Source organism: Endozoicomonas sp. Mp262 (genome assembly GCF_025643335.1).
Lineage (GTDB): Bacteria > Pseudomonadota > Gammaproteobacteria > Pseudomonadales > Endozoicomonadaceae > Endonucleibacter.
The window spans coordinates 1330857-1525000 of sequence record NZ_CP092489.1; the positions used below are offsets into that span (position 1 = coordinate 1330857).

The following is a 194144-nucleotide window of genomic DNA, read 5'->3' on the forward strand; positions in this document are numbered from 1 at the left end:
GTTTAACGGGATTTGCCCTACTACTTCATAGCCCATTTCCAGAACGGGTTGCATTAGCGTCCAGTTCATATACCAACAGTCTGTCAGCAAGCGCAGTCCTTGCACCTTCACCTCTTGCCTCACTACTTTTAGCATGGCAACAGCGATTTTTAGCTTACTGGCATTGCCTGAAGCAGGAGATGGAAAGGAAAGCACAGGGATGGCAGTAAATACTTCATCTTTAGCCCGCTCAAATACAACAGCCAGGGATACCCAGCATTGTCCCCAGATATACGTTGGCCGGTTCCTTTTTTTACTGTGCTGGTGATGGGTTCGGCAAGCGGGAGCCTTGTCAGAAAAACGCTCCACCACCCAATCATCAAGACCAATGTTGATAAGTTCACCCCGTGGTACTTTTGAGCATACCAGCTGAATGAGCCGGCATGCGAGGCTCCTCCACCGCCACTTGCCTTGAGAGAGCCAATGGTGGTAACTGCTCCATACGCATTGAAAGTTATTAATAGATAACAGCGCCTGAGTGACAAAGCCTTGCCCGGATAGCATGCAGCCAAAAAGAAGTTCGCAGAACGTAGGTACTGCTGTTGGGGATAGCGCTGAAGCAAGAAACGTTGTATATAAGGCAAGCTCCCGGAGGATCTCTTTATGATCTGAAGTGAGCATAGCAACCATCTTTGTATTTTGTTTGGAGATGGTTGCTATTAACCGATTTCAGATGAAAATCGTACTATTGTTCTTTGGTAACTCTAAAGTCGAGTTTCCATACTATTTCCATATATTCCGATCCTTTTACAGGGGGCTGGTTCTGTAGGATATCAATTACTTGTCCCCTAAGGATATGAATATTCATGAATATGACCTATTAGGTTTAAGCTAGTAATATAGAATTCGTCTTTTTTTTCAATATCTTTATGCTGCCTGATCGTTGTTTCATGGGGTGTGACTGGTTTGAGTGGTTGCGTTATTTTATTAAAGCCCGATAAGCACTGTTTTTTGTACTATATTTGCTTCTACAAGGTTTGGTGGTATCTACCCCGGTTAGAGCGTGAACAGCATCTGCTGCAAGCAGGCAATAGTCGTTTTTTCTATTCAAAGGGATGCTTTTTCCGAATTTATATTAATTCTGCCAGTGTGAGTGGTCAGTCTTGATATCATATAGTTCTTAAAAAGGTTTATTTTTTATGAAAAAAGCATGTGCATTTATTCTGCTTACACTTTTTTCATCAGCTTTATGGGCTGTCTTTAAATTAGAGATATATCAAAAAGGAGGGCGTGGAGGATTTGTATTTAAAGATGAGGATACCGGTTTTGTAGAAAGAATGTGTCCTCTTACTTATTCATCGCCACAAAAATTATTTAGTAACGAAGTAGGGCTGAAAGAGCTTAGTGAGGATGTTCCTCATGATAGGGTTGATGGAGAATGCAACATACCAAGGCAAGAAATAATGAAAGTGTATGTTATTGGGTTTAATAATTTACAAACAAATTATTATGTTAAAGAACAATATGCATTCATAGTTGAATATAATAATGGAGATAAATATTTCATATTTTATTTTTATAAGCCCAGTGATCCATCACGTGTGCGTTTAGCTATAGAATTGGCAACAATCCAAATTGGGAATATGGTGCTTGCTAGTATGAGGAGGATATGTCAACCAATATATGATAAAGAGTTACACCCTTTGTTTGCTCATACAAAAAAGTATGGCATAGTAGCTCAAGTGAAATTAGATGGAGAAGATGCTGTTTGGAGAAGTGATGAAAAATCTGTTCGACTGGGGGACTTTCTTACATGTACTTATGATTTGTTAGTAGAGACAACAAAATTTTAAACCAAGTCCCTCAAGCAGGGGTTAAGGGATTGGGTCTTGAATATTGGAATCACTTATGCTGAATCAATACTCAAAACCCAAACCTGGTTTTATTCAGTGGCTTAAAAATACAGTTACAGTTAAATTTAAAATACCATCACTAGACCAATCCCAAACTAAGGTAGAATGTAAGTCATCAGTTAATGGTATTTGTCTATGATGATTTACATTAACCCTTACGTTTGTTAAATACAGTAAAGTGGTTTTTCTGATATAGGGTGTTTCTTTATTTAATAAGGCGTCAGTCATCTCTTCATCGGTTTCAAATTGTAGATCAGATAGGGTTCCATATTGCATGTTGATTTCCTCTGAGCATTGCTTTATTTTCTCTTTAATATGTTTTTCTATTTTTTTCTGCAAAGATTTAATGAAAGCTGGATAATTCAGGCTGTTATTGAATTTTTCATTTATTTTAAAGACTAAATTTTGTTGAAGCCATTTAAGTTTATCCCATATTCTTTCCTGTATAACAGAGCTTTGATGCCAGGAAAATTGATCTTCTGTAGCTCCAGCCATAATTTTTTGTACTGGAACTATTAAAACAAACAAAAAAATAGATTCTTTAACTCTTTCATTTTGATGTCTAGCCTTGGGTTTAAAAATCCCAATTATAGGATAAAATATTTAAGATTTCCGGCAAAGTCAATGTTGAGGTCATTAGAAGGAGGTAAACAGTAAGTGTTTATTGGCTACATTACGACCAATATACTGGTAGAGTAGTTTTTCAATTTCTACTTTTTTTCATTATTCATGTTTCTGTATAACGTATCACCTCTGTGGCACAACGTTCGATAATTCACCTGAATCCGTGAGTTCACTGTAGCCCAACTCCTCTGGATCAACCACAAAACGTAAGTTCCAAGTTAAAATGCACCCACTCTAATTTTCACCACCTGGGTGCATTTTTGTGAAACTGAAAATTGAACAATCACAGACGGAATTTTATACACCGGTCGCAGGGCTTTATTTCGTTGGTCATGCACTCAACAAAAAGACAGCGTTAAGCAAATCCCTGCGCAAAATAAAAAAAAGGCACCGTATCACTCATATCGACCTGATCAGAGCTTACTGCGGCCAACTGGCTCAGGGTAAAAGTGATTTTGATAATGTTGATAATAACCGGGATAACGACTGGTTCCGGTTGGCAATGGGCATTAAACAAATGCCTTCAGCCAGCCGCTTAAGACAGCGTTTCAATGAAGATGCCGCCCAACTGATTCCTTTCATCGAGGACAGCCTTACCGATGTCCTGGTTAATCTTCAGGTGCCCGTCACACCCCTTCCGAAAAAACTCGATAAGAAGCAGCACATACCACTGGATATCGACGTATTCCCTATGGATAACAGCAATACCAAAAAGGAGGGGGTCGAGTACACGTATAAAAAATTCTTTGGTTATGCCCCTATTGCCGCTTACTTTGGCTGCGAAGGCTGGTGCCTGGGATGTGAATTACGCCCAGGCTCTCAGCACTCCCAGAATGATTTTATTGGCTTTTTACAAGCAGTGCTGCACCGCAGCCGACGTTTGACCCGAGCGCCTATTCTGGTTCGCCTTGATAGTGGCCACGATGCTGAGGAATCGCGCCGGGAAATCGCCGGGTTCAAAGGTGTGAATCACATTATCAAGCTCAACCCAAGAAAGTATCACACCAAGGAACACTGGCTCCCCATTTTTGAAGAAAAGCAAGTCAAATGGGAGGAGTCGCGTCCAGGAAAGAGTTATGCGACACTCTCAACCGTCTATGAAACCAACTATGGTAACCAGCGTCTGATTATTCGCATTATCAAGCGTACCACTGATACTGTAGGGCAGAGATTTCTGACACCCGATTATGAGCTGGAAGGATGGTGGACAACACTCAGCGAAGCTGACTACAGCGATGATCAGATCATTAATCTTTATGAGGATCATGCGACCAGCGAGCAGTTTCACAGTGAGTTGAAGACTGATATGGATTTAGAGCGCCTGCCTTCAGGCAAGTTTGACACCAACGACCTGGTGATGTGTTTGGGTGCACTGGTCTATAACATTCTGCGCTACATGGGGCAGAGTTGCTTGCTCGGGCCAGATGCGCCGGTACGTCATAAAGCCAAACGACGCCGGTTAAAAACCGTGATACAGGAACTCATCTACCTGGCTGCCCGTCTTCTGAAAAAAGGACATCAATACCGGCTACGCTTTGGTCGTTACTGTCCTGGTTTCAGGTCTTTCCATCAATTAATAAGCCAGCATGCACTTTGTTGATTGAATAGCGAGATAGAAAAAAATGCCATAAATGAGAAAGTACTGTATTGATAACGGTAGGGCTTCTTTCAACCTGTCTTCAAGTTTGATGATATTTTGATCAGCATTTATGCTTAAAAACGACATAAAAACACTTCAATCAATAACCCGAGTTATTTTCAAAGGAAAAAATTAATCAGCACATTTTCAAAACTGCCGGGCAAATCAAGAAATCACGGATTCAGGATTCAGGCATGCTACCTTATTCATGACTACTCATGGTTATGGCGATAGTGTGTAGGCAGTCTCTATAACCATAAGGGCAGCATATTATCAGGTGTGCCAATATCAGACGACCATGGATTTTTGAAGGTGTGGGTGAAACGCTGAATTATTAGCAATAGCATTTATTATTGCTAGTAGTTTAAATAGGATTTGTCGATAATAGCATGCCCATCGGCATAGGTGGAATTGTATAAAACTGTGCTTGTTATTTCTGATTTTTAAAAGAAGTAGATCATGAACTCTCCTAAAGCATTGGAAGTGCAGAGAATAGCAGACGCTATCTATAAGGCGGTTATTGAACAGCGGCTGAAAGCAGGAACCCGACTGGTTGAAACCCGCCTGGCAGAAGTGATGAAGGCCAACCGCAATCATGTTCGGGCGGCAATAGAAATCCTGAGCCTTCGTAAGGTAGTAACCATAGAACGAAACCGGGGAGCATTTGTAGCCAGGCCGGGGGCGGAAGAGGCGCGGGAAATTTTTGAAGCCCGAAAGGTCATTGAGAATGCCTTGATTGTGATTGCTGCCAGAAAATGTACTCCTGATCACCTGAAAAAGCTGGAACATATTATTGCCCTTGAACGGCAGGCGGAAACGGACAGTCATAGGCCGGGTCTGGTTCGACAATCTGGAGAATTTCATCTGGAAATTGCCCGGATTGCCGGTAATAAACGACTGCAGGAAATGCTGGAAACCCTGATTGCTGGCAGTTCGCTGATTGCAGGCCTGTATGAACAAACCAGTGATTTTACCGTTTCCATCGCCCAGCATCAGGAGATCCTTGATGGGTTGAAGAAAAAGGATGTTGAGCAGTTACCAAAGATTATGGATAACCACCTTGGCACCATAGAAGAGAAAGTCCTGGCCAGTTATCTCCACAAGCATGAACCGGATCTTGCCGAAATTTTTGGTTAAAAATTTAGCAGTCTCAAGGGGAATAGAAACCCACACTATTCTCCATCAACCACTTTCTATTTTCAGCAAAACGTAAAGCAATGATTTCTGGTGATACTTTATGACCTGGGTCAATAACTGCGTTTTTCTTGCTGGTATTATTGCTAGCAATTTAATAATAAATAGTTAACAAAATTAAAAAGAAAGGGTTTTAGATAAATAGCCATGGATTGGTATCAGTGTACATAACAAATCTTGTGTCCCGTAGATTTTTACAATTTGTTTGCAAATTTCAGGAGTAATTAAAACAATGAGTTTCCCTGATCTAAAAACCCGCTCGGTGGTTAAGCCTGGTACCTATGCCGTTATTCCACCGGAAGGTCGGGTCATTAATGTCATCCCTGGCATTGAAGGCTGCGAACTCAGCATTGTTGGCTCACCTAAAATTGGCTGTAGTTTTGTTCAGTATGTTGGCAAAGTGAAGGCGGAAGGCCAAACCACTAAACCCTTTGCAGCTGAATCCGGTATTGAAAGTTTTATTTATGTTATTGATGGCGAGGGAGAACTGAAAGTCACCATCGGTGGCGAAAGTAAAACCCTGTCTGCCGGTGGCTATGCCTATATCCCTGATAATAAAGCCCTGGAGTTTGCCAATACCGGGCGTGATGAGGTTCGCATTCTTCTCTATAAGCAACGCTATATTCCTGCGGAAGGCATGCAGCCCTACACCGTATTCGGAAATGTCCATGATATTCAGGAAGATAATTATATGGGGCTGCCACAGGTGTGGATTAAAGATCTGTTACCTGTAGATATTAACTTTGATATGAACTTCCATGTGCTCAGCTTTGATCCGGGTGGCTGTCACCCCTTTATTGAAACCCATGTTCAGGAGCATGGTGCTTACCTTTTAGAGGGCGAAGGAATTTATTTGCTGGGACAGGATTGGGTGCAAACCGTAGCAGAAGACTTTATCTGGTTCGGCCCGTTCACGCAGCAGGCCTGTTATGGAACCGGTGATAGCCGGTTTACTTATATTTATTCAAAGGACTGTCACCGGGACGTTGAGATTTAATTCTAATTATAAATGAAAACACCAGTTTTCTGCGGGAGTTGAAAATGTCTATTTCCAATAATTTTAAAGCAAAAGACATTCGCGATCATTTAGAAGCTACCGGAATGAAAGGTCGAAATATCACCTTTCTCGATGAATTCAGTAAAGAGCAAATTACCCATCTGTTTAAAGCCGCTGAGATGCTGGAACCCTTTATGCGTACAGGCACCAGCCTGCTAAAGGGAAAAACACTCTATACCCTGTTTTTCCAACCATCGACCCGTACCCGCTGTAGTCATGAGAATGCCATGATTCGTCTGGGGGGGCAGGTAATCACGGAGTCCGATCCCCTTCATAACTCTTCAGTGGCCAAGAATGAAAGTTTGTACGACTCCTTACGTACTACGTCCAAGTACGCTGATGTCATTGTGATGCGCCATCCTGATGACAAAGAAGCTCTGGGGGCTATTGAGCACCTGACCGGTCGCGGGGTTCCTGTTATTTCCGGGGGCTATGGTCATGTAACCCATCCAACCCAGGGATTGCTGGACAGCTATACCTGCTGGCGTGCCTTTAATAATGAGCTGGAAGGCAAGAAGATTGTTATTTCGACCCCTGACTTGAGTCGGGCCCGATCCGGGCAATCCTTCGCCCTGGCACTGGCATCTATGGGGGCACACATTATTTATACCGGTGCCAGTGAGCTGGCAACACCCGAGATTGTCCGTAATAAATTGATTGCCATGGGTGCCAGTTTTGAAGAGCACTTTGATCTTGATCAGGCGGCCCATGAAAAACTGTTTATTGAGAAAGGTGTTGATCTGGTTTATCTGCCGGGTTGCTCTGTGAAAAAAGACGATCCAAACCGTGATGATTTCATGAAGAAAATGGATAACTACTATCTTGGGTTGGATATGCTGGAGCGAGTGAGGGCGGCGACAGGCAAGATTGTGGGGGTTCATCATTCCCTGCCCCGCAACCCGGGGGAGTTTGATTTTGCCATTGATGACTCTCCCCATGAAATCTACTTCAAGGCGCTGGAATTTTCTGTGGCACTGAGAATGGCATTGCTGGCTTCAGTGGTGGGTGTTCACTAATGGCCTGTGGAGCTACCAGCTAATTGGTAGCTCCAAACCGTTTCATCTAATCCATTTCTCTTTGAATCGCTGGCTTGAATAAGCCGGGAGTGCTGCAATGTCTGAAGCGGCTGCGACAAAACCGGACATCAAAACAAAAAAGACATTCAAAATGCCTGATATCTACGTTGTGCTCGTGGGTATCATTATGGTGATGGGGATTCTGACCTGGATAGTCCCTGCCGGAGAATATGCCCGGCAAGTCATGGAAACTGTCCATGGCAGCAAGACGGTTGTTATACCGGGTTCCTTTGAATATGTAGCTTCCAGTCCAGTGGGCTTTTTTGATTTATTGTTCTCTATACCCAGAGGGTTGGAAAATGCCGCAGAGCTGGTGTTTATGACCCTGTTGGTGGGCGGTGCCATCGGTGTGATTCGCCGTACCGGCATTATCGAAATGGGCGTCAATTATTTACTGACGGTTCTTGGCCAGAGAACCCAGCTGATGATCCCTATTCTGACCTTATCCTTTGCCACCATTAGTGGATTTATCGGTGTACCGGAACTCTCCATCGCCTTTCTGCCCATTGTCATGCCCCTTATGTTCCGCCTGGGTTATGACTCCATCACAGCCACAGCCATAGCCATGCTGCCTACCACCCTGGGGTTTGCCTTTGGTATTACCATTCCGGGTACGGTGGGCATTGGTCAGGCGATTAGCGAACTGCCACTTTTTTCCGGTGCCTGGCTCAGGGCTTTGACCCTGTTTGGAGCCATGGTGATATGTATTGTTTACACCATGCGTTATGCCTCCAGAATTAAAGCGAATCCCGAAGCCAGCCTGATGTATGCCGAGGATTTAAATACCCGTCAGGCACTGGCAGCAGATAACCAGGCGTCAGTGTCTGAATATAGCTTCCGTCATAAGCTGGCAGGTATTTTTACCCTGTTGATGTTTGCTGCCATCATTACGGCCATTTTGAAACTGGGGCTGAGCTATTCCCAGATGGGTGCACTGTTTATGGGGATGGCAATTGTCACTTCATTAATAGCGGGAGATAGCCTTGACCGCATGTGTCAGAACTTCAATACCTCCTTTAAAGAGATGCTGGTGGGGGCATTAATTGTGGGTATTGCCCGGGCCATTTCTTTAGTGATGATGGATGGCAATATTATCGACACCATTGTTCATGGCATGGAAGTGGCCGTTTCCTCTTTGCCTAACTCATTGACGGTAATTGGTATTTTCATCGGACAGTTATTGATTAACTTTCCGGTGCCCTCCGGCTCAGGACAAACCATTCTGACCATGCCGGTATTAGTGCCACTGGGGGATTTACTGGGAATCACCCGGCAGACACTGGTGCTTGTCACCCAGTGGGGTGATGGGCTGACCAACCTGATCTTCCCGACATCCGGCTATTTTGTTGCCACTCTGGCCATTGCCAGAATCAGCCTGAGCCGCTGGCTGAAATTTTATCTGCCGCTGTTTGTCACCTTATGTGTGATGGCAGGTATCGTGATGACTGTATCCAATGCCATGGGCTATGGGCCATTTTAAATACTAAAAAAACCACTAAAGGCCATTGGAAAAACCTATTTGTAAAGAACTATAAAATAAACAGGTGATAATAATGAAAAGTAGTAAATCCAAAGCAGATACGGTGATTTGCAATGGCCTGTTAGTATTGGAAAACGGCACTATGGAGGGGGCTCTGGCCATCAAGGATGGCAAAATTGCAGCCATTACTACCCATGAGTGTGCCCCTGAGGCAAACCGGGTAATTGATGCCCGGGGTATGGCGGTAATGCCTGGTTTGGTGGACCCCCACAGTCATATCTGGGAGCCAACGCACTACCCGGAACGAGAGGATTACCTGACCGGTTCCCAGGCGGCAGCTGCCGGTGGTATCACCACCATGATTGAAATGCCGTTGTCCGTTCCCCCAGTAACCAATCGCGATGCCTTTACCTATAAAGAAGGTATCGTTGAAAAAAAGACGGTGGTTGATGTGGCATTCTGGGGAGCCTTAACTGAGAAATCCACCGGCCATTATGCTGAATTAAACGAATGTGGTTGTGTGGCTTATAAAGTATTCATTCCTTATGCCAGCCCTGATTACCCTCACACTCCCGATTATGCGCTATTAAAGTCTATGGAAGAGATCAGCCAGTTTAATGGGCTGGTGGGCGTTCACGCCGAGAATGCAGATATTATCCACAACAAACAGAAAGAGTTTGAAGCAAAAGGTATTTTCAATGGTGCCGCCCATGAGCAGGCTCGTCCTGAAATTGCGGAGCTTGAGGCCATCAGCCGGGTGATTCTTTTTGCTGAGTATACCGGTTGTCGTTTACATATATGCCACCTTTCAACAGTAAAGGCACGGACACTCATCAGGCAGGCAAAGGAACGGGGTGTGGATGTTACGGTGGAAACCTGTCCGCATTATCTGGTTCTGGATACCGGGGATCTGGAAAAACACGGTGGTTTTGCTAAGTGTAATCCACCCTTGCGCAGCCCGGAAAACCGGGAACAGTTATGGGCGATGTTAAAAGCCGGTGAGTTCGACATGATTGGTACCGATCACACGCCTTATACCGATAATGACCGCCTTAAACATGGCAACAATATCTGGAAAATGCCCCCGGGGATTGGCGGCATGGATTTGATGTTGCCCCTGATGATTGATGAAGGCTACCACAAGCGGGGCATAGCTCTGGAACAACTGGCGCAGTTAATGGCAACGCAACCGGCCAAACGTTTTGGCCTGCCTCACAAGGGAACGCTGAAACCTGGCTGTGATGCAGATATTACGCTGGTGGACCTTAATCAGGAATGGACTTACAGCTGGCGTAATTCTTTTGCCAAGGCCAAATGTACACATAGCCCATTTGAGGGAAGAAAGCTAAAAGGAAAGGTTATGGAAACCCTGGTGAGGGGGGCAACCGTTTACCGCAATGGGGAAATACGGGTTAACCCGGGGTTTGGCCAGCTTAATAAACGACATTCATAGGGGCGAACCCTCTTGGTTATAAGAAGAGGTAAAAGACTATGGCCAGGAACTCCATTACGGCTGACTCACCAAAACAAGATAAAAAGCGATTTGAATTCCCTGATATTTATATCATCTTAATCGGCTTTATCATTATTGTTTCACTCTTTACCTGGATTGTACCTGCCGGCAGTTACGAGCGTATGGTATTGCCCAATGGGCGAGAGTCGGTTGTGGCGGGTTCTTATAAAGTGATAGCCCAGACCCCTGTGGGTCTTATGGATATTATTACGGCTATTCCCGTTGGCTTGCGGGCAGCCTCCAGCGTTGTGTTTTTAACCTTGTTGGTGGGTGGTGCCGTGGGTGTTATTCGCAGAACCGGGGTGATTGATTTTGGTATTAATAAACTGATCCGGCTGATGGGTAAAAATGTTGATCTGGTGATCCCTGCCCTGATGTTGCCTTTCGCCTTAATTGCCGCCTTTATCGGAACGCCTGAGCTGGGCATTGCCTACCTGCCCATTATTCTGCCCTTAATGCTACGGCTGGGGTTTGATTCCATCACGGCAACCGCCATGGTATTGCTCTCAACCACCCTGGGTTTTGCCTTTGGTATTACGGCGCCGGCAACCATCGGTATTGGGCATATGTTAGCTGAGTTACCTATGTTCTCTGCCGCATGGTATCGGGGCACTTTTTTTGTGCTGATCCAGTTTGTGACCATTCTGTTTGTTATGCGTTATGCCAGAAAGGTCAGGATGACACCTTCCCTTGCTATTAATCGTGAACAGGATGAGAAACTCCGGTTGGCTTTAAAGGCTGAAGATGCCGGACAGGTGGATCATTTCAATAAACGTCATCAATCCGCAGCCATTGTCACCCTGATCATGTTTATTGGCATTATTGCCAGTGTCCTTCAATTTGGTTTGGGGTTTGATGAAATTTCCGGTCTTTTCATATTGATGGCCATAGTGACTTCATTAATTGTTGGAATCAAGGCTAACCGGATTTGTTCAAACTTTAATGAGTCATTCCGCGAAATTCTGGTGGGAGCTTTAATTTGTGGGGTTGCCAGGGGTGTATCAGTGATTCTCACCGAAGGGAATATCATGGATACCCTGGTTTTCTATCTTGCGGGTATGGTGGAGTCACTGCCTGGTGCACTGACTGCCGTGGGTATACTGATGACTCAAACAGTGTTCAATTTTCTGGTGCCTTCCGGTAGTGGCCAGGCCTTGATTACTCTCCCCATCCTTATTCCCCTGGCAGATCTTGTGGGACTCACACGACAGGTGGTGGTTCTGGCAACGCATTGGGGAGATGGCATTACCAATATTTTATTCCCTACCTCTGGTTACTTTATGGCAATCCTGGTGATTGGTCGGGTCAGTATTGGTAAGTGGCTGAAATTTTATTTTCCTCTGTTTTTGTATGTTCTTTTTATGGCGGTTAGCGGTTTGATTATTGCTCAAGGTAGGCCGCTGCGCGGCGACTTTTGATCCCGAGCTTATTGAGAGGTTTTGTGTTTTTTTTGATGCCGAGTCAGATTGCCTGTACTTGATGCTTTGTGACCACACTCCTTGCAGATCAGGTGATCAGGGTGAGTCTGCTTCCCGGGATGCTTTCCCAGCATGTGGCTAGTCAGATGGCCTGTACTTGATGCTTTGTGACCACACTCCTTGCAGATCAGGTGATCAGGGTGAGTCTGCTTCCCGGGATGCTTTCCCAGCATGTGGCTAGTCAGATGGCCTGTATGTACTGCTTGAAAACCACACTCCTTGCAGATCAGGTGATCAGGGTGAGTCTGCTTCCCGGGATGCTTTCCCAGCATGTGGCTAGTCAGATTGCCTGTATGTGCTGCTTGAAAACCACACTCCTTGCAGATCAGGTGATCAGGGTGAGTCTGCTTCCCGGGATGCTTTCCCAGCATGTGGCTAGTCAGATTGACTGTACTTGATGCTTTGTGACCACACTCCTTGCAGATCAGGTGATCAGGGTGAGTCTGCTTCCCGGGATGCTTTCCCAGCATGTGGCTAGTCAGATTGCCTGTATGTACTGCTTGAAAACCACACTCCTTGCAGATCAGGTGATCAGGGTGAGTCTGCTTCCCGGGATGCTTTCCCAGCATGTGGCTAGTCAGATTGCCTGTATGTACTGCTTGAAAACCACACTCCTTGCAGATCAGGTGATCAGGGTGAGTCTGCTTCCCGGGATGCTTTCCCAGCATGTGGCTAGTCAGATGGCCTGTATGTACTGCTTGAAAACCACACTCCTTGCAGATCAGGTGATCAGGGTGAGTCTGCTTCCCGGGATGCTTTCCCAGCATGTGGCTAGTCAGATTGCCTGTATGTGCTGCTTGAAAACCACACTCCTTGCAGATCAGGTGATCAGGGTGAGTCTGCTTCCCGGGATGCTTTCCCAGCATGTGGCTAGTCAGATGGCCTGTATGTACTGCTTGAAAACCACACTCCTTGCAGATCAGGTGATCAGGGTGAGTCTGCTTCCCGGGATGCTTTCCCAGCATGTGGCTAGTCAGATGGCCTGTATGTACTGCTTGAAAACCACACTCCTTGCAGATCAGGTGATCAGGGTGAGTCTGCTTCCCGGGATGCTTTCCCAGCATGTGGCTAGTCAGATTGACTGTACTCGATGTTGCGTAATAACAACCTTCAACAGAACAAGGATAAGACCTTTTTTTTGTACACTTATATTTTTTTTTTGAAGGGGGAGGCTCACCATTAAAATCAGGCTCACAAATATATTCCACTCCTTTTCTTTTTATACTTTTTTTGTCTTCATTTATTAAATAGCCTGCTGTTATTCCAGTATTTGTCGTCGCTATTACACCATAAGCATTATCATCAGATTGAATATTCACTATTTGTCCTTCTTCATTTAAACCGACAATTACAGGATTTCCTTGATCAGGTGTATTTGCAATAGCTACCCCTATCGCTATTTGAGTAGCTTCAGCCTGACTGTACGGAGTAGTAAAAATACACTCATCGGTTTTATTTTCATTATCATCTACCGGTTCTGTTTTTATTTTTACACTTAAATCCATCGGCTTTGTAGGTGGTATTTCATCGACGACTTTACAGTCTATTTCTAAATTTAATGGTTTTTCTTGTTCTTGACTTGTACCCTTTATCGCAACTTTCTCACAAATAAAACTATTTCCTTGAGTGGTGCATTCTATAATTTCCTTCTGCTGATTATCTCCAGTGCCACCTTCACAGAAAACGCAGCAAAACAACAGTAAAAATAACAATGCGGGCAATTGACATCAGAATACCTACGGATATTAATTGCAAGTAAACGTAGATACTCTTCCCTCCTTAATTTTTGTACGGTTGTTTTCTTATCCGCATCCCATCAAAACTAAAACAGCTACTCCTGACCGGCCAGCTCTGGTGGAACTACTACCAGAAACACACTGGTAATTTGCGGGACGTGGTACTGGACAACATCAACCGGATACTCGCCTGCGGTCGCTTGTTCATGGGCTATGCCACATGGTTGTGCAGTAACGAACAGTGTAGTCACTCCAAAAAAATTTGCATGGGTTGCAAGTCACGTTTTTGCAATACCTGCGGAAAAAAACTCACTGACCAGTGGATTGAAAAGCAGCGAGTCTTACTGCCCGATACCGAGTGGCAACATATCACCTTCACTATGCCTTGTGAGCTTTGGGCATTTTTTTTGCTCAACCGTGAGTTGTTGAAGCCACTCAGCGCCATTGCCGCCAAGGCCATACAGACCGTTGCCAGAAAGAAAGGCATTACTCCCGGCATCTTTACCGCCCTGCATACCTTTGGCCGTGACCTGAAATGGAATGTCCATATTCACCTGTCCGTTACCCGTGGCGGCATCACTGAAGACAGTCAACACTGGAAAGCCCTGTTCTTCTCCCGTGAAGCCATCATGCCCCAGTGGCGTTACGGGATGATCAACCTGCTCAGGGAAGCCTACAAAAGCGGTACGCTAACCTTGCCGGACACATTGCAAGCCAACTGCCACAACCTGACGGACTTTAACCGTTTCCTGAATGCCCATTACCAGAAAAGCTGGATCGTTCACTTTGCCCAGGCCACCAAAACACCGAAGGCGACCATCAGTTATCTCGGGCGCTACCTGAAGCGGCCACCGCTGGCGATGTCACGACTCAAACACTACGACGGCAATACCGTGGTGTTTGAGTACCTGGATCACAAAAGCAAACGCTACCTGAACTTTACCTGTGAAGGTGAGGAGTTCCTCGACCGGCTGATCCAGCATATTCCGGAAAAGGGTTTCCAGATGATTCGTTACTATGGTTTTCTGGCAAACAGGGTACGCTCAACCTTACTACCGAAGGTCTACACCCTGCTCAACCAGCCGGAGCGTAATGCCCTGACAATCACCTATGCAGGCTTGCTGAAAAGCAGCTTTGGCCTTGACCCTCACCAATGCATTCTCTGCCAGTCAGCGATGGTGTTTGCCGGTATTACCCGAGGAAGACCGCAAAGGGAACTGCACAAATACTCACAGGCGCTCGCTCTTGCGAAGCCGATCCGTTGAGTCACGCCCTCAATCCGTCTGGAATCCGGGGTTACAGGTAAAAGCTGGAAATAATGGTAGGTTTGCAGTGTTTTTTCCTGGTTGAGCGATCACTGCATCATCAGCCTGTCTGAGAGAAAACTGAAAAGCCGGAAATTTCTGGTGATTTTTTGAGCTGATCAGTTTTACAAATTCCTATGCATTCAAGTGATAGAGCTTGGGCCGTTTTAGAGGCATTAAACAACCTTCATGAGCTGCTCACTGGCAGCTTTCCTACTCATTCTGTGCTTACTGGACAAAGAAAATGACAGCAGTAACCATCAATGCACAAAGGCTTTTAGCTGATTTACATCAACTCCGCTCTATCGGGCAGTGTGGCAAAGGAGTGGTACGACTTGCCTTCACCGAGGAGGATATGGCGGCACGCTATTGGCTGAAAGAGCGTTTTAGCGAGGCGGGCCTGAGTGCTGACATTGATGGCATCGGTAATGTGATTGGTTATTCGGGGAATTCCGGCAAGGCGCTGCTGATGGGTTCCCATTCGGATACCCAGCCCCAGGGAGGATGGCTTGATGGGGCCTATGGTGTGATCGCCGCATTGGAAGTTGCCAGAACTCTCCGGGAGAATCCCGCAACAGCCCACCTTGCGGTGGATGTTGCCTCCTGGATGGATGAAGAACATACCTATCACGGGTTCCTTGGCTGTCAGGGGTTTTTAGGGATGCTTGAGGATAAGGTGCTGGAGGAAAAAAGTTACCTGACAGGCAAAACCTTAAAGGAAGCCATTAATACCTCAGGATTAAGCGGCAGGCCTCATCGCTATCAACCTGATCGATATATTGGTTATCTTGAAGCCCATATTGAGCAGGGTCCCAGGCTTGAGCTGGCAAAAAAACAGATTGGGGTTGTCAGCGGTATTGTGGGGTGCAGAAATTTTGATGTGCATTTTTACGGGCAGATGAACCATGCCGGATCAACGCCCATGAATATGCGACGGGATGCTGCCATGACCCTGATTCACTTCGGCTATCAGCTGGATACTCTGTTCAAAGAGGCCACTGGTGAATATACCGTTTGGACCATCGGCCGGTTTGAGGCTTTTCCGGGAGCCGCCAGTGTGGTTCCTGAAAAGGCTGTTATGCGGGTACAGTTTCGGGACACCTCACAGAGTAAGCTGGAACAGTTTGAACAGATTCTCCATCAATTAAGCCACTCTATCTCTGAGCAATTTAACGTAGGTATTGAGCTTGAGCGCCAGCCCGTTACCCAGCCGATGAAAATGGATGAAGGGTTCGTTTCGAAAATGGCCGATACGGCAGAAAAATCAATGCCGGGTAACTGGATGATGTTACCCAGTGCTGCCGTTCATGATGCCTGCATGTTTGCCAAAGTTATGCCTTCCGCCATGCTATTTGTGCCCAGTATTGGCGGGATCAGTCATAGTTTTTCTGAAGATACCGACGAATCGAACCTTGTAGTCGGGTGTCAGGTATTAGCTGAAACAGCGGTTCGGTTATTAGCTGAACAATAAATAAAAGCATTCTTTATTGAAGGAAAAAAAATGAAAAATCATAAAGTCTATCGTGATGAAGATGTCAGCCTTGCTGTTCTTAAAAATAAGACAGTTGCCGTTATTGGCTATGGCAGCCAGGGGCGAGCTCAATCCCTTAACCTGAGAGACAGTGGCATTAACGTTATTGTGGGAGCGGGAGATCCTGAACGTTATCCGGATAAAGCCAAGGCCCTTGATGATGGTTTTACGGTTTACGCCATAGAGGAGGCAGTGGAAAAGGCAGATATTGTCCATATTCTATTGCAGGACCCGGCCCAGCCAAGTGTTTACTATCAACATATCCATCACAAGATGCGCCTTGGCCAGACCCTGAGTTTTGCCCATGGCTTTGCTGTGTTGTACGGAACTATCCAGCCACCGGAAAATATTGACGTCATCTTGTTTGTCCCTAATGGCCCTGGCCCCGTTGTCCGCAAAAAATTTGAGGAAGGTTCTGGCATTTATGGTGCAGTGGCTGTAGAGCAGGATGTTAGCGGAAAAGCCATGGCAACGGCCCTGGCAATAGCTAAAGGTGTGGGAAGCTGTAGGGTAGGGACCATTACCCTGGATTTCCAGAAGGAAACAGAAGGCGATAATTTTGAAGAGCAGGTGCTCTATGGAGGAACCATTGAACTGATGAGAACGGTTTATCAGACAATGGTTGATAACGGCTATCCAAAATACTTTGCTTACGCAAAAGCTGTGCGTTCTATCCGCTCCATTATTGATGATATTGATGAAGTGGGTATTGAAGAATACCTGACTTGTCGTGCCAGCAGAACCTGTGAATTTGCGGTGCGCACTGCTGGCCCAAGGGTTATAAACCACGAACAGATTCAACAGGTCTTTGAGGAAACTGAACAGGGTGAGTTCGCAAAATCCTGGCTCAATGAGTTTAATCTGGGAATGCCCACTCTCCATCGCAAAAGAAGAAGTCAGAAAACATCGGATATGGAAAACACCGGTAAGGAGTTCAGGGAGCTATTTGGTATTTCCTGATTGATACCTGTTACCTCGTTCCCAGCGTCCCGAGGGTGTCGCGAAACCCAATTCTGTAGATAAAATGTCTTTTGCGACACCCTCTCCCCGCAGGGAATGCATAAGGGTATTTCAACTTATTCAATAGCTGTATGGATATTCACGCTTTCCTCCATTGGTTTTTTTCAAAGTAAGTTGAGGCTGACAATGAAAACTGATTTTCATGCAGCAATGGATGTGCTGATTACCGGGGGAGCCCTGGTACTGGAATCCGGAACTGTGCAGGGCAATCTTGCGATCCGTAACGGTAAGATTGCCGCGATTCTGGCAGAGGGTGTTGAGTTACCTGCTCAGCGTCGTATTGATGCCAGACATTTACTGGTATTCCCCGGGGTTGTTGATCCCCATGTGCACTTCAAGGAACCGGGGCCGGGAAGGATCAGGGAGGATTTTCTCAGTGGCACCCGGCAAGCAGCAGCGGGTGGTGTAACCACCACAGTAGAGATGCCTCTGAGTCAGCCTCTGGTCACTAGTCGTGCATCTTTTATGCATAAATACGAGGTGGCAAAATCTCAGGTGGTCACGGATTACGCACTATGGGGATTGCTGCCTGCCGATGATCTTGACCGGATAGAGGAGCTGATTGATTGCGGGTGTGTTGCATTTAAAGCATTTTTATCCACCGATCCGGATGCGCCGAAACTTACAGGCTACAAGCTGCTGGAAGCCATGAAGGAGGTGCGCAGACACAATCGCTTTATCGGTTTTCATGCGGAAAATGCCGATATTATTGATTCCACTGCTGCGGCTATGGCAGCGGCCGGACTATCCGGGGGGCTGGCTCATCTTCAGTCACGACCGGACATCGCTGAAATGGAAGCCATTTCCCGCATCGCCCTGTTTGCTGAAGAGACGGGCTGTGATGTGCATATCTGCCACCTGTCCAGTGGCCGGGCCCGAGACATTATCCGCCAGGCCCGTGGACGGGGTGTCTCCATGACGGTAGAAACCCTGCCAAGTTATCTGGTTCTGGATGACGCTGACCTGGATCGCTGGGGTGTTTTTGCCAAGTGTAATCCGCCCATTCGCAGCCGGGAAAATCAGGAAGTGCTCTGGGATATGGTGTTAAAAGGTGAGATCAATATGCTCGGGTCTGACCATTGCCCTTACACTGACGACGACCGGCTGAAACACAAGGGGGATATCTGGGCAGTGCCTCCCGGCTTGCCGGGTATTGAGCTGATGTTGCCACTGATGCTGGATGCCGGATTAAATCAGAGGGGGATTAAACCGGAAAAACTGGCTCACCTAATGTCTTCCGCTCCGGCCCGCCGTTTTGGTCTTGGTACTCGAAAAGGGGCGGTCCGGGTAGGTATGGATGCTGACCTGGTGCTGGCAGATCCAAACCATTGCTGGGTGTATGAAGGCGCTCGGTCAGTGGGCAAGCAGAAAAGCAGTCTGACCCCCTGGGAAGGTAAGGCTTTGAAGGGACAGGTGATTGAAACAATGGTGCGGGGACATACGGTTTTCCGGGAGGGTGAAGTGTGTGCCGATCCGGGAACTGGCGAGCTGATTCGGCCGGAATTTAATTGCATTCCCAGCGAGGATGCCGGGAACGAGAGGGGCATTTTGCGCTAGCCTCCTCAGGCTGAAGACATCAAACTCACTGAAATGACGTACTATAAGAACAGGGTAATAGTCATGAGCGACTTCTCCGAAATACACGTCAGTCATACCTGTATTGATACCCACAAGGTTGATCCCGGGTTATACAACAAAGACCTGGCACCACTGAAGCCGGAGGGGAGAACCTGGGGAGCCTTTGAAATTTTCAATGTCTGGGCCAATGACGTCCAGAGCCTATTTGGTTATACCCTGGCTGCCTCACTGTTTATCACCTCCGGATTGAACGGCTGGGCGGTGATGGCTGCCATTATTCTGGCTGCCCTGATCATCATGTTTCTCTGTAATCTGGCGGGTAAGCCCAGCGTTAAATACGGAATTCCCAGTCCGGTGCTGGCCCGTGTCTCCATGGGGGTTCATGGGGCGAATTTTCCTGCCATGACCCGTGGGGTCGTGGCGATGTTCTGGTACGGTGTACAGACCTATTTTGCTTCCACAGCGGTGGCGCTGCTGCTGAACAGCCTGTTTGAATTTCAAGGAACAGAAACCTTTTTGGGCATGACTGCCGTCAGCTGGTTTTCGTACATTGTTGTCTGGTTATTTCAGTTAGTCATGTTTATGTTGGGCATCAACTGGATTACCCGTTTCCTGAACTGGGCGGGTCCGTTCGTTTATCTGGTGATGATTGCCCTGATGGTGGTGATCTGGTTTCAGGCAGGAGATCAACTGTTGCCTGCGGTCAGCACGATTTTCAAGGGAACGGGGGAGTATACCAGGGGGCCGGTTGTGGCATTCTTTGCCGTTGTCGGCACTATGATTGCGTACTTTGCCGCTGTGGTGATCAACTTCGGTGACTTTTCCCGGTTTGTAAAAGATGAAAAGTCCCTGAGAAAAGGGAACTGGTGGGGCTTGCCGGGAAATGTGGCGCTATTCTCTTTTATTGCCCTGTTTGTTACCGCAGGGACTGTGGTGGTGTTCGGCGAACAGTTAACTAACCCGGCGGAAATTATTGAACGGGTTGATAATATTTTCCTGACCGTGGTGGCGGCCACCTGTTTTTTTGCTGCCACCATAGGTATCAACCTAGTGGCTAATTTTATCCCTTCGGCTTACGGACTGGCCAACCTGTTGCCCCATAAAGTCAGCTTTAAAATGGGCGGCGTGATTACAGCATTGATTTCCTTCTTTATTGGCGCCCTTTGGGTATCTTTAATCAGCAATATTGGAATTGACGGGTTTGTAAATACCCTGGGAGCAGTATTAGCACCGGTCTACGGCATTATGATGGTGGACTACTACCTGCTGAAAAAGCAGGAGCTGAATGTACAGGATTTATTCTCGTCAGAACCCGATAGTGCATACTTCTACCACAATGGCTGGAATCGCAAAGCGCTGCAGGCATTTGCCATTGCTGCCGCCTTTGCCATTGGTACGGTGTGGGTTCCTGCGCTCTCTGCACTTCAAGGGTTTGGTTGGATGATCGGTGCGGTGATAGGAGGAGTACTTTATTATCTGTTTATGGGACATGGAGCCTCTGTCAGGCATCCTCAATCTGTATGAAACTGAGCAAAGTTTCAGAATCAGAACTTTAAAAAAGGTTTAGAAAAGGTTTAGCCCGGATATTTCATAAAGCAGCAGGCTGTCCATTCAATTTTGACTTTTCTGTGGGGGCTGCTGTTTTATCACTCTGTGACTAAAGGTCTTCAGGCTCCGACTACACCAATCTGAACATTTAACGATCAATTCTGCTTTTTTAGGCCGAATGAATACTCCAAACGTCTCTCATCTGGTTATTATTTAGGCGGGCTAAGCGTTGTGGAGGCTGCTACCCAGGCCGAGGCAACGGCATTTGATAAAATATCTCTGTTACATGCTGCAAAAGCTTCTTGAATGGGCAGCTGCTGGGTAGGTGCAGTTTGATCCGATCCTTGTACTCAACCACCTTAACCGCTACTTTGCAGAGTTTTGTGATTACCGTTGATGGCTGGGCTTTCTCCAGTTCCGTTCCTTTCAAAGCCTTGGTTCTCAGCTCGTAATGCAGAACGTAAGCCGCACAGGCATAAAACAGTCTCAAGTGATTGGCCAGAAAGGTCTGGTCTGACAGTCTGTCACCGGACAGATCACTTTTCAGGTGCTTAATGAAATTCTCATCCTGCCCTCTTGGGCAGTACAGATCCTCATAAATCACCTCTGGGGAAGCCTCTTTGATTGAGGTGACAATAAAGCGGGGATTGTCGCCTTTCTCGTTAACCTCTGCCTTATAGATTATCCGGGTATCGAGCCCTTTCCAGCTTTTAGCCTGATACTCGGCCTCACCGTACAGCCTGAGTCGTTCTGGCTCAGGCATATCGTTCAACTTGGCTAAGGCTGTTTTAACCTTGAAAGCTCGACGAGCCTCATCTAGCAACTCTTTGGCTTTAGGGCGTAAGGCCGTCTTGTGACCGGCACCTTTACCCAGCACATAATCAGCATGAGTATTAGCCTGAACAACATGCATTAACTCAGGTTGAGCAAAGTGGCTATCCCCGCGCACCAGCAAATGGGTTTTTGGCCACCGTTTACGGATAAGCTTGATGACACGCTTGATAATAGCGGCATTTTCCCTGCCTGTTGGCGTTTTGCCTGGACGGAGGATGGCAGTAATCAGCTTGCCACTGAGACCTTCAAAAATCAGCAAAGGCAGATAACAGTAGTCCTGATATTTGGCATTAAACAAATTCATTTGCTGCGATCCGTGGGTAATGGCCGGTGTGTGATCAAGATCGATCACGATAGCCATAGGTGGCAAGTCATAACTGGCGATAAAATGATGCACAAATGCTTCAGCCATTTGATAGATATCTTTGCGCCGCATGGACTTCCCGAGCCGTGTGTAGGTGGGAGATGAAGCCAGGTGGTTATCATCATCCAAAGGGTTTCGTCCGGTAGCCAGCTTTAACATGGGGTCTTTACGGAGGCGGTTGCTGTCGTTGGCATCCTCATAACCGCAAGCCATTTGCAAAATTCGCTGAACCAGGAGGTTTTGCAGAGAGTGGTCAATGTAGGATGGGTGACGCTTGTCATCAATGGCCTGGGTCAGTCTGGAAATAAGTCCGCTATGCAATATGGTTTCCCGTAACAGCAGAGCCCCAAAATCTGAAGATAACTCTCCACCATTGAAGTCCGCACGGATAGTTTTACCATTTGAAGGATGAAAGCGAAGCTGCTCTTGTGTAGATTGGGTCATGGCAAGTTCCGGTTTGCTTTTTCCGAAGCATTTTTTTGTCAATCCAATCGTACCAACAGATTGGACGGAACTTGCCTTTATTTATGAAATATCCGGGTTAGAAAAGGTTTAGAAAAGGTTTAGAAAAGGTTTAGAAAATTAATTGAATCTTGGTAAACCACCGCCTTTGGCAGTGAGCCTGGAATAGGCTCAGCCGAAACAGCGTGCAGGGTAGGAAAATAGCCTCCTTTGAACCGGAAAATTCTTGAATGACAAAAAGCTAGGTTCAAGTAATAGTCATGAACCTGATGTGCTGATCCCATATAAGGCATTGTAAATGCACTGCGCATTTTTTCCTATGGCAGTTATTAAAGCTGTATGCATTTGCTGTGATAACAAAGATAGAGTTGTAGCTTCCCTTGGTGTTAATCATACAGATTAATAAATAGTGGTTCTATTGAGTAAAAATATTTGGATTCATTAACTAAATAATTAAATAGTATCTGAGCATATTATTGATATTAATCAATTTGACGGGGGTTTTTTATCTGTGACTTGGATTTAAACGTTACTATTGTTGACAGAGTTTTATTTGTAGAGTTTAATATAAATCGTTTTTTGGCGAGTTAATTATACTGATCCAGATAGTTATAATTGTGTTCTAAGACCTGGTGGCTCTTTGCGAACATAAGAAAGTTTTATTTAGTTGTCTATGTTCTCAGGTATGGCGCTATTTAATAAAATTTCTTAGAGCTATAAAATCCAGTGCAATTATCTGGGTGGATTATAAAATATCCAGTTTGGGGTTTTATTATGTGCAACTCGTTGTAGATTAGTTCATTCTTTTGATGAAAGGCTGTTCTGGAGGTGGAGCGAGATTGTATTTCTATTCTAATAAGGAAAAGGTATTAAAAAAGCTCATGATTGTGTTGCCGGTTTAGTATGTTAGATTAATTTTTACAATCCATTTTACTAGTTTCCTAACAGCTAGCCATCAATGAATTATTAGGTTAAGAGAAAATAATGTACAAGTTTGATTTTAGCAAATATAAATCATTCAAACCTATCAATGATAGAGAATGGGTGAAAGTCTCAAATTGACCGAGCTTCTTCAGCTTGCCAACCGGGGAAAGTAGTAGGCAGCTATTTTTTCAATGCTTAAACAGAAGGCAGCCAATCACAGGTATGATGTTGATAGCACACAACACCTTGCCAGTGAGAGGCCGCCCCATGGAAGTATGTCAGCTACGGACTGAAGCCGCCACCATTTCTTGTGATGCGATTCAACGGTTAGGCCACCAATTGCAGGCTCTGCGAGAGTCTGGCAATCCTATCAGGCACTTTGAAGAGTTTGAGCAGACCGTTAATGCTCTCTTTAATCAAGCTCAGCAAGATTTTTTAGCAGAGGCGCTGGCTGAGCTTGATATTGATACCCCAGCTATTGAGGTCAGCGGGATCACTTATAAGCAGGTGTTGCGCAGTTATAAAACCTACCAGACAGCGGTTGGTTCAGTCCGGGTTATGCGAACACTTTACCGTAACGGCAAAGAGCCGTGTATCGTGCCCATGGAGTTGAAAGCCGGGATCGTGGAAGGCTTCTGGACGCCTCGGGCTGCAAAGCAAGCTGCCTGGGTTGTTGCTCAAATGTCTCCCGGTGAAGCAAAAAGCCTCCTTGATCTCATGGGAGGTATGTCTCCCTCAGAAAGCAGTCTTGCTCGTTTCCCCAGGCAATTTAATACTCAGTGGGAACAGCACCGTGAGCCTTTTGAAGAGATGCTTATTGAGAAACTTAACGTGCCCACCAATGCGGTCACAGTAGCCGCCTCCCTGGATGGCGTTATGCTGCCCATGAAAGATGGCAAACGAGTAGAAAAGCGAGCCAGGAGCGCTTCTGAAGGCAAACGGACTCAAGGGCCAACAGGTTGCAAGGAGGCCAGTTGCGGAACTTTGTCGTTTTACGATCAACAGGGGGAGCGTTTATCAACAGTCCGCATAGGACGAATGCCAGAAACTAAAAAACTCACACTCAAGCAGTCTTTGTCAGCACTATTGCAAGAAGCGTTGCGACAAAAGCCACAGCTGTCACTGGTCAAAGTCGCTGATGGCGCCAAGGACAACTGGTCATACCTTTCCCGGGAACTACCAGCGGGTGTTGAGGTTATTGATTACTACCACGCAGCCGATCACCTGAAGAAAGCATTTGACCAGGCTTATGGAGAAAACAGCATCAAGTCCAAAGAAAAGTTTGTCACTTACCGACACGTCCTCAAAGAGGAACTTGATGGGGTTGAGCGCATTATTAAAGCCCTGGCTTATCAGCATAAAAAGCATCCGCGCCGCTCAAAATTAAAGACCGAGCTGGAGTATTTCAGAAAAAATCGCCAGCGTATGCGCTATGCTGAACACTTGTCGAATAACCTTCCGATCGGCTCTGGTGTGGTAGAGGCAGCCTGTAAAACCTTGGTTACCCAGCGGATGAAGTGCTCAGGTATGCGCTGGAGAAATCCGGGTGGTCAGGGCATATTGACGCTTCGGTCATTAGTTCAGAGCCACTGGTTTGAAAATGGCTGGAAGTTATTTGCTGCAACTTATTGCGAGAAAGTCACCAAGGCTGCTACAAGCAATGTCATACCATTCCCTGAGAAAGGTGGCAGTGTTTAGTTGTGGTCAATATGAGACTTTCACCCTAGAGAATTAGGTATATGGACGGACTGTAAGATAAACAAGTCGTCATCACATCTTTATAATTGTTCGTGGACTTACAAAATAGGTGGGCATCTTGATCTTGGTGAGCTTGAGCGCTGTATCCAGTTAATTATTGAATTCTTTCCATCTTTTCGTACGTATTTTACTCAGGGTTCTGATGGCACAATAGAAAAAGCAATTCTTAAAGACGGTAAGTCTAGCTCTGTTATTCAATATATAAATTTTGAAGACTCATCTTTATCACAAAAATCACAAAAGAAAGCTGCTATTAATTTCCTTAAAAAAGAATTAGTTATTAATTTTGAGCTTAACGGTGGGATACTATATCGTTTTTATGTCACCAGTTATGGAGTAGATAAGCACTGTCTGATGCTAGTACAGCATCATTTAGTTTCCGATGCGATTTCAGGCGGAATTTTTACCAAGGCACTATCATACTTATAAGTAGTCACTCAAACGAAATCAGATATTTTTGACCAAATAGATCAAATATACGTTTGACCTCTTGTTCGAATTCCTTGAAATCCATTATTGACAGCAGGTTCAGCCATTCATACTTCACTTTTCTCCACAATATTTCTATCAGGTTTAGCTCAGGTGAATAGGTTGGTAAAAAACAGACTAAGAGCTTTTTCTCAATTGCCCAGTCTATTACTCTTTCTCTGAAAAGTTTGCTGGTATGAATGCTGGCATTATCCACCATGACGATGGTATAGCGCTCATTAGAGCTGTACTTGGGTTCTTCCATCCTGGCGGCAAAATCATCAAAGACACTGATAACTGTTTCGCTGTTAACACAACCTGTTACTGGGTAGTAGAAAAGGTCATTGGCACGATTCATAAATCCCAGCACATTGATACGCTTACTTTTTACAGAGGGTATTTTTAGCTGTGAGCCTTTTTCTTGCCAGCCATAGGGGACACAAGGCTCTTGACTAAAACCAGATTCATCAAAGTAAAACAGATTGACAAGCCCTTTATCCTCAGCATATTGGGCCTCTTTCAAGGCAGACTGGCAACATCTGAATTGCTCCTCATCGCGCTTATGGCTGCAAGCTTTACGAAACCGCTTATAAACAAGTCCCAGCTTTTTTTAAAAGTCTCGACAGGGTTTGCTTTGAGGCAACCTTACCGGTTTCCTCTGCAATCTTTGTTTGAACATAAGACAGCCTGCGAGGTTCCTCGGAGACAATCTCTCTAATGCGTTGTGCTTCCTGGTCAGTATAGATAGGTGGTTTTCCACCTTCATGTTTTTTGTACAAGCCGCGAAGGCCATAATCATCCCAGGCATCAATCCAGTCAGAGACTGTCTGATATCGAACTTCAAATATTGCAGCAATCTCGCTCATAGAATAACCACGTATGCTGAGTAAAATAGCATGAGCCCTTTCCCTTAGGTACGGATATGGCCCATGTCGAATAGCTTCTCTCAATGTTTTTATGACAGCGACATCGGTTACTGGATCAACAGTTTTCATCGTGACAACAGCGAAATTAACGATATTAGGCAATGAGTATAGCCAAATTGGAATGGGGAGTTATTAAACGGTCGTACAGTTATTTTTATCTATTAGCGGTTGCGTGAGTACTTATGGTAACAAATTAGCTTCATTAAGCGAAATATTTGGCAATCAGTCAGAGATTGATAATGTTAAACATGCACTGGAAAATAGTAAAGCTAATGGGCTGGATAAACAATACTGGCTGGATAAAGCGACAAAAATAAGTTGTATTGATAATGAAGTGTTAACTAATAACTACGATGCTTTAGAGAAAGATAGCATTGTTGAAATCAAAGAAGAAATCATAGATCTGGATCCTGAAACATCTGATTTAATTATTAGTATCTGCCATAAAAACAACGCTACACCTTTCTCACTATTCTCAACGCTGTTTACGGCTTTTTATTCCCGCATTTTTCAATGTAGTGAACTCTCCTTTGAATATCCAGTAAGTACGCGTCCTAGAGAGAATAGAGACCTTTATGGTTTTTATGTTGATATTCTTCCATTTTATGTACATATCGAAAATAATGACTCTCTTTTATCCTTGCTCAACAAGGTGGCTAGACAAAGAAAAGAGGATAGTGAGAATAAACATGGGTATGATGCATCACTATTTCGCAAATATACGTCAAACAAGATACTATCCAATGGTTTGCCTAGACTTACTATAGGTCAAAGTGGTAAGTTCTCAATAACTGCTGGATAGCTGCAAAATTCTGATATACATCTATCCTTCCCTCATGCAACCCCCAATCAATCAAGAGCAAGTGTACTCACCTGCGAGATTACTGAATCTTGTTGCTCAGCAGCAAGGGCAGATTACTCAGCAGCAAGAGCAGATAGCGAAGCTTCAAGCGCTTGTTGAGGCACTGCAAGCGCAGATTCGTCGTCTTAAAAAACTGCCGCCAAAGCCTGATATCAGACCCAATACAAAACCAAAAGATGATGGTAAAAAGGGTGATAATGGTCCCGGTGATGACAACGAACCGCCTGATAATTCAGGGAAACGTAAGGTTGAGAAGCCTGGCGAACGAACACGAAAAAATCGCCAACAGCCTGATAAGCCAGCAACAGAAAAAATCATCACCGTAGAAGTATCTGATGTCCCGTCTGGTTCGACACCAAACGGATTTAGCTCTTTTTCTGTACAAGAGCTGACTATTCAGGCGTTCACGGTCGAGTATCATTTGGAGCAATGGCAGACGCCCGACGGACAAACCATCACAGCAAAACCTCCCGAAAGCCTGCATGGACATCACTATGGACCACAACTCCAGTCCTATTTGTTGTACCAGCATCACGGTTGCTCGGTGACTCAGCCGCAGCTGTTGGACTGGTTGTGGGATATAGGAATCTCAATGTCCGCGGGAGAACTTCATCGGCTACTCACTGAAGGTCATACTGACTTTCATGAAGAAAAAGACGCTTTGCTGGCAACAGGGTTCAAATGCTCCCGCTACATCCAGACCGATGACACCGGAGCTAGGCATAAAGGACAAAATGGCTACTGTACCATTATCAACAATGAGCTATTTGCCTGGTTTGAGAGCACAGGCAGTAAGAGTAGGGAAAACTTCCTGAGCCTCTTGCATCGCCCCTGGAAGACTTATTCCGTCACGCAGGACGCCTTGGACTATCTGGAAAAATTTGATTACCCGGAGAAGTGGCTAAGCATCATCAGGCAATACATGGGCGTTACGTTTTTAAACCGGGAAGCCTGGGAAGCAGCCCTTAACGACCATGGGCTAACGGGAAAGACCCGGCGCAAGCAAGCAGCAGAAGCGCTTATTTACAGCAGCTTAATGGCTCATGGTATGGGACACCTGACCACATTCAGTGATGGTGCTCAGCAGTTCAACGTATTCAACCATGCTCAATGCTGGGTTCATGCGGAGCGGGGATTGGCTAAAGTCCACCCGGTCAATGAGCAGCAAGCCAGTGCACAGTACTGGTGTCGTACATGGTTCTGGGCTATCTACAACGATTTAAAAGTCTTCAAGGCCAGCCCCGATAAAAGTAAAGCTCAAAACATACGTCGCGATTTCAAGGCCCTGACTAATACCCAGGTAGACTTTCCTGATTTACAGGACGCACTGTCAGGGCTGGTCGTTATAGAGAAGGAATTGCTACAGGTACTCGATGCTCCAAGCCTTCCGCTCCATAACAACCTGAGCGAAAGCCAAATACGGGAATACGTGAAACGACGAAAAATCAGCGGCGGCACAAAAAGCAAAGCGGGAAGAAAGTGCCGGGATACGTTTGCCAGCCTGAAAAAAACTTGCCGGTTGTACGGTTTATCGTTTTGGCATTATCTGAAAGATCGAATCATGGGCAGTGGCAGTTTTCCCTGGTTGCCCGACCTGATAGAACAAGCATCCAGCGACTTTTCGTGTGGGTTAACCAGCAGTTATTGAGAACTTACAGCAAAATATTATTTTTTTTCTTTTATAAAAGGCTTTTTATTGACTGCCTCTATGCTGGCTTTTTCTTCATTCTGTTTTTCAGGAGGGGGGGATGATGTGATGATACTAGTCAATCAGATAAAAGTTTCATTAGATGGATGTTATAAAACATGTGCGAATTATGAAATACAGAAAGATATTGTTGGTTTTTCACATAATATTGTCCATTTGCTTGAGTGGGAGATGAAAAATCACATGGGCTTCAGCATGTGGGAAGACTTATTAGAGGATGCCATTCATTTGCTCAAAATAGATTCGGCTAATGAAATCATAGCAATGACTAATAAGGAGGGAGGTGTAGTAGCATTCGATGAGCGATCTATGATGATGATTTTTGTGGCTGGTTTGATGGCGAATGCTATACATGGTGTTTCAGAACATGATAAAACAGGTCATGAGATATCGGGAAGAGTTCATCTAAATGAACAGCTTAAGTAGTGTATAGATTGCTTTCGAATAATTTAACCATCCAGTCGGACAGTATTAGAAAATGAGATCATATACTCCTCTCCAAATGAAAAAAGCACCCGTTCAACTTCTTTTTCAAATTCCGCAAAGCTCTTGATTGACAAGAGGTTGAGCCATTCATACTTTATTTTCCTCCACAGGATTTCAATCAGGTTGAGCTCAGGTGAATATGTTGGCAGAAAGCAGACCAGCAATTTCTTTTCAATCATCCAGTCATCAATTCTGGCACAAAACTTTTTGCTGGTGTGAATGCTGGCATTATCCACCATAACTACCGTGTAACGATCATTTGAGCTGTATTTTTCATCTGCCATTTTCTCTGCAAAGTCATCAAAGGCCGCAATCACCGTATCGCTATTCACTGAACCCACAACAGGATAATGAAATAGCTCACAGCTTCGGTTCATAAACCCCAGTACGTTGATGCGTTTACTTTTGACTGATGGTATTCTGAGCTGCTTTCCTTTTTCCTGCCAACCGTATGGCACACAAGGTTCCTGGGTAAAGCCGGACTCATCAAAATAAAATAAATTGATTAACCCTTTGCTCTCGGCTTCCTGGGCATCTTTCAGAGCAGTTTTACAGTCATGGAATTGCTCTTCGTCCCGTTTATGTTTGCATGATTTACGGAGTCTTTTGTAAACCAGCCCTGCTTTTTTACAATGTTTGCCAGAGTAATTTTTGATGAAGATTTACCGGTTTCATCCTCGATCTTGGATTTGACATACGATAAGCGACGAGGCTCTTCAGCCACTAATTCTTTTATGCGTTGCACTTCGGATTCGTCATATATGCACGGCCTACCGCCACCATGCCCCTTGTACAAGGCACGAATACCATATTCTTCCCAATCATCAATCCACTGAGAAGCAGTTTGATATCTAATTTCAAGTATTTCGGCAATTTGCTCAAGGGTAAAGCCACGATTGCTCAATAAAAGGCTATGGGCTCTTTCCCTTATACATCTCAGAGGTCCGTAGTGTTTGGCGAATTTCAAAGTTAATAAAACAGCTTCATCAGTGATTGTAGTGACGTACTTCATAAGTAGTGTATAGATTGCTTTCGAATAATTTAACCATCCAGTCGGACAGTATTAGAAAATGAGATCATATACTCCTCTCCAAATGAAAAAAGCACCCGTTCAACTTCTTTTTCAAATTCCGCAAAGCTCTTGATTGACAAGAGGTTGAGCCATTCATACTTTATTTTCCTCCACAGGATTTCAATCAGGTTGAGCTCAGGTGAATATGTTGGCAGAAAGCAGACCAGCAATTTCTTTTCAATCATCCAGTCATCAATTCTGGCACAAAACTTTTTGCTGGTGTGAATGCTGGCATTATCCACCATAACTACCGTGTAACGATCATTTGAGCTGTATTTTTCATCTGCCATTTTCTCTGCAAAGTCATCAAAGGCCGCAATCACCGTATCGCTATTCACTGAACCCACAACAGGATAATGAAATAGCTCACAGCTTCGGTTCATAAACCCCAGTACGTTGATGCGTTTACTTTTGACTGATGGTATTCTGAGCTGCTTTCCTTTTTCCTGCCAACCGTATGGCACACAAGGTTCCTGGGTAAAGCCGGACTCATCAAAATAAAATAAATTGATTAACCCTTTGCTCTCGGCTTCCTGGGCATCTTTCAGAGCAGTTTTACAGTCATGGAATTGCTCTTCGTCCCGTTTATGTTTGCATGATTTACGGAGTCTTTTGTAAACCAGCCCTGCTTTTTTACAATGTTTGCCAGAGTAATTTTTGATGAAGATTTACCGGTTTCATCCTCGATCTTGGATTTGACATACGATAAGCGACGAGGCTCTTCAGCCACTAATTCTTTTATGCGTTGCACTTCGGATTCGTCATATATGCACGGCCTACCGCCACCATGCCCCTTGTACAAGGCACGAATACCATATTCTTCCCAATCATCAATCCACTGAGAAGCAGTTTGATATCTAATTTCAAGTATTTCGGCAATTTGCTCAAGGGTAAAGCCACGATTGCTCAATAAAAGGCTATGGGCTCTTTCCCTTATACATCTCAGAGGTCCGTAGTGTTTGGCGAATTTCAAAGTTAATAAAACAGCTTCATCAGTGATTGTAGTGACGTACTTCATAGGGAGAGGGATTTAAAGACCAGTACTCTCTTTATAATAGAGTAAATGTATCATTCAATAGCTATCTGATCGTTAGATCAAGAAGTAGATTTCTCGTACTGGCCGAACATCCAGTTTATTTGAAACCAAACTATGACCTACTTATAGCTATTTCAGAAAAGAATATTGCCCTTTTGTTATCGGTATCGGTTAATCTTGTGATGGAAAATATTTTTAAAAGGGGGAGTGTGATTAATCATCTTGAAAGAGTATTAAATGATAGTCCGGTTTTGTCAAAATATGAATGTAATCCTTCAAAGTATATCCATGATCATAAAAAGAAAATGGCTCCCTTTCAAGACTCTGAACAAGATGTTGTTCTTAAGTTATATAGTTTGATGGTGGCTGTTAGGAGTGTCAGAGGTGTCCCTGTAAAAGGGTTGCAAGACTTTAATAGAGAGCTGGGATTCAGGGAAGCATTTGTCAATTTTTCTGAAATGGAAAAGGCTGATTTAATTAGAGTCGTTGATGGAAGGAAATATATTAATCTCGCTATTATAAAACAATTATTTCAGAAAGCGATGCATGATAATGGCTGTAGCAAAGAGCGTTGTAGCGATGAGTCTTTATTGGGTGTATTTAAAGAAAGCTTGCTGGAGCCAGAAGTTGGTTCCTTATCTTCTTTAGAAAATAGTGTTTTTTTTGATGGTGATACGCCCTATGTTTCTATAGAAGTATTTCTTGTTTATAGCGTAATAGCCACCAGGCTCGATGCAACTCATAGGAGAAAATTAAGGCTGTTAGCGCTTGAAGTATTATCATTGTTTATTCCTGATGCTGAAGAGGTGGAAAGACAAAAGAGTGCGAGCCTTTATAGAATATATTATATGGAATTTAATTATTACTTTGATTTGCTGGACAACTATATTATCAATAGCAAGCAGAAAATGCGTATGTTGAAAATGCCTTTAAAGCGAAAAGCCCTGGAATTGGATGAGATGGCTTTTGAAGAAATTGATGGGCTGTCGGTGCATTCAATAAGTTTTATGCTGTATTATCTTGATAGATTATTAAGCATAAAGCCATCGCTATTTGTAGAATATAGCAATATCCCTGATATGGTTGATGTATCAGAGCCAATGGATATACAACCTCTTCCTGAAATCAGGAGGTCTCATAAATTTTCAGGTCTGCAGCATTTATTGATGCCTTGTGTTTTTAAGACTGTCACTGCACATTGATACATAGCTGAGTAAATCTGGATTCAAGCAATAGGGGTAGATCTTTCTTCTTGATGGCATTGATTCAAGATTTAGGATCTATCCTGGAGTTATAAAACAAGAACAAGGATATGTAAATAATTCAAATTGAGAGACTATATTTTGGATAAAATAATTTACTCCGATTTTCGCAGCCAGCTGGCTAGAATGCTGGATAAAGTCAATGAGGACTGTAAACCTGTGCTTGTTACCCGATAAAATGGTAAATCGGCAGTGGTTATGTCTCTGGAGGATTTTAAGTCATATCAGGAAACAGCTTATCTTATCATGGAGTAATAATGCTTGGGATGACCACCTTTATTGGTAAAATACTAATAAAAAAGTTCTCAAGCGCATTAATACCCTTATTAATGATAATCAATTAAGCTCTCTTATATCACCATGGATATCCACAAATACTTTAAAGAAATCAGGATTGATTTGAATGCGCCAGATATAAGCAGCCTGTTCATTTACATGGGGAATTTCAAAGAAATAAACATTGTTGTTAATATCAAACATGCCTCCAGCCTGATGAGCATGCTCTGCCTCCAGCTTTCTTAATAGACTTTCTGCCTGAAAAAGGGAAACGCCCCCGAGATTATGCTCAGCATAGTATCTGGCAGTTGCTTCCAGATGATGAAAACGCCCATGCTCAATATTAGAATGACTTAAATCCTGATAGTTTTTTAATACGGAACGATTAACAACCAGAAGTCCTATCTGGAATATATCTTCTTCGTTACCATTTTCAGGATTAGCGGCATTGTAAAAACTCATGTTAATACATGGGTTCGCTGTGCCAGGCTCACCTTCATCACGCTTCAGGCGTCCGGTATCAACTATGACCCCCGGAACCAATGTATACAATGACATACCCAGACTGCTTAATACTGACACCAGGCTTTTAATGGCAAAACGTACAAGCATCAAAAGGTATTCATCAGAAATAATCTCATCGTAAAGACTGGGGTATTCCTCCTTTACTATTTCGAGAATATTATCCTGATCTGGATAAGGGCCAAACCCCATCACGGCAAAGTTACAAAGCCTATCTGCAAAGTAGTTAGTCAGTTTAATATCCAGTGGACTAATATTTTGTAATTCAGAATGAATTCCACCGATAGCGTGAACATTGCTACTATTAATGGTCATACTAAGCCTCTTTTATAAATGCCTGCCTTACCATGCGTAACTAAAGCTTTTTAAACTAAATGGAATAGTATCAAAGCAAAATCAATATACTAAAAAATATGTATATTTTATAAAGGGCAAGCTAATGGATAAATAAGTGGATGTCTTTTTTATTAATTATTTTTTATGAAATAGCTATAGGTTTTACAACATGTGTTTTTGCCACAAGATCATGCCAGGCCGCTTTATCTTTCTTAAAAGCAGCCCATATATAACCTAAATGCAGTGGCAGGAAACCCACTATCTTCATAACAGTTCGTTTAGCAGATTGGGAGAATGTAATTCTTCCCCCTTTGTCATTAACGACTCTAATGCCTAATAACACTTTTCCGTGAGTACCTTGAAATTTTGAGCAATCCATAAAAAATCCGTATGCTACCCATAGTAAAAATGCCGTATCTCGAATCATATTCCGCTCAGCTATAAACTGAATTTTCTCATCCAGTATTTGGTTACCATTTAAATAGTCCGCCATGGATACATCAAAACCCAATAAAAAATAAGCTATGCAAAACACAGCGATAAATATGGGTGTAACATCAATTATGTAGGCTAATAAACGTTTCCAAAAACCTACGTACTGCAATTTAGTTTTCCTATGGTTGTGACTGTTTATATGGAATATTTTTCACCACAGAGGCTCAGAGAACACAGAGATTTATTTTGGGGAGGATAAAAACTCTACGACTTCCATGGTAAATATTAAAGGATAAACTCTCGTTCCCAGCGTCCCGAGGTTGTCGCGAAAGTCATAGTTTCTCCTTCTCTAAATGAGAATTAACCCTCTTGATATACAAGGGGTGTAGAGACGAGTTTTTCATACTGATATATGAAAACAGGCTTTCGCGACACCCTCTCCCCGCTGGGAATGCATACGGATACTTCTGATTGTTATAGCTCGGGTAGGCATGTATTCCCAGGCTGGAGAATGAGTCTAGGTGTTTTATATGATTCTCGTTCTAAATGGTTTACCACTATATTTTCAAAGTGATCCATTAATGAATTGACTTTTGCATATAAATCATAAAACTCTTCATTAGTTAATGATAAATCTTGATTGTTATCAGTGCGCTCTCCGTGGGCTATGGCATTTCTACACTTTAACAACCTATTATCTATATAAAATTTGTGGTTAGAAAAGTAAGTTGAGTCTACACCAACCTTATCTAGTAATTCATTAAGTACTTCAGTATTAAGATTGCTTTGAGTATCGATATTTTTTTCAACATCTAACTTAAACCTCTTATTTTTGCAGTCTGTGAGCACAAAGTTTACTGATTTCAAATAAGAACTGAATTTTTTATATGGAAAATTATTGTCGAATTCACTGATAATACCAAGAGCCCTCAAATTGTTAGATAACTCAGAATATTTAATAGCCTTAAAATTCAAATAATAAAAAAAAGCCTCACAAACTTTTTTCACGTAACCTTCCCAGTGAGAGTATAGAAGTAAGATGCCACTTCTTATAAGAGTATGGCTATGTGAAGCTCTTGCTCCATGGATGAGTGATTTAACATTTGTCAATTCCTTTCTTCTCCAAGCTCGCTCTTTTTGTATGTGATCAAGAAATTGATTCTTACTCTTGATTTTCATCTAAGAAAAACCTTCTAGCTAATGGGAGAAGACGAGGCCAACGATAATTAGCTCTGGAACCTGAACCGCTATACTTTGTAAAAATTGGATCAGAAAACAAGCTAGTTGATACAGTTCTTAATTTATTGGGAAGACCTGCTTCATCTTTACCTCCTTAACTTTAGAGTTAGTATGACATGAACGTCTGGTTATATTTTAAAAATTGTGTGCAAAAATACATCCAAACGTTTTTTCAGATTCGGTATTATTCTTGATTATTGCGTTGTCGCCGCTATTTATGCCGCTTTTTTCTTTTCTTTGACTATTCCGTCAGTCAAACTATTAAAATTGAACTCATATTTTTGGCTATATCGGTTCCAGCCCTCACGAATAGGTAATCTGGGGATAATTCCTGCGAGTGCAAATCTTAGCATGCCAGCGGTGGTTGTGTCCTGATCCCGCCAAGGAATCCTTGAAATGCCCACGCTTGCTTGATTTTTACAGACGGTCAACAGTTGCAATAATGCGTATCCAGCCATCTTCAGATGCATCCACCGCAACAGAGTTCTCAGCTTTTGCTGCCATAACTGGCGGCAACCAAATGAATGTTTAATTTGCTGAAACATGGGTTCAACCGGCCATCTTTTCGCATAAATACGAAGGATGTCTATACCTTCAAGTCCAGTATTGGTTGCAATGAATATACGGCTTTCTGTCAGTCCTTTATCATTTTCAAACCGACCCCAGACAACCCGAACCTTGCGGCCTTTCAGGAAGCGAGCCCGACATACCCGGGTGCGATAACGTATCTTTCGAAATCTGCCGTATATTCTTACGGTTGTTTGATATTCCGGTAGCTTCTCCACTTCCGGGGGCGTCATTTTGATGCCATACTTTTTGGGTCGCCCACGTTTTTTTGCAGTGGACTCCAACGGTAAGGCATACAATGCCCGGTTTAACGGGATTTGCCCTACTACTTCATAGCCCATTTCCAGAACGGGTTGCATTAGCGTCCAGTTCATATACCAACAGTCTGTCAGCAAGCGCAGTCCTTGCACCTTCACCTCTTGTCTCACCACTTTTAGCATGGCAACAGCGATTTTTAGCTTACTGGCATTGCCTGAAGCAGGAGATGGAAAGGAAAGCACAGGGATGGCAGTAAATACTTCATCTTTAGCCCGCTCAAATACAACAGCCAGGGATACCCAGCATTGTCCCCAGATATACGTTGGCCGGTTCCTTTTTTTACTGTGCTGGTGATGGGTTCGGCAAGCGGGAGCCTTGTCAGAAAAACGCTCCACCACCCAATCATCAAGACCAATGTTGATAAGTTCACCCCGTGGTACTTTTGAGCATACCAGCTGAATGAGCCGGCATGCGAGGCTCCTCCACCGCCACTTGCCTTGAGAGAGCCAATGGTGGTAACTGCTCCATACGCATTGAAAGTTATTAATAGATAACAGCGCCTGAGTGACAAAGCCTTGCCCGGATAGCATGCAGCCAAAAAGAAGTTCGCAGAACGTAGGTACTGCTGTTGGGGATAGCGCTGAAGCAAGAAACGTTGTATATAAGGCAAGCTCCCGGAGGATCTCTTTATGATCTGAAGTGAGCATAGCAACCATCTTTGTATTTTGTTTGGAGATGGTTGCTATTAACCGATTTCAGATGAAAATCGTACTATTGTTCTTTGGTAACTCTAAAGTCGAGTTTACCTCCTTTCAGGTATAAATATGCACCAGTTGCAATCACTTCAAAAATTGAAAGTTGAAATCCGCCTTTATACCTTCCATCTACATAGCGCTTAAATGCATCATCAGCTAGTGTGGCATTAATTATCCTAAAGGTTTTAGAAAACAATTCTTTCTCTTCAGTCCAATCTATATCACTGTCAGAGAAGGATTTTAGACTGTCTGTCAAAAATTCTGAAACATCAGTAATTCCTTTTAGCTGACTATCTGTAGAATGAGATAGAGAAATCAGTCTTAAAACCAATTCCATTTCATACCTTTCTTCATATAACCGATCACTTATGCTTATACTTTCGTTGAAATTTTGATCTTTAGCAATCTTTGCAAGAGTTTTATAAAAGTCTTCATTTAACATAATAAGAAGACAGTTTCTTACTTCTTGATCTGATAATTGTGATCCCCCTGTATTCAAGCGCTGAAATAGTTCAAATTTAGTGCTAGTATCACTCTCCTTCTTAATTATTTTTATTTCGACTTTTTCCCTTTTAAAAAGCCTCTTTAATGAATCATCCAGCGTTTTACTTGCATCATTCCAAGAAACTCCATCTAAAAGAGGAAGGTATTCTGTGGAAGCCAGGGTTAAAGCTTCACCTTTCTTTCCATCCTCACCCTTTAATTCATTCATAAACGAGAGAATTGTTGAGATTCGTTGCAAACCATCTACTAAATCCCAAACACCATTTTCTCGTTGGGCAACAAATATGGATGGTAATGGAATACCTAATAATATTGATTCAATCAATCTCACTTTTTGAGTGTGAGACCATCTATAAAATCGTTGGAATGCTGGATTTATTTCAAGATCACCCTCTTTATAAAGGTTGACTAATTCACCTATTGACATAGGGTAAGAATCAGTGAAAATCTCTTTACGTTTATCTTCTATTTGAGTCAATAAATTCATTTATGATTTCCTATAAGTAGTCACTCAAACGAAATCAGATATTTTTGACCAAATAGATCAAATATACGTTTGACCTCTTGTTCGAATTCCTTGAAATCCATTATTGACAGCAGGTTCAGCCATTCATACTTCACTTTTCTCCACAATATTTCTATCAGGTTTAGCTCAGGTGAATAGGTTGGTAAAAAACAGACTAAGAGCTTTTTCTCAATTGCCCAGTCTATTACTCTTTCTCTGAAAAGTTTGCTGGTATGAATGCTGGCATTATCCACCATGACGATGGTATAGCGCTCATTAGAGCTGTACTTGGGTTCTTCCATCCTGGCGGCAAAATCATCAAAGACACTGATAACTGTTTCGCTGTTAACACAACCTGTTACTGGGTAGTAGAAAAGGTCATTGGCACGATTCATAAATCCCAGCACATTGATACGCTTACTTTTTACAGAGGGTATTTTTAGCTGTGAGCCTTTTTCTTGCCAGCCATAGGGGACACAAGGCTCTTGACTAAAACCAGATTCATCAAAGTAAAACAGATTGACAAGCCCTTTATCCTCAGCATATTGGGCCTCTTTCAAGGCAGACTGGCAACATCTGAATTGCTCCTCATCGCGCTTATGGCTGCAAGCTTTACGAAACCGCTTATAAACAAGTCCCAGCTTTTTTTAAAAGTCTCGACAGGGTTTGCTTTGAGGCAACCTTACCGGTTTCCTCTGCAATCTTTGTTTGAACATAAGACAGCCTGCGAGGTTCCTCGGAGACAATCTCTCTAATGCGTTGTGCTTCCTGGTCAGTATAGATAGGTGGTTTTCCACCTTCATGTTTTTTGTACAAGCCGCGAAGGCCATAATCATCCCAGGCATCAATCCAGTCAGAGACTGTCTGATATCGAACTTCAAATATTGCAGCAATCTCGCTCATAGAATAACCACGTATGCTGAGTAAAATAGCATGAGCCCTTTCCCTTAGGTACGGATATGGCCCATGTCGAATAGCTTCTCTCAATGTTTTTATGACAGCGACATCGGTTACTGGATCAACAGTTTTCATCGTGACAACAGCGAAATTAACGATATTAGGCAATGAGTATAGCCAAATTGGAATGGGGAGTTATTAAACGGTCGTACAGTTATTTTTATCTATTAGCGGTTGCGTGAGTACTTATATAAATAATGTCTGATTATAATAAAATTAGTGCCGGTTTGCAGAGTGTATTGCAGCAGCTATTCCCGCATGATGAACGTCGATGATCGTTGGTATTGACAATAAGGCAGCAAAAATAATGAAGCCGATCAAAACTGAGCCGCCAATTAACAAAGCGGAGCTTTAAAGAAAAAATGTCACCCCTGAACGTAGCTACGATATGGCCGGTTATGATGTATCGAATGGAATCACCCTTTTCTCTTCAATACCATGAGTTACTGTGTAAAAAAGCCCCTCCCACGTTTTTATCAGCCAATGCAAAAAATAGCCCTGTATCCATTTCCATAATGCTATACGGACTCCTTTTGAGCGGGTTCTTAAAGCTTCCTGAAACTGGGGACAGCACAGTTCCTGTATTTGATCTACGAGAAAAGCAAGCATCGTCAGATAGGCCAGATTTGTGGCTAAGTGCTTCTCACCGTGACCGTAGTTATGTTCGAGATCGTAGCCTTGATTTTTCAGGGTGTTAAACGTCTGGTTCTCAATATGCCATCGGCAGCGCCCTCCTTTCATGACGGGTTCTATGGTTTCTTCGTTAAGCGGAATATCAGTCACCCAGCACCAGATATGCTGTTTACCTTTTTTATCGGTTTCGACAAAATCAAGCACATTAACCTGTTCTGCATATTTTGCCTTGTTCAGCCTGACGTCATTGGCATAGCGAAACCACCACTTAATTCCAGTCTCTTCATTAACTTTTTCAGCACGGTGAACTTTTCCTTCTTTATCCAGCTCATCCATCGCTTCAACCAGCGAGGCATGGTTGCCATCTTTCGCGACAATGATGTAATGCCAGCCATAACTCTTAATCAGTTGGACAGTGGGGTTGTCAGCATAAAGACTGTCCAGAAGAATAACGAACTTTAGACGTGGGTGATGCTCTCGTATGGTGGCAAACAACCGTTTAATGGCATTTTTTTCACAGTCATTTTTGGTCGAACCGTCCTGGCAAACTATGGCTTCCGGTGCCAATGGCAAGACTGTTTTTTGATCCGGGTGAGCAATGCATGCTGCCATTAACTGGTGGTAGTGAGCTTCGTTGGCCTTTCCCTTATTTTTAGTACAGCACTCCTGACAAGGTTTTTTATTATTGCAGGAGTAAAATAGCCCAGTTCCATCGATCGGGAGCAAGTAGTGATTTTTCAAGTTCCCGCAGTGAAATTCGAATGCCTTCAGTAATCCGCCCCTTTGGACGTTAGACAGCAATGTCTTAAAAGGCTTTTTGAACTCTACGGGATCTATTGGATCCAGGATTTCCCGCATACTGGTATCACAGGGAGCACGTTTTTTTATCTGATACAGGTGCTCAAGGTTATGCCTTACTTCTTGCTCTGTTTTATCACGCTCAAACGAGAGGAGCGATGGGTACTTGAGATGCATCATGGCAAAAGCGGACATGGAGGCATCATGTATTGTTATTTTTCTGGAATCCTTGTTTGGTCGGACATCTGGAATTTGCTCATAACTTTCAGAAATCGTAGTAATTAAACTGTTTGCACAAAGATGCTTACGACTTTTTTGGAATGGATAAGCCATGAGAGACAGCCATTGATAAAGTATCCCTATCAAAAGTCAGCAATTCCCGCAGACTTGATTAAAGCCCTTAATAACAAGGGCTGTAGCTTGGTAGCCTCTTGCTAAAATCGCAGACTATCCGGTAGAATTTCACCACAATAATAATAACGATGCTCATGTTGTGCCGCTAACGAAACCAAGAACCATTGCTGAAAAACTGCTCAAAATAGTCTCTGATGAAGCGGGTCAAATTCCAGACTTTCGCAAGAAAAGCCAACATGACAAAATTGTCCTTCATGATGCGGTCATGAGTGGCCTGGCAGTCATGCACCTGAAATACCCTTCATTACTGGCTTTTGATCAGGATTGTGTCAATAACCCAGATAGGCTCAAGAACTTAAAGTCGATGTACAATGTCAGCTGTGTCCCCAGTGATACCTATCTGAGGGATCTGATTGACCCTATCGAAACACGCTATTTAAGGAAGTTCTTTACCCGCCTGTTTGCCTTTGTGCAACGATCTGGGCGGCTTAAGCAGTTCACTTATTTTGAGGAAGGGTATCTTGCGCCTATCGATGGTACGGGGCACTTTTGCTCAGGGAAGATTAGTTGTCCTGAGTGTTGTGTAAAAAAGCCAGGCAGCAAAAATCCGCAATACTACCATCAGTTACTGGCCTGCTGTCTGGTAAAGCCGGGCAAGAAAGAAGTATTACCTTTAATGCCTGAACCCATCATCAAACAAGTTGATGCGTCAAAGAATGATTGTGAGAAGGTAGCGCTCAAGCGGCTATTGGCGAATTTATCCAGAGAGCATCCGCACCTGCCACTGGTTCTGACTTTTGATGACCTGTACTCAGATGGACCGACCATCAAGTTGGTAAAGTCCTTTGGCTATAGCTTCATTATGGTGGCAAAGGATTCAACCCATGAGTCGTTATACCAGGCCGTCGATGAGCTGGATTGTGCAGACAAAGTGGTGCGCTATGAATATACCGATGATAAAGGGTTTACGCACTGGTTCCGGTTTGTGAATGGTGCCCCCATTAACAAGTCACACCCGGATGTGCTGGTTAACTTTCTCGAATATATAGAAATTGATCCAGAGGGCAACAAGAAGTACGTCAACACCTGGGTCACGGACATTGAGCTTTCAGCCGAGAACGTGAATAAATTCATGCGAGGAGCACGCGCTAAATGGAAAATTGAAAACGAAACGTTCAATACACTGAAAACACAGGGCTACCATCTCGAACACAATTACGGGCACGGAAAGCAGCATCTGGCCAGCAATCTGGCATGCCTGACTTTTACGGCCTTCCTCATCAACCAGATAGAACAACTGTCTTGCAAGCTCTTCCAGGAAGCGCTCAAGATAAAAAAGTCTAAAAAGGCATTCTGGCATGCCATACGAGGGCTGTTTGACTGGTTCTGCATTGATAACTGGACAGACGTATTTACAGCTATCATTGAAGGGCGAAGTGTGAGCTTGAAGTTGCTGACTGTCGATACGACATAGAGCGTTGATGTTAGCCCTGTGACCTGTGTTACCTGTCATTAAAACCGACTGCCGATATAGCAGCAGTCTGGCTCTGTTCATCCGCGATAAAATCATTTTTAATTAACTGAAAATGTGCCAGCCGGAATCTGGTTTGCGGGAATTGCTGATCAAAAGTAGACGTTATTTTGTGCGAAATCACTCCATTTGGAATTTACTGTAAGCCTTGCTGTTGCAGTGATTTAATTGATGTCACGGGAATAGCTGGTATTGCAGCTAATGCTTAAATGCTTGGTAGTTGTTCCAGATCATATAATAAGCAACTTATCTTCTGTTTAAGATATGATACATATAATCTCTAATTTTGCTCATCATTCTCAGAAACAAAGCCTATATGCTGATATGAGTGACACGCTTAATATCAGTCCCTTCTGCCAAGAAGCCTAAATATGCATGCACAAACTTCACCCAACTACATCCAAACACACTACCGCCCGTCACACCCTATCCATAACTATTCAGGCCATGGTGATAGCGTAAGGACAGACTCTATAACCATAAGACCCCATATTTTATCAGGTGTCATAGTAAATACGACAGAGCATGTTTATAACCTCTCAGATAATTACTTCATATAAGTCATTACCTATAATAGTTAATATCTATTAAAAGTATTATTTTAATCAATTTTAACAATGATAAGAAACCCGTAATCTTCACCACAACGGCGAGACAAACTGAGGACGCTTGGAAAAGCCTGATGTTTTTTAAGCGCTCCCATAACTAAGTAGGTAATGAAAATGACTCAATCCCTGATCAACACCGTAATCAAGCCTTTTAAAGCCACTGCTTTCCACAAGGGTGAGTTTGTTGACGTGACTGAACAGAGCCTGCTGGGCAAGTGGTCTGTGGTGTTCTTCTACCCAGCAGACTTCACCTTTGTCTGCCCAACTGAACTGGGCGACCTGGCTGACCACTACGAAAAACTGCAGTCCATGGGTGTTGAAGTGTACTCCGTATCCACTGATACCCACTTCACTCACAAGGCATGGCACGATACCTCTGACACCATTAGCAAGATTCAATTTCCAATGATCGGTGACCCCACTGGCGCTATTACACGCAACTTCGGTGTGATGATTGAGGAAGAAGGTCTGGCACTGCGCGGTACTTTCGTGATCAATCCGGAAGGTGAGATCAAGGCCATCGAAACCAACGATCTGGGTATTGGTCGTTCTGCCAAAGACCTGGTTCGCAAGGTGCAGGCTGCCCAGTACATCGCTGAACACGACGGCGAAGTTTGTCCGGCTGCATGGCAGCCAGGTGAAGAGACTCTGGCTCCGTCACTGGATCTGGTTGGCAAGATCTAAGGCCTGTGAATTAAGCCTCGGGCTATGCATTACAGTAAGTGCATAGCCGCAAGGCTGACCAGGCATTCTGGTTAGTACCGATTTTTTTCACCACAGAGGTACAGAGAACACAGTTTTTTTTGTTCTCGTTAAAAAGAAATCTCTGTGTTCTCTGTACCTCTGTGGTGAAAAAAAGTGGTGAAAAAAATCCCCTAGCCATAATTCCTGGTCAGCTTTGACACACTTAAATATTTAATACTTTTGAATACAGGGCTGCTGTCATGTTAGACACAACAGTGAAGAACCAATTAAAAGCCTACCTGCAAAACCTGAAAACACCAGTTGAGCTACTATTGTCTCTGGATAATGGGGAAAAATCCGGAGAAATGGCTTCCCTGGCAGACGACATTGCCAGCTTATCGGATAAGGTTAAAGTAACCGTTTCCCCGGATAGTGATGAGCGCAAGCCCTCCATGCTGGTTCGCTCTGAAGCCACCGGCAGTGAAATTCGTTTTGCAGGCCTGCCCATGGGCCATGAGTTTACTTCTTTAGTACTGGCACTACTGCATAGTGGCGGCCACACCATCAAGGTGGCAGAAGAGTTAGCTGAGCAGGTCAAGGCTTTGCCGGGAGAATACCGTTTTGAAACCTATGTTTCCCTGAGCTGCCAGAATTGCCCGGATGTGGTTCAGGCATTGAATATTATGTCCGTGCTTAATCCAAACATTACCAATGTCATGATTGATGGTGGCTTATTCCCAGATGAGGTAAGCAAACGAAATATTATGGCGGTGCCATCGATTTACCTGAATGGTGAACTCTTTGCCCAGGGACGTATCACCCTGCCAGAGATTCTCAACAAGCTGGATACCGGAGCGGCACAACGTCAGGCTGAGGCGCTGTCTGAAAAAGCCCCTTACGAAATGTTGGTTGTAGGGGGTGGTCCTGCGGGTGCGGCAGCCGCTATTTACAGTGCCCGTAAAGGTATTCGTACCGGTGTGGTGGCTGATCGCTTTGGTGGTCAGGTGATGGATACCGTTGGCATTGAAAACTTTATTTCTGTTAAGGCAACCGAAGGCCCCAAACTAGCCGCCAGTCTGGAAGAACATGTGCGTGACTACGATGTGGACATTATGACCCAACAGCGTGCCAGCAAAATTATTGCCGCTGAACAGGTGGGCGATCTGATTAAGGTAGAACTGGAAAGTGGTGCAACCCTGAAAAGCCGCGCTTTGGTTATTGCCACCGGTGCTCGCTGGAGAGAGATGAATGTACCGGGTGAGCAGGAATACCGTGGCAAGGGTGTCGCCTATTGCCCCCATTGTGATGGCCCCCTGTTTAAGGGCAAGAAAGTGGCTGTGATTGGTGGCGGCAACTCTGGCATTGAGGCAGCCATTGACCTGGCAGGTATTGTTGAGCACGTTACCGTACTGGAATTCGATAATAAACTACGGGCGGATGATGTGTTGCAGCGCAAGGCGCGTTCCATGGGTAATATCACTATTATTACTGAAGCATGGACCACTGAAGTGGTAGGCGACGGCCAGCGAGTAACAGGCTTGCGTTACACTGACAGGGGCGCCGGTGAAAGTGTCTCACTAGAACTAGCAGGTATTTTTGTCCAGATTGGCCTGATACCTAATGTAGAGTTTCTGAAAGGGACTGTGGATCTGAGTCCTCGCGGTGAAGTTGAAGTGGGTATTCAGGGTGAAACCTCTGTTCCCGGCATCTTTGCCGCCGGTGACGTAACCACCGCACCTTATAAGCAGATTATTATTGCCATGGGCAGCGGTGCCAATGCGGCTCTGGGAGCTTTTGATTATCTGATCAGAACACCAGCGCCTCAACAGCAAGAAGCGGCTTGATAAAAATCGCCTTAAGCTTTTATGGCCAGTGGCCGTTGACGTGTAATCGTCACCCCCTCAGGTCATGGAGGCTTGCCGGGGATAAATCTCAAAGCCTGTCAGATGCCGGTATGATAGAGAGCAATGTTTTCATAACCTGATAGAACCAGAATAATGCCCACTGATAACTAACCGGGAGTTTCTGGCTTATGTCCAGCTATCAAGAACTGACCGCATTCTGTCCGGATGATACGCCGGTCATGAGTCCGGCGGCATTTAAGGCGAAATACCAATTTATCATGAAGCTGGGGAGTGCTCTGCATGCCTTTGGTATTCAGGCATTTCGCCTGGAAGCTCACCTTATAAAAGTCTCCGGAAGCTTGGGGCTGGATGGCTCTTTTCTGATGACACCCACCTCGCTCACCTTTGTTTTTGCCAGCCCGGATAAACAAAATGAACATACCCACGTTTTGCGGGTGCAGCCGGGAGGCATTGATCTTGGAAAACTGGCTAATGTTAATAAAGTGGTCGAGGATTTATTAGAAGAAAGGATCACTGTGGTTCAGGCGCATATCCGGCTCAATGAAATTGAAGCCAGTAAGGGCTATTACAATAGTGTCGTTAGCCTGTTGGCCTATGGTGTGAGTAGTGGTGCCTTTGCCATGTTAATTGGTACAGACTGGCTGAATATCTTTTGGTCAACCTTTTTGGGTATCGTCTGTTTTGGTTTTGTTTACTGGTCCCAGTTTTCCAAACGAATGCCAGAAGTGCTTGAGCCTCTGGTGGCGATGGTCAATGGTTTTATTGCTGTGGGTATCTATTCCCTCGAACCCGGACTTAATGTCCCCCTGGCGGTATTGTCCAGTATTATTATTTTTATTCCCGGCCTGTCGATTACCCTGGGATTAAGCGAACTGGCAGCCAAGGAATTGATGTCGGGCACGGCCCGGGTAATGAATGCCATCATGCTGCTGTTTAAGCTTTATTTCGGGGCTATGCTGGGAGTGGCTATTGGCAGTTTAATATGGGGTCCAACACCACTTCCGGAAACGGCTGCCATGCCGTGGTGGGCTGTATGGTTGGGTGTGTTCTTACTCTCATTGACCCTTGGAGCCGTTTTTAATGTCAGAAAGCAGGATATAGGATGGGGTGTCTTGTCCGGTTTGCTGGCCTATGTTGCAACAAAGGCCGGGATTAATATCCTCGGTGATGCCCTGGGCTATTTTATCGGTGCTTTTGCTGTAGGCATATATGGTAACCTCTATGCAATATGGCGCAAGGCACCAGCAACTATTGTGCTATTGCAGGGTATTGTCGTATTGGTACCTGGCAGCAGAACCTATATGGGCCTGGATAGTTTGATTGGAGGGCATACTGTAGCCGGTATGACCAATCTTGGGTCAAATACCTTTTTGATTTTTATGTCTCTAGTGGCAGGTTTGATCTTTGCCAACATAGTGATCTCACCAAGACAGTCATTATAAATAGGATCTTACCTGTATCCACAGCCCTGCCAAAAAAGGCATTTTGGAATCATGAAGGACATGAAGAATTTAAAGAAAAGCCTTGGTGTTCTTTGTGGTTCCAAAAAAACTGGCCATTGCACTGAAGTTTTTGCGACAGCCTCTTCAGCTCGGGAATGAAGAACTCCCCACGTCATAATATAGTTTGAAAATTAATATTCTTGCCAAGGTTTTATTATTAGGCTAAGTAATTAGGCTGATAGAGTTAGTTAATTATCACTTTCAAAAAAAATAACATAGTATGGTGTGCGAAATTGTTTGGGGTAATGGATTCCTGGGAAAGCATTACCGGAGAGACTTTGATTACCAGCCAGTATCAGTATTACAGCTGTAGTTGATCGTTCTGTGATCAACTAAATATTTATGTCGTATAAGAACAATAATTATTAACTCAGCAATCCCGTTAGGTCGGTCGGGTATTTATGGAGCCGGATGACAGATTCCGGACGAAGTACCAGATTTGTTAATTCAATAACCAGGTAACCATTATGCGGATAGGTATCCCTGGAGAGATCCAGGAAAGTGAGAACCGTGTAGCTGCAACCCCTGATACAGTCAGCAAGTTGATCAAGCTCGGTTTTGATGTGGTGGTAGAGAGCGGGGCGGGAACCCGGGCACGCTTTGAGAATGTCGCCTATGAGGAAGCAGGCGCAGAAATCATAGCCAGCCGTAATGAGGTTTTCCGCTCAGATATTGTTCTCAAGGTTAATGCCCCCGTTGATGATGAAATCGAGCTGTTAAAGGAAGGGGCAACCCTCGCCAGCTTTATCTGGCCGGCTCAGAATAAAGCCCTGCTTGATAAGCTGACCCAGCGCAATATCAATGTTTTGTCCATGGACTGTGTGCCTCGTATTTCCCGGGCCCAGTCCCTGGATGCCCTGAGTTCTATGGCCAATATTGCCGGTTATAGAGCCGTGGTTGAAGCATCCCATCAGTTCGGTCGTTTTCTGAATGGTCAGATTACCGCTGCCGGTAAAATTCCTCCCGCTAAAATCATGGTCATTGGTGCCGGTGTGGCCGGCCTGGCTGCTATTGGTGCCGCAGGTAACCTGGGTGCCATTGTCCGCGCCTTTGATACCCGCCCGGAAGTTAAGGAGCAGGTGGAAAGTATGGGGGCGGAATTCCTTGAGCTGGACTTTGAGGAAGACGGCAGTTCATCCGATGGCTACGCCAAGGAGATGAGCCAAGCCTTTATCGATGCCGAGATGGCGCTGTTTATGGAACAGGCAAAAGAGGTGGATATTATTATCACCACGGCCCTGATTCCCGGAAAGCCGGCGCCGAAGCTGATTACGGAGGATATGGTTAAGGCCATGAAGCCCGGCAGTGTGGTGGTTGACCTGGCGGCGCAAACCGGTGGCAACTGTGCCTTGACTGAAAAAGACAAGGTGGTGGTACGTCATGGTGTTAACATTATTGGTTACAGTGACCTGCCAAGCCGTTTGCCAACCCAGTCCAGCCAGCTTTATGGTACTAACCTGCTGAACCTGATCAAGGTGTTGTGTCCGGAGAAAGATGGCACTATCACTATCAATTTTGATGATGAGGTGATCAGGGGCCTGACTGTTATCCGGGAAGGCAAGATTACCTGGCCTCCTCCCCCGGTAAAAGTCAGTGCTGCCCCTGCCAGCAAACCTGCCGAGGTTATTGCGCCAAAAGAAAAAAAGGAATCCCGGCCCAAGCCCTGGCTAAAACCTGCATTTTTTGCCGGTGGTGCCTGTTTGTTTGCCTGGGTTGCCAATGCGGCACCTGCCAGTTTTCTTGAGCATTTTACGGTCTTTATATTGGCATCCATTGTCGGTTATTACGTCATCTGGAATGTAACTTCTGCACTGCATACGCCACTGATGAGTGTGACCAATGCCATCAGTGGTATTGTCGTGGTGGGTGCCTTGATGCAGATGGGCAGTGACAATGCCCTGGTTCTGACCCTGTCGGCGATCGCTATTGTGGTGGCGATGATCAATATAGTGGGTGGATTCGCTGTAACCCAGCGGATGCTTAAGATGTTTCGTCTGGACAGGTAAAGGAGTCATATCACGATGTCCCAGGGATTATTAATGGCTGCCTACCTGGTAGCAGCCCTGATGTTTGTTATGAGCCTGGCTGGGCTCAGTAAGCCGGAAAGTGCCAGAACCGGTAATTTGTACGGTATGGCAGGAATGGTGATGGCTGTTCTTGCCACCCTGGCCCATGCCCATCTCGAAGGCTTCACTCTGGTTACCCTTTGTATGATTGTGGGGACGGGCATTGGCATCTATCTGGCCATGAAAGTCCAGATGACAGAAATGCCACAGCTGGTGGCCATTCTTAATGGCTTTGGCGGGTTAGCGGCGGTGCTGATCGGGTTCTCCAGCGCCCTTGAGTCAGGTTCAACCGTTGCAGGTCTGGCGCAGTTTTTATCGACAACGGAGCAGGCCATTCATCACGTTGAAATTTTTGTGGGTGTCATTATTGGCGCAGTGACGTTTAGTGGCTCTCTGGTTGCAGCAGGTAAGTTACATGCTTTGATCCCCAGCAGTCCATTGTCGATGCCGGGTCGCCACTGGATTAATCTGGTACTGGTGGGGCTAGCGGTATTGATGGGTGTTGTCTATACCCAGCAGGAAAGTATACTGGCCCTGACCTTGATGACAGCCTTTGCTTTGGCTTTTGGTGTGCTGCTGGTGTTGGGGATTGGCGGGGCGGACATGCCGGTGGTGGTGTCCATGCTCAATGCCTATTCAGGTTTGGCGGCGGCTGCCACGGGTTTTATGCTGAATAATAATCTGCTGATTATTACCGGTGCCATGGTGGGTTCTTCTGGTGCAATTTTGTCGTACCTGATGTGTGCGGCCATGAATCGCTCTTTTGTGTCCGTTATTCTGGGTGGCTTTGGTGCAGAGAGTAGTGCATCCTCCGGTGGTGAGGTAGAGGGAGAACATACGGAGTCCACGGTTGAAGATGTAGCGGAAATGCTGAAAAACTCGTCCAGCGTTATTATCACTCCGGGTTATGGTATGGCTGTGGCTCAGGCGCAATATGCTGTGCGGGAACTGATCTCTGAATTGCACAACAGGAAGATCAAGGTGCGTTTTGGGATTCACCCGGTGGCGGGACGTTTGCCTGGTCATATGAATGTTTTGCTGGCAGATGCCAAAGTGCCCTATGACATTGTTGAGGAGATGGATGAAATCAATGATGACTTCTCTGAAACGGATACGGTGCTGGTTATCGGTGCAAACGACACAGTTAACCCCGCAGCGACAGAAGACCCCTCCAGTCCTATTGCCGGTATGCCGGTACTGAAGGTATGGGATGCCAAGAATGTGGTGATATTCAAACGCTCCATGGCGACCGGCTATGCGGGCGTTCAGAATCCACTCTTCTACAGGGAAAACACCCGAATGCTGTTTGGTGATGCCCACCAGAGTGTGGATGATATTATCAAGCAGCTTTAAATGTTTGATGATTAAAAAACGACACCTTGTCACATTTGGCGTTATAAAGTGGTAAGGTGTCGTTTTAATCTGGAATCATTCATTCGAGTAGCGTTAATGTTTCCAGACGCTGGCAATCACGTTCTAGCCCTTCATGAATACTATGCTCGTTTCTTTTAATCTGTTCAGCGGTTTTTTCTGGATCTAATTGCATCCAAAAATTTGCAAGAAAACCATTTGGATCTGTTACCGTTTCTCCTTCAAAGTGTCTAAATATACAGATTAGGTAAAAGTCCCTTGCTTGTTTTAAGTCAAGATGAAAGCTGACTGCAAGATCCCTGATTTTTTTTCTGCTATCTGGATTCGGAATTATTTGAGGTAATTCAGAAAAACGCCATAGGGCATCTGATCGAATACCTAACAGCATGAATAGGGTGAATAGGGTATCGTGAGATTGTTCTGGTCTGGAGGCAATTAACGTTTTTGTATAGTTATACATTTTTGAAATACAGGCAATAGCACGAAAGCCATGATTTAATAACTGGGATGGTTCTTCTGATAACTGGGCTTTTATAAGTAAAATATCTGAGAGGGTAATATGGAGGTCCATGATAAATTCAGGATAATTAAGAAACTGCAAAAATTCTGCCGTTTTTTTAAAATAACTAATAGTTTGTAAAGTAGGATCAATGTCATGGGTGTGTGGATTGTTGAATCCAAGTGTGTTTACATGACTATGAAGCTTGGCGAGATGTTTATCAGTTAATTTCGTGAATCTAGCCTCGATATCATATTCAAAATGCCGTTTTACTTCAAATTCCAGAACAAAATTTTTAGCTTCTCGCCAGTCATGTTTAATAACTTCATTTGGGTTTATTTTTCTTAATAGATTAATTTGATCGTAAGCCCTGTATATTAGCGGCATGGAAAAAAATGATATGCTGTTTTCGTCTTTTTTTAGAAAATTTCTGGCAGCTCTATCATAAGATCTAAGTAATAAGTAGTTTAATTCGTATTGCTGATCTGATTTCATCTCAAGTATTGCTGAGTGATGTGTCATTAGCCCTATAGTATCCTGGTAGCAACCTGTGCCGAATAGTTTATATGCTTCTGTTAATAAAGTATGGGTGTCATACTTCAGCAATTCCCGCAAACCAGATTCCGGCTGGCACATTTTCAGTTAATTAAAAATGATTTTATCGCGGATGAACAGAGCCAGACTGCTGCTATATCGGCAGTCGGTTTTAATGACAGGTAACACAGGTCACAGGGCTAACATCAACGCTCTATGTCGTATCGACAGTCAGCAACTTCAAGCTCACACTTCGCCCTTCAATGATAGCTGTAAATACGTCTGTCCAGTTATCAATGCAGAACCAGTCAAACAGCCCTCGTATGGCATGCCAGAATGCCTTTTTAGACTTTTTTATCTTGAGCGCTTCCTGGAAGAGCTTGCAAGACAGTTGTTCTATCTGGTTGATGAGGAAGGCCGTAAAAGTCAGGCATGCCAGATTGCTGGCCAGATGCTGCTTTCCGTGCCCGTAATTGTGTTCGAGATGGTAGCCCTGTGTTTTCAGTGTATTGAACGTTTCGTTTTCAATTTTCCATTTAGCGCGTGCTCCTCGCATGAATTTATTCACGTTCTCGGCTGAAAGCTCAATGTCCGTGACCCAGGTGTTGACGTACTTCTTGTTGCCCTCTGGATCAATTTCTATATATTCGAGAAAGTTAACCAGCACATCCGGGTGTGACTTGTTAATGGGGGCACCATTCACAAACCGGAACCAGTGCGTAAACCCTTTATCATCGGTATATTCATAGCGCACCACTTTGTCTGCACAATCCAGCTCATCGACGGCCTGGTATAACGACTCATGGGTTGAATCCTTTGCCACCATAATGAAGCTATAGCCAAAGGACTTTACCAACTTGATGGTCGGTCCATCTGAGTACAGGTCATCAAAAGTCAGAACCAGTGGCAGGTGCGGATGCTCTCTGGATAAATTCGCCAATAGCCGCTTGAGCGCTACCTTCTCACAATCATTCTTTGACGCATCAACTTGTTTGATGATGGGTTCAGGCATTAAAGGTAATACTTCTTTCTTGCCCGGCTTTACCAGACAGCAGGCCAGTAACTGATGGTAGTATTGCGGATTTTTGCTGCCTGGCTTTTTTACACAACACTCAGGACAACTAATCTTCCCTGAGCAAAAGTGCCCCGTACCATCGATAGGCGCAAGATACCCTTCCTCAAAATAAGTGAACTGCTTAAGCCGCCCAGATCGTTGCACAAAGGCAAACAGGCGGGTAAAGAACTTCCTTAAATAGCGTGTTTCGATAGGGTCAATCAGATCCCTCAGATAGGTATCACTGGGGACACAGCTGACATTGTACATCGACTTTAAGTTCTTGAGCCTATCTGGGTTATTGACACAATCCTGATCAAAAGCCAGTAATGAAGGGTATTTCAGGTGCATGACTGCCAGGCCACTCATGACCGCATCATGAAGGACAATTTTGTCATGTTGGCTTTTCTTGCGAAAGTCTGGAATTTGACCCGCTTCATCAGAGACTATTTTGAGCAGTTTTTCAGCAATGGTTCTTGGTTTCGTTAGCGGCACAACATGAGCATCGTTATTATTATTGTGGTGAAATTCTACCGGATAGTCTGCGATTTTAGCAAGAGGCTACCAAGCTACAGCCCTTGTTATTAAGGGCTTTAATCAAGTCTGCGGGAATTGCTGGTCATACTTCGTTGAGGTATAAGGGGCTAATAACTTTGTGAGGAGTATACCGCAGATGCCATTATCTGAAAAAAACAGGATGATAATCAGAGGAATGTTTGGCTTTAAAAATATAGACATGTTTAGTACTTCATGATTAAAAAAATCATTCTTTAACTGTATTTCAACACTACAGTGGCCAGCAAATTAAAGTCAAAACACTGCCGTTCCTTGTCCAGCTGGTTATATCCGTAATAGATACGGAATCCCTGGCTGGTATAATCTTCAGCAAGATTCGGGCAAAATAAACCCTTTTTAAGGCAGTCCTACCATGACAGGAAAAGCAATGCAGACTATTACAAAGATAGTCCTTGCCAGTGGCAACCGGGGCAAGTTAAACGAATTTCAGCAGATGCTGGGAGCCATGGATATTACCATGCTTCCTCAAAGTGACTTTGAGGTGGACTCTGTTGAGGAGACAGGACTCACTTTTGTTGAAAATGCCATTCTAAAAGCTCGCCATGCTGCTAGAATATCAGGGCTGCCGGTGATTGCAGATGACTCTGGCCTGGAAGTGGATGCTCTAAATGGTGAGCCAGGCATCTATTCTGCCCGCTATGCTGGTGAAGCCTCATCTGATGCGGATAACAATGAACAGTTACTCCGTAATTTATCGGGTGTTGCCACGGAAAACCGCACGGCGCGTTTTCAGTGTCTTCTGGTTTTTCTGAGACATGCCGATGATCCGACCCCTATTATTTGCCAGGGAACCTGGGAGGGTTTTATCCTCGAAGAGCCTCGGGGAGAGCATGGCTTTGGCTATGACCCCCTGTTTTTTGTGCCTTCTGAGCACTGTTCTGCTGCAGAGCTGCCTGCGGGTAAGAAAAACCAATTGAGTCACAGAGCCCGTGCCTTGCAGGTATTGGCAGAAAGGTTGAAGTCATTTTGTTAAGTCCGCTTTCTTTACCTCCACTCAGTCTGTATATCCATGTGCCCTGGTGCATCAGGAAGTGTCCATACTGTGATTTTAACTCCCATGCCAAAGGGCCGGATGGTATTCCTGAGGGACAGTATATTGAAGCTTTACTAAAAGACTTTCAGCTTGAACTACCCAAAGTACAGGGGCGTGAATTACAGACCATTTTTATTGGTGGTGGCACCCCCAGCTTGCTTTCGCCCCAGGGGTATCAGCGATTGTTTGATGGGTTAAAAGGAATGATTCCTTTTTCCAGTGAAATTGAAATTACCCTGGAAGCCAACCCGGGGACTTATGAGCATGGACGTTTTCAGGGTTATTTTGATGCAGGAGTTAACAGACTTTCTCTTGGCGTGCAAAGTTTTCAGAATAATAAGCTGAAGGCACTGGGCCGTATTCATAGTGCAGAAGAGGCGGTTGAAGCTATTTCTTCATTGCAGCAGGAAAATAATAGTCAGGTTAATTTTAATATTGACTTGATGCATGGATTACCCGATCAGTCCAGGGATGATGCGCTTAATGACCTGAAAATGGCGATCAGTCTGAAACCAACGCATATATCCTGGTATCAGTTGACCATTGAACCCAATACGGTTTTTTATTCCAAACCCCCCGCCATTCCTGAAGATGATATTTTGTGGTCTATTCAGGAGTCAGGCCAGCAGCTATTAGCTGATTCCGGCTATAGGCAGTATGAAATTTCAGCCTATAGCCTTCCCGGAAAACAGGCCCGCCATAATCTGAATTACTGGCAGTTTGGTGATTATATCGGGATTGGTGCCGGTGCCCATGGCAAGTGGGCCTGTGCACGTACCGGTGATATTTCCAGAAACTGGAAAACCCGTATGCCCCAGGATTACCTGTCTGCCGGGAAGGCATTTCAGGCTGGTTTAAGAACATTGGAAGCCAGTGAAATTCCGCTGGAATTTATGATGAATGCCCTGAGGCTTTACCATGGAGTTGATGCCAGCTTGTATGAAAAGAGAACGGGGCAGCCGCTGTCTTCTATTAATAAGGGCTTAAGTGAGGCTGTTCAGAAAGGGCTTATGGTTAAAGAAAAGAGGCTGGCACCTACTGAACAGGGGCGCCTGTTTTTAAATGACCTGCTGGAACTTTTCGCCTGATTTTCGCTCAGGTGTCTATCCGGGCTGTTAATTCATAGTCACCGATGGTGCTTTGTAACTGTTCATGACGCAGTTGCCTTTGGGGATCGTGAAGCTGGATACGCTTTCCTGATTCCCTTGCTTTATTCACCACCTGCTCAAGCAGTCGGCCACCCACACCCCGACTACGGGTCAGATTCCTTACACAAAGACCATGAAGCAGCCAGTAATCCGGTGCTTCATCCACCATTATTGCACCTAATAAGCGGTTGTTAAAACGGGCTGCAAAGAGTTTATGTGCCTTATCTTTCCGGGTTGACTCTATCAGTCTTTTAATAGCCTGCTGGTGAGAGGAAGACGGCCAGTCTTCAAGCATCCAGCTGGGAGCATCCTCGTAGATTTTTTGCAAGTCTTCCAGATCCTGATCGGATGGCTGGCGCACTTCTTCAACAGTAACAGGCATGATGGTCTCTACTTCACAATCAAAAATTCAGGAGAGGGCTATTATTAATCGAGTTATTGGGAAAGACCTTAAAATAAGGCCGGAGAATGATTATGCAGATTATAACAGCCATTATTCAACGCTGCTTGCCAGTCATTGCAGGTGTATTGCTTGTTGCCAGTTGTACCGAGACCAGGGAAGAAGTGTGTTTCCCCAGGGTTGATGAAAGCCTACCCCAGTATGTCATTGGGTTTGGTGGTCTTTTCTATGAGGCAACAAGACGATCCCGGCTTGAAGGTGCTACTGGAGTCAAACTTTTGCCCATCATGGTTAATGACTTTCAACGTGGCTGGATTGCTCGTAGCAAGCCTGGTGATGTAAAGGACACCAGTCTGGCAATTACAGCGGCTAAAGGTAAACAGTTTAATGGCATATTGTTGTCTGTTTCTCCCAGCATAATAAAGGGAATGGATAGAAAAGAGCACAAGCAATGCCGGGTTTTGGTGTCGCGAGAGCAATTGCAATCAATGACTGGTATGTCCATACCGGAAAAAGGCCAGTTTTGGATATATCAGGTTCAGTCAAAACAGTTAAACAAGCCCGCTGCCAACTACCCAATATTACAGTCCCGGGTTGATGAGTTTCTAACGGGGTGCATTGAACAGGGTGAACGCTTCCAATTACCTGACTTCTCAAGGCAGTGTATCAGGATGACTGATGGCTGGTCTGTACACTGGAGTAATGACCGCGCTCGCCCGGTGGGAGGAAAGCCTGTTCAGATCCGCTTTAAAGAAGTGGATAAACTGCTTGAGCAGTTGGAAGGCAATCTTTATGAGAATATTAGGGCGCATTAGGGGCTGTTGACGTTTGCTCGTGTGCTCAGCCAAAACCAGCGGTTTCGTGGCTAAACCACACCCGGTTAGAGAACCGTAGTTTGATGTTTCTCGTTTTCTCATTCCCGGCACCCTGAGGGTTTCTCGATACCCTCTCCTCGCTGGGAATGCATAGGGATGTCTCCAATTGATAGCGGGTTACGGCCTGGACGCCAAAATAATTTTAATATTTACAGTTAAGAAAAGATAAAAGTGGTAGATATGCCTTAGAGGCTGTTTATTTTATGGATATCAGGAAGATAGGATGGCCGGGAGGGAATTCAACAATGCCTGCTCATAGTTTAAAGAACCAATTTTCACTTAGCTTATTAAGCCTTGCCATTGCCAAGTCTGTTTCTGCTGATACCGTTGTTTTCCCCAATAATGTGGGCAATGTTACCATTTCTTCTGGCACGTACTATAACGAGTCTGCCAGTGATGTGAGCATGCTAACACTAAGTTCAGTCATGGTGACAAGAGGTATAAAAAACTATGTTTTCAGAACGTCAGGGACGCTAAATATTGATGGAAACTTGGTTGTTAATAAAGGCTTAAACACCAGCGGAATCCTTTACTATGACCAGTATAACCCTGATATAGACCTCAATATAGCCTCCGGAGGTAGTATACAGGTACTCGCCGGACTGGGGTCTCCCATAAGATTTGGCCAATCTGCAAGAGCCAGCATTTCAAATAGTGGCTATTTATACAGTCGGGACTCTGAAGCCATATCTATTTCACCGGATAATCCAAATGGTACTACTGTTGTAGGAGATTTTACTAATGAGCGCCATGGAACAATTAAAGGATACGCGGCACTGAGAATTTTTGAGGGGGATCTTGATGGCAGCTTTATCAATAAGGGGACGATTGAGACATCAGGTAGCTCCGGGTTGTCAGTTCAATTGGGTCATCTGGTGGGCAACATTGAAAATCATGGTTCCTGGAGTAGTAAGGGGTCTGCCATTTGGATTAATGATGCCAGTTCTTTTGATGGCGAGATAATTAATACAGGAAGTTTATCGGGAACCAGTGGCGTTATTAAAATCAGTGGTGATGAAACGGCGGGTGACTCATTTGCCCGATTTGGTGGTGGTATTGAAAATAAGAACTGGGGCAGTATGGAAACTGAAACAGGTCATGCCATCGAAATTACCAATGCGTCATTTAGTGGTGGCATTATAAATGAGGCAGGATCAAGAATTATTACCCATGATCCAGATAAAGCAGCGATTTATATAGGGGCTAACCCGGCAGATGCATTGGGTACGGCGGGATTGATTAGCGATGGTGTGGACAATGATGGAGCTATTATTGGTGGCTATTCCATTAAAAATGATAATGCTGATCATGATCTTGAAGTATTAAATAGACCTCTTGGCTTATTGCAGGGGAAAATTTCAGGACGGATAAACCTTGATAACCAGGGAGTTTTTTCATCAGGCAGACAATCTTCTATAACGGGTGATGTTACCAATACAGGTGTATTGGAGCTGGATATTGATGAAGACTCTATTACCTCGCCTGCCCTCACTGTATCCGGAACAACAACCCTGTCTCCAGGTAGTACTGTTCTGGTTATTCCCACCACGGACATTTATTTTGATGATAGTAAACTCAATGGTGAGGTCTACAAAGTACTCAGTTCCGGGACATTAGTAGATAATGGTTCAACAATGGAGTCGAGTCTTTTGCTACAGGTGACTAAAGCAATAGATGGTAATACGTTGACAGCAACAGTCTCTCGAAGACAAACAGATGATATTTTGCCGAAATCCATCCACTTTAAAAATTTTATTGAAGCCACTAAAAACTCAACAAGATTATTCGATATCATCGCTCCTTATGATGATGTAGAGCAATTGAATAACCTATTGCAAGAAAGCGCTGTGAACAATTCATCCCAGCAGGTTAATAGCCTTGTGCAACAAGAAACGATGGCTATTGTATTAAAACGACTGGATAGCCAAAGGGATGCATACAGTTCCATTTCCTATGGAGATGAAGATACAGAGAGAGGCTTTTGGGTCAAGGTGATGTCATCTGATGCATCACAGGATAACACCAGGAATTCGGATAATATTGAGTTGAAAGGATTTGATGCAGAAGTGACAGGCATTAGTTTGGGGGCTGATAAGCAGTTTCAGTTTAATAGCATTGGCTTAACTGTTGGAAGTGCCTTTACTCGTGCAATGGTAGATGTATTTAAACATCGCTCCAGTGATCGTAGCAATGTAGAAAACTATCAGCTTGGATTATATAGTTCTTTAAATTGGCAAAATTGGTTTGTTGATGGCGTATTGAATGTTGGCTGGGGGCATCATGACCGGACTCGATATATAGATGGCATTATTAATACCCCCATCCTTGCGGATTTTAAAAGCAAGCATTTAGGGTTAAAGTTGTTAGTTGGATACAATGCACTCTATAAGAATATTACTATTGAACCCCTGTTGGGATTTTCTTTTTCGAGGTTTAGTAACGAGGGCTATAGAGAAAAAGATAGCTATGATACGGGGTTTGCGCAATCTGTTCGGGGAGATGTGGTCAGGAAAGTGGAGTTGGGGGCAGGTATTGCAGTGAGTCGTACCTTTTTACTGGATAAAGGAACCCTTGAGCCTTCTTTAAGTGTAATGGCCTGGCATGATTTAAAGAGGGATACACCAGAGAATGTTTCTCGCTACCTGGTAGGAGGAAACTATTTCGCGGTGCAGGGAGTTACGCCTAAAAAAGACAGTTATACCGCTACATTTAACTTGAAATACCATCATGCTGATAATATGAGCTTTGCTACGGGATATGAGCGAAATCAGAAATCAGGTTATGTAAGTAATAATTACTTTGTTGAGATGAGATACGCCTTTTAATGATCGATATGCAGGGGCTGTTGAGGCTTTATCATGAACTCAGTGGCTCTCTCCTTCCCATCCTCCTGAGACTTGATGGCTGAAAAATGCCATATTAATAAGAATAATAGGGTTGTTTCAGTGAGGCATTGTGGTTTGATAATGAATGACATTATACCTGAGCATAAGCCGGATAGAGATGAAAAAAACCTGGCGATGCTGGTGCATCTGTTACCCTTTCTGGGTTTTATGATTCCTGGCATGAATATAGCCATTCCCCTGGTAATCTGGTTTATGAAAAGGGATAAATCCCCTTTTCTTGATCATCACGCCAGGGAGGAACTTAACTTTCAAATTACAGTCGCTTTAGTTGTTGCTTTGTGGATAGCGTTAAAAATGATCTTGGTAGGTTTTTTGTTGCTACCTCTGGTTCCTGTTGTAACGATTATTGTGCTTGTCTTGATGGTACGGGCTGCCATTGTCGCCAGTCGGGGTAAGTACTATCAATATCCATTGATTTTCAGGCTGGTTAACTAGACGCGCCTTGCTAGAAAACCAGCAATTTGCTGGAGCTGGGCAAGGTGCGCTTTAAAAACAGCTTCCCTGACTGGGCAGGCTATTAATATTTTTCTCATTCCTCTCGTTCCCAGGCTCCCGAGACTGTCGCAAAAGTTATTTTTATTAACCACGGAGACACAAAGACACAGAGAAAAGCGTTGTTTGTATCATTTTTGCTCCTGATAAGGGCCAAAACAAGAAAACTTTGTGCCTCTGTGTCTTTGTGGTTAAAACAAAGCATACTTTTGCGACACCCTCTCCAGCCTGGGAATGCATATCTCTCTAAGCCGTAACGGTCAGAGGTATCCGTATGCATTCCCAGCGAGGACGCTGGGAACGAGAGGAAATCTCCGTGTCTTTGTGTCTCCGTGGTTAATAACAATCACTTTCGCGACACCCTCAGGACGCTGGGAGCGGGAGGAATGTCCCCAATGTAAGCTTTCATTTAGATTCAGCTCTATATACTTCACGCCTCAAAATATGCTCACTGAATTCACGCTGGAAGATACTTGCCTGGCCTGTGGGGCTAGAAAAAGGGCTATCCAGTCAATGTGACCCAGGGCTAACAATAAAACTCTGGGCGCATGTCGAAACTAAAACCAAAAAATTATTGGAGTTTTTAATGAAAAAACTGCTTGCAGTTGCTGCCATGACTATCGCAGCCACCAGCGCTTCCTCCGTTATGGCTGATAATGGCATGTTTGTTGGTGCTGAGTTTGGTAAGGCTAAGATTGATGGGGAGACAACCCTGACATTCGGTTCTCAGACAAAAATTACCAGTGACTATGAAAAAGCCAATCAATATGGCATCCGGGTCGGTTCTTATATCAATGACAGTATCCGGATTTATGGAAACCTGAATCAGGCGCAAAAAGATGAAGATGGGGGTAAGCTTACAACTCGCCAGCTTACTGCATCTGCGGACTATGTCCTTGATACTGGCTACCCGGTAAAACCATTTATCGGTGCAACACTGGGAGCAAACTGGGCTGAAATCAAAACTGATTATACATCTGAATCAAACTGGGCTCTGGCTTATGGCGCACAGGCGGGTGTTGTTGGTCAGTTTGGACAGTTTGATGTTGAGCTAGGATACCGCTATCTGAAACTTGATAACAAGCTTGATTTCTCCAACATTTCTGAAGTAAAAGTGAAAGACTCTAAGACTCCATATCTGGCCGTATCCTACAAGTTCTAAGTTAAAAGGCTGCTATACGCAGCCTTTTTTCTACATTCTGTAAATGTGGTCAAACCCTATTTATTCCCTTCAGTTTTAATGGCAACATTATCTAGTTGCTTTATGACCTAAGACATTACGTCTTCTCCTTGGCTCTCCTGATCCTACAGGTATTGCATATCGCACTTGAGCCTAAGCATTTCCCCCTCGAAAAACTGAATATCCAACGTCTTCTAAACGACGAATGTCTCTGTATTTAACAGCCGCTTTGAAGATGTATTTTCCGGATAAGTCATATCCCACCAAGGGAGATAGATATCAGGTACAAGGAGCATTAAACGACATATAACTACTAAATAAATAGGGTTTTATATGACAATAGATATAACACAAAGGAGTGAACGCTTTCTCCTGATATTAACTTTGGGTGCTCTCACTACCCTTGGCCCCATGGCCATTGATCTGTATCTGCCTGCACTTCCGGCCATTGCCAGTGATATGGGTGAGCCTCTCCATAAAATACAGTTTACCCTCAGTGCCTACACCGTAGGTTTTGCCCTTGGTCAACTTATCTATGGGCCTTTGTCGGATCGCTTTGGTCGTCAAAAGGTGATGTTGCCAGGAATTATTTTTTATATGCTCACCAGCCTGTTAGCGGCTACCTGCACTAATGCCAACCAGCTGATTATGGTTCGTATTCTTCAGGCGATGGCTGGAGCGGCTATTATGGTCACCATTCCCGCAATGGTGCGGGATCTCTTCCCCAGGGAAGAAAGCGCTAAGGCACTTTCCTCGATCCTGATGGTTATGACTGTTGCCCCGCTGGTGGCTCCCATATTAGGCGGTCAAATACTCAAGTTCTGGGGGTGGCAAACATTATTTCTATTTCTGGCGGGAATAGCCGTGCTGGGATTCATCCTGGCTTTATCCCGCATCAGTGAAACCCTGCCCCTGGAGAAACGCTCGAGGACTTCAGGCGGAGAACTGGTCTGGAACTACCTCGATATTTTGAAAAACAGGGAGGCTATGGGTTGCATTCTATGCCATGGTTTCTTTTTTGGTGGCATGTTTGCCTTTATTTCCGGTTCTCCCTTCATCTACATCGAGCTGTTCGGTGTCAAACCTGAGAACTATGGCCTGCTGTTTTCCCTGAATATCATCTCTATGGCCATAATGAATATGGTCAATATGCGCCTGATTGGCAGGCTACAGCTGTTTACTATTTTAAAAACAGGCAGTGTTATTGCCGCCGTTGCATCACTGACGCTGCTTTTTAATGCTAAAACAGGCTTTGGTGGTCTGTTTGGAATAGTCTTGCCAGTCATGGCATTTGTGGCCTGTATGGGACTTACCGGCCCGAATTCCAATGCCCTGGCCCTGGCTCACTTTCCAAAAACAGCCGGTACAGCCAATGCCCTGGCTGGTGCCCTGCGTTTTTCTATAGGAGGATTGTCGTCTGTTGCCGTAGGGTTTCTGCAAGATGGCACTGCAATGTCCATGGCTCTGGTGATGGCAGGTTGTGGCCTGCTCTCTGTAAGCTCTTTACTGCTTACCAGGAATCAGGGAGTCACTGCGGAAGAGCTAACAGAGTTAACCGGGTCAGGTAATCCGGTTAACCGGGGAGCCTCTGCCTGAACCTGGTATAGTGAATACCACACCGGCCTGCTGGCCGGTTTTCTTTTATATGAAGAAGTATTTTTCCTGGAGCGACACAAATAAGTGACAGAAACCATAGTTAAACGCAGTAATTGTTATTACCATTTCCCCCCGAACATGGTTAGACTGGTTCCCAGGCTCCTGCCTGGGAATGCATACCTCCCCAGGCCGTAATCCCGGTATTAGGTGGAAACATCCGTATGCATTCCCAGCGAGGACGCCAGGAACGAGAGGATTCCGCAACGTTATCGCCCCCAGGTTGTTTCAGGGAGTTATTAATGAGTTTCAGGCTTGCTATCAACGGCTATGGCCGGATTGGCCAATGCGTGCTCAGGGCACTGTACGAAAATAGTTACAGGAATAGCTTTGAAGTGGTGGCTATTAATGAACTCTCTGACCTTGAAACCCTCACTTATCTCACCCGGTATGACACGTCCCACGGGCGTTTTCCAGCCAGAGTTGAAAGCCAGAATGAACACCTCCGGGTTAGCGACGATTATATCAGGGTGTTTAACCAGCAAAATCCTGAGGCGCTTGACTGGAAAAGCATGAATATCGACCTGCTGTTAGAGTGTTCGGGTTCATTTAAGGATCGCAGAACGGCAGAGTTGCATCTGGAAAGCGGAGCGCCAAGGTTACTTTTTTCACAGCCTGCCCAGCCTGATGTGGATGCCACTATTGTTTATGGCGTCAATGAAGAACGATTATCCGCTGAACATACCATTGTTTCAGCAGCCTCCTGCACAACCAATTGTATTGTGCCGGTTATCAAGGCCCTGCATGAAGCCTTTGAAATAGAGTATGGCTCCATCACTACGATCCATTCTGCCATGAATGACCAACCGGTGATTGATGCCTATAACCAGAATGATCTCAGGCTCACGAGAAGTGCCCTGCAATCCATAATTCCTGTTGATACCGGGCTGCCCAAGGGGATAGACCGCCTGTTACCAGAGCTAACGGGGTGCTTTAAAGCCACATCCATGCGGGTGCCCACCATTAACGTCTCCTGCATGGACTTATGCGTTCATGTAAAGGCACAGACCACCGAACAGCAAGTTAACCATGTACTGCAGCAAGCCACCCGGGGACGGCTGGAAGGGATTATCGGGCTAACCTATGAACCCCACGCATCAATGGATTTTAATCACGATGCCCGTTCCTGTGTGGTGGATGCGACCCAGACCCGGGTGACCTCTGGAAAACTGGTGAAAGTACTCTGCTGGTTTGATAATGAATGGGCCTTTGCCAATAGAATGCTGGATGTTGCCCATTGCTGGTTAAGCCTCTATTGAGATGGGTTTTCCATTTCAAAAGACAACAATAAAAACCAGTTATACGTTACCCCTCGTGATCCATTGAAAACCGGTTTGATCCAAATCACTGGATGAGATTTGTACGTACCAGCCAGGATTATTTTGTGCTATTGTCCCGAACATTTTTAAGGCCAGGCTGTACCTAGTACTCCATTTAAATGTACTTCCCGGGTTCAGCTATCGGTCCATTCCTGTCACTTTCGACGAAGGAAAAATCATGAACGTACTGAAAATGACCGATCTGGATCTGTCCGGAAAACGCGTGCTGATTCGCGAAGACCTGAATGTTCCGGTCAAGGACGGTAAAGTTACCAGCGATGCCCGCATTCTGGCATCCCTGCCCACCATCAAACTTGCTCTTGAAGCCGGTGCCAGAGTGATGGCTACCTCTCACCTGGGTCGTCCTACAGAAGGCGAGTATGATGAGCAGTTTTCCCTGAAGCCTGTGGCCGATTACATCAGTGATTTGCTGGGTAAAGAAGTTCGACTGGTTAAAGACTGGGTTGATGGTGGTTTCGAGGTTGCAGAAGGCGAGCTGGTTATCCTGGAAAATGTCCGCTTTAACAAGGGCGAGAAAAAGGATAATGAAGCGCTGTCCTGCAAAATGGCAGCCCTGTGTGACGTTTATGTAATGGACGCCTTTGGCACCGCGCACCGTGCCCAGGCTTCCACCCACGGTGTTGGTAAATTTGCGGCTGTTGCCTGCTCCGGTCCACTGCTGTCAGGAGAACTGGATGCACTGGGCAAGGCCCTGGGTGAGCCAGCCCGTCCGATGACTGCCATTGTTGGTGGCTCCAAGGTTTCCACTAAGCTGACAGTACTGGAATCCCTGTCCGAAATCTGCGACCAGCTGATTGTTGGTGGTGGCATTGCCAACACCTTCCTGGCAGCGGCGGGTAAAAATGTAGGCAAGTCCCTGTATGAGCAAGACCTGATTCCCCAAGCCAAGGCGCTGATGGAAAAGGTTAATGTACCTATGCCTGTGGATGTGATCTGCGGCAAGAAGTTCGACGAAAATGAGCCAGCGGTTATCAAGACTGTGGATGAAGTCTGTGATGACGATATGATTTTTGATGTTGGCCCGGAAACTCAAAAACTGTTCGCTGAAGTTCTGAAAAGCGCTAAAACTATTCTCTGGAATGGCCCTGTGGGGGTATTTGAGTTTGATCAGTTTGGTGAAGGAACCAAGTCCCTTGCCATGGCGATTGCAGAATCTTCCGCATTCTCTATCGCCGGTGGTGGTGATACCCTGGCTGCCATTGATAAATACGGCATCAAGGAAAAAGTATCCTATATTTCCACCGGTGGCGGTGCTTTCCTTGAGTTTGTTGAAGGAAAAACCCTTCCTGCCGTGGCAATGTTGAAAGAAGCCGCTGCAAAATAGTGGCTTACCAGCAAAGCGGCGATTTGCGCTGCTTTGCTGAATAATAAAAAATCAATAGCCTTCTCTTTTTCTATTTATACGACAAAAGACTTTTCATGCCCGACTGTTTATATCATTAGTTTTTATTTATACTGAAAATCACGGGTATTGTGTTTAAAATAGCACTAGTTAGTGCCTGTTTTCTGTAGTAACAGACCAGCATAGATTATAAGAAAAAAGCAAACCCGAATGTTGCTTACCCGACTGATGACAACAGTATTACTGTAGCAAGGGAAGGTAGTATTTGTTGCATGACTCTGCACGTTGAAGTGACCTGTTTTATATTCATGTAACCTCTGTGGCTTAAAAGTACTAAGAATGGAATATTCAGGGATATAGTATGTCGCGTATGAAAGAAGGCTGGTATCTGCTTAAAGCCAGGACAAAACAAGAACAGCGAGCTTATGAAAATCTTGAAAATCAGGGTTTTGACGCATTTTGCCCCATCATAAAGCGGCAAGAAAAAGGAAAAGTAATAAAAGAAGAGGTTCTATTTCCCGGTTACCTTTTTCTGTATCTGGATCTTAAAGACCTTGACCGGTATTACCTGATTCGCTCAACAAGAGGCGTGTCAACTGTCGTTCAGTTTAATCAAGTCAGTCGCAGGCTACTGGAAGATGGAAGACTTCCGGCAAACAGTGGTAATGAACTAAAAGAGCTTTTACCCCAGCCCATACCTAATGGCGAGAACATTATTTCCCAGATTAAGGAAATGGTGGTATTCCTGGAACAGTCCCGGGATAGCGATGCGGTTTTTCACACCGGTGATGTGGTCACGGTCTGCAACCCCTTATTTGATCACCTTAAGGCCACCTTTATAAAAGGAATCAGTGTAGACCGTGGGGTTATCCTCATTGAATATATCAAGCAGCAGCGCAGTATCGATGGTACAGTTGAAGAAAAGCACACAAGACCTCCCAGGAAATTAACGGTAAAGCTGAAAGACCTGAAAAAAGCCGATGGATATCAAGGCCACTAAAGAATCAATGCCAGCCCTGGATTTCTCAGGGCGCTCAATGTTGCCGGAGCACCAGGCCTACAATCACTATTACGGACTGGGTCTTGAGACTCAGATACCAGGGATCTCTCACCAGTTTGGCTATATAGACAGTGGCCACTATCGGCTGGCCTGTCATAGCTACCAACCGGCAAAGCCCAAAGGCACTTTTTTCCTGTTACATGGCTATTATGACCATACGGGTCTTTTCCGGCATATTATCCGGTATTTTCTGGAGCAGAATTACTGTGTATTCGTCTATGATTTGCCAGGTCATGGGCTATCAAGTGGACCATCGGCTACTATACCGGACTTTTCCATATACAGCCTGTTGCTGGAAAATATCCTTAACTACTGTGAAAGCAACTTACCCAAACCCTGGAATGTCTATGGACAAAGTACGGGGTGTGCAATCATTACAGACTATTTGGTAAACCATAGTCGCCAACTTAATCCTCCCAAATTTAAGCAGGTGGTGCTTTCTGCTCCGCTGGTTCGCCCCTATTTATGGAATCTCGGTCGGGTACAGCTATACCTTACCCGTCCTTTCCTTAAGCAGATTCCCAGAAAGTTTACCGATAATTGCCGGGATCAATCCTTTCTGGCCTTTGCCCGGGAGGATCCTCTGGCGCCGAGGATTCTTCCTGTGGAATGGGTCAATGCCATGGATCGATGGATACGCAGAATCGAGAAAATACAGGGGCTGACAGTGCCTGTCTCTCCCTTAATATTACAGGGCACTCATGACAAGACCATTGATGCTACCCATAACATTGCGGTACTGAAGCGTTTGTATAAAGGGGCCACGGTTCTTTATCTGGAACAAGCCCGTCACCACCTCCCTAATGAGCTTGAAGCTACACGCACTGAGTATATGGAGTGGCTTTCATCATTTTTATAAGGAATTAGGGAAGAGGAAAGAAAGGTCATCCCCAAAAGCCGAACAATATTCCGACTTTTGGGTGTTTCAATCATTACATGAGTCCGGCTAGCAGGTTTTTCAGCATCATAATAATAATGACGATCACCATGAGGGAAAGATCCAGCCCGCCAATGGGAGGAATCACTTTTCTTACCCGGCTGGATAGCGGTTCTGTAATCTGGTGAAGCAACATTAATCCCGGATTATAGCTGCCCTGGGCAATCCAGCTGGCAATGGCAATAATAATCAGGCTGAACATATAAATATCAAGGATGTGTTCTGCCAGCTTGATGAGGCTAGTGATCAAAATGGTTGGAAAAGGAATGGCTGTAGGGGCAATACCCTTCATAGTTACCAACAGATACAGTAGCGCGATCTGTAGTGCCAGTGCCAACACGAGTGAAGCGGCATCAATACCTCCAAACCCCGGAATCACTTTACGAATAGGATTTAACAAAGGTGCTGTCACTTTTACTATGGCCTGGGAGATTGGGTTGTAAAAATCAGCCCGGACGATTTGTAGTAAAAAACGCAGCAATACGGCCATGATATACAACCCGCCAAGGGTCTGTATCAGGAAGCTAAAACTGGATGACAGTGCAGACATAATACCCCTCTAATTAATGAAATATCCGGGCTAGTGAATTCCAATAGATTACTACTTGCCCAGCTCCACAGCCATTGCTTTCGCACGTTGCACGGCTGCATCCATAGCTTCTTTAACCAGGCCATCGAGCCCCCCCTCCTGAAAAGTTCGAACGGCTTGTTCTGTGGTGCCGCCAGGGGAACAGACGCGCCTGCGTAGCTCTGCAACATCCAGGTTAGCCTCAGAGGCCATTTTGGCGGCTCCCAGGGCTGTCTGTAACGTCAGCCGTTCTGCCACTTCAGGGGCCAGGCCAAGCTGTGATCCCATTGCTTTCATAGTCTCCATAAACAGAAAGTAGTAAGCGGGTCCGCTACCGGAAACGGCGATCACGGCATCAATGAGCGCTTCCTCATCAACCCACTCACTTATGCCTACGGCATTGAATATGGATTCCACCTCAGCCTTTTGTCTATCAGACACCTTGTTATTGGCAAATAGCCCGGTGGCACCAAAACCCAGCAGAGAAGGCGTATTAGGCATACTTCTGACAATAGCCAGGGAGTCGTCTCCCCAGCTTTCAAGACAGCTCATGGAGATTCCTGCCGCTACAGAGATCAGCAGCGGCTGTGTTTCTGCCAGAATCGGAGTAAGGTGGGTTAAAACCGGTTTTACCAGGGCTGGCTTGACACATACGCAGACAATATCTGCATGACAGGCATCTGAATTATGCCCGGATGTCCTGATGCCAAACCGATTGCCAACCTCTTGCCGGGTGGATTCTGATGGTGCTGTGGCTATGATACGGTCTGGGCACCATCCCTGGTTAATCAAGCCCCCTATAATGGACTGGGCCATGTTTCCTGCGCCAATGAAACCAATGGTTTTTGACGGTGTTGTCATATGAACCTCTCAGATTACAAATAGTTCCGGGCACCAAATAGGGCTGTGCCAATCCGGACCATGGTAGCCCCTTCATAAATAGCCGCCTCCAGGTCGCCGGTCATCCCCATGGACAGTGTGTCCATTTGCAGGTCAGATTCCTGGTTTAACTGTCTGAATGCAGTGGCAAGGGTATGAAAAGGCGCTCTCTGTTTTGATGGATCAGTCTCCGGAGCTGGAATTGCCATTAGACCCCGAAGTTTCAGTGCGGGCAGGCTAGCTATTTCCCTGGCAAGATCTGGCAATTCTGCCAGTGTAATACCCGATTTACTGGCTTCACCACTAATATTAACCTGCAGGCAAATATTCAATGGCGGTAACCCTTCGGGACGCTGTTCACTCAGCCTTCTGGCAATCTTTAGCCGGTCAACACTGTGTACCCAGTGAAAATGACTGGCTATATCCCGGGTTTTATTGGACTGTATCGGGCCAATAAAGTGCCAGCAAAGATCCGTCAAATCCGACAATTGAGCTATCTTATCCAGCGCTTCCTGAAGGTAGTTCTCACCAAAATGTTTCTGGCCCAGCGAATAGGCCTCACGAATCATTGAGTCAGGCTTGGTTTTGCTCACCGCAAGCAACTGAACGTCACCTTGTCGGTTACAGGCATGCTCTGCCTGTTGGATTCTGGCAATTACATCATTAAAACAACGTTGTAAATCGGTCATCTGGGTTCACTTGGCTGAAACGGGAAAGGCGCACAATGCTGCCTGGGTTCAGGCGATCAAGTACACTCAATGAGTCCTGTATTACTGCCGATATAATACCCGTTACTCTTTCTAACTACGGTTTTTGCCGGATACTTATCGCAAAAAGGATACAGGAAAAGGCTCTGATGGATATTACTGAACTGCTTGCATTTAGCAACAAACAAGGAGCATCGGATCTGCATCTATCTGCCGGTATGCCTCCTATGATCAGGATTGATGGCGATGTCAGGCGAGTGAATGTGCCGGCGATGGATCATAAGGAAGTGCACGGGCTTATTTACGATATTATGAGCGACAAGCAGCGTAAGGACTATGAAGAGCTTCTAGAAGTGGACTTTTCCTTTGAAGTGCCGGGAATAGCCCGTTTTCGTGTTAATGCTTTCAATCAGTCCAGAGGGGCTGGCGCTGTTTTCAGAACCATTCCCACCAAGATTTTATCCATGGAAGATTTGGGTATGGGGCAAGTGTTCAGGGATATTTCGGTAAAACCGAGGGGCCTGGCTGTTGTGACGGGACCTACCGGCTCGGGAAAGAGTACCACCCTGGCCGCGATGCTGGACTACATTAACGACACCAAATATGAACATATACTCACCATCGAGGACCCCATTGAATTTGTTCATCCCCCTAAAAAATGCCTGGTTAACCAGCGGGAAGTACAAAGGGATACCCATGGCTTTAATGAGGCCCTTCGTTCAGCCCTGCGGGAAGACCCTGATATTATCCTGGTGGGTGAAATGCGGGATCTTGAAACCATCCGGCTGGCATTAACGGCGGCGGAAACCGGTCATATGGTCTTCGGAACCCTTCATACCACATCGGCAGCAAAAACCGTTGACCGGATTATTGATGTATTCCCTGCCGATGAGAAGGCCATGGTTCGGGCCATGCTGTCAGAATCCCTGGAAGCGGTTATTTCCCAGACACTGCTCAAGAAAAAAGGAGGTGGCCGGGTAGCAGCCCATGAGATTATGCTGGGAACCTCTGCTATCCGAAACCTGATCCGTGAAGGCAAGATTGCCCAGATGTACTCATCGATTCAGACCGGCCAGGCTCTGGGCATGCAAACCCTGGATCAATGTCTCGAAAAGTTGATCAAGCAAGGGTTAATCACACCAGAGGCCGCCCGGGATAAAGCCAAAGATCCTGACAAGTTTAGGTGATGATTACTGTATTATTTTCATCGTTAAGCCAGCTTTCCAGAATAATCTGGGCCGCCATGCCATCCACAGGCTTCGACTTGTAATGGCCGTGATGTCCCAGTTTTCCGGCCCAGTCCTTAGCCTCAAAAGAACTCAGGCGCTCATCCGCTTCATAGAAGGGAAGATTAAAACGGCCATGGATACGCTTGCCAAATTTACGGGCCCGTCTGGACATTTCTGACTCGGTGCCATCCATATTAAAGGGAATACCCACCACAACGGCATCCGGTTTCCACTCATCAATCAGTTGGGCAATGTGATCCCAGTCAGGAATGCCATCCCGTGCTTTGAGGGGCTTTAGCGCCGATGCTGTTCGGGTTATCACCTGCCCCACAGCAATGCCAATGTTGCCAGTGCCAAAGTCAAAGCCCAGCAGGGTATTAATCTTCATTACAGTTTTACAGCCTTTAGGCATGGAAAGAATTCAGGGCAGTGTACTACACTCCTGCTGTTTTCACGTGTCACCCATGTCCGACATCCGATGAAATCAGCCCCAGGTCTATGCCCAGGCAGGATGCCGCTTTATGCAGTCGCAGATGGGTGGGGGTGTCAAAAATGATCGCGGGATCAACCTCGCAATTAAGCCAGGCATTGTCTGCTATTTCCTTTTCCAGCTGTCCTGCTCCCCAGCCTGCATAACCCAGGGCAACCAGGGAGTCAGCGGGGCCTTTTTCCTGGGCCATGGCCATCAGAATATCTTTTGAAGTGGTTAACTGAAGACCTTTACAGATAGAAAGGCAGGACTCCCATTTCATTTCTCCACTGTTGAGGACAAACCCTCTTTCTACAGCCACAGGGCCACCGGAATAAACAATATCGCCATGCTGGCTCATTGCATCAGGCTGTTGTATTCCCACCTGCCGGTATATCTCTTCCAGCTTCAGATTGGTTGGGCGATTAACAATAATACCCAGAGCCCCCTGGGGGCTATGCTCACAGATTACCGTCAATGATGCCGCAAAAGATGAATCTGCCATCTGGGGCATGGCAATCAGAAAGTGACTTTTCAGACTGGTGAATGACATGATGCTCATAATGCCAGTATTGGTTTAAACCCGATAATTGGCAAATAATACCAATATTCTTTTATCCATCCGGTTCTTGGTGGGAAAGAGAGAACTCTGGGAATGGGTAACAAAAAAAGGCCGCCGAGGCAGCCTTAACATTTGTGCTATCACCCACCATCATCAAGCTGTTCGTTGCCAGTGGTTTTCAATCTCCCTAAAGGTGAGTTCCCTAATGGCCAGCTCGGCATCACTTTCAGCCAATACTTGCAGCAGATGGCCTACATGACTTTCTTGCCTAATAGATTCCAGATACAGTGATCGCAACAGCACATCAGCAGCCCTTGGCATGGCTATCTGGTTTTTTTCCCAGCGCGCAACACTTTGATCCTGTACATTGAGTAATTCACCGAGCCTTTTCTGGGACAGGTTCATTTCCACCCGAAGGAAACGAGCTTCTTTTCCATCCAGGGCTGAGGGCTTGTCCACCAAAGCCCTGCCGATCACTTCATGAAGGCTATCAACATCATCGACACTGACGTACTCTTCTCCATCAATAACCTCAATGTGGAAGCCATTCTCCAGATATACGTATGACAGACCACACTCTACGTAATGATGCATAGCCCTATCCTCTTTACCCATAATCCATTTGTATTTCATTTGACGATCACCGTGACTACAAAAGCAGTAGGGTCTTCGTCATGCCGCTTGAGATCAACCACCACCTCTACTGTGGCTCCGGCTGCGAAGCCTTGCAGGTTGAATTTCCAGTTCCCTTTTGGGGTCGGATGCGGCTCTTCAGTAAAAAAACTATGATCGGATCGCAAGACCTCAAAAACCTGCCTGTTTGTGATGTTCCTTTCTATCATCCGTTCTCTGGCATGCTTTCCAAACTTCACTCTTGACGAGTATTTCTTTGCCAGTTCCTTGATGATTTTCTTCGCTGACTGTCTGGTCAGCGGAAATTCCTTGTATGGTCTTGGCTTTGTTACGTCCATTCACAACCTATCATTTTGATACCTGTAATTATGATAGATAATAACACTATTAGCCACCGTTCTTTGTGCTATCACCCACCAAACTGCTCTACAGAATATGTGGCACAAAGGTTTTAGAAACCTACTAACTCTTTTAGCTATTCTATGTGGAGATTAGCGCATGCTTCATCTGAACAACGACCTATACAAACTCTTGGCGTGTCGGTAGCCGCTAATTGATTTAAATACTCTTTTATTTTGACCACTTCATTTTGGTTTCTAGGGTGATAATAATTGCATGCTTGTCTTATGCATCTTTGCGAAACAGAATTTTTACATATAACAAATGTACCGCTAGCGGAGGTTGTAGTTTGCGACATAAGCCTAGGCATGATAACTGGGGGGTAATTTTGAGTAGTTACTTGATGCGCCACCGGTACGTGGTAAGGAATATTAGAAAAAAATTCCGGAATTGGTGACAAGGTTGCACTAAAAGAGTTATCCCCACGCAAACTAAGGCCAAACACTTGGCACGGTTCGTTATTAATTAGTAACAGAGCAGAACCTGTTAAACCTAATAGATTTTGGTTAACGACAGGTTGATGAGAAGGAAAGGTATAAGGGAAAAAATATATTCCATTTTGAAATGATAAATTGCTTTTAGCCCAAGACTCTTCCATTCCTGAAGGCAAAAAGAAAACATATTTCAAATTATTTGGGCTAACAGCTATATGCCATCCGGCATTTAAATTTAGCGAAAAAACAGCTAACAACAACCAAATAACAAATGATTTTTTCATGGATAACTACACAAGGAATAAAGCTTTAATTGCTAATTTTTAGTAGAGAAAAAAGCTTCTTTCCTCAAAAAAAACCATGAGAGTTTCTTGAGCCTTTTGCACAAAAAGAAAAAGAGTACCTCGAATCGTAGGTTCGCCACGAATGGTTATCACACAATACGCAGTTAACACTGCACGCTTACAGGCTACAGCCTGTAAGGGCTAGAGGCGCAAACATCCCCAAGTCAGGATATAACTATCTATAACTACTATTAATGTAACTATTTATATTGATATGGTTAAAAATTATTTAATAACGGCTGTAAAGAAATTTATGGTACATTAGCTATATATTTGCTTTGATAGTTGTTGAACGGTGTAATGCCAAATAACCATATGTGCGTTAAAAAAATAGTTCTTAAATTTAATTGCTGAATAACTGGTCACCCGGTTCAAAGCGCCAGGTTCTGATAATCTCTACCAAATCATAACTTTTCAGGTCTTCGCCAAAGGGTGAAAAAGGGGCAGCCAGTCGTACAATGCGAATAGCGGCATCATCCAGCACTTTGTAGCCAGACGAGCGCATCACTTCCACATCATGTAAAGAGCCGTCCCGGTTAATGGCGACCATCAAGCTTAACTCGCCATAGAGCTTTTCTTTTCTGGCCTCTTCCGGATAATTCAGGTTACCCACCTTTTCCACTTTCCTTCGCCAGGACTCTTTGTAAAAGGCACCGGGTTCCTGAAGTGTTGAAGCGGCAGTGAGCCGTTTGATTCTGGGGCGTTTGGCATAGGCCTGACGCTCGGTGCGAAACTGGGCTTCAAGGCTGGCAATTTCATCCCTCAGGTTAATTTTCTTTCTGGGAGCGGGTTCCGTATCAACTGGCTCTTTTACCGCTTTTTGATGTGCTTCTGTGTCTGGAAGCTTATTTTCAGAATTACCCTGGGTCACCACACGATTGCCAGAACCTGTTCTCTTTTGTACTGGTGGTGAAGAGGGGGTGCTGATCTCTTGCACATCCCGTATTGAAGTATCATGGAAAGGCACAGGACGATCAGTGGAAGGCAGTGCTTTTTTTTCCAGGGTTCCGCTACCCTGCTGATTGAGCTGTGCCAGATAGTCAGCCTTATCCGGTTTTTCCTCGGCTTTGTAGGTGGCCAGTGTGATTTCAAGGGTCTGGGGAGGTTTCTGCCTATCCTGAACACTGAATCCTATGCCAAATATAATCAGGGCATGAATGGCCGCTGCCATAAAAAGGGTGAACCCGAGGCGGTCATGGCTTGTAACAGTTGAAGACTGAGGCATGGTATCTATTCACTGCCTGATTTCCTTGGCATTATACATTGTCATCAATGTATCGGGTGCTGGCAAGTGTCAACAACCGGATTTAATTCGCACCTCGCTCTCCGCGTTTCGAGAGTGTCGTGAACCCTATTTTGTTTGCATATAACACCGTTAGATTCTTTTCTCTTTTTTTACCACGGAGGCATAGAGGCACGAAGTTTTGATATTTCCAAACAATAAATCTCCGTGTCTTTGTGCCTTTGTGGTTAGTCAAAATATCTTTTGTGACACCCTTTCTCACCGGGAGTCCTAACGAACAGCCAGCTTTTCTTCTATGCGATCCATCAACTGATCGGCAATGCTAATGCCAAACTGGTTATCCAGTTCCCGGATGCAGGTGGGGGAAGTGACGTTGATTTCAGTCAGGTAATCGCCGATGACATCCAGCCCCACAAACAACAGGCCTTTTTCCTTTAATACCGGGCCTACCTGCTCTGCAATCCAGCGATCTTTGTCAGACAGTTCCTGCCCTACACCGCTGCCACCTGCTGCCAGGTTTCCGCGCAATTCACCTTTGGCCGGAATCCGTGCCAGGGCATAAGGCACCGGTTCACCATCAATCATCAGGATACGTTTGTCACCGGCTTTAATATCCGGAATAAATTTCTGCACCATGGCCTGTTGCTGGCCATGGTTGGTCAGGGTTTCAATAATAACGCTCAGGTTCGGGTCTCGGAGATGCGTACGGAAAATAGAAGCACCTCCCATACCATCCAGAGGCTTGAGTACCACATCCTGATGCTCTTCAATAAAGTCACGAATCAGCCGGGCACTTCTGGCCACCATTACCGGTGGTGTGCACTGAGGGAAAAGGGTGGCAAAGTATTTTTCATTGCAGTCACGGATACTCTGGGGCTTGTTAACGATCAGCGTTCCAGCCGCTTCTGCCTGCTCCAGAATATAGGTGCTGTAGATAAATTCCATATCAAAGGGCGGGTCCTTTCGCATCAGGATCACATCCAGCTCTGCCAGCTCAGTTTCCTGACGTTCTCCCAGGCTATACCAGTTTTCCGGATTAGCCTGCACAGCAAGCGACTGCATACTGCCATAGGCTTTGCCATCTCTCTGGTAGAGATCAGCCTGCTCCATATAAAACAGCTTCCAGCCTTTCTTGCTGGCGGCTAGCAGCATTGCCAGCGAGCTGTCTTTTTTATAGTTGATGGCGCTGATAGGGTCCATCACAATACCAAGCTTAATGGTCATAGCTATTCCGCAACAGGTTGGTTCTTGATTTTGTCGGATTGTTCAGATGGGGCGATCTTCCCCAGGGCTTCACCCATTTTGATCGGGCTACCGGCCTGCCAGCTTTCCAGCCAGTCAACCTGGTCCTTGCCAAAAAGGACAATGGCCGTAGACCCCAGCTTAAAGCGACCCAGCTCTTCGCCCCGCTTGAGCTCAATGTCCTGACCAGACGTTGCACCGTAATCAAAACTTCTTATCTGCCGACGCTGGGGGGTCACCAAACCGGCCCACACTGTTTCGATACTGGCAACGATAATGGCACCCACCATAATCACTGCCATAGGCCCCTGTTCAGTATCAAAAATGCTGACAACCCGTTCATTGCGGGCAAACAGGCTGGGAATATTCTCAACGGTTCCCTGATTCACAGAAAACAGGCGTCCGGGAACGTGAATCATCCGACGTAGCTTTCCGGCCTGAGGAATATGAACCCGGTGGTAATCACGGGGAGACAGGTAGATGGTGGCAAATTTACCTCCCATAAACTCCTGTCCCAGCTCAACATCACCACCCAGCAATTCTATCAGGCTGTAATCATGGCCTTTTGCCTGAAAGATCCGGCCATTGTTGATATTACCAATCTGGCTAACGGCGCCATCGGCGGGGCTGACGATGGCCTGCGGATCTTCGGGTAGAGGACGGGCCCCTTCTTTTAACGGGCGGGTAAAAAATTCATTAAAGTTGGCATAGGATTCAATACGCTCATCCTGAGCCTCACTCATATCCACATCATAGTGATTAACAATCCGGCGAATCAGGCCATTTTTAAGCCAACCAGTTTTGCTTTCAACAAAACAGTGAACAGCCCGGGAAATCAGGTGGTGGGGCAGAATATGCTGAACCCCGGCAAACAGTTTTTCTTTCACGGTGGTGATATTGCCTCTATGGATTTATCAGTAGATGTAGGCGAAAGTATTGTAATGGATGGCAACCACCTGTGCATCTGCAAATGCTGTCAGTCAACAAGCGAAGATTCCTGACAACCGTCTATACCCACACCTGCCTCTATTGTTAAAACCGAGTCAGACTTCTATCGGTGTATCAGGCAGATTGCCCCACTCTGACCATGAACCGTCATAGGCTCGAACCTTTTTATAGCCTAAGGCTTTGGCAACGAGATAGGTAAAGCCGGAACGGTGATGGCTCTGGCAGTGGGTAATAATTTCCTTATCCTTAGTTATGCCCAAGGCTTCCAGCTCTTCCTGAACAGCTTCCCGAATCCTGTAATCCCTGGCTGGATCCATGGCACGGGTCCACTCATAATTGATGGCTCCCGGAATATGGCCACCCCGCTGGGCAAAGACTTTTTCACCCCGGTATTCCTCCGGGGAACGGGCATCCCAGATGACGATATCAGGATTGTCCAGGTTGGCCTCAATATATTCCCGGGAGGCAATGACGTCCTCATTGATGGTCAGCTTGACTTCCGTTGGCTCAGGTTGGTTCGGTGTATTTTCCAAGGGTAACCCGGCTTTCAACCAGGCATGGATACCACCATTAAGATAGGAATAATGAGTATGGCCAATGACATCTAAAGTCCAGATAAAACGGCCTGCCCAGCCACCACCTTCGTCGTCATAGACCACGATATGCTGGTTGTTTCCGGTATAACCCAGGTGGCTGAAAAGGGACTCAAGCTGCCCCAGAGTTGGAAGCTTACCGGCTGCTGGCGAAATGCCTGATAATAGTTGCTGCGGCAGTAAATTAATGGATCCTAAGATATGCATCTGGGCATAAAGACGAGGATTACATAAATCAATAATTAAAGGCGAAGCTGTATTCAGTTGAAAAGGTTCTAAACCCCAACCATTTAGAAAACCGGACTTTTATGAGACGGCTGACAGCCTGACTGACCTCATGGACTCCTCCTCATCATTCAGGCTGTCTTTGACCCATAATCTATCAGCAATTTCTTCAGGGTTCTGATTGATACGGTGAGTGAAGCTATTGACTGCCTTAAGTAAGTCTTCTGCCGTTTTGTGGCAATGGTGATAAGTGATATCTTCTCGTAACCAGCGCCACAGTGCTTCCACAGGCATAAAGTCGGGGCTATACGCCGGCATCTGGATAATATTCAGGTTGAGGCGAAGCCCTGCATCTCTCACAACATGAGCGGTGTGCCAGGAGGCACCATCCCAAACAATATCAATCTCCCTGTCAGGATGTTCTTGCCTGATGCGTTCCAGTACATTGACTGTGTGCTCTTTTCGTCCACAGGGATAAGGCCAGATTCTAACCTGTCCCAGGTTGTAGTAATAAATACCATAGAACGTAATCTTATCAGCCAGTTTTGGCGAGTGAGAGCTGACCCAGAAGCGTTCGCCTTTGCGAGACCAGCCATATCCAATGTCCGTCTCCTGATGTATATGAGCCTCATCAATGTAAACCAGTAGGCGTTTCTGGAACATGGCTTTCGATAGCAGTGGTTTCAATGTTTCCAAAAAATCAGCCCGCTTGCCGGTATCGGCTTTATTAAGCAGTTTTTTGGCTTTCTTCCATGAATATCCCAGTCGTTTGAGTGCTTGTCGTATGGTCTCACGACAACACCGTACCTGAAATTGATCCCAGCACCACTGAACCAGATACTTTAAAGTCCAGCGAGGGCGGATGGGAGAGTATTCCTGAGAAGCAGCTTTTTCTAAATTTCTGTCAATCAGGCCTGCGGCTGCTTTACTGATTATTTGGCAAAAGGGGGGCGGCCACCTGTCCGTTTATAAATCATGGCTTCAGGCCCGCTATCATGATAGAGGTGAATCCAGTTCGTGACGGTATCAAGGCGACGCCCCAGTTGCTTAGCGACGTTAGAGGCTGAGTCTCCCTGAGAAACTTGATAAAGCGCCGAAAAACGCTCACGTGTACGGGGATGAGAAGCATGTATGGATTGCTGAAGCAGGCAATCCCTGGTTTGATTCCACTTTTCTGGAGAGACTTTCAATACCATGGTCAAGCAGGCAAAAAGCGCTATATTACTGATTTTAACTTGACTGACAGGTCGTATTTATCGAGATAGAATGACATACTTTTTATACTAAAGCGCGCCCTTACACTGATCTATCAAACTACGGTTTTCTAAATGGGCGCGGTTTAATAATATATTTAGATTTTTTTTACACATTCGTTTGACTACTCTGGTATACAATATTGAGCTGGTATATACATGCCAGCTCAATATTATAATTTTATGCAGTGTTACAGACCATAAAAATAATCATTTAACTAAAAGCACCTGCAGTTTTAGCAAAACCACCGATAATGTCACATTGGCAGCTTTTATTTTTCAGGTGACCATTTCCTGCCAACATTATGTATAAATGGCAAAAGTTCTGTTTTTTGATTCAAGAATAATAAACGATGCCTTTCCTGAGAAAATCTATGATTGGCCCATGCTTGAAATTCTTCCTTTGAGTGACAGTGTCTAAATTGTGGTGTGCCTGATGCCGCAGAAGTTCTTTCTAAACGTGCTCTTTCAGCATCCTGAGGTGCTGGCATTTTACTAAAATAATCATACGCTTTATCCATAAATTCATGATCACTGATATATCCAGGCATATCAATATCATCATCCAGAATTGCTCCACTTGTTTCTCCAAAAACAACACCGTATCGGGTTCCGCTATCAAGACCACTCTTTTCTTCACCAAGCCCAACATGAAGTATATATTTAATTATGGCATCTTCTTTGACCCCTCTTCGTATACCTGATGCTTCTTGGAAAAGATTATTCCACTTCTCATCACCAAATTTATTTTTTGCTAATTTCTTTGCACTTGCAACAGCTTTTGAAAAAGATTCATCTCTTGAGGCGCCGGTATCCAGCAGCTCTTCATCAATCAACTCCATTACAAAATCTCCTACATTGACAAAGCCCATAGGAATGACTTTAGGCTCTATCTCTATTCTTTTTGTCTTGGTAACTCTGTGAACTATTCCATCAGCATCTAGAGGGATTTTCTGTACATCAATATCACCTAGCCTGATGTATTCTGTTAGGAAGTTTTTATATACAAACAGCGGCATTGTTCTATCAAGTACATCTATTTCTGAGTTTCCTAAATGCGATTTTATTAAACTAATAAACCGTTCACCTAAATCAAAGCCTCCACAATTACCTAACTGCTTGAATTGGTCAGGCATTCTATATGTAAAGTCTTCGATATCTTCATCAGACTTGAATAGATGGAGGGCTGAATAGGTTGTTTCATGCCATAAGTCAAATGGCTGTCCTTTTTCTAAACCAAGCATCTCTATTTTATTTATTGCGCATTTAATAGCCAAATCTTTATCTTTATAAACCTCGGCTGACTTGAATTTATGTTCAAATGAATCAGATAAGATTTTGGTATAGAAAAATGCATGAGATTCCTTGCGCTTTGGGGCACCACCTAAGAAAGAAGTAACATCAGCATTTTCATGAAACTTTTCACCGAAAATATAGCTATCTTTCACTGTATCTTTAACAGCTTTGACATTTAAATCAAAGTCATTAAGACCGCAAGCAAAGACCACTAATCTTGATGGGGGCGCTTTTTTTAGAGTGGTTTTTATTTTTTTGTAATCACTAGAGAATTTGAGACTATCTAAAACAACCTTTATCACTTTAGGAACTGAGTCATTACAACTAAATGAAGCAATATCTTTTGATAGAGCAGGGTGAGTAGTAGTTCCTTGCAAGCTGGCTATAGGAGTATCAGACTGGTCATCTCCAAAAACAATATAAACTGAATGATTAGCCACATATACCGTCATTATATAATCAGCATTACAGAAAAATGGGAAAAAAACACATATAACAAACAGAACATTAGTGCTGAGCTTTCTAATACTGCGTTTAAACGGAGTTTGTACCATTTTGATTTGCCTCTTCAGAAACTTATTTTAAGCATTCACAAAGGACTTAAGGCTAGACTATATGGATAAAAATGCTATTCAGGATTTTTAATTGAATTATCCCCCTTAAATTAATTGGTTAATATTTAAGGGGGATAATGGTTTTTATAATTTCTTAATCTTATCAAACTCCTCCGGACTGTATTTTTTTTCTGTACTACGAGTCAGATCCGTCATTAGTTCAGACTGTAAAAACTGGGCACGGTCATAGGCTGTTTGCAATAGGCCATTGGAGTAGTTACTGGCATACTGGATAGCCATATCCTGGTTATCCTTATACATGTGTTTCAACATGTCCCGGGTATAGGCATGGGTTTTCACCAGGTAATGTTCGGCTGAGTCGATGACACCATCGACCACTTTCTTATATTTACCCTCCATCACGTTGGGGCTGGCAAGGGTTCCCAGGGAGCGGAATGTCCACCAGGCAGAGCTGTTGTCATAGTGATCCTTGCCCTGGGTATAGACCTTGGGAACATGACTCATCACATTGTAAACAGGGATGAAGGGGCTGTAATTAATATTACTGGGTGTCTGCCAGATCACAGCGGCCAACTCTCCCGGCATGTTGGGGTACATTTCAATGATATGGGCTTCAGAGGTGCGATCCACGCCAATGGGACGCTTACCCTTGCCCTTCAGTTGGGTTCCCTGGTAATCAGAACGGAGCACTTTGGCGATATCCGTCACACTGATTTTCTGGTCTGGCTTTAAAAACAGGGGATACTGATCCTGTCGTATTTTCTGTTTAACTGAGGCACTCAGCAGGTTTTGTCCCATCCACTCTCTATCTGTGTTGTAGAGGTCACCCAGCTTGCCAAAGGCTTGGGCAAAGTTAAAGTTTCTGCTGTCAGGCTTGCTCAGAAGTTTATGCTTGCGGGTAAATTCCAGCAGCCCCTTTGAATGCATTATATTTTGGGTATCACCCAGGTCTACATCATGAATACGCAGGCCGTTGGCAATGACGGCATACTTGTCATCAGGTACTTTTACCGCAATCCAGTGATGCCCCGATCCTATCTCCATATACCAGGCTTCCTTGGTGTCAGCAAACTGGACGCCATTGGCTTCACCGGCGCCATACCGAGTCACATAATCACCCAATAGCTGCACGGCCTCTCTGGCACTTTTAGCCTGGGACAGAATCAGTCCGGTCATATTTTGCTCAATAATGCCCTGGTCCACCAGGGGATCGACTTTCTGAGCCTTTTCATTCATCTCGGCACTATTGGTGGCAGACATGGCCAGGTTGAATTCATTCACTCCGCGCTCTTCGAACACTTTGCCATCGTTAGAATTCTGATAGGCATCCCAGTCATTCATGGCGGTATAGCGCCAGGATGTTTCCGGGGCGGGAACTTTTAAACCATTGGATAAGGTGATCACATCCCCGGCTTTATAGCTTTTACGGGGATAAACATGCATTCGCTTCGCCCAGTTATTAGTGGAAAAGTCTTCGTTTCGGGAGATCATCAATGCACCGGATGCCGAGGCATCTTTGCCTACAATCACCGAAGTGCAGGCCTGGGCCAGGGGGAGCATAACCAGGGAGGAGATAGCCGCAGCCAGGGTTCTTTTCTTAAATAACGTCATAGTTGCAGGTTCTGTTATCAGGGATAAGAATAGCTGCAATCTACTGAGGACCGGCCCGTGCCACTATGATATGTATCAACTAAACCACGCCCAGTTAGAAAAGTACAGTTTGATAAATCTGGGCAAGGCGCGCTTTAGTCTAATTTTTTAACAGCGTTTCAGTAACCTATTCGAATCAGTATTATTGATATTTAATCATAATCCTCTAAATTCAATGAGACTGTTAGTTGATAGCTACTTCCCTCTACAGGCGATAAAATGACGTCTTCATTTACAAATGCTAAAACACGAAATTCTTTTTCAATCTCTTTGTTAGTGCTTTCTTCTGTAAAGACTAGAGTGGCATAAAATAACTCTTCCATCTTAATAATATATAAACGCCCCACGGTTCCTTCTTTTGGATAACATAAGTAGTGTATAGATTGCTTTCGAATAATTTAACCATCCAGTCGGACAGTATTAGAAAATGAGATCATATACTCCTCTCCAAATGAAAAAAGCACCCGTTCAACTTCTTTTTCAAATTCCGCAAAGCTCTTGATTGACAAGAGGTTGAGCCATTCATACTTTATTTTCCTCCACAGGATTTCAATCAGGTTGAGCTCAGGTGAATATGTTGGCAGAAAGCAGACCAGCAATTTCTTTTCAATCATCCAGTCATCAATTCTGGCACAAAACTTTTTGCTGGTGTGAATGCTGGCATTATCCACCATAACTACCGTGTAACGATCATTTGAGCTGTATTTTTCATCTGCCATTTTCTCTGCAAAGTCATCAAAGGCCGCAATCACCGTATCGCTATTCACTGAACCCACAACAGGATAATGAAATAGCTCACAGCTTCGGTTCATAAACCCCAGTACGTTGATGCGTTTACTTTTGACTGATGGTATTCTGAGCTGCTTTCCTTTTTCCTGCCAACCGTATGGCACACAAGGTTCCTGGGTAAAGCCGGACTCATCAAAATAAAATAAATTGATTAACCCTTTGCTCTCGGCTTCCTGGGCATCTTTCAGAGCAGTTTTACAGTCATGGAATTGCTCTTCGTCCCGTTTATGTTTGCATGATTTACGGAGTCTTTTGTAAACCAGCCCTGCTTTTTTACAATGTTTGCCAGAGTAATTTTTGATGAAGATTTACCGGTTTCATCCTCGATCTTGGATTTGACATACGATAAGCGACGAGGCTCTTCAGCCACTAATTCTTTTATGCGTTGCACTTCGGATTCGTCATATATGCACGGCCTACCGCCACCATGCCCCTTGTACAAGGCACGAATACCATATTCTTCCCAATCATCAATCCACTGAGAAGCAGTTTGATATCTAATTTCAAGTATTTCGGCAATTTGCTCAAGGGTAAAGCCACGATTGCTCAATAAAAGGCTATGGGCTCTTTCCCTTATACATCTCAGAGGTCCGTAGTGTTTGGCGAATTTCAAAGTTAATAAAACAGCTTCATCAGTGATTGTAGTGACGTACTTCATAGGGAGAGGGATTTAAAGACCAGTACTCTCTTTATAATAGAGTAAATGTATCATTCAATAGCTATCTGATCGTTAGATCAAGAAGTAGATTTCTCGTACTGGCCGAACATCCAGTTTATTTGAAACCAAACTATGACCTACTTAAAGGGAACTCTTTTGGATCTACAAGATAATGAACACCTTTAGGAGCAGAGATGGCAATGCTATTCATAAAGAGGGCTACAAATAGCATAAATAATTTGAGTTTCATGCTCTTTTCCTAGCTAAAAATATAGGGTTTCATCAGGCTGGGCACTTATAACAATATCCGGGTTAGTGTATCCACTGCCCCCAAAGATCCTTAACAGGCTTTTGATATTGCTCAACCTCAGAAGCAGGGATTATCGAATTCTTATTTTGTAAAGCCTGTTTGTGCATACTCAATCGAAGCTGTTGATAAGCATCTCTGATGGCGTGGGCCAAGGTTTCATCCAACAGTTTTTCATGCTCAAGCTGTTCGGATATACGGATATTATCTGTCCACTGAATCAGTGAGGGATGGCTGGAGGCATATCGCAGTACGGCATATTGCATAAGAAACTCAATATCAACGATGCCGCCCTCATCATGTTTAATATCAAACAGGTCAGAATGGCCTTTGCTGCCCAGGTGCTCCCGCATTTTATTTCTCATATCCAGCACTTTCTGGCGAAGGGCGTCAGGTTCGCGCTGCTGGCTTAATACCTGGGCCCTTACCTTTTCGAACTGCTCAGCCAGTTTGCTATCTCCAGCAACAACCCTGGCTCGAACCAGAGCCTGATGTTCCCAGGTCCAGGCATCATTTAGCTGATATTTTTCAAACGCCTTGAATGAACTGACCAGTAACCCCGATGAACCCGAAGGACGCAGCCGCATATCCACCTCATAGAGGGCCCCTGAGAGCGTCTGGGTTGTCAGTATATGAATGATGCGCTGTCCCAGTCGGGTATAAAACGTAGCGCAGTCAATTTTGCGGGGGCCATCGGTTTCTTTATTGGCGGCACCATTATGAACAAATACCAGATCCAGGTCAGAACCGGGACCCAGCTCTATGCCGCCCAGTTTGCCATAACCAATGACAATAAAGCCCGGATCACAGTGATGATTGTTTTCATCCACAGGGAACCCGTGACGTCCAATTAAATTCTTCCAGGCAATAGTAACCACCTGGTCCAGTACCACTTCAGCAATCCAGGTGAGATAATCACTCTCTTTCATCAGGGGCAAGGTTCCTGCCACGTGGGCAGCGGTGACTCGAAGAGTATGAGCCATTTTAAAATAGCGCAGCACCTCCATTTGGGATTCCAGGTCATCCTCCGGAATATGGGCCAGTTGCTGTCGTAAGTCATCTGCCAGCTCATGCTTTTCCGGTGCCTTGTAAAGCAACCCTAAATTCAAAAACTCATCAAGAAGGGAAGGGTGGCCAGCAATCTGGTCAGCAATCCAGGGGCTGGCGATACAGAGTTTGCATAGATGCTCCAGGGCACCGGGATTTTCCATCAGCAACACAAGATAAACGGTACGCCGCAAAACGGCCTCAACCAATGGCAATAATCTGTTCATGGCAATATCCGGCTCACTGGATGACGCCATGAAATCCAGCAGTATCGGCATGAATTTATCCAGGCGCCCCCTGCTTTGCCGACGAACCCGCGAAAGTGCTTTTCCTTCCCTGAGAGCTAAAAAACGACCATGTGATGCCTTAGGCGCCTTAAAACCCTTTTGGGTGAGTAACCCCAGTTCTTCTTCTTCCGTCAGCTGACCCAGCCAGAAAGGCGACCATAGGTCTGTTTTTTCAGATTCTGGGTTACCACCTGCTGACTCGGAAATAACATGATCAAAATGACTGATAACATGATGACGGTGCCGGTCCAGGGCTGCCGACAATTCAGGCCATGACTGACATCCCATACTCCAGCTTACTCTGGCCTGAGTCTTGTCATCGCCCGGCAAGGTCTGTGTCTGCTTATCCTTAACGGCTTGCAAGGCATGCTCCAGATCCCGGAGAAAAATATAGGCATCCCTTAGCTCACCAATAACCTTTTCCGGCAAATATCCGTTAGTCTTCAAGGCGGTCAGTACCTCCAGCAGACTTTTTTTCTGAAGGCTGCGGTCACGTCCTCCATGAATTAACTGGAAAGATTGGGCAATAAACTCAATTTCCCTGATCCCGCCAGGCCCCAGCTTGATATTTTTGTTCATGCCCTTGCGCTTGACTTCCCGTTCAATCAAACGCTTCATATCCCGCAAGGCCGAGATAGCACTGAAATCTATATAACGCCGGTAGACAAACGGTTTGAGCTGCGACAACAACAGCTCACCGGCCCCATGATCGCCAGCTACAGCTCTGGCTTTCACCATGGCATAGCGCTCCCAGTCCCGGCCCTGATCCTGGTAATACTGCTCCATGGCGGCAAAGCTCATGGCCAGTGCTCCGCTGCTTCCATAGGGTCTCAGTCGCATGTCCACGCGAAAAACAAAGCCCTCGGCGGTTCTGCTATCAAGCACTTTTATAAGTCGTTGCCCGAGGCGGATAAAAAATTCCTGGTTAGTTAAGCTTCTGGCGCCTCCTGTGGTTTCACCCTGGGAGGGATAGGAAAAGATCAGATCAATATCTGAAGACAGGTTGAGCTCTCTGGCCCCCAGTTTTCCCATCCCTAACACCACCAGTTTTTGTGGCACAGATACTTTGCCATTGTGTTTTTTATGCGGTGTGCCAAAGGTTCCGGCAAGGTCGTTATAAAGCCACTGTTGCGCCTGATCTATACAGGCATCTGCAAGGTTGGAGAGGTCGGTGGTGATCTGTTTAAGGTTGGCCAGCTGGTTGCTGTCACGCCAGATAATCCGTGTTATCTCTCTGTTGCGATAGTGCCGAAGCCGGGACATAAGCTGGCTTTCTGACTCAACAGATGTCAATAACTGGCTGAGCTGTTCACTGTGATAATGATCAGAGACTTCCAGTCCCGGGTGACTCTGATAGTGTTGATAAAAAGTGAAGAGCAGAGCTGGCTGATGAATAAACTGCTCTGCAACAAAATCACTGGCTACCCAACTGCGAATAAGCTGATCAAGAAAGGGGGCGGGTAATTGATCCAGTTTCTGTAAGAGTACTTCTGCCTCACAGGCCACCAGAAACTGCTGCCAGTATACTTGAAGGGCTTGTTCCATTTGCGGGGGATAAGAACCAGGCAACTCCATCAAAACACTCGCTTTAAATCAAGGGAAACGGCATCTTTCAGGATTTTAACGATAATTAACATCGCCTGACAGGTGTTTCTATAGGGGATGATCAAAAAAAACAAATGTTGAAAGTACTTTATTATTGAATTACACATAAGTACTGGTACTCATTGCGGCAATTGCTTATCTTGTAGTTAGATTACATTTGATCGAAATCATTTTTTTTGCGATTGAAACTGGCATGGTCGGTTGGCGCTCGTCTGGAGTTTGTGACAAAAGTTGTCATGTGTACTCGCAAGCGAACAGGGCGACCCTGTGTCAGTTCAAATAGCCTGAATGGAAACGCTGATTTCCTATTTATGGCTACTGAACGCCACTTTAGCACTGACTGATTCAGAGGCTGTTAAGATAGCTGAACCCGCACCCGCAGCAGGGCCATCTATTTTTAAACCGCCCACCAGGTGCTAAACATTGTGGTACATCAGGTCAATACTATTCTTGGCGTAGCAGGCAGCTGGTTAAAAACAGAAACCGGTATCTGAACTATCTTGGCTAATATATGCTCAGATCAGTGCTTCTAAGAGGTTGTTTGGAAAGTAGTACCTGTCGTAGGGGCGTCTATTTTCAGATGGCTTTTCAGCATTGAAGTTCACCCCGTTGTTTTATGGAAAGCACTTTTCTCCACAGGGGGTGCCGAAAACATTGTCAGCACTCGGGGTTGTTTATTTTATACAACCAAACATCCCAATTTGCCTAGCCATGGAGCATTGATCAACTATCGATCGCCCTGGTTTCCATACGCCATACATAATTGCTGTTCGTCTTCACGGAGCGGATTTATATGCACGATATCGACCCAATCGAAACCCAGGAGTGGCTGGATGCGCTGGACTCCGTCCTGGAACAAGAAGGAGAGGACCGGGCTCACCACCTGCTGACCCGTTTGTCCCAGCACGCTCGCGCAAAGGGCACTCAGCTCCCTTATGCCATTACAACACCTTACCGTAATACCATTCCTCCTGAGAAAGAAGCGAGAATGCCGGGCGACCTGTTCATGGAACGCCGGATTCGCTCCCTGGTTCGCTGGAATGCGCTGGCCATGGTTATGCGGGCTAACCAGAAAGACAGCTCCCTGGGTGGTCACATTTCCTCCTTTGCCTCCAGTGCAACCCTTTACGATATCGGCTACAACTACTTCTTCCATGGTCATGAAAATGATCGTGAAGGTGATCTGGTTTACTACCAGGGCCATGTGGCTCCCGGTATTTACGCCCGTGCCTTCCTGGAAGGCCGTCTCACTGAAGAGCAGATGAATAACTTCCGTCAGGAAGTGGATGGCAAGGGGCTGTCCTCCTACCCTCACCCCTGGTTGATGCCTGACTTCTGGCAGTTTCCTACTGTTTCCATGGGTCTGGGACCACTACAGGCCATCTATCAGGCCCACTTCATGAAGTACCTGATTAACCGTGGCCTGGCTCCAGAGCAAAACCGTAAGGTCTGGGCATTCCTGGGGGACGGTGAAATGGACGAGCCGGAATCCCTGGGTGCCATCTCTCTGGCAGGTCGTGAGAACCTGGACAACCTGATCTTTGTGGTTAACTGTAATCTGCAGCGTCTGGACGGACCTGTACGTGGTAATGGCAAAATCATCCAGGAACTGGAAGGCGTCTTCCGGGGTGCTGGGTGGAACGTTATCAAAGTCACCTGGGGTCGTCACTGGGACCCGCTGTTTGCCAAAGACAAAGAGGGCAAACTTCAGGAAATCATGGACGGTGCGGTTGATGGCGATTACCAGAACTGCAAGGCCAAGGGCGGCGCCTGGACCCGTGAAAACTTCTTCGGTCGTTCCCCTGAAACCCTGAAGATGGTTGAGGACATGACAGATGAAGACATCTATCGCCTGAACCGTGGTGGTCACGATCCCTATAAGGTTTATGCGGCATACCATGCTGCGGTGAACCACACTGGCCAGCCAACGGTTATTCTGGCCAAGACCGTTAAAGGTTACGGTACCGGTGAAACCGGTGAAGCCGCTAACGTTGCCCACAACGTGAAGAAGCTGCCTATCGAGGATATCAAGCACTTCCGTGATCGCTTCGACCTGCCTATTAAAGACGAAGATCTGGAAAAACTGCCATTCTTCAAGCCTGATGCAGACAGCCCAGAAATGGTCTACATGCGCAAGCACCGTGAAAAGCTGGGCGGATTCATTCCTCAGCGTCGTCAGGAATCCGATGTCAAACTGCAGACACCTGACCTGAAAGCCTTCGAAGCTGTTACCAAGGGTAGCGGTGAGCGTGAAATCTCCACCACCATGGCTTACGTTCGTATCCTGGGTGCCCTGGTTAAAGATAAGAACATCGGCAAGTACGTTGTACCGATCGTTCCTGATGAAGCCCGTACTTTTGGTATGGAAGGTATGTTCCGTCAGTTGGGTATTTACTCCGCTGAAGGCCAGAACTACGAGCCGGTAGACTCTGATCAGGTAATGTACTACAAGGAATCCAAGACTGGCCAGATTCTGGAAGAAGGTATCAACGAAGCAGGTTCCCATGCTGCCTGGATCGCTGCGGCAACCTCCTACAGCAGCAACAACGTGCCAATGATTCCGTTCTATGCCTTCTATTCCATGTTTGGCTTCCAGCGTACCGGTGACCTGGCCTGGGCATCCGGAGATATTCAGGCTCGCGGTTTCCTGATCGGGGCAACATCCGGACGTACCTCCCTGAACGGTGAAGGCCTGCAGCACCAGGATGGTCACAGCCACCTGCTGGCTGGTACTGTGCCTAACTGCATCAGTTATGACCCCACTTACGGTTATGAGCTGGCAGTGGTGATCCAGGACGGCCTGCGTCGTATGTACGGTGAGGGCGAGAACGTCTGGTACTACGTCACCACCATGAACGAGAACTACATCCAGCCTGCCATGCCAGCCGGTGAAGAAGTGGTTAAAGGCATTATCAAGGGTCTGTACTGTCTGGAAGATAACGCTTCCCGTAAGTCCGACCTGAAGGTTCAGCTGATGGGTTGTGGCACCATTCTGGAAGAAGTGCGTGCCGCTGCCGATATCCTGCGCAAGGACTTCCTGGTTGAAGCCGATATCTGGAGTGCCACAAGCTTTAACGAACTGCGTCGTGATGGCCTGGATGCTGCTCGCTGGAACATGCTGAACCCCAATGAAGAGAAGAAAGTCTCTTGGGTTGAGCAACAACTGTCTGGCCGTAAGGGGCCTGTGATTGCTGCATCTGATTACATGAAGCTGTACGCAGACCAGATCCGTGAATTCGTACCTGGCACCTTTATTTCCCTGGGTACAGACGGCTTCGGTCGCTCCGATACCCGTGAGCAGCTGCGCAAGTTCTTTGAAGTAGACCGCTACTTCATCGTGATTGCCGCACTGACCGGCCTGGTTAAGGATGGTCAGCTGGACGCCTCTGTTGTGGCAGATGCTGTCAAGAAGTTTGGTATTGATCCCACTAAGACCAACCCGCTGTACTGCTAATTGGTTTACCAGGCCCGCTTTGAATAAGCGGGTCAGGTCATGATGATTAAACAGGGTTTAAACGAATGAGAGACGAGATCATCAAGGTTCCGGACATCGGCAGCGGCAGTGCAGAGGTTATTGAAATCTGTGTAAGCCCCGGTGATTCCATTGAAGCCGAGGATTCACTGATTGTCCTGGAATCTGATAAGGCAACCATGGAAGTTCCTGCTCCCAAGGCCGGCAAGGTTGTTGATATTATCCTGAAGGTAGGCGACAGCGTATCTGAAGGTGACGACCTGCTGAAACTGGCAGCAGACGATGCCACCGCAGAACAACCAGCCACCGCTCCTGAAAAGCTAGAACCCACCATCGAGGTGGAAGCTGCTCCTGTTGCTGAAACACCAGCGCCTGCGGCTTCCTCTGATCCCAGACTGGAAACCATCGTTGTTCCTGATATTGGTGCTGAAAACGTACCGGTTATCGAAGTCTGCGTTAAGGTGGGCGACGAGATTGCTGAAGAGGACTCCCTGATTGTCCTGGAGTCTGACAAGGCCACCATGGAAGTGCCTTCCCCTATGGCGGGTGTGGTGAAAGCCATCAAGGTCAAGGAAGGGGATGAAATGAGTCAGGGTGACCTGATTCTGGAGCTGGAAGTTGCTGGTGGTGAAGCACCGGCCAAGACTGAAGCGCCCCTGGCTACTATGGTGGCAGAGCCTGCCAAGCCAGAGCCTTCTACACCAGTAAAAAGCCCTGCACCGGCACCTTCCGTTGACAGTGTTTCCCTGGAAAAGGCCAACCGCAAGTTCCATGCAGGTCCGGCTGTTCGCAAACTGGCCCGCGAGTTTGGCGTAGACCTGTCTCTGGTTAAGGGGACTGGCCCACGTAGCCGTATCGTCAAAGAAGACGTTCAAAGCTACGTTAAGGCGAGACTGAGTGAACCTCAGGTGGCTCCAGGTGCTGTGGGTGCTGGTATTCCTGAAATTCCTGCGGTTGACTTTAGCCAGTGGGGCAAGATTGAAGAGAAGCCGCTGACCCGCCTGCGTACGGTAGCTTCTCAGAACTTCCAGCGCTCCTGGCTGAACGTGCCTCACGTTACCCAGTTTGATGAAGCGGATATCTCCGAGCTGGAAGCGTTCCGTAAAGCCCAGAAAACCATGGCTGAAGCCCGCGGTACCAAGTTGACTCCGCTGCCTTTCATCCTGAAAGCCTGTGCTTATGTGCTGAAAGAACTGCCACAGTTCTGTGCCTCCCTGAGTCCGGATGGCAAGTCCCTGATCCACAAGCACTACATCAATATCGGTGTGGCTGTGGATACCCCAGACGGTCTGCTGGTTCCTGTGATCAAGGACGTTGACAAGAAGGGCCTGTGGGAACTGGCGGAAGAGTGCATCGAACTGGCTGGCAAGGCCCGTAACAAGAAGCTTAAGCCTGCCGAAATGCAGGGTGGCTGTTTCACCATCTCCAGCCTGGGTGCCATCGGTGGTACTGCATTCACACCTATCGTCAATGCCCCTGAAGTGGCGATTCTTGGCCTGTCCAAGGCTGGCATGAAGCCGGTATGGAATGGCAAGGACTTCGATGCCAGGCTGATGCTGCCTTTGTCCCTGTCCTACGACCATAGAGCCATCAACGGTGCTGAAGCTGCTCGCTTCACCGCCATGCTGGGTACTGTGCTGGGTGATATTCGCAAGATGCTGCTGTAATTCAGCGGTTGTTTGGGATTACCTGAAAAAGTCCGCCCGTTAATGGAGCGGGCTTTTTATTAACTTTTTTCTGAACCTTTATCTCCCTTTAATGTCTATAAGTGCTACAAAAAAAAACAAGATGAGCCTTTTTTTATGCAGTCAATAAGCAGAACGCTTTCAGCCATACCGGGCAAATTGGCAGCAGCCTATCAGTGGTGTTCTATATTTGTATTTGGACGAACAGTGGCTTCTGTAAAACCTGCAACCCACCTTAATAACATAGAATCCTGCCAGGTTGATGCAAGCGCAAGAAAAAGAAAGGCAGAAAGCACAGAGCTTACAGGGCAACCCGCTTTCAAGCACGGAAGGGTGGAGACTTTTTCATACTCGAATGATGATAAAGACGAACCTGGTCAATCATCGCCAGATAAGATGGGACAGAGCCAGTCAAGCAAGCCAGAGGTCAGCCAAAATACCAATTCAGATGAAGTCATTATCATTGATGACTCTACAGACGAACCTGATCAATCACCCGATGAGATGGAACAGAGTCATTCAAGCAAGCCTGAGGTCAATCAAAATACCAATACAGATGAAGTCATTGTCATAGATGACTCTGATGATGAAAGCGCAGACTCTCCAGCAAATGAAACAAACCTTTCCCTGAGTGCTACCCAGTGGTTAGGAGATAAGCATCTTTCGGCCTTTGTGAGCCTTGTCAAACATAACCTTGGCGCTGATAGTAAAGATCATTTTATTTTCGACCCGTTCTTCTTTACCAAACTATCGAAAGAACCCTGTACTGGTTCAGTGTTAGATAGCTTTGTCAGTGATAAAAGAAAGACCATGACTAAGTCTGCATGCCTGAATTATGCGAATATACATATCCCTGTTAATGTGAATGATAATCACTGGATACTGATTACAGTAAGCAGGGATGAAAAGAAAATGACCGTATTTGATTCGCTTCACAAAAGCAGTGAAAGCTATGCGCATTTAATAGAAGGCTTGGTAGGGTTCTTTAAAGCCTTTGATCTTGATATAAAAAATGTGTGTTTTGATAGTGGTTTAAAACAGCAGGATTCATGGAGTTGTGGAGTTGCGGTTTTAACAAGACTTGCTGCAAGCACATTGTTAGATAAGCCGTATGATTTTAAAGGTTGTTCTTCTGGTTTTCTTGATACTATGAGGATTAAAATTAATGAGGCGTTTGCTGATAATGCTGTTGATTGTGGAAAGCTATTTCCCTATATACAGGGTAATACTCAAAGTTAAATGAAAAAATAATTTATGAGAATATCACCTTTTAATACATTGCTATCAATACTTCCGTTTCCAGTTAATTATTTTTTAAATAAAATATTTGGGCGACAGGTAGCATTAAACTTTACCTATGACCCTTTGTCTTCTTTAAAGTACGAGAGTGGCATGGTTGCGCCTGTAAGTGCTAATTCAAGAAAAAGAAAGGTGGAAATACAAGATTCAGATCACTATCAACCCTCTTTAAAGCAACAAAAAATAGAACAAGTCAATGGTTCGATGGGTTTTGATCAGGGCGTTGAACAATTAGGGAAAATCCTTCAGCCTCAGAATATGGAAATCATAAAATCTGTGGGCAATGGAAATTGTATGTTTAACTCATTATTTCAATCTGGTATGTGCCCACTACAGGAACTGCATGAACTTAGACCTGAATCCGTGAGTTCACTGTAGCCCAACTCCTCTGGATCAACCACAAAACGTAAGTTCCAAGTTAAAATGCACCCACTCTAATTTTCACCACCTGGGTGCATTTTTGTGAAACTGAAAATTGAACAATCACAGACGGAATTTTATACACCGGTCGCAGGGCTTTATTTCGTTGGTCATGCACTCAACAAAAAGACAGCGTTAAGCAAATCCCTGCGCAAAATAAAAAAAAGGCACCGTATCACTCATATCGACCTGATCAGAGCTTACTGCGGCCAACTGGCTCAGGGTAAAAGTGATTTTGATAATGTTGATAATAACCGGGATAACGACTGGTTCCGGTTGGCAATGGGCATTAAACAAATGCCTTCAGCCAGCCGCTTAAGACAGCGTTTCAATGAAGATGCCGCCCAACTGATTCCTTTCATCGAGGACAGCCTTACCGATGTCCTGGTTAATCTTCAGGTGCCCGTCACACCCCTTCCGAAAAAACTCGATAAGAAGCAGCACATACCACTGGATATCGACGTATTCCCTATGGATAACAGCAATACCAAAAAGGAGGGGGTCGAGTACACGTATAAAAAATTCTTTGGTTATGCCCCTATTGCCGCTTACTTTGGCTGCGAAGGCTGGTGCCTGGGATGTGAATTACGCCCAGGCTCTCAGCACTCCCAGAATGATTTTATTGGCTTTTTACAAGCAGTGCTGCACCGCAGCCGACGTTTGACCCGAGCGCCTATTCTGGTTCGCCTTGATAGTGGCCACGATGCTGAGGAATCGCGCCGGGAAATCGCCGGGTTCAAAGGTGTGAATCACATTATCAAGCTCAACCCAAGAAAGTATCACACCAAGGAACACTGGCTCCCCATTTTTGAAGAAAAGCAAGTCAAATGGGAGGAGTCGCGTCCAGGAAAGAGTTATGCGACACTCTCAACCGTCTATGAAACCAACTATGGTAACCAGCGTCTGATTATTCGCATTATCAAGCGTACCACTGATACTGTAGGGCAGAGATTTCTGACACCCGATTATGAGCTGGAAGGATGGTGGACAACACTCAGCGAAGCTGACTACAGCGATGATCAGATCATTAATCTTTATGAGGATCATGCGACCAGCGAGCAGTTTCACAGTGAGTTGAAGACTGATATGGATTTAGAGCGCCTGCCTTCAGGCAAGTTTGACACCAACGACCTGGTGATGTGTTTGGGTGCACTGGTCTATAACATTCTGCGCTACATGGGGCAGAGTTGCTTGCTCGGGCCAGATGCGCCGGTACGTCATAAAGCCAAACGACGCCGGTTAAAAACCGTGATACAGGAACTCATCTACCTGGCTGCCCGTCTTCTGAAAAAAGGACATCAATACCGGCTACGCTTTGGTCGTTACTGTCCTGGTTTCAGGTCTTTCCATCAATTAATAAGCCAGCATGCACTTTGTTGATTGAATAGCGAGATAGAAAAAAATGCCATAAATGAGAAAGTACTGTATTGATAACGGTAGGGCTTCTTTCAACCTGTCTTCAAGTTTGATGATATTTTGATCAGCATTTATGCTTAAAAACGACATAAAAACACTTCAATCAATAACCCGAGTTATTTTCAAAGGAAAAAATTAATCAGCACATTTTCAAAACTGCCGGGCAAATCAAGAAATCACGGATTCAGGTTAGAGTTAAAGTCCACAATAAAATAAAATCATTTGTTGAAGGTATTTGTCCTGATAAAGAAGAAATAGAAATAGCTTTGAAAGAAGCCTATAAAAACTCAATTCGATTTCAGCTAAGGCAAGATCCCAATCTAAGTCCCTGCGAGAAAGGAAGTTTGCTCAATGATGTGATAGGGCTGGATGATACTCTTAGTAATTTACAAGAAAGGGTAAAAAGTAATATATTTTTAAAAAATGGTACCTATATGGAACCCGTTGAAGTGATTTTCCTTGCTATGGTAATAGAAAAACCAATAGCTTTATTTGATATGGAAGGTCATGTGCTTATTGTGATTGACAAAGAGGGTAAACTATTTAGACCAGAAATTAAGATGCTGGAAAACCGACATCAATTACCGGAAGATACTTGCTATATGTTTTATGATTTTAATTACAAACACTACTGGGGAGCCCAGGGAAAATCATAATAACCCACCACTCTGACTTTTATAATCTTAACTTTAGAGTTAGTATGACATGAACGTTTGGTTATATTTTAAAAATTGTGTGCAAAAATACATCCAAACGTTTTTTCAGATTCGGTATTATTCTTGATTATTGCGTTGTCGCCGCTATTTATGCCGCTTTTTTCTTTTCTTTGACTATTCCGTCAGTCAAACTATTAAAATTGAACTCATATTTTTGGCTATATCGGTTCCAGCCCTCACGAATAGGTAATCTGGGGATAATTCCTGCGAGTGCAAATCTTAGCATGCCAGCGGTGGTTGTATCCTGATCCCGCCAAGGAATCCTTGAAATGCCCACGCTTGCTTGATTTTTACAGACGGTCAACAGTTGCAATAATGCGTATCCAGCCATCTTCAGATGCATCCACCGCAACAGAGTTCTCAGCTTTTGCTGCCATAACTGGCGGCAACCAAATGAATGTTTAATTTGCTGAAACATGGGTTCAACCGGCCATCTTTTCGCATAAATACGAAGGATGTCTATACCTTCAAGTCCAGTATTGGTTGCAATGAATATACGGCTTTCTGTCAGTCCTTTATCATTTTCAAACCGACCCCAGACAACCCGAACCTTGCGGCCTTTCAGGAAGCGAGCCCGACATACCCGGGTGCGATAACGTATCTTTCGAAATCTGCCGTATATTCTTACGGTTGTTTGATATTCCGGTAGCTTCTCCACTTCCGGGGGCGTCATTTTGATGCCATACTTTTTGGGTCGCCCACGTTTTTTTGCAGTGGACTCCAACGGTAAGGCATACAATGCCCGGTTTAACGGGATTTGCCCTACTACTTCATAGCCCATTTCCAGAACGGGTTGCATTAGCGTCCAGTTCATATACCAACAGTCTGTCAGCAAGCGCAGTCCTTGCACCTTCACCTCTTGCCTCACTACTTTTAGCATGGCAACAGCGATTTTTAGCTTACTGGCATTGCCTGAAGCAGGAGATGGAAAGGAAAGCACAGGGATGGCAGTAAATACTTCATCTTTAGCCCGCTCAAATACAACAGCCAGGGATACCCAGCATTGTCCCCAGATATACGTTGGCCGGTTCCTTTTTTTACTGTGCTGGTGATGGGTTCGGCAAGCGGGAGCCTTGTCAGAAAAACGCTCCACCACCCAATCATCAAGACCAATGTTGATAAGTTCACCCCGTGGTACTTTTGAGCATACCAGCTGAATGAGCCGGCATGCGAGGCTCCTCCACCGCCACTTGCCTTGAGAGAGCCAATGGTGGTAACTGCTCCATACGCATTGAAAGTTATTAATAGATAACAGCGCCTGAGTGACAAAGCCTTGCCCGGATAGCATGCAGCCAAAAAGAAGTTCGCAGAACGTAGGTACTGCTGTTGGGGATAGCGCTGAAGCAAGAAACGTTGTATATAAGGCAAGCTCCCGGAGGATCTCTTTATGATCTGAAGTGAGCATAGCAACCATCTTTGTATTTTGTTTGGAGATGGTTGCTATTAACCGATTTCAGATGAAAATCGTACTATTGTTCTTTGGTAACTCTAAAGTCGAGTTTTATAATAAACCTTGATCTTTTTCTATGTGCCGGGGCAGCGCATTCCCACAGGTCTGTGTTTTTTCACTGCCGTATATAGTTAATGGCGTGGAGGTTGAATGGGTGAAAGTCTCAAATTGACCGAGCTTCTTCAGCTTGCCAACCGGGGAAAGTAGTAGGCAGCTATTTTTTCAATGCTTAAACAGAAGGCAGCCAATCACAGGTATGATGTTGATAGCACACAACACCTTGCCAGTGAGAGGCCGCCCCATGGAAGTATGTCAGCTACGGACTGAAGCCGCCACCATTTCTTGTGATGCGATTCAACGGTTAGGCCACCAATTGCAGGCTCTGCGAGAGTCTGGCAATCCTATCAGGCACTTTGAAGAGTTTGAGCAGACCGTTAATGCTCTCTTTAATCAAGCTCAGCAAGATTTTTTAGCAGAGGCGCTGGCTGAGCTTGATATTGATACCCCAGCTATTGAGGTCAGCGGGATCACTTATAAGCAGGTGTTGCGCAGTTATAAAACCTACCAGACAGCGGTTGGTTCAGTCCGGGTTATGCGAACACTTTACCGTAACGGCAAAGAGCCGTGTATCGTGCCCATGGAGTTGAAAGCCGGGATCGTGGAAGGCTTCTGGACGCCTCGGGCTGCAAAGCAAGCTGCCTGGGTTGTTGCTCAAATGTCTCCCGGTGAAGCAAAAAGCCTCCTTGATCTCATGGGAGGTATGTCTCCCTCAGAAAGCAGTCTTGCTCGTTTCCCCAGGCAATTTAATACTCAGTGGGAACAGCACCGTGAGCCTTTTGAAGAGATGCTTATTGAGAAACTTAACGTGCCCACCAATGCGGTCACAGTAGCCGCCTCCCTGGATGGCGTTATGCTGCCCATGAAAGATGGCAAACGAGTAGAAAAGCGAGCCAGGAGCGCTTCTGAAGGCAAACGGACTCAAGGGCCAACAGGTTGCAAGGAGGCCAGTTGCGGAACTTTGTCGTTTTACGATCAACAGGGGGAGCGTTTATCAACAGTCCGCATAGGACGAATGCCAGAAACTAAAAAACTCACACTCAAGCAGTCTTTGTCAGCACTATTGCAAGAAGCGTTGCGACAAAAGCCACAGCTGTCACTGGTCAAAGTCGCTGATGGCGCCAAGGACAACTGGTCATACCTTTCCCAGGAACTACCAGCGGGTGTTGAGGTTATTGATTACTACCACGCAGCCGATCACCTGAAGAAAGCATTTGACCAGGCTTATGGAGAAAACAGCATCAAGTCCAAAGAAAAGTTTGTCACTTACCGACACGTCCTAAAAGAGGAACTCGATGGGGTTGAGCGCATTATTAAAGCCCTGGCTTATCAGCATAAAAAGCATCCGCGCCGCTCAAAATTAAAGACCGAGCTGGAGTATTTCAGAAAAAATCGCCAGCGTATGCGCTATGCTGAACACTTGTCGAATAACCTTCCGATCGGCTCTGGTGTGGTAGAGGCAGCCTGTAAAACCTTGGTTACCCAGCGGATGAAGTGCTCAGGTATGCGCTGGCGAAATCCGGGTGGTCAGGGCGTATTGACGCTTCGGTCATTAGTTCAGAGCCACTGGTTTGAAAATGGCTGGAAGTTATTTGCTGCAACTTATTGCGGGAAAGTCACCAAGGCTGCTACAAGCAATGTCATACCATTCCCAGAGAAAGGTGGCAGTGTTTAGTTGTGGTCAATATGAGACTTTCACCCGGTTGAATGAGGGATAGACAGCTCAGTGGGAGCGGAGATCCTGAATGCCAGTCACACTGAAACCATCTACTAATGGTATGTGGCATTAGCTGTGGCAGTGAGCTTTGGAAGTACGCATGATCTAAATCAAAGTTATCTTTTGTTGTACTATAGTGCTATTATTGTTTGCGCGCGTGCATGGCTCTAATCAAATAGCCATCTCTTGAAAATTAAGAACATCCACGAAGTGATAATGAAAAATCTGCAGTCCTTTCCTAAATTAGCCCGGCTTACCGTTGGCATTACATCTGCACTTTCTATCAGTATGGCTGCCTTCGCTGCAAATGCGGGTCAGGATCTGGTAAATCCATCGGGCAATATTTTCGAAGGCTATTGGCATAACTGGTGTGACACCGGGCCTTTTGGTTACCAACAAGGGACTGCGCCCTGCTTTCCCTTGAAGGATATTAATGACCAATATAATGTCATTATGGTGTCTTTTATGAAGGCCTACCCAAAAGATGCAAATGACAAACATCCCATTCCCACTTTTAAACTAGATACAGCCACAGGCATGTCTGAAGAAGAGTTTAAGCAGCAAATAGCCGAACTCAATAAGCAGGGTAAGTCTGTACTCATCTCTTTGGGTGGAGCTGATGCCCATATTGAGCTGGTCAAAGGTCAGGAATATGATTTAGCGGCTGAAATCATCCGCCTGGTTGATACTTATGGTTTTGACGGGCTTGATATTGATCTTGAACAGGCGGCTATCAGTGCAGCGGATAATGTGTATGTGATTACCGAAGCACTCAAGTCTGTGAAAGATCATTATAAAGAAACAAAAAACCAGAATTTTATTATTGCCGCTGCACCGGAGTTTCCCTATCTTCGTGGAGGAGCAACCGGTGTTTATGGAAAGTACCTCTCTGCACTGGAAGGATATTATGACTGGATCAGCCCACAGTTTTACAACCAGGGGGGCGATGGTATAAGTGATCTAGAGACCGGGCAATGGATTCCCCAGAACAACGATGCACTAAAAGAAAAGTTTATTTATTCAATATCAAAAGCCATTATCACTGGCGAGCAGGGCTATTATCCTATAGCTAACGATAAGCTTGTGTTCGGTATCCCTGCCAACCGGGATGCTGCTGCTACGGGTTTTGTTGATGAACCTCAAAAACTTATCAATGCCTTTGATCGGCTTCAGGATGAAGGTACGCCATTGAGAGGCGTCATGACCTGGTCCATCAACTGGGATGTGGGTAAGGATCGTCATGGAAACCCGTACGGTGGTCAGTTTGCTAAAGATTACGGCCCCTACGTGCATGGCCATACATCGCTACCAGAACCCGAGTCAGATGAGCCTGTTATCCACGGTGCTGAAAATACCTCCATTAATGTGTACTCCAACTTTTCCCCTATGGCAGGTGTTACTGCCACAGACAAGCAGGATGGCAACTTAACGGATGAAATGAGTTATACAGGACAAGTGGATACAAATACGCTGGGTGACTACCCTCTGGTTTACCGTGTCAAAGACAGTGATGACAATGTTACCGAGCAGGAAAGGGTCATTACTGTATACAACGATAAGCCGGTATTTCATGGTGCAGAGGATAAGTTACTCCATGTAGGGGATCACTTTGATGCGAAGGAGGGCGTAACAGCCTGGGATACAGAGGAGCATGAGCTAACATCAAAAATTATCTGGCCGACTACCATTGTTGATACACAGGCACCTGGTCAATATAACCTGACCTATAGTGTGTCAGACAGTTTTGATACAACAACGGTTCAACGCAACATTACTGTCAGGGATGCTGTCGCTTATCCGCAATATGAAGAGGGTGTTAGCTATCAACTGGGTGACCTGGTCACAAATATTAATGACAACAGTGATGGCACCAATATCTATCAGTGTGATGTTCCTGGCTGGTGTGGAGATGCTGCCTGGGCTTATGAGCCAGGCGTTGGCATATACTGGACAATGGCCTGGTCATTAACAGATGGTACTGCTCCAAAGCCTGAGCAAAAACCAGAAGAAAAACCAGAAGAAAAACCAGAAGAAAAACCAGAAGAAAAACCAGATGTTGAGTCCGGAGGTAACTGTAAAGGCATACCTCAGTTTGAACAGAAGCAGTATCAGCCAAATATCACTGTGACGTATAAAGGTAAAAAATACACATCCGAACGCTGTACGGATGGCAATGTAACACCGGATCAACTTTATTCAGGATGGAGTACTGGAGAAAGTTGCTAGTGGGATATAATTCCTCATTCCCGGAATCCCCCGGGAATGAGGTTCTGGTTTTTTCAGCAAATCTTTCAATGAAGGCAGAGCATGATCGTTGTTGATGCTAACGTACTTGTTTATTTGTACCTGCCAACAAAATATCCCTTACATGCGGAAAAACTCCTTGAAATGGATCCGGTGTGGGTTGCTCCTCACCTCTGGCGTAGCGAATTTAGCAACATTTAATAAATGTAAGGTGTTGCCGAGAATTAAAGATGAAACCCGGTTTCCTTGAGACATATCCCCCCCTTCAAACTTGGGGCGGGATGTTGATTACAGAAGATAGAGGTTACTTATGGATAGAATGCCTCCTATAAATCCTGGTTACGGGAAAGATTTAAATGGTTTGTCTGATGCAGAAGCTAATGGAAATAGTGAAGAGTCTTCTTCAGTAAAGCCGGTAAATATTGAAAATGAAATACCAAAGGTGGAGGCTGATTTCTTTAGTGAAATGGATAAAAAAGGAGTAAAAAGACCAGTAGAAACAGTTGATCCATCTTTATCTGTTTCAGATAAAAAAACAAGACTGGATGGTGGTTTATCAGAAACTGGAGATTTGGTTTTAAATGAGAGTCAAGAAATTCAGGACTTGGCAAGTTTGAAGCATGATTTGAAAAGCAGAGAGGAATTGCTTGATTTGTATGCTGAGTTAAAAAGTAGTCAAAATGACCGTAAGTGTAGAAAAGTTAAGAGAAAGATTTTAGGAAAGCAAGGGGAGTTCTATCTTGAGTCTATTCTAGGTTGCATACTGGTTAAGCAGTTTGAAAAGAGGAATATCTCTATAAAAGATGTTAATGAGAAGTAAGTTCTCAATAACTGCTGGTTAACCCACACGAAAAGTCGCTGGATGCTTGTTCTATCAGGTCGGGCAACCAGGGAAAACTGCCACTGCCCATGATTCGATCTTTCAGATAATGCCAAAACGATAAACCGTACAACCGGCAAGTTTTTTTCAGGCTGGCAAACGTATCCCGGCACTTTCTTCCCGCTTTGCTTTTTGTGCCGCCGCTGATTTTTCGTCGTTTCACGTATTCCCGTATTTGGCTTTCGCTCAGGTTGTTATGGAGCGGAAGGCTTGGAGCATCGAGTACCTGTAGCAATTCCTTCTCTATAACGACCAGCCCTGACAGTGCGTCCTGTAAATCAGGAAAGTCTACCTGGGTATTAGTCAGGGCCTTGAAATCGCGACGTATGTTTTGAGCTTTACTTTTATCGGGGCTGGCCTTGAAGACTTTTAAATCGTTGTAGATAGCCCAGAACCATGTACGACACCAGTACTGTGCACTGGCTTGCTGCTCATTGACCGGGTGGACTTTAGCCAATCCCCGCTCCGCATGAACCCAGCATTGAGCATGGTTGAATACGTTGAACTGCTGAGCACCATCACTGAATGTGGTCAGGTGTCCCATACCATGAGCCATTAAGCTGCTGTAAATAAGCGCTTCTGCTGCTTGCTTGCGCCGGGTCTTTCCCGTTAGCCCATGGTCGTTAAGGGCTGCTTCCCAGGCTTCCCGGTTTAAAAACGTAACGCCCATGTATTGCCTGATGATGCTTAGCCACTTCTCCGGGTAATCAAATTTTTCCAGATAGTCCAAGGCGTCCTGCGTGACGGAATAAGTCTTCCAGGGGCGATGCAAGAGGCTCAGGAAGTTTTCCCTACTCTTACTGCCTGTGCTCTCAAACCAGGCAAATAGCTCATTGTTGATAATGGTACAGTAGCCATTTTGTCCTTTATGCCTAGCTCCGGTGTCATCGGTCTGGATGTAGCGGGAGCATTTGAACCCTGTTGCCAGCAAAGCGTCTTTTTCTTCATGAAAGTCAGTATGACCTTCAGTGAGTAGCCGATGAAGTTCTCCCGCGGACATTGAGATTCCTATATCCCACAACCAGTCCAACAGCTGCGGCTGAGTCACCGAGCAACCGTGATGCTGGTACAACAAATAGGACTGGAGTTGTGGTCCATAGTGATGTCCATGCAGGCTTTCGGGAGGTTTTGCTGTGATGGTTTGTCCGTCGGGCGTCTGCCATTGCTCCAAATGATACTCGACCGTGAACGCCTGAATAGTCAGCTCTTGTACAGAAAAAGAGCTAAATCCGTTTGGTGTCGAACCAGACGGGACATCAGATACTTCTACGGTGATGATTTTTTCTGTTGCTGGCTTATCAGGCTGTTGGCGATTTTTTCGTGTTCGTTCGCCAGGCTTCTCAACCTTACGTTTCCCTGAATTATCAGGCGGTTCGTTGTCATCACCGGGACCATTATCACCCTTTTTACCATCATCTTTTGGTTTTGTATTGGGTCTGATATCAGGCTTTGGCGGCAGTTTTTTAAGACGACGAATCTGCGCTTGCAGTGCCTCAACAAGCGCTTGAAGCTTCGCTATCTGCTCTTGCTGCTGAGTAATCTGCCCTTGCTGCTGAGCAACAAGATTCAGTAATCTCGCAGGTGAGTACACTTGCTCTTGATTGATTGGGGGTTGCATGAGGGAAGGATAGATGTATATCAGAATTTTGCAGCTATCCAGCAGTTATTGAGAACTTACAATGAGAAAACATTTAAAAGAGAAGTGTTATTGCTGTTGAAGGATCTTAACAGTAGGGGTATAACAATTAACCAGAAGCTGAAAGAGCTTGATATGCGCCCCGTTGGAGATTTTACCAGAGGGGATAATATGTCTGATAATTTAATGTCTCGATTAAATAATTATTTCAAATATTATGATGAGATTCATCATTTTGATGCCAGTTTAGAAAAACATTTACTGTCAGATGATTGTGAAAAGTGGAAAGCAGATTCCCCCTTGTATAGAGGGGGAGATGCCACTTTTGAGCGAAAGACCATAAGAAATTTAAAAAAAGGAAAGCCTGCGTTTAAAAAAGAGTATATTAATCGTGGAGGTGTAGTGTTTGGGTATGGTTAGTATTACACAGATAAGCCAAGCTATGCTGTAAAATATGCTGAAACAAAACCAAACCCGGTTATAATGAGGGTTAATATAAAAAAAGGCACACCTGTCATTAGAGCTTTTGATGTAAATAAAATCCTGGTGGGTAAAGAAGATGGAAATAAGCTTTCTCCAAGAGCGTATATTAACTCCTTCTCAAAACATGAACTAGTCGTTCACCACGGTGAAGCAATATCAGACGAGGGGGAAATATTTACCTTAACTTCAGGGGGAGCAATTGACAGTGTGAGTATGGAGGCTTCTGGTAATGTTATTGGAGATGGTCCTAAATCACATGGTGAGCTTTCTGCTCAAAGACTGAATTCCAATAGAGAAATTGTGGGATCACCATCGGTCTTTGAGTTAATTCAAGTTAAGGAAGAGGATATTGAATCCACTGATTATATTGCACATGGTTATAGTAAGGCTGGATTAATACAATAAGTGCAATCGACTGATATTTCATATGTGAGCCAGCTGCTGGTACATTCTGTAGCTCTCACACTAAGAAATGGATGTCAGGAATGAGTACACAAACCAGACGATACAAGCAGCTGACCCAAGGGCAACGATACCAGATTGAGGCGCTCCTTGAAAAAGGTCATTTTCAGAATGAGATCGCAGAGGTTGCAGGTATCAGTGAAAGCGCCTTATCCCGTGAGTTGAAACGCAATACTGGCGATAATGGGTATTGTGCTGAATCGGCTCATAACTTGGCTATGCAGCGTAGGAAATCTGCCAAAAAGCACAGCAAAACAGATGAACGACAAATGCCGATCATAGAGAAGGGGCTACTCCTTGGCTGGTCTCCTGAAAACATCAGTTGCAGGATGAAAATTGAGGTGCCTGAGATCGCTCTGAGTCATACCTCTGTATACAGCCGAATTGCGGATAACAAAGCTCAGGGAGGTTCCTTGTATAAAAAGCTGCCCCGCTTTGGGAAACGCCGATGCAAAGGAGGTAAACGCAAGGCAGGCCGTTCTCTTATACCTAATCGGGTCGATATTACCGAACGTCCTGAAGTGGTAGAGCTTCGGTCTCGCTTGGGAGATTGGGAAGGTGATACTGTGTATGGGCAAGACGCTCACTTGGTCACGCTGGTCGACCGAAAGAGCCGCTTTACACTCATTGGCAAAGTGGATACCAAACAGTCTGAAACAGTAGCGGATACAATGATCAGCCTACTGAAACGAGTTTCAACAGTTCACACCATCACCCTGGATAATGGAGGCGAGTTTGCAGCCCATGAAAAGGTATCAGAAGCAGTGAATGCTGACGTATTTTTCGCTAAGCCTTATGCCAGCTACCAACGGGGTACCAACGAAAATACCAATGGCATTATCCGTCGAACCTGGCCTAAAAAAATGGCTCTTGGGGATCTGACAAAAGAAGAGGTTTGGGAAACTGAACTCTTGATTAATACCATGCCAAGAAAAGTTTTAGGGGGGGCGAACCCCGCTCGAAGTCTATACTGGGAAGTCGATTGCACTTATTGCTTGAATCCAGCAGTACTCACGCAACCGCTAATAGATAAAAATAACTGCACGACCGTTTAATAACTCCCCATTCCAATTTGGCTATACTCATTGCCTAATATCGTTAATTTCGCTGTTGTCACGATGAAAACTGTTGATCCAGTAACCGATGTCGCTGTCATAAAAACATTGAGAGAAGCTATTCGACATGGGCCATATCCGTACCTAAGACCTGAGTTCGACATAAGGAACTGATTTTATATAGCATAGCTACCACGCTGATTAGGGGTGGAGTAGTGCTGTGCTGACCAAGGTATTTTGCAGGGTAGACGATTTTTGCAAGCAATTTGAACCAAAGCTAAACCAGTATCTGATCGAGCATTGTGGCCGCAAGCGCATTCGTAAACAGTCTCTATCAATCAGCGAAGTGGCAACGATCGTCATCCTATTTCATGCTAAAGGCTATCGTTGTCTGAAGCACTTCTATATTAATCATGTCTGTAAATGCTGGCATAAGCACTTTCACGGGCTAGTCAGCTACAATCGGTTTGTTGAGCTGATGCCACAAGCGCTTATGGTACTCTCAGCTTTCTTGCAGACACGATATGGCAAGGTGTCTGGCATTTCTTATATAGATTCAACCGGCATCGCTGTCTGTGAAAAAAGTCGGGCTCTGCGCCATAAAGTGTTTAAAGATGAAGCAGGCTGGGGTAAGTCTTCTACACACTGGTATTACGGCTTTAAGCTTCACCTGATTATCAATGATACCGGTGAGTTGCTGGCGGTTAAGTGTACATCAGGTAATACCGATGATCGTGCTGTTCTTGAAGATATGTGCTGCCACTTGTTTGGTAAGCTGTTCGGCGACAAAGGCTATATATCCAAGGCCAAAGCCCAGCTTTTAAAAGAAAAATACGATGTTGACCTGATTACGACGCGCAGGAAAAACATGAAACCTCAGAACCTGCCTGCTTTTGATAAAGTACTGCTGAGAGGGCGTGCAATCATTGAGACGGTCAACGATCAGTTGAAAAATATCTCTCAGATAGAGCACACCCGCCACCGCTCAAAGTTCAATTTTATGGTGAACTTGCTGGCAGGGCTTATAGCCTATACGTTTCAAAAAAAGAAGCCTTCTCTGAGCATTCAGCATACGGGGCTGGTTGAGTTGGTTGCTTAACCGTTATGTCGAACTCAGGTCACTTGGTAAGTTGCCGGAGCCGCAAATGACCCCCAGATTTTGCTGACGAGGCCTTATTTTAGATAGAAATTAAACTATGGTACTTTTGTGACTCTAAACTGGAGTTTCAGTTTTTAAAAACCAATTTAAAAAACAGAAAAATCACTTTATTACTACAATGGTTGAAGCTGATCAGTTTCAGCCAACCTGAGAAAAACTGTTCTAAACCTGCAATCTAAAAAAGCAAACAATTCTCTTTACTAAAAACCGCCACCCAAAGGAGTTAATATAATGAACTACCGTATATTCCTTCTCTTTTTCGCCATTTTCCTGCTAGAAAAAGGTAACTGTGGGATTGAAGACCCTATAAACCCACAAGAAGTATCCATCTCATTTACTGAAGTCAGGCAACCCCAAAGCAAGCTGAGATTTTTATATGACGTTGGTCAAGGCGAAACGCCCACTATGCATCTATCTGTTTTGTGGGGGGCCTTAGTTCAATCCGTTGGAGTACTTGGAACCGGCAAGACATATCCTTTTAAGAAGCATACAAAATTCACTTGGGGAGAAGATCAAGTCTACACCAAAATCAAACCGGAAGAGCCTATACTCACAAAAGAGCTATTTCTTGATAACCCTATGGCAACATATATTGACAAGAGTGGGAAGAAAAACCTTATACGAAAAGAAGAAATATTCAGATGTACAGAAGTTAAACCTCCAGAGGTAATCAATATAGTTAGTTTCTTAGCGACCGAAGCAATCCAAGGTAAAGTATTCGTTGATATGCTGAGGGAAACAGGATCCGGAACATACTTTAGCTACAGTTGCACTCCTTTTTACATATTACAGGTTTTGGACGACGGCTATCAGAGATTTAGTATCAACATAAATTATAAATTTAACTTTTCTCAAAAAAACCAAGGTGCGCCAGAATCAATACTGCCTATCCCCCTTACTCAGCTCTCATATACACACCCTCACTTACTACAAATACCAGAACAAAAACAACTTGAGGCATTTGTTGTGACTCAGCAGTGTGGCACTAAGGGCATTGATTCCCAAGAGCAATACATGGACGACTCCACCCCCTTTTCTATGAGTTTAACTGAACAAAAAGACAAAACACTGAAAACCAGAATTGATTTCAAAGAAAAATATATCCTGAATATTCCTCAAAGAAACAGTATCACATTAAACATACCCTCCCCTCAGACAACAGTCACTTTAGCAAAGACACTTGATCATGTTATTTGTTTAGACGAGATCAAATACTGGGAGCTGCCAAAAAAACATATACAAAATGGAGAGGTCACATATCCATCTCAAGAGTATGAATGCCACCAGGAAGATATATTTAAAGCCGAGACTAGTGACATTAGTGACACGCCTCTCTCAACATTCTTTTCTCATGGATTTCCCTCAGCTAAAGGAACTCTTGAGCATCGCCAGTTAGAAGGAACTGTTTACCCCCTTCCTACCACAAAAGGGTTTGTTTTTTGTGTCAAACAGTCTGGCACTACTATTGAAGTCACTCACCAACCTTTACCGGATTCAAGTGATAAGGTATCACGCCAACTGAACTTAAAAAATCCCTCTCAGCGCAACATTGAAATAAATGTTGTCAGCTGGCGTTCATTTCAAGGCATTCAAGAAGATGATGCGGAGTTAAACATCAAAAGAGATGACGTCACTGGACGATACGGTTTCATGATAGAATTGTCTCCCGGTGAAACCAGAACACTCTCTCTCCAGCCCAAGCGTAGCAAAACACAATAGTTATATTATAAATATTGACTGACGTACCTGTGTACGGGACAAAAATCAGGAAAGCTAGAAAAACCAAGGGGTATGAGCTGACGCCCATGTAGAGTAACCTGTATGGTCTCTAACCTCCGTACAGTTACCGTAGTCGTACATGGAAGACGTCAGCTCATTAGCCCAAGAGCTTAAAGCTCATCTCCCCTGGCATCAAGCCCGGATTATATTTCTTGCCCAGTTCATACTTGCTCTCATAAGGGCACGCTCCTGCAACCTTTGCCGTGTGGCAGAAGAGTTCCAGAGCAAAGCGCTGGAAGACTCCAGCTATCGGCGCATAAAACGATTTTTTTCAGGCTACACATATTGCTATGAGCAGCTCGGACGGTTGATTTTACATTGGCTGAGTCTCACCACCTACACACTCTGCATGGATAGAACTAACTGGAAATTTGGCTCTCATCACGTCAACTATCTGGTGGTTTCAATTGCCTGGCAGGGTGCTGCCATTCCTATCGCCTGGGTATGTCTGGATAAGTCAGGCGGCAACTCTAATACCGCCGAGCGCATAGCCATCATGAAGAGAGTGCTGGCGTTGATCCCGGCAGACAAGATTGATGAACTGCTCGCCGACCGGGAGTTTGTTGGCCGTGATTGGTTTAAGTGGCTGGATGAGCAAGGCATTATCTGTCGGCTTCGAATAAAGGAAGACACTCCTGTTCTTGGTAGCTGTGGTAAAGACATTAATGCCAAACAACTATTCAGGAATGTAAAACTCAATCAGACAGAAACTTGGTTCACCAAGCGTAAAGTATCTGGTGTCTGTTTATATATCGCTGCCAGACGCACGATAAAAGGTCTTTTGATTGTAGTGGCAACGAAGAAACCTGAAACTATGATCGAAGACTATTATAAGCGCTGGTCTATTGAGACTCTGTTTGGCTGCCTTAAAAGCAGGGGATTTGACCTTGAATCGACTCATATGACTGAGCTTGACCGTATGGATAAGCTGATGGGGGTTCTTGCACTGGCATTTGCCTGGTGTCTGATAGCAGGGCATTGGAAATACGGGGAAGCGGAAGGGCTGCCTCTCAATAAGCACTGGCGACCAGCCAAAAGCCTGTTCCGACTGGGGTTGGATATGCTCCGAAGAGTTTTGAAGAATGGATGTTCAAAAAGCGATCAGATTGATTTTCAGATTTTACTTAAAGTTTTGTCCCGTACATAGCTGACGTACCTATCAGCCAAACAGCAGTGATTTCTCTTCAGGATTTTAGGGACATCCATAAAAATTTCTTTGAAAATCAAAGCTAATTTTTTTTCCCCCTGATAGTTAGCAAAATTGGAAGGCCTAAAGGTGGGGCTGATATCAGGCGCTATCGTCCCTTAAATTCTCTGCTATGGTTGATTGACCAATAACAATCTGGGGATAAGTTATGTCGCTCGAAGCAAGGGTAGAGGCACTGGAAGAGAATATGGAAGGCGTAAAGGACAAAGTCGCCAATATTGAAACCATTGTCTATGGGCTGGAAGGCTCTATGGCAATGATGTTGCGCCGCATGGACAACATGGAAATGGAAATGGCTGGCCTGAAAATGGACATGGCTGGTCTGAAAACGGAAATGACTGGCCTGAAAAAAGAAATGCTGGAGTTCAAGCTGGAGGTGCATGAACGGCTAGATAAAATGGATAGCCACCAGAACAAACGGTTGGATAAACTGGAGGTGTTACTCACCACAATCCTGACCCAGACCAAGCCTTCCTGAGCTTTCAGTTGCTACTCAGTCGGGTTAATCTGTGAATGATGAAGCAAGCTGAAAAGGTCCAATTCTTTGATTTTAGAGACAGTCATAAAAACTTCTTTGAAAATCAAAGCCCAATTAATGGATGTCCCTTTTTTCTCTTTTTTTCGACGAGTGTCCCGCGACCGAAGGGACAAACACCAGCGCATTGTTATGTGCTATTTTTGTAAGCGATTAATTAACCCCACCTTGATTTAAGAAGAGTTTTGATTCCATGGCAGCAGTTGCTCAATATCCGCCAGTGTTTTTGCTGCGGGTAGCTGGGTAAACACCTCCTTTAAATAGGCATATGACTCCAAGCCACAGGCTTTCGCTGTCTCTACCAGACTGTACAGATTAGCGCTGGCATTAGCGCCTGCCTGACTGGTGCTAAACAGCCATGCTTTACGCCCGATGACAAAGGGGCGAATGGCGTTTTCTGCCAGATTATTGTCCATGCGTAGATAACCCTCATCGCAGTAGCGAATCAGTTTATCCCACTGGTTATTGAGGTAATTAAGCGCCTTACCCAACAGTGTTTTAGGGGGCGTTTGTGGTAGCGATTTATCTAACCATTGTCGTAGCTGACTGAGAATGTCCCGGCTTTTCTGTTGCCGGATCATTTTCTTTTCTTCACAGGAACAGTCTTTTATTTCCCGTTCAATACGGTAAAGCTTCTGGATATAGGCCATTCCCATATAAGCCTTTCCAGTTTTTACCCCTTTTTTCAGGCCTTTTACCGCTTCATTGAATTTTCTCCGGGCATGGGCCCAGCAGCCCTGGCTGATAATGCCTTCCTGTCGGCCTATGGCAGCATAGCCCTCATAGCCATCCGTTTGCAGATACCCCTTAAAGCCTTCCAGCAACCTGACAGGAACGGACCCACTCCGACTGGGATCATAATCAAATAGAATGACTCTGTGATCTGGAACAGGCTCTGCCACCTGTACCCACATGTACGACAGGCTCTGTGCTTTCTTCCCTGACTCCCTCAGCACCTTGACATGGGTTTCGTCACAATGGATCAGCGGAGATTCAAGTAAATGATCTCGCATCAGGTTGACCAGGGGCTGTACCAGTTCACCGCAACGCACCATCCACTGGGCTGTGGTTGCCCTGGCCACTTCAACCCCGAGCCGGTTCAGCACAAACTGTTCTTGGCGGTACAGGGGCAAGCCGTCCACATATTTTCCGGTGGCAATGTAGGCCAGCAAGCCCGGTGTAGCGATACTACCCGGTATGGGCTGGGGAGGCATGGGTGCGGTCTGGATGGAGCCTTCACAATGGCGACAGGCATACTTTGGGCGCACGTTCTGAATAACCTGAACCTTGGCGGGAATGATATCCAGTTGCTCGCTGACTTCCTCGCCGATCCTGTGCAGGTCATGGCTACCGCAACAGGAGCAGACCTTTTCCTGTTCAGGGAGGTCATGTTCCCGACGAACCCTGGGCAGGGCTTCAGGTAATGGCTTGCGCCCCGGCTTCTTGCGCTGATGGGCAGGGACTGTGATTTCTGCCTCTGCTTTTGCCACTGCATCAGGATTGTCAGGCTGGTCCTGCTCGGCCTCATTGAACAGGCCGAACTGATTGGCTGGTGCTTTTTCGCTAGACGCGCCAAAGCGCTGCCGGATCAGTTGCCGGATATGTTCCTCAAGAGTGGAAAGCCTGCCTTGCAGCTGGGCAATGTAGGCTTTGAGGATAGTGGGGTCATCAGGAAGATGTGCAAGGGTGTCGTTCATCCCTGAAGGATACCCTAAGGCAGGAAGACAATTCCCTGCATCAGATCATTGACGTGTAGGTCAGCGCAGGATGAGGTTGAGGAGGACGAATGTCATAGCCATCCAGCAGTCGGTTGAGAAGATCACCATCAATATGGGAGGGCATGCTATCCCAGTGCCATTGGAACCGGAATTTCTCCAGTCGCTTATACCAGAGGACAAAGCCATTGCGCTCCCAGTAAAGCAGCTTCACCTTGTCTCTTCCCCGGTTGCAAAACACAAACAGCTTGCGGTCAAAGGGGGACAGAGCCATCTCCTGTTCCACCAGAGTGGCCAGGCCATTGATAGACTTACGCATATCCACGGGCTCACTATAAAGGAATACGTCAGTATCAGCCGCTGGACGAATCATAGGCACTGCAACGCCTGAACCAGCCCAGGCACTTGCTCGAATGCATAGGAATTTGTAAAACTGATCAGCTCAAAAAATCACCAGAAATTTCCGGCTTTTCAGTTTTCTCTCAGACAGGCTGATGATGCAGTGATCGCTCAACCAGGAAAAAACACTGCAAACCTACCATTATTTCCAGCTTTTACCTGTAACCCCGGATTCCAGACGGATTGAGGGCGTGACTCAACGGATCGGCTTCGCAAGAGCGAGCGCCTGTGAGTATTTGTGCAGTTCCCTTTGCGGTCTTCCTCGGGTAATACCGGCAAACACCATCGCTGACTGGCAGAGAATGCATTGGTGAGGGTCAAGGCCAAAGCTGCTTTTCAGCAAGCCTGCATAGGTGATTGTCAGGGCATTACGCTCCGGCTGGTTGAGCAGGGTGTAGACCTTCGGTAGTAAGGTTGAGCGTACCCTGTTTGCCAGAAAACCATAGTAACGAATCATCTGGAAACCCTTTTCCGGAATATGCTGGATCAGCCGGTCGAGGAACTCCTCACCTTCACAGGTAAAGTTCAGGTAGCGTTTGCTTTTGTGATCCAGGTACTCAAACACCACGGTATTGCCGTCGTAGTGTTTGAGTCGTGACATCGCCAGCGGTGGCCGCTTCAGGTAGCGCCCGAGATAACTGATGGTCGCCTTCGGTGTTTTGGTGGCCTGGGCAAAGTGAACGATCCAGCTTTTCTGGTAATGGGCATTCAGGAAACGGTTAAAGTCCGTCAGGTTGTGGCAGTTGGCTTGCAATGTGTCCGGCAAGGTTAGCGTACCGCTTTTGTAGGCTTCCCTGAGCAGGTTGATCATCCCGTAACGCCACTGGGGCATGATGGCTTCACGGGAGAAGAACAGGGCTTTCCAGTGTTGACTGTCTTCAGTGATGCCGCCACGGGTAACGGACAGGTGAATATGGACATTCCATTTCAGGTCACGGCCAAAGGTATGCAGGGCGGTAAAGATGCCGGGAGTAATGCCTTTCTTTCTGGCAACGGTCTGTATGGCCTTGGCGGCAATGGCGCTGAGTGGCTTCAACAACTCACGGTTGAGCAAAAAAAATGCCCAAAGCTCACAAGGCATAGTGAAGGTGATATGTTGCCACTCGGTATCGGGCAGTAAGGCTCGCTGCTTTTCAATCCACTGGTCAGTGAGTTTTTTTCCGCAGGTATTGCAAAAACGTGACTTGCAACCCATGCAAATTTTTTTGGAGTGACTACACTGTTCGTTACTGCACAACCATGTGGCATAGCCCATGAACAAGCGACCGCAGGCGAGTATCCGGTTGATGTTGTCCAGTACCACGTCCCGCAAATTACCAGTGTGTTTCTGGTAGTAGTTCCACCAGAGCTGGCCGGTCAGGAGTAGCTGTTTTAGTTTTGATGGTAGGCGGATAACGGGTGTTCTATGGCTAAACTTTAGTAATCAGGGAAGAATGCCTTAGTTGTTATCAATTTGCTATCCGTAGGTATCTGTAGTTTGAGGAATTGGCTGGTTATTATTTTATTTTTGCTTCCTGTATTAGGTTATGCCGGTAAAAAGAATAAATCTATTGAATGCACTTCATCTGGTGAGTGTTTTTGGGAGTGCCAAATACCTTCTGAGGTGTCTGGTTTTGATTCTTATGAGTCAGGCTATGAGGACAGTAATAATTCAGGTGCAGAAGATGGGGAAGATTTATATGGTTTGAATTTTGGTGATTTGGATTTTGGTGATTTGGATTTTGGTGATTTGGGTTTTAGCAAAAGAAACGTAAAAAAAAAGTGGTAAAAGTATCTATTGATAAGAGCCAGAACAACTGTTGTTTTTATGTCTTTTTTGATGAAGTTGATGATGATGACGCTATGAAAATAGCCTTATTTGCGTATCGCACTCCACATAAAAACAACACTCTTATAAAATCTTCAGACTTGGGTTGTGAAGTCGTTGGCTCTGGTTCTGATGTTGTAATGATTTATAATCAAAAAGAAAACTTTAAAGAAGATGAAGTTGGTTCTATTTATCTTTGCAAAGTGGAGTATCAGTTAGATCAACTAAATATAATTGAAAATGATGAAAGTTCTTTTGTTGCAACATTGACCCCTTTTAAAGGGTTTGTATGTGATGAGTGTAATAAGATTTTTTATAAAAAAGAAACTCTGTCGTCTCACAAAACAGGCTATCATACCGGAGAACAAACCTGTCACCAGTGTCATCCGCCGGTGAAGCTCAAGAGTGCGAAAGCGCTGGCGAATCACAACTTCAGTCACCACAGCGGGGAACAAACCTGTCACCAGTGTCATCCGCCGGTGAAGCTCAAGAGTGCGAAAGCGCTGGCGAATCACAACAGAAGTCACCACAGCGGGGAACAAACCTGTCACCAGTGTCATCCGCCGGTGAAGCTCAAGAGTGCGAAAGCGCTGGCGACTCACAACTTCAGTCACCACAGCGGGGAACAAACCTGTCACCAGTGTCATCCGCCGGTGAAGCTCAAGAGTGCTCAAGCGCTGGCGAATCACAACAGAAGTCACCACAGCGGGGAACAAACCTGTCACCAGTGTCATCCGCCGGTGAAGCTCAAGAGTGCGAAAGCGCTGGCGACTCACAACTTCAGTCACCACAGCGGGGAACAAACCTGTCACCAGTGTCATCCGCCGGTGAAGCTCAAGAGTGCTCAAGCGCTGGCGAATCACAACAGAAGTCACCACAGCGGGGAACAAACCTGTCACCAGTGTCATCCGCCGGTGAAGCTCAAGAGTGCGAAAGCGCTGGCGACTCACAACTTCAGTCACCACAGCGGGGAACAAACCTGTCACCAGTGTCATCCGCCGGTGAAGCTCAAGAGTGCTCAAGCGCTGGCGACTCACAACAGAAGTCACCACAGCGGGGAACAAACCTGTCACCAGTGTCATCCGCCGGTGAAGCTCAAGAGTGCGAAAGCGCTGGCGACTCACAACTTCAGTCACCACAGCGGGGAACAAACCTGTCACCAGTGTCATCCGCCGGTGAAGCTCAAGAGTGCGAAAGCGCTGGCGACTCACAACTTTAGAAAACACCAAAAAAGAAAGGTTGATGGTTAGCAGAAACGCTCAGTTTGGCACAGTCTAAAAGTCGCCGCGCAGCGGCCTACCTTGAGGCCTGGTCATCAACTTTTTCTTCCAATAACTGAACTGATGGGGAGACAGTCCCCTCTGGCGACACCAGGGAGTTTGCCTTATGCCAGATTGTTGCCAGTCCTTAAGGTGCTGCTGCCAAAGCTGTCTGAGTTTGGCGGCTTCATCTGTTTTCATAGTAGGGTTTCCTAAAAAATAGAAAACCTAACTTTTTTGATTTGGAGTTTTAAGGTGGGTTTAAATTGGCGCTTACCTATTTTTGACTTTCATCGGGTGATAGAAAATGGCTTGCATGGAGTACCTTGATGATACTTCATTTGCCAGCCTTCATCAGTTAGAGACCAGATTGATGACCTTTTGGCAAAGTGGGTGGGGATTCCATTTACATCAATGTTTGCAGATCTATACAGCAAGAGGTAAACATCAGAAGTAAGTTTAATACTCTCATAGTCTTGAGAGTGAATCTTGCTGCCGTTCGGCTGCTCATTGCCCAATAGCTCAAGGATACTATTTAAGCTAAAGCTAACTCCAGACTCACCAACCTCTTTAAATTCAGGATGCAAAAGTTTTAATACCTGACTTTTATCAGCTCTTACTTCGTAGTGATGAAGAGCTACTTCTTTCTCAATTAATATTTTCATTTGATGTTGATTTTTTAGAGGCACATAACGCCCGCATGTGGGGTGCCGTAGGCGTCCCAGCCAGCTTTCTGGTGACACCATGCGCTTGTTATAAGCCAGTTTTCCCATAAACAACAGTATTTGATAACTCACCGGATGGAAGTCGGCGTTCATTAATGAATGTTGCTTCGAGTTGATAGCCATTTCGCTCTGCAACAGTACGACTTTTTTCGTTACATTCAGCCGTTCTGATTTCTATGCGTTTTGCCCCAAGCTCCTGAAATGAATAGGTCTCTAAGAGTTTTAGAGCTTCTGTAATAAAGCCTTTACCTGATTTTGAATTTTTCAACCAGTAGCCAATTTCGAAAAATGGTACACTCTTGTCTCGTATTATCAAGCCAATGGCACCAAGCAGATCATTGCTGGATTTTTCAATGATAAAAAACCTTAGCTCGACTTTAGAGTTACCAAAGAACAATAGTACGATTTTCATCTGAAATCGGTTAATAGCAACCATCTCCAAACAAAATACAAAGATGGTTGCTATGCTCACTTCAGATCATAAAGAGATCCTCCGGGAGCTTGCCTTATATACAACGTTTCTTGCTTCAGCGCTATCCCCAACAGCAGTACCTACGTTCTGCGAACTTCTTTTTGGCTGCATGCTATCCGGGCAAGGCTTTGTCACTCAGGCGCTGTTATCTATTAATAACTTTCAATGCGTATGGAGCAGTTACCACCATTGGCTCTCTCAAGGCAAGTGGCGGTGGAGGAGCCTCGCATGCCGGCTCATTCAGCTGGTATGCTCAAAAGTACCACGGGGTGAACTTATCAACATTGGTCTTGATGATTGGGTGGTGGAGCGTTTTTCTGACAAGGCTCCCGCTTGCCGACCCCATCACCAGCACAGTAAAAAAAGGAACCGGCCAACGTATATCTGGGGACAATGCTGGGTATCCCTGGCTGTTGTATTTGAGCGGGCTAAAGATGAAGTATTTACTGCCATCCCTGTGCTTTCCTTTCCATCTCCTGCTTCAGGCAATGCCAGTAAGCTAAAAATCGCTGTTGCCATGCTAAAAGTGGTGAGGCAAGAGGTGAAGGTGCAAGGACTGCGCTTGCTGACAGACTGTTGGTATATGAACTGGACGCTAATGCAACCCGTTCTGGAAATGGGCTATGAAGTAGTAGGGCAAATCCCGTTAAACCGGGCATTGTATGCCTTACCGTTGGAGTCCACTGCAAAAAAACGTGGGCGACCCAAAAAGTATGGCATCAAAATGACGCCCCCGGAAGTGGAGAAGCTACCGGAATATCAAACAACCGTAAGAATATACGGCAGATTTCGAAAGATACGTTATCGCACCCGGGTATGTCGGGCTCGCTTCCTGAAAGGCCGCAAGGTTCGGGTTGTCTGGGGTCGGTTTGAAAATGATAAAGGACTGACAGAAAGCCGTATATTCATTGCAACCAATACTGGACTTGAAGGTATAGACATCCTTCGTATTTATGCGAAAAGATGGCCGGTTGAACCCATGTTTCAGCAAATTAAACATTCATTTGGTTGCCGCCAGTTATGGCAGCAAAAGCTGAGAACTCTGTTGCGGTGGATGCATCTGAAGATGGCTGGATACGCATTATTGCAACTGTTGACCGTCTGTAAAAATCAAGCAAGCGTGGGCATTTCAAGGATTCCTTGGCGGGATCAGGATACAACCACCGCTGGCATGCTAAGATTTGCACTCGCAGGAATTATCCCCAGATTACCTATTCGTGAGGGCTGGAACCGATATAGCCAAAAATATGAGTTCAATTTTAATAGTTTGACTGACGGAATAGTCAAAGAAAAGAAAAAAGCGGCATAAATAGCGGCAACAACGCAATAATCAAGAATAATACCGAATCTGAAAAAACGTTTGGATGTATTTTTGCACACAATTTTTAAAATATAACCAAACGTTCATGTCATACTAACTCTAAAGTTAAGAACCTTAGCTCACCATTAAATAATTCATGGTTTGTTATTGCCTCTTTCATATTTTCTTCAGGGTGAGATAAGGCATTTTGAACCCATGGCAAATATACACTTAGATTCTCCTCACTTTCTTTTATAGCATCATGAACTTTTGATACTAACTCCATTGAAGGAGGAGATAACTTGATTCTATCTGTTTCCATAAATTTTCCTTGAGGCTTATAATGCCCACACCATGCACTTGTTATATGGCCGTTTTACTTAGTGGTTTAGAGAACTCGGGTTGAACAGGGTAGAACACTCTTTGCTTGTATTTGAAAAGAGTTTGACCATCACTTGAGCAAGTGGTTTCATTGATTAATATTGAGTTTTCTACAGGCCGAACTTTTAATATTGCATATTGTGGATTGATGAAATGCCCTTCTATTTCAGGTAGCTGAAAAGAGTACTTTCCTTTTTTTACCTGCTTCTCGACAATTTCTCTAGGGTTCCCTAAATTTATATTATGTGATGACGTATATTCACAATCGATGCTAGATCCAGGCTTATTGTGTTTATAATCAAATTCAAACCCATACCAAGTACAAGGTTTATCTTGACCATTCCAGTTGCATATACCTTGACCGCTTACATAGATATCAGTTGTATCATGGCAAATCCAGCCAAAGCTTTTTCCATCTGTACACGCTAATCCAGAACTGAAGTTTTCGATTTCAAGTGACTAAGAATTAACACAATATAGTGCAAGCAGCAGTAGTACTTTATTCTTCACTTTATACCTCTTTAATAAAGCTGTGTCCTTATAAAACACTGGATGTTGGCTTAGGCCATATAACGCTTGGTTCAGGTGTGCCGTAGGTGTCACCTGGAACCACTTGTGTACGCTCGGCATGGGCATGAACTAATAGAGTTTTAGAAAAATTTTAGGGACACCCAGAAGTTTTAGCAGAAGTTTTAGACAGAAGTTTTAGAGAAGTTTTAGAGACATCCATAAAATTTCTTTGAAAATCAGAGCTTAATTAATGGATGTCCCTTTTTTGCTCTTCCTTTTTTGCTCCTTTTTTGCTTATATGACCTGAGTTCGACATAACGGTTAAGCAACCAACTCAACCAGCCCCGTATGCTGAATGCTCAGAGAAGGCTTCTTTTTTTGAAACGTATAGGCTATAAGCCCTGCCAGCAAGTTCACCATAAAATTGAACTTTGAGCGGTGGCGGGTGTGCTCTATCTGAGAGATATTTTTCAACTGATCGTTGACCGTCTCAATGATTGCACGCCCTCTCAGCAGTACTTTATCAAAAGCAGGCAGGTTCTGAGGTTTCATGTTTTTCCTGCGCGTCGTAATCAGGTCAACATCGTATTTTTCTTTTAAAAGCTGGGCTTTGGCCTTGGATATATAGCCTTTGTCGCCGAACAGCTTACCAAACAAGTGGCAGCACATATCTTCAAGAACAGCACGATCATCGGTATTACCTGATGTACACTTAACCGCCAGCAACTCACCGGTATCATTGATAATCAGGTGAAGCTTAAAGCCGTAATACCAGTGTGTAGAAGACTTACCCCAGCCTGCTTCATCTTTAAACACTTTATGGCGCAGAGCCCGACTTTTTTCACAGACAGCGATGCCGGTTGAATCTATATAAGAAATGCCAGACACCTTGCCATATCGTGTCTGCAAGAAAGCTGAGAGTACCATAAGCGCTTGTGGCATCAGCTCAACAAACCGATTGTAGCTGACTAGCCCGTGAAAGTGCTTATGCCAGTATTTACAGACATGATTAATATAGAAGTGCTTCAGACAACGATAGCCTTTAGCATGAAATAGGATGACGATCGTTGCCACTTCGCTGATTGATAGAGACTGTTTACGAATGCGCTTGCGGCCACAATGCTCGATCAGATACTGGTTTAGCTTTGGTTCAAATTGCTTGCAAAAATCGTCTACCCTGCAAAATACCTTGGTCAGCACAGCACTACTCCACCCCTAATCAGCGTGGTAGCTATGCTATATAAAATCAGTTCCTTATGTCGAACTCAGGTCTTATGACGCTGTTGAGCCTTACGATGAGCCTGCTGGTGCCTGTAACCACGCTGCCCTGTGTTGCGTCCTAACTCCCGTGACAGCGAACTCTGTGAACGCCCGAGTTTTTCTGCAATTTTATTTTGAGAAGTCCCATTTTTCAGTTCGATTTCGATATAATGTCTCTCTTCAGAGCTAAGGTGCTTAAAGGCCATCCTTGGCGTCCTCTGTTTGGTTTGGTTGCTTAACAGAGTACCCCTGAGTTCTGATTCACTTCAAAGGCTCTGTAACAACCCTCTGGTTACAGAGGTTATGCATTTATGATACAAATTCAGGTTTTTTTAACATTATTTCAAAAACAAATATAAAACACTTAAAGCCATTACTGACCCTATTTTGATAGGGTGTATCAACAGAATAGTGCATTGGCCCAAGTGACAACCAACTATTTGACACCTGCCATAAAAACTCAACAACTGCCGGTCAATGACGTAGCTATAAAGATGAGAAATCCAGACAGTCGCCAGCCATTCATATCGGTCATCGCACCGCGTACATAAGTGATAAAGAAATGTCCTGATTATTTAGCTTCCCGACTGGTAAGGGAGCGGCCAGAGCAGCAGAGTAAAACGCCGGTTAATATCTGATGTGCTTGCAACAGCCTCTGTATCTGCTGCAAGCCTTTTCATTTTAAAGAAGCCCTGAAATCGAACCAGCCAACCCTTTCTCAAGTTCAGCCTGAGCCTCTTCAAAGGTAAGGTTCATTTTGTTGGCTGTGGATACAATCCGTGTTTGATAGCGTTTTCGGTCACCTTCCTCACTATACTGGATACTGGTTGTTCCGCTGTTACCCTGCTTAAGCTGATGATTGCTACTACTGACCACCTTGCCTTTCGCTTTTTCAGAAATCTGGATATCTGTAATAACAGAGAAGGTGACGTCTTTCACCAGACTGTTGGCAACCAGTTCAACCGCCCCACCAATCAGTCCCGCTGCCGCCAGACCTTTACCTGAAGACCCCATTGCCGCTCCAGCGGTCACGCCAGCCACTGCGCCACCAAAACCTGAGGCCAGGGCTTGCTTTGCTGCTGAAGGATCGGTCTTCCCGGCTTGAAGCACATTAATTTGCAGAAGGTAGTGAGCAAGGTCAGGATCATCCAGTATTTTGTAACCTCTGCTTTCAATATTTTTGGCCAGGGCTTGCTGGACATTCAGCTCCTGCTTATCCGAGGTATTGCGAACCTGAAGGAAAACCGTTCGCTTGCTGGAAGCCACCGGGTCAAGAAAGATACTGTCGGACATTTTTGTCTGAACATCGAGGTTCTTTTTTTCCAAGGCAACCTGTGTAGCCGCACATCCGAATAGCATCGAAACCAAAAACAACGTGCCGAATAACTTCGCCAGCTTCATAAAAATCCCTGTATTGCTTTTTAATTATTATTTTTCTCATCGACTGTCGTCATAAACGACTAAAATCGTATGCAACAAAATATACAGGGGCGCACTGTTTTGCAATAAACCACTATAAAAAAACCCTGAACTAACAGGGTTTTTGATCAATATTGGGACTTTTAACCTGAGTTAACTCATTTTCTCAATAGTAAGTCACACCATCGGCAACATCATTGCGAATCACTGTACCGGAATCACTGGTGAGAATTTCCGCTGCATATTCCAGGGAGCCGATGGCTGCCATCTTGCCGCCATTACGAACAAACTGGGTAGCCGCCTCGACTTTAGGTCCCATGGAACCCGCAGCAAAACCGAACTGATCCATGGCCTCGGGTGTGGCGCAGCGAATATCTTTGGAATCTGGCTGACCAAAGTTGGTGGCTACTGCCTCAACGTCGCTCAGAATAATAAAGGCATCGGCTTCAATCCCTTCAGCCAGAACGCGGGAAGCACGGTCTTTATCGATTACAGCCTCAACACCTTCCAGGGTGCCGTCTTCTTTGCGGGTTACGGGAACGCCACCGCCACCACCACAGATCACAGTAATGTCACCAGAAGAAATCAGATGCTGCAGGGAAGGCAGTTCCAAGATTTCCTGAGGCTGTGGGGAAGGCACTACGCGACGGAAGTACTCGCCATCAGCCTTGATAGTCCAGTCAGGATTAGCCTTCAGCATTTCTTCAGACTCTTCCTTGCTGTAGACAGGACCCACAAACTTGTCCGGATCACTGAATGCTGCATCAGATGTATCAACCAGCGTCTGTGTAGAAACAGTGCATACCTTGCGACCAGGCATCTGGTTACGCAGTTCCTGCTCAAACATAAAGCCGATCATACCCTGAGTCTGGGCACCCAGAGCATCCAGCGGATAAGGTGTAACTTCTTTATAGGATTCGTTCATCAGGGCCAGCAGGCCAACCTGAGGGCCATTACCGTGGGTCAGGATAACCTGATGGTCACGGGCAATTTTGGCAATGGATTCTGCGGCCTTACGGATATTTTGGCGCTGAACACCGCACTCAAGTGGTTCACCACGCTGAAGAATGGCGTTTCCGCCCAGAGCAATTACTACACGCATCGTATTTATAGACTCTTATAAATCAGGGTAGAAATAAAAAGAGAGCCTCCCGGCTCCCTTTCCTCACTGGTGCTTATTCGCCCAGAGTGGCAACCATTACCGCCTTGATGGTGTGCATGCGGTTTTCTGCTTCATCAAACACAATGGAGTATTTGGATTCGAATACGTCTTCAGATACTTCCAGACCGTTCATGTTGTACTTCTCAGCCACTTCCTTACCGATGGTGGTTTCATCGTTGTGGAATGCTGGCAGGCAGTGCATGAATTTCACCTGAGGGTTGCCGGTCTTGGCAATCATGTCCATGTTCACCTGGTAAGGTGTCATCATAGCCACGCGCTCATCCCAGGCTTCCTGGCTCTCACCCATGGAAACCCATACGTCGGTGTACAGGAAGTCAACGCCCTTCACACCTTCGTCAACATTTTCAGTCAGGGTAATACGGGCACCGGTTTCTTCAGCGATACGGCTGCATTCTTCAACCAGGGATTCTTTAGGCCAGAACGCTTTAGGAGCAACCAGACGAATATCCATGCCCATCTTGGCAGCACCCACCAGCAGGGAGTTACCCATGTTGTTACGGGCATCGCCCATGTAAGCAAAGGACATTTCATTCAGCTGACGACCCTGGCCATGTTCCAGCATGGTCATGAAGTCTGCCAGAATCTGGGTGGGGTGCCAGGTGTCAGTCAGACCATTCCATACAGGCACACCGGAGAATTCGCCCAGCTCTTCAACGGCTTTCTGGGAAAAACCACGGAATTCGATACCGTCATACATGCGGCCTAACACACGAGCAGTGTCTTTCACTGTCTCTTTTTTACCCATCTGGGAGCCACCGCTGATGTAAGTCACGTTGGCACCCTGGTCAAAAGCGGCCACTTCGAACGCACAACGAGTACGGGTAGATGCTTTTTCAAAGATCAGGGCAATGTTTTTGTTTTTCAGACGCTGCTGCTCATAGCCATTATATTTGGCTTTTTTCAGCTCCATCGCCATATCGATGAAGTGGTTGATTTCGCGAGGAGTGAAATCCAGCAGCTTCAGGAAGTTACGGTTGCGCAGATTGAAAGCCATGGTTGTATACCTTGTTCAAGCACCCCATGTTTCATGGGGCATAATTTTTTAGTGGAAGCATTCATTGGTCAATGCTTCCTTTCGTTTTGTTGAACCCTGACTGAACTGCTGCCAATCAAGGTTCAGAATAAACTTAGATATCGTCACGCTGCATTGGGCAGCTCATGCAACGGGCACCGCCGCGGCCACGACCCAGGTCTTCGCCCGGAATAGTCAGCACCTTGATACCCGCCTCTTCCATATTGCGGACGGTGTTGACGTTACGCTCATAGGTCACAACCACACCTGGGCGAATCGCCAGAACGTTGTTGGCATCATTCCACTGTTCACGTTCAGCTTCGAAAATATCGCCACCCGTAGGCACCATGCGCAGTTCCGGCACGTCCAGGGCTCGGGCAATGGCCTTGGTGAAGCCGTCTTTCACACGATTGAATACGATCTCTTCATCAGCTCCCGGAGTCAGTTCCCAGCATGCAGTATCACCCTTCATAATGTCTGGGTAGTAGGTGAAGCAGTCGATATCCATGTGAGTGAATACAGTATCCAGGTGCATGCAGCTGCGAGCCTTGGGCAGTTGCAGGGCAATGACTTTCTTGGCCTGGCCAGTCTTGAACAGTGCCCGGGTCAGTTGTTCAACACCCTGTGGAGTGGTGCGCTCGGACATACCGATCAGGACAGTGCCACGACCAATAACCAGAACATCGCCACCTTCGATTGTAGAGTGATCAAAGTTACGATCTTCATCACCAAAGTAGGTCTGGAAATCAGCATCCTTGAACATGGGGTGGAATTTGTAGATGGCTCTCAGGTGAACGGTTTCACGCTTACGGGCAGGCTTGGCCATTGGGTTTACGGATACACCACCGTAAATCCAGCAAGAGGTATCACGGGTAAACAGGTGGTTAGGGATAGGATCAATGATGAAGTCAGTTTGACCCATCATTCCCAGAGTCATGCTCTTACAGGAGGAATCCAGCTCAGCAACGGTCAAGCCACCGGTTAAATGCTTGGCCAGGGACATTTCATCCATGGACTCCAGATAAGCGCGAACTTCTTTCGCCAGGGCATTCCCATAACGATGCTTGTTAACCTGGCGATCCAGAACCCATGCTTTTGCTTCAGGAATTCTCAAAGTTTCTGCCAGCATGTTGGTGAGCAGATAGACTTCTGTACCGTTTTCCGTCAGAACTTTTTGAAATTCGTCATGCTCTTTACCGGCCTGTTCAATACGCAGCACGTCATCAAATAGCAGGGATTCGCAATTGGAAGGAGTCAGTCGCTTAAGACTTAACTCTGGACGATGCAACATTACTTTGCGCAGCTGACCAATTTCAGATCCAACGTAAAACTCGTTCATGTTCCTAGCCTAAAAATTTAGTTAAAAACTTTATAAAAAAACAATATCAAAAAATAATCAGGACTTTTTACCCAAGCTATAAAAACCAACAGCAGATTTTTACAGTCTCAATTTAAAATGCCCCCATAAAACCAATCATGTTTAATCAATTCAAATGACAGGTACTGTAAATAACTTGGCAGCAAGCTTACTCTTAAGACGTCTTTAATTATTGACACAGATCAACTATTGATAGGCAATAACACCCATAAAAAGTCACTATAATAGCTATTTACCCAGACTTAACGGGTCCTTATTCGCATAAACTCACAAACCCATTCAGCAAAACGCATAAACACCCATTTTTTATTCGCCTCTCTATTTTTGATTTAAATCAAAAAATAAAACGTTGGGATTGCGGACACTTTGCATATCAACCCTTAACCTGAAAATACCCTTCTTAATTCATAGTGAGTAGAGAAATTTTCAGTTAATAACCTACTTTTGCGTCATCTCTTCCATTAAGCTCATTGGAGTGGTTATGAGTGCCATTAAAAACCTAAAGCTGCCTTCAGCCTATACAATCCTATTTTTGATTATTGCCTTTATGGCTGTCATGACCTGGATTATCCCTGCCGGGCAATACCAAACGGTAATGAATGAAACCCTGGGTAAAGAAGTGGCTGTTGCCGGCACTTATGCACGAACCGATGCCAATCCCCAAGGCTTGATAGATGTTTTGTCTGCGCCAATTACCGGTATTCAAGGCTCTATCGATCTGGGCCTGTTCATACTTATCATTGGTGGCTTCCTGATGGTTATCTCTGCAACCGGGGCTATTGATGCAGGTATCGCCCGGGCTGTTTCCCGTATGAAGGGTAAAGAGCACCTGATGATTCCTATTCTGATGGCATGCTTTGCAGGCGGTGGCACTGTCTATGGTATGGCCGAGGAAACCATTCCATTCTATATGTTGCTGATCCCTGTCATTATTGCTGCCGGCTACGATGCTCTGACCGGGGTTGCTATCGTCCTATTAGGTTCCGGTATTGGCGTACTGGGTTCAACCATTAACCCCTTTGCCACCGTTATCGCTTCCGATGCTTCCGGCATTCCCTTTACCCAAGGTGTTGGTTTACGCATTATCATACTGGCCCTGAGTTTCCTGATCAGTGTTTTCTATGTGATGCGTTATGCTAAAAAGGTAAAAGAAAATCCAGCCGCTTCTCTTGTGGCTGAAATGAAAGAAGCCAACGAAAAGCATTTTCTTGAAAAACGCGGCAAGGAAGAAAACAATGAATTCACCTTCAAGCATAAGCTGATTCTGACCCTCTTTGTTGTCACCTTCGCCATCATGATTTGGGGTGTGGCAGCCGGCGGTTGGTGGATGACAGAAATGTCTATCCTCTTCCTTGCTGCCTCCATTATCGTTGCAGTGATTGGTGGTCTGAACGAAGAGAAGTTTATTGAGTGTTTTATAGAAGGCTGTAAAGACCTTCTCGGTGTTGTTCTGGTTCTGGGTATTGCCCGTGGTATCGGTACAGTGATGGATAATGGCATGATCACCGGAACCATCCTTAGCTGGGGTGAATCCAGCCTCGCCAACCTGCCATCTGTGCTGTTTGTTAACGTGATGTACCTGATTCATGCGGTGCTTTCGATTTTTATTCCTTCCACATCTGGCCTGGCCGTATTCTCCATGCCTATTATGTCACCACTGGCTGATTTTGCCGGCGTTGGCCGTGAGCTCGCAGTCACCGCTTACCAGAGCTCTGCCGGACTCACCAATCTGGTGACCCCAACCTACGGTGTGGTGGTAGCAGGGCTGGCTATTGGACGGGTATCTATCGTACGCTGGTTCAAATTTATATGGCCTCTGCTGTTGATTCTGGCCGCTGTTTCCATGATCAGCCTCAGCATCGCCGCCCTTTAATTATGTGAAGATCAGGGGAATTTATCCCCTGATCCTTTGTTTTATCTCGGACCCCCCTCAATGAGAGTTCACGATCCCGTTCTGGTAAAAACCTTTAAAGTGCTTTTGCAGGAGCACCAATTCAGCTCTCAGGCTGAAATGGTTTGCGCCCTCAAGCATGAAGGCTTTGAGAATATCAATCAGTCCAAAGTCTCGCGAATATTGACCCAGCTCGGCGCTATTCGCACCCGGAACGCAAAAAAAGAAACCGTTTACTGCCTGCCTGGCGAACTGGGCGTACCCTCTGTTGATGCTCCTATATCCAGCCTGGTGGTTGATATTGATTACAATCATGCTTTCGTCGTAATCAAAACCACGCCTGCCGCTGCCCAGATTGTTGCCCGACTTATGGACTCACTGGGTAAGGCAGATGGTATCCTGGGTTGCGTAGGGGGAGATGACACTATTTTTGTTACCCCCACCCGGTGTACCACCGTAGAAAGCCTGTACCAAACCATCAAGCAACTGCTTCGTCCCCGTTGATGGACGCTCTGTAGCCTGTAGGGCTGTTGATATTTGCATTCCGTTCCCGGCATCTTGCCGGGGGTCAGCCATACCCAGCTGAATTGTCAGTAATACTGCCCCTGCGGTTAGCCCATTTCTCAGCCTACTCCGGTATAACATTCCTTAACCCGGGCAAATAAGCACACCAAACGGGTTTAAAATAACCTGTCCTGCTCATGGCCCATACAACTTTTAGCCAACAGTTATGAGGGTAGTGATATGAAAGGAATCATCGAAATTCTCAGCAAACAGGCAGCCATTGCACGCGAACTCACTGAACAGAAACACAGGCTTCCGGCTGAAGAGCAAAAAGCCACACCTCCCGTTTTCGGTTTCAGCGATGGAGATGAGGTTCAAATTGAGCGCTTTTGCAGAATTATCTGTTATGGGATGAGCACGCCCTTTCCCCGCTCACAGCAACAGTTGGGATATGCGGTTATAGGATTAAAAAAGGCACTGAAAAAACTGAGTCTTGTGGAGCTACTTAACCGCAGTCCCAACGTGGCACTTGTAACAGCTGAATGCTCAAGGCCTGAAGTTAAGCCATTACCCCAGCTGGATAACCTGCTGCACCAGGATTTATTACAAAAGGCTCTACCTAATTTACGACAGGCTGTACGTTTCATGCATGAGCGTGATCAGCAGGACATTTACAGCATTTTGCAACTGAAGGTTGGCTATTTAACACCCCCCTGCTCCTAAAGGGAGCAGGATTATCAGAAGGACGGATTTTTTTACGCTGTAGCGCCATAAACCTGAAATCTTTAATCCGGTGCTGTACTAAAATCAACAACCACTTCCTCAACTTCAAACAAGCAAACTACAGACAATCCTGCCTATTTAGTTATAATCTTTTCGCTTATAACGACCATTTCTCACTGAGTATATTGTATGGAGATTATCCCTCAGCGCATTGCCGACGAGCTGGGTGTTCGGGAGACCCAGGTAGCCAGCGCAGTGAAATTACTGGACGATGGCGCTACAGTTCCCTTTATCGCCCGATATCGAAAAGAAGCCACCGGCGGGCTGGATGACACCCAGTTAAGAACGCTGGAGGAAAGGCTTCGTTATTTACGGGAGCTGGAAGAGCGTCGCCAAACGATTCTGAAAAGTATCGCAGACCAGGAAAAACTCACCCCGGAACTAGAAAAAGATATCCGGTCTGCTGACACCAAAACCCGCCTGGAAGACCTTTACCTGCCCTACAAACCCAAACGACGCACCAAAGCCCAGATCGCCAGGGAGGCAGGACTCGAACCACTGGCGGATGCCCTGTTTGATAACCCATCCCTGACACCAGAAGAGGAAGCGGCTGGCTATATCAATGCTGACAACGGTATAGCCGACACCAAGGCCGCACTGGAAGGCGCCCGCTATATTCTGATGGAGCGTTTCAGTGAGAATGCTGAACTACTGGGACAACTTCGAGAGTTCCTGTGGAGTGACGGGCTACTGAAAAGTACAGGGGTTGAAGGCAAAGAGGAGGAAGGTGCCAAGTTCCGGGATTACTTTGAGTACGATGAACCACTGAAGAGCATCCCTTCTCACAGGGCCCTGGCAATCTTCCGTGGCCGTAACGAAGGCTTTCTTCAGTCTGGCATTCACCTTAAAGACGAGCCCGAAGACCGACGTGAAACCCACCCCTGTGAAAAACTCGTGGCAGATTTCTGGAAAATATCTGACCAGGGACGTGCTGCTGATGGCTGGCTGAGAGATGCAATTCGCTGGACCTGGAGAGTAAAACTCCTGACCCAGCTGGAAACCGAATTAATGACCCGGTTGCGCGAACAGTCCGAAGATGAAGCGATCAAGGTCTTTGCCAAAAACCTGAAAGACCTGTTATTGGCAGCACCTGCCGGATTGCGTCCCACCATTGGACTGGACCCCGGTCTGCGAACCGGTGTTAAAGTGGCCGTGGTTGATGGTACTGGCAAGCTGGTTGAACACACCACTATTTTTCCACATGTACCACAGAAACAGTGGAAGGAAGCCCTGGGAACTCTGGCAACATTATGCCTGACCCATCAAATCGAGCTGATCAGCATTGGTAATGGTACGGCTTCCCGGGAAACGGATCGCCTGGTGGCAGAACTCATGAGAAGCTACCCCAAACTGGGACTGACCAAAATTGTAGTCAGTGAAGCAGGTGCCTCCGTTTACTCGGCGTCAGAACTGGCCGCTCGTGAATTTCCTGATCTGGATGTTTCTTTCCGCGGAGCCGTATCCATTGCCCGCCGACTCCAGGATCCCCTCGCAGAACTGGTAAAAATCGAGCCAAAATCCATCGGCGTTGGACAATACCAGCACGATGTCAGTCAGACGCAGCTCTCGCGCTCTCTGGAGGCCGTTGTAGAGGATTGTGTAAACGCAGTAGGGGTGGACGTAAACACCGCCTCAGGCGCTTTATTATCCCGTGTATCAGGTCTTAACAGGACACTGGCTGAAAACATCGTGGCATTCCGTAATGAAAACGGTACATTTGCCAACCGAAATGCTTTGCAAAAAGTAGATCGTTTCGGGGCTAAAACCTTTGAGCTGGCGGCTGGCTTTTTACGGGTGATGAACGGAGACAATCCTCTGGATAGCTCTGCCGTCCACCCTGAAGCTTATCCCGTAGTTGAAAAGATCGCTGCTCAATCCAGGCGTAATGTTGAAAGCCTGATTGGCGACAGTGCCTTCTTAAAATCCATCACCCCGGAAACCTATACTGACGACCAGTTCGGTCTGCCCACGGTAACAGACATCATTTCTGAACTGGATAAACCAGGAAGAGACCCCCGTCCGGAATTTAAGGCGGCTGAGTTTAAAGACGGTATTGAAAATATCCGTGACCTCAAGCTGAATATGGAGCTGGAAGGTTCTGTGACCAACGTGACAAACTTTGGGGCCTTTGTTGATATCGGTGTTCATCAGGATGGGCTGGTTCATATTTCCGCCCTTTCCAACAGTTTCGTAAAAGATCCCCGGGAAGTTGTGAAAGCGGGCGATATTGTGAAGGTCAAGGTAATGGAAGTGGATATTTCCAGAAAACGCATCGGCCTTTCCATGCGCATGTCTGATACGGCTGAAGGCAGGGCAGAGCAAAAACAGCAATCACCGAAAGAGAAAATATCCTCTGGTAAGAAGCAGGCTCAACCCGGAAGCCATAAAAAATCAGGCAACAAAAAACAGGGCGCGGCGACAGGAGGCACTTTCGCAGATTTATTTGCCAATGCCAAAAAGCTGCGCAAATAAATTGATACCCGAACAGGGAGTGGGAAAGTAAGTAGGGGTTTTGAACTTCATGTCACGCCTGTGACTCACTTCCTACTTCCCCATAGCACCTCCGTAATGGCTTTCATACCTTCATAAACATACCGGTTTCATCGTGGATGAAACCGGTGCTTCAATATAAAAAATCTATCCACTGGTGCAACCGTAACGTTTACGTTATATAGTTTTTCCCCCTGATCTATCAGACACCGGAACCTTATCTTGACTACCCTGTATCAGAACCGTCTGGAGCGTCTAGGACAACTGACCAGCCAGAAGTTACTTCTTGGCATTCGCCACGGCATTGAGCGTGAAGGGCTGAGAGTTTCCAAGAATGCAGAACTATCCAAAGAAGCCCACCCCAAAGCGCTTGGCAAGGCGTTAACGCACCCCTATATTACTACGGACTTTTCTGAAGCCCTGCTGGAATTTATAACACCGGTCTATGGTGAAGTTAACGACGCACTTACCTTTCTAAAAGAACTCCATTGCTATACCGCTCAACACCTGAGCGATGAAGTGCTATGGGCAGGTAGCATGCCCTGTTTGCTGGCCGGTGACCAGAATATACCGGTGGCCCAATACGGGAAATCGAACATAGGCCAGATGAAAACAACGTATCGCGAGGGGCTTTCTCACCGCTATGGTAAGGCCATGCAAACCATCGCAGGACTGCATTACAACTTTTCCCTGCCGGAAGATTTCTGGACTCTCCTGAATACATCATCTTCTGAAGGTTATCTTGCCCTGATCAGAAATTTCAGGCGATATTCATGGCTGCTAATGTATCTTTTTGGCGCTTCCCCTGCGATGGATTCCAGTTTTTTTGATCCTTCTGAAAATAATCCCGGTCTGGAAAAATTAGGACGGGACACGTTATTTTTACCTTATGCCACTTCACTCAGAATGAGTGATATGGGCTATACCAATAATGCCCAGTCATCCCTGAATATTTGCTATAACACTCTTGAAGAGTACATAGAGAGCCTATGGCAAGCCATTCAGACACCCTATAAGCCATATCAGCAAATTGGTATAAAATCACCTGAAGGTGAATTCAAACAGCTTAATGCCAACGTGCTGCAGATTGAGAATGAATACTACAGTACCATTCGCCCCAAACGAATCTCCCACTCAGGAGAAAAGCCATTAACAGCCCTGAGTCAGAGCGGGGTTGAGTATGTCGAAGTCCGATGCATTGATATCAACCCTTTCGAGCCATTGGGAATTAATCATCAGGATGCTGATTTTCTCGATATTTTCCTGATGTACTGCGCCATACAAGAAAGCATGCCTATTGAAGCTCAAGAGTGCCGCAACGTCACCTATAACTTTGAAAGAACCGTTCTGGAAGGTCGGCGTCCCGGCTTGCAGCTAAATACCCCGGATGGCTCAAGACTATTAACGCAATGGGGAACGGAGCTACTGGACAATATGCTGCCAATCGTTCAGTTAATGGATTCTATTTCAAACACCTCAAGGTATTCTAATAGCTTTAGACAACAACGCGAGAAGCTTGCAAACAGTGCTATAACTCCTTCCGGGAAAGTATTGTCAGCGCTGAGCAACGAACCCGTGAGCCATATAGAGTTTATGCTGGGTCAATCACAAAGGCATCAACGTTTATTTAAGCAGCATGAATTGACCCCTGAGAGGATAAAATACTTCCAGCAAATAGCGCAGAGATCCAGGCTGGATCAAGAGGCGATTGAAAAGGCAGATACCGTCAACTTCGAGACATTTCTGCAACAGTACCAGCTTGCTGATTAGCAAGGTTTAACCCAATTAGGCTAGCTATTATGACAAGACTAACATCGAGGGTTCTATTTTTACTTGCCGCATTGTCCTGTGCAGGTCTAATAGGATTTGCCTTATTCCTCCAGCATATTGAAGGTCTGGAGCCCTGCCCTCTCTGCATTTCCCAGCGCATAGTCGTCATTGCTATAGGCCTGGCAGCTCTCGTCGCCACAATACACAACCCGGGTCATTTGGGTTACAAAATATATGGCGTTTTAACATCCCTGCTAGGAGCCAGTGGCATGGCATTAGCTAGTCGGCAGATCTGGATTCAACACCTGCCACCAGAACAAGTTCCCAGCTGTATGCCTGGTGTCGAGTACTTAGTGGATATTTTACCACTGACGGAGTTTGTAAAAATCATGCTGACAGGTACCGGAGACTGTGCTGAAATTCAGTGGACTTTTCTGGGACTCACCATCCCGGGGTGGACTCTCCTGACATTTGCCGGTTTTACTGTTTTTGGCATTTACGAGATTTTTCGCAAGCGCAGAAGGGTTTGATAACTGATCACCGCTGTTTAGCCATTTCTGGATGGACAGCGATTCCCCACCTATCACCACCCGTAAAATCCCAGCCGGATAACCCTGGCCTGCCAGTAAAATCACGCCGCCTATAAATATTTTTTTAAAATTAATATAACTTTTTTTATTTCAAATAGTATTTAAAAAATCCCCCCCCCTTTAAAACTCAGCACCTTCACCCTCCCTCTCAAAAATTTGCTTTTTATATCAGTTTGTGAATTATGAAATAAAGGCTTGCCGCGAAAAAATCGCTGTCATAACCTAGCCCGGATATTTCATAAACTGCCCCGAGCATTGCGCAGGGCTTTGTGGTTCTAAGGAATTTTGTGAAGGAGTGCCGTACCAGGGAGTACGGTCGACTGAACAAAACTTTCTTAGAACCGCAAAGGACAAGTAAGGCCGGGAGCATGTTTATGAAATATCCGGGCTAGCGACTTAGCTGCTGGATAGCAGGCGCTTGAGTGGTCCCGTTGCAAGCAGATAAGATCGAACCACTAAGAGGAATTGTCATGCTGGAGGGTTGCAGAACGGCCAAAGAGCGTTGGGGAGGCGTATCCGAAATAGTCGATCGCTGGCTCAACGAACGTCAGGAGTTAATTGTACTGTACTGCTCCATTAATGGTATGGATCAGCTGAACAATGACAACAGACCAATGGCAAGTAAGCTAAAAGAGCTCTGCCAGATTCTGGTGGATTACGTCTCTGCAGGTCATTTTGAGGTTTATGACCAGCTGATACAAGAAAGCCTGGAGTTTAATGATGGGGGAATTGATCTAGCGGAATCCCTTTACCCAAAAATTGAGCAAAATACCCATCACTGTCTTGATTTTAACGATAATTGCGAAAACATCAGTGATATAAAACGTCTTCAAAAGTCTTTATCCAGGTTAGGTGAAGCATTAGAAGAACGCTTTATGCTTGAGGATAAGCTGATTGCAACATTACACGAATCCCATCGTAATCAACTTTGAAAAAACCAAGAAAACTTATACCTCTGAGCTCAAAGACAGGTTGCTGGCAATGCTTGCGATCTGTTTAACAATTTGTTTTTTATCGACTTATTAGTGCCTGCTCATTCAGCGAAGCTGTTTATGAAGTGCGACTTGCCCAGGCCTATCAACTAGTGCTGCCAAGCGTTGACAGGTATACACCCCATTCATCCTGAGCTTGTCGAAGGAGAGGGTCTCCGCACTTCAACAGGCTCAATGCGGCCGGGGTGTGATTCTAAACACTAGCCCGGATATTTCATAAATAAAGGCAAGTTCCGTCCAATCTGTTGGTACGATTGGATTGACAAAAAAATGCTTCGGAAAAAGCAAACCGGAACTTGCCATGACCCAATCTACACAAGAGCAGCTTCGCTTTCATCCTTCAAATGGTAAAACTATCCGTGCGGACTTCAATGGTGGAGAGTTATCTTCAGATTTTGGGGCTCTGCTGTTACGGGAAACCATATTGCATAGCGGACTTATTTCCAGACTGACCCAGGCCATTGATGACAAGCGTCACCCATCCTACATTGACCACTCTCTGCAAAACCTCCTGGTTCAGCGAATTTTGCAAATGGCTTGCGGTTATGAGGATGCCAACGACAGCAACCGCCTCCGTAAAGACCCCATGTTAAAGCTGGCTACCGGACGAAACCCTTTGGATGATGATAACCACCTGGCTTCATCTCCCACCTACACACGGCTCGGGAAGTCCATGCGGCGCAAAGATATCTATCAAATGGCTGAAGCATTTGTGCATCATTTTATCGCCAGTTATGACTTGCCACCTATGGCTATCGTGATCGATCTTGATCACACACCGGCCATTACCCACGGATCGCAGCAAATGAATTTGTTTAATGCCAAATATCAGGACTACTGTTATCTGCCTTTGCTGATTTTTGAAGGTCTCAGTGGCAAGCTGATTACTGCCATCCTCCGTCCAGGCAAAACGCCAACAGGCAGGGAAAATGCCGCTATTATCAAGCGTGTCATCAAGCTTATCCGTAAACGGTGGCCAAAAACCCATTTGCTGGTGCGCGGGGATAGCCACTTTGCTCAACCTGAGTTAATGCATGTTGTTCAGGCTAATACTCATGCTGATTATGTGCTGGGTAAAGGTGCCGGTCACAAGACGGCCTTACGCCCTAAAGCCAAAGAGTTGCTAGATGAGGCTCGTCGAGCTTTCAAGGTTAAAACAGCCTTAGCCAAGTTGAACGATATGCCTGAGCCAGAACGACTCAGGCTGTACGGTGAGGCCGAGTATCAGGCTAAAAGCTGGAAAGGGCTCGATACCCGGATAATCTATAAGGCAGAGGTTAACGAGAAAGGCGACAATCCCCGCTTTATTGTCACCTCAATCAAAGAGGCTTCCCCAGAGGTGATTTATGAGGATCTGTACTGCCCAAGAGGGCAGGATGAGAATTTCATTAAGCACCTGAAAAGTGATCTGTCCGGTGACAGACTGTCAGACCAGACCTTTCTGGCCAATCACTTGAGACTGTTTTATGCCTGTGCGGCTTACGTTCTGCATTACGAGCTGAGAACCAAGGCTTTGAAAGGAACGGAACTGGAGAAAGCCCAGCCATCAACGGTAATCACAAAACTCTGCAAAGTAGCGGTTAAGGTGGTTGAGTACAAGGATCGGATCAAACTGCACCTACCCAGCAGCTGCCCATTCAAGAAGCTTTTGCAGCATGTAACAGAGATATTTTATCAAATGCCGTTGCCTCGGCCTGGGTAGCAGCCTCCACAACGCTTAGCCCGCCTAAATAATAACCAGATGAGAGACGTTTGGAGTATTCATTCGGCCTAAAAAAGCAGAATTGATCGTTAAATGTTCAGATTGGTGTAGTCGGAGCCTGAAGACCTTTAGTCACAGAGTGATAAAACAGCAGCCCCCACAGAAAAGTCAAAATTGAATGGACAGCCTGCTGCTTTATGAAATATCCGGGCTAGGCTGCACCAGTTTTTTCCAACCGGGCTCGGTTTGACTTGCAAAAAATCATGAGCAGGCTCTTATACCAATGGCTTCCTGTAATCAGTACATGGCTGCAAGTTCACAGCCATGAATAGTGAGCTGTATTAGTTTTAATCAGCTACCCTTGCTGCCTTCCCTTTTTCTCCACCTTTTCCTGGTCATCTGCTCTTTCTTTTTTCACCTCTAGCAACTCGACCTTAAACACCAGCACCTCATTCGGTCCGATTCTGCCGGGAATACCTCCAGGGCCATAAGCCAGATCAGATGGAATATACAACTCCCATTTGGAACCCTGGGACATCAATTTTAAACCTTCAGTCCAGCCACGAATCACCTGGTTCAAACGGAAAGTAGCTGGTTGCCCCCGGTCATATGAACTATCAAATATCTTTTCATCCAATAGTCGACCTTCATAATGAACAACCACCTCATCAGTCTCAGCTGGTTTTGCTCCTTTGCCCTCAGAAAGTACTCTATATTGGAGACCGCTTTCCAGTGTTTTCACCCCTGTTTTTTTAGCATTATCCTTAAGGAAGGCTTGCCCTTTTTCAAGATTTTTACTCGCTTCCTCAAGAAGTTTTTGTTGTTGTTTCTTCTCAAGATCCTGGCGAGCTTTTTCTATCAACTGGAACATTTCCTGACGTTCGAGCTTTATTTTCTTGTCACTCAAAACATCCTTTATCCCCAAAAAAAGCGCATCGGCATTCACGCCATCAAACTGCTTTAACTGCTCAGCCATTACCACACCAAGACTATAGCTAAGCTTATCACTATCGGTTTTTAATGGCATATCAGGCTGAGTATCTGCCATTAACTGCATTGAGCAGGACATAAGGGCCACGCCAACAAGCGCTTTAAGTTTCATTCAACTCTCTCTTACTTTCAAAATTAATTTTCTGAAGGGAAAAACATTCTATTAGCCTCCCATACTTCTGTAAATATATAAAGATGACAACCCCTTACCACCTTTAAAGTGAAAAAAAATGCTTTTTTTTACCTCATAAATCTTATAATGAAGTGTCGTCTGTTGTTGATTTTTTAGCTGAGTCATGTGTATTTTTAAAAAAAAAATCAAGGAATTTCGCAAAAAAATTTGCAGTAACTGAATAAGCACTCTATTTTTCTATTAAAACTGGGTATAAATTATCCAGCTTTAATAATCAGAAGTATGACTTCTAGAAGCAATGATGAGGGACGACCATGCCAGCACCAAGGAAGAGCGCTGCAAAAAAACCAGCAGCTAAAAAGAAAGCCGTAGCTAAAAAAAGCAGTACCAGAAAAGTAGATCCAGTTAAGAAGTTTGAACAGGCAGTAGCCAAGCTTCAGAAAGAACTGGATAAGGCCAAAAAGAGTGTAGCATCCACTACTAAAAAACTTGCTGCCGCTAAAGCCTCTCTGAAGAAAGCTATGGCTGCCGCCAAGAAAAAAGCAGCTGCTGCTAAAAAGAAGGCCGCAAAGAAGAAGTCTCCTGCCAAGAAGACGGCCGCTAAAAAAAGAGTAGTTAAGAAGAAAGCACCTGCCAAAAAAGCAGCTGCCAAAAAGAAGGCACCCGCCAAAAAAGCAACCGCCAAAAAGAAAGTAGTCAAGAAAAAGGCACCTGCTAAAAAGGCAACTGCCAAGTGGAAAGCTCCGGCTAAAAAGAAAATGGCCAAGAAAAAAACTCCAGCTAAGAAAAAATAGCCAGGCAAATTCTTTGCATAGGCTAGATTTAAGCTAAAGAGTTATCAGTACCAACGTCAATAAGGGCACCAGGTAATCTTACCCGGTGCCCTTATCTATTCTGAAAAGCTCCCATCTAATGATTCCCCTTCGCCCCCAAGGCACTTGTCAGACTTATACCAATTTACCGCAACCACACCACTGCATGGATGCAGGCTACAAGTATCCCCCCCTTTATTCAGCTCCAAAATAATACCAATTCTATGAATGCATCGTTTAGTTATAATGCCTCCCATGATCATATTAAACTCAGTAAACATGCTCAGAGATGGCAAACTCTTACTGGAGGATGCCTCTGTTACTATTCATTCTGGCCAGCACCTGGGCCTGGTGGGAGCCAATGGGGCAGGAAAGTCGAGTCTGATGGCTCTTCTCACCGGAGAGCTTGAACCGGATACCGGTGAAATCACCGTATCTCCAGGGCGGGGCATTGCCCATATGTCACAAGAAATCCTGGCCCTGGATAAAACAGCCATAGATTATGTTCTTGATGGCGATCGGCAGTTAAGAACCATTGAAAACTTGTTAGAAGCAGCAGAACAAAATGGACGCCATGAAAAAATAGCAGAACTTCATGACCAGTACGCCACAGCAGACGGCTATACATCAAGATCCAGAGCCGAGCAGTTGTTAGTTGGGCTGGGTTTTTCTCACTCAGACATGGAACGCAATGTCAGAAGTTATTCCGGCGGCTGGCGCATGCGCCTTAACCTGGCAAGAACACTCATGTGTCCATCAGATATCATGCTGCTGGATGAACCTACAAACCACCTGGATCTTGATGCTATAGTCTGGCTGGAAGGCTATTTAAAAAAATTTCAGGGTACGTTGCTGATTATTTCCCACGATCGGGACTTTCTTGACTCAGTGACCGATACCACCCTTCATATTGAAAACAGACGTTTACATATATACCGTGGAGGCTACTCTGCCTTTGAGAAACTCCGCGCAGAAAGGCTTGCGCAGCAACAGGTTGTTTATGAAAAACAACAACAGCAAAAAGCCCATATGGAGCATTTTGTAGAACGCTTTAGAGCCAAGGCCACCAAGGCAAGGCAAGCACAAAGCCGGCTAAAAGCACTGATGAAACTGGAAGAACTGGCACCTGCTCACGTCAACTCACCCTTTTCTTTCAGCTTTCCAGAATCTGATAAAACATCATCACCTTTACTAGTACTCGATAACAGCTGTTTGGGCTATGGTGAACAGACTCTACTGAAGGCCAAACTGAACGTATTACCAGGAAACCGAATTGGCCTGCTTGGTTCAAACGGTGCAGGAAAATCAACATTAATCAAAAGCCTTGCGGGAGATATTCCACTCGTATCCGGACTACGACAACCTGGCGAACATCTTAAAATTGGTTATTTTGCCCAACACCAGCTCGAAAGCCTGGACCCCAAAGCTAGCCCTTTGCTGCATTTACAACGGCTCTCCAAAGATGCTCGTGAGCAAGAGCTGCGAAACTTCTTGGGAGGGTTTGGCTTTCATGGCGACAAAGCCCTGGAGGAGGTGAATGGTTTTTCCGGTGGAGAGAAAGCAAGGCTTGCTTTAGCTATCATTGCCTGGCAAAAGCCTAATTTACTGCTGCTGGATGAACCCACAAACCATCTGGATTTGGAAATGCGTCATGCTCTGACTATTGCTTTGCAGTCATTCTCTGGCGCAATGATTCTGGTATCCCACGACAGAAATCTTATCCGGAATACAACAGACCAGCTACTTTTAGTTCATGGCGGTCGTTTAAACGAATACCCCGGAGACCTTGACGATTATAGTGATTGGCTAACCCAGCAACGGAACCCCGAAAAAAAAACCGACACAGCAGAAAGCAAACCTGCCGAAAACTCAGCCCAGGCAAGAAAAGAGCAAAAGCGGCTAGAGGCAGAAAAACGCAAGGCTCTCCGACCTTTAAAGTTAAAAGTCGAAAAAATGGAGCAAAAAATAGAGTTATCCCAAAACAAGCTATCGGAGATAGAAGAGCTACTTGCAAACCCCGCACTGTATGACAGTAGTAATAAAGATAAGCTCAAAACTCTACTTGCAAAACAAAGCCATCTGAAAAAGGACCTTGCTGAAGCAGAAGAGTGCTGGATGGAACTGGAAGAGGAGTGGGAGCTTTTAACAAACTCATAAGCAAAACCATTTTGTAGCGATTAAATACAAAACCGCACACACGGTCTGCACAGGACACTAGCCCAGCGTCGTTACAAGCTCATTCTCCGCTGGGCTATGAACCATCAGCAGCCAATAGCCAAAAGATAAAACCGGATAACTGTTTTAAACGGCAGCCTCTTCCAACTGATTCTCTAGCTCAATACTCTCGTCCTCTTCAGCAACGCTATCAAGTTTACCCAATATTGAGCTAACTTTATCATTCCATGTGCCAAGCTCATGTTTAAGCTTCGCGTTCTCTTCTTCTAGCTGGGTGTTGGCCACTCTAAGCTCCTCAAGCTCCATCCTGGAAAGTTCCAGTTTGTCGATGAGATTTTGTAGCCTGGATTCCAGTTGGCCTAGTGATTCTATGGACATGGCAGACTCTTGTAACCCGTTTTTAGTTGACGATATTCATCTATTCCAAACGATACGATAGCACATTGTGTGGGTTCTGTTGACCTAATATAAGTTCGGGTAACATCAAAAATGCAGCAGCTATACTAATCAATATCACCATGGATACATTGTTAAAGATGCACGTTTAATTAGCTTCAGGGTTGTTGATGCTTTGCTGTAATAGCCATTCCTCAAGCCATACAGAGCGATATGCACCAGCCTGCAGAACAGCACCGGATAGTTTTTGAGCAATTTACACAGGGGCAATTGATTGCCTCAAGGAGTTTTGCATGAGCGAGACACTGCTGCCCTACGCAAGAATTATATCTGCATTAAATGTCGAGGATGAGGCTCTTAGGGCTTTTTGTGTGTCCCTGATTTACAATCAAACTGTTGATGAATATATTTCACAGCGACACCTGCGTTTCTGTTCCCAGCAAATCGAAGGGACTTTTTTTAGCCACTTACTCGCATTAACAGAACTGGCCTTAGATAGCTGTGGTTTCCTGGGCGGTCAATTTTCATAAACCGGACATTGACGGCTGACAAGACTGGCTATTGCCGATACACTCTTTCCACAAATTAAACAGCTATTAGCTGGCCTCCCAAAAAGGCAAAACTATAAAAACAACTGCTTAAAAAGCTGTAAAAATGGAACAGGATGTTTATGCCGGATGTCACCCCTGCTAACTCTGTTGGTCTCGTCAGCCCCCAAATAATTTGCTTTAAACAGTCATTGCTTTTGCAGTGTGGACAGGTTTTAGCTCCATTCCAGTTAATGGTAGAAACTTATGGAACCCTGAATCAGCAGGCGAGTAATGCCGTATTAGTCTGTCATGCCCTCAGTGGAAATCACCATGCCGCAGGGTACCACTCCATTAATGATCAAAAAGCCGGATGGTGGGATAACTGCATTGGCCCGGGTAAACCGATAGATACCAATCATTTTTTTGTGGTATCGCTTAATAATCTTGGCGGGTGTCATGGCAGTACAGGCCCTACCAGTTTAAACCCTGAAACCGGAGAACCGTGGGGAGCAAGCTTTCCCATGGTGACTGTTGAAGACTGGGTAAAAAGCCAGGCTTTACTGGCCGACTACTTCAATATAAAAGTGTGGGCTGCCGTTATTGGTGGAAGCCTGGGTGGAATGCAGGCACTGCAATGGGCAATCAGCTATCCGGAACAGGTAAAGCATACGGTGGTGATTGCTTCAGCGGCAAAATTATCCGCCCAAAACATCGCATTTAATGAAGTGGCCCGACAAGCTATTATGACTGATGCAAGTTTTACCGATGGTGATTACCTTGCAAAAAAAACAACCCCGGGAAAAGGGCTGGGACTGGCAAGAATGATCGGCCATATTACTTATCTATCAGATGATGCCATGGGTAAAAAATTTGGCCGGGAGAGGAGAAGTGAAGATTTAAATTTTGATTTTGGCGCCGAATTCCAGGTTGAGAGCTATCTCCATCATCAAGCACAGACTTTTTCAAAAACCTTTGATGCCAATACCTACCTGCTCATGACCCGGGCGCTGGATTATTTCGACCCTGCCGCCTCCTTTGACGATGACCTTGCCAAAGCCCTTTCACACTGCTCAAGCCAATTCCTGGTGATATCATTCAGCACAGACTGGCGCTTTTCCCCTGCCCGATCCAAAGAAATTGTTACTGCCCTTATCGACTCTGGCAAAAATGTTTCTTACCTGGACATTGATGCACCACAAGGCCATGATGCATTCCTGATCAATATTCCCCGATATATTAATGGGCTGTCGACGTATATGCAGCGAGTAGCCAGGGAGTGCACTGATGGAAAGGGCTGATTTTACTATTTTAGAATCCTGGATAGCACCCCATAGCCGAATACTGGATCTGGCCTGCGGTGACGGAGTATTACTCAACAAGCTCATTCAGAACAAGCACGTTTCAGGCTATGGACTGGAGATCAATGCAGAAAATATCAAACGTTGCCTTGAGTCAGGCGTCAACGTTATTGAGCATAATCTTGATCAGGGGCTGAGTCACCTGAAAGACAACAGTTTCGATACAGTTATTATGACCCAGGCACTACAGGCCATGCGATACCCCCACCGGGTTCTTGATGAGATGCTACGAGTGGGCAAAGAATGTATCGTTACTTTTCCAAATTTTGGCCATTGGCAATGCCGGCTTCAGCTATTAGTTAATGGCAGAATGCCCGTGTCAAAATTCATGCCCTATACCTGGTTTGATACACCTAATATTCACTTTTGTACATTCCGGGATTTTGAGATTCTGTGCCGCCAAAAAAAACTAAAAATACTCCGTCGTTTGGTTGTTGATCAGTCTCACAAAGGAGGTTGGCAAATGCGGATATTTCCAAACCTGATGGGCAAGGTTGCCATTTATCATCTTACCAGGACGAGTTCGGAAACCTGACCAAGAATAGCTATTGACATTAACCGTCACTTTGCAACAGCCTAGCTTTATTTTTTCACCAAAAACAGCTAACCATGAAAAAACTATGGAGGAACAGGCATAAGCTGATGCTATCAGCTTTGCTAATCATCGCGGCATTTGCCTCAAACTCGTGGGCCTGGGCAGAAAACTGGGAAGCCGTTGTTAAAGAGGCCAAAGGCCAGACGGTTTATTTCAATGCCTGGGGCGGTAGCGAACAAATTAACGATTATATTCGCTGGGCAAGCAATCAGGTTAAACAACGTTATGACATTACCCTGAAGCACGTAAAAGTTGATGATATAGCAAGTATTGTCAGCCGGGTACTATCCGAGAAAACAGCGGGACGACTTGAAAATGGAACCGTAGATCTTATCTGGATTAATGGTGAAAACTTTAAGTCCATGAAAGACAACCGACTGCTATACGGCCCATTTTCCAATAATTTACCCTCAATGCGTTTTATTAATCCCAAGGATAAACCAACGACAGTCATTGATTTTGGAGAACCGGTGGAAGGGTTTGAAGCACCCTGGGGAATGGCTCAACTGGTGTTTATATACGACAGTAGTCTAATCTCAAACCCACCGAAAAGCGCCTCGGAACTGCTCGTTTTTGCCAAACAACACCCTGGCAGGGTGACCTATCCACTGCCTCCCGATTTCGTCGGTACAACTTTCCTGAAACAATTATTATACGAACTGCTCAAGAAGCCTGAAGCCCTGCTTCACCCGGTCAATAAGGAAGAGTTTGATCGATTAACCCAACCTCTCTGGGCCTATCTTGACCAGCTTCATCCTCTGTTGTGGCGCAAAGGAAAAAGCTTTCCAAGAAACAATATGGCAATGACGCCACTACTGGATGATGGTGAAATAGCATTGTCCATGACCTTTAATCCGGCATATGCAAGCGCTGCGATAAAGAATGGAGAATTGGCCAAGACTGTCCGAACCTACGTTCATAAAAGTGGAACCTTGGGCAACACCCATTTCCTTGCCATCCCCTTTAACAGCTCTGCCAAGGCTGCTGCCCAGGTAACAGTTAACTTCCTATTATCCCCTGAGGCCCAGTTAAGAAAATCTAACCCCGGTATCTGGGGAGATCCCACTGTTCTTACCATGGGGTTACTGCCTCCATCCCACCAGGACAAGTTCAACAAGTTGCCTCAAGGCGCCGCTACATTGAATTCAGCGCAGCTCGGCATAGCACTTCCTGAGCCACATAACTCCTGGGTTTCTGCTCTCGAAAAAGCCTGGTTACAACGTTATCGGTAATCCTGTGAATTTATCAAAACCTATTGCCACTAGCCTGTATGTGGGGGTGGCCGCTTTTTTTTTGCTAAGCGTCATGGCAGGGCTCATCGGCATAATTCCACCAGCCTTTGGATTTTTTCCTGCTTTAGGTTTCCACAAGCTGAGCCTGTCTTCCTGGACTCAGTTACTCCACACCCCTGGATTTTTCAAAATGGCAGGGCTCTCTCTGTGGGTCGGAATATCATCCACCGTACTCTCTCTTTTTCTGGCGCTTGGCACCATCAGCAGCGCCTGGAATAAAGCCAGCTGGAATAGAATCACCCACTGGCTATCTCCTCTTTTAGCTATTCCCCATATCGCACTGGCATTCGGCCTGGCCTTTTTAATCATGCCCAGCGGTATTCTTACTCGTGTTATTGCCCTATTAGCAGGTTGGGGAGCACCACCTGACTGGAATACCGTTAAAGACCCGATGGGAATCAGTTTGATCATGCTACTGGTGATAAAGGAAACCCCTTTTCTTATCTTTGTATTAATCAACGCCCTGCAGGAATTGCCCATCAACAGACTACTGGGTATAGGCCAAAGCCTGGGCTATACCCCATGGTCATGCTGGGTAAAACTGATATGGCCACGCCTATACCCAATGATCAGGCTTCCGGTTTTTATTGTTCTTTCCTACTCCCTGTCTGTTGTGGATATTCCTTTAATTCTGGGGCCTGATACCCCCCCGCTGTTTTCGGTACAAGTGCTTTACTGGCTTCAGGATCCGGATCTGTCCCAGCAGCTTCCTGCTGCGGCAGGAAGTATTACGCTATTTCTTCTGGTTAGCCTCGCAATTGGCATCTTCTGGGTAGTGGAAAAGCTTGTCAGTTGTTTTGGAAAGTCCTGGCTCACTTTTGGCCACAGGGGATATGCTTTTAATGTGCTCCCCTTTTTATTTCTGAATACCTGGCGAGGCCTGTTGGTGTTATTTTCTGGTGCCTTAATTGCTCTGCTAATCTGGTCTTTTGTCTGGCGATGGCGCTTTCCTTCCCTTTGGCCAACACAGATAACCCTCAGAAACTGGCAAAATGCCTGGCCTCAGCTGGCAGAACCGGTAATAAATACGCTTGTCATTGGTCTCATATCGGCAAGCCTTGGAGTATTGCTGTCGATATTTATGCTGGAATCTGGCAATAAGTTTTGTTCCAGGATAAAACCCTATCTGGAAAAAACCCTGTTTATCCCCATGTTGCTGCCACAGCTAAGCTTCTTGTTCGGTATCCAAATTCTGATGCTAAAAGGCAACCTGGATGGTTATTTGTGGTCAGTGATTCTGATCCATCTGTTATTTGTATTTCCCTATTGCTACCTAAGCCTTGCAGGCCCATGGAATCACTATGATGAACGGCACACTACCCTGGCCCTCCTGCTAACTCACTCAAGGCTAAAGGCATTTTGGAACATCAAGCTGCCGATGCTCTGGAAGCCCATTATGGCAAGCCTGTCCCTGGGCTTTGCCGTCAGTGTTGCCCAATATCTGCCAACATTATTTGCCGGGGCAGGACGTATTACCACAATTACGACGGAGGCCGTCAGCCTGGCTGGCGGAAATAATCGACGGTTAACCAGTGTATACGGACTCGTACAGATGCTATTGCCCATGATTGTTTATATGCTGGCTATGCTTTCCGCCCGCTGGTCACTGCTTAAGCTGAGGAAGAGATTGGTCTAGTGCCCCTAACACTCAAACACGTCACTTTAACCGTGGCAGGAAACACGCTCATTAAAGACCTGAACCTGGAGGTCTTCCCCGGATCAGTACTTGCCCTGATGGGTTCCAGTGGCTGTGGCAAATCCTCTCTTCTAAGTTATATTGCCGGCACCATCAGCCAGGCATTTAAATGCCGCGGGGAAGTTTGGCTTGGCCACACCAAGATTAGCACTCTTCCCATACATAAAAGGCACGTCGGCATACAGTTTCAGGATCACCTGTTATTCCCGCATATGACGGTAGGAGAGAATCTGGCCTTTGGCATACCATCGGGCTATGGCCGAAAAGAACGCAAAAGAAGGGTAATGCATGCCCTGGGCTCCTGCGACATGGCTAACTTTAGCCACCATGACCCGGCAACACTGTCCGGAGGACAAAAAGCCCGAATTAGCCTGATGAGAACCCTGCTATCAGAGCCGAAGGCTCTGCTATTAGACGAACCTTTTTCAAAGCTTGATCCAAACCTGAAAAAAAGTTTCAGAGAGTTTGTCATTCAACAAATAACATCCAGAGCGGTGCCCACAATCATGGTGACCCATGATGCTGATGATACTCTAAATGCCAATCAGGTAATCCAGCTATAATGCTGGATTACTTTTTAATAAACACCATTTATTGATCTTTTTCATTCCGATTTTCCATTATTGCTTTCAAAGCACCCATTCGCTGTGGAGCGACTTGTTCTGCGTAAACCTTCACGGCAATTTTTTCAACATCCTTATCTGATAAGATTATTCCCATTTTCGCATTAGCAATATCTGCCGGTGAAGGTCTTCTGCCTTTCTTAACCTTATCCTGAAGCTTTATTTTAGCTTCGAGTTGAGCCTCTTTTGTATGTTTCTCCAGTTCACGCAAACACTTTTGTTTAAATTCATCATACTGACCTGGCTCCATACAATGGGCAGGGATTTCAGGAATAGCCCCTTCCTTAGCCCTGATTTTAGAACTTAAACCATCTTGGCTGTCAAAGTCAGCCTTAACTTTATCGGGTAAAGCATCAAATTTATCTCCCTCAGGGAAATAGGCTTTTAATCGCTCTTTAGCAAAATTAAGCACTGGTTTTTTATCCAATAGTTGCAAAATATCTGAGGCCATTTCACTAGTGAATAGTCCTTTATATTCTGTTGAACCCAAATATAGAATAAGCGCTTCATCAACAAACTCTTCAGCGTAGTATTCATTACCACCATTAATCGACATCAAGTAATCATTCAGCGATTGTTTGAACGATGAAAAAGATAAACTTCTCCTTATTGCCATCAGCCACTTTGGATTAATAGTCGCATCAAGCAAATCAACTCTATGCTCTGAAGGCTCATCATCACTATCTTGTAGCTCTTGCTCGTAAAGTCGAACCACTTCACTGTCTGTAAGAGTCATAATGCCGCCCTGCTTTTTATCAAACCTAAAGACCACCTGATCCTGATCCGTCATAGTCCTTACCTCTGCGACACCAGGCTCCACAGGTGGTGCTTGCAACTTCTTTATGGCCTTTAATAAAACAGCAACATCCCTATCTGTTACCTTTACTTTCCAATGGGAATATTTTTCACCAAAATAAATTTTATATGCCTGGTCTACCACTGATTTATCAAATAACTGGCCTAATGCATCTTTAAATGTTTTATTGGCGTAAACTCTAGGACAGACTTTAGCAACCACCCGTTTTACAAAAGACTTATCATCCACTTTAAGCTGCCTTGACTGTGGATCAAAATAAACAGGCTTTTTCAAATAGGCTCTTTGGGCTTGATCGACACCACCAAATGCCGGCATGGCAGCAGCCCATGGATCATCATTTTTTTTAATAAAATCAACAAGCTTTTTAACATGACTTTCAACCCTAACGGCAATGCTATCGAGTTCGATAGCCAATGACTGATGATCCTTAGTACTTTTCCAGCGGCTTTCTAATTCTGAAGCTGTAGCTTCCAGGTAGTCTGCTTCCCGCTGTTTTCTACGGGGACAACCCTCTAATGTCGATATAGCCATTCTTATTTCTTCCAAGTCTTTAAGAAATAACTCAGCTTGACCATTATGCTCAACAGCACCTCGTTGTTTAAATGCCAATACATGCCTTTTAAAACTTTCCAGTGAATCATCTATATCCCGCAATGGCTCTTGATTTCCATCGGCAGGATGCTTTCTCGTATGACTGGAAACAGCTTCCTCTTCAGCTTCAGGTAATTGTTGATACCTTACTGATTCTTCCTTTTTAAATAGCGATATAAACCACTGACCAATGCCTTTATCTTTTTTTCCTGTATCCCGGATTCTTAGCTCTGCTGAAAGTAAAGCGTCTTGCTCCTTAACTGTATGCCCACTAAAACGGCCTGATTCACCTCTTTCTTTCATCGATTCTTCAGGCACATATGAAACAAAACTGGCCTGTCTTTTTCCCTGGACATCCTTGTCACCGGACATAATAGCTTACCTTTTTATTGATGGGTGTTGGGGGAGCTCCCCCAACCCGGAAAGATTCTAGTCAAGTTGAGGGCCCGCACTCACCAATGCTTTGCCTTCCTGAGTGTCCGTAAACTTCTCAAAATTAGTGATAAAGCGATCTGCCAAGTCTCTGGCCTTACGCTCCCAATCTCTTCGGTCTTCATAGGTTTCCTGCGGGTTCAGAATATTTGCATTCACCCCGGGCACTTCTTGGGGAACATGAAGACCAAAGTAAGGCAGAACTTTTGTCTCCGATTTATCAATGGAGCCATCCAGAATACTATCAATAATAGCGCGGGTAGCATCAATTGAAATACGCTGACCCGTACCATTCCAGCCCGTATTAACCAAATAAGCGGTAGCGCCACTGGCCTCCATTCGCTTAACCAGCTCATGGGCATACTTGGTGGGGTGCAATGTCAAAAATGCAGCCCCGAAACAGGAAGAAAATGTTGGTGTAGGCTCTGTTACCCCCCGCTCTGTGCCTGCCAGTTTGGCGGTAAAGCCGGATAAAAAGTGGTATTTTGTCTGTTCTGGCGTTAAACGTGATACCGGTGGTAATACGCCAAAGGCATCCGCTGTTAAGAAAATAACCTTTTTAGCATGCCCGGCCTTCGATACGGGTTTAACAATATTATCAATGTGATAAATAGGATATGAAACGCGCGTGTTCTCGGTTTTTGAGCCATCATCAAAATCAATTTTACCATCGGCACTCACTGTGACATTTTCCAGTAAGGCATCCCGGCGGATGGCTGCATAAATATCCGGTTCGCTTTCCTTATTTAACTTGATGGTTTTGGCGTAACAGCCCCCCTCAAAGTTAAAGACACCATCATCATCCCAGCCGTGTTCATCATCACCAATCAATGCCCGTTTGGGATCAGCTGACAAGGTTGTTTTTCCGGTACCAGACAAGCCGAAGAATATGGCAACATCGCCCTCTTTACCCACATTGGCTGAACAGTGCATGGACGCAATACCTTTACGGGGTAAAAGGTAGTTCATCATGGAGAACATCCCTTTTTTCATTTCTCCCCCATACCAGGTTCCCCCAATTAACTGCACGTGCTCGGTCAAGTTAAAGGCAACGAAATTCTCGGAGTTTAGTCCCTGCTCTTGCCACTGGGGGTTAGTGCACCGGGCTCCATTCATTACCACAAAGTCCGGTTCAAATGTAACAAGCTCTTCCGACATGGGCCGGATAAACATATTTTTTACAAAATGAGCCTGCCATGCCACTTCTGTAATAAAGCGAACCTTAAGCCGTGTTTCTTCATTAGCTCCACAATAGCCGTCAATGATAAACAATCGCTTACCTGAAAGCTGGCGGGTGACAAGCTGCTTGAGGTGAGCCCAAATCTCTGTAGAGATGGCTTTATTATCATTTTTACCCTGATCAGCCCACCATATTGAGTCCTGGGTAGACTCATCCTTAACAATATACTTATCCTTCGGCGAACGTCCGGTGAATACTCCGGTATCAACAGCGACGGCACCCAGCTCCGTAACAAACCCTCTTTCATATCCTTCGAGACCAGGCCTGGTTTCTTCTTCAAAGAGCTGTTCGTAAGACGGATTATAAACAACTTCACGAATGTTACTTATTCCCAGCTTGGCCAAGGCTTCCACTTTCTGCCCGACATGTGCACTAACTTGACTTGTCACAAGAGCTCTCCTGGTTTTCTGACTGTTATTAGTGAAGATTTATCGCGCTATGTTAACCGTTGTTGTATATCTAATGGTAGGTTTTCAATAGCGATATCAGAACTCATAGAAAATAAAACTACAGTGTTACCTGCTAAATAGCGTTGCCTGAAGTCAAGGATTATCAACTAGGGGGGAACAGGAAATAGAAGCCATACTATTACCCATTACACTCCCTGCGACATCCCCCCAAACGCCCATAATGAATGCTCATCACCCTAAGGATTCGAGCATATACCAATCATAGCTGATTCAGTGCAAATACCCTTCATGCCCATTGAATATATCAATCACATCATCCGGACTAAAAACGTACTGCTGGTTGCAAAACTGACAGTCCATGGCTATCTGTCCCTGTTCGCGAATAACAGAGTCCGCTTCATCCTTGCCAATGCTGTGAATTATCTGTGCACTTCTCTTTCGGGAACAGTTACATTGAAAAACCACCGGCTCACTGTCAAAAAGCCTTACTTGTTCTTCGTGGTATAAACGACTAAGCAGGGATTCTGACTCTAAACTCAGCAGTTCATTATCTGAAACCGTATTGGTTAACAAACACAGTCTTGACCAGGTTTCCTCTCGCAGCTTTTTAGAAGATTCTTTACTGGCAGGCAGTGCCTGAAGCAACATGCCGGCAGCTTTATAGCCGTCACTGGCCAACCATATCCGGGTAGAAAGCTGTTCAGATTGGGCAAAGTAATGTTCAAGACACTCTGAAAGCGTAGGATAAGTCAAGGGTACGATGCCTTGATAGCGCTGGCCTTTATCAGGATCTATGGTAATAACCAGCTGCCCCTGGCCAATAAGCTTTTCAATACCCCCCTCTTCACAGTCTCCAGAAAAACGTGCCAGAGCCCGGAAAGATTTTCTCTCTGTACACTCAACCATTAACAGAGAAAGAGGACCCGTGCCTTTAACCTGCAAACTCATTAATCCGCTAAATTTTAAGGTGGTACTCAGCAATACAGAAGCGGCTACCAGCTCACCTAATAATCGCTTTACCGGTAAGGGGTAATCATGAGCAGCCAGCGCATCCTCAAAGGATGCCTGGAGACATACCCGCTCTCCACGTATATCGGTGTTTTCAAAAATAAAGCGTTGTACAGAATCGGTAGTACTCATCAATTTTCTTCAGGGCTTGCGAAAAGGTTTGGATTATAGCCATTCTGAAGTGAGTTCACAGGTGTTGCTTTTACGATTGGATTTTACCACTTGAGGAATGGGAATAAGAAATAGTGCAGGAGTTAATTCTCTATTTTTCAGAGTCAGTTGACCACTGACGCCCCCAGTTTAAACCAAATGCGTTGAGCAAATTACCAGAAGCTGACAGAACACGGTATCGGGAGTAGGTCTCCTGGTAGATGGCCTGGGTCAGACTCTTGCTGGACTGAAATAATTCATTCTCCGTATCCAGCAGGTCCAACAAAGTACGCTTGCCGATGAAAAACTGCTCGCGATAGGCTTCAACTGTTTTCTTGCTGGCCTCTTCATGCTGGTGCAAATACTGCATCTGCTCCCCTAAAAAGCGATAGCTGTCCCAGGCCAGCCGAAGTTTCTCCTCAATAGTGCGTGTCAGCCGGTCTTTTTGCGAACGCTTTTCCTCCGCTCGATAGGCACTTTCCTTAATTTGAGATAAATCGGAGCCGCCCCTGAAAAGGTTGTAGCGAAGCCTTGCCATCACTTGCAAGTCCTGCGTGGTATTTAACTGGCCATCGGCGTTGGTTTTCCAGCTCTGCTCAACATCCACATCAAGGGATGGGAAAAAGCGACTCTTTTGCGCTTTATAATCGGCTTCTTCGGCCATAACCTCGTAGTGTGTCGCCAATATCGCCGGGTGCTCTCTTAAAGTTTCGGGAAGGAGGCTCTCAATGGTTTCAGGCAAGACCATATTTTCAATATCTGGCATAACAGGCTCCACCGGCATGGATCCTACCAAGGCAAAATATTCACTTTGGGCATCAGCAAGGTTATTTTTTGCATTAATAACATTGGCATTAGCCCGTGCCCTGCGGCCTTCAATTTGGGCTAAATCAGAACTTCTGGCCAACCCTTGCTCTGCTCTCTTTCTAACCTGTTGATAAATATCATCATGCAGCTTCAGGTTATCTTCAGCCAGTTCTAATAGTTCCGAGTGCTCTAATACTTTCAGATAGGCACTGGTTATTTTTAATGCCAACTCCTCCAGGGTAGCCCCCAGTCGATAGGTTTCAGCAACAGAGATATGCCGTGCCTGGGCTACCTTCTGCAGTGTATTGAATCCGGCAAAGATACTTTGTTTAAGGGCCACTGAGCCTTCTTTTCTGGTATAGCTTTTATCGTGGGAGGCATCCCTTCGCCCGGGGGGAAGCAGTCGCTTTTGGCCACCAATACTTGCACTGACATCAAGGCTAGGTAAATACCCGGAAAGGGCTATATCCACCTTTTCACGCTCAGCATTGATTACACTTAAACCCGCCTTGGCTTCAGGGTGATTATTCAAAGCGTCCTTCACCACTTCTTTCAGACTTTGAGACCATGAAGAAGTACTCAGGCTAATACAGCTGTAAGCCATAAGTCCAATAATGATTGGCTTGGGGCTAAGCATTTTTATCCCTTATAAAGCCAGCAAATACTGGTATTGCATCGGCCTGAACACCCTGTTCTTTAGGGGCTGTTGAGGTTTTATTCTGGTCATACCAGCTATTTCTATGATAAAAAAATAACATGGCAATTCGTTCTCCAAGCGCTAAATATGGCCAATAAAAAAGACTGGAGCCGACGTTGTTCTTGACAACAAGATGTTAGAGGCTGTTTAAAAACTGGATAAGGGGGAATAAATGGCTGAAATTCTGGTTATTGATGACTCTCCAACAGAGTTATATCAGTTGACTGGGCTTTTAAAGAAGCATGGATACACTGTGCTTACCGCTAATAATGGTGCCGACGGCATTGCCCTGTGCCGGACAGAGAAACCCAGCGCCGTCATCATGGATGTTGTCATGCCTGGAGTGAATGGCTTTCAGGCTACCCGGCAACTATCCAGAGATCCTTTAACCCGACATATTCCTGTTATCATTGTCACAACAAAAGACCAGGATACGGATATAACCTGGGGAATAAGACAGGGAGCCAAAGAGTACTTGACCAAGCCTGTCAATGAAAAGGCATTAATTAAAACCCTAAGCAGTTTATTAGAGACGGATTTAGTTGAATAACAGTATCTAAAAAGGGTTAAAAAATAAAAATACCAAAGAGCACACTTGCTAATATTCCCAGGAAAGCCACCCATGGAAACGTCCCCTTCTCATCCCTTTGATGAATTGGTTGCCATAGAAAAGCAGGTCATGCAGTTTTCCACACCTTTTCCGGCAATAGAAACAACATCTAATCAATGGAGTGGGGTGAGTTTTATCTTGAATAACCATCATTTTGTCGTCGATTTCCGGGAAATACTGGAAATTCTATCAATACCAGATATGACACCACTGCCAGATGTCCAGGACTGGGTTAAAGGGATTGCCAATATTCGGGGACGTATAGTTCCCATCGTAGACCTTGGCGACTTCCTGGGACGAGATAGCCCTCTCAGTACCGGCAGGAGAAAGACACTACTGGTTGAACATAAAGAAACGCCGCTGGGATTAATTGTTGATGAGGTCCAGGGTATGATGAAATTCTCGGGACTCAAGGATGAAAAAGATGTTCCTGGTGAACTGAAATCAGCTTATCGGCCATTTGTAACCGGTTGTTTTTTTCGAGATATCCATCACCTGGTATTTTGTACCCGACGGTTATTAAGCAGTCACCGGTTTCTCAGGGCGGCCAGAGGTTAAATACCTGGAAAAACCTATTACCCAAAAAGCAACTTCGGCATCTATTGACTTCATAATCAGGGATAAGAACAATGAAGAGTCAAGCTATCAGCCTAACCCAGCCCCCCAAAAAAACTGGCTCAAATATAACCTCAATACTATTATTACTGCTCTCTGCAATTACCTTGGTCACAGCTTTTCTCTACTTTGATCAACAAGTTAGCCATGAGCAAAAGCTAATTAATGAAGCCAGTGAGTTAAAGGTTTTATCACAGAAAATTGTAAAAAATACTAACGAAGCCCTATCGGGTAAAGCAGAAGCCTTTAGCATGTTAAAAGAGCTTAGTGCTGAACTGGATACCCGGTTGGACGAATTAAAGCAGCCACCTTCATCACTATTACCTCTTGGTAATAGCATCACCCCCCATCAGATCCAGACCCTGGATGCATCCTGGACAGCCCTCAAATTAGAAATAGAGAACATCCTTGCCGCGGAAGCGCCAATACTGTCCCTACACGGCATCGCCAGTACACTTAAAGAAACCATCCCTCAATTGCAGTTGGAATATGATGAAATAGTCGAAATCCTGCTAGAAAACAATACAGCCGCTGATCAAATAGCCCTTGCCCAGCGCCAACCCTGGCTGGCAGAGCGCATTATCACCAGCCTGACCGGTATTCTGGAAGGCAGTGATGATTCCATTCTGGCGGCAGATACCATTGGCCGGGATACAGAGCTTTTCAGCCGGGTACTAACCGGAATGACCAATGGTAATGTAGCTATGGGTCTCAAACAGGTCACCAATGAAGAAGCCATTGACCGCCTGGTTGAAGTCACCGATCTTTTTACCCTTGTCACCGGCAGTGTCAATGAAGTATTGGAAAAATCACCGGAGCTATTCCAGGCCAGGGTATCAGCTAACCAGATTTTCACGGACTCACAACAGCTTCTACAGCAAGCCTCCGTTCTTGCCAATATTCACACATCAAATTCAGAAAACCGGTTTACCTATCAGGCTATTTTCATTGCTGGCATCGTTACGGCAGTGATTTTTCTGCTCCTGGTCATCATTGCAGCCAAGCGCGAAATACGGAAGCAACTTGAAAAAACACAGGCAGAAAATAAGGCAAACCAGGCGGCCATTGTACGGTTACTGGATGAAATGGAAGAGCTGGCCAATGGCAATCTTGCGGTCAGTGCAACAGTCACAGACGACTTCACCGGCGCTATTGCCGATTCCATCAACTACGCCATAGAACAGCTGAGAGTACTGGTAAAAACCATTAACCACACGGCGGTAGAAGTGGATAATGCGGCTCAAAAAAGCCAGTCCACCGCCCATGAGCTGGCAGAGGCCACGGAACATCAGGCCACTGAAATTAATACCGCAACCCAGTCCATCAATGACATGGCCCTTTCCATCGATAAGATTTCAGCCAATGCCACTGAGTCAGCAACGGTGGCAAAACGCTCCCTGGAAATAGCCGCCAAGGGGACTCATGTCGTAAGAAATACAATGGACGGAATGAATACCATACGGGAGCAGATACAGGATAGCTCCAAGAGGCTTAAACGGCTGGGCGAATCCTCTCAGGAAATAGGGGATATTATCTCGCTGATCAATGATATCGCCGATCAAACCAATATTCTTTCACTTAACGCATCCATCCAGGCATCAATGGCTGGAGAGGCAGGACGGGGTTTTGCTGTTGTTGCAGATGAAATACAAAAACTGTCTGAAAGAGTATCTGCGGCAACAAAGCAGGTTGAAGCATTGGTTTCCACTATCCAGACCGATACCAATGAGGCTGTTCTTTCCATGGAGCAAACCACCAGTGAAGTGGTCAATGGTGCAAAACTTGCCCAAAATGCCGGCATCGCCCTGGAAGAAATTGAACAGGTATCCAACACCCTGGCCAACCTGATTCACAATATCTCAGAGACAGCCAAAACCCAGGCTAACTCTGCGGCCCAGATTTCCAGCAGGATGAAGACCATTAGAGATATCACCATACAGACATCTTCCGGCACCAATGCCACTGCCGGTTCCATCGGCAATTTGGCTGAAATGGCTTTAGAGATGCGAAAAACCGTTTCAGGATTCAAACTGCAAGAACTCGAAAATTAAAACTGTCTTTTCCATACAAGGCTGGTGATGGCTATGTCCAGCCTGGGGGGTAGCGGGAGTGATCTATGGCTGAGTACAAGGACGATCTAGAAAAAAAACAAACGGAAGTGGATGTCAGGCAGTCACTTTCAGCGATCAGGCAGGCACTGGAAACTTACCTGGACTCTCCTAAAGAAAAAAAACGTCTGGCTATCTCCCAGGATCGGCTTCATGAAGTGCTGAGCCCACTGAAGCAACTGAAGCCAGTCACCACCCGACGGCTTGCAGAAGAAATTCTGGAAACAGCAAGTGCCCTGATTAATAACCAGACAACCAATGCCCAGTTTGCCACTGAAACGCTTATTCAGGGCATAACGCAACTCTCTAACCTGATTGGTAAACCCGCTTCCCCTCCTGAAGCGTTAATAGAACTGCTGAATGCCCTGCGCACTGCCCGCCACCAGCCCCCCCTTTCAGCGCTGGATTTGTTCGACCCTGTTATCAGGAACAGCATCCCCCCCCTGGAAAAAGAGCAGCTTGACCATCTCATTAAGTCCGGTGCAATCAAGGTATTCAAGAAAATTCGTCAGAAATACCAGATATGCCTGACCAGCTACCTCCGCAAAAAAGAGCCGGAACAAAGCCTCAGCTTAATGAATAAGCTTTTTGGCAAGTTGCAGAACCTGACCTGGGGATCACCTTCCTCAGTCTTATGGGATGCCAGCGCTGCGCTGGTTCAGGGACTTATGGAGCAATCCATTCCTTCATCGGATAAGGGCAATAGCCTGCTCAAAGCACTGGATTTCCAGCTTAAACAGCTTATTGAAAGCAATGGCTTGGAGGTTAATTACCCACCAAGTCCGTCTCTATTGAAAGACGTGCTATACCTGATCAGCGGGGCCGATAGCACCAACAAGCTGATTCTGGCCCAAAAAAAACGTTATCAGCTTGAACAGGTTTTCACGGGTATCCCGGGGGTGGAATCCAGAAAGCAGCCATCTTCGAAATCACCGAAGAACATCAGTCAAAAACACACGGCAACCCCCTCAGACAAAGCTCCATTTGTACTAAAAGAGCTACACAAACTATCTATTCTCGAAGCCCAGACTGAGCTGAACCATACCAGAAACGCCATTGATGACTTTCTCAGCCACCAGAGAAATATCGAGTTCTTAAGCAATGTTCCCACATTACTGGAAAGCGTCAGGGACACACTGAATATAACGCTGCTAACCAAATATGCTTCATTGGCTGATAAGGTAGCGCAGTACATTAGGGGATCATGGCTAGAGTCACGGAAACGGCCGCCTGAGCATGTGCTGACCCGTATTTCCCATTGCCTGAATGCCATAGATAACTCCCTTAAACGCCTCTATAAAGGCAATGCACAAGCGGCAGAGCACTCCTTTGACCAGGCATCCACGCTTGCTGACCAGCTAGTTTCTTCTGAAATAGAAGCCAACTCCCGGTCACTGGAAAGCATGGCATTTGAAGACCTGGAAGTCATTGTTGAAGAAGAGCCAGAAATTCTGCCAACCCCCAAATCAGAAATATCAACAGAACAGGCCAGTAATAAAAAAGAACTGACTTTTCAGTTCTCAGCTCAAGATCATGCCAACAATAACCCCGTTATTCAGGCCGACAAAAATAAAACAACAGAGACAAGTGAATTAAAAGAGATTGCCAGAACAGCACCTTTTGAAGAGACAGCCCATTTTATTCATAACGAGCTGAAAAGCAGCATAGTCATCTGGCAAGGCCAACGTGACCACCCTGATACACAAAAAATCATACGTGACTGGTTTTATACCCTTAAAGAACAAGCCAGAACCAGCGATGCCAATGTGATTGGCGAATTAGCCTCAGCTGTGGAAAATATGCTCAACCGGCTACTTTCCGGGGCCATTAAACCGGGTGACAGCATGCTATCCCTGGTGACCCATGTTACCCATATGCTACCTGACCTGATTGGCGATTATTGCTCTGACAGTCAGCTATTAACAGCTGAAGTGCTGCTGTTTATGGAACAGGCCGACGACCTGGCCCGGGGTGAGGCATTTTTTGCACCGGAAGAACTGGCAAGCCTTGAATCTCTTGAGGATGTACCGGAAGAAGTCCATCAAGCACAGCCTGAAGCGAAAGTAAGTAAGCCTGTGCCTATTCCCTCTGGTTTACTCCAGTCCGGAGAGCTGGATGTATTATTGGATGCCGACACCTATCTGGAAAGATGGTCAATATCCATTGCCTCAAGAGAACTGCAGCTCTTTAAAAAAGAGTTAAAAATACTGGGAGAAAAGGCCTCTGAAGCCAACATAGCGCCCCTTTCCCTGCTCTGTAACGTTCTGCTGGATGTGTGCAATTATCTTGGCAACCATGAAAGCACCTTACCAAAAGCACTGGCTCACCCACTTCATAAAGGGTTTGATGCACTAGTGAATATCCTGAACCAGGCTGCCGCCAGACAGACTATTGATTCGGTGGACTCAGTATTCAGTTCAATCCGGGATGCCCTGAAATCGCTGTTAAAGCAAAAAACCGAACCGAGCCTCAAGAGCACAGGAGATATAGAGCTTATCCGCCTGTTTCTTGAAGAAGCGCAGGAGATCACCGACAACTGCTCTACTGCCTTAAATAGCTGGCTTCGGCAGGGTAATGGCAGTCAGGCCCTGGGTGAACTCCAACGCAATCTCCATACCCTGAAAGGTGGAGCACGAATGGTGGGCTTTAATGGCCTGGCTGATATTAGCCATGCCATTGAGAGTGTCTATGAAACCATTACCGCGGGTTATCGCTCTCCATCAGAAGCACCTCTGGGATTACTGCAAAAGTCCCACGATCATATTGAAATCATGCTCCAGGCCATCAGCCGTGGCTTGCCCTGCCCACCGGCACAGAATTTTATCAGCCTGCTTGAGCAATGGTGTGAGGGCCCTGATTCACTTCAAAAACCTGAATCGAACCCAAACATCGATCTGCCTGATTATCTTGGCAAGCCGTCTTCATTAACAGCCTTATCTGATCAGTTCATTCAGGGGCAGGAACCGTCCCACACCAACGATGAAGTGCCTCTCGCTGTCAGCCAGAAAGATGGCATACAGTTCCTGCCATCCACGGGTATCAGCGCGTTTTCCAAAGAAAAAGTACGAGTCTCACAGGAACTTTTGGAGCAACTGATTACCCTTTCCGGAGAATCCAATGTCCACCGTTCCCAGGTAGAGCAGCAAATTCACAACATCGCTCATGCCCTGGGGGAAATGGATAGCACCACCCTCAGGCTTAAAGAACAGCTTCGCCGGCTTGATATGGAAACCCACGGGCAAATTTTATCAAGGCATCAGCAGAAAGCCGATGAAAACCCGGAGTTTGACCCACTGGAAATGGATCAGTACTCAGAACTGACCCAGCTTTCCAGCGCACTATCAGAATCTGCATCCGACCTGATAGACCTGGGACAATCAATACAGGATCAGAACAACAACGCCAGTACCTTACTTCAGCAACAGGCCAGGGCATTAACCCAACTACAGAAGCAACTGTCTGAAACACCCATGGTGCCCTTTGAACGACTATTACCCAGAATAAGGAAAACCACCGATCAAGTGTCCGGTGAGCTGAATAAACCCGTTGAGTTACATATAAACAGCGCTGAAAGCAAAATCGACCGGACAACACTGGAAAAAATTCAGGCGCCCCTTGAACATATCATTAGAAACGCCATAAACCACGGCATTGAAAATAGCATTGATGACCGAATAAAGGCTGGCAAGCCAGAGGCCGGTCAAATCACCCTGAAATTTTTCAATACCAGTACTCACTCTATTCTGGAAGTCAGTGATGATGGCCAGGGTATTGATCTTAATGCCGTCAGGGAAAAGGCCATAGAAAAAGGCATCATAGCCAAAGATGCCCAACTTGCTCACTCTGAACTGCTCCGCCTGATTCTGGCACCCGGCCTCTCCACTGCCAATAAAATCACCCAGATGTCTGGCCGGGGCGTCGGCCTGGATGTTGTCAGTAGCGAAATCAGTGAACTCGGCGGAAATATTAAAATAACCAGCCAACCGGGGCAGGGCACAGGGTTCAGTATACACCTGCCCATTCGCTCACCTATTGGCAGGGCATTATTGGTTCAGCAAAGTGACCGCCTTTACGCAATTCCCATGCAGTCCATTGATGGGCTGGCGATGGTTAGTCCTACGGAACTCCTGGCCTGCTATAAGGAAGAAAAAGGACTCGAATATGCTGGTATAAAACACCGGCTTATTTCATTCAACAGACTCCTTGGCAACAGAACTACCCGGGTTAAGACAGAACATGGCCCAGTTATTATTTTACAGCGGGGCGGTGAAAATTTTGCCCTCCATATTGATGCTATTTATGGAGGCAGGGAAATTATAACCCAACCCCTTGGCCCGCAGTTTGAGGAATTGTCCGGTGTTAATGGTGCAACCATTTTGGCAGATGGTTCTGTGGTTATAGTTATTGAACCCTTGGCCCTGATCAAAAAACACTATTCCCCACTGGCAAAAACAGATGCCGGTGAACTGGTGTCAGAAGATACCAATAAGACCAACACCTCAACCATTCTGATTGTGGATGATTCCATTACCATGCGTAAAGTGACATCCCGCCTTCTTGCCCGTAATGGTTATGAAGTGAGTTCTGCAAAAGATGGCACTGATGCCTTGCGTATAATCTCCGAAAAAAAACCGGACCTTGTTCTGCTGGATATCGAAATGCCAAAAATGGATGGCTTTGAAGTGGCCAGTGCTATTCGTAATGATCCCTCCTGCAAGACGTTGCCCATCATCATGGTGACCTCACGTACCGGGGAAAAGCATAAAGACCGGGCATTCAGCCTGGGTGTTAACGATTATGTGGGCAAGCCTTTCCAGGAAAACATCCTGCTTGAAACCGTTAAAAAACATCTAAGCAAGGCCGGGAGTTAATATGGACACCCCAACCACCAGCAGCCAGGAAATAAAATCCCTGCTGCTGCCACTGCAACAACACCCTTTACTCCTGCCCATGGCTTGTCTGGCAGAAGTGATTGACTATATCCAGCCTGAGAGTATTCAGGAGGACAACCATTGGTATTTGGGAGATATTGACTGGCGAGGCGTCACCGTTCCTTTAATGGCCTTTGAGCGTATTAATGAACAGCAATTTACCAGTCACTCAATCACCACGCGGATTGCCATACTGAAGAAAACCCTGACCAAGACCCCGTACAGTTTTTATGGTTTGATCATCCAGGGTGTCCCACAACCTTTAACGCTTGGTAAGCAGGATATATTGCCATCCAATGAAGTCACCGGGCCCGCTGAAAGAAGACAGGCCATCATTAACGGGTTACCCGCAATTATCCCAAATCTGGCCAGTGTGGAACATAAGTTGGCAGGCATAGGGAACATAAGTTGGCAGGCATAGGGAACAGCTAGAAGTCTGTGTATGGGGAATATAAAAATAATGCCCCAATCATGTGTTTTGGTATAGGATTGACCGTCGCTAATGACTATTCTCAGGGCAGGGTGAAAATCCCGACCGGCGGTAGTTCTCTTCAGGAGAAAAGCCCGCAAGCGCCTGCAAATCCAAGAAGCAGGGTCAGCAGATCTGGTGAAAATGCCACTGGCAGCCATTCCAGAGCCGACGGTTAGAGTCCGGATAGAAGAGGATAAAGGAATCCATAAACAAATGACCCCCACCAATCACCATAACCCCATTCTTGGCGCAGCCTGGATGCTATCTGCCGGAGCTGCCTTTGCAGGCGTTAATAGCCTGGGGCAGTATTTAAGCTTCAAGATGGGTATGCCATCATCCAATGTTGCCTTTTTCCAATACCTTATCGCCGTAGCTATCCTGTTACCCTGGATGAAACAGCAGGGTCTGGGTCACCTGTTAACAACGCGCCAACCCTTACTACACCTTCTGCGGGTTGGTTTTGCAGTCCTGGGGGTTCAATTCTGGCTATGGGCGCTTTCCTGGCCTGTACCTATCTGGCAGGGTATTGCCCTGTTAATGTTGTCCCCCCTTATCGCCACCGTTGGTTCAGGACTGCTGCTGGGAGAAACCGTCGGTATCGCCCGGTGGATAGCAACGTTAGCGGGTTTTCTGGGCGCCATGATTATCCTGGAACCCTGGGCCGAAGGTTTTAATCTGGCTTCGCTACTGCCAGTCATCGCTGCTTTTTTCTGGGCGGGTTACTCCCTGTTGGTAAAGTATCAGTCCCGCACAGAGCATTCTTCTACGATAGTCCTTTACCTGTTAGTGCTTATAGCGCCCTTTAATGCGGTGCTGGCAGCACCGGTTTTCAGCTGGCCCGCAGGGCAGGAATGGGTATTTCTGATAGCAGCCGGACTGTTAACCGGCATTGCCCAGCTGGCTATAGCCAAGGCCTATGAAGTAGCGGATGCTTCCTATATACAGCCTTTTGACCATGCCAAATTACCGATGAATGTGCTCGCAGGCTGGCTGGTGTTTGGCTGGGTGCCTCCCGGCCGTTTATGGCTGGGGGCTGCCATTATTGTCGGAGCATCGCTATTTATAGCACACCGGGAGAGCCGGTTTGCCAAGAGGCCGGAACGTATTGCTGATGCTTAGAAGCCTCGCCCGATAGGGCGGCAGTCACGACAAATCCCCCCACAGATAATGCATCAGCGCTGCTGCAGCAACAGGTGCCGTTTCTGTCCTCAACACCCTGGGTCCCATGGCCAATGCCTTAAAACCATGGGACTCAGCCATACCAATTTCATCGGCAGTCAAGCCCCCTTCCGGGCCAATTAACAGGGAAACAGAGTCTGGTTTGCTATAGCCCTCCAGCTTTTTATCGGTCCGATGATGAAGTACAAAGTTAAGGTCAGTGGTACGACTATCAAGCCACTGCGCTACGGTGACAGGAGGATGGATAACAGGAACCCGGTTTCTGCCACACTGCTCACAGGCACTGATAGCCACCTGTTGCCAATGCTTAATCCGCTTTTCCTGGCGTTCAGCATTTAACCGGACTTCACAACGCTCACTCAAAATTGGCGTAATATCGGTGATTCCCATCTCGGTGGCTTTCTGAATGGCATAATCCATTCTTTCACCACGACTCAGGGACTGACCAAGCTCAATGCGTAAAGGTGACTCAGAGTCAGAATCCCGTCGGCTTTCCAGCAGCACCGATACCTGCTTTTTAGAAACTGAAGCGACCTGGCCCTGAAATGACCCACCTTCGCCATTAAAAAGAATCAAAGGCTCACCGGCCTTCATTCGCAGGACACGACCCACATGATTTGCAGCAGTGTCTATCAGCTCGACAGTTGTCCCTGCAACTAATGGTTGAGGGGTATATATTCTGGGATTTCTCATAGGTACGGCAATAACCCGTGATGAAATAGCGGTTAAATAACCTATTGTACTGACACCTAACCCAAGAACATACCCAGTCTATACTAATTTATAAGGTGGCGTTTTCTATTTATTCTGACAGGGAGATCAAAACATGGAACCCACTTCCCCCCCACCTCCAGTTCCTCCAAAAAGCCCTGAGCTATTAGCCGACCTCAAGGCAGAACAAGAACTTAGCCATAATAAAGGCGAAACCAGAGTCGCTAAAAAGCCTTGGCTCAGTCGAAAAGTAGAAGCACTTAAATCGGGTATCATTACTTTAAGACAAAGGAAAGCATCTTCACCGGAATCAAAAGCCACATCACTTCCTCCGACAACAAAATTAATAGAAAGAAAAACCAGGCCTTTCAATATTTCTCACGACATAGTATTCAATAGATTAGGAGAAGGGAACTTTGGACGTGTCGATCAAGTACTAAAAGGAAACGAGACCCATGGAAAATTATGGGTTGCCAAAACCGATAAAGAAACACATGAACAAGTTATTGATAATGAAGAAATCATGAGGCACTTGGGCAAACACCCTAATATTGTGCGTGTTGATTTTGATAAAAAACTAATGAGGGATGAAGGACATCCTCTATCCACACTTATTGATATGACAGTAAATCCACCCTCCGAAAAAAAAAGAACTCCTGCAAAAATAAATTCTGACCAGAAATTGCCTGCTTCACTCATCCGCAATATAGGCAAGCAACTTTTCACCGGAATAAATTATATACATGCAAAAGGCATCACCCATTTTGACCTCAAGCCTGAAAATATTTTAATCGGTAAAGAAGGAAACGTTAAAATTGCAGATTTTGGCTGTGCCCGTCGATGTAAACCGGGAGAATTTCTTGCCCAGGGAAGTGGTGATAATCGCTATATGCCTCCCGATGTATTTCCAAAAGGCAAGGCAAGGTCAACTTCATTGGATAATTGGTCTGCCGGCTGCTGTTTATATGAGTTGGTATCCGGTAACAAACTGGTGGAATCACCCCGTGGAATTTTTACTGAAATCTACAATGTTAAGCATTGGAAAGACCTCCCTGACGGAGCCTTTTATAATTATGCCCCTGTAGAATCTTTCATCAAAAATAAGCTAAAAGCCCTTGAAGTATCTTTGAAAGAGGAATCCCCTCGTCGCTTCAGTGATGTAGAAATTAATGATCTACTTAATATGTTAAAATTAGCCCTACAGGCACACCCAAAGAAACGGGGAGGGTCACGACAACTTCTTAACGACCCGTTCTTCTTATCTCCAAGGCCTACCCGTAGGTAATTCATTAACAGCAAACATCAATTTTCCACTTTTGCTCATTGATGTTCAGTTTTTGAACAAGCCTAAATTGCTACATATTGACAAACTGGGCTTTGCCATATTCAGTGTATAAAAATGCAAGCCGGCAGCCCCTTCATTTAATAACTTTTCACACATCCTGGTGACCATTTCCTCACCAAACTGATTAATACTTTGGCTATCATCCCCATAAGCTTCCAGTTGCCTGCGAATCCAACGGGGAATTTCTGCACCACAGGTATCCGAGAAGCGAGCAAGTTTGACAAAATTTGTAACCGGCATAATTCCCGGGATCACCGGAATGGTTATTCCCATTTTTTCTATACGCTCAATAAAATAAAAATAGCTATCTATATTAAAAAAATATTGGGTAATGGCTGAATTGGCACCAGCATTCACCTTACGCTGAAAATTTTCAAGATCCACTTCCATATTATGGGCTTGAGGATGAACCTCCGGATAAGCGGCTACTTCAATATGAAAATGATCACCTGTTTCTTTTCGTATAAATTCAACCAGCTCATTGGCATATTGCAGCTCTCCAGAGAAACGCCCCATACCCGAAGGTAAATCCCCCCGTAAAGCAACTATCCGGTTAATATTCTGGCGTTGATAGTCCTGGAGTAAATCCCGCAAGCTATTTTTAGTCTCCCCAACACAAGACAAATGAGGTGCAGTAGCAACACGAGTTTGCTCCTGAAGGGCAAGCACAGATTCAAGCGTACGATCCCGGGTAGAACCACCCGCTCCATAGGTGACTGAAAAAAAGTCCGGTTTATATTCTGCTAACTGGAACGCGGTCTGCTCAAGCTTCAGCGCTCCTGCTTCCGTTTTAGTGGGGAAAAACTCAAAGCTTATTTGTGTTTTATTATTGTTAGAGTCAGTCATAATTTATTATTTTATTTAATGGTCAAATACAAGTAAAAAACTTATCGAACCCGTGCAGGTAAGCATGAATATCTGTACGGCTATTGAATAAGTTGAAACACCCGTATGCATTCCCAGCGGGGAGAGACTGTCGCGAAACCCAATTCTGTAGATAAAAAGTAGGTTTTTTACTCTTTTTTAACCACGGAGACACGGAGGCACAGAGTTTTTGTATCTTTAAACTATAAATCTCCGTGCCTTTGTGTCTCCGTGGTTAATAAAAATAACTTTTGCGACAACCTCGGGACGCTGGGAACGAGGTATCTTGTACAAATGTTAATGCTTAGCGGCACTAGTATTTGTAATCATCACTCTTAAAAGGGCCGTCAACAGTAACATGAATATAGTTTGCCTGCTCCCCGGTTAACCGGGTCACAACCCCACCAAACCCTTCTACCATATAGCGAGCCACTTCCTCATCAAGCTCTTTGGGCAGAACTTTTACATACAGCTCCCTTTCTTCATCCGGTAAATTCGCAAACCCCTCCTGATAAAGATGAATTTGTGCCAAGACCTGATTAGCAAAAGAACCATCCATTATGCGCGACGGGTGCCCTGTAGCATTACCCAGATTAACCAGTCGTCCTTCTGAAAGCAGCAATAGATAGTCATTGGCCTGTTTATTACGCCACACTTTATGAACCTGGGGTTTAATTTCTTCCCACTCCCAGTTTTCACGCATAAAGACGGTATCAATTTCTGTATCAAAATGGCCAATATTACACACTACACAGCTGCTTTTAAGGGCTTTTAGCATATGGCGATCACAGACATGAACATTTCCTGTTGTGGTTACCAGCAGGTCTGTGTTTTCCAGCAGGGGCTTATTGATACAGCTTTCAGAATCGGTATTGATTCCATCAAGATAAGGCGACACCACCTCAAAGCCATCCATACAGGCTTGCATGGCGCAGATAGGGTCAATCTCCGAGACTTTGACAATCATACCTTCCTGGCGAAGGGACGCGGCGGAACCTTTACCCACATCACCATAGCCAATAACCAGCGCTTTCTTTCCTGACAGCAAATGATCGGTTGCCCGCTTGATAGAATCATTGAGCGAATGACGGCAACCATACTTATTGTCATTCTTACTTTTGGTCACCGAGTCATTAACATTAATGGCAGGCACTTTCAGTGTTCCCTGCTCCAGCATCTCCAGCAAACGATGAACACCTGTTGTGGTTTCTTCAGAAATACCGTGAATCCTATCCAGCTGTTGTGGGTATTTATCATGGAGCATCAGGGTCAGATCGCCCCCATCATCCAAAACCATATTGGCATCCCAGGGCTTCCCTTCTTTTAAAATAGTTCGCTCAATACACCACCAGAATTCCTCTTCTGTTTCCCCTTTCCAGGCAAAGACCGGTATACCTGCTGCGGCAAGAGCTGCCGCAGCATGATCCTGGGTTGAAAAAATATTACACGACGACCAGCGAACTTTAGCCCCAAGTTCAACCAGGGTTTCAATCAATACCGCGGTCTGGATTGTCATATGGATACAACCCAATATCCTGGCGCCCTTCAATGGTTGCTGATCTTTATATTTTTTGCGAATAGCCATCAATGCTGGCATTTCACCCTCAGCAATCTGGATTTCCCGTCGTCCCCACTCCGCCAGGGAAATATCCGCAATACGAAAATCCTTAAAACCTGTCGTCATGGCGGCAGTTGCAGTCATAGGCTATGTCCTTTTTTGGTGTTTATAGCTTGGAATAGCGGCAGTTTAACAGCGACATAAATCTATATCAATTTTTTTTGATATAGATTCAACCAATACTTAACTGCAATTTCAGGGACTACTCCTTGAATCTTAAAATTTCTCTGCCACCTTTAAAATTCCTTTAACGAGCATATAGAAAGCTATCATGAAATCATTTCATCTGCGAAAACATCTAGCTATAGCCCTTCTTTTCTCAAATTTATTTTTAATATGCACTAAAGTCTTTGCTGGCCCTGTTTTAGGAATTGTGGGAGCCAGTTACTCTGGAGGTGTAAAAGAAACAACTTTTGAGAGTGTCATAAAAGATGAAGATCAGGGGGTATCACATGGCATACTTCATGATATATCAGCTTCATTGAAAGAAGGCAGCTTTCAGCGTTTCTCTCCAGGAACCCCACAAGAACTATTAAGACTTATAAATAACCCCATGGAGAGTTTTAAAAATCAAATAGAAAAGGCTAAGGAAGCAGGTGTTAAGCATATTATTGCAGTAGATATGACATTCTGGACATTTGCCGGTTGTGTTGAAAGTCAAGAAGGCGTTGAAAAAACTGTAGAAACACAAACCGAAAAGTTAAGACCTTTATATGAACCTATGTTGTCCAGTCTAACACTTTCTGATCCTGGAAAAGAGAATATAAAAAAAATAATACCTGATATGATCACCTTTAGTGTCAAACACCCACATAGTTTAAATAGAGAGCAGGCTAAAGGCAGGCTAACAAAGTTATTTGAATTATTTAATCAATACCCTGAGCAACAATTTTATATTATGACCATACCCGGTCAACATTTACCTGCCTGCCAAGAGCAAGAAATACGGCTTTTTCCTTGGGTTCAAACGATCCATGGATTAGATACATTAATAGACACTAAAGTCTCATATGAAGACAAAATCATAGATTTATTTAATGTTCTAATACTCAATAAGGCAAAAAAACACAACAATGTACATGTTACTGACATTAACAATATGATAACAGTGGATTCAAGTAATGAAAGCATGCTAACCCTTCCCACTGTGAGTGAGGCACCACAAATAGTGAACTTTGCTCACCTATTATGGGATGATTTTCACCTAAACCCAGACGGTTATACTGCTCTAGCTGCTGGAATACTAGGAGATCCTGATAATGAACAAAGCTTAGTTAATCTGGTTGTAAACGATACCAGTCAATATAGAACTCTCGTTACTGATGCAATGACACGTCTGTTATCAGGAACGGCTAAAACAAAAAGAGAAGCATCTCTAGAAGCTCCTGTTGAATCCAACCCATTAATGGCCTTAAGCGCCATGACTGACAGAGCAGGCAGCTCACAAACAAAACATCCTTCGCTGGCCATGCCTGAACCACTCCCCTCGCTCTCTTTATCCTCTCTCCCCTCCTTGGGTCCAACAGAGATGATGAGTCTTATTAAGGGAATACCCCAACCATTACCTCCAACCACTAAAAGAGAATTGGAGGATACAAATAAACCAGATAAAAAAAATAAAAAACCACGCTCAAACTAAAACTCAACTTTTAAAAATATAATTTATCACCTATAGTAATTTGCTGTTAATTAGCTTTACCATAAAAAGCACCTTTTACGGGCTTTTTATGGTAAAGCTAATTTTTGATTAAGCCTTATCCATCCGCTCCCAGGTGAACTCGGACTCTTCACGGTCAAAATTACCATAAACAGCAGTAGCCTGATAAACTGGACGTTTCAGATCCAGCATCTTCACTGCTCTTCGAGGAATTTGTGTAAATATATTTTTTTAGGTAATAAATACAATGCATAAAATCACAAATTCATCTTTATATAATCAATCACGGAGAGAAAAGTCTGCAATCTTTAGTGAGTACTAAGAGGAATATTTAAATGCTAATTTCAAGAAAATGGTTTCTTTTATCGCTTTTAGCATCGTTTACTTTTAGTTGCAACGTGCATTGCGGATTGTATTACGGGCAAACAGTGGATAGTGTTCCTCTACCCACTGAAGCGATCCTTGCTAACTTTGAGAGTTGTTACTCTGACATAAAAAAAGACAAACAAGCAATTGGATTGCCGTATTCAGTGAGAGTGGCCATGATAGGCTATTTATTGCGCTATTCCTGTGCAGGCCATGTCCCCATTGATGGAAGAAAATACCCTCATTCAGATACAGTCATCCAACAATTGGAGCAAAAGCTAAATAATGGCGTTTCTGGTAATGCTCAAGTAAAGGACCTGTCTCTACAGCAATTAAACGAGACTGAATCTACAATAAACAACCACTTCTGGAAAGATAAAAAATCGGACTTAACCAATAGTTTACCAAAAGCAGCCCCTGAACTTTGGGGGCATGTCAGTTTTGATGATGATGAGACATTTTTTAATTTTTTTAGTGAATTAGTAGAAAAGTCAGATACGAAGAGACCTTATTTAAGAAAATACTCCATACTTTTTATCGTTTATAAGAATTGTGCTGCGTTTTATAACCTCTTATTTAACTCTCCTCAAACAGGCAACATGATGGATAGCACTGTGGATACCACCTATAAAGATATAATCTGTAGTGCATTTCGTTCACTACATGATGATATCTTTAATCCACTGGATCAATTCCTGAAATCCCAAGGGTTACCTTACTGCATTTTTAAAGAGGCTACTATCAGTGCAGAGCCTTTATTCACTGTACTTCAAGCAATGTTTATGGCAGAAATTATCATGCCTGAAGCTTTGATGCTCAGCCCTGCAAATCAGCATCTGCCAGATTCACCATCTGCTGTCATGACTCTTTATAGAAAGAAAATCCATGATTGTTTAGCCACTATAAATTTAACCCATGCTGATACAAGCACAGGGGTGGTCGCCAGGGAAATAAGCCAAGCAATAAAACAGCAAACACCTCCATTTCTTTCAGTATGGTTATTCTCAAATTCCGGTTACCGCTCTATGCTTCCCCGGGTATTGGCATTCTGTCCTAATGAACCTGAATTATGTTTGGGAATACTACTTCATGATTGCCTGACTAACATAAAAGGAGAGTGGATTGGTCCAACTCTTCAGGAATGGACAAGAAAAGAAAAAGCAGAAACAAAAAAACGTGAAGTAGCTGCTAGATTGAAACCATTTCGCTCATTTTTAGATGACTATAGCTTTGATCACTTCGCTTTTAGAGAGAAAATGCTAGCCCAACCCGTGTTAGACGGACTAGCAAGTTATGTCATGACTGCAGAAGCGTGTAAAACCTTGGTTACAGAGCTAAAAAATAAGGAAGTGCATCTAGGAAGCTCTATTATCTATAGTGACAAAGGTAGAACCATTTTCGACGCACTAAATAGTAGATTAAATGACAGCCCTCAAACTATCAAAAGGCTTATCTACGCCTTGGCAAACCATGATGATCTCCTGCCTCTACTAGAGCACCTGAAAACATGTTCAGTTTTTACAAAAAATCATAAAAGGCGTGAATAATGTCGGCAACCGAGTAACCCTCATTTCAGTATGAGATACTATTATTTCTTTCAATGATGTCTAACAGGCTGTTTGAAATAGATCATCCTATGCAGACAGTGGATATTTTCTATTCAAACAGCCTCTATAATTAAACTCCAGCCGCTAAACGCAAAGCCTCGGCCTTATCCGTCCGCTCCCAGGTAAACTCGGGTTCTTCACGACCAAAATGACCATAAGCGGCAGTGGCCTGATAAATGGGGCGTTTCAGATCCAGCATCTTCACCAGTCCGCGAGGACGCAGGTCAAAGTGCTCACGTACCAGCTCTACGATTTTCTCGTCAGAGATTTTGCCAGTACCAAAGGTATTAATAGAAATGGATGTTGGCTCAGCCACACCAATGGCATAGGACACCTGAATCTCGCAGCGATCAGCCAGACCGGCAGCCACAACATTCTTCGCCACATAACGACCGGCATAGGCGGCTGAACGATCAACCTTGGATGGATCTTTACCGGAGAATGCTCCACCACCATGACGAGCCATGCCACCGTAGGTATCAACAATGATCTTGCGGCCTGTCAATCCACAGTCGCCTACCGGACCACCAATGACAAAAATACCCGTAGGGTTAATATGGAACTGGGTTTCTTCATGGAGCCATTCAGAAGGCAGCACTGGCTTGATAATATGCTCCAGCACCTCTTCCCTGATTTGTTCCTGGCTGATATCAGGATTATGCTGGGTGGATAGCACCACCGCATCAACACACTGAACCTTGCCTTTGCTATCGTAGCGCATGGTTACCTGGCTTTTGGCATCCGGGCGTAACCAGGCCAAGGTGCCATTCTTACGCAGCTCCGCCTGGCGCTTAACCAGCTCATGGGCATAGTAGATGGGGGCAGGCATAAATACCGGGGTTTCATTAGTAGCATAACCAAACATTAACCCCTGGTCGCCAGCCCCCTGTTCATGCTCTTCTGTTTCATCCACACCAACAGCGATATCTGCCGACTGTTTGCCAATAGCATTCAGTACTGCAACACACTCACCATCAAAGCCCAGGTCACCATGGTTATACCCTATATCCGTGACCACCTTACGAACTAACTCCTCAATATCCACATAGGTGTCAGTGCGTACTTCACCGGCAACAATCACCATGCCGGTTTTCACCATGGTTTCGACTGCCACACGGGCTTCCGGGTCATCCTTCAGGATGGCATCCAGGATTGCATCGGAAATCTGGTCGGCAATTTTATCCGGATGTCCTTCTGATACAGATTCGGAAGTAAACAGAGAATACTCTGCCATAATTATCTCATGCCTCATGCTAAATTAGATTCGAGAGACGGGTACTGCCCTGGACGAATAAATCGTCTTACCTGAATCTGAAAACCATTACGTAACCCCAGATACTGGGATTCTCCACTTACAAGACCAGCGTCTTTTGCCCACTGACTAAGTTCTTCGGGACTAAAGCCCAGCCAAAGATCACCACAGGAGTCTTTCACCCAAGCCTGATCATGCTGGCTTAACTCACTGATCAGCAGGCTACCTCCCCTCTTAAGCAGCCTGGCTGCCCCTGAAAAAATGCTGGTAGGACTCGCCACATGATGTAGCACCATGTTAGCAACAATACAATCAAACTGATTCGTCATTGCCCCCAGCTGATCTATTTCACCGAGGATAAATTCAATATTATCCAGACCATTACTGGCGGCTGTCATCTGTGACTTTTCAAGCATTTCACCGCAGTTATCAACAGCGTAAACCTGCTGAAAACGCTGGCTCAGTGTTGTCAAAAAAGCACCTTCTCCCGGCCCCAGCTCCATAGCCAGTTCTTTGTCCGGAAAAATCGTTTTATCAATAACATCGGCAGCACAGCAGGCATAGGGCTCAGGATCAGTAATCAATTCCTGATGCTGGCGAAAAGCATCCGCATGCCGGGCAAAAAAAGCCCTGGACTGCTCAGCCCTTTGCTTCTGGATATCCTCCAGGCGAACTCGAAACTTGTCTGCCAGGGGCTGTCGGTCAACGCTCACAAAGAGTGCCTTGACAACCGACTCCTGCACTTCATCTGAAGGAGGAAGCGACCTGCGGTAAAAAACAGTATTCCCTTCTTTACGGGTTGTCACCAAACCCGCCTGATAGAGCACCTTAAGGTGATGGCTCATGGCCGGCTGTCTCATATCAAAGACATGACTGAGCTCAAGAACCCCAAGGGATTCCGTGCTTAATATCCTGAGAATCTGGAGCCTGAGCTGATCGCCAAAGGCTTTACCCAGCACAGCAAGCTGTTCTATAGCGTCAAGCTGTTCTGACAAGCTGTACTCCGAATGCATTGGTAAAAATTAAAAATCAGTCTATCAAGGCTTATAATCTATATCAAAACTATTTGATATAGATTACGTAATCTCCCCCATGGCTATACGGAAATAAAAAAATTAGTCATAAACTGCCGCCATTATTTCCCGTTTTGGAAAACAACGATTAGAATAGCCGCCATTTCAAACCGACTGGATCATCAGGAGCCCTGATTTTTATGTCCTCTCGTCGTGAACTCGCCAATGCTATTCGTGCCCTCAGTATGGATGCTGTCCAGAAAGCCAAGTCTGGCCATCCGGGTGCACCCATGGGCATGGCGGATATCGCAGAAGTCCTGTGGCGTGACTACCTGAGCCACAACCCATCCAACCCCAACTGGGCCGACCGTGACCGTTTTATTCTGTCTAACGGACACGGTTCCATGCTGCTTTACTCCCTGCTGCACCTGTCCGGTTACGATCTGTCCATCGACGACCTGAAAAACTTCCGTCAGTTGCACGCCAAGACCGCCGGGCATCCTGAGCACGGTTACGCGCCTGGTATTGAAACCACCACCGGACCACTGGGTCAGGGTATCGCCAATGCCGTGGGCATGGCTGCCGCTGAAAAAGCGCTGGCAGCCCAGTTTAACCGTGAAGGCCACACCATTGTTGACCATAACACCTATGTTTTCCTGGGTGACGGTTGCATGATGGAAGGTATCTCCCACGAGGTATGCTCTCTGGCAGGCACCCTGGGCCTGGGTAAGCTGATTGCTTTCTATGACGACAACGGCATCTCCATTGATGGCGAAGTGGAAGGCTGGTTTACCGACGACACCGTTAAGCGTTTTGAATCCTACAACTGGCATGTGATTCCAGCGGTTGACGGCCATGATCCGGAAGCCATCAAGGCAGCCATTGAAGCGGCACGGGCAGAGTCTGATAAACCCACTCTGATTTGCTGCAAGACCGTGATCGGCTTTGGCTCCCCCAACAAGGAAGGCAAGGAAGACTGCCACGGCGCCCCTCTGGGTGATGAAGAAATCAAGCTGACCCGTGAGCGCCTAGGCTGGAACCATGAGCCTTTTGCGGTACCCGGTGATATCTATGGTGCCTGGAATGCCCGTGAAAAGGGCGCTGCTGCCGAAGCGGCCTGGAATGAGAAGTTTGCCGCTTACCAGGCTGCTCACCCTGAACTGGCTGCAGAATTCAATCGTCGTGTAGCCGGTGACCTGCCTGCCGACTTCTCTGAAAAAGCCATGGCCTATGCCAAAGAGTGCCAGGCCAATGCCGAGAAAGTAGCCAGCCGTAAAGCATCCCAGAACACCCTGAATGCTTATGGCCCAATGCTGCCAGAACTTCTGGGCGGTTCCGCAGACCTGGCTGGCTCCAACCTGACCATCTGGGGCGGCTCCAAGAGCATCACCAAAGAAGACGCCAGCGGTAACTACCTGCACTACGGTGTCCGTGAATTTGGCATGAGCGCCATGATGAACGGTATTGCCCTGCACGGTGGCTTTGTGCCTTACGGCGCTACCTTCCTGGTATTTATGGAATATGCGTGCAATGCCGTACGTATGGCGTCCCTGATGAAGCAGCGCAACATCTTTGTTTACACCCATGACTCCATCGGTCTGGGCGAAGATGGCCCGACTCACCAGCCTATTGAACAGCTGGCAAGCCTGCGTATGACTCCGAACATTAACACCTGGCGCCCCTGTGACACCGTTGAGTCTGCCATTGCCTGGAAGCATGCCATTGAACGCAAGGATGGCCCCAGTGCCCTGATCTTCTCCCGTCAAGGCCTGCCTTGCATGACCCGTGATGATCAGCAACTGGCCAATGTGGAACGCGGTGGCTACATCCTGAAAGACTGTGAAGGCCTGCCTGAAGTCATCCTGATGGCAACCGGTTCTGAAGTAGAGCTGGCAATGAATGCTGCAGAAAAGATGGCAGCGCAGGGTCGCAAGGTTCGTGTGGTTTCCATGCCTGCCACTGAAGTCTTCGATGCCCAGGATGCAGCGTACAAGCAAAGCGTTCTGCCACTGGAAGTGTCTGCCCGCATTGCCATTGAAGCCGCTTCCGCTGACTTCTGGTACAAGTATGTTGGCCTGGATGGACGCATTATCGGCATGACCACCTTTGGTGAATCTGCCCCTGCCGGTGACCTGTTCCCGTACTTCGGCTTTACTGTAGAAAATATTATTGCAGCTGCTGATGATCTTCTGGATTAATCGGTCGTTTCCATAAAAAAAAGGGCGTACATTCCTACGCCCTTTTTTATTTCAAATCCGTTTAATACCAACGGTATTCCAATAAAAAATAGTAAATATGAATTACTGTTTAACAAAAATTCAGCATGGAAAACCAACTACTCCCCACTCATACTCCACCTACAATTACCCGCAATTAATTCGGTAACTACGCGCTTATTATTTATAAATAATGCTAAGGTATAAAAAGGCTACCCTCTGTTAAGGCGCTGTTAAGAATTATCAGAACACAATCGCCGCCTCACTGATCTTATGACGTATTGATTAAGTGGAAGAAATAGTTACGCCCTCTGCTATACACAGGTAAAGCAATAATGTTGCAAAACAACATAACCTCACCTCCTATTGATTTCAGAAATAGTTTTGCCCGGTTTTTAATAAACTCCGCCGAAAACTTTTCCCGGAAACCAGCCTTGTGGGTTAATGAGCAACTTTACTCCTATGGCGAAATGATTACTCAGGGACGATCCATTGCGGCAACATTGCAAGCATTAAATCTTGGCACCTTCAATTGCGGCCTTCTTGCCTACCGAAGTGCCACGATCTATCAGGGCATATGGGGAACGCTCCTTGCCGGAGGCTGTTATGTGCCAATGAACCCGCGTTTCCCTGCCGCTAAAAATAAAGCCGTATTATCCGCTGCCCGGTGTCCTGTCATTATTGTCGACAAACGCTCGGAAGCTGCGGCAAAAGAACTCTTACACGAACTGAACCACTCCGTTACCGTACTATTGCCAGAACATGAACAATGCCCGGAGTGGTGTAAAGATTTCGATCAACAGTTTCTTTGCCAGACACAGTTGAAAGCAGCCCGTGACTGGCGACAGCCCCAGTATGCCAACCCTTACGCTTATTTACTCTTTACTTCTGGAACCACCGGCACACCTAAAGGGATTGCAGTTACCCATGACAATTTAAAGGCATACAGCAATAATATTCTCACCCGCTACAATATTGGCTCCAGCGACCGGTTCAGCCAGGTCAGCGACCTGACCTTTGACCTGTCTGTTCATGACCTAGCCTGTGCCTGGCCTGTGGGAGGTGCCCTGTATGTTGTTCCTGAAGCCTCCCTGCTATGCCCGGCGGATTTTATCAACCGCCATCAATTGACCTGCTGGAACTCTGTTCCGTCTCTGCTCAGTTTTATCCGCAAGTTTGGCAAAATGAAGCCCGGTGCCTTTCCCAGCCTTCGATACAGTTTTTTCTGTGGCGAAGCATTTCCCATGTCCCTGGCAAGCCACTGGCAAGCGGCTACGCCCAATGGCAGAGTCATTAACCTTTACGGCCCCACCGAGACAACGGTGGCCATTACAGGATTGGAATATACAGAGTGCCTGCCTGACACCCCCAATATGCCTATTGGCTATGTCTTTCCGGATCAGGAAGCCATTGTCATCAATTCAGAGGGGCAACTGGCAGAGGCTAGAGAGGAAGGGGAACTCCTTCTGGGAGGAAGCCAGGTCACCCAGGGTTACTGGCATGACCCTGAACGTTCAGCCAGGTCTTTTATAGAGAAGTCATTTCCAGGTTTTGAATCAGAACGTTGGTACTGTACAGGGGATATAGTGTCCCAACATGCCGAATATGGACTACATTTTCATGGACGCAAAGACTTTCAGGTAAAGGTCAATGGCTTTCGTATCGAACTGGCTGAGATTGAATCAGTCATCCGCAAACAGTTCGATTGTGACTGGGTCGCCGTTATTCCCTGGCCCGTAGATGCAGACGGTATAGCCAGAGGACTGGTGGCCTGGTTATCCGGAGAAAATGGAAACAGCCAGTCCGTCCGCCAGGCCTGCATTGAAAAGCTTCCCCCTTATATGGTGCCCGGGAAAGTCCACTGGCACCCGGAGCTGCCAAGAAATGCCAACGGTAAAGTTGACATCAAGGCACTCCAGCAACTTACAGCCGATCATAAAGGATAACGATCAATGAATGCGCGCGCTTTAGTTCTTAACTTTCTTACCAGCAAAGGAGTCAATACAGATACACTCAGTGATGAGTGTTTACTGATGCAACACATTCAGTCCGTAGACTTTATGGAGCTGATTATTACTGCCGAAATGGAGATGGGACAAGAGCTCAGTCTGGAATCTGTCCAGATTGAGCAAATCAGCTCCCTGGGCGGGTTTATCCATTGGCTGGAAAAAGCCTGATAAATTGAATGGTTAACGGGGAATAGTGCCAGCAGCTATTCCCTAACCATCACTTGTTAATTCGTTTCTTCAGTTTGAAACGATCATAATGCCATATCCATAGCTCAGGGTGCTCTCGAATCACTGCTTCCATCCGATGCATCAATTTTTGTAAATTACGTTGTGCGGCCTCTTGCCTGTTTTCACACTGAATCAACTCAAACGGTTCAAAGTGTAACTGCCAAACATTGTCTTTTAAGGTGCAGTAGTGAAAGACAATAGGCACCTTCATCATCAGGGCTGCATTGATAGCACTAATGGGCGCAGTGGTTTGCTCCCCAAAAAAAGTGACAGGCGCTTCTCTGGAACGCATATCACTATGCAAAAAAATAGCTTCCCTGTTTCTCAGGGTTTTCATCACCGCCATGGGATCACCCCGCTTTATATAACGAATGCCACATTTATTCAGAACATGCTGTCCAATCTGGTTCAGCAAGGGTTTCTGATTGCCCGCACCAATAACCGTTGAAACGGGGATATTCTCTTTTGTTAATGCCAGGGTTCCAATGTCAGGTGGTCCCATATGCAATGATGCAATGACGAGCCCCCTATTCTGGCTCAATGCCTGGGTAACAATATCCTGGTCGTACAGTTGGTAGGCAATTTTATCCAGTTTCGAAATGGATAAAATATAATCAAAGCTACGATAGGCTGATTTTCTGGCAATCTTATCAATGGACTTATGGTCCAGCCCTGGCAGCGCCAGTTTAATCGCCGCCCGCGCTATATTGCCTTTGGAATAATCCGCAACCATACCTCCCAACCGGGTCAACCAGTGGCTAATGAAATGGGGCAAGCCTCCGATTCCATTAATAATGATAGGAATACATCGAGTCATTAAACGTTGTCGCATAACCTTGAGGGTGTATCGTTTTTCCGATGGTGGTATCAATGAAATTGAGTTTCCAGCTCTTCAGCCTGATGCTCAATTTCTTCATCATCTGGCTCCGTCAGGGAGGTGATGCGAATAATATCATCACCATGTTCTGATAGTTCAATTTCTGTGATATCAGCAGGAAGCCAGCTAAGCTGCTTGCGGAGCATATGAAGCCCATCAGGTTCGGGAAGGCTGGCCAGCATTAATGCCTGACTGGCTGCACTATTGGCCAGAGCCGGATGCTGACCCTCTGGAAACTCGCTGACCTGATCACTCAAACAAAGACCAAGACCCAGCTGAATTCTGGCGATGCTATTTTCAGTTGCCCTTTCAGATAACTTTTCTATTAACAAGCTACAGCAAAGAGCATCCATGGCAAACGTGTCACTCTCCTGGCTGGAAAAACGGATATAGCTATTACCCTCCGGTGTATAGCTTAACGTTCCGCCATAGGTTTTTGCTGCTTCAACGACTATTGCCGTTTGCTGCCGGATAATTTCAATCAGTTCCTGGGGAGCTAATAATGATTGCAGCCTTCCAAAGTTCTTGGTGCGGATACTAACAATAGCGGCCATTTTTTCACCACTGATCTTTTCTTTTTCTGCATTTTCAGCCGCTATTTTTTCTGTCAGCTGATGCTCCACAAGGCTGGCAATACGGTCAACTTCAGTGGCAGGCAGTGGCTCAATGGGCAACGTCTTAAATATTGAGTGTAACTGGCGTTCAATGAGTCTCAATTTATCAGCCAGTTTGGTGGCATAAAAATTAAGAAAAACAAGGCCCATGACCAGTAACAGGGCACTGACTGCGATAATAACCTGAAGGGACTCCTTTGGCTTTTGAGTCAATACCTTATAATCAAGTTTTAATCTGACATAACCGGCAATAACATCTTGATAGTTGATGGGGGCTGAATAAACCGGGCCAGAGGTATCACTGTTGGTGAAGCTTGCCGGGCTTTGTCCCTCGGCCCTGGCTATTCTGTGATTATCAATGCTGTAAATGGACGCCTCAGCAATATACGGATTCTGGGTTAGCTGGTTCAACAATACATTAAGGCTAAGCCTGTCTCCGGTAATCAACATGTTGGCAGCCGCACTGGCCGTTTGTTCGCTTAGCAAAGAGCCTATGGTATCAGCCTGATGAGAGCTGCTATTGTCTATTTCTGTGCTGATTAACAGGCAACTTAAAACAGTCAGGACACTCATCAAGAATCCATATACCAGCATCAACTGTAACTTAAGAGACAATCTGGTTACGCCCGGAAAGGCATGGATACCCGACTTTTTATTCGGCAGTTTCAATGTTTGTTCTCCTTAAGACACAGGTGGGGAACTGGTATTTAAAAAGATAGCTTGCCGGTATATGTGCTTGTGCTCAAGAGGGAACCGTTCCAAAGAGCCTGGGGACGAATCTATATTAGCGCCTCTCTGCACAGGTTTGTTTATAATGCCCATAAAGTAATAAACCAGCTGGTCTAGTTGTGAGCAAAATAATTAAAGTTAATATTTCAGGATGTCATCAGCAAGGACTTACCCAGGCTATATTTTCAGCCCTTGCTGCCTGGGAGATAACACTGATTGATATTTATCAAACAGCGGACAGGGAAAGCCTGGATATAACCCTGTTATTACAGCTGCCTGACGACAACCCGGACAGTCCCCAACTCGATAGCTTGCTGGTATTGTGTACGGAGCAGCAATTGGAGTGCAGTTATCACCCGGTGATATTTGACCGCTTGCCCCCGTCTCCTCGTCAAGCTTATAACCATAGCAGCAAGGTTTTACTTTTGGCCAATACGCTCACAGTAGAACACCTGGGCAGGGTTGTTGGTGCTATTTTCGATAGTGGTTTGGATCTAAGGGAAATCAAATGTATATCTGAATCACTGGATTCTGAAGGAAAAGCTTCTTGTTCAGCTGTTTGCCTGACAATGGTAGCGAATAACCAATGGCCAGAAAATCCGCTAAGGGACTCATTGTCCGTTATTTCTACCGAGCTTCAGATCGATATTGTATACCTGAAAGGGGAAGAGGCGGAGAGCGATTACAAACTGGCTGTTTTTGATATGGACTCCACCCTGATCAAAGCGGAAGTCATTGATCTTTTAGCTGATGCGGCAGGGGTCGGTAAACAGGTGGCGAAAATAACCGAAAGGGCCATGCAGGGGGAACTGGACTTTGATAGCAGCTTTAGGGAGCGGCTGGCAATGCTCAAAGGGCTTGATGAGTCAGTGTTGAATGATATTGCCGAACGCCTGCCATTGATGGAAGGGGCAGAAACACTGATGGCAGGTCTTAAACAGCGGGGATATAAAACCGCTATCGTTTCCGGAGGCTTCAATTTCTTTGCTAACTGCCTGAAAAAGCAGCTTGGTATCGACTATGTCCATGCCAATGCGCTGGAGATTATTAATGGCAAAGTGTCAGGGCAGGTGGCAGGCCCAATTATCAATGGTCAGCGCAAGGCAGAATTGCTACATGAAATTGCTGCTTCCGAGGGATTTTCTGTAACACAAGTAATAGCTGTTGGTGATGGCGCCAATGATATCCCCATGCTCAACTCTGCGGGAATGGGCATAGCCTTTCATGCCAAGCCGCTGGTCAGACAGCAAACTCAGCATGCCATCTCATTGTTAGGGCTGGATAGCATTTTATACTTGCTGGATTAAAAATAATAAGGAGAAAAATCATAGAATGCGGATGCTGACGATATCAAGGCTGTAACCCTTAGAATTAATGGTGGCTATAATGGCCTGAAAGAACGGCAGGCTTTTCTAACCAGGGCAAAGGAAATGTTTTCTGTTTGATTTTGAGCTGGGAATGTTCACAATAAGCAAAACAAAAATAATAAGGAGTATCCTATGCCCACCTGGCTTAGCTGGTTAATTCTTATTCTGGCTATTCTGTTACCGGTAGGCTTTATTATCTATGCAGGCCGGGATATTACCAAAGAGCTGCCTGTCTTTAAGCTGGCGAAAGCCTGGAAAAAATTAGAGTGCTTTGAGCGACACCTGTTCAAAGTTGGCCTGGTACTCTTTATCCCCATCCCCATTTTAAAAAATCATATTCTGGCTGATACCTACCCCCTTGAATTTCTGGTGGAGCTCTTACCGGCTATTGCCAGCGCCATGCTGGTAACAGGCATTTTGGCGTTAGTCCGGGAGCTACACACTGAGTCCAGTCATTAATCAGCATCAGGTAGCTGTACTCCAGAGCTACCTCTCTTAATAAAAACAAATAAACATCGGGAGAAGTGCGTTGTGAGTTATTCCCATATTCGCTACATCGCTTATCACTTACCCACCATCGGCTTTAGCACCAAAGGGGGAGTTGAATACAGCCTGCCAGCAGGGTTACTGCTGGATCATAGTGACCAAAAGAAAATTTTCTCTGCCTACCCTGATATGAAGGTGGCAGCGGATATTGTTAACAGGGACAAAGTGCTGGCCAGTAAGCCACCGATTTATACAGTCAACCTTTTAGGTTCCCAAAGTGCTGTAAAAATGGTGAAAGGGGATGCGGATGTCTTTTCACGGGTGCAGCGTTTTTTGACAGCCTTAGAGCTGGCCGCCACAACCATTAAACACCGAAAGGATTTAAAAAAAGATGGTGTTCTCAACCTGTTTGTTGCCCCTGAGTTTTATTTTCGCCCCCCGGAAGAGCCTCGCTCCTATACACAGGATATGTATCAGGCCATATCGAATGTGCTGATGGAAACCATTGGGCAGGCCGAGGCATTGGAGCACTGGCTTGTAGTCCCTGGCACCATTATGTGGACGCAACAGTATACGGACATAGACTATCTGGAAAACACCACAAAACGTGTGCTGATCGATCAGAACTCTACCTATGTCATTAACGGCGGTGTGGAATTAAGAGGAGGGCAAAAGATTGATAAGTACACCCCATCACAAATCGATGGCCTGCCTTCACAGCGCTTGGCTAACGACGAAAAAATGGAAGGCATTGAGTTTGAGGGAGACTGGCTTTATCGAGCAGAGTTTATGAAGCGCAAGGATATCTGGCCCTCATTTTCAGACCATGTCGTATCCTTTGGTGGCGTAAAAATTGGCGTGGAGATCTGTAAAGATCATGGCGTACTCAAATGCTACCCCAAAACCACCGGTGCTATTTCTGCCCAGTTGGTTGTGGCCTGTGGCAAACCCCTTTCTCCAGCTAATACTGCCACCGTACCTGGAGGCATTGTTATGCGCTGTGATGGCCACCACGGGCCAGGCATCCGCTGGGACCAGCGCTTTGTGGCCCGCTATAAAGATATTCCCAATGACTCTGACCGCTGGGATGACAAAGCCAGGGCGGTGTTTAACCCCAGTAACCAGGATTTGATAGGGAGTTCAAATCCCTTTGTTCAGCTTGATATCCCCTTTGCAGGCGACCATCCACTCAACTGGCAACCTTCAGACAAAATCGATAAGGAAGAGTGGGTAAAATACAAACAGGGCTTAACTTTTTATTTACCTCAAGCCGTATAAGACAAATAAAAAAACAGTTATCCAATTTGAGGAGTGACCATGGATTTCTCAGCCCTGCAAAGTATTTTTGCCATAAAAAATAATAAAATCAGCCGGAAAACCCTTTCACTGAGTAGTAGCGACTTTCCCGGAACCCTGTCTGATTTTTTTACACTCTGCTACAACGATCGCACCCTGAATCTGAGTCAGGTCAAACTGGTAGCCGTTGACGATAAAAACCAGCGAATTGAGATAACCGGTGTCGGTTCTTATCTTGAAGTGCCTGATGTCCAAGCGCGCATACAGTGCTGGCTCGATGATAGCCAACAGGTGCAGTTAACCGTAGCCTATCAGTTATTAGGTGCTAATCCCGGCCCTAATGACTGGCGCTTTTCAAAAAGCTTTCCTGACTTACCCAAAACTCCGGATGAGACACAGCCCATTCTGTTTGACCGGGAAACCGGTGAAAGCTGGCAGAAAGAGCGGGTACCACTGGATGACTTTGCCTTTTTTAACGCCTCCTTTGTCGCGTCCAGTTGTGACACTGTGGATAGTCAGTCACAACAACCCCTGAAAAAGGGGATTAACTTTCTGGCTAAAATCCGCCCGGAAGGGCCACTGGCTATTGCCGCCAATGCCTTCAAAGTGACTTCAGAGCTGTCTGTGCATGGGCGTATCCGTTTGCCTGTGAGAGGGGAAACCACCGCAAAACTGCGCACACAGTTCATGGATACCGGTGCTAATTTTTTGTTCCCCTGGCATGTGGACGATCAGGTTGAGCATGGGCTTCCGGGCATTTTGCTCACCATAGCTATTGGAATAAACGACAGTTTAGGAAAAAACACGCTCACATTAGATGCCGACAGCCTGATGGTCTATACGCCCATTAGTGATGACTGGGTAATGTCGTCCACTAACCCGGCCTTTAAGCCAGTGCAGGGCTTTTCCGGCTCCATGGCTATTCCCTCAGCCAGTATAGAAACCGATATCACCCTGCCCTTTGAGCCAGGTATTCATCAATGGTTGGGTATTGCCCAATGCGAGGGGCTGTCCCTGGGGAATCTCAGCCAGATGGCTGGACTCAGTGGCTCAAAGGATGGCTTTATGGGCAACCTGCCCAAAGAGCTGCAAAAGATGGGGAAAGGCTTAGGCAAACTGGCATTCACCGGATTCAGTGTGCGGGTGGACTACAGTGATCTCAAGGCAATAGCCGTTAAAAATATTACTGTTGAAATTGGTATGCCCGAGCTGAACTGGGAAATATGGCCAGACCGGTTTGAGCTGACGCGTATCAGCTGTACCTTTACCATTGATAACCCTTTCTCCACCCAAAAAACAAAACCACGCATTATCAGCACCAAACTTCAGGCCAGCATGGATCTGGGAGATGTCTCCTGTAGTGTCACTGCGGATTCCAGGGATCATTTTACCCTCTATGCCCAGATGGATGCAGGCAATACCATTCCCCTTGGGCAGTTATTGAAAAAGTATGCATCTGATATTCCGGTGCCTGCCGAACTTACCGTTAGCACATTACGGTTAGGCGTATCCCCCGGTAATTCTTACAGTCTGGCGATGGCAATGGATGGTGAGGAGGGTTCGTTTCCCATCCCTATCGGGCCTGCCACCTTGCAGGTAGACGACATCTCCATGTTTGTGGCCTATGAAAAGAGTCAGGGGTTCCGGGGCTCTGTCAGTGGTGTCGTCAATTATCGCAATTATTCACTCAGTATGACTTACGACACACCGGGTGATGTGCTGATCTACAGTTATATTCCCAAAACCAGCCTGAACGAACTGTTAACCACCTTTACTGCCGGTGAGTTAAAGCTGCCCAAATCCTTTGACCTTGATTTTGAAAACAATACCGTACAGATCCAGAAGGCCGGTAAGGATTACACCTTCGTGCTGGTCACGGAAGTGGCTAATACAGGTTCTCTGGCTTTACAAATTGGCAAGCAGCAGGGGCAATGGGGTACTGCCTTTGGCCTGGTACTGAATGAATCCAAAATTTCAAAACTGCCGGGTCTGCAAGCCCTGAAAGTCATTGATGATACGGTCACCTTGACGGAGTTAACGCTGCTGGTGTCCAGCTTCGACAGTCCGTCGTTTACTTTTCCGGAAATGGCCGCCTTCAGTAACCCAAGCCTGAGCTCCAGCTCAATCCCCATGCCCTCCGGTGGTGGAGTGGTGGCAGGTTTTAATGCCCATGCCAGCTGGCAGCTGGATACCAAGCAGAAGGATATGAAACTGCTCAAGCAGATTCTGGGACTGGACCCGGCTATTGAGGTGACATTGCAGGTTGCTGAAAACCCCTCTGATGCAACCCGCCTGTTTACCTCCATCAGTACCAAACTCATGGGCAAATACCCGCTGGCAGCCCAGTTTGGTTTTATGCTGGAGAAAGGCAAGGTTTCTCTATTCCTGGCAGGCCAACTGACCCTCAAAATCCAGAAACAGCCGGTGAACTTCAATATGGCCATGAGCCTGTTACCCACCGGCGTTTATTTTGCCGGATCGGCAACAGGCACCATTAACTTTGGCAATGTAAAGCTCAGTAATATGGGGCTGGCTTTGGGCGTCAACTGGGGGGGTATTCCCAGTGTTGGCATCGCAGCCCAGATTGATACCAAGAAGTTCAGTTCATCCATTGCCGTGATTGCTGATTCCACTGATCCTTCAAAAAGTGTGCTGGCAGGCTCCGTCAGCCAGATGACACTGGCGGATATTACCCGTGAATTTGCCAAGGTGGTGAAACTGCCCGCCGAGGTGAATAAGGTTTTCAAGTCCATCAAGCTGCGCGCCGTGCGTACCTTTGCCATTGATTCGAAAACCGTTAATGCCCTGGACGGTAAAGACTACGCTGCGGTGTCCGCCGCCTTTGCTGCGGTGGAGGTGGCCATTTCTGCCAGTGAAGAAATGCTGCTGATTGTGGTACGTAAGCAAGGGCGTATCTGGAGCCTCACCGATATGGCTCAGGGCATGCGCCATTATACGGTAACTCTCAAAGGCAAAGTGCTGGAAGTGGCCATTACCCCCCAGGTTTATATCGCGCCCACCGGGGCAAGAATGGGAACACTGACCTTTACCCAGGGGTATTTTCTTTCCGGTTGCCTGCAAATACTGGGACAACGCTGGGCAACCCAGGTTGAAATCAGTGATCGCAAGGGGATTGCAGCCACTTCCTATATGGATAAGCCACTGCAAATTGTTCATAAAGATTTCTTCCGTTTTAGTGATTATGACAACAAGCGCGGCCCACTTATCAGCCTTTCGTCGTTTAAGCAGCCCAAGCATGAGATTCCGGCACTGCGTAATCCCCATATGGCGCTGAGTGGCCGATTGCGGTTACTGGGACAGGAGTCTGCTGCCTTGGCCAACATTACCACCAAAGGTGTGGATATTATTGTTGAGTCCGATACCACCATTACCATTAAAGAATCATTTATTAGCGGACGCTATGACCTGGACTGGAAAATTGCGGGCTCGCTGGGTTCTCCCACGGATATGTTCCTCAGCGGAGCCATTAACTTTGGACTGAGTGGTAAGTTTGATCTGGCCAAGCTGCTAACGGTCAAGGCTGACCTTGGCAAAATCATAGTGGATACCTCCGTTAAGGCGGATACGGAAATGGGCTATCAGAATAACAAGGCTTATGTGGAGCTGGATGCTACCTTTGCTTTCGCTGGCAGCCACTTTACCTTCACTGCTGAAGCCGATGCCAAAAATGCACAAATTGAGAAACTGGCCAAACAGGTGCTCAATGAAATCAAGAGTGTAGTCACCACCCTTTATGACACAGCGGAAGAATGGATCAATGCCCTTGATAAAGGGGTTGTTGAAATAGGTAAAGCGGCAGGCACTGTGGGCAAGGCACTGAAGTCTGGCTATAAGCAAACCGCCAAGGATGCCACTCAATTACTGCATAAAACCGGCAGAACCGCAGAACAAATTGGTGGTGAATTAAAGTCTGGCTTTAATACGGGGGTTCAGGAAGCGGTTAAGTTACTGGGTGAAGTAGGTATCAAACCAGACGACATTGGAAAGGTAGCCCGTAAGACCTATAAACAAACTGAAGCACAAGCAGCCAAGTTACTGAAAAATGCAGGTCATGGCGCTGATGATATTGGCCGGATGCTAAAAGGTGCCTATGGCAGCTCCAGTGCTTCTATCGCCAAAGCCCTGAAAGGTGTCGGTCATGATGCCAACACCGTTGCCAAAACCCTGAAGACTGTGGCCAAGGCAACGCCTGCCAGTATTGCCAAGGATTTGAAATCAGCAGGCATTAACGCCCATGATATCGGCAGGGCCATGAAGGGCATTGGTCAGACCGATGAAGCTGTGGTCAAATTACTGAAAGGTGCTGGCTTCCCGGTTAAAGATGTCTCAAAAGCCATGAAGAACACATTGAAAATCAGCTCTGAAACCGCAGCAAAATACCTGCGCAGCGCCGGATTCAGTTCCAATGATATTGCCAAGATGCTAAAAGCCGGGGACTTATGGAATAAAGGCCACAAAAGTGTTGCCAAAATAATGAAAAAGGCAGGCTTTGGCAAAAGCACCGTGAAAAGCGCAATGAAGGCGGCAGGCTTTGCTAAAAAGAAAATAGAGCAGGCATTTGGCTGGTTGAAGTTTTAACCGGGATTCCTGCCCTACAGGAATTCACTGTGTAAGAAAACTCAAACCCTGCATACTCTCAGCCCTCATACCGTACAGGGAATGTACGGTATCCATTTGACAATGAGGTAAATTGTGATCAGCACGTATCACTACTGCCATCCATTGCACATAGACCCTGCAAAGTCCATGGTTGATCGTATCATACGAGCATATTTTGTCGTTTATATTGAGACTCGGCAGTACTTTGTAGAGAGCCAATATAATATGATGGTCAGGTTTATATGTAGTGATAACCTGTTGAGTACATGTGTGATGGCCTGAGGAGTCTTGAAGCAGGATTGACCGGCGGTAGCGTGGGCGGATTGGTTTACACCATATTTCTTGGCGAATTATTTCATTGAATATTTGACTTTTAGTTATGCCTGAATTCAAGTCATAAATGCATAACCCATGACTTTTCTTGCATTCACTCCAGTTAACTCTTTGAATGCCTCATATGGTGTTTTGTAACCGAGGCATTTCCTGGGCCTGCTGTTCAGCTTGTCTACCGCAATGATAACGTCTCTTTCTTTGACGTTATGAAGCTCCATTGATTTGGGAAAGTACTGCCTGAGCAGCCCATTGGCATTCTCATTCTGGCCTCTCTCCCAAGAGTGGTAGGGCACAGCAAAGTAGCTGTCGCAGCTCAAGGCTTTGTTGATTGCTTCATGCTGAGCAAATTCCTTACCGTTGTCGTAAGTGATCGTTTTAACAAACCTTTTCAGGGGCTTGAGTGTATCAATCACTGCCTGTTTAACCGCTTTTGCTTTCTTTCCTGGCAGCGGAACAGCAAGGCGCAGTTTAGTCTTTCGCTCATCCAGTGTGGCAATGGCACCCTTATGGTTTTTGCCGATTACGGTATCCGCCTCCCAGTCACCAACACGCCCCCTGTTGTTGACGATCTCCGGGCGCTCTTCAATACCTACCCGGTTAGGTATGCCTGTTCGGTTATGAGCTGAACCATATCGCTTTCGGTACGTTTTTTTCTGATGGCGCAAGTGTTTATACAGGGTACCGTCAGTGCGCTTATCATCCTCTATGAACTGGTAAATCGTCTCATGATGCAACTTGATTATCCCTTCTTTTTCAAGCCTTCCAGCCACTTGCTCAGGACTCCAGTCAGCCCGGATATCTTGAGCAATCCGTCGCTTAATATCTTCCGTCAACTTCACCGCCTTGGGTTTTTCCTTATGACGCTGTTGAGCCTTACGATGAGCCTGCTGGTGCCTGTAACCACGCTGCCCTGTGTTGCGTCCTAACTCCCGTGACAGCGAACTCTGTGAACGCCCGAGTTTTTCTGCAATTTTATTTTGAGAAGTCCCATTTTTCAGTTCGATTTCGATATAATGTCTCTCTTCAGAGCTAAGGTGCTTAAAGGCCATCCTTGGCGTCCTCTGTTTGGTTTGGTTGCTTAACAGAGTACCCCTGAGTTCTGATTCACTTCAAAGGCTCTGTAACAACCCTCTGGTTACAGAGGTTATGCATTTATGATACAAATTCAGGATAACGCTCTGCTTTATTATTCAAAAAAAAAATTGAACCAGCATGACCATGGGATTCTAGCCAAACGCTTGTTTCAGGATAATTTCACACCCCAGAAATGGTTCTTTTGGGTCTACCCCATTAATGGCCTGCAACAATATTTTGAACAAATGTCAGTGCCAGTATCAAGCCGTCCTCCCCATGCGGAAACAATGAGATTTGAATTTGTAAGAGTTCGCAGCTACTGGTCATTTCCCTCCAATATCAGGGTGTCGCCGATCGCCATGGCCCGGGTTGGTTTTTATTACACCGGTAAGTGCGCTGAATGCCGCTGCTTTTCCTGTGGCAAGGTGTATAAGGAATGGCGGGATGGCGATGACCCTTATGTTATTCATCAACAAATATCCCCCTCCTGCTTTTATATGAATGGCCTGGAAAGCGGCAATGTGCCTATTCATGAAGAGGATCGGTATAAGCCTCGTCATCAGGTCGATCAGATCTTATGTGGCTCTGTGCCACCGGTTAATACGGCAAGGTCTGCCGCTCTGGCTGAGGCCGTGGAAGTACCAGGGATATCCAGTACAAGGATCTCGCAAATTCCTGTTTCGAATCCGCTCCTGGTTTCTACCAGCACTATTAACAATGGCGGCATCCCGATTAGCACCGTTAACAGTGGCGGTACCAATACCAGCACTATTAACAATGGCGGCATTCCGATCAGCACCGTTAACAGTGGCGGTACCAATACCAGCACTATTAACAATGGCAGCACCCCGATCAGTACCGTTAGCAGTGGTGGTACCAATACCAGCAGCATTAACAATGGCGGCACTAATACCAGCACCAGCACCAGCATGACGGTAGGAGTCGAGCCAAGCAGAAGCGGTGTTGACACGTTGGGTATTAACTTTGAAAAGCCGCGTTATCCTGCTTATGCAGTATTGACAGTGAGGATCAACACCTATAATGGCTGGCCCACTTATCTGGATCAAACCCCGAGAGACATGGCGATGGCAGGCTTTTTCTATGCAGGTTACGGTGACTATACCCGTTGCTTCTTTTGCGGTGGTGGGCTACGCAACTGGGAAGCAGGAGACGATCCCTGGATAGAACATGCCCGCTGGTTCCCCAAATGTGCTTTTTTACGCCAGAACCAGGGGGTCGGTTTTGTCAATACCATTCAGGCCCGCCATCAGCAGGCGGAATCCACCAATGAGCTAAGCCAGCCGCCACTGAATGAGGGGCATCCAAACAATACCATGGACAGTGCTATGGTTTTGGCCCTGAGGGAAATGGGAAAGAACGATACGATTATCAATGAAGCCATTGATCGCTGGAAAAATCAAAAACGACGGGAAGGTATAGCTATTGACGAGACCAAAATGCAGGCCACAGAAATTTATGAAGTGATTCTGCTAATAGAGAATGAGCGTGCCTCGGGTGCATCTGCTGCATCATCAGGTCAGCAGCTTGTCCAGTCCGTCGATGCTCAGACTTCTAGTGCTTCTTCTGAGGTTCAGGCGAGCATGAGTAATGGGAACATTGATCGATCGCAAGAGCAATTTGAAGATCTAGACAAAGTCATAGATGAATATAATAAGTATAAAAAGCGGTTGACCTGCGGAATATGCCAGGATCGCCCTAAGGCAATGGCCTTTTTACCCTGTGGGCATCTGTATTGTTGCCTCGACTGTGCGCCTGCCATGAGAAAATGCCCAGTCTGCAATGATTTGGTTAAAGGCACGATTAAAACGTTTTTTCCATAACTAATGTCCGGTTAAGCATAACCAGGTTCATGTTGATTAGATTAATAGTTTATCCGCCCTTAGGGGAGCTGCAGCGCAAAATTTACCAGGCTCAGATATCAATACTTCGGTAGGTAGGGCTTCTGGAGGCTGTAACGGTAAATTTTTGTCTTCCTCTCCCCTTACTTACTCACAGTGTAATGGGGGTTTTGCTGGTGTTACCGGCTATCTCTCGTACCAGTTTTGGCACTAGGTAACCAGGGCATTGGATCATCATTGCTTTTATCAACTGCACTGCCCTGTCTTCATCAATATCAAAATGAGCAGCCCCCTGAACCCGGTCAAGTACATGCAGGTAATAGGGCATAACTGATGACTGAAACAGCTTATGACTCAGGTTAACCAGTGAGTCGGTGGTGTCGTTGATTCCTTTTAATAGAACGGTTTGGTTCAGAAGAACAACACCTGCCTGTCGCAATTTAGCCAAAGCCGTTTCAACGGAATGATCAATTTCATTGGCATGGTTACAGTGAATCACCATCACAGGTTTCAGGCGGCTGCCGGTAAACCAGTCAATCATTTCCTGTGTGATGCGCTGTGGGATCACCAGTGGGAGGCGAGTATGAATTCGCAGTGTTTCAACATGGGGTATCTCACTCAGGGCAGTAACCAGTCGAGCCAGCCGTTTGTCATTGGCTGCCAGCGGGTCTCCACCACTGAGAATCACCTCTTTAATGCTGTGATCAGAGGCAATGTACTCCAGGGCGCTATTCCAGTTATCACCCCCCAGCTGATTGTCTTCATAGGGGAAATGCCGGCGGAAGCAGAAGCGGCAGTTAACGGCACAGGCTCCGCTGGTTATTAACAGCAGGCGACCATGATACTTGTGGATAACTCCGTTTCGTGGTGTTTGTGCATGTTCTCCCAGGGGGTCCAGGCTATACCCCGGGACTTCCATGAGCTCTTTGCCCAGAGGCAATACTTGCAATAGTAAGGGGTCATAAGGGTTCCCTTTTTCCATTCTCGATACAAAGGCCCTGGGTATTTTTAAGGCAAATTGTTTATCTGCCTTAATGGCATCCGGTAACAGGGAATGCTCCAGCTCCAGCAGGTCCAGCAATTCTTCAGGGCTTGAAACAGTGTTTGACAGAGCCCCCTGCCAGCCCTCTTCCAAGGGGGGGGTATGCACTCTGAGCTCAGAACGGGTTATCATAGCCGTTTTTGATTTCCAGGTAAGATTGATGGCTAGTTATAGTACCAATGAGTTTCGTTCCGGTCTCAAAGTAATTCTCGAAGGAGATCCTTGCACGATCATTGAGAATGAGTTCGTTAAGCCCGGTAAAGGACAGGCATTTAACCGTGTTAAATTCCGCAACCTGATGACAGGGCGTGTCTGGGAGCGTACCTTCAAGTCTGGTGAAAACATCGAAGCGGCCGATGTGATGGAACTGGATATGGAATACCTGTATACCGACGGTGAATTCTGGCACTTCATGATGACCGATGGCTCTTATGAGCAGCATGCAGCCAGCAATGATGCAGTAGGCGATACGGTTAACTGGTTGAAGGAACAGGAAGTCTATACAGTAACCCTGTATAACGGTGCGCCTATTTCTGTGGTTGCGCCTAATTTTGTTGAACTGCAAGTGGTTGAAACGGATCCGGGTCTGAAAGGTGATACTGCCCAGGGCGGCTCTAAGCCAGCTAAGCTGACTACCGGTTATTCTGTTAAAGTGCCCCTGTTTATCACTGAAGGTGAAGTGCTGAAAATTGATACCCGTACCGGTGAATATGTTGGTCGGGTGAAATAACGAACATTGTTCGTCATTATTGAGGAGGGGTAGGATGCCTCTCCAGCTTCTTTATCAACGCAGTCTGTAAAATAAGAGTTTCTTTCCTAAATTATTCCCCCTGGCTTGCTATTCCCTGTTATGTTCTTCTCAAGATGGAAAAAATCAGGAGTAGAAGCATGCCCTCAACAAATAGCTGGAAACCATCTGCTTCAATGATGGCACTAAAAGAACGGGCAACGTTGTACCGAAATATCAGGCAATATTTTGATCATCAGGGTGTCATGGAAGTAGAAACCCCAATGCTATCAGCTTCAGCTACGGTAGATGTCTATATCGATAGCTTCCATTGTGATTTTAAGCCCATTGGTGGAGGTCACTCCCGAACTTGCTATCTTCATACGTCTCCAGAATTTGCAATGAAAAGGCTATTGGCTGCAGGCAGTGGTGATATCTATTCTATGGGACGGGTTTTCAGGAATGGTGAGGCCGGGGGGCGTCATAATCCTGAGTTTACTATGCTGGAGTGGTATCGGGTGGGGATGGATCAACAACGGTTGATGGATGATATCACTCATCTACTCGGTGTGGTTTCTTCATTTATAGAGGTAAAGCGCTGTAGCTACGGTGAATTATTTCAGGAACTGCTTGGGATTAATCCTTATTCCGCATCTGATGGAGAGCTAAGCCGTTTGGTAGAAAAAAAGGTTGATGCACGATTGGCTGGGCTAGACCGGAATGATTGTCTGGATCTTTTGTTTTCCAATCTGATAGAACCTACCTTAGGTGCTGATAATCCAAA

163 protein-coding genes and 1 riboswitch (2 of these 164 cut by a window edge) are annotated in these 194144 nt (G+C 45.6%); of the genes, 91 read left to right on the plus strand and 72 right to left on the minus strand.

The window, feature by feature from the left end:
* Positions 1-669 carry the 5' portion of a transposase gene (locus tag MJ595_RS05795; RefSeq protein WP_263078492.1) on the minus strand. The gene continues 657 nt to the left of window position 1, outside the view, so 669 of the gene's 1326 nt are visible here — the first part of the coding sequence; it begins with the start codon at positions 667-669; its stop codon lies beyond the left edge, outside the window.
* A 509-nt stretch (positions 670-1178) separates the two neighbouring features.
* Between MJ595_RS05795 and MJ595_RS05800 the strand changes: the two genes are divergently transcribed.
* The gene (locus MJ595_RS05800) at positions 1179-1832 is read left to right on the plus strand and encodes a hypothetical protein (RefSeq protein ID WP_263081514.1); all 654 of its coding nucleotides are present in this window, start codon (positions 1179-1181) and stop codon (positions 1830-1832) included.
* Between the two features lie 93 nt (positions 1833-1925).
* On the opposite strand, the gene MJ595_RS05805 is transcribed toward MJ595_RS05800, so the two are convergent.
* Positions 1926-2420: a hypothetical protein gene (locus MJ595_RS05805; RefSeq protein WP_263081515.1), complete on the minus strand. Its 495-nt coding sequence runs from the start codon at positions 2418-2420 to the stop codon at positions 1926-1928.
* A 358-nt stretch (positions 2421-2778) separates the two neighbouring features.
* Here MJ595_RS05805 and MJ595_RS05810 point away from each other — a divergent pair, with 358 nt between their 5' ends.
* The 7 genes from MJ595_RS05810 (at position 2779) to MJ595_RS05840 (ending at position 11893) form a co-directional block, all read left to right on the plus strand.
* Complete coding sequence (locus MJ595_RS05810) at positions 2779-4116, plus strand: IS1380 family transposase (protein ID WP_263078015.1); 1338 nt, start codon at positions 2779-2781, stop codon at positions 4114-4116.
* Positions 4117-4614: 498 nt separating this feature from the next.
* A complete protein-coding gene (locus tag MJ595_RS05815; protein WP_263081516.1) occupies positions 4615-5292 on the plus strand; it encodes a GntR family transcriptional regulator in 678 nt (225 codons plus the stop codon).
* Positions 5293-5581: 289 nt separating this feature from the next.
* Positions 5582-6346 (plus strand): (S)-ureidoglycine aminohydrolase, encoded by a 765-nt coding sequence (gene allE / locus MJ595_RS05820; protein WP_263081517.1) that lies wholly within the window; start codon positions 5582-5584, stop codon positions 6344-6346.
* Between the two features lie 44 nt (positions 6347-6390).
* Positions 6391-7422, plus strand: coding sequence for a hypothetical protein (locus MJ595_RS05825; RefSeq protein WP_263081518.1), 1032 nt, complete (start codon positions 6391-6393; stop codon positions 7420-7422).
* A 97-nt stretch (positions 7423-7519) separates the two neighbouring features.
* A complete protein-coding gene (locus MJ595_RS05830) occupies positions 7520-8962 on the plus strand; it encodes a YfcC family protein (RefSeq protein ID WP_263081519.1) in 1443 nt (480 codons plus the stop codon).
* Between the two features lie 73 nt (positions 8963-9035).
* Complete coding sequence (allB, locus tag MJ595_RS05835; RefSeq protein ID WP_263081520.1) at positions 9036-10415, plus strand: allantoinase AllB; 1380 nt, start codon at positions 9036-9038, stop codon at positions 10413-10415.
* 38 nt (positions 10416-10453) lie between these two features.
* Entirely contained in the window at positions 10454-11893 is a 1440-nt protein-coding gene (locus MJ595_RS05840) for a YfcC family protein (RefSeq protein ID WP_263081521.1), read from the plus strand.
* Between the two features lie 8 nt (positions 11894-11901).
* Here MJ595_RS05840 and MJ595_RS05845 read toward each other — a convergent pair whose 3' ends face one another.
* A complete protein-coding gene (locus MJ595_RS05845) occupies positions 11902-13458 on the minus strand; it encodes a hypothetical protein (protein WP_263081522.1) in 1557 nt (518 codons plus the stop codon).
* A gap of 281 nt (positions 13459-13739) precedes the next feature.
* Between MJ595_RS05845 and MJ595_RS05850 the strand changes: the two genes are divergently transcribed.
* The 5 genes from MJ595_RS05850 (at position 13740) to MJ595_RS05870 (ending at position 20646) form a co-directional block, all read left to right on the plus strand.
* Positions 13740-14954: an IS91 family transposase gene (locus tag MJ595_RS05850; protein ID WP_263080649.1), complete on the plus strand. Its 1215-nt coding sequence runs from the start codon at positions 13740-13742 to the stop codon at positions 14952-14954.
* 283 nt (positions 14955-15237) lie between these two features.
* Positions 15238-16464, plus strand: coding sequence for a hydantoinase/carbamoylase family amidase (locus tag MJ595_RS05855; protein WP_263081523.1), 1227 nt, complete (start codon positions 15238-15240; stop codon positions 16462-16464).
* 30 nt (positions 16465-16494) lie between these two features.
* Complete coding sequence (ilvC, locus tag MJ595_RS05860; RefSeq protein ID WP_263081524.1) at positions 16495-17484, plus strand: ketol-acid reductoisomerase; 990 nt, start codon at positions 16495-16497, stop codon at positions 17482-17484.
* Positions 17485-17670: 186 nt separating this feature from the next.
* Entirely contained in the window at positions 17671-19101 is a 1431-nt protein-coding gene (allB, locus tag MJ595_RS05865) for an allantoinase AllB (RefSeq protein WP_263081525.1), read from the plus strand.
* 63 nt (positions 19102-19164) lie between these two features.
* Positions 19165-20646, plus strand: coding sequence for an NCS1 family nucleobase:cation symporter-1 (locus MJ595_RS05870; RefSeq protein ID WP_263081526.1), 1482 nt, complete (start codon positions 19165-19167; stop codon positions 20644-20646).
* 265 nt (positions 20647-20911) lie between these two features.
* Here MJ595_RS05870 and MJ595_RS05875 read toward each other — a convergent pair whose 3' ends face one another.
* Entirely contained in the window at positions 20912-22312 is a 1401-nt protein-coding gene (locus MJ595_RS05875; RefSeq protein ID WP_263322433.1) for an IS1380 family transposase, read from the minus strand.
* Between the two features lie 1164 nt (positions 22313-23476).
* Here MJ595_RS05875 and MJ595_RS05880 point away from each other — a divergent pair.
* Complete coding sequence (locus MJ595_RS05880) at positions 23477-24952, plus strand: hypothetical protein (protein ID WP_263078329.1); 1476 nt, start codon at positions 23477-23479, stop codon at positions 24950-24952.
* A 493-nt stretch (positions 24953-25445) separates the two neighbouring features.
* Here MJ595_RS05880 and MJ595_RS05885 read toward each other — a convergent pair whose 3' ends face one another.
* Both MJ595_RS05885 and MJ595_RS05890 read right to left on the minus strand, forming a co-directional pair.
* A complete protein-coding gene (locus MJ595_RS05885) occupies positions 25446-26084 on the minus strand; it encodes an IS630 family transposase (protein ID WP_263322441.1) in 639 nt (212 codons plus the stop codon).
* Entirely contained in the window at positions 26068-26475 is a 408-nt protein-coding gene (locus MJ595_RS05890; RefSeq protein ID WP_263078176.1) for a helix-turn-helix domain-containing protein, read from the minus strand. The genes MJ595_RS05885 and MJ595_RS05890 overlap by 17 nt, the downstream gene beginning before the upstream one ends.
* Before the next feature lie 103 nt (positions 26476-26578).
* On the opposite strand from MJ595_RS05890, the gene MJ595_RS05895 reads away from it, so the two are divergent.
* From MJ595_RS05895 to MJ595_RS05905, 3 genes are read left to right on the plus strand one after another with little or no spacing between them, the layout of a single operon-like run.
* On the plus strand, positions 26579-27208 hold the full coding sequence (locus MJ595_RS05895; RefSeq protein ID WP_263081527.1) for a condensation domain-containing protein: 630 nt from the start codon (positions 26579-26581) through the stop codon (positions 27206-27208).
* A 34-nt stretch (positions 27209-27242) separates the two neighbouring features.
* A complete protein-coding gene (locus MJ595_RS05900; protein WP_263078486.1) occupies positions 27243-28916 on the plus strand; it encodes a transposase in 1674 nt (557 codons plus the stop codon).
* A gap of 48 nt (positions 28917-28964) precedes the next feature.
* Positions 28965-29402 (plus strand): hypothetical protein, encoded by a 438-nt coding sequence (locus tag MJ595_RS05905; protein WP_263081528.1) that lies wholly within the window; start codon positions 28965-28967, stop codon positions 29400-29402.
* Between the two features lie 23 nt (positions 29403-29425).
* Here the strand turns inward: MJ595_RS05905 and MJ595_RS05910 are convergent, their stop codons facing one another.
* Genes MJ595_RS05910 through MJ595_RS05925 form a run of 4 tightly spaced genes read right to left on the minus strand, consistent with a single transcriptional unit; the run spans position 29426 to position 31552 of the window.
* Positions 29426-30079, minus strand: coding sequence for an IS630 family transposase (locus tag MJ595_RS05910; RefSeq protein WP_263322427.1), 654 nt, complete (start codon positions 30077-30079; stop codon positions 29426-29428).
* The gene (locus tag MJ595_RS05915; protein WP_263078037.1) at positions 30001-30474 is read right to left on the minus strand and encodes a helix-turn-helix domain-containing protein; all 474 of its coding nucleotides are present in this window, start codon (positions 30472-30474) and stop codon (positions 30001-30003) included. The genes MJ595_RS05910 and MJ595_RS05915 overlap by 79 nt, the downstream gene beginning before the upstream one ends.
* 29 nt (positions 30475-30503) lie before the next feature.
* Positions 30504-31157 carry an IS630 family transposase gene (locus MJ595_RS05920; protein ID WP_263322427.1) on the minus strand — a complete coding sequence of 218 codons (654 nt, stop codon included), beginning with the start codon at positions 31155-31157 and terminating at the stop codon, positions 30504-30506.
* On the minus strand, positions 31079-31552 hold the full coding sequence (locus MJ595_RS05925) for a helix-turn-helix domain-containing protein (protein ID WP_263078037.1): 474 nt from the start codon (positions 31550-31552) through the stop codon (positions 31079-31081). The genes MJ595_RS05920 and MJ595_RS05925 overlap by 79 nt, the downstream gene beginning before the upstream one ends.
* Positions 31553-31671: 119 nt before the next feature.
* Between MJ595_RS05925 and MJ595_RS05930 the strand changes: the two genes are divergently transcribed.
* Together MJ595_RS05930 and MJ595_RS05935 are read left to right on the plus strand one after the other, a co-directional pair.
* Positions 31672-32772, plus strand: a complete 1101-nt coding sequence (locus tag MJ595_RS05930; protein ID WP_263081529.1) for a hypothetical protein — start codon at positions 31672-31674, stop codon at positions 32770-32772.
* A 141-nt stretch (positions 32773-32913) separates the two neighbouring features.
* Positions 32914-33009 (plus strand): type II toxin-antitoxin system Phd/YefM family antitoxin, encoded by a 96-nt coding sequence (locus MJ595_RS05935; RefSeq protein ID WP_263081530.1) that lies wholly within the window; start codon positions 32914-32916, stop codon positions 33007-33009.
* A gap of 159 nt (positions 33010-33168) precedes the next feature.
* On the opposite strand, the gene MJ595_RS05940 is transcribed toward MJ595_RS05935, so the two are convergent.
* The 8 genes from MJ595_RS05940 to MJ595_RS05975 all read right to left on the minus strand — a co-directional run bounded on the left by MJ595_RS05940 (position 33169) and on the right by MJ595_RS05975 (position 40950).
* Positions 33169-33945 carry a hypothetical protein gene (locus MJ595_RS05940; protein ID WP_263081531.1) on the minus strand — a complete coding sequence of 259 codons (777 nt, stop codon included), beginning with the start codon at positions 33943-33945 and terminating at the stop codon, positions 33169-33171.
* Positions 33946-34108: 163 nt separating this feature from the next.
* Positions 34109-34570, minus strand: coding sequence for an RDD family protein (locus MJ595_RS05945; protein WP_263081532.1), 462 nt, complete (start codon positions 34568-34570; stop codon positions 34109-34111).
* Between the two features lie 305 nt (positions 34571-34875).
* The gene (locus tag MJ595_RS05950; protein WP_263081533.1) at positions 34876-35580 is read right to left on the minus strand and encodes an MAE_28990/MAE_18760 family HEPN-like nuclease; all 705 of its coding nucleotides are present in this window, start codon (positions 35578-35580) and stop codon (positions 34876-34878) included.
* 275 nt (positions 35581-35855) lie between these two features.
* Positions 35856-37181, minus strand: a complete 1326-nt coding sequence (locus MJ595_RS05955) for a transposase (RefSeq protein WP_263078492.1) — start codon at positions 37179-37181, stop codon at positions 35856-35858.
* 55 nt (positions 37182-37236) lie between these two features.
* Complete coding sequence (locus tag MJ595_RS05960; protein WP_263081534.1) at positions 37237-38211, minus strand: DUF262 domain-containing protein; 975 nt, start codon at positions 38209-38211, stop codon at positions 37237-37239.
* A 20-nt stretch (positions 38212-38231) separates the two neighbouring features.
* Positions 38232-38870: an IS630 family transposase gene (locus MJ595_RS05965; protein ID WP_263322441.1), complete on the minus strand. Its 639-nt coding sequence runs from the start codon at positions 38868-38870 to the stop codon at positions 38232-38234.
* Entirely contained in the window at positions 38854-39261 is a 408-nt protein-coding gene (locus tag MJ595_RS05970) for a helix-turn-helix domain-containing protein (protein WP_263078176.1), read from the minus strand. The genes MJ595_RS05965 and MJ595_RS05970 overlap by 17 nt, the downstream gene beginning before the upstream one ends.
* A gap of 321 nt (positions 39262-39582) precedes the next feature.
* The gene (locus MJ595_RS05975; protein ID WP_263078002.1) at positions 39583-40950 is read right to left on the minus strand and encodes a transposase; all 1368 of its coding nucleotides are present in this window, start codon (positions 40948-40950) and stop codon (positions 39583-39585) included.
* A gap of 160 nt (positions 40951-41110) precedes the next feature.
* Between MJ595_RS05975 and MJ595_RS05980 the strand changes: the two genes are divergently transcribed.
* The 6 genes from MJ595_RS05980 (at position 41111) to pntB (ending at position 50580) form a co-directional block, all read left to right on the plus strand.
* On the plus strand, positions 41111-42445 hold the full coding sequence (locus tag MJ595_RS05980) for a transposase (RefSeq protein ID WP_263078000.1): 1335 nt from the start codon (positions 41111-41113) through the stop codon (positions 42443-42445).
* A gap of 779 nt (positions 42446-43224) precedes the next feature.
* Positions 43225-43794: an alkyl hydroperoxide reductase subunit C gene (gene ahpC / locus MJ595_RS05985; RefSeq protein ID WP_263081535.1), complete on the plus strand. Its 570-nt coding sequence runs from the start codon at positions 43225-43227 to the stop codon at positions 43792-43794.
* Between the two features lie 260 nt (positions 43795-44054).
* Complete coding sequence (gene ahpF, locus MJ595_RS05990; protein ID WP_263081536.1) at positions 44055-45638, plus strand: alkyl hydroperoxide reductase subunit F; 1584 nt, start codon at positions 44055-44057, stop codon at positions 45636-45638.
* Between the two features lie 188 nt (positions 45639-45826).
* Positions 45827-47101 carry a threonine/serine exporter family protein gene (locus MJ595_RS05995; RefSeq protein ID WP_263081537.1) on the plus strand — a complete coding sequence of 425 codons (1275 nt, stop codon included), beginning with the start codon at positions 45827-45829 and terminating at the stop codon, positions 47099-47101.
* 527 nt (positions 47102-47628) lie between these two features.
* The gene (locus MJ595_RS06000; protein WP_263081538.1) at positions 47629-49167 is read left to right on the plus strand and encodes a Re/Si-specific NAD(P)(+) transhydrogenase subunit alpha; all 1539 of its coding nucleotides are present in this window, start codon (positions 47629-47631) and stop codon (positions 49165-49167) included.
* 15 nt (positions 49168-49182) lie between these two features.
* A complete protein-coding gene (pntB, locus tag MJ595_RS06005; protein ID WP_263081539.1) occupies positions 49183-50580 on the plus strand; it encodes a Re/Si-specific NAD(P)(+) transhydrogenase subunit beta in 1398 nt (465 codons plus the stop codon).
* A 79-nt stretch (positions 50581-50659) separates the two neighbouring features.
* Here the strand turns inward: pntB and MJ595_RS06010 are convergent, their stop codons facing one another.
* Together MJ595_RS06010 and MJ595_RS06015 are read right to left on the minus strand one after the other, a co-directional pair.
* On the minus strand, positions 50660-51733 hold the full coding sequence (locus tag MJ595_RS06010) for a hypothetical protein (RefSeq protein ID WP_263081540.1): 1074 nt from the start codon (positions 51731-51733) through the stop codon (positions 50660-50662).
* A 112-nt stretch (positions 51734-51845) separates the two neighbouring features.
* Positions 51846-53180 carry a transposase gene (locus MJ595_RS06015; RefSeq protein ID WP_263078000.1) on the minus strand — a complete coding sequence of 445 codons (1335 nt, stop codon included), beginning with the start codon at positions 53178-53180 and terminating at the stop codon, positions 51846-51848.
* 448 nt (positions 53181-53628) lie between these two features.
* Here MJ595_RS06015 and MJ595_RS06020 point away from each other — a divergent pair, with 448 nt between their 5' ends.
* A complete protein-coding gene (locus MJ595_RS06020; RefSeq protein WP_263081541.1) occupies positions 53629-54234 on the plus strand; it encodes an XTP/dITP diphosphatase in 606 nt (201 codons plus the stop codon).
* Positions 54228-55382, plus strand: coding sequence for a radical SAM family heme chaperone HemW (gene hemW, locus MJ595_RS06025; RefSeq protein ID WP_263081542.1), 1155 nt, complete (start codon positions 54228-54230; stop codon positions 55380-55382). The genes MJ595_RS06020 and hemW overlap by 7 nt, the downstream gene beginning before the upstream one ends.
* 7 nt (positions 55383-55389) lie before the next feature.
* Here the strand turns inward: hemW and panM are convergent, their stop codons facing one another.
* On the minus strand, positions 55390-55824 hold the full coding sequence (panM, locus tag MJ595_RS06030) for an aspartate 1-decarboxylase autocleavage activator PanM (RefSeq protein ID WP_263081543.1): 435 nt from the start codon (positions 55822-55824) through the stop codon (positions 55390-55392).
* A gap of 92 nt (positions 55825-55916) precedes the next feature.
* Here panM and MJ595_RS06035 point away from each other — a divergent pair, with 92 nt between their 5' ends.
* The 9 genes from MJ595_RS06035 to MJ595_RS06075 all read left to right on the plus strand — a co-directional run bounded on the left by MJ595_RS06035 (position 55917) and on the right by MJ595_RS06075 (position 67549).
* On the plus strand, positions 55917-56657 hold the full coding sequence (locus MJ595_RS06035) for a hypothetical protein (protein ID WP_263081544.1): 741 nt from the start codon (positions 55917-55919) through the stop codon (positions 56655-56657).
* A 263-nt stretch (positions 56658-56920) separates the two neighbouring features.
* Complete coding sequence (locus MJ595_RS06040; RefSeq protein ID WP_263081545.1) at positions 56921-59542, plus strand: autotransporter domain-containing protein; 2622 nt, start codon at positions 56921-56923, stop codon at positions 59540-59542.
* A 141-nt stretch (positions 59543-59683) separates the two neighbouring features.
* Positions 59684-60058, plus strand: a complete 375-nt coding sequence (locus MJ595_RS06045; protein WP_263081546.1) for a DUF4870 domain-containing protein — start codon at positions 59684-59686, stop codon at positions 60056-60058.
* A gap of 643 nt (positions 60059-60701) precedes the next feature.
* Positions 60702-61277, plus strand: coding sequence for a porin family protein (locus MJ595_RS06050; RefSeq protein WP_263081547.1), 576 nt, complete (start codon positions 60702-60704; stop codon positions 61275-61277).
* A gap of 351 nt (positions 61278-61628) precedes the next feature.
* Positions 61629-62891, plus strand: coding sequence for a Bcr/CflA family multidrug efflux MFS transporter (locus MJ595_RS06055; RefSeq protein WP_263081548.1), 1263 nt, complete (start codon positions 61629-61631; stop codon positions 62889-62891).
* Between the two features lie 299 nt (positions 62892-63190).
* Positions 63191-64207: an erythrose-4-phosphate dehydrogenase gene (locus tag MJ595_RS06060; protein ID WP_263081549.1), complete on the plus strand. Its 1017-nt coding sequence runs from the start codon at positions 63191-63193 to the stop codon at positions 64205-64207.
* A 238-nt stretch (positions 64208-64445) separates the two neighbouring features.
* The gene (locus tag MJ595_RS06065) at positions 64446-65612 is read left to right on the plus strand and encodes a phosphoglycerate kinase (protein WP_263081550.1); all 1167 of its coding nucleotides are present in this window, start codon (positions 64446-64448) and stop codon (positions 65610-65612) included.
* A 379-nt stretch (positions 65613-65991) separates the two neighbouring features.
* Complete coding sequence (locus MJ595_RS06070) at positions 65992-66630, plus strand: hypothetical protein (RefSeq protein WP_263081551.1); 639 nt, start codon at positions 65992-65994, stop codon at positions 66628-66630.
* On the plus strand, positions 66611-67549 hold the full coding sequence (locus MJ595_RS06075) for an alpha/beta hydrolase (RefSeq protein WP_263081552.1): 939 nt from the start codon (positions 66611-66613) through the stop codon (positions 67547-67549). Before MJ595_RS06070 ends, MJ595_RS06075 begins: the two co-directional genes overlap by 20 nt.
* A 73-nt stretch (positions 67550-67622) precedes the next feature.
* Here the strand turns inward: MJ595_RS06075 and MJ595_RS06080 are convergent, their stop codons facing one another.
* From MJ595_RS06080 to MJ595_RS06090, 3 genes are read right to left on the minus strand one after another with little or no spacing between them, the layout of a single operon-like run.
* Positions 67623-68177: a YggT family protein gene (locus tag MJ595_RS06080; RefSeq protein WP_263081553.1), complete on the minus strand. Its 555-nt coding sequence runs from the start codon at positions 68175-68177 to the stop codon at positions 67623-67625.
* Positions 68178-68228: 51 nt separating this feature from the next.
* A complete protein-coding gene (gene proC / locus MJ595_RS06085) occupies positions 68229-69056 on the minus strand; it encodes a pyrroline-5-carboxylate reductase (protein WP_263081554.1) in 828 nt (275 codons plus the stop codon).
* Between the two features lie 14 nt (positions 69057-69070).
* The gene (locus tag MJ595_RS06090) at positions 69071-69763 is read right to left on the minus strand and encodes a YggS family pyridoxal phosphate-dependent enzyme (protein WP_263081555.1); all 693 of its coding nucleotides are present in this window, start codon (positions 69761-69763) and stop codon (positions 69071-69073) included.
* 167 nt (positions 69764-69930) lie between these two features.
* Here MJ595_RS06090 and MJ595_RS06095 point away from each other — a divergent pair, with 167 nt between their 5' ends.
* Positions 69931-70968 carry a type IV pilus twitching motility protein PilT gene (locus MJ595_RS06095; protein WP_263322468.1) on the plus strand — a complete coding sequence of 346 codons (1038 nt, stop codon included), beginning with the start codon at positions 69931-69933 and terminating at the stop codon, positions 70966-70968.
* On the opposite strand, the gene ruvX is transcribed toward MJ595_RS06095, so the two are convergent.
* From ruvX to glnE, 17 genes are all read right to left on the minus strand, one after another.
* A complete protein-coding gene (gene ruvX / locus MJ595_RS06100) occupies positions 70961-71398 on the minus strand; it encodes a Holliday junction resolvase RuvX (RefSeq protein ID WP_263081556.1) in 438 nt (145 codons plus the stop codon). The genes MJ595_RS06095 and ruvX overlap by 8 nt on opposite strands.
* A gap of 70 nt (positions 71399-71468) precedes the next feature.
* Positions 71469-72041: a YqgE/AlgH family protein gene (locus MJ595_RS06105; protein ID WP_263081557.1), complete on the minus strand. Its 573-nt coding sequence runs from the start codon at positions 72039-72041 to the stop codon at positions 71469-71471.
* A 153-nt stretch (positions 72042-72194) separates the two neighbouring features.
* Positions 72195-72674, minus strand: coding sequence for a helix-turn-helix domain-containing protein (locus MJ595_RS06110; RefSeq protein WP_263081558.1), 480 nt, complete (start codon positions 72672-72674; stop codon positions 72195-72197).
* Positions 72671-73012 (minus strand): DUF4258 domain-containing protein, encoded by a 342-nt coding sequence (locus tag MJ595_RS06115; RefSeq protein WP_263081559.1) that lies wholly within the window; start codon positions 73010-73012, stop codon positions 72671-72673. The genes MJ595_RS06110 and MJ595_RS06115 overlap by 4 nt, the downstream gene beginning before the upstream one ends.
* A 137-nt stretch (positions 73013-73149) precedes the next feature.
* On the minus strand, positions 73150-73791 hold the full coding sequence (locus MJ595_RS06120; RefSeq protein ID WP_263081560.1) for a hypothetical protein: 642 nt from the start codon (positions 73789-73791) through the stop codon (positions 73150-73152).
* Positions 73792-74194: 403 nt separating this feature from the next.
* A complete protein-coding gene (locus MJ595_RS06125; protein WP_263081561.1) occupies positions 74195-75076 on the minus strand; it encodes an energy transducer TonB in 882 nt (293 codons plus the stop codon).
* A 288-nt stretch (positions 75077-75364) separates the two neighbouring features.
* Positions 75365-76318 carry a glutathione synthase gene (gshB, locus tag MJ595_RS06130; RefSeq protein WP_263081562.1) on the minus strand — a complete coding sequence of 318 codons (954 nt, stop codon included), beginning with the start codon at positions 76316-76318 and terminating at the stop codon, positions 75365-75367.
* 2 nt (positions 76319-76320) lie between these two features.
* Complete coding sequence (gene asd, locus MJ595_RS06135; protein ID WP_263081563.1) at positions 76321-77223, minus strand: archaetidylserine decarboxylase; 903 nt, start codon at positions 77221-77223, stop codon at positions 76321-76323.
* A gap of 156 nt (positions 77224-77379) precedes the next feature.
* Positions 77380-78141 carry a rhodanese-like domain-containing protein gene (locus MJ595_RS06140; protein ID WP_263322469.1) on the minus strand — a complete coding sequence of 254 codons (762 nt, stop codon included), beginning with the start codon at positions 78139-78141 and terminating at the stop codon, positions 77380-77382.
* A gap of 42 nt (positions 78142-78183) precedes the next feature.
* Positions 78184-79011: an IS630 family transposase gene (locus MJ595_RS06145; RefSeq protein ID WP_263322448.1), complete on the minus strand. Its 828-nt coding sequence runs from the start codon at positions 79009-79011 to the stop codon at positions 78184-78186.
* Between the two features lie 23 nt (positions 79012-79034).
* Positions 79035-79298: a helix-turn-helix domain-containing protein gene (locus MJ595_RS06150; RefSeq protein ID WP_263081564.1), complete on the minus strand. Its 264-nt coding sequence runs from the start codon at positions 79296-79298 to the stop codon at positions 79035-79037.
* A gap of 329 nt (positions 79299-79627) precedes the next feature.
* Complete coding sequence (locus tag MJ595_RS06155) at positions 79628-81091, minus strand: hypothetical protein (protein ID WP_263081565.1); 1464 nt, start codon at positions 81089-81091, stop codon at positions 79628-79630.
* A 258-nt stretch (positions 81092-81349) separates the two neighbouring features.
* Positions 81350-82837, minus strand: coding sequence for a C69 family dipeptidase (locus MJ595_RS06160; RefSeq protein ID WP_263081566.1), 1488 nt, complete (start codon positions 82835-82837; stop codon positions 81350-81352).
* Between the two features lie 191 nt (positions 82838-83028).
* Entirely contained in the window at positions 83029-83199 is a 171-nt protein-coding gene (locus MJ595_RS06165) for a hypothetical protein (protein ID WP_263081567.1), read from the minus strand.
* A 75-nt stretch (positions 83200-83274) separates the two neighbouring features.
* On the minus strand, positions 83275-83928 hold the full coding sequence (locus tag MJ595_RS06170; RefSeq protein ID WP_263322427.1) for an IS630 family transposase: 654 nt from the start codon (positions 83926-83928) through the stop codon (positions 83275-83277).
* Entirely contained in the window at positions 83850-84323 is a 474-nt protein-coding gene (locus tag MJ595_RS06175; RefSeq protein WP_263078037.1) for a helix-turn-helix domain-containing protein, read from the minus strand. Before MJ595_RS06175 ends, MJ595_RS06170 begins: the two co-directional genes overlap by 79 nt.
* Before the next feature lie 312 nt (positions 84324-84635).
* The gene (gene glnE / locus MJ595_RS06180) at positions 84636-87509 is read right to left on the minus strand and encodes a bifunctional [glutamate--ammonia ligase]-adenylyl-L-tyrosine phosphorylase/[glutamate--ammonia-ligase] adenylyltransferase (protein WP_263081568.1); all 2874 of its coding nucleotides are present in this window, start codon (positions 87507-87509) and stop codon (positions 84636-84638) included.
* 853 nt (positions 87510-88362) lie between these two features.
* Here glnE and aceE point away from each other — a divergent pair.
* The 6 genes from aceE (at position 88363) to MJ595_RS06210 (ending at position 96517) form a co-directional block, all read left to right on the plus strand.
* On the plus strand, positions 88363-91023 hold the full coding sequence (aceE, locus tag MJ595_RS06185) for a pyruvate dehydrogenase (acetyl-transferring), homodimeric type (protein ID WP_263081569.1): 2661 nt from the start codon (positions 88363-88365) through the stop codon (positions 91021-91023).
* 65 nt (positions 91024-91088) lie between these two features.
* The gene (aceF, locus tag MJ595_RS06190) at positions 91089-92708 is read left to right on the plus strand and encodes a dihydrolipoyllysine-residue acetyltransferase (protein WP_263081570.1); all 1620 of its coding nucleotides are present in this window, start codon (positions 91089-91091) and stop codon (positions 92706-92708) included.
* 351 nt (positions 92709-93059) lie between these two features.
* Complete coding sequence (locus MJ595_RS06195) at positions 93060-93965, plus strand: C48 family peptidase (RefSeq protein WP_263081571.1); 906 nt, start codon at positions 93060-93062, stop codon at positions 93963-93965.
* A 15-nt stretch (positions 93966-93980) separates the two neighbouring features.
* On the plus strand, positions 93981-94403 hold the full coding sequence (locus MJ595_RS06200; protein WP_263081572.1) for a hypothetical protein: 423 nt from the start codon (positions 93981-93983) through the stop codon (positions 94401-94403).
* 84 nt (positions 94404-94487) lie between these two features.
* Positions 94488-95825, plus strand: a complete 1338-nt coding sequence (locus MJ595_RS06205; RefSeq protein WP_263078015.1) for an IS1380 family transposase — start codon at positions 94488-94490, stop codon at positions 95823-95825.
* Positions 95826-96127: 302 nt separating this feature from the next.
* Entirely contained in the window at positions 96128-96517 is a 390-nt protein-coding gene (locus tag MJ595_RS06210) for a hypothetical protein (RefSeq protein ID WP_263081573.1), read from the plus strand.
* A gap of 148 nt (positions 96518-96665) precedes the next feature.
* On the opposite strand, the gene MJ595_RS06215 is transcribed toward MJ595_RS06210, so the two are convergent.
* Complete coding sequence (locus tag MJ595_RS06215; protein WP_263078492.1) at positions 96666-97991, minus strand: transposase; 1326 nt, start codon at positions 97989-97991, stop codon at positions 96666-96668.
* A gap of 292 nt (positions 97992-98283) precedes the next feature.
* On the opposite strand from MJ595_RS06215, the gene MJ595_RS06220 reads away from it, so the two are divergent.
* The 3 genes from MJ595_RS06220 to MJ595_RS06230 all read left to right on the plus strand — a co-directional run bounded on the left by MJ595_RS06220 (position 98284) and on the right by MJ595_RS06230 (position 102865).
* A complete protein-coding gene (locus tag MJ595_RS06220) occupies positions 98284-99759 on the plus strand; it encodes a hypothetical protein (protein ID WP_263079044.1) in 1476 nt (491 codons plus the stop codon).
* Positions 99760-100017: 258 nt separating this feature from the next.
* Positions 100018-102027, plus strand: a complete 2010-nt coding sequence (locus tag MJ595_RS06225; RefSeq protein ID WP_263081574.1) for a glycosyl hydrolase family 18 protein — start codon at positions 100018-100020, stop codon at positions 102025-102027.
* 328 nt (positions 102028-102355) lie between these two features.
* The gene (locus MJ595_RS06230; RefSeq protein ID WP_263081575.1) at positions 102356-102865 is read left to right on the plus strand and encodes a hypothetical protein; all 510 of its coding nucleotides are present in this window, start codon (positions 102356-102358) and stop codon (positions 102863-102865) included.
* Between the two features lie 4 nt (positions 102866-102869).
* Here the strand turns inward: MJ595_RS06230 and MJ595_RS06235 are convergent, their stop codons facing one another.
* Positions 102870-104543 (minus strand): transposase, encoded by a 1674-nt coding sequence (locus MJ595_RS06235; RefSeq protein WP_263078486.1) that lies wholly within the window; start codon positions 104541-104543, stop codon positions 102870-102872.
* On the opposite strand from MJ595_RS06235, the gene MJ595_RS06240 reads away from it, so the two are divergent.
* From MJ595_RS06240 to MJ595_RS06270, 7 genes are all read left to right on the plus strand, one after another.
* Positions 104517-104981 (plus strand): hypothetical protein, encoded by a 465-nt coding sequence (locus MJ595_RS06240; RefSeq protein ID WP_263081576.1) that lies wholly within the window; start codon positions 104517-104519, stop codon positions 104979-104981. The two genes, MJ595_RS06235 and MJ595_RS06240, sit on opposite strands and share 27 nt — an antisense overlap.
* A 63-nt stretch (positions 104982-105044) precedes the next feature.
* Positions 105045-105449 carry a hypothetical protein gene (locus MJ595_RS06245; RefSeq protein WP_263081577.1) on the plus strand — a complete coding sequence of 135 codons (405 nt, stop codon included), beginning with the start codon at positions 105045-105047 and terminating at the stop codon, positions 105447-105449.
* 80 nt (positions 105450-105529) lie between these two features.
* The gene (locus MJ595_RS06250) at positions 105530-106561 is read left to right on the plus strand and encodes an IS30 family transposase (protein WP_263081578.1); all 1032 of its coding nucleotides are present in this window, start codon (positions 105530-105532) and stop codon (positions 106559-106561) included.
* A 220-nt stretch (positions 106562-106781) separates the two neighbouring features.
* Positions 106782-107660: an IS982 family transposase gene (locus MJ595_RS06255; RefSeq protein WP_263081579.1), complete on the plus strand. Its 879-nt coding sequence runs from the start codon at positions 106782-106784 to the stop codon at positions 107658-107660.
* A gap of 291 nt (positions 107661-107951) precedes the next feature.
* Positions 107952-109439, plus strand: a complete 1488-nt coding sequence (locus tag MJ595_RS06260) for a hypothetical protein (protein WP_263081580.1) — start codon at positions 107952-107954, stop codon at positions 109437-109439.
* A 139-nt stretch (positions 109440-109578) separates the two neighbouring features.
* Positions 109579-110646, plus strand: a complete 1068-nt coding sequence (locus MJ595_RS06265) for an IS4 family transposase (protein ID WP_263079463.1) — start codon at positions 109579-109581, stop codon at positions 110644-110646.
* A 208-nt stretch (positions 110647-110854) separates the two neighbouring features.
* Positions 110855-111184: a hypothetical protein gene (locus MJ595_RS06270; protein WP_263081581.1), complete on the plus strand. Its 330-nt coding sequence runs from the start codon at positions 110855-110857 to the stop codon at positions 111182-111184.
* Between the two features lie 230 nt (positions 111185-111414).
* Here the strand turns inward: MJ595_RS06270 and MJ595_RS06275 are convergent, their stop codons facing one another.
* From MJ595_RS06275 to MJ595_RS06285, 3 genes are all read right to left on the minus strand, one after another.
* Positions 111415-112938, minus strand: a complete 1524-nt coding sequence (locus MJ595_RS06275) for an IS66 family transposase (RefSeq protein WP_263079174.1) — start codon at positions 112936-112938, stop codon at positions 111415-111417.
* 40 nt (positions 112939-112978) lie between these two features.
* Positions 112979-113329, minus strand: a complete 351-nt coding sequence (gene tnpB / locus MJ595_RS06280; protein ID WP_263079172.1) for an IS66 family insertion sequence element accessory protein TnpB — start codon at positions 113327-113329, stop codon at positions 112979-112981.
* 222 nt (positions 113330-113551) lie between these two features.
* Positions 113552-114667, minus strand: a complete 1116-nt coding sequence (locus tag MJ595_RS06285; RefSeq protein ID WP_263081582.1) for an IS91 family transposase — start codon at positions 114665-114667, stop codon at positions 113552-113554.
* Positions 114668-114832: 165 nt separating this feature from the next.
* Here MJ595_RS06285 and MJ595_RS06290 point away from each other — a divergent pair, with 165 nt between their 5' ends.
* Positions 114833-115123, plus strand: coding sequence for a hypothetical protein (locus MJ595_RS06290; protein ID WP_263081583.1), 291 nt, complete (start codon positions 114833-114835; stop codon positions 115121-115123).
* On the plus strand, positions 115117-116412 hold the full coding sequence (locus tag MJ595_RS06295; RefSeq protein WP_263081584.1) for a hypothetical protein: 1296 nt from the start codon (positions 115117-115119) through the stop codon (positions 116410-116412). The genes MJ595_RS06290 and MJ595_RS06295 overlap by 7 nt, the downstream gene beginning before the upstream one ends.
* 24 nt (positions 116413-116436) lie before the next feature.
* On the opposite strand, the gene MJ595_RS06300 is transcribed toward MJ595_RS06295, so the two are convergent.
* The 3 genes from MJ595_RS06300 to MJ595_RS06310 form a co-directional block, all read right to left on the minus strand.
* Positions 116437-116622 (minus strand): hypothetical protein, encoded by a 186-nt coding sequence (locus MJ595_RS06300; protein WP_263081585.1) that lies wholly within the window; start codon positions 116620-116622, stop codon positions 116437-116439.
* A gap of 89 nt (positions 116623-116711) precedes the next feature.
* Positions 116712-117239, minus strand: a complete 528-nt coding sequence (locus MJ595_RS06305) for a DUF4440 domain-containing protein (RefSeq protein ID WP_263081586.1) — start codon at positions 117237-117239, stop codon at positions 116712-116714.
* The gene (locus MJ595_RS06310; protein ID WP_263081587.1) at positions 117175-117582 is read right to left on the minus strand and encodes a GNAT family N-acetyltransferase; all 408 of its coding nucleotides are present in this window, start codon (positions 117580-117582) and stop codon (positions 117175-117177) included. Before MJ595_RS06310 ends, MJ595_RS06305 begins: the two co-directional genes overlap by 65 nt.
* A 19-nt stretch (positions 117583-117601) precedes the next feature.
* Here MJ595_RS06310 and MJ595_RS06315 point away from each other — a divergent pair, with 19 nt between their 5' ends.
* Positions 117602-118927, plus strand: a complete 1326-nt coding sequence (locus MJ595_RS06315) for a transposase (RefSeq protein ID WP_263081588.1) — start codon at positions 117602-117604, stop codon at positions 118925-118927.
* Positions 118928-119027: 100 nt separating this feature from the next.
* Here the strand turns inward: MJ595_RS06315 and MJ595_RS06320 are convergent, their stop codons facing one another.
* The 7 genes from MJ595_RS06320 to arcA all read right to left on the minus strand — a co-directional run bounded on the left by MJ595_RS06320 (position 119028) and on the right by arcA (position 126022).
* The gene (locus MJ595_RS06320; RefSeq protein ID WP_263081589.1) at positions 119028-119240 is read right to left on the minus strand and encodes a hypothetical protein; all 213 of its coding nucleotides are present in this window, start codon (positions 119238-119240) and stop codon (positions 119028-119030) included.
* 890 nt (positions 119241-120130) lie between these two features.
* Positions 120131-121009 carry an IS982 family transposase gene (locus tag MJ595_RS06325; RefSeq protein WP_263078216.1) on the minus strand — a complete coding sequence of 293 codons (879 nt, stop codon included), beginning with the start codon at positions 121007-121009 and terminating at the stop codon, positions 120131-120133.
* Positions 121010-121074: 65 nt separating this feature from the next.
* Complete coding sequence (locus MJ595_RS06330; RefSeq protein WP_263081590.1) at positions 121075-121275, minus strand: helix-turn-helix domain-containing protein; 201 nt, start codon at positions 121273-121275, stop codon at positions 121075-121077.
* 475 nt (positions 121276-121750) lie between these two features.
* Positions 121751-122470: a complement resistance protein TraT gene (locus MJ595_RS06335; RefSeq protein ID WP_263081591.1), complete on the minus strand. Its 720-nt coding sequence runs from the start codon at positions 122468-122470 to the stop codon at positions 121751-121753.
* 184 nt (positions 122471-122654) lie between these two features.
* On the minus strand, positions 122655-123590 hold the full coding sequence (arcC, locus tag MJ595_RS06340; protein ID WP_263081592.1) for a carbamate kinase: 936 nt from the start codon (positions 123588-123590) through the stop codon (positions 122655-122657).
* Positions 123591-123663: 73 nt separating this feature from the next.
* Positions 123664-124665, minus strand: a complete 1002-nt coding sequence (argF, locus tag MJ595_RS06345) for an ornithine carbamoyltransferase (protein ID WP_263081593.1) — start codon at positions 124663-124665, stop codon at positions 123664-123666.
* A 133-nt stretch (positions 124666-124798) separates the two neighbouring features.
* Positions 124799-126022 (minus strand): arginine deiminase, encoded by a 1224-nt coding sequence (gene arcA, locus MJ595_RS06350; protein WP_263081594.1) that lies wholly within the window; start codon positions 126020-126022, stop codon positions 124799-124801.
* A gap of 520 nt (positions 126023-126542) precedes the next feature.
* Between arcA and MJ595_RS06355 the strand changes: the two genes are divergently transcribed.
* The 8 genes from MJ595_RS06355 to MJ595_RS06390 all read left to right on the plus strand — a co-directional run bounded on the left by MJ595_RS06355 (position 126543) and on the right by MJ595_RS06390 (position 136783).
* On the plus strand, positions 126543-127934 hold the full coding sequence (locus MJ595_RS06355) for a YfcC family protein (protein ID WP_263081595.1): 1392 nt from the start codon (positions 126543-126545) through the stop codon (positions 127932-127934).
* Positions 127935-127994: 60 nt separating this feature from the next.
* Positions 127995-128456 carry a transcriptional regulator ArgR gene (argR, locus tag MJ595_RS06360; RefSeq protein WP_263081596.1) on the plus strand — a complete coding sequence of 154 codons (462 nt, stop codon included), beginning with the start codon at positions 127995-127997 and terminating at the stop codon, positions 128454-128456.
* Positions 128457-128696: 240 nt separating this feature from the next.
* Complete coding sequence (locus tag MJ595_RS06365; protein WP_263081597.1) at positions 128697-129179, plus strand: hypothetical protein; 483 nt, start codon at positions 128697-128699, stop codon at positions 129177-129179.
* Between the two features lie 189 nt (positions 129180-129368).
* The gene (locus MJ595_RS06370) at positions 129369-131711 is read left to right on the plus strand and encodes an RNA-binding transcriptional accessory protein (RefSeq protein WP_263081598.1); all 2343 of its coding nucleotides are present in this window, start codon (positions 129369-129371) and stop codon (positions 131709-131711) included.
* 240 nt (positions 131712-131951) lie between these two features.
* On the plus strand, positions 131952-133499 hold the full coding sequence (gshA, locus tag MJ595_RS06375) for a glutamate--cysteine ligase (RefSeq protein WP_263081599.1): 1548 nt from the start codon (positions 131952-131954) through the stop codon (positions 133497-133499).
* A 29-nt stretch (positions 133500-133528) separates the two neighbouring features.
* A complete protein-coding gene (locus MJ595_RS06380; protein ID WP_263081600.1) occupies positions 133529-134029 on the plus strand; it encodes a disulfide bond formation protein B in 501 nt (166 codons plus the stop codon).
* Positions 134030-134559: 530 nt separating this feature from the next.
* Complete coding sequence (gene rsd, locus MJ595_RS06385; RefSeq protein ID WP_263081601.1) at positions 134560-135021, plus strand: sigma D regulator; 462 nt, start codon at positions 134560-134562, stop codon at positions 135019-135021.
* A 361-nt stretch (positions 135022-135382) separates the two neighbouring features.
* Positions 135383-136783: an IS1380 family transposase gene (locus MJ595_RS06390; RefSeq protein ID WP_263322433.1), complete on the plus strand. Its 1401-nt coding sequence runs from the start codon at positions 135383-135385 to the stop codon at positions 136781-136783.
* A 355-nt stretch (positions 136784-137138) separates the two neighbouring features.
* Here MJ595_RS06390 and MJ595_RS06395 read toward each other — a convergent pair whose 3' ends face one another.
* Positions 137139-137885 carry an FKBP-type peptidyl-prolyl cis-trans isomerase gene (locus tag MJ595_RS06395; RefSeq protein ID WP_263081602.1) on the minus strand — a complete coding sequence of 249 codons (747 nt, stop codon included), beginning with the start codon at positions 137883-137885 and terminating at the stop codon, positions 137139-137141.
* 335 nt (positions 137886-138220) lie between these two features.
* Between MJ595_RS06395 and MJ595_RS06400 the strand changes: the two genes are divergently transcribed.
* The gene (locus tag MJ595_RS06400; RefSeq protein WP_263081603.1) at positions 138221-138700 is read left to right on the plus strand and encodes a hypothetical protein; all 480 of its coding nucleotides are present in this window, start codon (positions 138221-138223) and stop codon (positions 138698-138700) included.
* A gap of 246 nt (positions 138701-138946) precedes the next feature.
* On the plus strand, positions 138947-140875 hold the full coding sequence (locus MJ595_RS06405; RefSeq protein WP_263081604.1) for an ATP-binding cassette domain-containing protein: 1929 nt from the start codon (positions 138947-138949) through the stop codon (positions 140873-140875).
* 144 nt (positions 140876-141019) lie between these two features.
* Here the strand turns inward: MJ595_RS06405 and MJ595_RS06410 are convergent, their stop codons facing one another.
* Complete coding sequence (locus MJ595_RS06410) at positions 141020-141271, minus strand: cell division protein ZapB (RefSeq protein WP_263081605.1); 252 nt, start codon at positions 141269-141271, stop codon at positions 141020-141022.
* A 311-nt stretch (positions 141272-141582) separates the two neighbouring features.
* On the opposite strand from MJ595_RS06410, the gene MJ595_RS06415 reads away from it, so the two are divergent.
* The 6 genes from MJ595_RS06415 to MJ595_RS06440 all read left to right on the plus strand — a co-directional run bounded on the left by MJ595_RS06415 (position 141583) and on the right by MJ595_RS06440 (position 147323).
* Positions 141583-141819 carry a hypothetical protein gene (locus MJ595_RS06415; RefSeq protein ID WP_263081606.1) on the plus strand — a complete coding sequence of 79 codons (237 nt, stop codon included), beginning with the start codon at positions 141583-141585 and terminating at the stop codon, positions 141817-141819.
* Between the two features lie 140 nt (positions 141820-141959).
* Positions 141960-143117, plus strand: a complete 1158-nt coding sequence (locus tag MJ595_RS06420; RefSeq protein WP_263081607.1) for a homoserine O-acetyltransferase — start codon at positions 141960-141962, stop codon at positions 143115-143117.
* Positions 143104-143712 (plus strand): methionine biosynthesis protein MetW, encoded by a 609-nt coding sequence (metW, locus tag MJ595_RS06425; protein ID WP_263081608.1) that lies wholly within the window; start codon positions 143104-143106, stop codon positions 143710-143712. Before MJ595_RS06420 ends, metW begins: the two co-directional genes overlap by 14 nt.
* 74 nt (positions 143713-143786) lie before the next feature.
* Positions 143787-145004 carry an ABC transporter substrate-binding protein gene (locus MJ595_RS06430; RefSeq protein WP_263081609.1) on the plus strand — a complete coding sequence of 406 codons (1218 nt, stop codon included), beginning with the start codon at positions 143787-143789 and terminating at the stop codon, positions 145002-145004.
* Positions 145005-145008: 4 nt separating this feature from the next.
* Positions 145009-146700, plus strand: coding sequence for an ABC transporter permease subunit (locus tag MJ595_RS06435; RefSeq protein ID WP_263081610.1), 1692 nt, complete (start codon positions 145009-145011; stop codon positions 146698-146700).
* On the plus strand, positions 146700-147323 hold the full coding sequence (locus tag MJ595_RS06440) for an ATP-binding cassette domain-containing protein (protein WP_263081611.1): 624 nt from the start codon (positions 146700-146702) through the stop codon (positions 147321-147323). Before MJ595_RS06435 ends, MJ595_RS06440 begins: the two co-directional genes overlap by 1 nt.
* Before the next feature lie 28 nt (positions 147324-147351).
* Here MJ595_RS06440 and MJ595_RS06445 read toward each other — a convergent pair whose 3' ends face one another.
* The 4 genes from MJ595_RS06445 to MJ595_RS06460 all read right to left on the minus strand — a co-directional run bounded on the left by MJ595_RS06445 (position 147352) and on the right by MJ595_RS06460 (position 153442).
* Positions 147352-149163, minus strand: coding sequence for a hypothetical protein (locus MJ595_RS06445; RefSeq protein WP_263081612.1), 1812 nt, complete (start codon positions 149161-149163; stop codon positions 147352-147354).
* A gap of 57 nt (positions 149164-149220) precedes the next feature.
* Positions 149221-150852, minus strand: coding sequence for a phosphoenolpyruvate carboxykinase (ATP) (gene pckA / locus MJ595_RS06450; RefSeq protein ID WP_263081613.1), 1632 nt, complete (start codon positions 150850-150852; stop codon positions 149221-149223).
* A 291-nt stretch (positions 150853-151143) separates the two neighbouring features.
* A complete protein-coding gene (gene hslO / locus MJ595_RS06455; protein WP_263081614.1) occupies positions 151144-152013 on the minus strand; it encodes an Hsp33 family molecular chaperone HslO in 870 nt (289 codons plus the stop codon).
* A 130-nt stretch (positions 152014-152143) separates the two neighbouring features.
* Positions 152144-153442 (minus strand): TolC family outer membrane protein, encoded by a 1299-nt coding sequence (locus tag MJ595_RS06460; protein WP_263081615.1) that lies wholly within the window; start codon positions 153440-153442, stop codon positions 152144-152146.
* A 265-nt stretch (positions 153443-153707) separates the two neighbouring features.
* On the opposite strand from MJ595_RS06460, the gene MJ595_RS06465 reads away from it, so the two are divergent.
* From MJ595_RS06465 to MJ595_RS06490, 6 genes are all read left to right on the plus strand, one after another.
* The gene (locus MJ595_RS06465) at positions 153708-154085 is read left to right on the plus strand and encodes a response regulator (protein WP_263081616.1); all 378 of its coding nucleotides are present in this window, start codon (positions 153708-153710) and stop codon (positions 154083-154085) included.
* A 72-nt stretch (positions 154086-154157) separates the two neighbouring features.
* Positions 154158-154703 (plus strand): chemotaxis protein CheW, encoded by a 546-nt coding sequence (locus tag MJ595_RS06470; protein ID WP_263081617.1) that lies wholly within the window; start codon positions 154158-154160, stop codon positions 154701-154703.
* Positions 154704-154774: 71 nt separating this feature from the next.
* Positions 154775-156811 (plus strand): methyl-accepting chemotaxis protein, encoded by a 2037-nt coding sequence (locus tag MJ595_RS06475; protein WP_263081618.1) that lies wholly within the window; start codon positions 154775-154777, stop codon positions 156809-156811.
* A gap of 65 nt (positions 156812-156876) precedes the next feature.
* Positions 156877-161739, plus strand: a complete 4863-nt coding sequence (locus MJ595_RS06480; protein WP_263081619.1) for a response regulator — start codon at positions 156877-156879, stop codon at positions 161737-161739.
* Position 161740: 1 nt separating this feature from the next.
* Positions 161741-162220, plus strand: a complete 480-nt coding sequence (locus MJ595_RS06485; RefSeq protein ID WP_263081620.1) for a chemotaxis protein CheW — start codon at positions 161741-161743, stop codon at positions 162218-162220.
* Positions 162221-162303: 83 nt separating this feature from the next.
* A riboswitch (FMN riboswitch) is annotated at positions 162304-162470 on the plus strand.
* Between the two features lie 14 nt (positions 162471-162484).
* Complete coding sequence (locus MJ595_RS06490; RefSeq protein WP_263081621.1) at positions 162485-163390, plus strand: DMT family transporter; 906 nt, start codon at positions 162485-162487, stop codon at positions 163388-163390.
* Between the two features lie 24 nt (positions 163391-163414).
* On the opposite strand, the gene MJ595_RS06495 is transcribed toward MJ595_RS06490, so the two are convergent.
* Positions 163415-164143 carry a 16S rRNA (uracil(1498)-N(3))-methyltransferase gene (locus MJ595_RS06495; protein ID WP_263081622.1) on the minus strand — a complete coding sequence of 243 codons (729 nt, stop codon included), beginning with the start codon at positions 164141-164143 and terminating at the stop codon, positions 163415-163417.
* A 133-nt stretch (positions 164144-164276) separates the two neighbouring features.
* On the opposite strand from MJ595_RS06495, the gene MJ595_RS06500 reads away from it, so the two are divergent.
* The gene (locus MJ595_RS06500; RefSeq protein ID WP_263081623.1) at positions 164277-165446 is read left to right on the plus strand and encodes a protein kinase; all 1170 of its coding nucleotides are present in this window, start codon (positions 164277-164279) and stop codon (positions 165444-165446) included.
* 45 nt (positions 165447-165491) lie between these two features.
* On the opposite strand, the gene metF is transcribed toward MJ595_RS06500, so the two are convergent.
* Positions 165492-166352: a methylenetetrahydrofolate reductase [NAD(P)H] gene (metF, locus tag MJ595_RS06505; RefSeq protein ID WP_263081624.1), complete on the minus strand. Its 861-nt coding sequence runs from the start codon at positions 166350-166352 to the stop codon at positions 165492-165494.
* A 331-nt stretch (positions 166353-166683) separates the two neighbouring features.
* On the minus strand, positions 166684-168072 hold the full coding sequence (gene ahcY, locus MJ595_RS06510; RefSeq protein WP_263081625.1) for an adenosylhomocysteinase: 1389 nt from the start codon (positions 168070-168072) through the stop codon (positions 166684-166686).
* Between the two features lie 187 nt (positions 168073-168259).
* On the opposite strand from ahcY, the gene MJ595_RS06515 reads away from it, so the two are divergent.
* A complete protein-coding gene (locus MJ595_RS06515) occupies positions 168260-169627 on the plus strand; it encodes a hypothetical protein (RefSeq protein ID WP_263081626.1) in 1368 nt (455 codons plus the stop codon).
* A gap of 108 nt (positions 169628-169735) precedes the next feature.
* Here MJ595_RS06515 and MJ595_RS06520 read toward each other — a convergent pair whose 3' ends face one another.
* Complete coding sequence (locus MJ595_RS06520) at positions 169736-169858, minus strand: methionine adenosyltransferase domain-containing protein (RefSeq protein WP_263322470.1); 123 nt, start codon at positions 169856-169858, stop codon at positions 169736-169738.
* A gap of 122 nt (positions 169859-169980) precedes the next feature.
* Here MJ595_RS06520 and MJ595_RS06525 point away from each other — a divergent pair, with 122 nt between their 5' ends.
* Complete coding sequence (locus tag MJ595_RS06525) at positions 169981-171558, plus strand: hypothetical protein (RefSeq protein ID WP_263081627.1); 1578 nt, start codon at positions 169981-169983, stop codon at positions 171556-171558.
* A gap of 130 nt (positions 171559-171688) precedes the next feature.
* On the opposite strand, the gene metK is transcribed toward MJ595_RS06525, so the two are convergent.
* Positions 171689-172852 carry a methionine adenosyltransferase gene (metK, locus tag MJ595_RS06530; RefSeq protein WP_263081628.1) on the minus strand — a complete coding sequence of 388 codons (1164 nt, stop codon included), beginning with the start codon at positions 172850-172852 and terminating at the stop codon, positions 171689-171691.
* Positions 172853-172866: 14 nt separating this feature from the next.
* Positions 172867-173865: a metalloregulator ArsR/SmtB family transcription factor gene (locus tag MJ595_RS06535; protein ID WP_263081629.1), complete on the minus strand. Its 999-nt coding sequence runs from the start codon at positions 173863-173865 to the stop codon at positions 172867-172869.
* A 218-nt stretch (positions 173866-174083) separates the two neighbouring features.
* Between MJ595_RS06535 and tkt the strand changes: the two genes are divergently transcribed.
* From tkt to MJ595_RS06550, 3 genes are all read left to right on the plus strand, one after another.
* Positions 174084-176081: a transketolase gene (gene tkt, locus MJ595_RS06540; protein WP_263081630.1), complete on the plus strand. Its 1998-nt coding sequence runs from the start codon at positions 174084-174086 to the stop codon at positions 176079-176081.
* A 353-nt stretch (positions 176082-176434) separates the two neighbouring features.
* The gene (locus MJ595_RS06545) at positions 176435-178045 is read left to right on the plus strand and encodes an AMP-binding protein (protein WP_263081631.1); all 1611 of its coding nucleotides are present in this window, start codon (positions 176435-176437) and stop codon (positions 178043-178045) included.
* 6 nt (positions 178046-178051) lie between these two features.
* Positions 178052-178276 carry a hypothetical protein gene (locus MJ595_RS06550; protein WP_263081632.1) on the plus strand — a complete coding sequence of 75 codons (225 nt, stop codon included), beginning with the start codon at positions 178052-178054 and terminating at the stop codon, positions 178274-178276.
* Between the two features lie 49 nt (positions 178277-178325).
* On the opposite strand, the gene MJ595_RS06555 is transcribed toward MJ595_RS06550, so the two are convergent.
* Together MJ595_RS06555 and MJ595_RS06560 are read right to left on the minus strand one after the other, a co-directional pair.
* Complete coding sequence (locus MJ595_RS06555) at positions 178326-179168, minus strand: lysophospholipid acyltransferase family protein (RefSeq protein ID WP_263081633.1); 843 nt, start codon at positions 179166-179168, stop codon at positions 178326-178328.
* 35 nt (positions 179169-179203) lie between these two features.
* Complete coding sequence (locus MJ595_RS06560; protein ID WP_263081634.1) at positions 179204-180496, minus strand: AhpA/YtjB family protein; 1293 nt, start codon at positions 180494-180496, stop codon at positions 179204-179206.
* Between the two features lie 179 nt (positions 180497-180675).
* On the opposite strand from MJ595_RS06560, the gene serB reads away from it, so the two are divergent.
* The 4 genes from serB to MJ595_RS06580 all read left to right on the plus strand — a co-directional run bounded on the left by serB (position 180676) and on the right by MJ595_RS06580 (position 188304).
* Positions 180676-181863 (plus strand): phosphoserine phosphatase SerB, encoded by a 1188-nt coding sequence (serB, locus tag MJ595_RS06565; protein ID WP_263081635.1) that lies wholly within the window; start codon positions 180676-180678, stop codon positions 181861-181863.
* A gap of 192 nt (positions 181864-182055) precedes the next feature.
* Positions 182056-182382 carry a hypothetical protein gene (locus MJ595_RS06570; protein ID WP_263081636.1) on the plus strand — a complete coding sequence of 109 codons (327 nt, stop codon included), beginning with the start codon at positions 182056-182058 and terminating at the stop codon, positions 182380-182382.
* 72 nt (positions 182383-182454) lie between these two features.
* Positions 182455-183687 (plus strand): hypothetical protein, encoded by a 1233-nt coding sequence (locus tag MJ595_RS06575; protein WP_263081637.1) that lies wholly within the window; start codon positions 182455-182457, stop codon positions 183685-183687.
* Between the two features lie 39 nt (positions 183688-183726).
* Entirely contained in the window at positions 183727-188304 is a 4578-nt protein-coding gene (locus MJ595_RS06580) for a hypothetical protein (protein WP_263081638.1), read from the plus strand.
* A 410-nt stretch (positions 188305-188714) separates the two neighbouring features.
* Here MJ595_RS06580 and MJ595_RS06585 read toward each other — a convergent pair whose 3' ends face one another.
* On the minus strand, positions 188715-189707 hold the full coding sequence (locus MJ595_RS06585; RefSeq protein ID WP_263078067.1) for an IS30 family transposase: 993 nt from the start codon (positions 189705-189707) through the stop codon (positions 188715-188717).
* Between the two features lie 105 nt (positions 189708-189812).
* On the opposite strand from MJ595_RS06585, the gene MJ595_RS06590 reads away from it, so the two are divergent.
* Positions 189813-191573 carry a hypothetical protein gene (locus MJ595_RS06590; RefSeq protein WP_263081640.1) on the plus strand — a complete coding sequence of 587 codons (1761 nt, stop codon included), beginning with the start codon at positions 189813-189815 and terminating at the stop codon, positions 191571-191573.
* Positions 191574-191742: 169 nt separating this feature from the next.
* Here MJ595_RS06590 and epmB read toward each other — a convergent pair whose 3' ends face one another.
* A complete protein-coding gene (epmB, locus tag MJ595_RS06595; protein ID WP_263081641.1) occupies positions 191743-192741 on the minus strand; it encodes an EF-P beta-lysylation protein EpmB in 999 nt (332 codons plus the stop codon).
* A 52-nt stretch (positions 192742-192793) separates the two neighbouring features.
* Between epmB and efp the strand changes: the two genes are divergently transcribed.
* Positions 192794-193363, plus strand: coding sequence for an elongation factor P (gene efp / locus MJ595_RS06600; protein WP_263081642.1), 570 nt, complete (start codon positions 192794-192796; stop codon positions 193361-193363).
* A 158-nt stretch (positions 193364-193521) separates the two neighbouring features.
* Positions 193522-194144 carry the 5' portion of an EF-P lysine aminoacylase EpmA gene (epmA, locus tag MJ595_RS06605; protein WP_263081643.1) on the plus strand. The gene runs 370 nt beyond the window's last position, so 623 of the gene's 993 nt are visible here — the first part of the coding sequence; its start codon is at positions 193522-193524; its stop codon lies off the right edge, out of view.

What these genes read in the sequence shown, in the direction of transcription:
- MJ595_RS05800 (WP_263081514.1), top strand. Translation starts at nt 1,179, where the DNA reads ATGAAAAAAGCATGTGCATTTATTCTGCTTACACTTTTTTCATCAGCT.
- MJ595_RS05815 (WP_263081516.1), top strand. Translation starts at nt 4,615, where the DNA reads ATGAACTCTCCTAAAGCATTGGAAGTGCAGAGAATAGCAGACGCTATC.
- allE (WP_263081517.1), top strand. Translation starts at nt 5,582, where the DNA reads ATGAGTTTCCCTGATCTAAAAACCCGCTCGGTGGTTAAGCCTGGTACC.
- MJ595_RS05825 (WP_263081518.1), top strand. Translation starts at nt 6,391, where the DNA reads ATGTCTATTTCCAATAATTTTAAAGCAAAAGACATTCGCGATCATTTA.
- MJ595_RS05830 (WP_263081519.1), top strand. Translation starts at nt 7,520, where the DNA reads ATGTCTGAAGCGGCTGCGACAAAACCGGACATCAAAACAAAAAAGACA.
- allB (WP_263081520.1), top strand. Translation starts at nt 9,036, where the DNA reads ATGAAAAGTAGTAAATCCAAAGCAGATACGGTGATTTGCAATGGCCTG.
- MJ595_RS05840 (WP_263081521.1), top strand. Translation starts at nt 10,454, where the DNA reads ATGGCCAGGAACTCCATTACGGCTGACTCACCAAAACAAGATAAAAAG.
- MJ595_RS05845 (WP_263081522.1), bottom strand. Translation starts at nt 13,458, where the DNA reads ATGGATTTAAGTGTAAAAATAAAAACAGAACCGGTAGATGATAATGAA.
- MJ595_RS05855 (WP_263081523.1), top strand. Translation starts at nt 15,238, where the DNA reads ATGACAGCAGTAACCATCAATGCACAAAGGCTTTTAGCTGATTTACAT.
- ilvC (WP_263081524.1), top strand. Translation starts at nt 16,495, where the DNA reads ATGAAAAATCATAAAGTCTATCGTGATGAAGATGTCAGCCTTGCTGTT.
- allB (WP_263081525.1), top strand. Translation starts at nt 17,671, where the DNA reads ATGAAAACTGATTTTCATGCAGCAATGGATGTGCTGATTACCGGGGGA.
- MJ595_RS05870 (WP_263081526.1), top strand. Translation starts at nt 19,165, where the DNA reads ATGAGCGACTTCTCCGAAATACACGTCAGTCATACCTGTATTGATACC.
- MJ595_RS05875 (WP_263322433.1), bottom strand. Translation starts at nt 22,312, where the DNA reads ATGACCCAATCTACACAAGAGCAGCTTCGCTTTCATCCTTCAAATGGT.
- MJ595_RS05880 (WP_263078329.1), top strand. Translation starts at nt 23,477, where the DNA reads ATGATGTTGATAGCACACAACACCTTGCCAGTGAGAGGCCGCCCCATG.
- MJ595_RS05890 (WP_263078176.1), bottom strand. Translation starts at nt 26,475, where the DNA reads ATGAAAACTGTTGATCCAGTAACCGATGTCGCTGTCATAAAAACATTG.
- MJ595_RS05900 (WP_263078486.1), top strand. Translation starts at nt 27,243, where the DNA reads ATGCAACCCCCAATCAATCAAGAGCAAGTGTACTCACCTGCGAGATTA.
- MJ595_RS05915 (WP_263078037.1), bottom strand. Translation starts at nt 30,474, where the DNA reads ATGAAGTACGTCACTACAATCACTGATGAAGCTGTTTTATTAACTTTG.
- MJ595_RS05925 (WP_263078037.1), bottom strand. Translation starts at nt 31,552, where the DNA reads ATGAAGTACGTCACTACAATCACTGATGAAGCTGTTTTATTAACTTTG.
- MJ595_RS05940 (WP_263081531.1), bottom strand. Translation starts at nt 33,945, where the DNA reads ATGACCATTAATAGTAGCAATGTTCACGCTATCGGTGGAATTCATTCT.
- MJ595_RS05950 (WP_263081533.1), bottom strand. Translation starts at nt 35,580, where the DNA reads ATGAAAATCAAGAGTAAGAATCAATTTCTTGATCACATACAAAAAGAG.
- MJ595_RS05955 (WP_263078492.1), bottom strand. Translation starts at nt 37,181, where the DNA reads ATGGTTGCTATGCTCACTTCAGATCATAAAGAGATCCTCCGGGAGCTT.
- MJ595_RS05960 (WP_263081534.1), bottom strand. Translation starts at nt 38,211, where the DNA reads ATGAATTTATTGACTCAAATAGAAGATAAACGTAAAGAGATTTTCACT.
- MJ595_RS05970 (WP_263078176.1), bottom strand. Translation starts at nt 39,261, where the DNA reads ATGAAAACTGTTGATCCAGTAACCGATGTCGCTGTCATAAAAACATTG.
- MJ595_RS05975 (WP_263078002.1), bottom strand. Translation starts at nt 40,950, where the DNA reads ATGGCTTATCCATTCCAAAAAAGTCGTAAGCATCTTTGTGCAAACAGT.
- ahpC (WP_263081535.1), top strand. Translation starts at nt 43,225, where the DNA reads ATGACTCAATCCCTGATCAACACCGTAATCAAGCCTTTTAAAGCCACT.
- ahpF (WP_263081536.1), top strand. Translation starts at nt 44,055, where the DNA reads ATGTTAGACACAACAGTGAAGAACCAATTAAAAGCCTACCTGCAAAAC.
- MJ595_RS05995 (WP_263081537.1), top strand. Translation starts at nt 45,827, where the DNA reads ATGTCCAGCTATCAAGAACTGACCGCATTCTGTCCGGATGATACGCCG.
- MJ595_RS06000 (WP_263081538.1), top strand. Translation starts at nt 47,629, where the DNA reads ATGCGGATAGGTATCCCTGGAGAGATCCAGGAAAGTGAGAACCGTGTA.
- pntB (WP_263081539.1), top strand. Translation starts at nt 49,183, where the DNA reads ATGTCCCAGGGATTATTAATGGCTGCCTACCTGGTAGCAGCCCTGATG.
- MJ595_RS06010 (WP_263081540.1), bottom strand. Translation starts at nt 51,733, where the DNA reads ATGTGCCAGCCGGAATCTGGTTTGCGGGAATTGCTGAAGTATGACACC.
- MJ595_RS06020 (WP_263081541.1), top strand. Translation starts at nt 53,629, where the DNA reads ATGCAGACTATTACAAAGATAGTCCTTGCCAGTGGCAACCGGGGCAAG.
- panM (WP_263081543.1), bottom strand. Translation starts at nt 55,824, where the DNA reads ATGCCTGTTACTGTTGAAGAAGTGCGCCAGCCATCCGATCAGGATCTG.
- MJ595_RS06035 (WP_263081544.1), top strand. Translation starts at nt 55,917, where the DNA reads ATGCAGATTATAACAGCCATTATTCAACGCTGCTTGCCAGTCATTGCA.
- MJ595_RS06040 (WP_263081545.1), top strand. Translation starts at nt 56,921, where the DNA reads ATGGATATCAGGAAGATAGGATGGCCGGGAGGGAATTCAACAATGCCT.
- MJ595_RS06045 (WP_263081546.1), top strand. Translation starts at nt 59,684, where the DNA reads ATGAATGACATTATACCTGAGCATAAGCCGGATAGAGATGAAAAAAAC.
- MJ595_RS06050 (WP_263081547.1), top strand. Translation starts at nt 60,702, where the DNA reads ATGAAAAAACTGCTTGCAGTTGCTGCCATGACTATCGCAGCCACCAGC.
- MJ595_RS06055 (WP_263081548.1), top strand. Translation starts at nt 61,629, where the DNA reads ATGACAATAGATATAACACAAAGGAGTGAACGCTTTCTCCTGATATTA.
- MJ595_RS06060 (WP_263081549.1), top strand. Translation starts at nt 63,191, where the DNA reads ATGAGTTTCAGGCTTGCTATCAACGGCTATGGCCGGATTGGCCAATGC.
- MJ595_RS06065 (WP_263081550.1), top strand. Translation starts at nt 64,446, where the DNA reads ATGAACGTACTGAAAATGACCGATCTGGATCTGTCCGGAAAACGCGTG.
- MJ595_RS06070 (WP_263081551.1), top strand. Translation starts at nt 65,992, where the DNA reads ATGTCGCGTATGAAAGAAGGCTGGTATCTGCTTAAAGCCAGGACAAAA.
- MJ595_RS06075 (WP_263081552.1), top strand. Translation starts at nt 66,611, where the DNA reads ATGGATATCAAGGCCACTAAAGAATCAATGCCAGCCCTGGATTTCTCA.
- MJ595_RS06080 (WP_263081553.1), bottom strand. Translation starts at nt 68,177, where the DNA reads ATGTCTGCACTGTCATCCAGTTTTAGCTTCCTGATACAGACCCTTGGC.
- proC (WP_263081554.1), bottom strand. Translation starts at nt 69,056, where the DNA reads ATGACAACACCGTCAAAAACCATTGGTTTCATTGGCGCAGGAAACATG.
- MJ595_RS06090 (WP_263081555.1), bottom strand. Translation starts at nt 69,763, where the DNA reads ATGACCGATTTACAACGTTGTTTTAATGATGTAATTGCCAGAATCCAA.
- MJ595_RS06095 (WP_263322468.1), top strand. Translation starts at nt 69,931, where the DNA reads ATGGATATTACTGAACTGCTTGCATTTAGCAACAAACAAGGAGCATCG.
- ruvX (WP_263081556.1), bottom strand. Translation starts at nt 71,398, where the DNA reads ATGAAGATTAATACCCTGCTGGGCTTTGACTTTGGCACTGGCAACATT.
- MJ595_RS06105 (WP_263081557.1), bottom strand. Translation starts at nt 72,041, where the DNA reads ATGAGCATCATGTCATTCACCAGTCTGAAAAGTCACTTTCTGATTGCC.
- MJ595_RS06110 (WP_263081558.1), bottom strand. Translation starts at nt 72,674, where the DNA reads ATGAAATACAAATGGATTATGGGTAAAGAGGATAGGGCTATGCATCAT.
- MJ595_RS06115 (WP_263081559.1), bottom strand. Translation starts at nt 73,012, where the DNA reads ATGGACGTAACAAAGCCAAGACCATACAAGGAATTTCCGCTGACCAGA.
- MJ595_RS06120 (WP_263081560.1), bottom strand. Translation starts at nt 73,791, where the DNA reads ATGAAAAAATCATTTGTTATTTGGTTGTTGTTAGCTGTTTTTTCGCTA.
- MJ595_RS06125 (WP_263081561.1), bottom strand. Translation starts at nt 75,076, where the DNA reads ATGCCTCAGTCTTCAACTGTTACAAGCCATGACCGCCTCGGGTTCACC.
- gshB (WP_263081562.1), bottom strand. Translation starts at nt 76,318, where the DNA reads ATGACCATTAAGCTTGGTATTGTGATGGACCCTATCAGCGCCATCAAC.
- MJ595_RS06150 (WP_263081564.1), bottom strand. Translation starts at nt 79,298, where the DNA reads ATGGTATTGAAAGTCTCTCCAGAAAAGTGGAATCAAACCAGGGATTGC.
- MJ595_RS06160 (WP_263081566.1), bottom strand. Translation starts at nt 82,837, where the DNA reads ATGACGTTATTTAAGAAAAGAACCCTGGCTGCGGCTATCTCCTCCCTG.
- MJ595_RS06165 (WP_263081567.1), bottom strand. Translation starts at nt 83,199, where the DNA reads ATGGAAGAGTTATTTTATGCCACTCTAGTCTTTACAGAAGAAAGCACT.
- MJ595_RS06175 (WP_263078037.1), bottom strand. Translation starts at nt 84,323, where the DNA reads ATGAAGTACGTCACTACAATCACTGATGAAGCTGTTTTATTAACTTTG.
- glnE (WP_263081568.1), bottom strand. Translation starts at nt 87,509, where the DNA reads ATGGAACAAGCCCTTCAAGTATACTGGCAGCAGTTTCTGGTGGCCTGT.
- aceE (WP_263081569.1), top strand. Translation starts at nt 88,363, where the DNA reads ATGCACGATATCGACCCAATCGAAACCCAGGAGTGGCTGGATGCGCTG.
- aceF (WP_263081570.1), top strand. Translation starts at nt 91,089, where the DNA reads ATGAGAGACGAGATCATCAAGGTTCCGGACATCGGCAGCGGCAGTGCA.
- MJ595_RS06200 (WP_263081572.1), top strand. Translation starts at nt 93,981, where the DNA reads ATGAGAATATCACCTTTTAATACATTGCTATCAATACTTCCGTTTCCA.
- MJ595_RS06215 (WP_263078492.1), bottom strand. Translation starts at nt 97,991, where the DNA reads ATGGTTGCTATGCTCACTTCAGATCATAAAGAGATCCTCCGGGAGCTT.
- MJ595_RS06220 (WP_263079044.1), top strand. Translation starts at nt 98,284, where the DNA reads ATGATGTTGATAGCACACAACACCTTGCCAGTGAGAGGCCGCCCCATG.
- MJ595_RS06225 (WP_263081574.1), top strand. Translation starts at nt 100,018, where the DNA reads ATGAAAAATCTGCAGTCCTTTCCTAAATTAGCCCGGCTTACCGTTGGC.
- MJ595_RS06230 (WP_263081575.1), top strand. Translation starts at nt 102,356, where the DNA reads ATGGATAGAATGCCTCCTATAAATCCTGGTTACGGGAAAGATTTAAAT.
- MJ595_RS06235 (WP_263078486.1), bottom strand. Translation starts at nt 104,543, where the DNA reads ATGCAACCCCCAATCAATCAAGAGCAAGTGTACTCACCTGCGAGATTA.
- MJ595_RS06245 (WP_263081577.1), top strand. Translation starts at nt 105,045, where the DNA reads ATGAGGGTTAATATAAAAAAAGGCACACCTGTCATTAGAGCTTTTGAT.
- MJ595_RS06250 (WP_263081578.1), top strand. Translation starts at nt 105,530, where the DNA reads ATGAGTACACAAACCAGACGATACAAGCAGCTGACCCAAGGGCAACGA.
- MJ595_RS06260 (WP_263081580.1), top strand. Translation starts at nt 107,952, where the DNA reads ATGAACTACCGTATATTCCTTCTCTTTTTCGCCATTTTCCTGCTAGAA.
- MJ595_RS06265 (WP_263079463.1), top strand. Translation starts at nt 109,579, where the DNA reads ATGGAAGACGTCAGCTCATTAGCCCAAGAGCTTAAAGCTCATCTCCCC.
- MJ595_RS06270 (WP_263081581.1), top strand. Translation starts at nt 110,855, where the DNA reads ATGTCGCTCGAAGCAAGGGTAGAGGCACTGGAAGAGAATATGGAAGGC.
- MJ595_RS06275 (WP_263079174.1), bottom strand. Translation starts at nt 112,938, where the DNA reads ATGAACGACACCCTTGCACATCTTCCTGATGACCCCACTATCCTCAAA.
- tnpB (WP_263079172.1), bottom strand. Translation starts at nt 113,329, where the DNA reads ATGATTCGTCCAGCGGCTGATACTGACGTATTCCTTTATAGTGAGCCC.
- MJ595_RS06300 (WP_263081585.1), bottom strand. Translation starts at nt 116,622, where the DNA reads ATGAAAACAGATGAAGCCGCCAAACTCAGACAGCTTTGGCAGCAGCAC.
- MJ595_RS06305 (WP_263081586.1), bottom strand. Translation starts at nt 117,239, where the DNA reads ATGAACGCCGACTTCCATCCGGTGAGTTATCAAATACTGTTGTTTATG.
- MJ595_RS06310 (WP_263081587.1), bottom strand. Translation starts at nt 117,582, where the DNA reads ATGGTTGCTATTAACCGATTTCAGATGAAAATCGTACTATTGTTCTTT.
- MJ595_RS06315 (WP_263081588.1), top strand. Translation starts at nt 117,602, where the DNA reads ATGGTTGCTATGCTCACTTCAGATCATAAAGAGATCCTCCGGGAGCTT.
- MJ595_RS06320 (WP_263081589.1), bottom strand. Translation starts at nt 119,240, where the DNA reads ATGGAAACAGATAGAATCAAGTTATCTCCTCCTTCAATGGAGTTAGTA.
- MJ595_RS06330 (WP_263081590.1), bottom strand. Translation starts at nt 121,275, where the DNA reads ATGGCCTTTAAGCACCTTAGCTCTGAAGAGAGACATTATATCGAAATC.
- MJ595_RS06335 (WP_263081591.1), bottom strand. Translation starts at nt 122,470, where the DNA reads ATGAAGCTGGCGAAGTTATTCGGCACGTTGTTTTTGGTTTCGATGCTA.
- arcC (WP_263081592.1), bottom strand. Translation starts at nt 123,590, where the DNA reads ATGCGTGTAGTAATTGCTCTGGGCGGAAACGCCATTCTTCAGCGTGGT.
- argF (WP_263081593.1), bottom strand. Translation starts at nt 124,665, where the DNA reads ATGGCTTTCAATCTGCGCAACCGTAACTTCCTGAAGCTGCTGGATTTC.
- arcA (WP_263081594.1), bottom strand. Translation starts at nt 126,022, where the DNA reads ATGAACGAGTTTTACGTTGGATCTGAAATTGGTCAGCTGCGCAAAGTA.
- MJ595_RS06355 (WP_263081595.1), top strand. Translation starts at nt 126,543, where the DNA reads ATGAGTGCCATTAAAAACCTAAAGCTGCCTTCAGCCTATACAATCCTA.
- argR (WP_263081596.1), top strand. Translation starts at nt 127,995, where the DNA reads ATGAGAGTTCACGATCCCGTTCTGGTAAAAACCTTTAAAGTGCTTTTG.
- MJ595_RS06365 (WP_263081597.1), top strand. Translation starts at nt 128,697, where the DNA reads ATGAAAGGAATCATCGAAATTCTCAGCAAACAGGCAGCCATTGCACGC.
- MJ595_RS06370 (WP_263081598.1), top strand. Translation starts at nt 129,369, where the DNA reads ATGGAGATTATCCCTCAGCGCATTGCCGACGAGCTGGGTGTTCGGGAG.
- MJ595_RS06380 (WP_263081600.1), top strand. Translation starts at nt 133,529, where the DNA reads ATGACAAGACTAACATCGAGGGTTCTATTTTTACTTGCCGCATTGTCC.
- rsd (WP_263081601.1), top strand. Translation starts at nt 134,560, where the DNA reads ATGCTGGAGGGTTGCAGAACGGCCAAAGAGCGTTGGGGAGGCGTATCC.
- MJ595_RS06390 (WP_263322433.1), top strand. Translation starts at nt 135,383, where the DNA reads ATGACCCAATCTACACAAGAGCAGCTTCGCTTTCATCCTTCAAATGGT.
- MJ595_RS06395 (WP_263081602.1), bottom strand. Translation starts at nt 137,885, where the DNA reads ATGAAACTTAAAGCGCTTGTTGGCGTGGCCCTTATGTCCTGCTCAATG.
- MJ595_RS06400 (WP_263081603.1), top strand. Translation starts at nt 138,221, where the DNA reads ATGCCAGCACCAAGGAAGAGCGCTGCAAAAAAACCAGCAGCTAAAAAG.
- MJ595_RS06405 (WP_263081604.1), top strand. Translation starts at nt 138,947, where the DNA reads ATGCATCGTTTAGTTATAATGCCTCCCATGATCATATTAAACTCAGTA.
- MJ595_RS06410 (WP_263081605.1), bottom strand. Translation starts at nt 141,271, where the DNA reads ATGTCCATAGAATCACTAGGCCAACTGGAATCCAGGCTACAAAATCTC.
- MJ595_RS06415 (WP_263081606.1), top strand. Translation starts at nt 141,583, where the DNA reads ATGAGCGAGACACTGCTGCCCTACGCAAGAATTATATCTGCATTAAAT.
- MJ595_RS06420 (WP_263081607.1), top strand. Translation starts at nt 141,960, where the DNA reads ATGCCGGATGTCACCCCTGCTAACTCTGTTGGTCTCGTCAGCCCCCAA.
- metW (WP_263081608.1), top strand. Translation starts at nt 143,104, where the DNA reads ATGGAAAGGGCTGATTTTACTATTTTAGAATCCTGGATAGCACCCCAT.
- MJ595_RS06430 (WP_263081609.1), top strand. Translation starts at nt 143,787, where the DNA reads ATGAAAAAACTATGGAGGAACAGGCATAAGCTGATGCTATCAGCTTTG.
- MJ595_RS06445 (WP_263081612.1), bottom strand. Translation starts at nt 149,163, where the DNA reads ATGTCCGGTGACAAGGATGTCCAGGGAAAAAGACAGGCCAGTTTTGTT.
- hslO (WP_263081614.1), bottom strand. Translation starts at nt 152,013, where the DNA reads ATGAGTACTACCGATTCTGTACAACGCTTTATTTTTGAAAACACCGAT.
- MJ595_RS06460 (WP_263081615.1), bottom strand. Translation starts at nt 153,442, where the DNA reads ATGGCTTACAGCTGTATTAGCCTGAGTACTTCTTCATGGTCTCAAAGT.
- MJ595_RS06465 (WP_263081616.1), top strand. Translation starts at nt 153,708, where the DNA reads ATGGCTGAAATTCTGGTTATTGATGACTCTCCAACAGAGTTATATCAG.
- MJ595_RS06470 (WP_263081617.1), top strand. Translation starts at nt 154,158, where the DNA reads ATGGAAACGTCCCCTTCTCATCCCTTTGATGAATTGGTTGCCATAGAA.
- MJ595_RS06475 (WP_263081618.1), top strand. Translation starts at nt 154,775, where the DNA reads ATGAAGAGTCAAGCTATCAGCCTAACCCAGCCCCCCAAAAAAACTGGC.
- MJ595_RS06480 (WP_263081619.1), top strand. Translation starts at nt 156,877, where the DNA reads ATGGCTGAGTACAAGGACGATCTAGAAAAAAAACAAACGGAAGTGGAT.
- MJ595_RS06485 (WP_263081620.1), top strand. Translation starts at nt 161,741, where the DNA reads ATGGACACCCCAACCACCAGCAGCCAGGAAATAAAATCCCTGCTGCTG.
- MJ595_RS06490 (WP_263081621.1), top strand. Translation starts at nt 162,485, where the DNA reads ATGACCCCCACCAATCACCATAACCCCATTCTTGGCGCAGCCTGGATG.
- MJ595_RS06495 (WP_263081622.1), bottom strand. Translation starts at nt 164,143, where the DNA reads ATGAGAAATCCCAGAATATATACCCCTCAACCATTAGTTGCAGGGACA.
- MJ595_RS06500 (WP_263081623.1), top strand. Translation starts at nt 164,277, where the DNA reads ATGGAACCCACTTCCCCCCCACCTCCAGTTCCTCCAAAAAGCCCTGAG.
- metF (WP_263081624.1), bottom strand. Translation starts at nt 166,352, where the DNA reads ATGACTGACTCTAACAATAATAAAACACAAATAAGCTTTGAGTTTTTC.
- ahcY (WP_263081625.1), bottom strand. Translation starts at nt 168,072, where the DNA reads ATGACTGCAACTGCCGCCATGACGACAGGTTTTAAGGATTTTCGTATT.
- MJ595_RS06515 (WP_263081626.1), top strand. Translation starts at nt 168,260, where the DNA reads ATGAAATCATTTCATCTGCGAAAACATCTAGCTATAGCCCTTCTTTTC.
- MJ595_RS06525 (WP_263081627.1), top strand. Translation starts at nt 169,981, where the DNA reads ATGCTAATTTCAAGAAAATGGTTTCTTTTATCGCTTTTAGCATCGTTT.
- metK (WP_263081628.1), bottom strand. Translation starts at nt 172,852, where the DNA reads ATGGCAGAGTATTCTCTGTTTACTTCCGAATCTGTATCAGAAGGACAT.
- tkt (WP_263081630.1), top strand. Translation starts at nt 174,084, where the DNA reads ATGTCCTCTCGTCGTGAACTCGCCAATGCTATTCGTGCCCTCAGTATG.
- MJ595_RS06545 (WP_263081631.1), top strand. Translation starts at nt 176,435, where the DNA reads ATGTTGCAAAACAACATAACCTCACCTCCTATTGATTTCAGAAATAGT.
- MJ595_RS06550 (WP_263081632.1), top strand. Translation starts at nt 178,052, where the DNA reads ATGAATGCGCGCGCTTTAGTTCTTAACTTTCTTACCAGCAAAGGAGTC.
- MJ595_RS06555 (WP_263081633.1), bottom strand. Translation starts at nt 179,168, where the DNA reads ATGCGACAACGTTTAATGACTCGATGTATTCCTATCATTATTAATGGA.
- MJ595_RS06570 (WP_263081636.1), top strand. Translation starts at nt 182,056, where the DNA reads ATGCCCACCTGGCTTAGCTGGTTAATTCTTATTCTGGCTATTCTGTTA.
- MJ595_RS06580 (WP_263081638.1), top strand. Translation starts at nt 183,727, where the DNA reads ATGGATTTCTCAGCCCTGCAAAGTATTTTTGCCATAAAAAATAATAAA.
- MJ595_RS06585 (WP_263078067.1), bottom strand. Translation starts at nt 189,707, where the DNA reads ATGGCCTTTAAGCACCTTAGCTCTGAAGAGAGACATTATATCGAAATC.
- MJ595_RS06590 (WP_263081640.1), top strand. Translation starts at nt 189,813, where the DNA reads ATGATACAAATTCAGGATAACGCTCTGCTTTATTATTCAAAAAAAAAA.
- efp (WP_263081642.1), top strand. Translation starts at nt 192,794, where the DNA reads ATGGCTAGTTATAGTACCAATGAGTTTCGTTCCGGTCTCAAAGTAATT.